This window comes from Vogesella amnigena (assembly GCF_042648905.1).
GTDB lineage: Bacteria > Pseudomonadota > Gammaproteobacteria > Burkholderiales > Chromobacteriaceae > Vogesella > Vogesella amnigena.
The window spans coordinates 1-203947 of record NZ_JBHRYH010000012.1 but is presented as its reverse complement, the minus strand read 5'-3'; the positions used below and the strand labels follow the sequence as shown (position 1 = coordinate 203947).

Here is a 203947-nt window from a genome sequence, read left to right as displayed (position 1 = left end):
GCGGCGCATGCTGGAGCGTTACCGTCGACAGATTCAGCCGGTGCATTGTTTGCAGGAGGCTCTCGGGAGAGGCTACCAACTCGTAATTGGGACATAGCCTTTTTTTTGGGGGTTCGCAGCATGCGGCCAACCTTGGCCGCATCACGCCAGGCTGCGGCGCTCGTACATTGCCTGCGCCAGCGTACCCGGGTCGACATGCTCCAGCTCTCCACCCACCGGCATGCCGCGCGCGATGCGCGTCACGCGCAGGCCCTGCGCCTTCAGCATCTCGCCGATCAGGTGCGCAGTCACCTCGCCTTCGGCGGTGAAGTTGGTGGCGATCACCACCTCCTGCACCTTGCCGTCGCTGGCGCGCGCCACCAGCTTGTCCAGCGCCAGGTCCTGCGGGCCGACGCCATCCATCGGCGACAGCCGCCCCATCAGCACGAAATACAGGCCATCGTAGCTGCGCGACTGCTCCAGCATCAGCAGATCGGCCGGCATTTCCACCACGCACAGCAGCTCCTGCTTGCGCGCTTCATCCGCACAGACATTGCACAGCGGCACCTCGCTGAAGGTGTTGCAGCGTTCGCAGTGGCGCAGGTTGAGCAGCGCACTGTCCAGCGCGCGTGCCAGCCGGTCGGCACCGCCGCGATCCTTCTGCAACAGGTGAAAGGCCATGCGTTGCGCAGACTTGGGGCCAACGCCGGGCAGTACCTTGAGCGCGGAGATCAGCTGGTCTAGCGAGGGGGGATTCTTCATTGCACATCCTGTAAAACAGCAATGGCCGTGCACAGCGTGCTGTGACGGCCATTGCTGCGGCTTGCCGAGCTTAGAACGGCAGCTTCATCCCGGCCGGCAGGTTCATGCCGGCGGTGAAACCGGACATGCGCTGCTGGGTGGTCTCGTCGACCTTGCGCGCGGCGTCGTTGAACGCGGCGGCAATCAGGTCTTCCAGCATGTCCTTGTCTTCCTTGGCGTCTTCCAGCAGGGCGTCGCTGATGGCAACGCGGCGCACCACGTGCGCGCAGCTCATGGTGACTTTCACCAGGCCGTTGCCGGCCTGGCCTTCCACGTCGACATTGGCCAGCTCTTCCTGTGCCTTCTTCATGTTTTCCTGCATTTGCTGGGCCTGCTTCATCAGGCCCGCGATACCGGCTTTGCCAAACATCGTGTGCTACTCCTGAACGGGTTGTATGGTTTCGGTCAGCAGCATGGCGCCCATATCGCGCACCAGTTGCTGCACCAGGGGATCTTGTTCCATGTACTGCCGGGCGGCGGCCTGCTGCTCGCGCCGCGCACGCGCATCGCGCATCGCCGGGGTTTCCATGTCCAGCGTTTCCACGCTGACTCGCAGCTGCACCTCCATGCCGAGGTGGGCGGACAATACCGCCTTCAGCTTGCTCTGATAATCGGGGCCGGTCAGGTTGCGGAACGCTTCCGGTACCGCCAGCTCGAAGCTGCGGCCATCCCAGGATTTCAGCGCCGCATTCTGTGCCAGCATGCGCGCGGTGCCCATCTTGGCACTGAGCGTGCTGATCAGCGCCGACCAGTCACCATCGAAACGGGGCGTATCGTAGCCGGAAGGCGCCGCCACGTCACCCTGCGCGTAGGCGGCCAGTTCGGCATCCTCGTCCATCAGGTAGCTGGGCAGCATCTCTTCCGGCTCCGGCTCGCGCTCGTCGTCCTCGGCCTCCTCCGGCTGAGCGGCAGCTATTGGTGCTAGCGTTAGCGGCGCTGGCGTTAGCGGCGCGACGGCGGCAGACGGGCGTTCGGCTACTGCCGGAGTAGGCGCGGCTGCGGCAACAGGCTGCTCTTCCCACGGCAGCGGTGCTTCCGGCGGCGCCTCCNCTGCGTCGCTACTGCCGCGCGCGCGGCAACTGGCGGCTGCACCGGCGGGGCAGCCGCAGCGGCTGCAGCCGGCGCGGGCCGCGCAGGCTCGGGTTCGGGTTCTGCTGCCGGCGCCTTGTCGGCCGCCGGTACGCTGCGCTCACTCTTGCCGCCCATCTGCGCCAGCAAGGCCTTCACTGGCGAGGGGCCGCCGTGGGCAACATGGCTGGCCGCGGCGGGCTGTGGTGCCGGCGCACCGCCCTGCGGGCGGGCACTCGGCAATGGCCGTGCGGCGCTTTCGCCGGCATGCAGCGGGTGGAAGGCCAGCATGCGCAGCATGGTCATGGAGAAGCCGGCGTGTTCGTCCGGCGCCAGCGCCAGGTCACGACGGCCATGCAAGGCGATCTGGTAGTACAGCTGGATGTCTTCGGCGCCAATACGCTGCGCCAGTTCGAACAGCGCGTCGCGCTCCGGTTCGTCGCTGGCAATGGCATCCGGCACGGTCTGCGCCAGCGCCAGCTGGTGCAGCAGGCTGGACAGCTCGGCCAGCGCGTTGTCGAAGCCGATGCCGCGTGCGGCCAACGCCTCCACCTCGGCCATCAGCCGCGCGCCGTCACCATCGGCCAGCGCATCCAGCAAGGCAAACAGGTAGCGCTTGTCCACCGCGCCCAGCATGGCGCGCACGCCGTCTTCGCGCACTTCGCCCACGCCGTAGGCAATGGCCTGGTCCAGCAGCGACAGCGCATCGCGCATCGAACCGGCGGCAGCGCGGCCCAGCAGCGCCAGCGCCGGCGTTTCGTACTGCACGCCTTCGGTATCCAGCACGTGGGCCAGGTGGCCGGCCACCTGCTGCGGCGTCATGTTGCGCAGGCTGAACTGCAGGCAGCGCGACAACACCGTGACCGGCACTTTCTGCGGATCGGTAGTGGCGAGGATGAACTTGACGTGCGCCGGCGGCTCTTCCAGCGTCTTGAGCATGGCGTTGAAGGCGCTCTTCGACAGCATGTGCACTTCGTCGATGATGTACACCTTGAAGCGGCCCATGGTCGGTGCGTACTGCGCGTTCTCCAGCACCTCGCGGATATTGTCGATGCCGGTGTTGGAGGCGGCATCGATCTCCAGCAGGTCGACATAGCGCCCGCTGTCGATCTGGCGGCAGGCCTGGCACTCGCCACACGGCTCGGCGCCGGTGCCGGTTTCGCAGTTCAGGCTCTTGGCCAGGATGCGGGCGATGGTGGTCTTGCCCACGCCTCGGGTACCGGTGAGCAGGTAGGCGTGGTGCAGGCGCGATTCGCGCAGCGCGTTGGACAGCGCGCGCACCACGTGCTCCTGGCCTACCAGGTCGGCAAAGCGCTTGGGACGCCACTTGCGGGCGAGAACTTGATAAGTCATAGCGGGCGATTCTAGCAGTTTTTAGCAAGCGACCGACACCGGCAGCCAGGCCGGGACGCCATCAGTTGACGACAGGCGCGGTGCTGTCGGGGTTGGCCGCAGGCTGTGCCGGCGTGTAACGCGCCGCCAGGTAGCGATTGCGGATCTCGTCCGCCAGCTCGTGCGTCACCATCGCGTACAGCGTGCTCTTGTTGTAGCGGGTAATGGTGTAGAAGTTGTTCAGCCCCAGCCAGTAGCGCATCTCGCCCGGCGCCACCTCCAGCGGCACCAGCACCGCCAGGGCATCGTCGCGCACCGTGGCCAGCGGCTGCACGCCCCGCGCCTTCAGCTCGGCCACGGTGTAGTGCAGGTTAAACTTGTCGGCCACCAGTTCGTCGATGGCCGGCCCCGGCGTTACCGCCGCCGGCACCACCACGTCGTCCCCCCCCAGCCAGCCGTGCTGCTGGAAGTAATTGCCCACACTGCCGATGGCGTCGGCCGGGTTGTTCCAGATGTCGCGATGGCCATCGCCATCGAAATCCACCGCCCACTTGCGGTAGCTGGACGGCATGAACTGCGGCATGCCCATCGCCCCGGCGTAACTGCCCTTCAGGCTCAGCGCGTTGACGTTCTCGCTACGTGCCAGGCGGAAGAATTCGGCCAGCTCGCCACGGAAGAATTCGGCGCGGCGCGGGTAATCGAAGGCCAGCGTGGACAGCGCATCCGCCAGCCGGTAGTTGCCGGTAACGCGGCCATAGCGGGTTTCGATGCCGATGATGGCAACGATGATTTCCGGCTCCACCTTGTACTGTTCGCTGGCGCGCTGCAGCGCCGCCTCGTTCTGCTGCCAGAACGCCACGCCTTCCTGCATCAGGCGTTCGCTATAGAAATTGGGGCGAAACTGGTACCACGGCCGCGCGGTGGATGGCTTGTCCATGACGGCGATGATGTTGGGCTTGGACTCGACATTGGCGAACACCGCTTCCATCTCGGCGCGGTTCACACCGCCTTGCGCCACTTGTTCATCGATAAAACGCTGTACATCCGGGCGCATCATTAGCGCCACATCGGCCTGGGCGGCGGAAACGCAGCCCAGCATGGCCGCCAGGGCCAGTCGGCGCAATACAAGCATTGCTTGCTCCTGCAGGTTGGCCGCAAGCCGCTGCGGCTTATGGCTGTTCATTGAAATTGAGGACGCTGGATACCAGCCGCGCGGTGATGTCGACGATGGGAATCACCCGCTCGTAATCCATGCGCGTCGGCCCCACCACGCCCAGCGTGCCCACCACCTGGCCATTGAGCCGGTACGGCGCAGCGACCACGCTGCAATCGTCGAGCGGCACCACGCCGGATTCCTCGCCGATGAACAGGCTGACGCCGGCTGCGCGCCGGCTCTGCTCCAACAGCTGCAGCAGCTCGGTCTTGCGCTGGAAGGTATCGAACAGCTCGCGCAGCCGCGACAGGTCGCTGGAAAAATCGCTGACCGCCAGCAGCCGCCCCTCGCCGCGGATCACGATATCGTCGCCACCGGGCAGCGCCTGGCGGCCGAACTGGATCGCCGCCGCCATCAGCTCGGAAATATTGCCCTGCAGCTGGCGCAGCTCGGTTTCCACACGGCTGGCCACGTTGTCCAGCTGCTGGCCGGCGTAATGCTGGTTGAGGAAGTTGGCCGCCTCCACCAGCTCGCCCGGCGTGTAATCGCGGCCGGTATGGAACAGGTGGTTCTGCACGTCGCCATCCAGTGTCACCAGGATCAGCAGGACGCGGCGCTCGGACAGACGCAGGAATTCCACCTGGCGGAAGGCGGCGTCGGCACGCTGCGGCGTCATCACCACCCCGGCGAATTGCGTCAGCTCCGACAGCATCTGCGAGGCGGCCTGCACCACGCGCTGCGGGCTGTCCGGCTGGATACCGCTTTTCAGCTCGGCCAGCGTTGGTGCGGCCAACTGCTGTACGGTAAGCAGGCGGTCGACAAACAGCCGGTAGCCGCGCGGCGTGGGAATGCGCCCGGCCGAGGTGTGCGGCGAGGCGATCAGGCCCATGTCTTCCAGCTCCGCCAGCATGTTGCGGATGGATGCCGACGACAGCTCCAGCCCGGAAACCGCGGCCAGGGTCTTGGATGCCACCGGCTGCCCGTCGGCGATATAGCGCTCGACCAGTACCTTGAGCAGATGTTGCGTGCGTTCGTTCAGCATGATCGGCATTCTGTCACAGCAGTCACCTATCCCAAAAGCCCCGGATGACACTGGCCGCCCGGCCGGCCCCGACTTGGCCCCCTGATGATTTGTGCGATAATCCGCCGCCAGGTTCCCTGTCTGCCGCCATGCAGTGTGGCGCGCATACATCGTTGATTGCGTTTTTATTTGGCACGCCGCATGAAAACGTACATAATCAAAAAAACCTTCCCGATATGCCGTTTTGAACGAATGGAGTAAGCATGGCAGCCGAAGACAAGAGCAAGGCCCTGGCCGCAGCACTGGCGCAGATCGAAAAGCAGTTTGGCAAAGGCTCGATCATGCGCATGAGCGACAACCAGATCACCGAGAACCTGCAGGTGATCAGCACCGGTTCGCTCGGCCTGGACCTGGCGCTGGGCGTCGGCGGCCTGCCGCGCGGCCGTATCGTTGAAATCTACGGCCCGGAATCGTCCGGTAAAACCACACTGTGTCTGCAGGTGGTAGCCGAAGCGCAGAAGCTGGGCGGCACCTGCGCCTACATCGACGCGGAAAACGCGCTGGATCCGCAATACGCGCAGAAGCTGGGCGTATCGGTGGAAGACCTGCTGATCTCCCAGCCGGACACCGGTGAACAGGCACTGGAAATCGCCGACATGCTGGTGCGCTCCGGCGGTGTGGACATCATCGTGGTCGACTCGGTGGCCGCACTGGTGCCGAAGGCGGAAATCGAAGGCGAAATGGGCGACAACCACGTCGGCCTGCACGCCCGTTTGATGAGCCAGGCACTGCGCAAACTCACCGGCAACATCAAGCGCACCAACACCCTGGTGATCTTCATCAACCAGATCCGCATGAAGATCGGCGTGATGTTCGGCAGCCCGGAAACCACCACCGGCGGTAACGCGCTGAAGTTCTACGCCTCGGTGCGCATGGATATCCGCCGTATCGGCGGCATCAAGAAGGGCGAGGAGATCATCGGCAACGAGACCCGCGTCAAGGTAGTGAAGAACAAGGTTTCCCCGCCGTTCAAGCAGGCCAACTTCGACATCCTGTACGGCGAGGGCATCAGCCGCGAAGGCGAGATCGTCGAGCTGGGCGTGGAGCACGGCTTCATCGAAAAATCCGGTGCCTGGTACAGCTACAACGGCCAGAAGATCGGCCAGGGCAAGGACAACACCCGCCTGTGGCTGAAGGACAACCAGGAAATCGCCCGCGAAATCGAGCGCAAGATTCGCGAATCGGTAGGCGTGAACGTGCAGATCACCGAAGGCCAGGCGGACGAGGAAGAGCTGCTCGACGACACCTTCGACGCCTGATGACCGGCACCGGCAAGAGCCTCAGGGCGCGAGCCGTCGATCTTCTGTCCCGCCGCGAGTATTCGCGGCTGGAACTGAAGCGGCGGCTCGCGCCTTTTGCCGCATCGGCAGAAGAACTGGATGCCCTGCTCGACGAGTTGGCCGCACGCCACTGGCAGTCGGACAGCCGCTTTGCCGAGCAGTTTGCCGCCAGCCGCAGCCGCAAGTACGGCAGCCGCCGTATCGCCATGGAAATGCGCGAGCGCGGCATCGACCGCGACACCATCCGCGAAGCACTCGCCGAGCAGGATGACCTGGCTACCGCCCGTGAACAATGGCGCAAGAAATTCGGTCAGCCGCCGGCCGATGCCGCCGAGCGCGCCAAACAGATGCGCTTTCTCGCCAGCCGCGGTTTCGGCATGGACATCATCCGCAAGGTGATCGCCGGCTGCGATGATTTTCCGGACAACGAATAACGCATTGCAACAATCGCGGCCCCAATCGCGCTGCATCAACGCTTGCCAGCACTGGCAAGCGTTGCCACAATCGACCCGATATCTTCGCGGCGCACGCCCCGCGAAGCCAACGATAGCGGAATCAACAGTCAAATCATGAAAACCTCAGAAATTCGCCAGAAGTTTCTCGGCTTCTTCGCCTCCAAGGGCCACCAGGTGGTGGCATCCAGCAGCCTGATCCCGGGCAATGACCCGACGCTGATGTTCACTGTTGCCGGCATGGTGCAGTTCAAGGACGTGTTCCTGGGCTTCGAAAAGCGCGACTACACCCGCGCCACCACCAGCCAGAAATGTCTGCGCGCCGGCGGCAAGCACAACGACCTGGAAAACGTCGGCTACACCGCGCGCCACCACACCTTCTTCGAAATGCTGGGCAACTTCAGCTTCGGCGACTACTTCAAGCAGGATGCCATCACCTACGCCTGGGAGTTTCTCACCGGCGAGCAGTGGCTGAACCTGCCGAAGGAAAAACTGCTGGTAACTGTCTATGCCAGCGATGACGAGGCATACGATATCTGGCACAAGGTAGTCGGCCTGCCTGCAGAAAAAATCATCCGCATCGGCGACAACAAGGGTGCGGCCTACGCCTCCGACAACTTCTGGACCATGGGTGACACCGGCCCCTGCGGCCCGTGTACCGAGATCTTCTTCGACCACGGCCCGTCCGTGGCCGGCGGCCCTCCGGGCAGCCCGGATGAAGACGGCGACCGCTTCATGGAGATCTGGAACAACGTATTCATGCAGTTCAACCGCGACGAAACCGGCACCCTGCACCCGCTGCCGAAACCGTCCGTGGATACCGGCATGGGCCTAGAGCGCCTGTCCACCGTGCTGCAGGGCGTGCACTCCAACTACGAAACCGACGGCCTGGCCTGCCTGGTACGCGCCGCTGCGCGCGAAACCGGTGTGCCGTACAGCCAGGACGTGCCGTCGCTGAAAGTGATCGCCGACCACATCCGCGCCTGCTCGTTCATGATCGCCGACGGCATCCTGCCATCCAGCGATGGCCGTGGCTACGTGCTGCGTCGCATTGCCCGCCGTGCGATCCGCCACGGTTACAAACTGGGCCAGAAAGGGCTGTTCTTCCACAAGATCGTGGCCGACCTGGTTGCCGAGATGGGTGATGCCTACCCCGAGCTGCGCCAGCAACAGGCCGTGATCGAGGACGCACTGCGCCAGGAAGAAATCAAGTTCGCCGAAACCCTGGACACCGGCATGGCGCTGGTGGATGCCGCACTGGCCGGCGGCAAGACCGCCATGGACGGCGAAACCGTATTCAAGCTGTACGACACCTACGGCTTCCCGGTGGACCTCACCGCCGACATCTGCCGCGAGCGCAATATCGAAGTGGACCTGGAAGGCTTCGAACGCGCCATGGAAGAGCAGCGTACCCGTGCGCGTGCCGCTTCCGCCTTCAAGGTGGCAGGCAATGTCAGCTACGACGGCGCCGACACCACCTTCCACGGCTATGGCAGCAGCAGCGTCGATGCCAAGGTAATCGCGCTGTACAAGGGCACCGAACCGGTGAGCACCCTGAATGCCGGCGATGACGGCATCGTGGTACTGGACAACACCGCCTTCTACGCCGAGGGCGGTGGCCAGGTTGGCGACGTGGGCGAGATTTCCACCGCCGGCGGCGTGGGTGCACTGTTCGACGTGGCCGACACCCAGAAGATCAAGTCCGCGGTATTCGGCCACACCGGCCGCCTGGCCCGTGGCAGCCTGAGCGTGGGCGACACCGTGCAGGCCACCATCGACCTGCACAAGCGCCAGGCCACCGCGCGCAACCACTCCGCCACTCACCTGCTGCACGCAGCGCTGCGCAAGGTGCTGGGCAGCCACGTGGCGCAGAAGGGCTCGCTGGTGAATGCCGAGCGAACCCGCTTCGACTTCGCCCACGGCCAACCGGTATCTGCCGAGGAAATTGCCGAAATCGAACGCGTGGTAAACCACGTGGTTGCGGCCAACTACGAAGTCAGCGCCCGCGTGATGGCCTTCGACGACGCGGTACGCGCCGGCGCGATGGCGCTGTTTGGCGAGAAATACGGCGACGAAGTGCGCGTACTGACCATGGGCGACTTCTCCGCCGAACTGTGCGGCGGCACCCACGTGAACCGCACTGGCGATATCGGCTTCTTCAAGATCGTGTCCGAAGGCGGCGTGGCCGCTGGCGTACGTCGTATCGAAGCCGTTACCGGCGAAGGCGCGGTAGCCTATGTGCAGGCACAGGACAGCCTGCTGAAGGCAGCTGTAGCCAACCTGAAGGCGCAAAGCAGCGACGAAGTACTGGCCAAGATCGGCAACCTGCAGGGCGACCTGAAGGCGCTGGAAAAGGAACTGGTGGCACTGAAGGGCAAACTGGCAGCCTCCGCCGGTGACAGCCTGGCCGAGCAGGTACAGGAAGTGAACGGCGTGAAGCTGCTGGCTGCCGAACTGGAAGGCGCCGACAATGCCACCCTGCGCGATACGCTGGACAAGCTGAAGGACAAGCTGGGTTCGGCACTGATCGTGCTGGGCAGCAAGGCTGACGGCAAGGTGGCGCTGATCGCCGGCGTGACCAAGGATCTGACCGGCCGCTTCAAGGCCGGCGAGCTGGTGAACCACGTCGCCCTACAGGTTGGCGGCAAGGGCGGTGGCCGCCCGGATATGGCCCAGGCCGGCGGCACCCAGCCGGAAAACCTGGCCGCCGCACTGGCCAGCACCCGCGACTGGGTAGCCGGCAAGTAAGCCAGCCTGCTCAGCCCAGCAAACAACCGCCGGACATTGTTCCGGCGGTTTTGTTTTGGCGAGAACGCCGGGGCGATGCGCCAGTAAGGTAGCGCAAGCCTGGCTGCGCCGCCTTCATCCCATGGCTGCGCCGCCTAGTCCCCGGATGCGCCTGCGGCTTATCCGGGCTACCAGGCCACCAGCCAAACAAAAACGGCAGCCGCCTGGCTGCCGTTTTTCTGCTTGCGGCCAACGTTGGCCGCAACTCTTACTTGCGCTCTACTTGCGACACATCACGCACCGCGCCGGTATCGGCACTGGTGGTCATGGCGGCGTAGGCACGCAGCGCCGGGCTTACCACGCGGTCGCGGCCCAGCGGCTTCCACGCATCGCGGCCACGTGCTTCCATGGCGGCGCGGCGCGCGGCCAGGGTGTCGTCGCTCACCGCCAGGTGGATGCGGCGGTTCGGGATATCGATTTCCACGGTATCGCCCTCTTCCGCCAGGCCGATGGTGCCGCCCTCGGCCGCTTCCGGCGAAACATGGCCGATGGACAGGCCGGAGGTACCGCCGGAGAAACGGCCGTCGGTCAGCAGCGCGCAGGCCTTGCCCAGGCCCTTGGACTTCAGGTAACTGGTGGGGTACAGCATTTCCTGCATGCCCGGGCCGCCTTTCGGGCCTTCGTAGCGGATGATGACGATATCACCGGCCACCACCTCATCGGCCAGGATGCTGGCTACCGCCGCGTCCTGGCTTTCGAAGATGCGTGCACGGCCGGTGAACTTGAGGATGGAGTCATCCACGCCGGCGGTTTTCACGATACAGCCACGTTCCGCGATGTTGCCGTACAGCACGGCCAGGCCGCCGTCCTGCGAGTAGGCATTGGCCTTGTCGCGGATGCAGCCTTCGGCGCGGTCGTTGTCCACCGTCGGGTAGCGCATGCTCTGGCTGAAAGCGATGGTGGTGGGCACGCCGCCCGGTGCCGCGCGGTAAAAGCGCTGCGCTTCGCTGTCTTCGCCGTGGCGCATCACGTCCCAGGCTTCCAGACCGGCGCCCAGCGTCGGACTGTGCACGGTGGGCACGTCGCGGTGGATCAGGCCGGCGCGGTCCAGCTCGGCCAGGATCGCCACCACGCCGCCGGCGCGGTGCACGTCTTCCATGTGGTACTTCTGCGTTGCCGGCGCCACCTTGGACAAGCAGGGCACGCTGCGCGAGATGCGGTCGATGTCGGCCATCTTGAAGTCGACACCAGCTTCGTTGGCCGCAGCCAGCAGGTGCAGCACGGTGTTGGTGGAGCCGCCCATGGCCACGTCCAGGCTCATGGCGTTCTCGAACGCCTGCTTGGTGGCGATGCTGCGCGGCAGGATGGAGTAGTCTTCCTGCTCGTAGTGGCGCTTGGTGATTTCCACGATCAGGCGGCCGGCGCGCAGGAACAGCTCCTTGCGGTCGGCGTGGGTGGCCACCAGGCTGCCGTTGCCCGGCAGGGAGAGACCCAGCGCCTCGGTGAGGCAGTTCATCGAGTTTGCCGTGAACATGCCGGAGCAGGAGCCGCAGGTCGGGCAGGCGGAACGCTCGACGCGGTCCACGTCGGCATCGGACACCGCGCTGTTGGCCGCTTCCACCATGGCATCCACCAGGTCGAGCTTGCGGATGTCGTTGCCCCACTGCACCTTGCCGGCCTCCATCGGGCCGCCGGACACGAACACCACCGGGATGTTCAGGCGCATGGCAGCCATCAGCATGCCGGGGGTGATCTTGTCGCAGTTGGAGATGCACACCAGCGCGTCGGCACAGTGCGCGTTCACCATGTATTCCACGCTGTCGGCGATCAGGTCGCGGCTGGGCAGGCTGTACAGCATGCCGCCGTGGCCCATGGCAATGCCGTCGTCCACGGCGATGGTGTTGAATTCCTTGGCCACGCCGCCGGCTTTTTCGATCTCGCGCGCAACCAGCTGGCCCATATTGTGCAGATGCACGTGGCCGGGTACGAACTGGGTGAAGCTGTTGGCGATGGCGATGATGGGCTTCTGGAAATCCTCGTCCTTCATGCCGGTGGCGCGCCACAGCGCGCGGGCGCCCGCCATGTTGCGGCCGGCGGTAGAGGTCTTGGAACGGTACTGGGGCATGGTGAATCCTTAATGTCTCTGAATCTTTGTCCCGCGGCCAACCCTGGCCGCAGCCTGCTTGAACTGTTTGCTGCATCCGTCTGCCGCTTCTGTCGAGCGGCTGGCAGGAACTTCCGGGTGGCGGAGGTTTCTGTTCTGCAGCAGGCGGTCATGGTAGCGACGCCACGCTGCCGGACGCTTTACGGGCACCGCGAAAAACGCCAGATTTCATTGTGCGACTGCATTACTCTCGCTCAGAAATCGGGGCTTTCGCGGCACCCTTCCGTATAATCCGCGTCTATCGTCCTCTTTTACCGCAAACGCACATAACTGACAAATGCTGATCCATCCTCAGTTCGACCCCGTTGCCATCCACCTGGGCCCGCTGGCCGTGCACTGGTACGGCCTGATGTACCTTCTCGGCTTCGTGCTGTTCCTCACGCTGGGCAATTACCGCATCCGCAGCCAGCAGGGCAGCGTGTTCAGTAGCAAGGATCTGGACGATTTCCTGACCTGGGCGGTAATCGGCGTAGTGGCCGGCGGCCGCCTGGGCGAAGTGCTGTTCTACCAGCCCGGCTACTACCTGTCGCACCCGGCCGAGATCCTGATGGTGTGGAAAGGTGGCATGAGTTTTCACGGCGGCTTCATCGGCGTGCTGGTGGCCATGGCGCTGTTCGCCCGCAAGAAAGGCGTGAGCTTCTGGCAGGTAAGCGACTTCGTCGCGCCGCTGGTACCGACCGGCTTGGCCGCTGGCCGGCTGGGCAACTTCATCAACGGCGAACTATGGGGCCGGCCGGCGCCGGCCGACCTGCCGTGGGCGATGGTGTTCCCGCAGGTGGACCTGCTGCCGCGCCACCCGTCGCAGCTGTACCAGATGCTGCTGGAAGGGCTGACGCTGTTCGCGATCCTGTGGCTGTTCTCCAGCAAGCGCCGCCCGGTGGGCCAGGTGTCGGCGCTGTTCCTGGCCGGCTATGGTTTCTTCCGCTTCATTGCGGAGTACTTCCGCACCCCGGATGCCGGTATCTTCGGCCAGTCGGACGTGATCAGCATGGGCCAGTGGCTGAGCCTGCCGATGATCATCATTGGCGCGGCATTGTTTGTCTGGTTCGGCAAGCACGATCGCCGCAGCCTATGAGGTAATGTCATGACCACCCGCCTTGCCCCCCTGCTCGCCTGCCTGCTGCTGGCCGGCTGCGCAAGCTACCAGTGGCGCCACCCGGAAGCCAGCCGCAGCTTCGATAGCGACAGCTACCAGTGCCAGCAGGAGGCGGTAAAGGCGTTCCCGCCCGACATCCGTGAACACACCCTCCCACCGCGCTATATCGGCCCGCGCTGGCGCTGCCCGCCAGGTGCCAGCAGCCGCAGCGACTGCTGGCTGGACAGCGGTTTCTGGACCTGGCCGCAAACCGAAAGTTACGACGCCAATGCCAAGGCGCGTGGCGACCTGTACGGCAGTTGCCTGAAAGCGCGCGGCTGGGCTTACATCCGCGTGGATTGAGCGCTGCTGAAAACACGGCACTTTTAGGCTAGAATGCGCGCCGGCGGCTTATCGTCCGCCACCAAAACCACAAATGCAGTCAAGCGGCTGCATTTTTGTTTGGGCGCCGCGCCAGGGTTGGCCGCAAGCGCCCGTTGAACGCACGCGGCCTATCGTCCGCCTAGCCGAAAGCCTGAACATGAACGCCAAGATCACCCTGGCCAGCCTGCTGCTGGCCGTCTCCGCCATTGCCGGCGCCGCCGATGCCGTGCTGAAGGTTTCCGCCATTCCGGACGAAGCCCCCACCGAACTGCAGCGCAAGTTCGCCCCGCTGGGCAGCTACCTGGAAAAAGAACTGGGCATGAAAGTGCAGTTCGTGCCGGTAACCGACTACGCCGGCGTGGTAACCGCGCTGACCGCCGACCAGATCGACATGGCCTGGCTGGGCGGCTTCACCTTCGTGCAGGCAAGCCAGCGCGGCAAAGTGGTACCGCTGGTACAGCGTGCCGAAGATGCCCGCTTTACCGCCAAGTACATCGGCAGCGTGGAAGCCGGCATCAAGACCCTGCAGGACCTCAAGGGCAAGCGCTTCGCCTTCGGCTCCGCCTCCTCCACCTCCGGCCACCTGATGCCGCGCTACTTCCTGCAAAAGCAGGGCATGCAGCCGGAAAGCTACTTCAAGACCGTGGGTTACTCCGGCGCGCATGACGCCACCGTGGCCTGGGTTGCCTCCGGCAAGGTGGAAGGCGGCGTGCTGAACGCCTCGGTGTGGGACAAGCTGGTGGAAGCCGGCAAGGTAGACCAGAGCAAGGTGCGCCTGCTGGGCACCACCCCGACCTTCTACGACTACAACTGGACCGTGCGCGGCAGCATGGATAAAAAGCTGCAGCAGAAAATCCAGGCCGCCTTCCTGAAGCTGGACGACAGCAAGCCGGAATACAAGGCCATCCTGGAGCTGCAACGCGCCAGCAAGTTCATCGCCACCAAGGCGGAAAACTACGAAGGCATCGAAGCTGCCGCCAAGGCTGCCGGCCTGCTGCAATGAGCCTGGCGCTGAGCGAAGCGACGCTGTCGCTGCGTGGCCAGCGCATTCTCGACGGCATCACCCTGCGCCTGGCGCAGGGTGAGCAGGCCGCGCTGATCGGCCCGTCCGGCGCCGGCAAATCCAGCCTGCTGCTGCTGGCCGCCACCCGCTACCGTGCCGACAGCGGCAGCGTGCAGCTGCTGGGAGCCGAGCCGTGGCAGCTGGATGCCGCCGCGCTGCGCCGCCTGCGCAGCCGCATCGGCAGCGTGTACCAGCACGCGCCGCTGCCGGCGCTGCAACGCGTGGTGACTGCCGTGGGCGCCGGCCGCCTGGGCCAGTTGTCTACGTTGGCCGCACTGCGCCGCCTGTTGTGGCCACAAGATGTCGCCACCATCCGCAGCGCACTGGAGCAGGTACAGCTGGCCGACAAGCTGTGGCAGCGCTGCGACCGCCTGTCCGGCGGCCAGCGCCAGCGCGTCGGCATCGCCCGCGTGCTGTACCAGGCGCCCGAGCTGCTGCTGGCCGACGAGCCGGTATCGGCGCTGGACCCGCGCCTGGCCGACGACACGGTGGCACTGCTGTGTCGCGACGCGGCAGCACGCCGCTGCACCCTGCTGGCAAGCTTGCACTCGGTGGAGCTGGCGCTGGCGCACTTCCCGCGTCTGATCGGCCTGCGCAACGGCAAGCTGATGTTCGACCTGCCACGCGAGCAAGTCACCCCGGAACTGCTGGCCGCGCTATATGCCGGCGACACCCCGCAGCCGCCGGATGACAGCCCTGCGGCCAACCTGCCCCGCGTCGCACCATGTTGAAACCGGCACCATGTTGAAATCCGGCACCATCTTGATTACCAGCCGCGATCCGGCGCTGGCCGCACGCCTGGGCTGGCTGCTGGCCGCCCCGCTTCTGCTGCTGGTCACCATGGCCTATACCGGCTTCGACCCTCGTCTGCTGCTGGATGCCGCCACGCTCGCCACGCTGGGCAGTTTTGTCGGCCAGTTCTTCCCGCCCAGCCACGAGCCGGCCTTTGTCGCCAGCCTGCTGCGCGAAACCGTCACCACCCTGGCCATTGCCAGCCTGGGCAGCCTGATCGCCATGCTGATCGGCCTGCCGGTAGCACTGCTCACCAGCCGCGCGCTGGATCGGGACGCACTGTGCGGTGATGCCCCCTCCCGCCCGTGGCGTTTATTTCAAGGCAGCTTGCGCGGCTTGATGGTGGTGCTGCGCGGTGTGCCCGACCTGGTATGGGCGCTGCTCTTGGTGCGCGCCGCTGGCCTGGGCAGCCTGCCAGGCGTGCTGGCGCTGGGCCTGGCCTATGGCGGCATGCTGGGCAAGGTGTATGCCGAGATTCTGGAAGCGCAGCCGCGTGAGCCCGCCGCCGCGCTGGCCGCCAGTGGCGCCAGCCGCCTGGCGGTGTTTGGCTGGGCGCTGCTGCCGCAGGCCATGCACGAGCTGATCAGCTACAGCGTGTATCGCTGGGAATGCGCGATCCGCGCCTCGGCGGTAATGGGCTTTGTCGGTGCCGGCGGCCTGGGCCTGCTGCTGGATACCGCCATCCGCATGCTCAACGGCGGTGAAGTCGGCGCGCTGCTGCTGGTTTTCGTGATGCTGGTGGCGCTGACCGAAACCATCAGCCGCCTGGCGCGGCTGGCGGTGGAAAGCCGCCGTGGCGGCGCGCTGTTCGCCAGCGGCGTTATGGCGCTGTTGGCCGCAGCGCTGCTGTGGCTATTGCCACAGTGGCAGGACAGTCCGTTCGATATCGGCGGCGTGCTGCGCTTTGGCAGCGAGCTGCTGCAACCCAATCTCGCCCCGGCTTTTCTGCTGCAGGTCGCCGGCGGCATGCTGGAAACGCTGGCGCAATCAGCACTGGGTACCGCGCTGGCCTTCATTGGCGGTGCGCTGCTGGCACTACCGGCCAGCAACCGCGGCCCGCGCTGGCTGCGCGCGCCGGTGCGGCTGCTGCTGAATTTCCTGCGCGGTACGCCGGACCTGCTGTGGGGCGCCATCGCGGTGCTGGCGCTAAGCCTGGGACCAGCTGCCGGCGTGCTCGCGCTAGCGATGCACACCAGCGGCGTGCTGGGACGGCTGTTCGCGCAGACGCTGGAAAATCTGCCGCCGGAACCGGAACAGGCACTGCAACTCAGCGGCGCCCCTGCTGCTGCCCGCCTCGCCTACAGCCTGCTGCCGCAGGCGCTGCCGCAGTGGATCGCCTACACGCTATACCGCTGGGAAAACAATATCCGCATCGCCGCCATGCTCGGCCTGGTGGGCGCCGGCGGCCTGGGGCAGCAGCTGTACCTGGCGCTGTCGCTGTTCCAGTTGCACAACGCCGCCACGCTGATCCTGGCCATGCTGCTGCTGTCCTGGGGAGTGGAATGCCTCAGCCGCTGGTTGCGACAAGGGCTGGAATAATCCAGGCAAGGTCCGGCTGATTTGTGCACCTCGAAAAACTCCAGCTTTCGTCGCGACACTGCGTTGCTCACGAAAAATTTTTCCTTACATATCAAACATATGCTGCGTCAAAATTTTCCGCTCGCGCCTTGTCTCGCTTAGAAATCCGGGTTTTCGAGGCGCCCATTTGTGCAGCGCTTCCCTAGCGCGGCAGCAGCCGGATCAACTGGCCATTGGCGGCATCGGTCAGCACATAGATCAGGCCGTCCGGCCCTACCCGTACATCCCGGATGCGCTGCCGCAGGTCGGTCAGCAGCTTTTCCTCCCGCACCACCCGACCCCCGTCCAGCACCAGCCGCGCCAGATACTGGAACTTGAGCGCCCCCACCAGCAGGCTGCCGCGCCATGCCTCGCCATAACGCGAGCTGTGCAGGAAGGTCATGCCGGATGGCGCAATCGACGGCGTCCAGTAGTACACCGGCTGTTCCATACCAGCCTTGGCAGTGATGCCGGCGCCTATCGGCCCGCCACCGTACTGCTCGCCGTAGCTGATTACCGGCCAGCCGTAATTGCGCCCCGGCTGGATGCGATTGAGCTCGTCCCCACCCTGCGGGCCGTGTTCGATCAGCCACAGCTGCCCATCCGGCCCCAGCGTGGCGCCCTGCGGGTTGCGGTGACCATAGCTCCAGATTTCCGCCATGGCGCCGCTGCGGCCAACAAAGGGATTGTCCGCCGGTATGCGGCCATCCTTGCCGATGCGCACCACCTTGCCCAGGTGATTGCCCAGCGACTGGGCATCCTGCATTCGCGAGTAGCGTTCGCCCAGCGTCAGAAACAGGCTGCCGTCGCCGGCATCCACGATGCGGCAGCCAAAATGCAGCCGGCTGGCCACCCGCGGCTGCTGCACGAACAGCACGCGGACCTGCTCCAGCCTGCCGGCTGCCGCATTCAGCCGGGCCGAGGCCAGCGCGGTAGCATTGCCACTGGCCGGTGTGCCGGGCTGGGCATAGCAGAAATAGATAGTGTGGTTGGCCGCATAATTGCGGTCGGCAATCACATCCAGCAAACCGCCCTGCCCGCCATCGTCGACGGCAGGCACCCCGTCCAGCGGCGCACTTGGCTGCCCGTCCGGCTGCAGCAGCCGCATGCGCCCGGGGCGTTCGCTCAGCAACATGCGGCCCTGGTCGAGGAAAGCCAGCGCCCATGGGTATTGCAGCCCGCTGGCCAGCACCTGGCGCTGTAACTCCACAGCCATGACAGGCTGGCCGGACAGCAGCCCCAGCAGGCTGCAGCAGAACAATACACGGCGCATGACAAGCTCCTTTGGGAGTAAAGCCAGGCCCGGCTGACCCGGCGCCAGCTGCAATGACCGGCAGCGTCAGGCGGAAGTTCTGCCGCTACCTTGGCGGCAGCACCGGCCGCTGGCTGATCGGCGTGGACAGGATGATGCTGGTGCGCGTCTCGCCCAGATCGTTCAGCCGCGATACCAGCAGCTCCAGGTGCGACACATCGCGCGCCAGCAGGCGGAACACATAGGAATCATTGCCGGTGACATGGTGGCACTCCTGTACCTCCGGCATCGCTTCCAGCCGTTCCAGCAGGGTTTTCTTGGCCGGCTGCGGCACGGTGATGCCCACCAGCGCCGACAGCGCGTAACCGGCTCTCAGCGGCGCCACCACCGCGTGGTAGCCACGTATCACCCCCGCTTCTTCCAGCCGCTTTACCCGTTCCGATACCGCCGGCACCGACATGCCCACGCTTTGCGCCAGTTCGGTCAGCGACTGGCGGGCATTGCCCTGCAGCGCCTGCAGAATGCTCCAGGATTTGCTGTCTATTTCCATTTGTAAGGTCCATTTGCCGATATACCTGAAAAACACAGGCTTAACTGCACTTCCACCAACAGCATGGCATGGTTGCGCGCCGTCGTCAGCGGCACACTATGGCAATCATCTTGCAGGAGTTAACCATGAGCTTGTTCATGCAGGCGTTCGGCATTGGCCTGGCAATTGCCGCCCCGGTCGGCCCCATCGGGCTGCTGTGCATTGAGCGCACGCTGCGCCACGGCCCGGCGCGCGGGCTGGTTACCGGTCTTGGCGCCGCCACCGCGGATGCGGTGTATGCCAGCATCGGCGCTACCGGCATGGGGGTGCTGATTGGCTGGCTGACGGCTTTGGCTACCCCGCTGGCGCTGGCCGGCAGCGCGGTGCTGCTGTATCTGGGTGTGGCTACCCTGCGCCGGCCGCCAGCCGAGCATGCGGCCAACGCGCACGAGGGGGGCCAGCTGTTTGCCGCCTACAGCAGCGCGCTGGCGCTGACGCTGAGCAACCCGATGACCATTCTGTCCTTCATCGCGGTATTTGCCGGCCTGGCAGGCGGACATGCACCGGACAGCGCGGATGCCGTGCTGATGGTACTGGGCGTGTTCTGTGGTTCGGCGCTGTGGTGGCTGTTGCTGGCTTATGGCGGCGGCCGGCTGCTGGCACGGCTGGGCAGCCGTGGCCGGCAGTGGCTGGACCGGCTGTGCGGGCTGCTGCTGCTGGCCTTCGCCATGGGCATCGCCTGGCGCACGCTGACACCGCTGCTTGCCGGCTGATACCAGGCCGAATGGCGCTGCATGCACGGAACCATTGCGCGATCCCCGCTGCCGGACCGTGGGCAATCGATGGCAACACTCGCCTTTTCGGATGCCCACTCTCACGGCGGGGCGGCCAGCTTGCCCCCCTCGCGGTTGCCACGCGGGAAAAATTTGACAAATCAAGTATTTACTTGCAAACTGCACGTCGACTCTTCTCTGGCGGTTCCCAACAGCCGCCTGCCTTGCCTTAACTGCTGTCATCCCGCACAGCAATTTCCGCTCAGGTTTACGAAGCCATTCGCCATGCCGCCGTGCTTGATACACGTGTGGCGCGCTGCCATTTCACGATTGGAGCTGCCATGTCCAAAGAAGACATGATCGAACTGCAAGGCGTTGTCATCGAGATGCTGCCGGAATCGCGTTTTCGCGTCCGGCTCGATAACAACGTGGAGATTCTCGCCTACGGCTCGGGCAAGATGAAGCTGCACCGCATTCGCGTGCTGGTCGGCGACCGAGTCACGGTGGAAATGTCGCCCTACGATCTTACCAAGGGGCGCATCAACTTCCGCCACCCAACCGCAAAACCAGAATATGCGGCTCCCGCAAGGCGCCGCCATTAACGGCTATCCACACCGGGTAGCCGCAAGGAAATACCCAATGAAAATCAAAGAACTGAAACAGGGTGACCAGATCACCCAGCAAATCGACAATTCGCCAATTTCGTTTGAAGTACTGTCCATCCAGCAAAGCGGCCGCCGCTTCATGGTGACCTTCCGCTCGATCTTCGGCATTGCCAGCGCCAGCTACCAGGGCGAAGCCTGCGTCACCATGGCGTAATACCTGAACCGGTCGTAGCAGTACCATCAACCCGCCTGCATGGCGGGTTTTTGTATGCTGGGTACTACATGGCAGGCTGGGTAGAATGCGGCAACCATGCACCAAGGAGCCGCCATGCACCCCACCGCCAGCCTGCAGCAACTGCTGCAACAGGAAAGCGATCTGCAACTGCCGCGCTTCGACCACGACCACGCCTGGCAGCTGGGCTGTTTGCTGCGCGAGCTGGCTCTTCAGCAACAAGCCAGCGTGGTCATCGAGATTCATGCCTATGGCCAGGTGCTGTTCAGCCATGCCATGGCCGGCACCAGCCAGGACAATGCGCACTGGCTGGAACGCAAGCGCAACAGCGTGCTGCGCTTTGGTCACAGCTCGTTGTACCTGGGTGAATACCATCGCAGCAAGGGCCGCGAATTCGAACTGCAGCCGCATATCGATGCCAGCCGCTACTGCGCGCATGGCGGCAGTTTTCCGCTGCGCCTGAGCAGTGGCGGGCTGATCGGCGCCGTTACCGTGTCCGGGCTGCCACAGCTTGTCGACCACCAGCTGGCATGCCAGGCTCTGGCCAGCCTGCTGGCCACGCTGCAGTAGGTGCGCGGCCAACTGTGCGACAATGACGCCCTGACCAACCCCTGTTTGCCGCCATGAGTTCTTCCCTGCGTGCCGTACTGCTGATGGGCCCTACCGCCTGCGGCAAAACCGGCCTGGCGCTGGCGCTGGCCGCGCGTTTCCCGCTGGAGATCGTCAGTGTCGATTCGGCACTGGTGTATCGTGATATGGACATTGGCACCGCCAAGCCCAGCGCCGCCGAGATGTCCAGCTGCCCGCACCACCTGATCGACATCATCGACCCCACCGCCGCCTACTCTGCCGCGCAATTCCACGCCGATGCCAACCGGCTGATTGCCGACATCTGCGCGCGCGGCAATATCCCGCTGCTAGTGGGCGGCACCATGCTGTACTACAAGGCGCTGCTGGAAGGGCTGTCCGACCTGCCGCAGGCCGATGCCGCGCTACGCGCCGAACTGGATGCCGAAGCGGCAGCCAAGGGCTGGCCGGTCATGCATGCGCAGCTGGCTGCCATCGACCCTGTCACCGCAGCCCGGCTGGCGCCCAACGATTCGCAACGCATCGGCCGTGCGCTGGAGGTATGCCGCCTCAGCGGCGAGCCGATGTCGGCGCTGCTGGCGCGCGGCCGTGCGGCTGCGGCCAACTTTGCCGCGCTGCGGCTGGCGCTGGTGCCGCAGGAGCGGCAATGGCTGCACGACCGAATCGCGCTGCGGTTCGAACAGATGCTGGAACAGGGCTTTCTGGACGAAGTCAGCCGGGTGCGCAGCCGCTACCCGGGCTTGTCGCTGGAGCTGCCATCGATGCGCTGTGTCGGCTATCGCCAGGCCTGGGAATACCAGGACGGCCTGTTCGATTACGACGAGCTGCGTTTTCGCGGCATTGCCGCCACCCGCCAGCTGGCCAAGCGCCAGCTCACCTGGCTGCGCGGCATGCCGGAAAACACCGAGCTGGACTGCCAGCAAGCCGACCTGCTGACCCCGGTGGCTCGCCAGATGGAACACTGGCTGGCCACTTGCCAGAAATAGTAACGCACGTTACCATCTAGCCATGCAAGAATCACGCCCCAGCTGTCACAGCTTCGCCGCCTGCGAGCAAGCTACCGACAACATTGCCCGCAAGATGCCCGGCTCCCCCCGCGAGGAGGTGCTGCTGACGCGTCTGGCATTGCATATCCAGCCCTATCTGCTGAGCTATCTGAATGATTCGCTGAAGCCGTTCGGCGTCAACGAAACCACCTGGATGGCACTGATGGTGCTGTATGCCCGCCCGGAGCAACGCATCAACCCGTCCGAGCTGTCGGACGCGCTGTCGTTCTCGCGCACCAATGCCACCCGGGTGGTGGACGACCTGTGCGAACGCGGGCTGATTCAACGCCTGTTCTGCCCCGATGACCGCCGCAAGACCATCCTGGTACTGACCGAGGCCGGGCAGCAGTTCATTGCCGAGACCATGCCCAGCCAGCGCCAGCGCGTGCGCGAGCTATGGCGCGACTTCGACGATAGCGAGAAGGCCATGCTGGACAAACTGCTGCGCAAGCTGCTGGCCAGCATCGAGAGCTGAGCCGGCAAAGTACAGACGGAAACAATCCGAACGCGCGTTTCATGCCAGCATGCATGAACGACAGAAGCAAGCCACCCGCTTGCTTTTTTCTTCGACAAATAATAACGCAGGTGATCATTACATGCGTAAACATAACCCGCAACGCACCCTGGTGGCAGCAAGCCTTGGCCTGCTGCTCACCGCCTGCGCCACACCGCAGGTTTCAGCCCCCAGCAGCCAGCCACTTACCATTACCGAACTTGGCGGCGAGATGCAGGCCCAGCCGGTAACCAGCAACTGGTGGCGCAGCATCCCGGACAGCAGCCTGCAGCAGCTGATTGACACCGCCCTGAGCGCCGCCCCCAGCCTGGCACAGGCCGATGCCCGCCTGCGCAGCGCGCGTGCCGGCAGCGAGCTGGCCGCCAGCAACGACGGTCTGCATATCAATGGCAGCGCCAGCTTCAGCCGCGAACGCATCTCCGAATACGCCAACCTGCCCAGCTACCTCACCGGACGCTGGACCAGCCTCAGTACCGTGGGAGTCGATCTCTCCTACCGCTTCGACTTCTGGGGCAAGACCCGCGCCCAGCTGGCCGCCAGCCGCGGCCAGGCCCGCGCCGCGGCACTGGAAGCCGATGACGCCCGCCAGTGGCTGGCCTGGGCACTCAGCAGCCAATACCTGGAATGGCGTGCGGCACAACAGGGGCAGCAGCTGCTGCAACAGGATGTGCAACTGGCACGCCAGCAGCTGCAACTGAGCGAGCAGAAGCAACGCAGCGGCCTGAGCGCCGCGGACGATGTCGCGCAATACCGCGCCCAGCTGGCTGAGGCTGAGGAAAAACTGCAGCGCCTTGCCATGCGCGAAGCGCAGGCACGCCATGCACTGGCGGCGCTGAGCGGTCAGCCGCAAGCCAGCATCGACGCCCTGCCGGCCGCAGCGTTGCCCGCCTGGGATATCGCGCTGCCGCAACTGCGCACCGGTCAGCTTGGCCTGCGCGCCGACATCCTGGCCGCCCGCGAGCGGGTGGAAGCCAGCAGCCAGAACGTGAAGGCGGCCAAGGCCGACTTCTACCCCGATGTGCAGCTGAGCACGCTGGCCAACGTGTCCTCCAACGAGCTTGGCGAGCTGTTCAGCTACGGCGCCCGCAGCCTGCGTCTGCTGCCGGCCATCACGCTGCCGATTTTCAGCAATGGCGCACTGAATGCCCGCCTCGATGCCCGTACTGCCGATTACGAGCTGGCAGTCGCCAACTACAACCAGACCCTGCTCGCCGCCATGCGCGACACCGCCGACCGCAGCAGCAATCTGCAAGTGCTGCAGCAGGCGGAAAACGCTGCTGCGGCCAACCTGTCCGCACGGGAAACCGCCGCCCGTGGTGTGAACGGCCGTGTGCGCGCCGGCCTGGCGGCGCCGATACAGGGGCTGGCAGAAAACCGTCGCCTGCAACAGGCCCGCTTCAGCACGCTGGATACCCACACTCAACGTCTGCAGGCCCAGGCCGCGCTGCTGCGCGCGCTGGGCAGCCTGCCGGCCGACAAGGAATAAGCCCATGGAACAAGCACAAACCACCCCGAACAACGCCCGCCGTACCGCCCTTACCCGCCTGACCGCCGTACTGGTGGTAGCCGGCATTGTTGGCGGCGCCTACTGGTTCTTTGCCTTGCGTGGCATGGAAAGCACCGATGACGCCTATGTCGCCGGCAACCTGATTCCGGTTTCCAGCCAGATCGCCGGCAATGTGGTAGCCATCCACGCCGACGACACCCAGCAAGTCGCTGCCGGCGATGTGCTGGTCCGCCTGGAACAGAGCGACGCGCGGCTGGCCTTCGACCGCGCCAAGGCCGAGTTGGCACAGGCAGTACGCCAGAGCCGGCAGCTGATCGCCGGCAGCAGCAAGGCCGATGCCGTGCTGGCGCAGCGCGAAGCCGACCTGCTGCGCGCCCGCAGCGACCTGGCCCGCGCCGAGGGCGACCTGGCGCGCCGCGAGCAGGCAGCACGCGAACAGGCGATTGCCGTCGAGGAACTGCAGCACGCCCGCGATGCGGTAAGCACCGCCCGCGCCAGCCTGGCGGCCGCCGAAGCCGCGCTGCAGGCCGGTCGCGAAGAAAAGAATGCCAGCCACGCGCTGGTGCTGGGCAGCAAGCTGGAACAGCAGCCGGCAGTGGCACGCGCCGCCGCCGCGGTACGGGAAAGCTGGCTCGCCCTGTCGCGCACCGAGATCCGCGCGCCGATGGCCGGCACCGTGGCGCGTCGCAGCGCCCAGCCGGGCAGCCGCGTGCAGCCCGGTACCCCGCTGCTGGCGATTGCCGCGCTGGACAGTGCCTGGGTGGATGCCAACTTCAAGGAAGTGCAGCTGAAAAACCTGCGCATCGGCCAGCCGGTTACCCTGCATGCCGATCTGTACGGCAGCGATGTCAGCTACCACGGCAAGGTGGCCGGCCTTGGCGCCGGCACCGGCAGCGTGTTCTCGCTGCTGCCGCCGCAGAATGCCACCGGCAACTGGATCAAGGTGGTGCAGCGGGTTCCGGTGCGCATCAGCCTGGACGCCCGCGAGCTGAAAACCCACCCGCTGCGCTTCGGTCTGTCGATGCAGGTGGAAGTGGATACCCGTGACCAGAGCGGCCCGCTGCTGCTCGCCGCCCCCAAGGGCAAGCCGGCGCTGGCCACCAGCGTGTTCGCACAGGGCATGCAGCAGGCCGACCGGGTGGTGGCCGACATCGTTGCGGCCAACCTCGGCAAGTAAAGGAGCTTCAGCATGGCGCATCCGCCATTGGAAGGCCGCTCGCGCACGCTGGTAACGCTGGCGCTGTCGCTGGCCACCTTCATGCAGGTGCTGGACACCACCATCGCCAACGTGGCGATTCCCACCATCGCCGGTGACCTGGGGGCTTCCACCAGCCAGGGCACCTGGGTGATCACCTCGTTCGGCGTGGCCAATGCCATCGCGGTGCCGATCACCGGCTGGCTGGCCAAGCGGCTGGGGGAAGTTCGGCTGTTCCTGATCGCCACCCTGGGCTTCGTGCTCAGCTCGCTGCTGTGCGGCATCGCCCCCAGCCTGGAACTGCTGATCCTGTTCCGCGTGCTGCAGGGTGCGCTGGCCGGGCCGATGATTCCGCTGTCGCAGAGCCTGCTATTGCAGAGCTACCCGCCACAGAAGCGGGCCATCGCCATGGCGCTGTGGACCATGACCATCATCGTGGCGCCGATTTTCGGCCCGATTCTGGGCGGCTGGCTGTCCGACAACTGGCACTGGAGCTGGATCTTCTTCATCAACATCCCGGTGGGGATAGCCTCGGCGCTGCTGACCTGGCGCGAGCTGCGGCACCGTGAAACCACCACCGTGCAGCTGCCCATCGACAAGCTGGGCCTGGTGCTGCTGGTGCTGGGTGTGGGCTGCCTGCAGATGATGCTGGACCGCGGCAAGGAGCTGGACTGGTTCCACTCCGGCGAGATCGTGCTCTACGGCATCATCGCGCTACTGAGCCTGAGCTACCTGATGGTATGGGAGCTAACCGACCACCACCCCATCATCGATCTGTCGCTGTTCCGCGATCGCAACTTCAGCGTCGGGGTGATCTCGGTCAGCATCGGCTTCATGCTGTACTTCGGCGCCATCGTGCTGATGCCGCTCTTGATGCAGACCCAGCTGGGCTACACCGCCACCGAGGCCGGCCTTGCCACCGCGCCGATCGGCATCCTGCCGGTGCTGCTGTCGCCGGTGATCGGCAAGAACGCGCACCGGCTGGACATGCGCGTGGTGGTGACCATCAGCCTGCTGATGTTTGCCGTCTGCTTCTGGTGGCGCTACGCCACCTTCAACCCGGAGATGAGCTTCATCGACCTGGCGCTGCCGCAGTTCGTGCAGGGTATCGCGCTGGCCGGTTTCTTCATGCCGCTGACCACCATCACGCTGTCGAACATGAAGCCGCAGCAGCTGGCCAGTGCCTCCAGCCTGTCCAACTTCCTGCGCACGCTGGCCGGCTCCATCGGCGCCTCGCTGTTCACCTGGCAGTGGGAGCACCGTGAAGCGGTGCATCATGTGCAGCTTACCGATCGCATCAGCCTGTATGACGACACGACGCGCCAGGCACTTGGCAGCATGCAGCAGCTGGGCATGAGCCAGGAACAGGCCGCCGCCATGCTGGCGCGCGACGTGACCCGACAAGGCATGTTCCTGGGCGCCAACGAGATCTTCTGGCTGTGCGCGATCCTGTTCGTGGTGATTACCGGGCTGATCTGGTTCTCGCGGCCGCCAAAAGCGGCAGCCGGCGCGGCACCGGTGGTGGATGCCGGACACTAGCCAGTCAGCCGCAGGCTGCGGCCAACGTTGGCCGCAAAAAAAACGCCAGCTGGCAGCAATGCCCGCTGGCGTTTTTTATGCTACCGCTCAGGCGGCGGCAACGATGCGGATTTCCACCTTCCAGTCCGGGTGTGCCAGCTTGGCCCCAACAGTGCAGCGCACCGGTGCATGGCCTTCGGCTACCCAGGCTTCCCAGGCTTCGTTCATCTGATCGAATTCGTTCAGGTCCGGCATGAAGATGGTGGCTTCGATGATGCGGGTCTTGTCGCTACCCAGCTCGGCCAGCACCTTGTCCACCAGCGACAGGGTTTCTGCGGTCTGCTGGCGGGCATCGCCCTGCCCGCTTTCCGGCACCTGCACGGTGTAGATCAGGCCATTGACGATAACGGCTTCGGACATGCGCTTGCCGGGAAGATGACGATGAATGCTCATGCAATATGCTCCTGTACCATGTTGGCCGCATTGTACGCGATATCCGGCTAGCGTCGACCTGCCTGCACCAGCCGCAATAACGCTGCGCTACCCGGCCTGACCGCCACTGATGATGGGAGCCCCCATTACACCACCCAGGCCTGGAAACAGGCTATCCGCTGCGCTATCGGCAGCTGGCAGCGCCATCAGGGTCGGTGGCGAAGCAATGGCCGCCGTCGGTTGCAGCTCCTGCATGAAACGCTCGCCGCCTTGTTCCTGCCAGGCCAGGAACTGCTCGGCGGATAGTGGCGGCGTCAGCCAGTAGCCCTGCAGGTACTCACACTGCCAGTCACACAACATTCTGGCCACCGCCTGCGTTTCCACCCCTTCCGCCACCACTTGCATCCCCACACTGTGGGCAATGCCAATGATGGCGCGAATGATGGCGGCATCTTCGCCGTTTTCGCTGTCATCCCGCTCCAGCGGTGCCACGAAGGCACGATCGATCTTCAGCTCCGTCACCGGCAATTGCTTGAGCATGGCCAGCGAGGAATAGCCGGTGCCAAAGTCATCAATCGACAAGCGTACCCCCTGCTCGCACAAGGCATTCAGCACCAGGCGCACGCTGTCCAGGTGCTGCATCACCCCGCTTTCGGTGATCTCCAGCGTCAATAGCTCGGCGGGTACCGCGTATTTTTCCAGCAGCTCCTGTACCAGCTGCGGCAACTGGCGGTGGTGGAGGTCTTGTGCCGACAGGTTCAGCGATAAACCGATGCGGTAGCCGCGCTGTAGCCACCTGGCCATCTGGGCGATACCGCGTTCCAGCACCCACATACTGAGCTGCCAGGTGGCATCTGCCCGCTCCACCAGGGGAATGAACTCCACTGGAGAGACCCGGCCCAGCTGCGGATGGTCCCAGCGCAACATTGCCTCGGCAGTATCCACACGGCCAGTCGCCAGGTTCAGCTTGGGCTGATACACCAGCAGGAACTGTTCGGCGGCGATCGCCGAACGCAAGTCGCGCAGCAACAGGTTACGGCGCTCGAACAGTTTGTCGCTGCCGTTGTGATAGGTCTGGATCCGGCTTGCCAGGTGCGAGGCCTCACGCTTGGCAATGTGCGCATGCTGCAGCAGGGTTTCCGGATCCCGGCCGTCCTGCGGATAAGTGGCAATGCCCATGCGCGAGCGCAATACCATCTCGGCCTCGCCATATGGAATCGGCTGCGCCAGTCTTTGCATCAGCTGCGATGCCACTGACAGAGCCTGGATGGTATCCACCCCGTGCAGCACCATGATGAATTCATCGCTCAACTGCCGCGCAAGATAATCTCCTGGCCCCAGTACCGCCTGACAACGACGGCACAACTCGACCAGCGCATAGTCGCCGCCCTGGTGGCTGTACTGTTCATTCACCGCCTTGAAGTCGGAAATGCCGATATGAATCACCGCCAGCGGCCGCGGCTGGGTCATGCGCGCCAGCAACCACTCCACCAATGCCAAGCGGTTTGGCAGGCCGGTAAGCTTGTCCTGTCGCTGCTCTTGCTCCTGCTGGGCATGCAGCTTGGCCTGTACCTCCAGCGCCAGTTGGGCGGAGTGCAGGTTTTCCTGGCGCATCTTGATCAGCAGCTGGGCCATGGCGTAGGCCAGGACCAATGCCTGGAACAGGCCCGCCAGCTGGATGATGGACTGGTCGAACGATACATTGCGCAACAAGCCCATGGTGCGTGAGGCATTGAGAACCGCCGCCAGCACCTGGGCAGCAAATGCCATCGCCATCAGACCGGCGGCCGGCACCTGCCGCCAGGCGAGCCAGCACACGGCGACAAATGCCGGCAAGGTGAGCCAGGCAGCCACCAGGGTGGTGTACATCGACCACAACACATGACCAAACACGGCAGGCAGGCAGGACAATGCGGCCAACACACTCCACACCTGTAGTCCGCGCCAGGCCCAGCGGGGCAGGCGGGTGGACATGTGCAGCAATTCAAACACCAGCGCGCAGTACAACAATACAGTGGCTGGCCCGGCAAAAAATGCCAGGCGGTTGTGCAGATCCGGGGCGTTGGGCCAGATGAACATCAGGTCATAGTCATTCATCACCATGCTGTAGATCAGCAGCCCGATCAGTGCCAGGCCGTATAGCAGAATGCTGCGCACGCGGGTAGCAACATAGGCGGTGAGCGATGCGGCGGCGATGGCACCAAACATCCCGAAAATCAGCCCATTGGCAAAATCCTGCTTCTGCTCGGATTCCAGAAACGTCTTTTCCGACAGCAGTACCGGCTTCAACATATGGTGCCAGCCGTCATAGGAGTCGGTGCGCACGTAAAGGTCGATATCCTTGGCCGGCGGCACCAGCACCGGGATACCCTGACGCCGGGTGGGCAACTCGCGTACCTGCATGGGCAGCCGGTCGCCAACCCGGCCCTGCGCCAGACGCATGCCAGTGCTGGCATCCAGCACATACCAGTCCAGATAGTCCTGCCGCGACACACCGAAATCCACCACGGCATTGCGGTCGGCGCTGCTGATATTGTGCAGACGCACGTGCAACCAGAATGCCGACGGGCTGGAAGCAAAATGCAGGCTTTGCTGGCGGGATCGCTGCCAGTTGCACTGCTGGCGCACTTCTTCCACCGAGCGCCCGTCTCGATCCTCGCACCAGCGCAGCATCGGCACCAGATTCTGTCGCTCATACAGGCGATCGCCCACAAAGCGTGGCACGATCACCACTTCCGGCATTAGCTGCGCTGCGGCCAACGCTGTGCTTATCCCCGCCAGTAGCGGAAACAGTAGCAGCATGGCAAGCAGCCGCCATGCGCTGCAGCTGGCGAGCGCATAGTTGTCTGGCACGACGGGCATGGCGTGAGAGAAGGTAGACATGATGACATCCTGTTTGCCGGGCACCACTACGGGTTCACGGGGCCTGGTCACCCTTGGCGGCCAGGCGGCCTGGCCTACTCCAGCGCCAGCGTGGTTTCTTCGGTAGACAACGGCAGTATCAAACGGAACTCGCTGCCACGGTCCAGCTCGCTCCATACGGCAACAGAGCCGCCATGCCGCTCGGCCACTGCCTTTACCATCGGCAATCCCAGACCGGCACCGTTGACCCGGCTTTCCGTAGCACTGCGATAAAACGGGCGGAAGATATGCACCAGTGTGTCGTGTGACATGCCGGCGCCGTGGTCGCGCACCACCACCGCGCACTCGCGGCCCTGAACCTCCACCCGGCACTCCACCGTGCTGCCGGCAGGGGAGAACTTGATGGCGTTGTTGATCAGGTTGTTGATGGCACGCGCCACCATTTCCCTATCCACCATCACTGGCACGGACACATCACTATCTGCATACAGCAAGGGGACTTCAGCCTGTTGCGCATACTCCCACAGGTCATCGACACACTCGGCCAACAGCGCGGCCAGGTCGTAGTGATCAACATGGAAAGACGCGGTCTGGGCGCGCTGCAGCTGGATAAACCCTTCCGCCAATGCCAGGGCACGGCGGGTATGCTTTTCCAGGCGCTCAATCAATACCGGCAGTGGCATGGCATCCGGCTGATGGCGCATCAGGCCCAACAATGCCAGTGATGACGCCTGTGGCTCCCGCAAATCGTGGCTGAGGAAATACAGGGCATCATCGCGCTGGCGCTGTTCATTACGCTGCAAGGTGACATCGGCCAGCATCAACACGCAGCCGGAAATATTGCCGTCGCTGGCAAACACCGGCGCCTGCTTGATCACCAGATTCCGTCCCTGGATGTCCTGCAACTCGAATTGCTCTCTTTCCAGTGACAGCGTTTCCAGCCGCTGCAGCAAGTCGACAGCGATTTCCGGCGTGGTCGCCAACGGCCGCAGGCAATATTCGAGCGGTTTGCCTTCCAATTCAGCTGCCACCGCCACCCCGAACAGACGAGCAGCCTGTTGGTTGGCCAGCCGGATGGTTTGCCGCTGATCGCACACCATGGCGGCATCCGGCAGGTTATCCAGCGCATCCACCATCAGATAGTAGGCGCTGCGCTGCTCAGCCAGCGCCTGGCGCAAGGCTTGCAGGCTACGCTCCAGGTCCTGCAGCTTCCAGGAGAACAACAAGCGGCCCGAGGCCTGCTTGGCAGCACCATCTCCCAACAGTTTGCCTGACTGCAGCACCAGCATCAGCGGGCCGATCATGCCGCGGATACTCCAGGCAATGGCCGCCACGGTATATACCGCAATCAGCGTACTTGGCCCCCAGGCCAGACCAGCAAATGCCTGCAGGCTTGCCGACAGCAGCAGCAGCCCGCCACTGGCCAGCGGCCACATCAACAGCGACCCCACCGGGCTGAGCCGGTACAGCCCCAGTAGAAGCAGCAGCAATACGCCAAGCTCCAGCAACCACTCCACACCCAGCCGCAGCGGACCGATAGTGCTGCCGGACAGAATGGAATCAATGCCATCCGCCACGATTTCCACCGGAAGCAACTGCCCACCGGCAGCATCCAGAGGGACCCTCAATGGTGTTACCAGGGCTTTGGCCGTCACCCCCACCAGAACGACACGGTCCCGCAATAGCGAGTCCGGAATGGTGCCGTCCAGAACCTCCAGCAAGGAGACATGTTCGTGCCCATCCAGGTTGCGGCCAAAGGCAATGCCGATAGTGGCATCCCGCTGCCAGCCGGCACCGGCAGCAATGGTGCCATTCATGTCCATGGCCACCGTGCCCTGGAAACTGCCGCTGCCGGATTTGCTCCAGGTTGCGGGCTGCGGCGCCAGCCCAGCCGCCTCCAGCGTAGCCAGTGCCAGATGCGGCCAACGTACCCCACCCTCCGGGCCTGCGTACAGGTGAATACGGCGCAACACGCCATCGGGGTCTGGCTGCAATTCCAGCTGTGCCCGCCGGTGGTAGGGCACGGTATCCCAGCTACCTACCGGCATGACTACGCGCTTCTTCCAGTTGAACAGCGCCCGTTCCATGGTTTCGTCACGCATCATGCTCAAGCGCGGCACAGGCAGATCGAAACCGATTGCCCTGGCCCTGGCCTGCATCACTCGATCAATCAGCTTGCCATACAAGCTTTCCGGCAGTGGCCATGCCCCCATGCGCTCAAGGCTACGCTGGTCGACATCGACTATCAGTACCGGCGACTGGTAGCCCCCTGCGGGGGATAGCGCCTGCAAGCCCTGCCAGCGGTCAAGAATGCTCTGATCTACCATCTGGGCAACCAGCGTGCCCCGTACCAGCAGATACAGCAGGCAGGAAAGTAGCAGCAACAGGCTCCAGGAGGCCCGCTGTGAGCGCAGCAACTGCCAGGGCAAATTCATCAGGACAGCTCCCGACTCTCTTCAACCAATGTTTCCAACCGGTAACCCTGGCCGTAGACAGAGCTGAGCTTGTAGCCATTCTCCGGACGCAAGCGCAACAGGTTGCGTACCCGCGAGATATGGGTATCCAGCGAACGGCTCATTAGATCCGTGCCGGTGGGATTGGTGGCTGTCCACAAGGAGTCGAGCAGGTACTGACGAGACAGCAGACGCCCCATATTGCGAAACAGGAATAATGCCAGCTCAAATTCCTTCTGTTTCAACACTACCGGCTCGCCATCGATTTCAACCGTGCAGGTGGCGGCATTGAAATAATAAATACCCCATTTCTTTTCGCCTGCAGTCTGTTTGGGATAGACCCGGCGCAACAGGGCGGTCACCCGGGCGGTCAGCTCGCCGATCCGCATTGGCTTGACCATGAAGTCGTCGGCTCCGGCGGATAGCCCCTCGACGATTGCGGCCTCGTCATCGCGCACCGTCAGAAACAGGATCGGTACCCGTTCCTTGACATAGCTGCGAATCCATTTAACGACTTCCGGCCCCCGCGTATCCGGCAGATTCCAGTCCAGGATAATCAAATCAAAATTATCGCGTGACAAATGCCGGGTCAGGTCTTTCCCGGTGGTAAAGGTATGGCACTCATGACCGATTGCTTTCAGCGTATACTTAGTCAATTCGAGTTGATCCTGATCATCATCAAGCGTTGCAACGCGCATGATTTACTCCCGTTCTTCAGTAGAAAATGGCAACGGAGAATGAACTCTGGATTTAGCTACACCCTGTTCACTGGTGGGACCGCTACCGTGGACAACACCTGCTCGCTACACACTACCGGTACAATTACCTGAATCGCATCGCTGCCAGCACCGGCACCCCTGGCGCACTGCCGACATTGACCGGCTTTACTCTTGTAAGCCAACGCTTTTCTGGCGGGGCTTGCATACATGAATAGCACCAGTCGCATCCAAGCAATTGTCAGGCGAAAACAAAATAATATCTAACCCATGCTAGCATGCTTGTACGTTGATAAAAGATGTTTGCAGTCATTTCGGAATATACCGACAAGAATACAATAATTTATGCAACATCCATAACACGGAAAATCACAACTCAATATTCCATGTGCACTGGTGAGAAATTGACATTTCTATAATCAAATCTCAACCAAATTAAATTATCACCACACACAACAGTGAATCAGATTCATCTTAAACAACAACCAGCCCACACCCCAACCTCTCTTTTGCCTTCCAGCGTGCGCTGTGCGCCCACATCACCATCAGCATAAAATGCCCGCCGCCTTTTTGCCGTGCTTAACATGTATTCTCTGGATGATTTTCAGAAAGTCACGCAATGCATGACAAAATCAATGCCGTTTAGATAAAAAACAATAAACAAGGGAATGCAATATGAAAGGGATTTATGGCACAGCGAAAGCAGACAAGCAGCCGGCAGGAGGGGGAAATAGCGCGCAAGGAGTATGAATGCAAAAAAGCCGGAACAGCATTGCTGTTCCGGCTTTTTGAATCTGGTCGGGGTGAGAGGATTCGAACCTCCGGCCTCTACGTCCCGAACGTAGCGCTCTACCAGGCTAAGCTACACCCCGTATCGAATTGTGATTGCAAGTGTTATCTGGTCGGGGTGAGAGGATTCGAACCTCCGGCCTCTACGTCCCGAACGTAGCGCTCTACCAGGCTAAGCTACACCCCGTACTCAAACTTGCAATATGAATGAATCTGGTCGGGGTGAGAGGATTCGAACCTCCGGCCTCTACGTCCCGAACGTAGCGCTCTACCAGGCTAAGCTACACCCCGCCTTGAATTCATCCATCGTGAAAGACTCAAAGACTGCAGCGTTTTTGCGATACAATCTGTCGATCACCGAGGCAAAAGATTATCTATCAAATATGTGGTTTAAGCAACTCTCTTTTTTCCGCCTGGACGAAAATTTCGCCATCGATACCGACAAGCTGGCCGACTGTCTGAGCGCCCGTCCATTTCAGCGCTGCTCCGGTCTGGACTGGTTCAGCGAAGGCTGGGTAAGCCCTGCCGGCCATCTCGACAGCCCGCTGTTCAGCCAGCGTGGTTATGCCATGTTGAGCTTGCGCCGCGAAGACAAGGTGCTGCCAGCAGGTGTGATCCGCGACCATCTGGACAGCAAGATCAGCCAGATCGAAAACCAGGAACTACGCAAGGTTGGCCGCAAGGAAAAACTGGCACTGAAGGAACAGATCACAGACGATCTGCTGCCGCGTGCCTTCACCCGCTCCAGCCGTACTACGGCCTATATCGATCGCCAGCGTGGCTGGCTGATGGTGGATAGCGGTACCGCCAGCAAGGCGGAAAGCCTGGTATCGCAGTTGCGCGAGGCGCTGCCGCCGTTCCCGGCGGCACTGCCGCGTACCGCGCTGTCGCCGCATGCGGCGATGACCGACTGGCTGGCCAGTGGCGAAGCCCCCGGTGGATTCGAACTGGATGCCGAGTGTGAACTGAAAGATGGCAGCGAGAATGGCGCCGTGGTGCGCTGCACGCGTATCGATCTGACGGCAGAAGAGATTCGCCAGCATATCGCCACCGGCAAGCAGGTCACCCGCATCGGCCTGATCTGGCGCGAGCGCATCCGCTTCGTGCTTACCGATCAGCTGCAACTCAAGCGCCTGCAGTTCCTGGACGTGCTGCAGGAAGAGGCCAGCCAGGCAGGCGACGATATGGCCAGCCTGTTCGAAGCCACCTTCCTGCTGATGGCGGAAGAGCTGGGCGAACTGGTGGACGAGCTGGTAGCAGCACTAGGCGGGCTGGAAGATAGCCAGCGTGCGGCCAACGTTCCCACTGCAATGGCAACCGCAAGCGCTAGCACCGAGAGCAACCCGGACGTTCCCTGGGATTAAGCGCAGCAACATGGCGCGCATCCATCGTCGGTATCCACCGGCGGTGGATGTGCGTGCCGAGCACACTTGGCCGCGCACTGCCGTGGTCAGTGCTCGTAACGGATTTCCAGCTCATCGCTACACGCCTCGGCCTGGCAGGCCAGCGTCCAGCCTGCGGCCAACTCCTCATCGGTCAATACCTGGTTGCTGCGCAGCAGTACCTGCCCCTTTTCCACGCGGCAGCGGCAACTGCCACATAGCCCGGCCCGGCAATCATGTCGCGGTTGCAGACCACTACGCTGCATGGCATCCAGCAGCACCTCTCCTGCAGCCACGGTGACCGCATGCGTCCGCCCCTGATCGTGCACCCACAACTGACTGGACTGCCCCGCCCCCTGGCGGCCAGTGACATGGGCAAAACGTTCCAGATGCACTTGTGCCGATGCCATGCCTTGCTGCAATAGCGTCTGCTCCACCAGCGCCATGAAAGCTTCAGGTCCACAAATAAATGCCTGGGCATGCAACCAGCCTGCGGCCAACTGCCCCAGAACAGCGCTGTCCAGCCGCCCCTGCTGTGCACTGGCATGCCAATGCAGACAGAAGCGCTGCGGGTAGGCCTGCTGCAATTGCAGCAAGGCCTGCCGGAAAATCGCCTGTTCCCGCTGGCTGCAGCTATACACCAGTTTCACCTTGCCATGCCCCTGCTGCAGCATTGCTTGCAGGATGCTGTACAGGGGCGTGATACCGCAGCCGGCAGCCAGCAACAGCATATCGTCGTCCAGTGAATGCGGCACGAAGCGACCGGCAGGCGGCAGGGCTGTCAGGCTGTCACCCACGGCCAGATGCCGATGCAGCCAACTGGATGCCGCCCCGTTGGACAACTGCCGAACGGTGATGCGCAAGGTGTCCTCGCCCGGCAGCCCGGACAAGGAATAGCAGCGCCACACTGCACCACCAGGTAGCGGCACTCGCACCGTCAGGTACTGCCCAGGCAGAAACGCCAGCTGCGTCCGCAAGGCGGCGGGGATGGCCAGGCGGAAGCTGCGCGTATCCGCGGTTTCCTGCTCGATGGCAACGACAGTCAGCTGCATGGCGCGGCTGGCCGCGGCAGTCGTATCTGCGGAGGCAGAGGCCGCCACAGCACGGCTACCGACAAGCATGGCCCATACCTGCTGCCGGCGATAGACCAGCAGCCAGCCAATATGCAAACCAATCAACAGCAGGCTGGCATTGGCGAGCACTTCATGCAGCTCTTCGCTGTCCCCCAGCCCCAGCAGGCTGCCAGTCGCTTCCACACCATCATCGGCCCGGGCGGATGGCAGCACGCTGGACAATCCTTCCGACAAGGCCGCCGCGTTATCCACCAGCGCTACGCCGGTATACAGCGTACCCGCCATCAGCAGCACCATGCCGCACACCAGCAGGCGCCCCCAGCTGCTACCAGCAGCACCAGACCACCCCCGCCAGGAGGGCAACATCGAGGCAAAACCACGCAAGCGCAATATGGCCGCAAACAGGCGCCAAACCAGCACCGCGACCAGACCATAGCCCAACCACACGTGCAACAGTCCTGCATCGTCACCAGTGATGAATGCGGTGGCAAACAGCAGCACCAGCAACCAGTGGTACAGGCGGAAGCGGGAAAACGGCTTCATGACAATTTCCTCAAGCAGGATGACAACAGCCATCAGCCTGAGCGCACAGACTTAACTGCGGATTAACCCGTCACGCCAGCAGCATATTAATTTCCCATTAAGGCAACATGGTTATGTTGACATCACGCATCAACCAGGAGCCCGTCATGAAATCATCATCCCTGCTGTTTGCCCTGCTGTTTGGCACTCTGCTTGGCAGCGCCCAGGCAAACCCCGCTCTATTGGCGCAGTACCAGCAACAAGCCAAGCAACAGAACCCGGCGTTCAGCGGCTTTTCCGCCGAGCGCGGCAAGGCGCTGTATTACCGGGAGAGCACGGCCAGCGGTAAAACCATGAGCTGTGCCAGCTGCCACACCAGCGACCCACGCAAGCCAGGCAAGACCCCCGCCTTCCGCACGCTGGAGCCATTTGCCCCGTCCATCACGCCGGCACGTTTTAGCGATGTGAAAAAGGTCGAGAAATGGTTTCTGCGCAATTGCGACGATGTGTTCAAACGCGAGTGCAGTGCCCAGGAAAAGGGCGATCTGATCAGCTGGATTCTCACGGTGAAGTAAGGAGGCAACATGAAAACGTCCTACTCCCTGTTGTTGGCCGCAACCCTGGCACTCATCGGGCTGGCCCATGCCGACGATGACGAACATGGAAGCGGCGGCAAGCGACCAAAACAGCTGGCAATCAGCGCCAAGGCGCCCGCGGTGTGGAAAACCGAATGCAGCAGCTGCCACATGGCCTATCCACCGTGCCTGCTGCCGCCAGCCGCCTGGCAGCAGCACATGGATACCCTGAAAAATCACTATGGCAGCAATGCCACGCTGGATGCCGGCGATGAAAAAACCATTCGCGACTTTCTGCGCGTGGCATCTGCCGCCAACAAACAGCCGGTGGTACGCGCCAAGGCGGGTGAGCCGCCGCGCATCACCACCACCGCCTGGTTCATCAACAAGCATGATGAAGTCCGTGCCGATGTCTGGCGGCGTAAATCGATTGGTAGTGCGGCCAACTGCCAGGCCTGTCATAGCGGCGCAGACAAGGGAGACTTTGATGAGGATGGCGTAAGCATCCCGCGCTGAACAAAAAAAGTCGCCCGTTCCGGCTGGAACGGGCGGTCTCGGATAATGGTGAGACAGAAGCAACGGGACAGACTCTCAAGCGGGGGGTCTGCATGCAGACTCCGCAGCAGGGTAAGAGCAAACAGCGTGCCAGCACTTTTTCCGGCCGGGCGGCACAGCAGCCCCCTGGCATGGCGCCAGCATGGGCCATGCCACGCCCAACAACAGGGCGGCATGCCCAACCCTGCACCACAAGCGCTCAGCCCGGCAGTACCGCTTTCAGTTCGATAAAAATCGTGTACGCTTGCGGGGTTGATCAGCCGCAGTTGCCACTACCTCATGAATATCAAGGCCAGCAGACCCGCCGTCACCAACAATGCCACCGCTCCGGAAGCCGTGGAGCTTCCGCCCCTGGAAAACGAAACCCTGCTCGCCGGTTTTGCCGCCACGCATGGTGATCAGCTGCTGGCATTGAACAACAATGGCGACATCATCTACGTGTTTGCGCGCCGCAGCTTCGCCAAGACCCAGCAATCCGATTTTTTCCGCATCCAGTTCCAGACCTACGCGCTGGTGCATGGCACCCAGTGGAAGCCGATGCAGGGCGAAGCCAGCGACTGGATGAACACCCGCAACTGCATACAGGTTTGCGTGGACCATCCGCGACGCAGTGTGTTCTTTGGCCCGCGTTCCGGCTTCCTGCTTAGCCCGGAGCTGGCCAATCTGGGGCTTACCGGCTATGCCTATGCGCAGGTAATCCAGTGGCTGAAGAATCACTTTCCCGACTACAGCGTGGCGCCGGCCAATGTTCCCAGCCCGGAGGCAGATGGCGAAGAAGCCCGCATCAAGCGCAATGCACGCCTGGCGGCACAGGGCTTCGACTTTGAATGGATAGATAGCGAGCAGCGTGCCGGCCGCTATTTCAAGAGTCGTGCCGGGAACCTGATCAGCAGCTGGGAAAGCGACAAGGTAACCGAGGTGCCGCTGAACCTGCTGCTGGATACCGTGGCACGGCTGGACAATGAAAAGCTGGAGCTGCAAAAGCAGCTCAATGCCACCAAGCATCAGGAACGCGCGCTGGAAGCCTCGCTGGCCAAGGAGCGGCACACCAATCTGATACTCACCGGCGTTACCAGCTTTGTACTGGTGTTTGCGCTGATGAATATTTTCGGGCTGTTCTAGCACTGCGCCCGGCGATGCCGGGCGCGTGAAGTGACCACCCTCAGCTGTAGCTGATCGACGGCGGCGCCGCTACCGGCAGGCCTGCCGCCACGCAGGCATCAAAACCGCCCGCCACCGATAGCACCTGGCTGTACCCCATCTCCTGCAATACCCTGGCCGCCAGTGCCGAGCGGCCACCACTCTTGCAATACACCAACAGTGGCTGCGCGCTGTTTGCCATTGCCGCATCTGCCGACAAACGGAATTCCAGCACGCCACGCGGAATGTTCACCGCGCCCGGCAAATGTCCGGCCGCGTACTCGTCCGCTTCGCGCACATCCAGCACCAGCCGCTGCCCTGCGGCCAACTGTTCCGCCGCCTGCTGCGGCGTGCATTCCTGAATCTGCGCCTTGGCAGCCATTACCAGGTCATGAGCGGTTTGCTTGAGCATGGACTTCTCCTAGATGAACATCGATAAATAGACAGCTGGCATCCCTGGTTGGGAATATCGCTGGCTTGAACATTATAGTTTTTTATATTATGTTATGAAGCATATAGAACTCTGGAGAGCATGTCCATGTTCCGCCACCCGCTTTTTTTTGCCGGCTTACTGGCTGCCCCCGCCTGTCTGCAGGCCGCACCACTGGCCACCATCCAGCTGGGCGGCAGTATCAGTGCACAGCAGTACAGCATCCAGGGGGTGATCCAGTCACAGCGCAGCGCGCAGCTGTCGGTACCGGTGGCTGGCCGCCTCACTACACTGGCCGCACAGGCCGGGCAGCAGGTAAAGACCGGCCAGTTGCTGGCACAGGTGGATGGCGAAGCAGCGCAGCAGAATGCCGCCGCCAGCCAGGCACAGATCGCCGCGGCCAACGCCCAGCTGGAACAGGCACGCCGCGAGTACCAGCGCACCCAGGCGCTGGCCGCCAAGCAATACCTGAGCGCCGCCGCACTGGAGCGCGCCCAGGCACAACTGAAAACTACCCAGGCACAAGTACAGGCGCAGATCGCTGCCGCCCGCGCCGCCGGCGCCCAGGCCGGGCTGTACCGCCTCACCGCGCCGTTTGCTGGCACCATCGCCCGCGTCAATGGCGACCAGGGCGCGCTGGCGATGCCTGGCCAGCCGATTGTGGAGCTGTATGACCCGAACGCGCTGCGCGTGGAGCTGCTACTGCCGGCCAGTGCCTATGCCGACATCCGCCAGGATGCGCCGGTGAGCGTGAGCTGGCGCGGCCAGACGCTCAAGGTTGGCCGCATCGAGTGGTTCCCGGCCACCGACGCCGGCAGCCAGACTCGTACCGTGCGCATCAACCTGGCCGCCGGTAGCCAGCCGGCAGTGGGCGAGATGGCCAGCGCCAGCTTTGTTACCCGTGGCCAGGCTGACAGCCGTCTGAGCGTGCCGGCTGCTGCCGTGAGCCACCAGCGCGAGTTCGATGCCGTCTACGTGGTGGATGCCGCCGGCAAACCTGGCCTGCGCTACGTACGGCTGGGCACGCCACAGGGCAATACTTACCCGGTGCTGTCCGGCCTGAAAGCTGGTGATCGCATTGCGGCCAACGCCGAGCAGGCAGCGGCACTGGCTACCTCGCCGGCAGGAGCACGCTGATGCACGCTAGCGACAAGATGGGCATCGCCGGCCGGCTGGCGGCCTACTTCCAGCAGGCGCGCATCACGCCGCTGATCGCGCTGGTGGCACTGCTGTTGGGGCTGTTCGCGGTGCTGGTGACGCCGCGCGAAGAAGAGCCGCAGATCAACGTCACCATGGCCAATGTGCTGATCCCCTTCCCCGGCGCCAGCGCCGACAGTGTGGAAAGCCTGGTGGCCCAGCCGGCCGAACAGGTGCTGGGCCAGATCGACGGAGTGGACCACGTCTACAGCGTGTCGCGCCCCGGCATGGCGGTGATTACCGTGCAGTACAAGGTCGGCGTACCGCGCATCGATGCACTGGTACGTCTCTATGACACCGTAAACAGCAATGCCGACTGGCTGCCGCCCGGCCTGGGCGTGGGCCAGCCGCTAATCAAGCCCAAGGGCATCGACGATGTGCCCATCGTCACTTTCACCCTGCACAGCCGCGACAACAGCCTGGGCAACTTTGACCTGGAACGCATCGCCCACGCGCTGGAAGGCGAGCTGAAGCGCGTGCCCGGCACGCGCGAAGTCACTACCATCGGCGGCCCTGGCCAGGCCATCAATGTGAGCCTACAGCCGCAAAGCTTGGCCTCCACCGGCCTGACGGTGGATGATCTGCGCCGCGCGCTGGCCGGCGCCAACTTCGCGCTGCCGCTGGGCCAGACTGTGGACCAGCGCGCCATCACGCTGGAGGCCGGCCCCTTCCTGCAGAATGCGCAGCAGGTGGCCGAGCTGATCGTGGCGGTGCGCGGCGGCAAGCCGGTATACCTGCGCGATGTGGCCGAAGTCAGCGCCGGCCCGCAGCAGCCATCGCGCTACGTGTGGTATGGCGATGCCAAGGGCGAAGCGCCGGCGGTCACCATCAGCGTCACCAAGAAGCCGGGCCAGAATGCGGTGGACATCGCCGATGCGCTGCTGGCGCGCGTCGACCAGCTGCATGGCACGGTGATACCAGACCATGTCGAGGTCACCCCCACCCGCAACTACGGCGCTACCGCCAATGACAAGGCGCAGAAGCTGATCCAGAAACTGGCCTTCGCCACCGCCTCGGTAGTGGCGCTGGTGATGCTGGCGCTGGGCCGGCGCGAGGCCGCCATCGTCGGCGTGGCGGTGATCCTGACACTTACCGCCACCCTGTTCGCCTCCTGGGCCTGGGGCTTCACGCTGAACCGCGTATCGCTGTTCGCGCTGATTTTTTCCATCGGCATCCTGGTGGACGACGCCATCGTGGTGGTGGAGAACATTCACCGCCACCGCCAGCTGCACCCGCAAGCCAGCCTGGGCGAGCTGATTCCGCGCGCGGTGGACGAAGTGGGCGGCCCCACCATCCTGGCCACACTGACCGTGATTGCCGCGCTGCTGCCTATGGCCTTCGTCTCCGGTCTGATGGGCCCGTACATGAGCCCGATCCCGATCAATGCCTCCATGGGCATGCTGATCTCGCTGGCCATCGCCTTCATCCTTACCCCATGGCTGTCGCGGCTGTGGCTGGCCAGGACCCACCAGCATCACGATGGCTTGGCCGCAAAACTGCAGCCGCTGGCCGGCAAGGTGTTCGCGCCGTTCCTGCACCCGCAACGCGGCGGCCGTGCACGCTCGCTGCTGTGGTTCGGCGTAGCCGGCATGGTGCTGCTGTCGCTGGCGCTGCCGGTGGCCAAACTGGTGGTGCTGAAAATGCTGCCGTTCGATAACAAGTCCGAGCTGCAGCTGGTGGTGGACATGCCGGCCGGCAGCCCTCTGGAGGACACCGCCGCGCTGATGAAGGACATGGGCGCCTGGCTGGGCAAGCAGCCGGAGGTGGTGAACTACCAAGCCTATGCCGGCACCGCCGCGCCGATCAACTTCAACGGTCTGGTGCGCCAGTACTACCTGCGCAGCGGCTATGAAAGCGGCGACATGCTGATCAACCTGCTGGATAAACACCAGCGCAGCGAATCCAGCCACCGCATCGCGCTGCGCTACCGCCCGGCACTCACCCAGATTGCCCAACGCTACGGCGCACGCATCAAGCTGGTGGAAGTGCCGCCCGGCCCGCCGGTGATGGCGCCCATCGTGGCCGAGGTTTACGGCCCGTCCGCCGCCGGCCGCGCCAGCGTGACGCAGCAGCTGGAAGCGGTATTCAAGCGCAGCAGCCATATCGTGGACGTGGACAGCAGCGTGCAGCCGCAAGGCCCGAAAACCGTGCTGCAGATCGACCGCGAAACAGCCATGCAGCGCGGCGTGCCGCAGGCCGCCATCGTGTCAACGTTGGCCGCAGGGCTGGGCGGCGACAACGCCACCTGGCTGCACGACAACAGCAAGTACCCGGTGCCGGTACAACTGCGCCTGCCGCTGGCGGCGCAGGCCAATACCGATGCGCTGCTGGCGCTGCCGGTACGCGCCGGCGATGGCAGCGTGCTGCCGCTGTCTAGCCTGGTGCGCGCGGTGCCGGCCGAGGTGGAACGCGCCCGCATGCGCAAGGACGGCGTGGCAGTGGATTATGTGGTGGGCGACATGGCCGGTGGCGAGGACAGCCCGCTGTACGGCATGTTCGCGATGCGCGGCCAACTTGCCGGCATCCACACCGCCAACCTGCAGCCGCTGGGCGAATATTTCATCCACCAGCCGCAGGACACCCAGCGCCAGTACGCCATCAAGTGGGACGGCGAATGGCAGATCACCTATGAAACCTTCCGCGACATGGGCGCCGCCTACGCGGTGGGCCTGGTGCTGATCTACCTGCTGGTGGTGGCGCACTTCGGCTCCTACCTGATGCCACTGATCATCATGGCGCCGATTCCGCTGACGCTGGTGGGCGTGATGCCCGGCCATGCGCTGCTGGGCGCGCCGTTCACCGCCACCAGCATGATCGGCATGATCGCGCTGGCCGGCATCATCGTGCGCAACTCCATCCTGCTGGTGGACTTCATCCGCCTGGAGGTGGCCAGCGGCATGGATCTGGCCAGCGCCGTGGTGCGCTCCGCCGCCACCCGCGCGCAGCCGATCGCGCTGACCGGCCTGGCGGCGATGATAGGCGCGCTGTTCATCCTCGACGATCCGATCTTCAACGGGCTGGCCATCTCGCTGATCTTCGGCATTCTGGTCTCCACCCTGCTGACGCTGGTGGTGATCCCGCTGCTGTACTACATCGCCTTCCGTGGCCAGGCCGCGGATACCCAACACTGAAAGGAAACCACCATGACCATCGAACGCGCCATCCGCTTTTTTGCCGGCCTGATGATCCTGCTGTCGCTGGCACTGGGCGCCGAAGCCAGCCCGCTGTTCGTCAGCAAATACTGGCTGTGGCTCGCCACCTTCGTCGGCGCCAACCTGTTCCAGTTCTCGCTCACCAACTTTTGCCCGCTGGCCATCCTGCTGAAAAAGCTGGGCGTGCCGGAACAGGCCAGCTGCGGAGCCGGCAAATGACACGCCGGCTACTGGTCAGCCTCATTGCGCTGGCACTGGCGCCGGCCGCCCAGGCACTGGATCTGATGCAGGCCTGGCAGGCGGCGCGCGGGCACGACCCGCAGCTGGCCGCCAGCGAGGCTACCGGCCGGGCAGATAGCACTCTGGCGGCACAAGGCCGCTCCATGCTGCTGCCCAAGCTCGGCCTGGTGGCCGGTAGCGGCTGGGGCAGCATGGATCAGCTCACCCAGGGCGCGCGTTTTGCCATGCCCGGCATGAGTTCGAACCAGGTGGAATTCGAAAGCAAGGTCAGCAGCGGCACGCGGCAGTGGTGGCGGCTGGAAGCCCGCCAGCCGCTGTACGACGCCACGGCCAGCGCCAACGCCGGCCAGCTGGCAGCGCAAGGTGCCGCCGGTGCGGCCAACCTTGTCGCCGCCCGGCAACAGGCCATGCTGCAGTTGGCCGCACGCTACTTCGACGTGCTGTCGGTTAACGCCCAGCTGGAAGCGCTAGCGCAGCAGCAGCGCGCCACCCACGAAGCACTGAACGCCACCGAGGCCCGCTATCAGGCTGGCGATGCGCCAATCACCGACCTGGAAGAAGCGCGCGCCCGACTGGCCTTGCTGGATGCCGACACCCTGGCGCTGCAGCAACAACGCCAGCTAGCCACACAGCGGCTAGCTGATGTCACCGGCCTGCCAGCGGCACAGCTGCAGGACCTGCCCGCCGGCAGCACCCTGCCCTTGCCCGCGCTGGCAGCGTTGACCGACTGGCAGCAGCAGGCACGCAGCCACAACCCGCAGCTGCAGGCCAGCCAGGCCGGCCGTGATGCGGCGCGACTGGAAGCCGGCAAGCATAGCGCCAGCGGCAGCCCGAAACTGGAACTGGTAGCGCGCGCCGGCGACGAGCGCTGGCGCAATGGCGATGCCAGCCAGCGCGGCAAGCAGCAATTCATTGGCGTGGAGTTGAACATTCCGCTGTATAGCGGCGGCTATCGCGATGCCAGGTACAGCGAGGCACTGGCACGCCAGGAAGCTGCCGAAGCCGGTGTCAGCGCCACCGAGTTGGCAGTGAACGACGCGGTGCACAGCGCGTGGCTGGGCGTGGCACAGGGCCAGGCAAGGTTGGCCGCACTGCAACAAGCGGAACAGGCCGCCCGCCGCCAACTGGACGCCACCCGCATGGGGCGTGAGGAAGGCGCGCGCACCACGCTGGATCTGCTCAATGCCGAACAGGGCGTGGCAGAGGTGGTGAAGCAGCGCGCGCTGCTGCGCTACCAGACGCTATACCACTGGCTGGCCCTGCATGCTGCCGCCGGCATGCTGGACGACAGCGTGCTCACCAATCTACACCCGCTGTTCACGCAGAACGGAACACAACCATGATCGCCTGGCTGAAGCAGCTGTTTACCCCCGCCGCGCCGCCCAGCCTGCCTGCCGGCACGCTACTGATCGACGTGCGCGAACCGCAGGAATATGCAACCGGGCACGCGCCCGGTGCCATCAACATCCCGCTGGCACAGCTGGGCAGCCACATCGCCCGGCTGCAGGCCAGCGCCCCGCCGGCGCTGGTGCTGTACTGCGCCAGCGGCATGCGCAGCGCCGCCGCCTGCCGCCAGCTGCAACAGGCGGGTTTACGCCAGGTACACAATGCCCGCACCCGCCAGCAGGCTACGGCCTGGCTGAAGCAGGCTTCGTAACGTCGTAACTTCGTAGCCCGGATAAGCCGCAGGCGCATCCGGGGACTGCGGCCAACGTTGCGGACGCTTTCCAGAAATGCACTGTCACCCCGGATGCGCTGGTTTCCCCGATTTCCCCGGATGCGCTGCGCTTATCCGGGCTACCAAGCCGGGCTACCGGTCCGGGCGATCAAGCCGGGCTACCAGTCCGGGTTGCCAAGCCCCGAATCAGCGGCATGAAAAAAGGCACCGTCTCTCGACGGTGCCTTTTGTTTGCTGCCTGACGCGCTGGCTTACAGGCCGAACGGGTGACGCAGCACGATGGTTTCTTCGCGGTCCGGGCCGGTGGACACGATGTCTACCGGCGCGCCGCACACTTCCTCGATACGCTTCAGGTAGGCCTGGGCGTTGGCCGGCAGGTCTTCCCAGCGCTTGACGCCCACGCTGGACTCGCTCCAGCCCGGCATGGTTTCGTATACCGGCTCGCACTTGGTCACGGCATCGGAACCGAACGGCAGGATGTCAACCAGCTTGCCATCCAGCATGTAGCCGGTGCACAGCTTGATCTCTTCCAGGCCGTCCATCACGTCCAGCTTCATTACGCACAGGCCGGAAACGCCGTTGATCTGGATCGAGCGCTTCAGCGCGGCGGCATCGAACCAGCCACAGCGACGCGGACGACCGGTCACGGAGCCGAACTCGTTGCCCTGCTTGGCCAGGAAGGCGCCGACTTCATTGTCCTGCTCGGACGGGAACGGACCGGAGCCCACGCGGGTGCAGTAACCCTTCACGATGCCTAGCACGTAGTTGAGCATCTGCGGCGGTACGCCGGCGCCCGGTGCAGCAGCACCGGCCACGCAGTTGGACGAGGTCACGAACGGGTAGGTACCGTGGTCAATGTCCAGCAGGGTGCCCTGAGCGCCTTCGAACAGGATCGGGGTACCAGCCTTGTCCATGTCGTACAGGGTGCGGGAGACATCGGCCACCATCGGCTTGATGCGCTCGGCCTGCTGCATGGTGTCGGCCAGGATGGTTTCGTAGCTTACCGGCTCGGCCTTCAGCAGATTGGTCAGCAGGAAGTTGTAGTAGTCTACGTTTTCCTTCAGCTTGGCCGCGAAGCGTTCCGGGTTGAACAGGTCGATCACCTTCAGCGCGCGACGAGCTACCTTGTCTTCGTAGCAGGGGCCGATGCCGCGGCCGGTGGTGCCGATCTTGCCGGCGCCCAGCGCAGCTTCGCGCGCCTGGTCCAGTGCCACGTGGTACGGCAGGATCAGCGGGCAGCCTTCAGCAATCTTCAGGCGGGCCGAAGCGTTGACGCCAGCGGCTTCCAGTTCGTCGATTTCCTTCAGCAGCGCTTCCGGCGACAGCACCACACCGTTGCCGATGAAGCATTCCACGCCTTCGCGCAGGATGCCGGACGGTACCAGGCGTAGAACGGTTTTCTTGCCGTTCACCCACAGGGTGTGGCCAGCGTTGTGGCCGCCCTGGAAGCGCACCACGGCACGCGCGTGGTCGGTCAGCCAGTCAACAATCTTGCCCTTGCCTTCGTCACCCCACTGGGTACCGATCACCACGACATTCTTGGACATTGGAAAAAACCTCTTCTGTTTCAAGTTCAAATTATTTGAAAGGGACCAGCTGCCACTCGCCGGCGACGAACTGCAGTTCGCGGTCGCAGTTGAGTGCATCGGCAGATTCGCCCAGGTAATCGATGATCACGCGCTCGCCGGCGGCACGCAGCTCGGCCACCCTGGCGGCAGCTTGCGGCAGCAGGCGCGCAGCCAGCTTGATGCCTTGCGCGCTGTCGCGCTGCGGCAGGATGCGTACCAGGTCGCGCAGATCCAGGCTGAAACCGGTAGCCGGACGGGCGCGGCCGAAGCGGCGGCCAACGTTGTCGTAGCGGCCGCCACGCGCCAGCGCCTCGGACCAGCCCGGTGCGTAGGCGGCAAACATCAGGCCGGTGTGGTAGGCATCGCCACGCAGCTCGGCCAGGTCGAAGCTCACCTGCACGCGGTCCCCCACGGCGGCGGCAATGGCGGACAGCTGCATCAGCGCCAGTTCGATTTCCGGCAGCGACGGCAGGCGGTTGCGCGCCTTTTCCAGCACGCTGGCCGGGCCATACAGCTCCGGCAGGGCCAGGAAGGCACTGCGATACGGCTCTGCCACGCCGGCTACCAGCTCAGCGGCAGTGGCCACATCCTTGGCCTGCAATGCGCTGAACAGCTCCTGGCGCACGTCGGCAGCCAGGCCGGCAGCGGCGGCCAGGCCGCGGAAGATGCCGATATGGCCCACGTCCAGGCGTACCTGCTGCACGCCAACCTGCTGCAGCGCATCCAGCATCAGGCCGATGATTTCCACGTCTGCCTCGATGCCGGCGTAACCGTACAGCTCGGCGCCAACCTGCAGTGGCTCGCGCGAGCTCATCAGGCCGCCGGGGCGGGCATGCACCACGCTGCCTGCGTAGCACAGGCGGGTAACACCGGTACGGGAAGACAGCAGATGGGCGTCGATACGCGCCACCTGCGGCGTGATGTCGGCCCGGAGGCCGAGCTGACGGCCGGACAGATGGTCGTCCAGCTTGTAGGTTTTCAGATCCAGCGTGGTGTCGTCATCGGACACCAGTGCATCGGCGTACTCCACCAGCGGTGGCAGCACGAGTTCGTAGCCGGACACTCGGAACAGCTCCAGCATCGCCGCCTTGGCGGTTTCCACCTGACGGGCGGTTGCCGGCAGGATGTCGGCGATATGTTCGGGTAACAGCCAGTTGCGCATTTTGCCTTACACACAAGAAAAGGCGGGATTCAGGATCCCGCCTTGTTATTCGGCAGCGCAGCCGTGCCAGCTACGCGCCAATGGTCAGACCAAATTGTATCAGCGTGCTCCGGGTTGCGCACGCTTGAAGTACTTGAAGAAATCCGAACTCGGATCCACCACCAGTACATCGCTCTTGTTGCGGAAGGTCTGCTTGTAGGCATCCATGCTGCGCCAGAAGGCGTAGAACTCGGGATTCTTGCCATAGGCCTGCGCGTAGATGGCCGCAGCCTTGGCATCGCCCTCGCCCTTCAGCTGCTGCGCCTTGCTATAGGCAGCCGCCAGCACCACTTCCTTCTGGCGGTCGGCGTCGGCACGGATGCGCTCGGCCTCGGCGGAACCTTCGCTGCGCAGCTGATTGGCCACGGTGCGACGCTCGGAGTTCATCCGCTCGTATACCGAATCACTGATCTTCTCCGGGAAGTCCACACGCTTTAGGCGCACATCGAGAATCGCCACGCCGATTTTCTGCGCCTCGCTGTCGGCACGCTTGCGCACGATCTCCATCACTTCGTCACGCTTGCCGGAAATCACGTCGGCTACGGTTTTCTGGCCGAATTCGGCGCGCAGGCCGTCATTGATGGTCTGGCGCAGGCGCTGTACCGCCACGGTTTCGTTGCCGCCCACGCTCTTGTAGAAGCGCTCCACATCCACTACCTGCCACTTCACGAAGCTGTCCACCAGCACGTTCTTCTTCTCGCGGGTGTTGAATTGCTCCGGAGCTTCCGGGTCGATGGTCTGGATGCGGCGGTCAAAGAAGCGAACGTTCTGCATCAGCGGCACTTTGAAGTGAATGCCCGGCTCCTTGACGATGCTGACTACCTCGCCAAACTGGAACACCATGGCGAACTGGCGCTGGTCTACGGTAAACAGCGAACCGGCTGCCACCAGCAGGCCGGCCGCCACGGCGATTACGACGGGAAACATGCGTTCCATCTGGGTATCCTCTTAGCGGCCGCGAATGACTTCGCGTTCGGTGTGCGCACGCGGCGCCGACTCAGGCTGGGTTTCTGCGGCTGGCGGCACCACCGGTGCACGGGTCTCCGCTTTGTCATTGCCGGCCTGCTGCATCAGCTTGTCCAGCGGCAGGTACAGCAGATTGTTGCCGGCCTTCTGATCCACGTACACCTTGCTGCTGTTGCTGAGCACCTGCTGCATCATGTCCAGGTACAGGCGATCACGCATCACCTTGGGCGACTTGCTGTATTCGGCCAGCACGCTCTGGAAGCGCGCGGCATCACCCTCGGCGGTGGAGACTACCCGCTGCTTGTAGCCTTCGGCTTCCTGCAGCAGTCGCGATGCCAGGCCCTGGGCCTTGGGCACCACGTCATTGGCGTAGGCCAGGCCTTCGTTGCGCAGTTTTTCCTTGTCCTGACCGGCTTTCACCGCGTCGTCAAAGGCGGCGATCACCGGTTCCGGCGGTTGCACATCGTTGATGTTGACCTTGGCTACCCGCACACCCAGCCGGTAGCGGTCCAGGATGCCCTGCATGATGCCCTGGGTTTCCGCTGCCACCTGGCCACGGCCCTCGTTCAGCACGAAGTCCACCCGATTGCGGCCAACCACTTCGCGGATGGCGGTTTCCGCCGCCTGCTTCACCACGTCCTGGGCGTCTTCTTCCAGCGCCAGGTTGTTGAACAGGAAGTCGCGCGCGTCTTTCACGTCGTACTGCACCGACAGCTGTACATCGATGATGTTCTGGTCTTCGGTGAGCATCAGCGACTCTTCCTGCACCCGGTTCTTGGCATTGCTGCGATAGCCGATTTCCACGCTGCGCAGCTGGGTCAGGTTGACGATTTCCACGGTCTCGAACGGCCATGGCGCATGCCACTGCAGGCCGGAATCGCTGGTGCGATCGTAACTGCCCAGTCGCAGCACCACGCCCTCTTCACGGGCATCCACCACGTAGAAACCGCTGGCCAGCCACAGGCCGCCCAGCACCAGCAGCAGGCCGGCGGCACCAAAGCGCATGCCGCTGCTGCCCAGGCGCGGGCCGCCACCATTGCCGCCGCCATCTGGTTGTTGCGGCTGCTGCGGCTGTCGTGGCTTGCCGCCCAGCAGGCGGGACAGTTTTTCGTTGAGTTGACGGAATACTTCGTCCAGATCCGGCGGGCCGTCGTTAGGTCCGCGATTGTTGTCATTCTGTGCCATGGCTATCTTCTTGTTGAGAATGCGTTGCTGTCGTTGAGGACACGCGTTCGGCAATCGCCTCCCGCAGGAGTTCCAGCCCGGCACCGGTCAGTGCCGACACCCGTACACCACTGATCTGGCCATGCTCGTCGCGGATACTCTCCGGCGGCAGCTCGCGCAGATCGGTCTTGTTCCACACCAGCAGCTGCGGAACGTCATCGGCGCCGATTTCCTGCAGCACCTTGTTCACTTCCTCGATCTGGCGGTCGCGGGTGTCGCTGGCGGAGTCCACCACGTGCAGCAGCAGGTCGGCGGAGATGGTTTCTTCCAGCGTGGCGCGGAATGCCGCCACCAGCGAGTGTGGCAGGTCGCGGATGAAGCCCACGGTATCCGATAGCACGATGGATACCTCAGGGTTGATGTACAAGCGGCGACTGGTGGTATCCAGCGTAGCGAACAACTGGTTGGCCGCATAGATATTGGCCTTGGTCAGCGCATTGAACAGCGTGGACTTGCCGGCGTTGGTATAGCCGACGATGGATACCGATGCCACGCCGGAACGCGCGCGCCCCTTGCGCTGGGTCTTGCGCTGCTTCTGCACCGTGGCCAGCCGCTCTTTCAGCGCCTTGACGCGGATGCCCAGCAGGCGGCGGTCGGTTTCCAGCTGGGTTTCCCCCGGGCCGCGCAGGCCGATACCGCCCTTCTGCCGCTCCAGGTGGGTCCAGCCGCGCACCAGGCGGGTGGCCATGTGCGACAGCTGCGCCAGCTCCACCTGCAGCTTGCCTTCGTGGCTACGGGCGCGCTGGGCAAAGATATCCAGGATCAGGCTGACGCGATCCACCACCCGGCACTGCATCTCGCGCTCCAGGTTACGCTCCTGGATAGGCTTGAGGTCGTGATTGAAGATCACCACATTGGCGCCGGTGGCGCGCACCATGGCGGCAATCTCCTCTACCTTGCCCTTGCCGGCGTACAGCGCCGCATCCGGGCGCTGGCGCTTGCCGCGCACGATGCCGCAGACGCCAACGCCGGCGCCCTTCACCAGTTCCACACATTCGGCCACGCCGTCTTCATAGTCGGCTTCGCCAAAATCCAGACATACCAGTACTGCCTGGTCACCCAGGTCGGGACGGTCAAACACGGGGAGGACTTTCAAGAAATGGGGGCTGGCCGATCAGCGATGATCGACCAGCCCCCGAGATGATGCGAAGGTCAGGCGTCCTGCGATTCCGACTTGGCAGTGTGATGCTCGTGCGGAATGTTTACCGGGCGGGCCGGTACCACAGTGGAGATGGCATGCTTGTACACCATCTGGGTCACGGTGTTTTTCAGCAGGACGACATACTGGTCAAAGGACTCGATCTGCCCTTGCAGCTTGATACCGTTTACCAGGTAGATGGATACCGGTACGTGTTCCTTGCGCAGGATGTTCAGAAACGGGTCTTGTAACATTTGCCCTTTGGCGCTCATTTTTTTGCTCCGATTTCTAAAGAGTTTTTGTAATTCAGTTCAAGCGGGCTGGTGCTAGCAGTCTTTTTAGCATAAAAAATTCCAGCCGACTATTTGAGGCCCTTGTGACGCATCAATCCGGGCTTGCCGCCTGTGGCTTCGACCTCAAACGGGTTGTCACTCGATTTGTACTGCACCCGCAGCGGCGTGCCCTGCAGATGGAACGCCTTGCGGAACATGCCTTCCAGGTAACGGGTATAGCTTTCCGGCACCCGGTCCAGCGCATTGCCGTGAATCACGATGATCGGCGGGTTCATGCCGCCCTGGTGCGCATAGCGCAGTTTGGGACGCACGGTACCGGCACGCGGCGGCTGCTGACGCTCGGTAGCCACCTGCAGGATGCGGGTCAGCTTGGGCGTTGGCAGCTTGCTCATCGCCGCCTTGTAGGCCGCATCGATGGACTTGAACAGATCGCCCACGCCGCGGCCTTCCAGCGCCGAGATGTAATGGAACTTGGCAAAATCCAGAAAGCCCAGCTTGCGCAGGATATCTCGCTTGATGGTGTCTTTCTGCTGAAGTTCCAGGTCTTCCCATTTATTTACCGCTACCACCAGCGCGCGGCCGGCTTCCAGCGCGAAACCGGCGATGGTGGCGTCCTGCTCGGAAATATCCAGCTGCGCATCCAGCACCAGTACCGCCACGTTGGCATCCTCGATCGCCTTCATGGTCTTGATCACCGAGAATTTCTCGATGGTTTCGTTGACCTTGCCACGACGACGCACGCCGGCGGTATCGATAATGGTGTATTTGCGGCCTTCGCGCTCGAAATCAATGTAGATACTGTCGCGCGTGGTGCCGGCCTGGTCGAAGGCAATCACGCGCTCCTCACCCAGGATCGCGTTCACCAGCGTGGATTTGCCCACGTTGGGACGACCGATGATGGCGAATTTCGGGTGATGGGTCTTGTCCTCTTCCTCGGCATCCGGGAAGAACTCCAGCACCATTTCCACCATTTCGCGCACGCCGTCGCCATGCGAGGCGGAAATGGCATACGGCTCGCCCAGCGCCAGCTCGTGGAATTCGGCGGTAGCCATGGCATGGCTGACCCCCTCGGCCTTGTTCACCGCCAGGAATACCGGCTGCTTGGCCTGGCGCAGACGATTGGCGATGATCTTGTCCTGCGGGGTGATGCCGGTACGGCCATCCACCAGGAACACGATGGCATCGGCCTCGTCCACTGCCTGCAGGGTCTGCTTGGCCATCTCGAACAGGATGCCCTCGTCCACCACCGGCTCGAAACCGCCGGTATCCACTACCAGGTACGGCTTGCTGCCGACCCGGCCGTGGCCGTAGTGGCGGTCGCGGGTAAGACCCGGCTGGTCCGCCACCAGCGCATCGCGCGAGCGGGTCAGCCGGTTGAACAGGGTTGATTTGCCCACATTGGGGCGGCCCACCAGGGCAATAGTTGGTTTCATCTTTTACAGCTTAGAGGGTCAGCGCAGCCAGGGTACCGTTATTACCGAATACGTAGGCGGTATCACCCAGCACCAGCGGACGGCTCATGGTGCCGCTGACATCGAGCCGGCTGCGGCCAACCATGTGTCCATCAAGCGGCGAAAGCAGGTGTGCATAGCCTTCGCCATCCAGCACCAGCAGCTGGTTACCCAGCTTCACCGGTGCGGTGACATTGCGATAGCGGAAGCCATCCTGCTTCCACAGGTTGCGACCGGACTCAATGTCGAATGCCCAGATCGCGCCATCTTCAGCGGTAACGTATACCGCGCCGGCATCCAGCGACAGGCCACGACTGCTGCCTACCTCACGTGCCCAGGCCAGTTGGCCGCCACGTGCCTCGAAGCAGGCGGTACGGCCCTGGAAGGCCACGGCGCACACGCGGCGGCCGTCGAATACCGGCTGGCTCACTACGTCGGTAACGCGTTCCAGCTCGCTGGCGCCACGCGGGTTGGCCACGGTTGCCTGCCACAGCTGGCGCCCCTGCTCCACCGCGTAGACGGCGATCTTGCCACCGGTTTCACCGGACAACAGCACATCGTCACCTTCGGTCTTGATCTGCGGCGAGGTGGCGCGCACGGTCAGCGACGGCAACGGCTGCCACTGGGTCCACAGCTGGCGGCCAGTGGCGCGGTCGAAGGCGGTGAGGCGGCCATCGCCGCTGCGGGTCACCAGCAGCTTGCCCGCCAGTTGCGGCGGCTCGGCCAGCTTGCTGGTCAGCGTCTGGCGCCATACTTCCTTGCCGCTTTGCGCATTCAGCGCCAGCAGTTCGCCGCCGACGGTACCGACAAACAGCAGGCCGTCCGCCACTGCCGGACCGGCGCTGAGCTCCTGCTTGAGGGCGAGACGGGAAACCGTGCGCCCGCTGAGCGCGTCCACTGCCTGCACCTGACCTTCGTCATTGGCCAGCCAGAAGTTGCCGGCGTCGTAGAACGGCTGGAACATGCCGGCCTTCACCGCCGGCACCGATGCCTGCCATTTCACCCGCAGCGACTGCTCCGGCTTGATGGAGACCAGGGCGGTCGGTTCGTTGGCATCCTCACCGGCAAACCAGGAGGCGCAGCCCGACAGCATGGGCAGGGCGATGGCGGTAGCAAGCAAGTAACGTTTCATGTCAGTTCCCCACTGAATCCAGCTTGGTCTGGATGAAGTCGCGAGCCGGAGCATCCGGCGCCGCCTTGGCCAGGGCAGCCTTATAGCTTTCGCGCGCCCCGTTATTGTCGCCACGCGCCACCAGCACATCCCCCTTCAGATCGAGGAACAGGCTGTCGAACGCGGCCGGATGCGGCGAATCCAGCTCGGCCAGAGCCGCATCATACTGTTTTTCGTCCAGCAGCACGGTAGCCAGACGCAGGCGCGCTACGGCCATCAGCGCCTCGTCACCCTGCTGCGCCAGCACCCACTTGAGCTGGGCGCGGGCAAAGCCAAGATCGTTCTGCTCGAAAGCCAGCTTGGCGGCCAGCAGTGCGCCATTGGCCGCCAGGATGGCCGACGGGTAATCGCGCTGCAGCAGTGCCACGGTGGATTTCACCTCGCCAAGCTTGCCGCCCTGCAGCTGGGTTTCCAGCTGGCTGTAGATCACCGCGGCGGCTTCGGCCTGGCTGCGCTGGTAGTACTGCCAGCCTTTGAAGCCGATAAAGCCCAGCGATACCGCCAGTACGGCGCCACCGATCAGCTTGCCCCACTGCGACCAGAACGCTTTCAGCGTGTCGATCTGTTCCTGTTCCTGCAAATCGTAGGCCATGGCCTTCCCCTTATTCAGCCTTGAAGCGGGCAACCGTGGCGGCCAGGTTGGCCGCAGACACGGTTTCCTGCGGCAGTTCGGCACGCAGCGGTTTAACCACCACCTGGCCGGCTGCCACTTCGTTTTCACCGATGATCAGCGCCACCACGGCGCCGCTGCCATCGGCCTTTTTCATCTGCGACTTGAAGCTGGCTTCGCCCATGTGCTGCACCACGCTCAGGCCAGCCTGGCGCAGCTGTTGCGCCAGCTGCATGCCATAGGCAGTGGCACCCTCGCCCTGGTTGACGATGAAGGCGTCCACGCTGCGGCGTGCCGGCAGCAGGTTCTTCTCGGCCAGCAACAGCAGCACGCGCTCCATGCCCATGCCAAAACCGATGCCCGGCGCCGGCTTGCCCCCCAGCTGCTCGATCAGGCCGTCGTAGCGGCCGCCGGCACACACGGTACCTTGCGAGCCCAGCTCGGTGGTTACCCACTCGAATACCGACTGGTTGTAGTAGTCGAGGCCGCGCACCAGGCGCGGGTTTTCCACGAATTCGATACCCAGCGCGGCGATCAGCGCCTTCCAGCCGTCGTAGTGGCGACGCGATTCCTCGCCCAGATAGTCGGTCAGCCGCGGCGCGGCGTTGGCCATTGCCTGCAGCGCCGGGTTCTTGGTGTCCAGCACGCGCAGCGGGTTGCTGTACAGGCGGCGCTTGCCGTCTTCATCCAGGATGTCGACATGGCCTTCCAGGTACTGGATCAGCGCTTCGCGGTGCGCGGCGCGCTCTTCCTTGTTGCCCAGGGTGTTGATTTCCAGGCGCACGCTGTCTGCCAGGCCGAGACGACGCCACAGCTCGGCGGTCATGGCAATGATTTCGGCATCGATATCCGGGCCGTTCATGCCCAGCGCTTCCACGCCGATCTGGTGGAACTGGCGATAGCGCCCCTTCTGCGGACGCTCGTGGCGGAACATCGGCCCGGTGTACCACAGCTTCTGCGTGGTGTTGTACAGCAGGTTGTGCTCCACCACCGCGCGCAGGGTGCCCGCAGTTCCTTCCGGGCGCAGGGTCAGCGAGTCGCCGTTCAGACTGTCGGTAAAGGAGTACATCTCCTTTTCGACGATGTCGGTCACTTCGCCGATGGAGCGCACGAACAGCGGCGTGGACTCGACGATGGGGGTGCGGATGTTCTGGTAGCCGTAATCGTGCAGCCAGCCGCGCAGCACGTTCTCGAAGTATTCCCACTGGTGCGACTCGGCGGGCAGCACGTCGTTCATGCCGCGAATCGCTTGTATTTTTTGTGCCATTGCTTGTTCCGGAACAGTCAGTTTCTTTACAGGTTGGCCGCCTTACAGCGACTTGATCGGGATGGTGCGGCTAAGCGGCTCGCGGCGCTTGGCACCACCCTCGCCGTAGCGGCTCTGCACGTAGTGGTCGACGATGGCCTTGAATTCGGCGGCGATGTTGTCGCCTTTCAGCGTGACATCCTTCTGGCCATCCACATATACCGGCGCCACCGGCACTTCACCGGTGCCCGGCAGGCTGATGCCGATGTCGGCGAGCTTGGATTCGCCGGGGCCATTCACCACACAGCCCATCACCGCCACCTTCATGTCCTCCACGCCCGGGTATTGCAGGCGCCATATCGGCATCTGCTCGCGCAGATACAGCTGGATGCTGTCGGCCAGTTCCTGGAAGAAGGTGCTGGTGGTACGGCCACAGCCGGGGCAGGCGGTGACCAGCGGAGTGAACGAGCGCAAACCCATGGTCTGCAGCAACTCCTGCGCCACGATCACTTCCCTGGTGCGCGCTTCGCCCGGCTGCGGGGTCAGCGAGATGCGGATGGTGTCGCCGATACCTTCCTGCAGCAGGATCGCCAGCGCGGCACTGGAGGCCACGATGCCCTTGCTGCCCATGCCGGCCTCGGTCAGGCCCAGGTGCAGCGGGAACTGGCAGCGGCTGCCCAGGTCGCGGTAGACGGTGATCAGGTCCTGCACGTTGCTGACCTTGCAGGACAGCAGGATGTGGTCAGGCGGCAGGCCAAGCTCCATTGCCTTGTCAGCGGATTCCAGCGCCGAGACGATCAGCGCCTCGCGCATCACCACTTCCAGCGCCTTGGGGTTGGCCGCACGGTTGTTGGCATCCAGCATGCGCGCCAGCAGTGCCTGATCCAGGCTGCCCCAGTTGACGCCGATACGCACCGGCTTGTCGTACTCGATCGCGGTGCGGATCATGTAGGCGAACTTTTCGTCGCCCTTGGCGCCCTTGCCGACATTGCCCGGGTTGATGCGGTACTTGGCCAGCGCGCGGGCGCAGTCGGGGAATTCCTTCAACAGGCGCTCGCCATTGAAATGGAAGTCGCCTACCAGCGGCACATTGCTGCCCATGTCGTCCAGCCGCTGGCGGATCTCGGCCACCCTGGCGGCGGCTTCCGGGCTGTTGACGGTGATGCGCACCACCTCGGAGCCGGCTTGCGCCAGCTCGTATACCTGCTGCGCGGTAGCTGCGGCATCGGCGGTATCGGTATTGGTCATCGACTGCACCATTACCGGCTGCGCGGAGCCAACCAGTACGTGACCAATGGCGACCTGGTGGGTCTGACGGCGTTTGATTATTGCGTCCATCACTTGCTTCAGTTCAGTTCCAGTTTGGCCGTGGTGCCACGAATCTTGTCTTTCAGTTCCACCGCGGCGCCCTGGTAAGCCAGTTCCACCTGGGCGGCATTGCCGATCACCAGCTTGAACGGCGGCTGGCCGCTTACCTGCTTGCTGCTGCCAGCCGGCAGCAGGCCATAGATCAGGCGCTTACCCTTGGCATCGGTGACATTCACCCAGGTTTCACCACGGGCAGTCAGTTGTACGGTTTTCTCGCCTTCCGCCGCCACGGGTGCCGATGCCGGCTGCGGCGCTACCGCCTGCGGCGCACTGGCCACGCTGGCGGTGGCCAACGGGGCACTGGCCACGACCGGAGCAGCAGCCACCGGCGCGGATGCCAGCTGTGCCGGCGCGCTGGCTTCCACCAGCGGCACGCTCGCTTCTATTGCCAGCGGCTCGCTCTGGCTGCTAGCGGCACCATTCTGCCCCTGCAACCAGGCCACTACACCACCGGCGGCCAGCAGCGGCAGCAACCACAGCCACAGCTTGCCGCCCTTGCCGCTGGCGACGGCAGCCGCCTGCGGCTCGCGTTGCGGCTGCACGCTGGGTTCGACCTTGACTGCCGGGTAATGCACATCCAGCAACGACATCAGCTCGCCACTGTCCAGTTCCAGGAAGCGGGCGTAGTTACGCACAAAACCACGCACAAAGGTGGCGCCGGGCAGGCGATCAAAATCGCCGGCCTCGATGGCATCCAGCTGGCGGGGAGATAATTTGAGGCGGTCCACCACATCCAGCAGGCTCAGGCCGCGGGCTTCGCGGGCGCTGCGCAGTTGCTGTCCAACCTGTTGGGCGGGGGAGAGAGTCGAATCCTGAGGCTGCATGCTGTCTTCAGTTTCCACTTAGTAGCTGTTGGGTTTCGGGACTGTCGGGAAAGCGGTTCTTCAGCAGGGACGCCAGTTGCGTGGCGGTGGCCTCGTCATGCTTGAGGCGGGCCAGACGTACGCCCAGCCATAGCTCCGGCGCGTTATTGCGGCGCTGGTCCTTGCTGATGCGCTGGAAATAGAAATCGGCCATTTCCGCATTGTTGCGGTCCAGCGCCATGCGGGTCAGTTCCCGCAGTGCCGCCGGGTCATTCGGTGCGCGGCGCAGCGCGGCCAGCAGCAGCTGACTGGCCTCCTCGCCACGCTTCATGCGTTCCAGGCACAAGGCCTTGTTGACCATGGCGCTCTGCGGGGCATCGAAAAACGGGTCGGCCAGCGCTTGATCAAAACGCTGCAGCGCGTCGTCGAAACGGTTTCGGCTACACAGAAAGTAGCCGAAGTTGTTGTTGACTTCCGGGTTGCGACCATCGATGCGCAGCGCCTGCTGGAAGGCCTGCTCGGCCTCTTTGTCCACATTCAGCTGCATCAGGATCAGCGCCTTGGCCAGGTAGCCATGCTGATATCCGGGATCGAAGGCAATCGCCTGCTCGGCGTTTTCCATGGCAACACGCATGTTGCCGAACTTCATGTACTCGATGGCAAGCAAGGCACGCGTCTGCGCCAGTTCGCGCGGCGTGGCAGCGATGGCTACGGCCGGCACGGCGGCAAGCAGGCCGGCCAGCAACAGGGCAACAACGCGTGTCTTGAGCATCAGGTCCTTTCCTCGTTGATACGTATCCACTTTTCCTGGCGCCGGGTCTTGTCCTGCACCTGGCCGGCAAGCTGGCCGCAAGCGGCATCGATATCGTCGCCACGGGTCTTGCGCACCGTCACCACGAAGCCGGCTTCCTGCAGTATCTCGCGGAAGGCACGAATGGCGTTGTTGCTGGAGCGGTCGTAACCGGAATTCGGGAACGGGTTGAACGGAATCAGGTTGAACTTGCACGGTACGTCACGCACCAGCGCAATAAGTTCACGCGCATGTTCCGGTCTGTCGTTGACCCCGTCAAGCATCACGTATTCAAAGGTAATGAAATCGCGCGGCGCCTTTACCAGGTAGCGCTGGCAGGCCGCCATCAGCTCCTTGAGCGGGTATTTCTTGTTCAGCGGCACGATTTCGTCGCGGATGCGGTCGTTGGAAGCATGCAGGCTTACCGCCAGCGCCACCGGGCACGCCTCCTTCAGGCGGTCCATCTGCGGCACCATGCCGGAGGTGGATACCGTCACACGGCGGCGGCTCAGGCCGTAGCCGTGGTCGTCGAGCATGATCTGCAGCGCCGACACCACGTTGTCAAAGTTGGCCAGCGGCTCGCCCATACCCATCATCACCACGTTGGAGATGACGCGCTCGTTGCGCGGCGTAACGCCCATGGCCTTGTTGGCCCACCACAGCTGGCCGATGATCTCGGCGGTGCTGAGGTTGCGGTTGAAGCCCTGGCGACCGGTGGAGCAGAAGGTGCACTCCAGCGCACAGCCCACCTGAGATGATATGCACAAAGTGCCGCGGTCATCCTCGGGGATGAACACGGTTTCGACACCGTTGCCGGTGCCCACGTCCAGCAGCCACTTGCGGGTACCATCTTCGGACTCCTGCGACACCATCAGGTCCGGCACGCCCACGATGGCGGTATCGTGCAGCTTGGCACGCAGCCCCTTGGCAATGTCGGTCATGGCGTCGAAATCGGCTTCGCCCATCTGGTGCATCCAGCGCATGATCTGCTTGGCACGAAACGGCTTCTCGCCCATGGCGGCAAAGTGTTCGGTGAGCTGGGGCAGGTTGAAGTCGAGCAGGTTGGTCTTCATGGCAATACTCAAATAATGGCGGCCGCCAGTGGCGGCCGCCGGATACAGCTTAGCGTGCAGCGATTTCGGTAGCAGCGAAGAAGTAGGCTACTTCGATAGCAGCGTTTTCCAGGCTGTCGGAACCGTGTACGGCGTTGGCGTCGATGGAATCGGCGAAGTCGGCGCGGATGGTGCCGGCTTCTGCTTTCTTCGGATCGGTAGCGCCCATCAGTTCGCGGTTCTTCAGTACGGCGTTTTCACCTTCCAGCGCCTGGATCATTACCGGGCCGGAGATCATGAAGGACACCAGATCGTTGAAGAACGGGCGTTCCTTGTGCACGGCGTAGAAGCCTTCGGCTTCAGCGCGAGACAGTTGCTTCAGCTTGGCAGCCACAATCTTCAGGCCTGCGGATTCGAAGCGGTCGTAGATTTTGCCGATTACGTTCTTGGCAACTGCGTCCGGTTTGATGATGGACAGAGTACGTTCGATAGCCATATAAATCTCCCTGTTTACAAGCGAAATGGTTACACTTGACAGGCTCATAAACGAGCCTGCGGGTCACCCAATTTTGAGGAACCCGGTATCTTACCAGTGTTCACCAGCCTTTGCTGCACTGAATTCGAGCCGATGAAACCCACACAACAAGAACCGCATCGCAACACCGATCTCCCCGCCACCGGCCTGTCGCCGGAAATGCGCAAACGCTTGGCTATCGCCGGCGGCCTGGTAGCAGTGGCGCTGGCCGCCATCCCGCTGCTGGAATCATTCAGCGCCAGCGACAAGACCATCCCGGCCAGCAACGTCGGCAGCTCCGGCCGCATTGTCAGCAAGGAAGAACCGCTCGCCGCCTCGGCCCCCAGCCTGGTCATCGCCCAGCTGCCAGACAGCAGTGCCGCAGCCAGCAGTGCGCCAGTAGCCAGCCCGGCAACGGACAGCCGCCCGGCCGCACCGTCTCCCGGCAGCCCACTACCCGCCACACCGGCTCCCGGCACCATGACGCCCCCCGCCGGCACCACTGCGCCGCCTGCCGCCAAACCAGCACTTGCGGCCAACCCCAGGCCGGCAGCCACCACCGCAGCTACCCCGCCCGTAGCCACCAGCCCTGCCCCCAAACCGGCACCAGCGCCACTGGCAATGCGCAAGGCCGCCCCTGCCCTCCAGGAAGACGCCGCCGCGGCGATCGCCCCCAGCGCCCCCCAGGTGGCACCACGGGTGATGCCCACCCTGCCGGGCAGCAAGAGCAGCTCGCCATCGCTGGGCTACCAGGTACAACTGGGGCTATTCAGCAGTTCGACGAACGCAGAGAAACTGGTTGCCGACCTGAAAAAGCAAGGCCTGGCCGCCCGTACCGAGACCCGGGTACAACTGGGCCCGTTCCGCACCCGCGCCGAAGCCGAAGAGGCAATGCAGCGCCTGCGTGAACTGGGCTACCAGCCGATGCTGATACCCATCGGCACCCACTGAGCCGACGAGCACCACAAAAGACACAAGGCCGCAGCAAGCTGCGGCCTTGTTGCATCCTGTGATCCCGGATCAGGTCTCCACCACGCCATCGCCAATCTTGAAGTTGTCCACCAGATGCGGCAGCTGCAGATAGCTCTGCGACTGCATCTCGGTAAGCCGGCTGGCAGTGCGGAAAAACTCGCTGGCCTGCACGCCATCGGTATACACCTGCTCCGCCGGCACCGCGCTGGAGGCCACCAGCTTGACACGATGGTCGTAAAACACGTCCACCAGCCAGGTCAGGCGGCGGGCAATGGCGGCATCGCGCGCCTCCAGTTTCGGAATGTCGGACACGAACACGGTGTGATATTCACTGGCGATTTCCAGGTAGTCGGTCTGCGCCCGCGGCCCGTCGCAAATGGCGCGAAAATCAAACCAGATCACCCCCGGCGCATGGCGCCTGAGCGGGATCTCCCGCCCCAGCACCGTCAGCACATGCGGCAGCTCGGTCGCCGCCCCGGCCAGGCGATCGAACATCAGCTCCATGCGTGCCGCAGCATCATCGCCGGCCGGCACCAGGAACAGCGGCTCGCGGGTAAGCTCGCGCAGCCGGTAGTCGTTGCCACCATCGACATTGATCACATCCAGGTTAGCCTGCAACAGCGCAATGGTCGGCAGGAAGTTGCTGCGCATCAGACCATTGGGGTACAGCCCTTCCGGCGGGTAGTTGGAGGTCATCACACAGATCACACCATGCTCGAACAGCGCGGAAAACAGCCGCCCCAGGATCATGGCGTCGGCAATGTCGCTGACGTGGAATTCGTCGAAACACAACAGGCGCACATCATGGGCAATGCGCTCCGCCACTGTCTTCAGCGGGTCCGCTTCGCTGGACAGGGTGCGCAGCTGCTTGTGAATCTCGGCCATGAAATGGTGGAAATGCACCCGCCGCTTGCGACGATAGCCAACGCAGCCATAGAAGGCATCCATCAGGAAGCTCTTGCCGCGCCCCACCCCACCCCACAGGTACAGGCCACGCGGTACCGGCGGCTTGCGCAAGCTACGCCCCAGGAAGCGATTGCGCTTGCCCTTGAAATCCAGCAGCGACTCCCACAGCGTTTCCAGCTGCTCGATGGCAGCAGCCTGAGCGTCGTCGTGAATGAAGCCCGGCTGCCGGCTGGCAGCCTGGTACCAGGAACGGGGGCTGAGCGAGCCGTCGTCGGGCGGCGAAAATACGTGTTGGGACATGATTGGTGCTGATCAGGGTTGGCCGCACACTGCGACCAACATGGCTTCAGGAAAACAGACCGGTGGACAGATAGCGGTCACCGCGGTCACATACAATGGAGACGATTACGGCATTCTGCAATTGTTCGTTCAGCCGCAGCGCCACTGCCAGCGCACCACCGGACGACGGACCAGCCAGGATACCCTCCTCGCGCGCCAGGCGGCGGGCGGTGTCCTCGGCAGTGTGCTGATCCACCAGCTCCAGTTGATCGATACGCGAGAAATCGCAGATGCTGGGCAGGTATTCGTCCTCCCACTTGCGGATGCCCGGGATCTGGCTACCTGCCTGCGGCTGCACGCCAATTATCTGAATGGCAGGATTCTGCTGTTTGAGGTAGCTACTGGTACCCATGATGGTGCCGGTGGTACCCATGCTGGATACAAAGTGCGTCACCGTGCCGGCGGTGTCGCGCCAGATTTCCGGCCCGGTCCCTTCGATATGCGCCAGCGGATTATCCGGATTGCCGAACTGGTCGAGGATGCGGCCAACCCCGGCAGCTTCCAGCCGGCGCGCCTCATCGATGGCGCCAGGCATGGATTGCTCTTTCGGCGTCAGCAGCACCTCGGCGCCATAGGCACGCATGGTATCCACCCGCTCCTGGCTGGAGTTCTCCGGCATCACCAGGATCATCTTGTAACCCATCATGGTGGCAGCCATCGCCAGCGCGATGCCGGTATTGCCACTGGTAGGCTCGATCAGGGTATCGCCCGGTTTGATCTCGCCGCGCGCCTCGGCATGACGGATCATCGACAGCGCCGGCCTATCCTTCACCGAGCCGGCCGGGTTATTGCCTTCCAGCTTGAGCAGCACCACGTTGCTGCTGTTGCCGGGCATGCGCTTGAGGCGCACCAGCGGGGTATTGCCGACAAAGTCTTCCAGGTACTTGAATTGAGGCAGGGTCATCACGCATCTCCTTGATGCGGCGCATTATACCGGCTTGCCGCCACCCCGTTTCAGCACCACAGGAACGACAGCGGCAAGCAAAGCGTTTTTTTACAAAAATTCAGCCACTTAGCACATAGCCGCGCCTTGGAATTTTGTGGCACTTGAATATAACCGCACGGCAAGACCGCCGAGGCCCCGCCTGCGCCGGCCTGGCAGCCAAGAAAAAAGCGGCCACGCGGGCCGCTTTCTCAGTCCTATGGAAGCGACTTACTTCTGGTACACCGGGAAGCGGTGGCACAGCTCGGTGGCTTCCTTGGCCACGCGCGCCAGCACGGCTTCGTCGTTCGGATTGTCCAGCACGTCGGCAACCAGGTTGGCCACGATGCGGGCTTCGTCTTCCTTGAAGCCGCGGGTGGTGATGGCCGGGGAGCCGATACGGATGCCGGAGGTCACGAACGGGCTTTCCGGGTCGTTCGGAATGGCGTTCTTGTTCACGGTGATGTGCGCCTTGCCCAGTGCAGCGTCGGCAGCCTTGCCGGTGAGCCCCTTGGCACGCAGGTCAACCAGGAACACATGGCTTTCGGTGCGGCCGGACACGATGCGCAGACCGCGCTCGGCCAGGGTACGCGCCATCACGTCGGCGTTCTTGATTACCTGAGCCTGGTATTCCTTGAATTCCGGGGTCAGCGCTTCCTTGAACGCCACCGCCTTGGCGGCGATCACGTGCATCAGCGGGCCGCCCTGCAGGGTCGGGAACACGTTGCTGTTCAGCGATTTCTCGAACTCAGCCTTGGCCAGGATGATGCCGCCACGCGGACCACGCAGGGTCTTGTGGGTGGTGGAGGTCACGAAGTCGGCGTGCGGCACCGGGTTCGGGTACAGGCCGGCAGCTACCAGACCGGCGTAGTGCGCCATGTCCACCATGAAGTAGGCGCCACATTTCTTGGCGATCTGACCCATGCGCTCGAAGTCGAAACGCAGCGCGAAGGCGGAAGCGCCACCGATGATCAGCTTCGGCTTGGTTTCCATCGCTACGCGCTCCATGTCGTCGTAGTCGATTTCTTCCTTGTCGTTCAGACCGTAGGCCACGATGTTGAACATCTTGCCGGACAGGTTGGCCGGGGAACCGTGGGTCAGGTGACCACCGTGGCCCAGGTTCATGCCCATCACGGTGTCACCCGGCTTCAGGATGGAGAAGTACACCGCCTGGTTGGCCTGCGAGCCGGAGTGCGGCTGCACGTTGGCGTACTCGGCGCCGAACAGCTGCTTCACGCGGTCGATGGCCAGCTGCTCCACCACGTCAACGTATTCGCAACCACCGTAGAAGCGCTTGCCCGGGTAGCCTTCGGCGTACTTGTTGGTCAGCTGGGAGCCCTGGGCTTCCATCACCGCGCGGCTAGTGTAGTTTTCGGAAGCGATCAGCTCGATGTGATCTTCCTGGCGCTGTACCTCGCCGGCGATGGCGGCGGCGAGTTCCGGGTCGTACTGGGCGATTTTGATATCAGCAAACATCGTTGACTTTCCATCAATGGGTTATGGATCGGGAAATTCTACTGCATTCCGGAGACAGCCCGAAATGAACAAATGGCAAACCAAGCATGAATACGTTTCATCTTGATCTGCCATTTCAAATACTTACTGCAGGGTGCGCTGTACCGGCCAGTCATCGGCGGTGAAGAACAGCGGAATACCATTCTGCTGTTCCGGCTGCAATTGCGGCACCACGCGCACATCGCTTACCTGGCATTCCGCCATCAGCATGCGGAAGCTGGTTTCGATCTGCGCCACCACGTCCTGCGCCGCCAGCGGCCACACAAAACCACCCCAGTCTTTTTCATTACCCGTAGCAGAGACAGTGAAATGCAGCTCGCCGTTGTCGTGTGCCGACACGATAGCCACCGGCTCTTCGCCCTGGTCGCGCAGCTTGCGGATCTGCGTGCTGGCAAACACCTGCAGCGCCACTTCCAGCCGCGCCTGGTTGGCCGCAACAATCGCCTGCATCAGCGGCATTGGCACGCGCGGAATCGGGAACAGCGTCACGCCGTCGGTTTTCAGCTCTTCGCCGAGGAACTTCATCAGCGGCACACCCCAGGCGCCCACGCTGCCACCCAGCTTCACCGGCGGCTCGGCGCCCTCTTCGCGGATCGCCACGCCCAGCAGGTAACGCAGGAACACGCCTTCGTCTTTCGCCGTGATGGCAGCCGGCTGCAACTCCAGCGGCAGCCCGCGCGCGGCATCGGCCAGCTGGCGGGTGTAACGGTAAATCTGCGCGGAGGAAATACCCACCACCGCATCCGGATGCAGCAGCTTGCCGGACAGGAACACCTCGGCCCCTGCGGCAAATACGCCGTGCTCGCGGAAAATGGCGTTCAGGCCATCCACATCGGCAATGCGCTCCGGCAGGGTTGCCTTGCTCTTGCTGCCGATCACCAGCACCACCGGCACGGCAAAGATCACCGCGTGGCGGCCGCTCTCCGGCCGTTCGGCGGCATCGCGCAGCGCATCCCACAGTATCTGGTAGATCTGCTGCGAGGTCACCATGGCCAGCGCCACTGATAAGGACAACAGTTCCTCACGCTCCAGCAGCTCTACCAGACTGGCGCGCAGATTATTGCGCCACAGCTCGCGCTCGTCCTCGCTCACCGCCTTGGCAATCAGCTCGGCGTGATGAATCAGCATATTGGAAGGGGAAGACTCGGGATACTGACGCGGATCGGGCAAAACCGGAGTGAAATCGCTCATGACTGGACCAGTGACAAATGGCGTATGCGGCAAAGACGCCATTGTCGCACAGCTTACCTGCGGACGGGAGGCCAACACGGCTCCCTGAGTCACAAGCAAGCGCTCGATTTTCGCTTTCAAACAAATTTGTGTTCACGGCGCGACAAAATGTTATGTTTTTTGCGCTTTTGCAAATTGTATACATTGACACCATGCACCATCATCGGGATAATCCCACCTCGTTGAGATGCAGCAATTGCTTCTTGATAGTTTCTCCTCTATTTCTCCTTTGTAGACTTGGCGCGGGCATCAAACCCCGCGCATTTTTTTTGCCCGCCGTCCGGCAACCCATCCATATCAAGCACTTAGCCAACAGCACTTCCTGCTGCCGCTACCGTATTCCTCGACCTTTTTTCCGCATCGACATCCGCAATCCAGTCGGCATGCACCGCAATCGCGCCGCAGCATGCGACATGCACCATGACGATGCATTACTTCTTTTCCGCAAACAAATTTTCTAAAACGAACAAAAAAGAAAGCCGAATCCGCATTGCGGACTCGGCAAAGTGCATGAACGATCAGGGGAGGAAACGTCTGAGTGACGTTCAACACTTTGGTCAGCCCTATGGCGGCAAAGTTCCGGCCATTTGGCTGATGCTATGACGTTGGCCGCAAGCCATGGCAATGCGACAATCCGGTCTTTGCCCTGCCTGCTGCCATCCAGATGACCTCAGCCACCTTTTTCTGGCACGACTACGAGACCTTCGGCGCCGTGCCGCGCAGCGACCGCCCATCGCAGTTTGCCGGCATCCGCACCGACGCCGAGCTGAACGAGATCGGCGAACCGGTAATGCTGTATTGCCAGCAAGCACCGGACTACCTGCCAGCGCCGGAAGCCTGCCTGCTCACCGGCATCACCCCGCAGCAATGCCAGCAGCTGGGTGTGCCGGAGCAGCAGTTTGCCGCCGCCATCGAAGCCGAGCTGGCCACCCCGGGCACCATAGGCGTGGGCTACAACTCGATCCGCTTCGATGACGAAGTCACCCGCTTCCTGTTCTGGCGCAACCTGATCGACCCCTACGCGCGCGAGTGGCAACACGGCTGCGGGCGCTGGGATCTGCTGGACGTGGTACGCGCCACTTATGCGCTGCGCCCGGACGGCATCGAGTGGCCGCGGCATGAGGACGGCCAGGTCAGTTTCAAGCTGGAGCATCTGTCCGCGGCCAACGGCCTGCTGCATGAGGCGGCACACGATGCGCTGTCCGACGTGCGCGCCACCATTGGCCTGGCCCGGCTGATCCGCAGCCGCCAGCCGCGGCTGTTCGACTTCTGCCTGTCACTGCGGCAGAAGGATGCCGTGCGTCACCAGCTGTCGCTGCACGCACCGCGCCCGCTGATCCACATATCCGGCATGTTCGGCACCGCGCGCGGCAATCTGGCCATCGTCTGGCCGCTCGCGGAACACCCCACCAATAAAAACGAGGTGCTGGTCTGGGATCTGCAGCACGATCCTTCCGAATTGCCGCAGCTATCGGCAGAAGACATTCGCCTGCGAATGTTCAGCCGCAGCGCCGACCTGCCGGAAGGTGTAAGCCGCCTGCCGATCAAGGGCCTGCACATCAACAAGTCGCCCATCGTGGTACAGGACTTGCGCGTGCTCTCCCCCGGCCGTGCCGCCGAACTGGGCATCGACATGGCACTGATCGAACGCCACGCAGCCCGCGCGGCGACGTTGCCGAAACTGGATGCGCTGTGGCGCCTGGTATACCAGCGCGAGGCTGGCGAAATACCGGACGTGGACGAGAATTTGTACGGCGGTTTTGTCAGCCCGCACGACCGCCGGCTGCTGAGCCGGCTGCGCCAGCTATCCGCCGCGCAGTTGGCCGCAGAACGCCCGCAGTTCGATGACAGCCAGCTCGGCCGCCTGCTGTGGCGCTACCGGGCCCGCAACTTTCCGCACAGCCTGTCGCCGCAGGAGCAGCGCCACTGGCATGACTGGTGCGCGCAAAAGCTCAGCAGCGGCCAACCCGGCAACCGCAGCCACGCCAGTTTCCGGCAGGAGCTGGCACAGCTGGCAATCGATGCCACGCCGGCACAGCAGGGCATTCTGCAGGCGCTGGGCGCATGGGCGGCCAGCCTGCCGGGAGGCGGCAACTGAGCGGCACCGCCGGCCGGTCCACTTATTCAAAATGCAGATAAGCAATCTCTAAATTCGTCTAAAGAGGAATAACACCATCAGTTAGCATGGCTGCCAATCAATGATTCAGGCAGAAAGCACGGCATGGAGCTGGGATTCGTAATTGCGGGGCTGGTGGTGGGTTTCATCGTGGGCCTCACCGGCGTGGGCGGCGGTTCGCTGATGACCCCGATTCTGCTGTGGTTCGGCATCAACCCGGCTACCGCCGTGGGTACCGACCTGCTGTATGCCTGCATCACCAAGATGGGTGGCGTGGCCGTACACCACAAGCAGAAGCACATCGACTGGCGCATCACCGGCTATCTGGCTGCGGGCAGCCTGCCGGCAGCCATGCTCACCCTACTGGTGCTGCACTTCGTCAAGCTGGACACCCAGGCCGTCAACAGCCTGATCAAGGTGATGCTGGGCTTTGCGCTGATGCTTACCGCCTTCGCCATCCTGTTCAAGCCATTCATCCTGCGCCAGCTGGCGCGACTGCTGCCGGTGCGCCCGGAAGGTTATATGCCGGTGCAGGCTACCGTGATCACCGGCGTGGTACTGGGCGTGATCGTTACCCTCAGCTCGATTGGCGCCGGTGCACTGGGCACCCTGGCCATCTTCGCGCTGTACCCGCTGCTGCCTACCGCCCGCCTGGTAGGCACCGAGATCGCCCACGCGGTACCGCTGACGCTGGTGGCTGGCCTGGGCCATGCCAGCATGGGCAATATGGACTACGGCCTGCTGGGCCAGCTGCTGGTGGGTTCGCTGCCAGGCATCTGGCTGGGCAGCCACATGACCCGCCGCGTGGCCGAGCAATGGCTGCGCCCGGCACTGGCCATCATGATGGCGCTGATCGGTGCCAAACTGGTGATGTAACAGACATCAGCAACAGGCATGAAAATCGGCAGCGGGGTTTCCCTCGCTGCCGATTGCTTTTGCGGCCTAGCCAGGCGGCTTAATCCGCCATCATGCTTTGCAGGTAGTTCTGCAGGCCGACCTTCTCGATCAGGCCAAGCTGGGTTTCCAGCCAGTCCACGTGTTCTTCCTCGCTCTCCAGAATGCTCTCCAGCAAGTCGCGGCTCACGTAGTCCTTTACCGATTCACAGTAGTGGATGGCATCGCGCAGCAGCGGAATGGCTTCCAGCTCCAGCTTGAGATCGCACTCCAGCATTTCCTTGGTGTTTTCGCCAATGTACAGCTTGCCCAGATCCTGCAGATTGGGCAGGCCCTCCAGAAACAGGATGCGCTCGATCAGGCGATCGGCATGCTTCATCTCGTCGATGGATTCGTGGTACTCGTGCTCGTTCAGCTCTTTCAGGCCCCAGTTCTTGTACATGCGGGCATGCAGGAAGTACTGGTTGATGGCGGTGAGTTCGTTGCGCAGAATCTGGTTGAGGAATTTGATGACCTTCTTGTCGCCTTGCATGGACGCCGCTCCTGAGGGGGATTAAGTGCGTGGATTATGGCACATCGTCATGTCAGTACAAGGCGAGCGGGGCGTAGCCGAAGTGCGGTAATGCAGGGAGAGTGAGCCGGCAGGATGCTCAGGCGGCGGCCAGTTCCGGCTCGCTGATCTGCAGCAGGGTGTCCTTGCGCAGCTGGTTGGCCGCACAGGCGCAGCGGCCACAATCGGTGGCAACACCAAGCTCCTTTGCCAGATCGCGCATGCGGGTGGCACCATTGCAGACGGCGGCGCGGATGTCGCGGTCGGTAACACCGTGGCAGAGGCAGACGTACATGGATGACACCCGTATCAAGAATTAGTCTCAGTACGGAAATAATAAATATTGATGATAACGATTGTCAATTAGAATCAGGATCAGTGCCATGCAATGGAAACCAAATACCACAGTCGCCGCCATCATCGAGCGCAACGGCCGTTTTCTGATGGTGCATGAACACACCCCGCAGGGCGTGCGGCTGAACCAGCCGGCCGGCCACCTGGAATACGGCGAAACCCTGGCCGCTGCCGTGGCGCGCGAAGCACTGGAAGAAACCGGCTACCGCGCAGAGGCCACCGCGCTGGTGGGCATCTACCTGGCCGACAAGGAAGGCAGCGACGATATCACCTACCTGCGTTTTGCCTTTGCCTGCCAGGCGGCGGCACAAGCGGAACGCAGCCAGCTGGACGACGGCATCATTGAAGCGATCTGGCTGAGCGCCGACGAGATCCACGCCCGCCAGGCCAGTTGGCGCAGCCCGCTGGTGGGGCGCTGCCTGGACGACTACCTGGCCGGGCAGCGGCTGCCGCTGGCCGCCATTCATCACCACGGGCGCTGAACATGCGTCGCGCTGCCTGGCTTTGCTGGCTGGCCCTGCTGCCGCTGCCGGCCGGTGCGGCCGAGTTAACCCTCTGTTACCATTACGGTTGCGATCAGCAACGCCGGCTTGAACTGGGCGAGGATGCCCTCAGCTGGATGCAGCAGCGACTGCTGGCAGCCGACTCCGCGGCCGCCGAGCGGCTGGCACTGCAGGACGTGGTGCTGGCCTTCTACCAGCTGGCAGCCCAGCAGACTCCCGTCGCCACCGACCGTGGCGGCAATAATGAAGATGCCCGCCTGGCGGGCCGCATGGACTGCATCGACCACAGCCACAATATCGCGCAGTTGCTGCAGCTGCTGCAGCAGCGACAATGGCTGCGCTACCACCATAGCGCCGGTACCGTGTACCGCGCGCCGCTGCTGTTCAATCAGCACTACGCCGTTGGCCTGGATGCCATCGACAGCCCCGAGCGCTGGGTGATCGATGGCTGGCCACGAGATTTCGGGGCACCACCGCTGGTGGTGCCTCTTGCACTCTGGAAGGAAGGATTTTCCCCGTGACGGGTAAGAAACGTATTGTCGTCGGCATGTCCGGCGGTGTGGATTCGTCGGTAACCGCCTGGCTGCTGAAGCAGCAGGGGCACGAGGTGATCGGCGTGTTCATGCAGAACTGGGAAGACGACAACGACGATGAATACTGCTCCATCAAGCAGGACGCGCTGGACGCCATGAGCGTGGCCGACATCGTCGGCATCGACATGGAGATCGTCAACTTCGCCAAGGAATACAAGGACCGCGTGTTCTCGTACTTCCTCAAGGAATACTCGGCCGGCCGCACCCCGAACCCGGACGTGCTGTGCAATGCCGAGATCAAGTTCAAGGCCTTCCTCGACTACGCGCTGGAGCTGGGTGCCGACTGCATCGCCACCGGCCACTACGCGCGCAAGCTGGAACGCGACGGCGTGCACTACCTGATGAAGGGCGTGGACCCGGGCAAGGACCAGAGCTACTTTCTGTACCGCCTGCAGCAGCACCAGCTGGCCCGCGCACTGTTCCCGCTGGGCGATATCCACAAGAGCGAGGTGCGCCGCCTGGCCGAGGAAGCCGGCCTGCCCACCGCCGCCAAGAAGGACTCCACCGGCATCTGCTTCATCGGCGAGCGCCCGTTCCGCGAGTTCCTGCAGCGCTACCTTCCCACCAAGCCGGGCGAGATGATCACCCCGGACGGCAAGGTGGTTGGCGAGCACATCGGCCTGATGTACTACACCCTGGGCCAGCGCAAGGGCCTGAACATCGGCGGCAGCAAGGATGGCAGCGGCGAGCCGTGGTTCGTCGGCGGCAAGGATATTCCCGGTAACAAGCTGATCGTGGTGCAGGGCCATGACCACCCGCTGCTGCTGAAACCCGCGCTGCAGATGGACGACCTGTCGTGGACGCTGCCGCAGCCGCCGGCCGCCGGCGACTACGCCGCCAAGAACCGCTACCGCATGGCCGATGCCGCCTGCAGCCTGTCGCCCATCGTCGACGGCAAGGCCACGCTGACCTTCCGCGACAAGCAGTGGGCGGTCACCCCCGGCCAGTCCGCGGTGCTGTACGACGGCGATATCTGCCTGGGCGGCGGCATCATCCAGTAAGCCTGCATTTGCGGCCAACGTTGGCCGCAGCGCATGCCGACAAGGCCCCGCCACGCGGTAATGGTGTTCACTTAAGAAATTACACGCACTGCCAGGTAGTAAAACCGCCACGACTTGCCCCAAGCCCGTTGGCGCGAGCCGGGCAAAATGGTGCGCCCCAGGTATTAAGACGCCGATCTGTTTGAGTCCCGAGCCGTTAGCGAGGGACGAGTTCGGCGGCGCCTGGGGCGTGCCGTTTTGCCCGGGGTTTCGAGCAGCCCCGGGGAGCAGGGGATTGTTAAGGGGGCCGCGGTGGCCCCCTTAACCTGTCCGCCGGACGGAACCGGCACCAAAATCATCATCCGCATAGCGGATTCCACACCACACGAAACATCACAGTAAGTGCTGGCCGCACGCCGGCGGATCGCCCTGTGGGCATCCGCCCTACAGACAAGGCATGACCGCAGCAAAAACGGTGTTCACTCGCTTAAGTGAACACCATTGCCGCTACGCGGGGCCTTGTGCCTTACCGCACCAGCGCCGCCCGCAGCGGCAGGCTAAGCAGCGCGGCGCTCATCGCCTCGGCCAGGTAATACAGCGAGAAGATGCCGCCATAACTCCAGGTGGAACGCACCGCGGCAAAGCGCTGCTGTGCCACGAAGGGCATGGCGCGCCACAGCGGGGTGCCGAACAGCTTGCCTGCCTGCGCGAACGGCTGCTGGTACAACACCACGCTATGTCGCAGCTGCCCCAGCTGCGCCACCTTCAGCTGGCTTACCCCCCACACCGAGGCAGCCGGCTGCGGCGTGCTGCCCAGCCCCAGCCGTTGCAGCGCATGCACCGGCATGGAGTTGCTGCCATACAGGTACACCACCGCCGGGCTGGCAAAACGCACCACGTCCACCCGCGGCAGCTGCGCGCCGAAATGCTGCCGCAGCCGGCCGCGCAGCCGGGCAAAGCCCTGCTCCATCGCCGCCAGCCGCTGCTGCGCCAGCGCGCTGCGGCCAAACAAGCCGGCCAGCTGCAGGTAGATGTCGCGCGCCACCTGCGCATTGTCGTGATCATGACGATAGGCATCGAAGTACAGCACCGGCGCAATGCGCACCAGCTGCGGTCCCATGTCCAGCAGGCTGGGACTGATGATGATCAGGTCCGGCTTGAGGCTGGCCAGCAACTCCAGATTCGGCTCCAGCCTGCCACCCGCCGACAGCGTGGCGGCAGGAAGAGCCGGGCGCACCACCCATTGCCGGTAATCGTCGGCATCCGCCACCGCCAGCGGCGTGATGCCCAGCTCCAGCAGTTGCTCGGCGGCCTCCCAGCTCAGCGCCACCACCCGCTGCGGCGAACGGGCAAAGTGCTGCACCCCGCTGCTGTCCCGCACGCTCAACGCCGTAGCGACACCGGACCACAGCAGCAATGCTGCCGCCAGCATGATTGTCATCCCGCGCATCATCATGCCCTCCCCCGGCGCAGCCGCTGCAGCAGCAGCAAGCCAATGAAATACGCCCCGCACAGCACCGAGGCCAGGATGCCAACCGGCACCTGCAACGGGAAGATCAGCACCCGCCCCAGCCAGTCGGCCACCAGCAGCAGCACACTTCCCAGCAAGGCGGCCAGCAGCAGTTGCGGCAGCACCCGGCGCGCGCCCAGCATGGCGGCAATATGTGGTGCCAGCAGGCCGAGAAACGCTACCGGCCCCAGCACGCTGGTAACCAGCGCGGTAAGCAGCGCCACCAGCGTCAGCCAGAACAGGCGACTGCGCGCCAGATGCAGGCCACGCCCCTGCGCGACACCGTCGCCGATGGACAGCAAGCTGAGCGCACGCTGGCCGCACAACACCGGCAGCGCCAGCAGCAGCGTGCCGCCGCTCAACAACAGCGCCTGGCTGCCGGATACGCGATAGGTGGAACCGGCCAGCCAGCCAAGAATGGCAAAGCTGTCCGCCGTGCCACGCGCCAGCGAAAACTGCAGCACCGCCTCCAGCAAGGCCGCCAGCGAAATGCCCACCAGCACCATCATGCCCGGCGCGTACTGCTGGCGGCGGCCCAGCCACAGCAACAGGCCCAGCACCAGCATGCTGCCGCCAAATGCCAGCGGCGCACCGTACTGCTGCAGCGGACGGCCCAGCCACAGGCTGGCGGCCAGCAGTGCCAGTGTGGCGCCGGCCGACAGGCCCAGCAGGTCGGGGCTGGCCAGCGGATTGCGCAGCAGCCGCTGCAACACCACCCCGGCCAGCGCCAGCGCGGCCCCACCGGCTACGGCAGCCAGTGTGCGTGGCCAGCGGAACGACCAGATCAGCTCATCCGGCCATGCCAGCCGCCAGCCGTGGACACCCGGCGCCAGGGTCAGGCTGAGCAGCGCCACCGCCAGCAGCCCGGCCAGCAACAGCCCCCAGCCACGCCATGACAACGGCCGCGCCTGCGGCTGCAGCGACAGGTTCTGCTGCCCGCTGCCTGCCGGCTGGCGGCGGGTGAACCACAGCAGCGCCGGCGCGCCGATCAGTGCCGCCGCCGCGCCGCTGGGTACCAGCTCCATGGTGTAACTGCTGGCAAGCAGCGCCAGCGCATCGGTGGCCAGCAACAGCAGCGCCCCCAGCAGCGCGCTGCACAGCAGTTCATCACGCGCGCCACGCGCCCCCAGCATGCCGGCCAGATTGGGTGTCAGCAGGCCGATAAAGCCGATCAGGCCCACCGCGGTGATCGCCACCGAGCTGAGCCACAATGCGGCCAACAGCAGCAACAGCATGGCCGGCCACAGGCCAAGGCCCCGCCCCTGCGCACCACTGGCGCCCAGACGCAGCAGGGTAAGCGGCCGTGGCGCCAGCCACAGTAACAAGAGCACGGGCGCCAGGCGCGGCAGCAGCCACTGCACCCACTGCCAGTCATGCTGGGTCAGGTCACCGGCGCCCCAGATGAACAGGTTGCGGCTGTACTGGTCATGCAGCATCACCAGCAGCGAAGCCAGCGCGCCCAGCAGCAGATTCAGTGCCATGCCACCCAGCACCAGCGGCAGGCCGTTGATGCCGCGCACACCGGCAATCGCCAATGCCAGCAGCACCGCCAGCATGGCGCCGGCCAGCGCCGGCCACTCGCCATGGTTGGCCGCAAGCTGCGGCAGCCAGATGCCGGTGGCCACCAGGCCCAGCCAGGCGCCGGCACTGGCGCCCAGCGTCATCGGCGACACCAGCCGGTTCTGGGTCAGCTGCTGCAGCAGGCTGCCGGAAAAACCCAGCGCCGCGCCCACCAGCAGCGCCATCACCAGGCGCGGCAGGCTGGCATGCCACCATTGCAGCTCGGCGAAATCCAGCGGCGCGCGCGTCAACAGCGCCCACTGCGTGGCCGCTGGCAACGGGTTGCCGATCCGGTTATGCCACAGCGCCATCAGCAGCATGCACAGCAACAGCAGCGGGTAGCGCCAGGAACGGGCCGACTGGCGGCCAAGCGTCATCACCAGCTGCATCTCAGGCCACCACCGCCACAGGATGGGCGCCCGGTTCCCGCGACAGCAGGCGGATATCGATATCAAACAGCGCGCTGAGCCGCGGCGAGTGCAGCAGCGCCTGCGGCGTACCGTCGAAGAACAGCTCGCCACGCTTCAGCGCCACGATGCGGTCGGCGTAGCGCGCCGCCAGATTGATGTCGTGCAGGATGGCGACAATGCCGCGCCCCTGTTCGCGGTTGAGCGTGCGCAGCAAGGCCATCAGCTCGTACTGGTGTGCCAGGTCCAGTGCCGAGGTTGGCTCGTCCAGCAGCAGCAATGGCGCCTGCTGCGCCAGCAGCATGGCGATCCACGCGCGCTGACGCTCGCCGCCGGACAATTGGTCGGCGAGGTGGCCGGCATGGTGGCCGATATCGGTAGCCGCCATCGCCTGCTGCACGATGGCGGCGTCGTCCGCCTGCCAGCGCCCCAGCAGCCCGCGCCACGGGTAGCGCCCCAGGCGCACCAGCTCGGCCACGGTCAGGCCGGCGGCCTCTGGCAGCCGCTGCGGCAGAAAGGCCACGCGCCGGGCAAAGGCGCGACTGGCGTACGCCGCCAGCGGCCGGCCATCCAGGCTGATGTGGCCTTGATCCGGCAGCAACTGCCTGGCCAGCAGATGCATCAGGGTGGATTTTCCCGAGCCGTTATGGCCCAGGATCACGGTGAACTGGCTCGGGTCCAGCGTCAGCGCCGGCAGCGCCAGTATGTTTCGGCCATCGCGACAGACGCGGATGTCACGCAGAGACAGCATCGGCAGACAACTCCTGTTTCAGCAGCGCCAGACGCGCTGCGGGTTTCAGTTTCGGGCAGGTGCTGCACAGCTCGCCGTCGCAACGGCGAAAATGCTGGCAACACACCTTGCGCTCCAGCGCCAGACGCTGGCGGCCATCGTCCAGCGTTACCGCCAACAGGCCGCTGGCCCCCGGCTGCGCCAGCGCGGCCAGCCACTGCGGCGCCAGCGCCTGCAAGCGCGCGTTGTCGAAACGCGCATCGCAGCGCTGCACATGCAGCAATGCCGCCAGCAGGCAGTCGGCCTGCAGCCGGCCGGCCATCTTCGGGTGCAGCGTCAGCTGCTGGTTGATCAGTGCCAGGTAGGGCTGGCAGGCCGCCTGCAGCGCCTGGCCGGCACTGGCGATCAACGCGGCTTCGCTGTCGTGCTGCAGGGTGTGCTGCGCCAGGCGGAAGCCGGCGACGAAACCACCCTGCTGCCGCTGCGCCATGCCGGCCAGCCGCGGCAGGCAGCCGGCCAGGTGCACCGCCAGCACCGCCAGATACACCGGCTGCCACAGCAGCAGTGTCCACACCCGGCTGCCCCAGTAGTGCGGGCCGGCCTCCGGGTGCGCCTGGCGCCAGTGCTGCAGCAGCGCGGCCACCGGGTCGGGGTTGGCCGCATCGGCGGTCAGCTCGCCCGTGGCGGCGGCGGCCGGGGTAGACAGGGAAACGCCGTCCAGCCCCGGCAGGCAGCGGCTGATGGCCGCCAGCAGGCTGGTGGTGTCGGTAACGGAAAGCAGTGGTGACATGCAGGATTCCGGCAGCGCCGCCACCACGCCGCCCCGGCCTTCCCCTGCAACACGGCAGGGGGTTGGCCGGGGCGGCGTGGCGGCAGCCGGGGTTAACGCGGCGCGTAAGCGGCTATCGGGTTGTGCAGCGTGCCGGCGAACTTGAGGTTCTTTGCCGGATCGGCCAGGTCGATCATCTGCTGGTTGTTCCCCAGCTGCAGCCGGTTCAGGCACGAGCGGGTGAACTCGGGCGCAAACAGGTCGTAGCGGGCGAACTTGTCCGCCAGCTGCGGCTGGCTGGCCTGGTAGTCCAGCACGCACTGCGCCACTGCGCGCCAGAACCCGGCCTCCGGCAGCGTGCCGCTGTGGTCGAGAATGGCGCCGATGAAGCGGAAGATGCAGTCGAACACATCGGTAAACAGCGACAGGATCTTCAGCTCCTCCGGCACATCCACCGCCAGGCGCTGCACGCCGGCCGGCAGCACCGCGTGCGGGTTGAGAATGGCGCACTCCTCGGCGATGTCCTTCATGATGGCGCGCAGCGGCACATTGTTTTCCAGCTGCAGGATCAGGTTCTCCCCGTGCGGCATGAACACCAGGTCATGCGCGTAGAAGCAATGCAGCAGCGGGGTGAGATAGGCGGTGAGATAACGGCGCAGCCAGCTGGCCGCATCCAGCCCGGAGCTGCGGATCAGCGCCGGCAGCAGCGCGTTGCCGTCGGCATCGACATGCAACAGCGAAGCCATGGTCATCAGCCGCTGACCGGGCGCCAGCAGCGGCAGCGGGCTCTCGCGCCACAGCGCCGAAAACATCTTCTTGTACGGCGTGTCCTTGACGATGCCCTGCTCATAGTAGTGGTTGCGGAAACCGATGGCCGCCACCTCGCGCAGGATGGTGAAGCCGTTGGCCGCCAGCAGCGGGTCGCTGGCCACATGGTTCTTGATCCACTCGTTGATGGCCGGGGTGGCCAGCATGTAATACGGCGACAGCCCGCGCATGAAGCCCATGTTGAGAATGGACAGCGCAGTCTTCACATAGCGGCGCTCGGGGTGGCTGATGTTGAAGAAGGTCCGGATCGACTGCTGCGCGAGGTAGCCATCGCGGCCATAGCCCAGGCATACGATGTTCTGCTGTGCCACGTCGGCGGCAAACGACAGGGCCAGCTTGTTGAACCACTGCCACGGGTGCGCCGGCATCAGCAGGTAGTCGTCGCCGTTCAGGCCGCGCGCCGCCAGCTGACGGGCAAAGTCGGCCAGGGTTTCTGCCCCCAGCTCCTCTTCCAGCAGGCGCTGGTAGGAAAGATCGCTGATGCTGCTGAAGGTGGCCTTGCTGCGATGCACCGCCAGCCAGATCAGCTGGATCGGCGCCGCAGCCTCCGGCGCGTAGTTGCCGTAATCGGCGGCATCGAAGCCGATGCGGCCGTTGTTGGCCACGAAGCACGGATGGCCTTCCATCATCGAGGTTTCCACCGACTGGAAGTCGGCGCGAGTCAGCTGCTCGGCACTCAGCCCGGCACGGCTGTGCTTGAAGGCGCTGCCATACAGCGTGCTGCTGATCTCGTCGAGATACACCGGCATCATGTCGTCGCCGATATTCAGCTGCGCCTTGAATTCGATGATGAAGGCCAGCGCATCCAGCGTGCTGTCGGCGCCCGCCTCCAGGCGCTGCAGCGAGTCGGCGTCGATATCCCAGTGCTCCAGCGCCAGCAGCCTGGCACGGAAACGGTACTCGGCATCGCGACCAGGCACCGGCAGCCGGTAGTCGCCCCAGTCGCCATTGCGGCCCAGCAGCTGCGGTTGCAGCAACAGCTCGTGGGAAAACTCGGCAATGGCCTTCCTCAGCAGCAGGCGGTTGACCTTGGCCCAGACCGCCGGTTGCAGGTGGGAGACGGCCTGTTGCGGTTGTTCAAATACGGTGGTGTTCATGCGGATTCCTTTATTGGCCGCGCTGCCAGCAGCGCGGCCTGATGTTGTTCACGGGTGCAGAAAGCCAGCTGGGCACGCTTGTGCGGCAGCGCGATCTCGCCCTGGCAGACAAAACCGGCATGGCGGTTGATGGCGTGGATCTTGTCGTTACGCACATCCGGCTCCACCACCACGCGGCGGTTGGCCGGGTCGCGGAACAGGAAGGCCAGGATCACGCGCATCACCGCGCGGGTGAAACCGGCAATGCGCTGCGTGGCTGGCGCCACCAGGAAATGCATGCCGATATCGCCGGCAGCCACCGGGTAGTGCTGGCCCAGCACGTCGTGCTCGGGCCGGTAGCACTCCAGCAGGAAGGCAGGTTGATCGTGGTACAGCCCCAGGTAGCAGGCGGTGTGCTCGCCCTGCTGCAGCGCGCGGTAGGTAGCCTCCACCTCGGCAGGCGTGGCCTGCTGCATGCCCCAGAAGCTGGCATGTGGCTGCGTTACCCAGCCATGCAGCAGCGGGATGTCGGCAGGCACGGCCAGCGGCCGCAGGGCGAACTCACCCACGCCGGGCACCTGCTGCGTGAACAGCGTGGCCGTGGTGGGAGCGGACAGGAATACGTTCATCGGGTCTCCTCAGGCGGCAAGCAGCTTGCGCTGCCGTGCGGCCAACAGGGGGTAGGCCAGCGCGGTCAGCACGAAGCCGCCGGCGGCCACCAGAAAAGGCGTGGCCAGCCCCTGCCCCGCCACCAGCAAGCCGGCAGCGTAGGAGGCGGCCAGCACACCCAGGTTCTGGCAGAAGTTGATCTTGCTGTAGTCGGCGGCGTAGCTGGCCGGCGTACCCAGGCGGAACAGCTGCACGTCCAGCTGCACGGTGAGCTGGAACAGCGCCCAGCCGAACAGGCAGCGCCCGGCCAGCAGCGACAACATGTCCGGCAGAGCCTGCAGCAGCAGGCCGGCGCAACCCAGCAGCAGCATGGACGGCAGGCTGCCCAGCGGCTCCTGCCCTGCCCGTGCACGGCGACGGTTGTGCCACAGGCCGCCCAGCGCCAGCAGTGCCGGCAGCGCGAACACAGCCGCCGCCAGCCGGCTGTCGGCGATGCCGCTCACCGCCTGCCAGTGCAGCGCAAAGAAGGCGCGCACCAGGTAGGCGCTGAAGTAGAACAGCAGCATCAGCAGCCCCAGCCGGTATACCCCTGACAAGCGTTCGCCATCGTCCACCAGCGGCGGCAACGCAGGGTTGGCCACCTGCGGCGCCGGCAGCGGCTGCCACCACAGCAGGTACAGGCAGATGCCGATCTGCAGGGCATCCCCCGCCGCCATCAGCAGGAACACCTGGCCGCCATCCATGTGCTGCAGCGCCAGCCCGCCCAGCAAGGCACCGGCAATACCGCCGAAGTGCACGATCACCGACAGCAGCCCCACGGTGGCGGTGTGCTCGTCTTTACCGGCCAGCGCCATCAGCTGCGGGTACACCAGCAGGTAGCTGCCCTTGCAGGCGATCATCGCCAGCGACAGCAGCCAGAACCCGGCCAGCGAGCTGCTCCAGTAGCAGTACAGGCACAGCAGGCCGGCGGCCAGCTGGGTAAATACCAGCAGCTGCAGTAGCGGCATGTGGCGCACTACCCGCGCCCACAGTGGCAGCGCCAGCATCACCGTCAGGCACATGGCCGCCAGATAGGCGCCCACATGCTGCGGGTCGTGCACGCCAAAACGGGCGGCAAAGAACTGCGGGTAGAACGGCAGCAGCATGGCATCGCTTACCACCGCCACGGCGGTGAGGCCCATCAGCAAGGACTTCTGCTTCATGCGCTGAGCCTCTCCGGCACGCTGGCAGCCTGTAGCGGTGCGGCAAACTGCTGGAAGGCAATGCGCTGCTCGATCGGGTAGTGCTCCACCCCGCTGATGGCGCGGATCAACCACGCGTTGCGATAGCACGCCATGCCCAGGTCCGGCGTTGCCAGGCCGTGGCTGTGCAGCTCGGCGTTCTGCACGAAGATCTCGCTGCCGGCGTGGTCGATGCTGTAGTTGCGGCCAACCTCGAAGCGGCCGCGCGCGTCACGGCGGATGCGTGCGGCGATGGGCTGCAGGAAGGCCGGCTCGCGGTAGCGGTAGCCGGTGGCCAGCACCAGTGCCTCGCTGTCCAGTTCGAAGCTGGCATCCTGCTCCTGCTGGTACAGCCCCAGGCGGAAGCTGCCGCTGGCCTCGTCGTAGCGGCAGCTCTGCAGCGCGGTATTGGTCATCAGCCGGCTATCCACCTCGCCCAGCAGCCGCTTGTTGTACAGCGTGTCGTAGATGGCGTTGATCAGCGACAGGTTGATGCCCTTGTACAGGCCCTTCTGCTGCTGCATCAGCTCGTCGCGACGCGCCATCGGCAGGCGGTGGAAGTAGTCGATGTACTCCGGCGAGGTCATCTCCAGCGTGAGCTTGCTGTACTCCAGCGGGAAGAAGCGCGGCGAGCGGGTGAACCAGTTCAGCCGGTAGCCGTGGTGTTCGATGTCCTGCAGCAGGTCGTAGTAGATCTCCGCCGCGCTCTGGCCGCTGCCGATGATGGTGATGCTGCGCTTCTGCTGCAGCTCGGCCTTGTCGGCGAGGTAGCTGGCGGAGTGCCCGACGCGGTCGGCCACGTCGTGGCAGCATGCCGGCAGCCACGGCACGGTGCCGGTACCCAGCACCAGGTGGCGGCCGCGATACACCTCGCGCTCGCCGCTGCGGGTATGCACGCAGTGCACTGCGTACACGCCGTCCTCGTGGCTCACCCGCTCCACGTAGCGCTGCCAGCGCAGCGCCGGCAGCTGCGCCGCCACCCACTGGCAGTACTGGTTGTACTCGTGGCGCATCATGAAAAAGTCTTCCTTGATGTAGAAGCCGTAGATGCGCCCGGTGGTCTTCAGGTAGTTGAGGAAGCTGAAGCGGCTGGTAGGGTCGGCCAGCGTCACCAGGTCGGCCAGAAACGGGGTCTGCAGCGTGGCACTGTCCAGCAGCATGCCCGGGTGCCAGTTGAAGCCCTCGGCCTTGTCCAGGAATACTCCGTCCATGCCTGGCAGCGGCGCAGCCAGGCAAGCCAGCCCAAGGTTGAACGGGCCGATGCCGATGGCGACGAAATCGTGAATCTTGCTGTGCATCTGCGTGCTCCTCATGCCGACAGTGCATACGGCGGCAATGCCGCGTCTGCCAGGTACTGTTCGCCGTGGCGGCGAATCATGGCGGCCACCGCCGCCAGGTCGGCCAGCGTGGTTTCCGGGTTCAGCAAGGTGAGCTTCAGGTACTGGCGCCCGGCCACCCGGGTGCCGGCAATCACCGCCTCGCCGGAACGGAAGATGGCCTTGCGGATATGCAGGTTGGCCGCATCCACCACCGCCTCCGGCAGCGCTGCTGCCGGCTGGTAGCGCAAGACCAGGGTGGACAGCTCCGGGGCGGCGGCAAACTGCAGCCATGGCTCGGTGCGCAGCATGGTGTAGCCCTGCTGCGCCAGGTCGATGACGCGGTCGAACATGGCGCCGATGCCCGCCTCGCCGACACTGCGCAGACTCAGCCACAGCTTGAGCGCATCAAAGCGGCGGGTGGTCTGCAGGCTCTTGTTGACCAGGTTGGGGGTACCCTCCTGCGCCGCGCTGAGTGGATTCAGGTAATCGGCATGCCAGGTGAGATGGGCGAAATCCCGGCGCTCACGCGCAAAGAAGGCGCTGCAGCTCACCGGCTGGAAGAAAGACTTGTGGTAGTCCACGGTGACGGAGTCGGCGAATGCGATGCCGTTCAGCCAGTGACGACGCGTCGGCGACAGCAGCAGTGCGCCGCCGTAGGCCGCATCGACATGCAGCCAGATACCCTGTGCCCGGCACTGGGCGGCAATTTCCGGCAGCGGGTCAATACTGCCGAAATCGGTAGTACCGGCGGTAGCCACTACCGCCAGCGGCAGCTGCCCCTCGGCCTGGCAGCGCGCCAGTGCGGCGGCCAACGCCGCGGTATCCATGCGCTGGCGCGCATCGCACGGCACGGCGATTACCGCGTCGTAGCCCAGGCCCAGCAACGCGGCAGATTTCTGCACGCTGAACTGGCTGGCGCTGGAGCACAGAATGCGCAGCCGCCCGGCATCCGCAGGCAGCCCGGACTGCTTCACGCTGTGGCCACGGCGCGCGTAGTAGCTGTCCCGCGCCAGCAGCAGTGCCATCAGGTTTGACTGGGTACCGCCACTGGTGAACACGCCGTCGGCATCTTCGCCCAGGCCCAGATGGCCCAGCGTCCAGTCGATCAGCTTCTGCTCGATCAGGGTGGCGCCAGCACTTTGATCCCAGGTATCCAGCGACGAATTGAACGCCGACAGGATCAGCTCGCCCATCAGCGCGGGCAGCAACAGCGGGCAGTTCAGATGTGCCACATAGCGCGGGTGGTGGAAATACACCGCATCGTCCAGATACAGCGCAGCAAGCTCATCCAGCATGGCGGCGTGATCTGCCGCCGGCTGCGCCAGATCGATGCCGGCGAAGGCAGGCGCCAGCTCCTGCGGCAATACGCCGCTGAATGGCCGCTGCACGCTCTGCAGGCGCTCGGCAACCAGCTGCAGGCTCTGCTGCATCGCCTGCCGGTAGGCCGCCACGTTGTGGCGATGGAAAAGTTGTCGTCTGCCCGGCAGCTCGCCGCTGCCCGGGTGCACGAAGGTTTCAGCTGACATAGTCGAATCTCGCATGGTCTGTCATGACGACAGGGGGTGGACCATGCCTGCAGCGGTGCCGCCGGCCGCAGCCGCAACACCGACACAAGCTGTAGCAAGCGGCTACGCGCCGCAGCTACAGGAATACGACTGGCGCGACTGGGGATGGCAGGCGCAATGCGCCACGTTGGCGTGCAGCGTCATGAGGCGGGCTCTCTCGTTTGGCATGAGGCCATCATATTGCAATTGATAACGATTATCAATATGATTCTTTCTCACAAAACGGCAGCACATGGTCTGCCTGCCAGCTTTCACACCCGGATCGCCCGCCGATCCCCACCCTTGGACAACACACCCATGCAGAAAACACACCAGGCCAGAGGCCAACGGCAGCGTCATTCGCTCGGCAATGCCCTGTGCATCGCCACCCTCACCCTTGCCGTCAGCCAGGCATTTGCCGCCGACAGCACCACGCTGGATACCGTGGTGGTAAGCGGCAACCAGGACAGCAGCGCCACCGCGCCCACCCGCGGCTACACGGTGAAATCCAGCAAGAGCGCCACCAAGACCGATACCGCGCTCACGGAGATCGCGCAGTCGGTCAGCGTGGTTACCCGGCAACAGATCGAGGATCAGGGAGCGCAAACGGTAGGCGAGGCGTTGGGCTACAGTGCCGGCACCTTCAATGGCGGCCGCGGCGCCTACGGCCAGTTCGATAACATCGTGCTGCGTGGTTTCAATGACGGCATGACCAGCAACCAGTATCTGGATGGCTTGCGCCTGGTATCGGACGGCTCCACGCTGGCACAGATCCAGCTGGACCCGTACTTCATGGAACGGGTGGAGGTATTGAAAGGGCCAAGCTCGGTAGCGTATGGCACCACCGCCCCGGGCGGGCTGGTGTCCTCCAGCAGCAAGCTGCCGCTGGACAGCAGCTACCATGAAATCGAAGCGACAGCAGGCAGCCACGGCAAGCGCGCCCTGGCATTCGACTACGCCGACAGCCTGAGCGACAACGTCAGCTACCGCCTGGTAGGCAAGGCCTACGCGTCGGACACGCAGCAGGATTACGGCCGTGTCGAGCAGTACACGCTGGCACCGTCGCTGCAATGGAAGATAGACGGCAGCAACCGCCTGCTGCTGCAGGCCTACCTGTCGCATGCGCCGGACAGCGGCACCAACGGCTCGCTGCCATACGAGGGCACCGTTACCGCCCGCAACGGCAAGAAGCTATCGCGCAGCTTCTACGACGGTGCGGCCAACGATGGCGTGATGCGCGAGCAGATGTTCTACGGCTACCAGTTCGAGCACGACTTCAACGACAGCTGGCAGTTCCGCCAGCATGCCCGCTATCAGGAAGTCTCGGTGGATGGCACCTACGCCTACCAGTACGGCTGGAGCGGCAACAGCAATGAGCTGATCCGCTATGCCACCGCCGAAGACGCCAAGACCAAAACCCTGCTGCTCGATAACCAGCTGAGCGGCAAGTTCGGCACCGGGCCGCTGCGCCACAGCCTGCTAGCCGGCATCGACTACCAGCACATGGACAGCAGCGACAATATCGGCTCCGGCGCGCTCAGCAACCTGGATACCGACAACCCGAACTACAACGTTGCCTACGGCAATATCAGCAAGGGCCATTACCAGCGCAGCAACCAGCAGCTGGGTGCCTATCTGCAGGATCAACTGGCGTGGCAGGACTGGCGCATCACCCTGGGCCTGCGCCACGACCAGGCCGAGGTATCGCCCTACAGCGAGAGCAACAACGGCCACAATGGCTGGAAAGGCAGCAAGCTCAGCAAACAGCTGGGCATCGGCTACCTGCTGAGCGAGGCGCTGGTGCCGTACTACAGCTATAGCGAAGGCTTCAAGGTGAGCGGTGCCGGCAATGCCGACCAGAACGGCAAGATCCTCAGCCCGTCCACCACCAGCCAGCACGAGCTGGGCATCAAGTACCAGCCGGATGCCGACACCCTGCTCACCGCCGCCATCTACCAGCTGGAGCAGAGCAACGTGGCCTACTACGACTCCAGCGCGTTCTACTACAAGCAGGTGGGCGATGTCCGCTCCCGCGGCCTGGAACTGGAAGCCAAGACCAGGCTCACCCCCAGGCTGAGCGTACTGGCCAGCTACACCCGTAGCGACATGGAAATCGTCAACGGTCTGAGCAGCGCCACTACCGGCAACACCCCGGTGATGGCACCGGAGCACATGGCCACGCTGTGGGCGGACTACAACTTCGGCAACGGCCTGGGGCTGGGTGGTGGCGTGCGCTACGTCGGCAGCATGTGGGCTGACAATGAAAACACCGCCAAGCTGCCGTCCTACACCCTGCTGGACATGGCGCTGCGCATGGACCTGGCCCGCTTCGATGCCCGGCTGAAGGGCGCCTCGCTGCGCCTGAACGTCAGCAACCTGCTGGACAAGGAATACGTAGCCTCATGCTATGACCTGAGCGGCTGCTACTACGGCGCCGGCCGCGGCATCAGCGCTACCGCCAGCTACAAGTGGTAAGTAGCGCAGCCAGCGTTGGCCGCATGCCCGGCGGGTAAGCGCCGGCATGCCAGAGAGTACTGACAAAGTCCTTTTGCCCCGCAAAAGGACTTTGTCTTGTAACCGGGAAGGCTGCCGATGCAAAGACCTGGCAGGACGGCCCGGCTTTACGGTATCCGCAGACGGGTAAGCGGGTAGTTTGTCAGCAGCCTGCGGCCCGCGACTCACTGCGCGAACGGCAGCGGCTGCGACAACACCAGCTCCACCTCGCAGTCCAGCGCCACGCCGTAGGTAGGCATGGTCAGCACCACATTCTCCAGCCCGATGCTGGCCAGGCTGCGCCGCAGCCGGTACAGCAGGTTGTAATAACTGGAATCGCTGACCTGCAGCGCCCGCACGCCCCACACCATGCTGATCAATGCCTCCTTCTGTATGCCCTGGCGCGATATGCCGCGCAGCAAGGTGTATTCGTTGGTACTGACCCTGGCACGCTGGCCGGTGTGGGGGTTGATGATTTCACGCTGGGTGGATAGCTGGATACGCTTTGGCATGATGCAGACCTGTATTGCTTTCGTGCTGCCGGCAGCTGAAAACGCGCCGACCGGCAGAGGGATGAGCGCATCTTCAGCCGGTAAAAATGTGTGGTCAATACATTTTGAATGATTTTGCGATTTTGAATGAATTGAATGTTTTACTGCATAAAATGCACATTTATTGCCAGCCGCCGCGCTTGCCAGTAGCATGACGGCTTCTTCAGGCAGAGCAGCCATGTCCGAACAAGAATTCGTTACCACGCGCCAGGCCGCCGAAGTGATCGGCGTCAGCTACACCACCATCCAGCGCATGGTGGAACAGGGCTTGCTGAAAGCCTGGAAGACCAGCGGCGGCCACCGCCGCATCAGCCGCGCCTCGCTGAATGCCTATATCACCGGCAAGGCCGCCCGCAAGCTGCGCTCGCAGCTGCTGATCTATCACGTGGAAAAGCAGGAACAAAAACGCCAGCAACTGGCGCAGATGCTGGCCGGCTGGGCACTACCGCTACAGGTGCGCGCCTTTGACGAAGGCATCAGCGCGCTGGTTGCCATCGGCCAGGAGCGGCCGGACGTGCTGATCATCGACCTGCTGATGCCCGGTGTCAGCGCCTTCGACCTGCTGCAATTGCTGCAGCAGCCGGAACACCCGCTGGAAGGCATCGATATCGTGCTCACCAGCGATATGGACAACACCGCGGTACAGCAATGGGCCAGCCTGCCGGCCAACGTGGTGTTCTACGGCTACCCGCTGCCGCAGCAGCAGATGCAGGGCTACTTCCAGGCCAAGGCGCAGATGCTGTAACCGTTACCGGCATGAAAAAACCCGCCAGCGGCGGGTTATCGAACAGACTTGCGGCCAACCTTACACTGGCGCGCGCTTGGCCAGCTTGAGCTTGCCGGACAGCCAGGTATGATCGTAGCTGACGATCTCGAACGGGTTGCCGAACGGGTCCACGAAGGACAGCGAGCAGAAGAAGCTCTGGTCACGCACGCTGTCGCGGGCAATGGTCTGGCCTTCGCTGTTGAGCACGCGCTCGCCGGCCAGCTGATCGATCCACTCCAGGAAATCCTGCCCGTTCACCACGAAGGCGATGGCGCCGGAAATCGCGCCGGCACCGTCTTCCTGGCTGATGGCAAGCCGCACCGTGCCGCTCGGGTTCGCCATCATGATGACGCCGTGCGGGCCATCCTGCATGTGGCGGTAGCGCGCATCCGGCGACAGGCCCAGCACGCGGCTGTACCAGTCTGTGGCGCGTGCACTGTCACTGACGCGGATATGGATGTGATCGATCTTGCCCAGACTACGCATGCTGTCCCCTAAGCCGGCCGCCAGCAGTACGCGGCGGCCAATATCTGAATTCTAACCGGTTTTATCGATAACACCGCAACGACTATGCCCGTGGCGCCAGCAGCGGCGCCAGATAATGGCCGGTATGGCTGGCCGGGTTGACCGCCACCTGTTCCGGCGTTCCGCTGGCGATGATCATCCCGCCGCCGGCACCGCCTTCCGGCCCCAGGTCGATCAGCCAGTCGGCGGTCTTGATCACGTCCAGGTTGTGCTCGATCACCACCACGGTGTTGCCGTTCTCGCGCAGGCGGTGCAGCACCTGCAGCAGCAGGTCGATATCGTGGAAGTGCAGGCCGGTGGTCGGCTCGTCCAGGATGTACAGCGTGCGGCCGGTATCGCGCTTGGACAGCTCCAGCCCCAGCTTCACCCGCTGCGCCTCACCGCCGGACAGCGTGGTGGCGCTCTGCCCCAGGCGGATATAGCCCAGGCCCACGTCCATCAGCGTTTTCAGCTTGCGCGCCACGGTGGGCACCGCACTGAAGAACTCCAGCGCCTGCTCCACCGTCATCTCCAGCACTTCGGTAATGTTCTTGCCCTTGTACTGCACTTCCAGCGTTTCGCGGTTGTAGCGCTTGCCGTGGCACACGTCGCACGGTACGTACACGTCGGGCAGGAAGTGCATTTCCACCTTGATGACGCCATCGCCCTGGCAGGCCTCGCAGCGGCCACCCTTGACGTTGAAGGAGAAGCGCCCCGGGCCGTAGCCGCGCTCGCGCGACAGCGGCACGCCGGCAAACAGCTCGCGGATCGGCGTGAACAGGCCGGTGTAGGTAGCCGGGTTGGAACGCGGCGTGCGGCCGATCGGGCTCTGATCGACGTTGATCACCTTGTCCAGTTGCTCCAGCCCCTTCACCGCACGGTACGGCGACGGCTCCTCGCTGGCACCGTTCAAATCACGGGCGGCAATCTTGTACAGCGTATCGTTGATCAGTGTGGATTTGCCGGAGCCGGACACACCGGTAATGCACACCAGCATGCCCAGCGGCAGCTCCAGCGTGACATCCTTCAGGTTGTTGCCGCTGGCCCCTTCCAGGCGCAGCAAGCGCTCCGGATTCACCGCGCGGCGTTCGGCCGGCAGCGCGATGCTGCGGCGGCCGGACAGAAAATCGCCAGTAATGGAATCGGTGCAGGCCGCCACTTCCTCCGGCTTGCCCGCCACCAGCACATTGCCACCGTGTTCGCCGGCGCCCGGCCCCATGTCCACCAGGTAGTCGGCGGCACGGATGGCGTCTTCGTCGTGCTCCACCACGATCACGCTGTTACCCAGGTCGCGCAGCCGCATCAGCGTGGCCAGCAGGCGGTCGTTGTCGCGCTGGTGCAGGCCGATGGACGGTTCATCCAGCACATACATCACGCCGGTAAGGCCGGAGCCGATCTGGCTGGCCAGGCGGATGCGCTGCGCCTCGCCGCCGGACAGCGTGTCGGCGGAGCGTGCCAGGCACAGGTAATCCAGGCCGACGTTATTCAGGAACGACACCCGCTCGCTGATTTCCTTGACGATCTTCTCCGCCACCGCCTGCTTGTGGCCGCTGAACTCCAGCCCGGCAAAGAAGTTGGCCGCATCTTTCAGCGACAGCTGGTTGATCTGGTGCAGGGTCTTGCGGCCAACAAAGATATGCCGCGCTTCCTTGCGCAGCCGCGAACCGGCGCAGGACGGGCAGCACTGGTTGTTCTGGTACTTGGCCAGCTCCTCGCGCACCGCGCTGGAGTCGGTTTCGCGGTAGCGGCGCTCCAGATTGGGGATGATGCCCTCGAAGCTGTGCGCGCGCTGGAACCTGGTGCCGCGCTCGGACTGGTAGGTAAAGTTGATTTCCTCGTTGCCGGAGCCATGCAGCACCACGTGCTGCACGCGCTGCGGCAGGTCCTCGAACGCCAGGTCCAGCGAGAAATCGTAATGCTCGGCCAGCGCCTGCAGCATCTGGTAGTAGAACTGGTTGCGGCGATCCCAACCCTTGATGGCGCCGGCGGCCAGCGTCAGCTCCGGGTGCGCCACCACGCGCTTGGGGTCGAAGAAGGTGATCTCGCCCAGGCCGTCGCACTTGGGGCAGGCCCCCATCGGGTTGTTGAAGGAGAACAGCCGCGGCTCCAGCTCCGGCAGGCTGTAGCTGCACACCGGGCAGGCGAACTTGGCGGAAAACCAGTGCTCCTGCTTGCTGTCCATCTCCACCGCGATGGCGCGGCCGTCGGCATGGCGCAGCGCGGTCTCGAAGCTTTCCGCCAGCCGCTGCTGCATGTCCTCGCGCACCTTGAGGCGGTCGATCACCACCTCCACGGTGTGCTTCTTGTTCTTGTCGAGCTTGGGCACCGCCTCAAGCTCGTATACCTCGCCGTCCACCCGTACACGCACGAAGCCCTGCGCGCGCAGATCTTCGAACAGGTCGAGGTTCTCGCCCTTGCGGCCAACGATGACCGGCGCCAGGATCATCACCCGCGTCTCGGCCGGCAGCGCCAGCACGTGATCTACCATCTGGCTTACTGTCTGCGAAGCCAGCGGCACGTCGTGGTCCGGGCAATGCGGATCGCCAACGCGGGCGTACAGCAGGCGCAGGTAGTCGTGGATCTCGGTAACGGTACCCACTGTGGAGCGCGGGTTGTGGCTGGTGGCCTTCTGCTCGATGGAAATCGCCGGCGACAGGCCCTCGATCAGGTCCACGTCCGGCTTTTCCATCAGCTGCAGGAACTGCCGCGCATAGGCGGACAGGCTTTCCACGTAGCGGCGCTGCCCTTCGGCGTACAGCGTATCGAATGCCAGCGACGACTTGCCGGAGCCGGACAGGCCGGTAATCACCACCAGCTGGTGCCGTGGCAGGTCGAGGTTGACGTTCTTGAGATTGTGGGTGCGCGCACCGCGGATGCGGATGGATTCCATGCCTGTCTCACCGTGATTCGGGGAACCTGCTACTATACCGGACTTGGCATACCCTGCTCCACACGACTGGCAACGCAGGTATCGCCAGCCGCGTTACCTGTTGAAACAGCAAGCGCCACCGCGCCACGCTACACTGCCGCCGGCAGCCTGACCTGCGTTGCTGCCCGCTTAAGCCCGAACCCGTTCCTGATGACTGCTCTCGAATTGCGCGCCAGCCTTGGCCTGGCCGGTATCTACGCCCTGCGCATGCTGGGCATGTTCCTGATTCTGCCGGTATTCGCCCTGTACGCCTCCACGCTGCAAGGCGCCGGCAACCACACCCTGATCGGCCTGGCGCTTGGCAGCTACGGCCTGGTACAGGCCCTGCTGCAGCTGCCACTGGGCATGTTGTCCGACAAGGTTGGCCGCAAGAAGGTGATCTACTTCGGCCTGCTGCTGTTCGCCATCGGCAGCTTTGTCGCCGCCAGCGCCCACGACATCGGCTGGCTGATCGTCGGCCGGGTAATACAAGGCTCCGGCGCCATCTCCGCCGTGATCACCGCGCTGCTGGCCGACCTTACCCGCGAGGAAAACCGCACCCGAGCCATGGCCATGATAGGCATGAGCATCGGCACCACCTTCGCCGTCAGCCTGGTGCTGGGCCCGCTGCTGGCCAAGCATATCGGCGTCAACGGCATCTTCGCGCTCACCGGCGTGCTGTCGCTGATGGCGCTGGTGGGGGTGTGGAAGATCATTCCGGACCCGGTGGTATCGCGCTTTCATTCCGACGCCGAGGCCAATACCAAGCGCCTGCCGGCGGTACTGCGCAACCCGCAGCTGCTGCGCCTGAACTACGGCATCTTCGCGCTGCACGCGGCGCAGATGGCAATGTTCGTCACCATCCCGTTCGCGCTGACCAGCACCGGCGGCCTGGACAAGGCAGATCACTGGCAGGTGTACCTGCCGGTGGTGGTGGCCGGCTTCTTCCTGATGGTGCCGGCCATCATCTACGGCGAGAAAAAAGCCCGCCTCAAGCAGGTATTCGTGGCCGCGGTGGCGCTGATGACCGCCGCGCAGCTGGGTATGGCGCTGGCGCTGTCCAGCTTCTGGATGATCGTCACCTGGCTGACGCTGTACTTCATCGCCTTCAATATCCTGGAAGCCACCCTGCCCTCGCTGATCTCCAAGATCGCGCCAGCCGATGCCAAGGGCACCGCCATCGGCGTGTATAATACCGCCCAATCCATCGGCCTGTTCCTGGGCGCCGCCCTGGGTGGCTGGCTGTACAGCCATTTCGGCGCCGCCGGCGTGTTTGGCTTTACCAGCGTACTGATGGCCAGCTGGCTGCTGCTGGCAGCCACCATGACCCCGCCCAAGGCAGTGAAGACTCAGATGATTCACCTGGACGACGACTGGCAGGGTGACCGTGCCACGCTGTCGCAACAGTTGCTGGCGCTGGACGGCGTCAGCGAGGTAGTGATCATGCCGGACGAAGGCGTGGCCTACCTGAAGGTATCGCAACAAGGCTGGGACGAAACAGGCGTGCGCCGCCTGCTGTCCGCCAAGCCATAGTCATCGACAGGCCGGCACGCTACACTGCGCAGGCTGCGCCAGACGCAACCATGCGCAAGACTGAATTTTCCGGAGAACTGCATGAACAGCATTACTTTTGATGGCCGCCTGGCCGCCGACGCCGAACTGCGTTACACCCCCAGCGGCGAACCGGTACTGAGCTTCCGCGTGGCCAGCGACATCGGCTTTGGCGAGCGCAAGACCACCAACTGGTTCAGCTGCCAGGTATGGGGCAAGCGTGGCGAATCGCTGAAGAACTACCTGGCCAAGGGCCAGCAGGTTACCGTGTACGGCCAGCTTACCCTGCGCGAGTGGACCGACAAGGAAGGCGTAAAGCGCACCTCGCCGGACGTACGCGTGAACGAGCTGAGCCTGCAGGGCGGCCGCCGCGACGACATGCCGCCGATGGATGACGGCTACAGCGCCCCGGCTCCGCGCATGGAGGCACCGTCCGCCCCGCCGGCAGCCCCGCGCCGCATGGACCCGAAGCCGGCACCACGCATGGACGATATGGACGACGACATTCCGTTCTAATTTACACCTACGACATCAAGTGTAAAGTTTCACCCTAGAGCCCTGCAGTAGCAGGGCTCTTTTCATTTGTCTTGTCAATCAACACTCAGCTTAGGTAGCGGATTAGGGCTGCGAAAGTCATAGTGGGCTGCAGTACGGCCAAAGTAGACGACAGCGTGACCGATGACAATGACCGAACTCCTATTGGAAGCGGCCGAAAATGCATCTAATCAAAGAGGTGCAATTCAGTGGGTTGCGGCATGAAGCTGGAAACAGCTCCTTTGATTTTTCTCAGTTCACACGGTTGCGGCACTCAATAAAATCAGAACATACGACCCACCGTGCAATCATGCTGTCATGGGGCGTTGTGTAGATACAAAAATAAATCATCACGAAAGCATCCCCACCATGAAACGCACGCTCCTGAGCCTACTAGCCGCCACCAGTCTGCTGCAACTACCCGCCGCCTACGCTGGCCGCCTAGAAAAGATCCAGACCGCCAATGAACTGAAAGTCTGTATCTGGCCGGATTATTACGGCATTTCCTACCGCAACCCTAAAACGCTGCAGCTCTCAGGTATCGATATCGACATGGCCCATGCGCTTGGGCAGGAGCTGCGGGTACCGGTGCGCTTCATCGACAGCTCGTTTGCTAACCTGATCAATGACATCGAGCAGGACAAGTGCGACATCGCCATGTTTGCCATCGGCATCACGCCACAGCGTAGCGAACACTTGCGCTTCACCCGCCCACACCTGATGAGCGACATCTACGCTATCACCTCTCGCAGCAACCGCCGCATCCAGGGCTGGGCCGATATTGACAAGCCGGGCACCGTGGTAGCGGTGGCCAAGGGCACGCTGCACGAATCGGTGATGCGCGAAAAACTGAAGCAAGCCACTTTGCTGGTAACCGCTACCCCGCAGGGGCGAGAGCAGGAAGTGGAAGCCGGTCGCGCCGATGCATTCATGACTGACTACCCATTCAGCCGCCGCATGCTGGAAACTACCGATTGGGCCCGCCTGGTGTCACCACCGAGTACCTATCACCTGACACACTACGCCTATGCCATGCAGAAGGGCGACGATGCCTGGTATCAGCGGGTATCATCCTTCCTGGATAAGGTACGGGCCGATGGTCGCCTGCAGGCAGCCATCAAGCGCAATAAACTGGCTCCGATCGCGGAGTATTGAGACGGGTTAACATTTTGTACAGTTTGGCATTCCAGGCTCCTGCGGAGGCACGCCGCCGGCGCCGCAACGTCTTTCTGACGGCGATCGCGCTTGTGCTGCTGGCCGCGGCCATTGCCACCGGTTCGGTATTATGGCGGCTGCACAACGACACTCTGGAGCGGCAGTTTGCGCTGGCCGGCCTGACCGCGCGCGCCATGGAAGACCAGCTGACACAGAGCCTCACCGTGGTGGAGCGCACGCTTACCCTGGCCGGCAGTGATCCACAGGCCCACCAGCGACTGTCGTTCTACCTGCAGCAGGCGCCGTATCTGCGCTCGATTGCCCTTGCCGATGCCACTGACCACATCCGCCACAGCTCCAATGCGGCCAACCTTGGCATCGCGCTGGATCGTCGCATGTTCATGCCGCAAAGTACGGCGCCGGTGGCGGTGCTGCGCAGCGGACCGCTGTTTGCCGGCCGCGATTTCGCCGATCTGCGGGCCACTGCCCGACAGCCAGATGACACCCTCAGTTTCATTCCGCTATTGCTGGATGCCGCCCAGCCGGATGGCAGCTGGCGCACTACCGTCGCGGCACTCAATACCGACTATTTCCTGAACTTCTACAACTCGCACCTCGCCGCCGAACAAGGTCAAGTCGCCCTGCTGCGTTACGATGGCAGCCTGCTGATCAGCAGCAACCTCCAGCCGGCGGCCACGGTATATAGCCCGGCCCTGCGCATTCAACTGGCGCAGAGCGAAGCCGGCAGCTTTACTGAACAGCTGGCGGACGGCAGACAGCTAATCAGTGCCTACCGGGCATCGCGTGTGTATCCGTTCATTATCGTGGTACGACTGGACCGCCAGCAGGTATTGGCCAACTGGCGCCACGAGGCGCGCTTCGCCGTTGCGCTGGTCAGCGGCATCCTGCTGCTGTTGATCGGCATGGCCAGCGTGTACTACCTACGTTTCGAGAAGCTGGAAGCCCGCCGCCAGCGAGATGAAGAACAGCTGCGCATTGCCGCCGCTGCGTTCGAATCGCAGGAGGGCATTTTCGTTACCGATGCCAACAACAACATCCTGCGGGTCAACCGCGCCTTTAGTACCATAACAGGTTACAACGAGGCAGAAGCCGTCGGCCAAACACCGCACCTGCTGAGTTCAGGTAAACATCCACAAGCGTTTTACGACGAGATGTGGCGACAGTTACAAAGTTGTCGCTTCTGGAGCGGTGAAATCTGGAACCGCCGCAAGAGCGGCGACATTTACCCGGAGTGGCTCACTATCACCGCGGTGAGCGATGCCCAGGACCACATCAGCCACTACGTTGCCACCCTGACGGATATCACCCAGCGCAAACGTGCCGAGGAGGAAATCCGTAATCTGGCGTATTACGACCCGCTGACCCGGCTGCCAAACCGCCGCCTGTTGCTGGAACGCCTGCAGCAGGCAGTCGGCAGTGCCGGGCGACGCGGAAATGAAGGCGCGCTGCTGTTCATCGATTTGGACAACTTCAAGACCCTGAACGACACCCTTGGCCATGACATGGGCGACTTGCTGCTGCAAGATGTTGCCCAACGCCTGAACCACTGCGTACGCGAGGACGACACCGTGGCCCGTCTGGGCGGCGATGAATTCGTGGTGCTATTGCCCAATCTGAGCAAGAACTGCGACGAAGCGGCGAAGCTTGCTCTCCGCCTGGGTGAACGCATCCGGCTGGCACTGAATGCGCCCTACGACCTGGCCGGACATGACTACCACTCCACCCCCAGCATTGGCATTGCCATGTTTGCCGATGGCCAGCATAACGGCGACGAACTGATGAAACGGGCCGATCTGGCCCTATACAGTGCGAAGGCAGCTGGCCGCAATGCGGTGCATTTCTTTGAACCGCAGATGCAAAAGACGTTGAGCGAGCGCGCCAGTCTGGAAACAGCTCTGCGCCAGGCCGTGGCTGACGGCCAGCTACGGCTGATGTACCAGCCACAAGTTGACCAGGCTGGCAACATTCATGGTGCGGAAGTGCTGCTGCGCTGGTTGCATCCTAGTCTTGGCCTATTGAGCCCGGACCGCTTTATTGCGCTGGCAGAAGAAACCGGGCTGATCATACCCATCGGTCAATGGGTGTTGGAACAGGCCTGCTTCCAGCTACAACAGTTCAGTCAACAGCCAGCCATGGCCGACATCAGCCTGTCGGTGAACATCAGTATTAAGCAGCTGCGGCACCCAGACTTCACCCGCCAGGTTCAAACCATTCTCTCCGCCACCAGAGCCCCGCCACAGCGGCTAGTACTGGAACTGACGGAAAGCGACCTCGTGGATGACATCGAAGGCTGCAGCCACAAAATGGCACCACTGAGACAAACCGGCGTACAGTTTGCGCTGGATGATTTCGGTACCGGCTATTCGTCACTTGCCTACCTAAAAAAACTGCCACTGGACCAGCTGAAAGTTGATCAGTCCTTCGTGCGCAATGTTATGCACGACCAGCACGATGCCGCCATTGTGCGTACCGTCATAGTGCTGGCCAGGGCGCTAAATCTGAATGTGTTGGCTGAAGGGGTAGAAACGGCGGAGCAGCTGGCGTTTCTACAGCAACAAGGCTGTCATAATTATCAAGGTTATCTGTTTGCTCAACCTCTGCCTCTGACCGACTTAATAGCTATGAAACAGAATCAGATGCATACACTAAACAGATTCACGTTATCGGCATAACAAACTAAGAAAAGTTGGTTAATACTGCTATCCAGAACCTTAATCTGTACCGTTCTACGTGGACAGAGAGTTAAGCACTATGGACTGCCCCGGCTCCTGTAGGGGCGCATGTCCAAAACTCTGAGTGAACCGGTCGTTCCTTTCTTCTATGCGGAAAGACGGCATTGGCCGAGAACTGGTCATCAACGATAGATGCCACCAGATGGCAAAATCGCCCGCCGGGGATACCGGCGGGCGATTTGCATGTTGGCCGTGCAGCTTACAGCGCTACCAGCTGCCCGTTCTTGAAGGTGTAGACGCTGATCGGCGAGTTTTTCAGGTCATGCTTGTCGTCAAACTCGTAGCTACCTGCCACGCCCTGGTATTTGATGGAAGCCAGTGCCGGCTTGTACTTCTTGGGATCAATGGAATTGGCCTTCTGCATGGCCTTGGCCAGCAGAATCACGCCATCGTACATGGATGCCGCATAGGTCAGCGGTTCGGAGTTGAAGCGCTTCCTGTAGGCCGCCTTGAAGCTCTTGCCGGCATTGCTCTGCTCCAGCACCGGGCCGCCCTGCGGACAGAACACCTTGTCGTCTACCGTCTTGCCACCCAGCTTGAACATTTCCTCGTTACAGATGCCGTCACCGCCTAGCAGGTAAGCGTTCAGCCCCAGCTGGGACATTTGCTTGCGCAGCGGGCCACCCTGCGCGTGGTAGCCGGCATAAAACACGCCATCCACTTTCATGCCCTTGATCCGGGTAAGGATCGCGGTGAAATCGGTAGCCTTGTCGTTGGTGTATTCACGAGTGGCAATCTGCACCCCGCTGCCTTTTGCCGCGCGCTCAAACTCATCGGCCAGGCCCTGGCCATAAGCCGTGCGGTCGTCGATCACCGCGAATTTCTTCGCCTTGATATTCTTGGCCGCAAACACTGCCATGCGCGTGCCGGACTGGCTGTCGGTGCTGCCGATGCGGAACACATACTGGTAGCCGCCCTGCGTTACCTTGGGGTTGGAGGCCACGGTTGCCATCACGATTTCCGCATCGTTCAGTAGCTTGGAGATAGGAATGGCCACGCCGGAGTTATACGGGCCGAGCACGGCGTTGACACCGGCATCGACAAAGCGCTGTGCCACCAGCATGCCGGTGCGCGGGTCGGCCGAATCATCTTCCGATACCAGTTCGAAACGGGTTTTCTTGCCGCCAATCACCAGCCCCTGCGCGTTGATGTAATCCAGCGCCATGCGGGCGCCGTTTTCATCGTCCTTGCCAGTGGCTGCCTGCGGGCCGGTAAGCGGGCCGGTCAGGCCGATTTTCACTACCTGATCGGCGGCAAATATCGCGCCGGAAACCGAGCAGCCAAAGGCCACTGCGATACAGCCAGCCAGCACTTTCTTGGAAGTTTGCATTGCTATTCTCCTGATTGATTTTTTTTTGGTGGGGGGGAATGTGTGCAGTCACCGGCCACAAAATGTAAATACATTTTTGCTGGCTGATATTTTTGTTTTATTGACTATTGAAGAATCAGCAGTGCGATCCTTTGTCATTCGCGACAAGAATGGGGATGGATACGACATAAACAGGCAAGCCGAAAGCACGAATGCCCCGGAATCTCCGCATGCGGAAATTCCGGGGCATGGTTACTGCCTGATGTTGGCCGCAAGCGGCGCGCAAATTACTGGAAGGTAAGCAGCAGGTCCTTGTTGGCGATGCGCTTGCCGGAGGCCACCAGCACCTGCTGGATCACGCCATCGCGCTCCGCCTTGATTGCCACTTCCATCTTCATCGCCTCGATGGTGAGCAGGGTGTCGCCCTGCACCACCGCCTGCCCCGGCGCCACCAGCACGGTGCTGACCATGCCCGGCATCGGCGCGCCCACGTGGTGCGGGTTGTCCTCTTCCGCCTTCGGCTGCGCGCTGGCCGCCACGGCACCGGCCTTGGCCACTTTGACCACCCGCGCCTGGCCGTTCAGTTCGAAGAACAGTTTGACGTGACCATCGTCGGTGTCGGCGCGGCCCAGCAGCTGCAGCAGCAGCGTCTTGCCGCGTTCCAGTTCGATGCAGACTTCCTCGCCCTCCTTCAGGCCGTAGAAGAAAGCACTGGTCGGCAGGATCGACACGTCGCCAAAACGGGCACTGTGAGCAGCGAAGTCCTTGAACACCTTGGGGTACATCAGGTGCGAGGCCAGTTCCTGTTCGGTGCAGTCGCGGCCCAGGCTGGCGGCCAGCTTCTGCTGTTCCGCCGCCAGGTCTACCGGCGGCAGCAGCGCGCCGGCACGCTTTGTGAGTGCGGCTTCGCCCTTGAGCACCTTGCGCTGCAGCGCTTCCGGGAAGCCGTGCGCCGGGTAGCCCAGCTCGCCCTTGAACAGCGATACCACCGAATCCGGGAAGTCGATGGCCCGTTGCGGGTCGGCCACCTGCGCCGGGGTGAGTCCGTTGGAGACCATGAACAGCGCCATATCGCCCACCACCTTGGAGGTGGGGGTGACCTTGACGATGTCGCCGAACAGCAGGTTGACCTGGGCGTAGGCTTCGGCCACTTCCGGCCAGCGCGCCTCCAGCCCCATCGAACGGGCCTGTTCGCGCAGGTTGGTCACCTGCCCGCCCGGCATTTCGTGGTGGTACACCGCGGCGGTGCCGGCGCGCATGTCGGCTTCGAACGGCGCGTAGCTGCGGCGCACCTGTTCCCAGTAGTCCGACAGTTGCTGCAGCCCCTGCGGGTCCAGCCCGCTATCGCGCGGCCCGCCGGCCAGCGCGGCCACGATCGAGCCCATGTTGGGCTGCGAGGTCAGCCCGCTCATGGCGTCCAGCGCCGCATCCACCGCGTCGACGCCGGCATCGATGGCGGCCAGCACGCTGGCGGCGGCAATGCCGGAGGTGTCGTGGGTGTGGAAGTGGATCGGCAGGCCGACCTCCTGCTTCAGCGCCGTCACCAGTGCCGATACCGCGCGCGGCTTGCAGATGCCGGCCATGTCCTTGATGGCGATGATGTGGGCACCGGCCTGCTCCAGCTGTTTGGCCATGTCCACGTAGTAGCGCAGGTTGTAGCGCGGGCGGCTGCTGTCGAACAGGTCGCCGGTGTAGCAGATGGCGGCTTCGCACAGCGCGCCGGATTCGCGCACCGCGTCCATTGCCACGCGCATGTTCTCTACCCAGTTCAGCGAATCGAACACGCGGAACAGGTCCACACCGCCGGCGGCGGCCTGCTGGATGAACTGGCGGACGACGTTGTCCGGATAGTTGGTGTAGCCCACCGCATTGGAGGCGCGCAGCAGCATCTGCAGCAGCGTGCCGGGCACCGCCTCGCGCAATGCGGCCAACCGTTGCCACGGGTCTTCCTTCAGGAAGCGCATCGCCACGTCAAAGGTGGCACCGCCCCAGCATTCCAGCGACAGCAGCTGCGGCGCCAGTTTGGCGTAGTACGGCGCAATTGCCAGCATGTCGGTGCTGCGCATGCGGGTGGCAAACAGCGACTGGTGCGCGTCGCGCATGGTGGTGTCGGTGATCAGCACCTGCGGCTGCTCGCGCATCCACTGCGCGAAGCGCTCGGCGCCGAGCTCCTTGAAGATGTCGCGGCTGCCTTTGACGCTGGGCGCCGGAGTCGTCACCAGCGGCAGCCGTGGCTGCGCCGGCAGCGGGTTGGGGTGCTGGCGGCCGGCCATTTCCGGGTTGCCGTTGACGATCACCTCGCCAAGGAAGTTCAGCAGCTTGGTGGCGCGGTCGCGGCGGGCCGAGAAGCGGAACAGCTCCGGGCTGGTATCGATGAAGCGGGTGGTGCACTGCCCGGATACGAACAGCGGGTGAGTGATGACGTTTTCCAGGAACGGCAGGTTGGTGGACACGCCGCGGATGCGGAACTCGCGCAGCGCGCGGTGCATGCGGGCGTTGGCCTCGGATGCACTGTGGCCCCACACCGTTACCTTCACCAGCAGCGAGTCGTAGAACGGGGTGATCACCGCGCCGCCGTAGGCGGTGCCGCCATCCAGCCGCACGCCGAAACCGGCGGCACTGCGGTAGGCGGTGAGGCGGCCGTAGTCGGGGGTAAAGCCGTTCTCCGGGTCTTCGGTGGTGACGCGGCATTGCAGCGCGTGGCCGCTGAGTCGGATATCGGCCTGCGCCGGCACGAAGCTCTCTTCGCTACCGATACGCGCGCCTTCCGAGATGCGGATCTGCGCCTTGACGATGTCCACCCCGGTTACCGCCTCGGTAACGGTGTGCTCCACCTGGATGCGCGGGTTGACTTCGATAAAGTAGAACTGGCCGCTATCGGCATCCTGCAGGAATTCCACCGTGCCGGCGTGGGTGTAGCCCACTTGCCGCGCCAGTTTCAGGGCCGCCGCGCACAGCTCGGCGCGCTGTGCCTCGCTCAGATACGGCGCCGGGGCGCGCTCCACCACTTTCTGGTTGCGGCGCTGCACCGAGCAGTCACGCTCGAACAGGTGCACCAGGTTGCCGTGCTGGTCGCCAAGCACCTGCACCTCGACGTGGTGCGCGCGGCGCACCAGCTTTTCCAGGTACACCTCATCGTTGCCGAAGGCAGCCAGCGCCTCGCGCCGCGCCACGTCCATGGCATCGGCCAGCTCGCCCTCGTGTTCCACCACGCGCATGCCACGCCCGCCACCGCCCCAGCTGGCCTTCAGCATCAGCGGGTAGCCAACGTTGGCCGCAAGCTGCTTGGCCTCGGCCACGTCATACGGCAGAGCGCCGGTAGCCGGCACCACCGGCACACCGGCAGCCTGCGCCAGCTCGCGCGCCGCCACCTTGTTGCCCAGCTGGCGCATCACTTGCGGCTTGGGGCCGATGAAGGTGATGCCGGCGGCAGCACAGGCTTCGGCGAACTCCGGGTTCTCGGACAGGAAGCCGTAGCCGGGGTGAATGGCATCCACCTTGGCTTCCTTGGCGATGCGGATGATGTCCGGGATATCGAGGTAGGCGGCGATGGGTTTCTTGCCGGCACCCACCTGGTAAGCCTCGTCGGCCTTGGTGCGGTGCAGGGCGAGCTTGTCTTCCTCCGCATAGATGGCGACGGTGCGAATGTTCATTTCGCTGGCGGCGCGCATCACGCGGATGGCGATTTCGCTGCGGTTGGCGATCAGGATGCTGCGGATAGCGTTCATATAAGAGCCACACAAAACCAGAGTCGGAAAAGGGAACAGCGCCAGGCAGCCTGAACGTAGGGGCACCTCGAAAAACTCCCGCTTGCGTTGCGATACTGCGTTGCTCGCTTAGAAATCCGTGCTTTTCGAGGCGCCCGTAGCAGACTCAAAAATGGCGAACGCAAAGCGTCCGCCATGAGCATCGACGTCTACAGGGCAAGCCCGTGGCGGCATGGATCGTCGTCATCGACGCACAGCCGCCCGGAGCCATATGCCCAGCCGCGCCCGGTGGGATGCGGCTGGTTGGCCGTGCGCCCACCTACCTCGGTCGTTGCCAGCACTTCTGCGATGATTCTCCACTGATGACCGACCGCGCTACCTGCCTGCCCCCGACATCAATCAGCCCACGAGCGAACATTGTTGCCAGCCTGGCCGGTCTGGTGGTGCCGCAGCGCAACTCAGCCCGGTCGCCCTTTCTGCTGGCGGTAGGCCACCACGGTCTGTACCAGGTCGGCAATCGAGCGGGCGCCCATCTTGTCCATCATCTTGCCGCGGTGCGCCTCTACCGTCTTGATGCTGATGCCCAGGTCGTCGGCAATGATCTTGTTCATCTTGCCCTCGATCACCCGCTCCAGCACCTCGCGTTCGCGGCTGGTAAGCGTGGCCAGCCGCGCCTCGCACTGCTGCACACCGCTTTCGTTCTGCCGCGCGCTGGCCGCTGCGGCCAACGCGCCCTCTACCGCCGCCAGCAGCGCTTCCTGGTTGAACGGTTTTTCCAGGAAGTCATGCGCTCCGCGCTTTACCGCCTGCACCGCCATCGGCACATCGCCATGCCCGGTGATGAAGATCACCGGCCAGGCATTGCCGCGTGCCTGCAGTTCTTCGTATAGCTGCAGCCCGCTCATGCCCGGCATGCGGATATCCAGGATCAGGCAGCCACTGCCCTGCCCAGGCTGGAAACTGGCCAGAAAGCCTTCGGCGCTGTCGTGGCACAGCACACGGTATTCGTGGCTTTCCAGCAGCCACAGCAGCGAATCGCGGAAGGCTTCGTCGTCGTCAACGATATGGATGCGGATGTCGGTACGGTTCATGGTTCATACACCGGCAGGGTGAAGCGGAAAATGGTACCACCCAGCGGATGATCTTCCACTGAGAGTTGACCCTGATGGAACTCGACGATGGAGCGGCAGATGTTCAGCCCCATGCCCATGCCATCGCTCTTGGTGGTGAAGAAGGCATCGAACAGCTGGGTCTTGATGTCGTCCGGCACCCCGTGGCCGCGATCGACGATGGCCAGCTCAATGCGGCGGCCATTGTGACGCTGCACCGAGACTTCCAGCTGGCGCTCGGCCGGCGGCAGCTGCTGCATGGCTTCCATGCCGTTCTTGATCAGGTTCAGCAGCACCTGTTCGATCAGGATCGGGTCGACATGCACCAGCGGCAAACCGGGCGCCAGGTGCACATTGATGCTGCAAGCCAGCCGCCGCGCCTCGATATCGGCAATCGCCAGCGCGGCGTCGATCACCTCGCCGATCGCCACCGGCTTGCGCACCGGCTCGCTCTGCTTCACGAATTCGCGCACCCGGCGCACGATCTTGCCTGCGCGCTCGGCCTGGGCGGTGATCTTCTCCATCACCGGAATCAGCGTCTCGGCACTGGCCTTGCCCTGCCGCAGCCGTTCCACGCAGCCGGCCTGGTAGTTGGCGATGGCCGACAGCGGCTGGTTGAGTTCATGCGCCAGGGTGGAGGCCATCTCGCCCATGGTGATCAAGCGCGAGGTGGCCTGCAGCTTGAGCATCTGCTCCTCGTAACGCTGCTCCGCGGCGCGCTGCTCGGTAATGTCGGTAAGAATCAGCATCTGCGCCGCCTCGCCATCCACCCAGCGCAGCGGCCGGGTACGCAGCAGGCACCAGCGCGCCGGCTCGTCCAGCCAGATTTCCTGCTCGCTGCTGGCATGGCGCAACAGCCGGTACAGCCGCAGGTCGCAGTATTCGTTGCCGCTGTCGTCGCTGTCTGCGGCCAACCATTCGCGGTAGCGGTGGTTGCTGAACAGCAGCTGCTGGCTGCTGGGGCGCACCACCGCCACTGCCGCATCCAGCCCTTCGATCACCGCGATGAAGCGCTCGTTGGCCGCCTCCAGCAGCTGCTGCGCCTCGCGTTTTTCGGTCATGTCGCTCAGTGCCGCCATCCAGCCGGTTTGCTGGCCATCGGCATCGATCAGCGGCGATACCAGCAGCTGGCCGTAGAAGCGCTCGCCATTCTTGCGCTGCATCACCGATTCGAACAGCTGCTGGGTATGCTCGCCGGACAGCGTCTGGCGCAGCACTTCGTAGTTGTAGGGCGCCACGTCCGGCGCCCAGTACGGGTACGGCGGGCGCAGGCCTATCAGTTCGGCCTCGTCGTAACCGGTGATGCGGCAGAATGCCGGGTTCACGTAGCTGATGGTGCCTTCCAGGTCGATGGCGCGAATGCCCACCACCAGCGAATCCTCCATCGCCTTGCGGAACATGTATTCGTGGCGCAGCGCCAGCTCGGCCTGCTTTTGCGCGGTGATGTCGCGGCCGGAGAAATAGATCACCCCGGCATCCGGCAGCGGGCTCAGCGCCCAGGCCAGCAGCAAGGTATCGCCACTGCGGCTCAGCACGCGGGTTTCCAGGTAGTGGTCCACGCTGCCGGCCTGCAGCAGCTGCTGCAACATCTGCCGCGTAGCTTCGCGCTGCGCCGGGTGCAGATAACTCAGGAACGAGGTGCCCACCAGCTGCTCGGCCGGATAGCCCAGCCCGGCCACCACCGCCGGGTTGACGTGCAGCAGGGTGCTGTCGGCGCGCATCACACCCAGCCATTCCCGCGACAGGTTGTAGACGCGGTCGCGCTCGCGCTCGGCCGCCACCCGGCGGCGGATATGCCGCGACAGGCTGATCAGGCTCAGCAGGGTGAGCACCGACAAGCCGGTGACCAGCCCCAGCTGGATCAGCCGGTTCTTGTCCACACTGCTGCGCACCGGCCGCGCCAGCAGCTGCAGCGGCGTGCCGGCCAGCTGGATGCTCTGCACCACCCGGCTGGTAGTGGTGTTGTTGGCGTTGCTGGCCAGCAGCTGTTTACCGCTGCCCAGCTCCAGATAGTATTTTTCGGCAAACCACGATGGCGGCACCCGCCGCACGAAGGCATTGGCCTGGTAGATGGCGATCACCATGCCGCGAAACTGGGTGTCGCGGAACACCGGCACCATCAGATCAAAGCGCCAGTCTCCGTTATCCAGCCGATACGGCTGGCTGAACAGCGAGCGACCCTCGCTTTGCGCCTGCAGGTAGGCCGTGGCACTGGCGCCGGACAAACCGGCCCCTGCCACCAGCCCGGAATCCTCATATGGCGCGATCCAGCGCAGGGTAAAACTGGCATCCGCCCATACCACTGCCGTCATTTCCGGGGTATTGGCCAGGAACTGCGAGGCCTGCACCAGGAAGCCTTCCTCGTCCAGCTCCTCGCGGCCGATGTCGCGCGCCATCTGCGCCAGCTCGCTCTGCTGGCCGTCCAGCCGCAGGCGCATGGTCTGTTCCGCCCACAGCGTGTCCTTGGCCAGGTCGGTGCGCAGCTGCTCGCTTTCGCGCGCATCCAGCGTCCACAGCATCACCGCCATGGTCAGGAAGAACAGCACGATGGTGCTGTTGGGCATCAGCCAGTGAAAACGGCTGCGCTTGAGCGAGGTATAGAAACGGGGGGTACGCATGCAATGGCGGGTTGGCCGCAAGGGAATCGGGAATGCGATAATAGGCACTCCTTGCCAACACCGCCATCAGGAACAGCCCGTGCCACGCCTAGCCTGTCTTGCCCTGTTGCTCTGCTCCGCCCTTGCCAGTGCCATGCAGCCGATACGCATCGGCGTGTCCGGCCCGTTCAGCGGCGGCTCCTCCCCCATGGGCCTGAGCATGCGCGGCGGTATCCGCCTGGCGGCGGAAGACATCAATCGCCGTGGCGGCATCCTGGGGCGGCCGATCCAGCTGGTGGAGCGCGACGACCGTGGACAGCCCTCCTACGCCGTGCGCGTGGCCAGCGAGCTGATCGACCAGCAGCGGGTGGTGGCCACCGTCGGTTTTGCCAACAGCGGCGTGGCGCTGGCGTCGCAACAGCTGTACCAGCAGGCCCACATCCCGGCCATTACCGCGGTGGCCACCGCGCATGTGATTACCCAGCAGTTCCTGCCGCCCAGGCATGCGGCCAACTATGTGTTCCGCGTGGCGGCATCGGATGCGCTGCAGGCGCCGCTGATCGTGCGCGAGGCGCAGCGCCGTGGCTTTCGCCGCGTGGCGGTGCTGAGCGACAACAGCAATTATGGCCGCCTGGGGCAGCAGGACTTGCTGAAGGCGCTGCAGGCCAGCAATATCCGCGCCGTCAGCGTGCAGCAGTTCCGCAATGGCGAGCTGGACATGAGCCGGGCGCTGGAGGCGGCGCGCGCTGCCGGTGCGCAGTGCATCCTCACCTACACCATCGGCCCGGAACTGGCGCAAATCGCCAACACCCTGGCGCAGATGGAGTGGCGCATCCCGCTGATCGGCAGCTGGACGCTGTCGATGTCCAACTTCATCGACAATGCCGGGCCAAACGCGGAGGGCGCGCGCATGGTGCAGACCTTCATCGAGGACGGCAACACCCCGCTGCGTGCCAGCTTCATCCGCCGCTACCTGCAGCGCAATCCGGGCGAGCGCATCCCCTCGCCGCCCTCCGCCGCCCAGGGCTACGACAGCCTGCTGCTGCTGGCGGCCGCCATGCAACAGGCCGGCAGCAGCGACGGCCCCAGGGTGCGTGCCGCGCTGGAGAACCTGCGCACACCGGTAGCCGGCCTGATCGCCACCTATCGGCGCCCGTTTTCCGCCAGTGATCACGAGGCCATCGAACTGGACATTCCGGTGATCGGCGAAGTGCGTCAGCGCAAGGTGATCTACGCCTACCCGCAGGACCGGCTGCGCCACCCGTAACATCGCGGCCCGGAATGCAAAAAAGCACCTCGAGAGGTGCTTTTTGTTTGCCACTACGTTAACAACCGCGCTTAGCGGCGCACTTCCTTGTCCTTCAGGTGTGCTTCCAGCGCATGGCCGGCGGACAGAATGTGGAAGCGCAGGAACTCGGCAGCCTCGTCGGCCGCGCCCTTGCGGCACAGGTCGAGCAGCTTGGTGTGCTCCTCGTGCGCGCGCTCCATGGTGCGGGTCAGCAGGATCTGCATGCGGGTGTAGCGGTCGGTCTTGTTGTGCAGCTGTTCCAGCAACGCCAGCGTGTTGGGGCGCTTGGCGGCACGGTACAGCGCCAGGTGAAAGCGCGAGTTCAGCTCGCCCCAGTGGCGGATATCATTGCTGGACAGCGCCAGTTCGAATTCTTTCAGCGTGGCCTCGGCAGCTTCCAGATCTGCCGCCTCCTGGCGCGGAATGGAGGCGCGCAGCAGCTCGCTTTCCAGCATGGCGCGAATCTCCACCAGCTCCAGCACATCGTCCAGCGACAGCTTGGACACCAGCGCGCCCTTGTGATCGATGATCTGGATCAGCCCTTCCGCCTCCAGCTGGCGCAGTGCCTCGCGCACCGGCACACGGCTGACGCCGTACTCGTTGGACAGCGCTTCCTGGCGCAGCTGCTGCCCGTCGGCAAACTCACCCGACAGGATGCGTTGACGCAAGGATTCGGTAACGGCACTGGTCAGGGTCTGGCGCTTGATGGGCTGCAAGGTGGTCATGGCGTGGCTCTGGCTATCGGATACATGCAAATGTATCCGATTTTACAGTGAATATCACTTCCTACAACCGGAGCAAAAGCGAAAACAATGAAAAACCGAGGCAGCAACCGGGATTCAGACTGCCGGGGTCAGTGCCCCGGCCAGCACTGCCAGAGCGCCACGCCAGTTGCCGGCAGCCAGGCGCAACAAAGCCCTTGCGCATGACGCAAGGGCTTTGAGGTGTACATATGGGGTGGATGATGGGACTCGAACCCACGACAGCCGGAATCACAATCCGGGACTCTACCAACTGAGCTACATCCACCGCTGAACGGTGTGCCGGCCAGTGAACACTGACAAGACAGATATTGTGGGGTGGATGATGGGACTCGAACCCACGACAGCCGGAATCACAATCCGGGACTCTACCAACTGAGCTACATCCACCACTGCAAATTTTTGGCGCGCCCGACAGGAATCGAACCTGTAACCCCCGACTTAGAAGGTCGGTGCTCTATCCAGTTGAGCTACGGGCACTCACATCGGGCTGACTAAATTAGGGCTGTTGGTCGGGGCGGTGGGATTCGAACTCACGACCCTCTGCTCCCAAAGCAGATGCGCTACCAGGCTGCGCTACGCCCCGACAACAGGCTGCGAACTATACTGACCTGCCTTTTCCGTGTCAACTGTGGATGCGCAATTTTTGCAATCACATGCTGTTTGATTATCGAAGTCGCGGTATGCATGCGACAGAGAGGCATAAAAAAATCTGCCGCCACAGCACGGCAAGCCCTTGAAGTGATTGAGCAGAACGGCCAAAAAATGCGAAAATCCGGCCTTTCCTTCCAACCAACCGATTTTTAGGTGGATAGCAGCATGGCGGCACAACTCATCGACGGCAAGGCCGTCGCCGAAACCCTGATCAACCGCGTACGCGAAGGTGTGGATGCCCGTGTGGCAGCCGGCAAGCGTGCCCCGGCCCTGGCCGTGATCCTGGTAGGCGATGACCCGGCCTCCGGCATCTACGTCAAGAACAAGAAACGTTCCTGCGAAAAGGCCGGCATCCGTTCCGTCGCCTACGACCTGCCTGGCAGCACCAGCCAGGAGGAACTGCTGGCCATCATCGACCAGCTCAATGCCGACGACAGCGTGGACGGCATCCTGGTGCAGCTGCCGCTGCCCAAGCAGATCGATCCGCAGCTGGTAATCGAACGCATCAACCCCAAGAAGGACGTTGACGGCTTCCACCCGTACAACATGGGCCGCCTGGCAGTGAAAATGCCGCTGCTGCGCCCGTGCACCCCGCGCGGCGTGATGACGCTGCTGGAAGAGTACGGCATCGATCCGAAAGGCAAGAACGTGGTGATCGTAGGCGCTTCCAACATCGTTGGCCGCCCGCAGGCGCTGGAAATGCTGCTGGCGCGCGCCACCGTTACCGTGTGCCACAGTGCCACCGCCGACCTGGCTGCCGAAGTTGGCCGCGCCGACATCGTGGTGGCCGCGGTGGGCAAGCCGAAGTTCGTGAAGGCCGAATGGCTGAAACCGGGCGCGGTAGTGATCGACGTGGGCATCAACCGCCTGGCTGATGGCAGCATCTGCGGCGACGTGGACTTTGCCCCGGCACGCGACATCGCCAGCTTCATTACCCCGGTACCGGGTGGTGTCGGCCCGATGACCGTGGCGACCCTATTGCAGAACACGCTGGATTCGGCCAACCTCAACGCCTGATAGCAGACTGCATGCACTTCGACGCCACCGTCTGCCCCGTGCCGGCGGTGGCGTTTGTCTTTACCGATAGCACGCCCCCGATAAAAACAGACAAAGAGCCAGAGCAATGAGTAACAAACACTCCGCCACGCTGCTGATCAGCTGCCCGGACAGCCAGGGCCTGGTTGCCGCCATCGCCAACTTTCTGCTGACCTACAACGCCAACATCCTGCACGCCGACCAGCACCAGGACCCGGTGGAAGGCCTGTTCCTGATGCGCGTGCAGTGGGACCTGCAAGGCTTTGCCCTGCCGATGGACAGCTTTGCCGCTGCCTTCGCGCCAATTGCCGCCAAGTACAACATGCAGTGGGAGGTATCGCTGTCGGTACGCAAGCCGCGCATGGCGATCTTCGTCTCCAAGTACGAACACTGCCTGGTGGACCTGCTGCACCGCTGGAGCATCGGCGAGCTGGATTGCGACATTCCGCTGATCATCTCCAACCACGAAGACTGCCGCCGGCTGGCCGAATACCACGGTATTCCCTACCACGTGATCAGCGTGAACAAGGACAACAAGGAACAGGCCGAGGCCGAGCAGTGGGCACTGCTGGAAGCCGCCGAGGTGGATCTGATCGTGCTGGCGCGCTACATGCAGGTGCTGTCGCACAAGTTCGTGGAGCGCTACCCGCACCGCGTCATTAACATCCACCACAGCTTCCTGCCGGCCTTCGACGGCGCCAAGCCCTACCACCGTGCCTTTGCCCGCGGCGTGAAGCTGATCGGCGCCACCAGCCACTACGTGACCGAGGTGCTGGACGACGGCCCGATCATCGAGCAGGAGGTCACCCGCATCTCGCACCGTGACGACGTGGAAGACCTGATCCAGAAAGGCCGCGACCTGGAACGCGTGGTATTGTCGCGGGCGGTGCGCTGGCACCTGGAAAACCGCATCCTCGCCTACAACAACAAAACCGTGATTTTTGACTGATGAGCTTGCCACTGCTGCACGACGCCATCGACCTGGTTCGCCTGCGCGTCGCCCCGCTGGAACACTACCGCTACTCCCCGCTGCAGCTGCTGCTGGTGCTGCTGTTGCTGGGCACCCTGGCCGCCGCCAGCGCCATTGCTGCCGGCGCCCAGGGCGATAGCGCCGGGCTGGTGGCACTGTTCACCGCCTACATCACGCTGGAGACGCTGGGTTTCAGCCTGTTCATGCGCTGGTGGCTGCAGCGGGCCGGTAGCGGGCTGCAGGGCTCGCTGTTCGGCCTGATCCTGGCAGCCAGCGGCCTGCAACTGCTGGATCCGCTCACCTACTGGCTGCCCACTGACGTGGGCCAGGGGCTGTCCATGGTGCTGGGGGTGGGCAATGTACTGGTGCTGGTGAATGCACTGGCAGCCTGCAGCGGTGCCAGCCGCAGCCGCGTATTGCTCGGTACGCTGTTGTTTGCACCCATGGCGCTGGCGCTGCTGCTGGGCATGCTCAGCCTCGGCAACGATCTGGGCATCGCCAGTGTGCCGGAGCTGGTCGTGCCGGTCGGGCAATAAGCTTACCCGGCAGAAACGCACAAGCCCTTGCAGTCGCTGCAAGGGCTTGCTCATTTTGTCACGCCATGGGGGGCGTCAGGGTTCTTCCTGCGCCGGCACCTGCAAGGCGGCCTGCAGGCTGCGGCCAAGCTCTTGCCGCTCGAAGGCGCTGCGCCACATGGCATGGAAAGCGCCGTCTCGATACAGGGCGAAATCCGGCAGGTGGAACAAGCCGAAACGCCGTGCCAATGCTGTCGCCACGGCGACATCGACGTAATACAGGCCGATATCCTCTGCCAGCCAGTGCGGCAGCTGCTGCCGCCAGCCGCGGCAGGCCCCGCAGTGGGGCTGGCCGAACATCACCACGCTGATACCGGGCCGGGCCGCCAGCCGGGAGTCGAAATCGAATTCGTCCAGCGGCTGCCAGCGCATGGCCGCTGCCGACATGGCGTTCAATCCACCTTGGCGATGTAGCGGGCCAGCTGCAGCATGGCGCGCACCGCCTCGCTCTTCGGCCCCTGCTCGCCGCGTACCTTGGCATAGCGGCGCAGAATCGCGCGCGACTCCACATGCACATCCATTTCGGTGTCCGGCGAGGTCACCAGCGTCATGCGGCTGCCGGCCTCCTGCAGGCGCGGTGCGCCCTGGGCAATGGCCAGGTACACCTTGTGCGCGTTGTGCTGGGTGACATGATCAAACAGGTACAGCATGGAGTTGATGCGCAAGCCGGTCTGCTCGCGGATGTGGCGCAACAAGGCCTGGGAGCGCAGCTCCCCACGCTGCGACACCCCACCGGGAAGACTGAAGCGACCGGTTGGGCTGGCAGTCATCAGCACCCCGTCCGGCAATTCGATAATGGCAGTCGCCAAGCGCGGCATGGTGGGGGTCAAACGGGATTCGTAACTACTTCTTTCCGATACCAAGGACATATTTATATGTAGCTCTCGTGGCTAGATACTATTTTTTATTTGAAAATCATACTCTTCGCTGCCGGCTAAGCAGTCAGGCATTTTAAACAGCGACTTGGAACCAGGGCAAACGCCGTGGGCATGAAATGCAGCCATGCGGCGCTACGCACCACCCTTTCCGACAAACCCCCAATCTGTGCATCGGGCGGTCACCTGCAGCACGAAAAACCGTGCTTGCCAGCGGCACCCGGGCGTGCCGATTCGGTACAATCGCCGCCTTGCCCCTGCGGCCAACCTGATAAGCCAGTTTGCACATGTCCCCTACCCCTGCTTCACGCGCCATCGTCATCGGCGGCGGCCCGGCCGGCCTGATGGCAGCCGAAGTCCTGCTGCAGCAAGGTCTGCAGGTAGAACTGTTCGATGCCATGCCCTCGGTTGGCCGCAAGTTCCTGCTGGCTGGCGTGGGCGGCATGAACATTACCCACAGCGAGCCACGGGCGCCGTTCCTGTCACGCTACGGCCTGCGTGAGCGCGAACTGACGCCGCTGATTGATGCCTTCGATGCCGATGCGCTGCGCGCCTGGGTGCATGGCCTGGGTATCGACACCTTTGTCGGCAGCTCCGGCAAGGTGTTTCCCACCGCCATGAAGGCCGCGCCGCTGTTACGCGCCTGGCTGGTGCGGTTGCGCGAGGCCGGGCTGCAGCTGCATGTGCGCCACCGCTGGCTGGGTTGGGATGCGACAGGCCGGCTGCGCTTTGCCACCCCGGATGGCGAGGTGCTGCGCGACGCTGCTCCCACCGTGCTGGCGCTGGGCGGCGGCAGCTGGGCCAAGCTGGGCTCGGATGGCAAGTGGCTGCCACTGCTGACGGCCAAGGGCGTGGATAGCGCGCCACTGCAGGCGGCCAACTGCGGCTTTGTCTGCGGCTGGAGCGAGCACTTCGCCGCCAAGTTTGCCGGCAGCCCGCTGAAGAATGTGGCACTGCAGTTCGAGGATGTGCACGGCAAGGCGCTGAGCCGCCGTGGCGAAATGGTGCTGACCGCGGACGGCATCGAAGGCAATCTGGTGTACGCCTTTGCCGCCGCCATCCGCGAGCGCATCAACCGCGACGGCAGCGCCAGCATCCAGCTGGATCTGGCGCCGGACCGTGACCTGCAGCGGCTCACCACCGAGCTGCAACGTGGCCGAGGCGCCGCCTCGCTGGCCAACCATCTGCGCAAGCAATGTGGCATCGATGGCGCCCGCGCCGGCCTGCTGCGCGAGTTGCTGGACAAGGAAACGTTCAACGATATGGCGCGTCTGGCCGCTGCCATCAAGGCGCTACCGCTGACGCTGCATGCCACGCGCCCCATCGACGAGGCAATCAGCACCGCCGGTGGAGTGCGCTTCGAAGCCATGGATGACCAGCTGATGCTGACGGCGCTGCCCGGCGTGTTCTGCGCCGGCGAGATGCTGGACTGGGAAGCGCCAACCGGCGGCTACCTGCTGACGGCATGCCTTGCCAGCGGCCGTGCCGCCGCCAACGGCCTGCTGCACTGGCTGGCACGGCAAGCCTGAGCCGCAAACGCTCAATGCGGTGCGTTGCGCACCTGTTCCCAGCTGATGCGGAAGTTCTGCAGGTAGAAATGATTCAGCGCGCCAGTTTCGGCCAGGTGTAGCGCCTCGCGGTCAACCCCTTCGCGCAGCCAGCCCAGCCCCGGGCGGTAGCTGAACTGCTCCAGATAGCTGCCAACCAGGCCATCCAGCCGTTTCACCCGCCCGCTGACCTGGCGCGCAATATCCAGGGTTGCCTGGTAGTCATCGAACACCACATCCACCCGGCCACCGGCCAGCATGGTCAGCGATGCCTGGCTATCCGGTGCGCTTACCCGCCGCCAGTGGGTTTGCTGTGCCAGCAGCTGCGGGTAATCGTAAGACGGCACCCACGCCACCCGCAGGCCGGCAAAACGCTGCAGATCGTGGTAGCGCTGCTCGGCAATTCCGCTTTGCACCCAGGCATACAGCGGCCAGAACACCAAGGGTTGCTGGCTCTGCTGCCAGCCGCCCGGGCTTTCGCGCGCGGTGGCAAATGCCACTACATCTGCCTGCCCGCTTGCGGCCAGCTTGTAGCAGCCGCTTATCGACAGGAACTGGAAACGCAGTGCCACATCACGCTGCGCCGCCACCCGCTGCAGCACCTCGGCCGCCAGGCCCTGTACCTCGCCGTTGTCGGCACGATAGATGAACGGCAGCCAGCGCTCGGCGCATACCGTCAGCGTTTGTGCCTGCAAGGTGCAGGCCAGAAATAGCGCCGCCCAAGCCCAGTTCTTGCATCCGCCTGCCTTCATTGTGCGCACTCGCAAGTTCGATATATTGATTATCGAACTGACGCATGGGGAAACTCAATGCCTAATCGCCAGCTGCCGCAACAGATGGCGATAACACCTGCCCGCCTGCCCCCCATATCTCACGCCGGCGCGCCAGCCAGCAGCCAGTCCACCGCTGCCGCCGCGTGCAGCGCGGTGGTGTCGAACAGCGGCAGCGGGCTGTCATCCGCTCCCAGCAGCATGCCGATCTCGGTACAGCCCAGAATCACCGCTTCGGCCCCCGCCGCCTGCATGGCGGCAATCACCTGCTGATAAGCCGTGCGCGAGGCCGCTAACACCTTGCCCTGGCACAGCTCATCAAAAATCACCCGGTGCACCTCGGCACGGCCGGCTTTGTCCGGCAGCAGCACCTGCAGCCCGGCTGCGGCCAACCTGTCGCGATAAAACGCCTCATCCATGGTGAAGCGGGTGCCGAGCAGGCCCACGCGTTGCACGCCGGCTGCCTGCAAGGCGGCTATGGTGGGGTCGGCAATATGCAGCAGCGGCAGATCGACCGCCGCCTCGATGGCCGGCGCCAGCTTGTGCATGGTATTGGTACACAGCAGCAGGCCGGCGGCACCGGCCCGTTGCAGCCCCTGCGCGGCGGCGGCCAGCTGCGCCCCCAGCGCGTCCCAGTCGCCGGCGCGCTGCCGTGCGGCCACCGGGGCAAAGTCCACGCTGTGCAGCAGCAGCGGCGCCGAGTGCAGCCCGCCGAGACGCTCTCGCACGCCTTCGTTAATCTGCTGGTAGTAGTGCAATGTCGATTCCCAGCTCATGCCGCCCAACAGCCCCAGATAACGCATCACCACACTCCCGCGATCAACAGTTCATCCCACAGCAGATAGCCGGCTGTCGCCGCCATCGCCGTGGCCATCACGCCATTGAACCACAGCCGCACCCGCTCGCGCGCCAGCTGGTGGCGCAAGGCATCGCCCATCCCGGCCCACAGTGCGATACACGGCAGGTTCACCATGGCGCAGATCAGCGCCAGCAGCAGCGAGTGGCCGGCATGGGCACCCGTCGGCAGGAACAGCACGCTGGTATTGATCACCATCACCCAGGCCTTGGGGTTCACCCACTGGAACGCCGCCGCACCGATGAAGCCTAGCGGCCTGGCTGCCTGCCGCCCCTGCGGCGCGCCGGCACGCCACACCTGCCACGACAGCCAGAACAAATAGCTACAGCCGGCCAGCGCCAGCCACAGCCGGCCGTGCTGCAACAGCGTCAGCACCCAGCCCAGCAGCAGCGATACCAGCAGGATCTGCAGGCCGTGGCCGCCGGAAATGCCCAGCATGTGCGGCACGGTGCGGCGCCAGCCGAAATTGACCCCGGATGCGGCCAACATCAGGTTGTTGGGGCCGGGGGTGACGGACATCAGCGCGACATAACTCAGTAATGGCCAGCTCAGCATGGCTTGCTCCTCTTGAACGGATAGCGATACGAGCATGCTAATGCCGTGGCGCCACTGGTTACAGCCGCACGGATTTGTTATTGTCACGGTGACAGTTACCCACTACCGGCAACTGTCACCATCACTTTCCCACCCCGCTGTCACGAGACACCGATGAGCACCGCCACCCTGTACCAGCAGCTTGCCGACGACCTGTCCTCCGCCATCAATCTGGGCACCCTGCCGCCCGGCTCGCGCCTGCCGTCGGTGCGCAAGACCGCCAGCAGCCGCCAGCTGTCGCTCAACACCGTGGTGGCCGCCTACCGCGTGCTGGAAGACCGCGGCCTGATCGAGGCGCGGCCGCAGAGCGGCTACTACGTGCGCTCGCGGCTGCCGTCGCCGGCCCGTGGCGCCAGTCACCGCCCCGGCCCGGCGCGCGGCACCGACGGCGCGGTACTGGACCTGATCGGCGCAGCGCTGAAGGCGCAGCAAACGCCGGGCTACATCGACATGGCGCTGGCCTGCCCGCGCGGCGGCGACTTCTACCCCTCGGCCAAGCTGGCGCGGCTGATGGGCCAGGTGCTGCGCAAGCAGCCAGGGCTGGTGGGCAATTATGCGCTGCCGCCGGGCTCGGAACGGCTGCGCACCCAGATCGCCCGCCGCGGACTGGAGCTGGGCATGGCGCTGCAGGCCGACAACATCATCCTCACCCACGGCGCCATGGAGGCGCTGCAGCTGGCGCTGCGCGCCATCACCCGCCCCGGCGACACCGTGGGCATCGAATCACCCACCTACTTCAACCTGCTGCCGTTGTTCAACAGCCTGGGGCTGAAGGCGGTGGAGATCCCCACCGACCCGCAGCATGGCCTGGCGCTGGACGCGCTGGAGCTGCTACTGCAGGAAAAACGCCTCAACGCCATCATCGCCATGCCCAATGTGCACAACCCGCTGGGCTGCAGCATGAGCACCGACAACAAGAGAAGGTTGGCCGCACTGGTGAACCGCCACCGCGTGCCGCTGATCGAGGACGCGCTGTACGCCGAGCTGCAGTTCGGCGACGCGCTGCAGCCGGCGGTGAAGGCCTTCGACCAGGACGGCTGGGTGCTGGTCTGCGCCAGCTACACCAAGACGCTGGCACCGGACTTCCGCGTCGGCTGGCTGGAAGGCGGCCGCTTTGGCGAGGAGATCAAGAAGCTGAAGTTCGCCAGTTCCATCGCCGAGCCGCTGGTGCTGTGCGAAACGCTGGGTACCTTCCTGGAATCCGGCGGCTACGACCACCACCTGCGCGCACTCAAGCGCCGCTACGCGCTGCACGTGGACAAGGTACGCGCGCTGATCGCCGAATACTTCCCGCCCGGCACCCACGCCACCACCCCCAGTGGCGGCTTTCTGATCTGGGTGGAGCTGCCGGAAGACTACGACACCGTGGCGCTGTTCCACGCTGCCATCGCCGAGCGCATCAGCATCTCGCCCGGCCCGCTGTACTCACCCAGCGGCCGCTACCGCAACGCGCTGCGCCTGTCCTGCTGCCAACCGCTGGACGAGCGCTACGTTGGCGCGCTGCAACGGCTGGGGGAGCTGGCACGCGGTGTACGCATGCCAAGCTCAACACAAGTCATTGATTTGATTAACAATATCTAAAACCATAGGGTTTCCCCGCAAGGGGCAGCCCCAACAGACAGCCCACTTTCCAGGCGCTAGAGTCCGCCGCGAACGCGGTAAAACCCGCTTGCCAGCAAGGACAAGCACCGCGACATCGACACAACCTGGAGAGAACAAGCATGTGGTCACACGTTTATGACCCGCTTGGCAACCCGTGGCTATCCACGCTGGCTGCCAGCATTCCCGTTATCGTGCTGCTGGGCGCACTCGGCATTTTCCACGTCAAGGCACACAAGGCCGCACTGCTGGGCCTGGCTACCTCGCTGCTGGTGGCGGTAGCCGTGTTCGGCATGCCGGCGGACATGGCCGCCAGCGCCACCTTGCTGGGTGCGGCCAACGGCCTGCTGCCCATTGGCTGGATCATCCTCAACGTGATCTTTCTGTACCAGCTCACCGAGCGCAAAGGTCAGTTCGCCATCCTGCGCGAATCGATTTCCGGCATCACCACCGACCGCCGCCTGCAGCTGCTGCTGATCGCCTTCTGCTTTGGTGCCTTCTTTGAAGGCGCCGGCGGCTTCGGCACCCCGGTGGCGGTAACCGGCGCCATGCTGATCGGCCTGGGCTTTTCGCCGCTGGCGGCTTCCGGCCTGTCGCTGATCGCCAATACCGCACCGGTGGCCTATGGCGCGCTGGGCACGCCGATCACCACCCTGGCCAAGGTTACCGGCCTGGACGTGCTGCAGATTTCGTCCATGGTTGGCCGCCAGATGACCATCTTCGCCATCCTGGTGCCGTTCTGGCTGCTGATCGCCTTCTGCGGCTGGCGCAACACCATGCGCATCTGGCCGGCGGTGCTGGTGGCCGGCTTGTCGTTCGCCATTCCGCAGCTGATCGTGTCCAACACCATGGGGCCGGAACTGGTAGCCGTGATCGCCTCGGTGTGTTCCATTGCCGCGCTGGTGGGCTTCCTGAAAGTGTGGCAGCCGAAGGAGGTCTACACCTCCACTGCCGGCACCATGGGAGGCGAAGCCGCCAACGGCGCCAAGGCCATCGTGGCCGACAAGCATCATGGCTACAGCCGTGGCGAAGTGATCCGCGCCTGGCTGCCATGGCTGATCCTGTCGGTAGCGGTGTTCGCCTTTGGTTCGCCGTCGGTGAAAAAGCTGCTGGACAGCATCTTCACCCTGGAAATCCAGTGGCCGGGCCTGCACAACCTGATCTACAAGATGCCGCCGGTAGTGGCCGAACCGCACCTGGAGGCCGCCATCTACAAGTTCAACCTGCTGTCCACCACCGGCACCGGCATTCTGGTTGCCGCGCTGATTTCGGCCTTGATCATGGGCTACCGCCCGCTGCAGATGCTGAAGGTGTACAAGGAGACCTTCTGGTCGCTGCGCTACTCGCTGATCACCATCGTGGCCATGCTGGCGCTGGGCTATGTCACCCGCTTCTCCGGCGTGGACATCACCCTGGGCCTGGCGTTCTCGCACACCGGCGTGTTCTACCCCTTCTTCGGTACCCTGCTGGGCTGGCTGGGCGTTGCGCTTACCGGCTCCGACACTGCGGCCAACGTGCTGTTCGGCGGCCTGCAGAAAGCCTCGGCACAACAACTGGGCCTGTCGCCGGTACTGATGACCGCGGCCAACTCTTCCGGCGGCGTGATGGGCAAGATGATTGATGCACAGTCCATCGTGGTAGCGTCCACCGCCACCCAGTACTACGGCAAGGAAGGCGTGATCCTGCGCTATGTGTTCTTCCACTCGCTGGCACTGGCCTGCCTGGTGGGCCTGGTGGTCAGCGCCATGGCCTACCTGCCGCCGTTCACCGCGCTGGTGATTCACCCGTAAACACGGACTCACCACATGAAAAATCCCCGCTAGCAACTAGCGGGGATTTTTGCTTTGCAGTGCCGGGCTTGGCTGAGCTGGCTTACTCGGCTTTGAGCAGCTCGATTTCCGCCTGACACCAGTCGGCGCCCTTCTCCAGTACCCGCCCCAGGCGGATCTGGAAGCGCTTGCCGCGCGCGCGCATTTCCAGCTCGCGCCCGGCGGTGTAGGAACTGATGGACAGCAGCAGGGTATTCAGCTTCTTGTCCTCGCGCAGCAGCGGCACAAACAGGCCGATTTCGCCACGGTTCCAGATCAGCTCCGCCGGCAGTACCGCATCTGGCGGCACACCATCGGTACGGTGCAGCGATGCCGCCACCGGCCGGTTGGACAATACGTGAATCCCCAGGTAGACACGCTCCGGCTCCGGGCGCTGCAGGCGGCGCACCAGCCCTACCGACCAGGCCGACTCGCCCTTCTCGCGGAAGGTCATCAGTGCGCCCAGTACCACCCACTCGTTGCCATGCGAGGGCAAATTCACGCCGATACCGGTAGCGCTCTTGTTGTCCAGCTCCCAGAACGGAAACGGCGATGGAGCCTGCACCTCGGTATAGATGGATTTTTCCCGCCGCCGGCTGCTGACAAAGCCGTATACCCGGTAGCCTTCCTCCACATCGCCGTCATTCTTCCAGGCAGCGGCGGAGGCCTCATCCTGCTCCCGCACCAGACGATGGATAACCGGCAGACGATGCGCCACCTCCACCTGCTGGAACTCGGTACGCACCCGCTCTGCGCGCTGGTAGATAAAGGGGCGCTCCGCCCATTCCCGCATCAGGAAACGCAGCAGCGAGGTCTCGCTGGCGGTCATCATCAACGGCTTGAGCTCCACCGGCACCACGCCGGAATCGCATACCACTCCCCAGCGGTCCAGCTGCTCGGTAATCTCGGCGGTGTTCCACAAGCGCAGATTGCCATCTGGCAGCTGCTGCCGCACCCGTCCAGGTGCCCGCCCCTGATCCAGGTCCACGGCGAAGCTGGGGTAGCCCTCCGGCTGGCGCTGCAGGGCCGCGCGGTTGGACAGCATCAGGGCCAGCTGGTGCGCCAGTGATATCTGTCTTGCCGACAGGTTACCGCTGCTGACTACCGCCACCAGCAGCAGTGACAGGTAGAGGTCGTGCACCGTGGTAGCCGACTCGCCCTCGAACAGCACCACCGGGCGCGCATCCAGCCCCAGTTTTTCCGCAGCCAGGAACAGCTGATTCACCGACTCCCAGAACACCTTGTCCGGCTGGGCGTGGCGGTAGTACTGCCACAGCGCCAGTTCCGACAGGTAGTGCATGGTACGGGCAATGGCCACCAGCAGCAGCTCGCCCAGCGCCCGGGTTTCCGTTTCATCCAGCGCCAGGAAGCGCCGGTAGGCGGCAATGATCTGGCGATCGTAGCCGGTGATACGCGTACGCAGCTGCTCTTCCATCAGCTTCGGCAGCCGGGCATTCAACAGGTATTGCGCACCAAGTTGCCGGTGCTGCTGCACATTCAGCTCGTCTAGCTTCAACAGCGCGGCCAGCGTGTCCGGGCTCAGGCTCTCACCATGCTGGTTGTATTGTGCAACCAGTTCCGACAGTTTCTGGTGCGTACCGGCACCATTTTCCTGCTGCATCTGCGCATGCCAAGTGGCCGCTGCTGCTGCATCATCCAGCGGCTGGCTTTTTTTCTTGCTGCCAAAAGACAAAAAATCGAGTTTAACCATTTAGCATTATCTCGAATTGCATTTGTAGTGCGCCGGAATGGCTGATTATTAGCTGCCAGTATAGTGCACACGCCTTGCCGTGGTATTCCAAAATAAAACCACCTGTACATATGGCAACCATTCTGCAGACCGGCTTGCCCACACAGGCGTTGCCTGTACTCCTGGCAAATGGCAGCGCCATCTACGAAAAAACCCCTTTCGCATAGCGAAAGGGGTTGCCAGACCAGCACGCCAGGTATGCCCTGACGTTATCGGGTAAATACCGATTTACTTGATCAGCAGGTCATCCAGATTGCGACCGGAGTCCAGCCAGGTTACCACCCACAGCGGCTTGCGGCCGCGACCGGTCCAGGACAGGGAAGCATCGTCCGGATGGCGATACTTGGCATCTACCGGCTTACGGGTACCAGCGGCAACGGTCTTGGTGGATTTGGTAGCCAGTTCCTGAATATCCAGGCCATGGGTGCGAATCAGATCCATAACCTGCTTGGCTGCCTTGGCTTTTTCTTCGCTTTCACGGCGACGAATTTCAGCATCAACGTCGGTGCGCAGCTGCAGCAGGGCTGCAAAATCGAAAGTGGAGAGATCCATTTTTTTCCCTTTGACATACATCAACAATTTAAGATGCTGGAAAATTAGCCAGAAATAACAGTGAAGTCAAGCCGGTTTTGAAACCCTTCACATTTAAATAGATTCTGCCAGAGTATAGGGTAATGGCAATTGCTCCAGCCTGGCGGCCGGATTAGCTGCCAGTTGTACGCCATCTTCCCAGGCGCTGGTCTGCATTACCAGCAGGCATTCATGGCTGCCATCGGGTTTTGCCACCGCCGCCACTACCTTGCCAATTGTCTGCTCGCCGGTACTGGCTGCCTGCAATGCATCCCCAGCAGCCACGCTGCCACCATATACGGCGGCACGATAAAGGCGACGTTTCACCTTGCCCAGATATTGGGTGCGCGCCACGATTTCCTGCCCTGGATAACAGCCTTTTTTGAAGCTGATGCCCCCCAGCAGATCCAGGTTGGCCATTTGCGGTACAAACTCTTCATAAGTTGCCTGCGATACCCACGGCAAGCCGGCCTGAATGAACACCAGTTCCCAGGCTTCGCTACCCACCGCATGCAGGGTTTGCTGCCACTGCTGCAGCCAGAGTGCCGGCTTGGCGCTGAGAATAATGCTGACCTGTGGAGTAATCGCTACGGCTATCTCGTCTGCATGCAGCGACTCGATAACAGGCAAAGTCGAATTACAGGCAGTTGGCCGCATTACCCCCAGCGCCAGCATGGACTCATCCAGGTTTTCAATGGTTACTTTTGCGCGCAGCACAAACATCGACAAACGTTTACGGAATGTTTCCGCAATATCCCGGCGCAGCAACAAATGGAAAATCCCACCGTTGCCACACAGCAGGAAACTGGCCTGCATGCGGCCTTTGGCCGTGGAGTAACTACCCCAGCTTGCCCCTTGCTCGGCTATTGCAGCGACATCGCAGGAAAACTGCCCTTGCAGAAAGGTAACGGCATCATCGCCACTGATGCACAGAATGGAATATTTGCTCAAGCAACTGTATGCCGTGCCTGCGGCAATTGCCGCCAGTTGTTCGGCATAATCCGGCAGATTCAACTCGCCTGCGTCGCTGATGGTGGCCTGATTTTGCGTCAGCCAGTCGGCAATTAATTGCTGCTGCATGTTTGAACCTCTTGCTTTGTCGCCGCTCGCGGCGAAATGTCATGTCGCAGCCGGGCATTCTCGGTACCACAATGCCCGGTACGACCAAATTGGTGTGGCCGCCTGCCACCTCCACGCCGGCAAAAATACCGCCGCACGTCTGTTTTGGCTACGCCTGCCATATTCCACGCCTGCCGTACCGCCAGCCCAGGCGCGAGTTGGCAATATCACCTGCACGGGGCACCTTGAAAAACCGGATTGCCAAGCGAGACAAGGCGCGAACGAAAAACTTGTACGCAGCATACGCTTGATGGGCAATCAGGCATTTTTCGTGAGCACCCTGTAGCGCAGCGAAAGCTGGCGCTGTTCGCGGCACTCCTCAGTCATGGCGCCTGACGGCAATACCGTACATCGGCCCAGCGGCAGCAACCTGGGCAGCCGCCAAATAACAGAGCCGGCACATGGCCGGCTCGTATTCTAGTGAGTCAGGGGCAGGACAAACAGCGGTAGGCAGCAGGGTTATTGCTGGCTTATTTATCGCCGCGCTGATAACTGCGCTGTGCACCGCGTATCGCCTGCAGCGGTGCATTCGATAATCTGGTGGAGGCAAAGTGATTGATCTGCCGGCCAGCACGGCTGGCAATCAGGCAGCCGGACATGCCGGCATCCAGTGGCAGCAGACAAGGGCCGAAGGGCTGTGGCAGCGTGGCCAGATACGCCTGCCACTGCTTTTGCTGCCGCCCCAGCCAGCGCTCGTTCAGCACCTGCAGATCATTGTGCAGATCCGCCGAGGCACGCAACAGCGAGGCGCCGGACGACAGCGAGTTTTCCACTTGCTGCGCCAGTTGCTGCCTATGGGTAGGCAGCATGGGCTGACGCCACAACTGGGTCAGGTAGTCGGAGTTGGCCTCCAGCCAGCGCTGTTGGGCGGCCTGGAACACATCCAGGTACTGCTGCATCACATTGGGCATGGCAACTCCGTGCCGGCTCCGGTCGCTGCGCAACCGGGGGCGGGTTGTGCTTACTGAAAACTGGGGATGCTGATATCCCATACCGGGGCCAGTTCACCTACCAGTGCCTGCAGTACCGGATCACTCACCTTGTCGGCGGCGAACACGAACTGCAGCTCTGCGGTCTTGACCAGGTCCGGCCAGATATCCAGCTCGCCGGCCGCCTGCGCGGCCAACGCTTCTGTTTCGGGCAACAAGGCCAGCCCGACACCGGCTTTTACCAGCTCCATCGAGGTCAGAAAATAGTCACTCTCTGATACTTTCTTCGGGGAGATGTTCAGCTCGCGCCACAATTCGCTGACGATCTTGGACAGGCTGGAAAACTGCGAGATGCCGACCCAGGGCAGCTTGCCCAGCTCCCGAGGCGTGAACTCGGCCACCCGCGCCAGCCAGCCACTAGGCAAGGCAATGCGCAAGCGCATATTGTCCAGCAGCACGGTGTGCACGTTCACGTACGGGTTCTTGCCCAGATAGAAGCCGCCATCCAGCTCTTTCTTGCGCACCGCATTCAGCACGTCGCCGGTCACCCCCTGGTGCAGACAGACTTCCAGCAGCGGGTAGCGCTCGCTCAGTCTTGCCACCCATGGCCCGACACGCAGCACCGATGGCATCAGGGTGATGCCCAGCTGAGCCTTGCCGGTGAGCTGTCCCTTCAGGCTGCGGGCATGGTTGAGCAGGTTCTTGGCCGAAGCCAGGATTTCCTGCGCCTGTGGCAGCAGCTCCTGTCCGGCCCGGGTCAGCACTACGCCGCCGGCGGTACGCTCGAACAAGGGCATGCCGACTTCTTCTTCCACCGCCTTGATCTGGGCGGTAACTGCCGGCTGTGACAAGTGCAATACTTCAGCGGCCTGAGTCAGGTGCCCCAGCTGGGCCACGGTGACAAAGGTTCTCAGCTGATAGATTTCCATCCCGCGTACACCCTCCCGAGTGTGGCCAGCCTGCTATGGCTGGTCGGCAAATTATTGCAGCACATTCTCTACAAGCCCCCGTGTCCCGACAAGGGCGTTGCAGCAATTATCTGGATAAAAATCACTTATGCCAGACATCAACAAAGCAAATGCTCTACTGCAGAATATTGATAAATAAAGAATTTTTCCTTCAGCCTCGCCAAAGCTTATCCGTCGTATCAAAAAAAACGATTAGCCCCTACCAGCAGTGCGCCTTAATTTTCCCAGCACGCGGACACGGTCTCCCGGCCGTTCCCGATGACAAAGGAGGAAACAATGAACGAGGACATCCTGCAACGGGTGCAAGCCAATCCGAAGTTCGCAGAACTGGTACAAAAGAAAACCAGCTTCGGATGGCTGCTCAGCATCATCATGCTGGCAATCTACTACGGCTTCATCCTGGTACTTGCCTTCTCCCCGGCCACTCTGGGTGCGTCGCTGTCTGGCGGCATCACCACTGTTGGCATCCCGGTTGGCGTTGCCATCATCCTGTCCGCCTTCGTGCTGACCGGCATCTATGTGCGTAGGGCCAACAGCGAGTTCGATGAACTCACCCAACAGATCGTTGAGGAGGCAAAGCAATGAACAAATGGCTGAAATTTACAGCTTATGCCGCGCTGGCCGCCCTGCCGGGTCTGGCCATGGCCGCCGGTGCGATTGATGGCGATGTGAAAAAGCAGGCCACCAACTGGACTGCCATCGTGATGTTCCTGATCTTCGTGGGCGCCACGCTGTACATCACCTACTGGGCGGCACGCCGCACCCAGTCCGCTTCCGACTTCTACACTGGCGGCGGTGGCATCACCGGCTTTCAGAACGGTCTGGCCATTGCCGGCGACTACATGTCCGCGGCTTCCTTCCTCGGGATTTCCGCCATGGTGTTCGAGAAGGGCTACGACGGCCTGATCTACTCCATGGGCTTCCTGGTGGGCTGGCCCATCATCCTGTTCCTGGTAGCAGAACGCCTGCGCAACCTCGGCAAGTTCACCTTCGCTGACGTAGCATCCTACCGCCTGCAGCAGGGCCCGGTGCGCACCTTTGCCGCCACCGGCACCCTGGTGGTGGTAGCGCTGTACCTGATCGCGCAGATGGTTGGTGCCGGCAAGCTGATCCAGCTGCTGTTCGGCCTGGACTACGGTGTGGCCGTGGTACTGGTAGGCGTGCTGATGGTGATGTACGTGATGTTCGGCGGCATGCTGGCCACCACCTGGGTACAGATCATCAAGGCGGTAATCCTGCTGTCCGGCGCATCCTTCATGGCCTTCATGGTGCTGGCATCGGTTGGTTTCAGCCCGGAAGTGATGTTCCAGAAAGCCACCGAGCTGCATGCCAAGGGCGCTGCCATCATGGCTCCGGGCAAGGCTGATCCGATCGACTCGATCTCCCTGGGCCTGGCGCTGATGTTCGGTACTGCCGGTCTGCCGCACATCCTGATGCGCTTCTTCACCGTGTCCAACGCCAAGGAAGCCCGCAAGTCGGTGTTCTTCGCCACCGGTTTCATCGGCTACTTCTACATCCTGACCTTCGTGATCGGCTTCGGCGCCATCATGCTGGTGCTGAACCAGCCGGGCCTGATGGAAACCATCACCAAGAACGGCAAGGAAGTCACCCAGCTGGTAGGCGGCAACAACATGGCTGCGATTCACCTGGCCCACGTGGTAGGCGGTGACGTGTTCTACGGCTTCATCTCCGCCGTGGCCTTCGCCACCATCCTGGCAGTGGTAGCTGGCCTGGCGCTGTCCGGCGCTTCCGCGGTATCGCACGACCTGTACGCTTCGGTAATCAAGAAGGGCAAGGCCGACGAGAAGAGCGAAATGCGCGTTTCCAAGATCACCACCCTGTGCCTGGGCGTGCTCGCCATCGTGCTGGGCCTGGTGTTCGAGAAGCAGAACATCGCCTTCATGGTAGGTCTGGCATTCTCCATCGCCGCCTCCGCCAACTTCCCGGTACTGTTCCTGTCCATGTTCTGGAAAGGTCTGACCACCCGTGGCGCGGTAATCGGTGGCTTCATCGGCCTGGCTTCCGCAGTAGGCCTGATCATCCTTGGCCCGACCGTGTGGGTGGATGTGCTGAAGCATGAAGCAGCCATCTTCCCGTACAAGAACCCGGCGCTGTTCTCCATGACCCTGGCCTTCTTCTTCACCTGGCTGTTCTCGGTACTGGATACCTCCAAGGCCGCAGCAGAAGAAAAAGCCAAATTCGAAGCACAGTTTGTTCGCTCCATGACCGGTATCGGTGCCACCGGCGCGTCCAAGCACTAAGCATCAAGCAAGACTCACGCAGCAAATGGCCGCACCGTGCGCGGTGCGGCCAACCAAGAAAGAAACAAAGGAGCCATGTATGTCTACCCTCGAATCGATCCTCAAGGAAACCCGCAGCTTCCCGCCTAGCGAAGAGTTCCGCCGCAAGGCCACCATCTCCGGCATGGACGCCTACAACGCGCTGTGCGAGCAGGCTGACGACCACTACCTGTCCTTCTGGGGTGACCTGGCTCGTGAACTGATTACCTGGAAAAAGCCGTTCAGCCGCGTGCTGGACGACAGCAATGCGCCGTTCTTCAAGTGGTTCGACGACGGTATGCTGAACGTGTCCTACAACTGCCTGGACCGCCACCTGGCGGAAAACGGCAACAAGATTGCACTGATTTTCGAAGCTGACGACGGTGAAGTCACCCGCGTAACCTACGCCGAGCTGCATCGCCGCGTATGCCAATTTGCCAACGGCCTGAAAGGCCTGGGCATCGAAAAAGGCGACCGCGTGGTGATCTACATGCCGATGGTGATCGAAGCCATCGTTGCCATGCAGGCCTGCGCCCGTATCGGCGCCATCCACTCGGTGGTATTCGGCGGCTTCTCCGCCGGCGCCGTGCGCGACCGTATCCAGGATGCCGGCGCCAAGCTGGTGATTACCGCCAATGAAGGCCTGCGCGGCGGCAAGCGTGTGGCGCTGAAGGCTACCGTGGATGAAGCGCTGGCACTGGAAGGCTGCGAATCGGTACAGAACGTGGTGGTTTACCAGCGCACCAATGGCGGCGCCGAATGGATCGAAGGCCGCGACATCTGGTGGCACAAACTGATCGAAGGCCAGGCCGAGTACTGCGAACCGGAATGGATGAATGCCGAAGATCCACTGTTCATCCTCTACACCTCCGGCTCCACCGGCAAGCCCAAGGGCATCCAGCACAGCACCGCAGGCTACCTGCTGGGTGCGGCCAACAGCTTCCGCTGGGTGTTCGACTACAAACCGAATGATGTGTACTGGTGCACCGCCGACGTGGGCTGGATCACCGGTCACTCCTATATCTGCTACGGCCCGCTGGCCAATGGCGCCACCCAGATCGTGTTCGAAGGCGTGCCGACCTACCCGGATGCCAGCCGTTTCTGGAGCATGATCGAGAAGCACAAGGTTTCCATCTTCTACACCGCGCCTACCGCCATCCGTTCGCTGATCAAGCTGGGCGCCGACCTGCCCAAGCAGTACGACCTGTCCAGCCTGCGCCTGCTTGGCACCGTGGGCGAGCCGATCAACCCGGAAGCCTGGATGTGGTACTACGAAGTGGTAGGCGGTGGCCGCTGCCCGATCGTGGATACCTGGTGGCAGACCGAAACCGGCTCCATCCAGATCTCCCCTACCCCGGGCGCGGTGGCAACCAAGCCGGGCTCCTGCACCCTGCCGCTGCCGGGCATCATGGCCGATATCGTGGATGAATCCGGCGCGCCGGTGGAACCGGGCCGCGGTGGTTTCCTGGTGATCAAGAAGCCGTTCCCGTCGCTGGTACGCACCATCTGGAACGATCCGGAACGCTTCAAGAAGACCTACTTCCCGGACGAATTCAACGGCCAGTACTACCTGGCCGGCGACTCCGCCAACCGTGACGAAAGCGGCTACTTTTGGATCATGGGCCGTATCGATGACGTACTGAACGTGTCCGGCCACCGCCTGGGCACCATGGAAATCGAATCGGCACTGGTGGCCAACCCGCTGGTGGCGGAAGCCGCCGTGGTGGGCAAGCCGCACGATGTGAAGGGCGAAGCCGTGGTGGCCTTCGTGGTGCTGAAGGGCGCCCGCCCGGAAGGCGATGAAGCCAAGAAGATCGCCGCCGAGCTGAAGAACTGGGTAGCGCACGAGATCGGCAAGATCGCCCAGCCGGACGACATCCGCTTTGGCGAGAACCTGCCCAAGACCCGCTCCGGCAAGATCATGCGCCGCCTGCTGCGCTCCATCGCCAAAGGCGAGGAGATCACCCAGGACGTTTCCACCCTGGAAAACCCGCACATCCTGCAGCAGCTGCAACAGGCCGCGGTGTAATTGCCAGGCCCGTCAGCCTAGGATGACGGGCCGGCAGGTCAAACCCGCAGCGGCGGGCGCCCCCCCAGGCAGACAGCCCGCCGCCGCAGTACCGAGTAGTACCCTGCTGAAGTAAGTTGTATCCGTAACCCTGTTCCGCCACATGCGTGCTGCAATCACCATGTGGCATTTTTTTGTCTTTCGCAGCCGCACCGTCATGCGGCCAACCCTGCCCTGCCGGCAGCAAGGTTGAAGCGACCGAGACGAACACGGATAATCCCGCGATTCTCCGCTGGCAATGGCATCGATGGACTTTTCGCATTACCTGCTGATTCTGGTCAGCACCGTGCTGGTCAACAACGTGGTGCTGGTACGCATCCTGGGCCTGTGCCCGTTCATGGGGGTTTCCAAGAAACTGGAAGCCTCCATCGGCATGGGCGCCGCCACTACCTTCGTGCTGACCCTGGGCGCCGGCAGCAGCCACCTGATCAACCTGCTGCTCACCGTCGCCGGGTTGGAATACCTGCGCACACTGTCCTTCATCGTGGTGATTGCCGGCATCGTGCAGTTCACCGAGATGGTGATCCACAAGACCAGCCCGGTGCTGTACCAGGTGCTAGGCATCTACCTGCCGCTGATCACCACCAATTGCGCGGTGCTGGGCATTCCGCTGCTGAACGCACAGGAAGGCCACAGCTTTGCCGAATCGCTGGTATTCGGCTTTGGCAGCGCGCTGGGCTTTTCGCTGATCCTGATCCTGTTCAGCGCCATGCGCGAACGGCTGGAAGGCGCCGATGTGCCGGAGGCGTTCAAGGGCACGCCGATCGCACTGGTGACCGCCGCGCTGATGAGCCTGGCCTTCATGGGTTTTGGAGGGCTGGTGAAATGAGCGCGCTGCTGCTTGCCGTAATCGTGATGGTGGCGCTGGCGCTGCTGCTGGGCGCGGTGCTGGGCTTTGCCTCGGTGCGCTTCCGCGTGCAGGGCGACCCGCTGGCGGACAAGATCGACGCCATCCTGCCGCAAACCCAATGCGGCCAGTGCGGTCACCCTGGCTGCCGCCCCTATGCCGAAGCCATCGCCAGCGGCAGTGAGGACATCAACAAATGCCCGCCGGGCGGCGAGGACGGCATCAGGAAGCTGGCCGAGCTGCTGGGCGTGGAGTTCAAGCCGTTTGCCGCCGATGCGCCGCAGCCCAAGCCCAAGTCAGTGGCGCTGATCGACGAGGCCACCTGTATCGGCTGTACGCTGTGCATCCAGGCCTGCCCGGTGGATGCCATTCTCGGCTCGGCCAAGATGATGCACACCATCCTCGCCAGCGAATGCACCGGCTGCGAGCTGTGCATTGCCCCCTGTCCGGTGGACTGCATCCGCATGATCCCGGTCGGTACCGACCTGACCAACTGGAAATGGCGCTACCCCACCATTCCGATCAAGGCGCTGAAGTCCACCCCGGAGGCGCGGCCATGAGCCAGCTGTTCGACTTCCACGGTGGCATCCACCCACCCGAGAACAAGCAGCAGTCCAGCGGTACGCCGATCCGCCAGCTACCGCTGCCGCCCTTGCTGCATATCGCGCTGGCGCAAAGCGTGGGCAATGCCGCCCTGCCCTGCGTGCAGCCCGGGCAGCAAGTGCTGAAGGGCCAGTGCATCGCCGAGCCGGATGGCCGGCTATCCGCCGCCGTGCACGCGCCCACTTCCGGCACCGTGCTGGCCATCGGCGAACATGCCTTTGCGCACCCTTCCGGCCTGTCCGCCCCTTGCATCACCCTGCAGCCGGATGGCCGTGATGCCTGGCAGCCACGCCACGGCCTGCCGCACTGGCGCGAAGCCGCCGGCAGCGAGCTGCGCGACTTCCTGCAGCAGATGGGCGTGGTAGGACTGGGCGGCGCGGTGTTTCCCACCCACCTCAAGCTGGCCGCCAGCGGCCTGCAGACCCTGGTGGTGAACGGTGCCGAGTGCGAGCCTTACATCAGCTGCGACGACCGCCTGATGCAGGAACGCGCCGCCGACATCGTCGCCGGCATCGGCATTGCCGCTCATGCGCTGCAGGCCGGCGAGGTGCTGATCGGCATCGAAGACAACAAACCGCAGGCAATTGCCGCCATGCAGGCCGCCTGTCAGGGCCTGCCCTGGCGCGTGGTGGCCATCCCCACCAAATACCCCAGCGGCGGCGCCAAGCAGCTGATCCGCATCCTCACCGGCAAGGAAGTGCCGCACGGTACCCGCGCCACCGAAATGGGCGTGCAGTGCCTGAACGTGGGCACGCTGTACGCCATCGCCCGCGCCGTGCTGCACGGTGAGCCGCTGCTCAGCCGTATCGTCACGCTGACCGGCGCGGTGGCCAGCCCCGGCAATGTGGAGGCGCTGATCGGCAGCCCGCTGGCCTGGCTGCTGCAACAGGCCGGCCAGCGGCAGGACAGCAGCGATGTGATCATGGGCGGCCCGATGATGGGCTTTACCGTGCCCAACCTGGCCGCCGGGCTGAGCAAGGCCGGCAACTGCCTGATTGCCAAGGCTGCCGCCGAATTTCCGCCACGCCCGCCGGCCATGCCCTGCATTCGCTGCGGCGAGTGCGCCAGTGCCTGCCCGGTGGAACTGCAGCCGATGGACCTGTACTGGTTCGCCAAGGCCAAGAATCTGGGTAAGGCGCAGGAATGGCATCCGTTCGACTGCATCGAATGCGGCGCCTGCAGCTATGTCTGCCCCAGCCAGATACCGCTGGTGGACTACTACCGCTTTGCCAAGAGCGAGATCTGGGCCGCCGAGCGCGACAAGAAAGCCGCCGAGCTGGCGCGTCGCCGCCACGAGTTCCGCCAGTTCCGCATCGAACGCGACAAGTCGGAGAAAGCCGAACGCCTGGCCGCCCGCGCCGCCGAGCAGGCCGCCAAGCTGAATGCCAGCCCGGTGGTCAGCGCCAGCCCGGCTGCGGACGACCCGAAGCAGGCCATCATCGCCGCCGCCATGGCCCGCGCCGCCGCCCAGCAGGCCAGCAACCCGCTGCCGGACAGCCACAGCCAGGCGCTGGACGATGCCAAGCAGGCAGCGATCAAGGCGGCAATGGAACGTGCCGCCGCACGCAAGGCCGCGGCGCAGCCAGCCGACGGCCCGGCTGCGGCCAAGCCACCAGCGCAAACCGGCATGGACGACGCCAAGCAGGCCGCTATCAAGGCGGCAATGGAACGCGCCGCCACGCGCAAGGCGGCCGCGCAGCCAGCCGACAGCCCGGCTGCGGCCAAGCCGCCAGCGCAAATCGGCATGGACGACACCAAACAAGCCGCCATCCAGGCAGCAATGGAACGCGCCGCCGCACGCAAGGCCGCTGCGCAGCCAGCCGACGGCCCGGCTGCGGCCAACCCGCCAGCACAAACCGGCATAGACGACACCAAACAAGCCGCCATCCAGGCAGCAATGGAACGCACCGCCGCGCGCAAGGCCGCTGCGCAGTCAGCAGACGGCCCGGCTGCGGCCAAGCCGCCAGCGCAAATCGGCATGGACGACACCAAACAAGCTGCCATCCAGGCAGCAATGGAACGCGCCGCCGCGCGCAAGGCGGCTGCGCAGCAGGCGCCATCACAGACTTCGCAAGACCCGAAACCATGAGTCAACACGCCACCCACATTGCCAAACCCGCCACCGTATCCACGGTGATGCTCAAGGTGTTGGCCGCATTGCTGCCCGGCATTGCACTGGCGGTGTACTGCAACGGCATCGGCGTGCTGCTACAGCTCGGCCTGGCCACCGTCACCGCGCTGGCGGCGGAAGCCGCCATGCTGCGGCTGCGCGGCGTACCGGTAGCACCGTTCCTGAAAGACCTGTCCGCCGTGGTTACCGCCTGGCTGCTGGCGCTGGCCATGCCGCCGCTGGGCGCCTGGTGGCTGATCGTGGTGGCCACGCTGTTTGCCATCGTGGTGGCCAAGCAGCTGTATGGCGGGCTGGGCAATAACCCGTTCAATCCGGCCATGGTGGGCTTTGCCGTGGCCATCATCTCGTTTCCGGCGCAGATGGCCGCCTGGGGCAGCCCGCTGGCGCCACTGGATGCCGCTGCCCAGCTGCAGTGGATCTTCACCCACAGCTTGCCAAGCGGCAGCACGCTGGACGCGATCTCCAGCGCCACGCCGCTGGACCTGCTCAAGACCGGGCTGCTGCAGGGCGGCCAGGATGCGGTCAGCCTGCAAAGCGGTGCGCGCTTTGGCCAGTGGGGCAATGCCGGCGGCGAATGGATCGCGCTGGGCTGGCTGGCCGGCGGCCTGTGGCTGTGGCAGCAGAAGCTGATTCCGTGGCAGACACCGCTGGCGATGCTGGCCGGTGTCTGCGCCACTGCCGGCGCGCTGTGGCTGGCCGAGCCGGCACTGTATGCCAGTCCGCTGTTCCACCTGGTCAATGGCGCCACCCTGCTGGCGGCAGTGTTTATCGTTACCGACCCGGTATCCGGCGCCACCACGCCGCTGGGCCGGCTGATCTTCGGCCTGCTGGTGGGGGTGCTGACGGTGCTGATCCGCGTGTTCGGCGGCTTTCCGGATGCGGTGGCCTTCGCGGTGCTGATCATGAACATCGCCGTGCCGTTCATCGACCAATACACCCAGCCGCGGGTATTCGGCCACAAGGGAGGCCGCCGTGCGTAATGCCCCGCAACAGGCGCGGCGCAGCGCGCTGATCCTGGCCAGCTTCGCCGCCATCATCACCCTGCTGCTGGCGGGCACCTGGCTGGCCACGCGCCAGCGGGTGGAGGCCAACCATGCTGCCACGCGTGCCGCATTGCTGGCGCAGGCGCTGCCGGCGGCCTTGTTCGACAACGACCTGGCAGCCAGCGCCCAGCCGCTGCCAGAGGCCGCCGCACAGTACCTGAATGCCCGCCCTGCGGCCCAGGTCTACCTGGCGCGCAAGGCTGGACAGCCCAGCGGCATGGTGTTCGAAGCCGCCGCGCCCAATGGCTACGGCGGCCGCATCGAGCTACTGGTGGGCATTGCCGCCAATGGCAAGGTGCAGGGCGTGCGCGTGCTCGGCCACAAGGAAACCCCGGGCCTGGGCGATTACATCGACCTGGCGGTCAGCGACTGGGCACGGCAGTTCACCGGCCGCGACAGCAAGGCCGATAACAGAGCCTGGCGCGTGAAAAAGGATGGCGGCGAGCTGGACTACGTCAGCGGCGCCACCATCTCCGCCCGCGCGGTGGCCGCCGCGGTTGGCCGCGTGGCCGCCTACTACCGCGACCACCGCCAGGCACTGCTGCAAGGAACACCATGAGCAACTGGAAAGACATCGCCCGCAACGGCCTGTGGCAGCAGAACCCCGGCCTGGTGCAGCTGTTGGGACTGTGCCCGGTGCTGGCCATCAGCAACAACGTGGTCAACGCGCTGGCACTGGGGCTGGCCACCACGCTGGTTACCGCGCTGTCCGGCGCGGCCGTGGCCAGCGTGCGCCACCTGGTGCCGAACGAAATCCGCAACCCGATCTTCATCATGATCATCGCCGCGCTGGTCACCTGCGTGGACCTGGCAATGAATGCCTGGCTGCACGAGCTGTACCTGGTGCTGGGCATCTTCATTCCGCTGATCACCACCAACTGCATCGTGATGGCGCGCGCCGAGGCCTTTGCCGCCCGCAACGGCGTGCGCGAGGCGCTGCTGGATGGTGCCATGATGGGCCTGGGCCTGACCGTGGTGCTGGTGGCGCTGGGCGCGCTGCGCGAGCTGGCCGGCAAGGGCACGCTGCTGGCCGGTGCCGACAAGCTGTTCGGCACCGCCGGCCACGCCCTGACACTGCAGCTGACACCGGATGGCTACCAGTTCCTGCTGGCGCTGCTGCCACCGGGCGCCTTCCTCGGCCTGGCCTTGCTGATTGCCGCCAAGAACGCACTGGATGCCCGCCAGCGCCGCCTCGCCGCCGCCGCGGCCAACCCTTCCGTGCTCGCCGCCACCGAAACATGAACGCCGCCAAACGCCTGCAGATCTTCGAGCGCCTGAAGGCGCACAACCCGCACCCCACCACCGAACTGGAATACGCCAGCCCGTTTCAGCTGCTGATCGCCGTGCTGCTGTCGGCGCAGGCCACCGACGTGGGCGTCAACAAGGCCACCCGCGTGCTGTTCCAGGTAGCTCCCACCGCGCGCGCCATGCTGGCGCTGGGCGAGGAAGGCGTGAGCGATTACATCAAGACCATCGGCCTGTTCCGCACCAAGGCAAAAAACACGGTAGCCACCTGCCGCATCCTGGTGGAGCAGTACGACGGCGAAGTACCGCAAACCCGCGAGGCGCTGGAAGCGCTGCCCGGCGTTGGCCGCAAGACCGCCAACGTGGTGCTGAACACTGCCTTCGGCCAGCCCACCATCGCGGTGGACACCCATATCTTCCGCGTGGCCAACCGCACCCGCATCGCTCCGGGAAAAGACGTGCGCGAGGTGGAGGACAAACTGTTACGTTTCGTACCCGCCGAATACAAACTGGATGCCCACCACTGGCTTATCCTGCACGGGCGCTATGTCTGCAAGGCGCGCAAGCCGGAGTGCGAGCGCTGCGTGATTGTCGATCTGTGCGAATTCCCGGCAAAAACCGTATGATGCTCGCTAGTGGTTGATTTACCGGCATTTGCCGCCACCTCAGCAGCAAATGCCCCGGGCAGCTTGCCAACCGGCAGGCCAGGCCCACTTCATGCAAAAGGATTGTGTCAGGTGAAGAGTTATACCCGCCTCGCCATCGCCAGCGCGCTGCTGGTATCGCTGGCCGGCTGCGGCAAGATCGAAGCCCTGTTCAAGGATGACAACCAGGGTGCACCGGTGGCCGTACCAGCCAAGGCCGACGGCAGCGTGCAGATGCTGCTGCCCGACTTTACCCAGCTGGTGGAGCGTGAAGGCCCGGCCGTGGTGAACATCCAGGCCGTGCGCAGCGAAAGCAGCAGCCAGGCCACCCCCAGCAGCGACCTGCCGATCCCGGTACCGGAGGACGACCCGTTCTACGAGTTCTTCCGCCGCTACATGCCCAATCCCAATCAGCAGCAGGAACCGCCGCCTTCCGAAAGCGTATCGTTCGGCTCCGGCTTCATCCTGTCGGCCGATGGCTACATCCTGACCAATGCCCACGTAGTGGCCGGTGGCAACCAGATCAAGGTGATGCTCACCGACAAGCGCGAGCTGCGCGCCAAGCTGGTGGGCCTGGACAAACGTACCGACGTGGCGGTACTGAAGGTGGATGCGGCCAACCTGCCCATCGTCCGCATCGGTGCCCCGGACGGACTGAAGGTGGGCGAATGGGTGGCCGCCATCGGCGCGCCGTTCGGCTTTGACAACACCGTCACCGCCGGCATCGTCTCGGCCAAGGGCCGCAGCCTGCCGGACGAAAGCTATGTGCCGTTCATCCAGACCGACGTGGCGATCAACCCCGGCAACTCCGGTGGCCCGCTGTTCAACCTGCGCGGCGAAGTCGTCGGCATCAACTCGCAGATCTACAGCCGCTCTGGTGGCTTCATGGGCATTTCCTTCGCCATTCCGATCGATATCGCCATGAAGGTGGCCGAACAGCTGAAGAGCAGCGGCAAGGTAAGCCGTGGCCAGCTGGGCGTACATATCCAGGAAGTTACCCAGGAACTGGCGCAATCCTTCGGCCTGGACCGCCCGCGCGGCGCGCTGGTGGTGCGCGTGGAGCCGAATGGCCCGGCCAGTCGTGCCGGCATCCAGATCGGCGACATCATCCTGCGCCTGAACGGCCAGATCGTGGACAGTTCGCGCGACCTGCCGCGCATGGTGGGCGACCAGCCACCGGGTACCCGCATCAAGCTGGGCGTATGGCGCAAGGGCAATGAGCAGAACGTGGAAGCCACCCTGGCCGAACTGGCCGGCGAGCAGGCCGCCCAGCCCGCGGAACCCGCGCCTTCCACACCGCAAAGCTACCAGTTCGGCAAGCTGGGGCTGACGCTGGCCGAGTTGAGCGCCGACGACAAGCAGACGCTGGGGCTGCGCGGCGGCCTGGTAGTGCAGAAGGCACAGGGCGTGGCTGCCCAGGCCGGGCTGATGAACGGTGACGTGATCATCGGCCTCAACCAGACCGAGATCACCAACATCAAGTCATTCGAGCGCGCACTCGCCAGCGCCAACGGCAATGTCGCACTGCTGGTGCGGCGCCAGGACAGCACGCTGTTCGTGCCATTGCGCCTGAACTGAGATACCGGCCGCCCGCATGGGCGGCTTTTTTTTGCCGATCACGCTCGCAGGGTGGGCAAAGCAGCGCTCCCCACGCCACGGCAAGCATCCCTTTCCCCATCAACACCTACGCCACAGCAAGGAGAAACCATGAGCTTCCTCACCACCGATCTGTACGACGCCAACGAAGGCAAGGTAGCCGTGCTGCTGCCGATGCTGCAAAGCTACGGCGCGCGAGCACGCTTTTCCGGCCAGATCGTTACCCTGAAACTGTTCGAGGACAACACCCTGGTGCGCGAAGTGCTGGCGGAGCCGGGCAAGGGCAAGGTGCTGGTGGTGGATGGTGGCGGCTCGCTGCGCTGCGCGCTGCTGGGCGACCAGATTGCCGAGCTGGCGGTGAAGAACCAGTGGGAGGGCGTGGTGATCCACGGGTGCATCCGTGATTCGGTGGCCATCAATGCGCTGCCGCTGGGCGTGCGTGCGCTGGCCACCAACCCGAAGAAGTCGGTGAAGCGCAATGAAGGCACGCGCGAGCTGACAGTGAACTTTGGCGGCGTGGATTTCGTGCCTGGCCAGTGGCTGTATGCCGACGAAGACGGTGTGCTGGTTTCCGCCACGGCCCTGCTGTAAACCTGCGTTGGTCGCAGCTTTCGGCTGCGGCCAACCTATCAGGCGCTATGGTCGTACTGGCGATGGCGCCGATGGCGCGGCAGCAGTGGCAGCATGCGCATCCAGCCCAGCATGTCCTGGGTCCAGCTATGGTCCTCCGGCTCCAGCTGCTCCGGGTCGTTGAGCGTGGCGGCGGTAAGGTCGATTTCGTCCGGTGAGGCCTCATGCCGGTAGCTCAGCGTAGTACCGCAGCGCGGGCAGAAACCACGTTGCACGCCCATGGAAGACTGGTAATGGCGAACCTCACCATGCCACTCCAGTTCCAGCGCCCGCACGGTAAACCAGGTAACGAATGCTGCACCGCTGGCCAGCCGGCAGGAAGCACAATGACAGTGGGTGACATGGTAGGCCTGGCCGCGCACCCGATAGCGCACGCTACCGCACAGACATCTTCCTTGCATGGCGCTTTCTCCCTGTCAAATCAGCCGGTTAGAAAACTATAGCCGGATGCTGCGCAATTGCCAGCTTGCAAGCCAAACAAGCGTCAGTTTGCCTGTCATAAGTTGAATATAAAGAAAAAGCCCGGCATTTTCAGCCGGGCTTTAATGATATTTGAGTGCCGAACGTTTACGCCGGCTGTACCGGGGTAGCACCCTTCAGCTCGGTAATCACGTTGTTGTCGTCCACGAACACCAGCTTGGGCGAGTGGTTCGCCAGCTCGCTGTCCTCGTAGGCGGCGAACGAGGCGATGATCAGCAGGTCGCCCGGCGCGGCGCGGCGGGCGGCGGAGCCGTTCACCGAGATCACGCCGGAGCCGCGCTCGGCGCGGATGGCGTAGGTGGCAAAGCGCTCGCCATTGGTCACGTTCCAGATCTGCACCTCTTCGTATTCCTTGATATCGGCGGCTTCCAGCAGGTTCTCGTCGATGGCGCAGGAGCCGATGTAGTGCAGTTCGGCATGGGTGGTGGTGACACGGTGGAGCTTGGATTTCAGCATGGAACGCTGCATGGCGGTTTTCCTTCTACGCGCCTCAGCGCGTGACTTCGATATTGTCGATCAGGCGGGTCTTGCCCAGCCGCGCGGCAGCCAGCACCACCAGGCGCGGCTCGCCGGCATGGGCGACTTCCAGGGTATCGGCCTGGCGGATTTCCACGTAGTCCACCCGCCAGCCGTGGGCGGCCAGGTCGTCGCAGGCGGTTTTCTCCAGCGCCGCGTAGTTGCTGTCGCCAGCGCACAGCGCATCGCGGATCGCCGCCAGGTTGCGGTACAGGCGCGGCGCCTCGGCACGCTCTTCGGCGCTGAGGTAGCCATTGCGCGAGGATAGTGCCAGGCCGTCATCGGCACGGCCGGTATCCACCGGTACGATCTCGATCGGCATGTTCAGATCGTCCACCATGGCGCGGATCACGTGCAGCTGCTGGAAGTCCTTCTTGCCAAAGCAGGCCACGTCCGGCTGCACGATGTTGAACAGCTTGCTCACCACCGTGGCCACGCCGCGGAAATGACCGGGGCGGAAAGCGCCGCACAGCTCGTTCTGGATATGCGGCGGCTCTACGTTGAAATCCTGCTTGATGCGCGGGTACAGCTCGCGCTCGTCCGGGAAGAACAGCACGTCCACCCCGGCGGCTTCCAGCTTGGCGCTATCGTCGGCAAAAGTGCGCGGATAGGCGTCGAAATCCTCGCCCTGGCCGAACTGCAGCCGGTTGACGAAGATGCTCACCACTACCTTGTCGGCGCGCTGATGCGCTTCCGTTACCAGCGCCAGGTGGCCGGCATGCAGGTTGCCCATGGTGGGCACGAAAGCGACGCGGCCAGCGCTGCGGCGCCAGGCGCGGAGTTCGGCAATACTGCGAATGACTTGCATGCGGACCTCAGAAACAGTGTTCGGGTGCCGGGAAGGAACCATCCTTCACCGCGGCGACGTAGCCAGTTACCGCACCCTGGATGCTGTGCGCCTGGGCCATGAAATTCTTCACGAAACGGGCTTTCTTGCCCGGGTACACGCCCAGCACGTCGTAGATCACCAGCACCTGGCCGGATACGTCCGGGCCGGCGCCGATGCCAATGGTGGGTACGCCGCATTCGCGGTTGATGCGTGCGGCCAACGCTGCCGGCACGCACTCCATCAGCACCAGGCTGGCGCCAGCTTCGGCCAGCGCGCGGGCATCGGCCAGCAGGCGCTCGGCATCGCTTTCGCTCTTGCCCTGCACCTTGTAGCCGCCAAAGGTATTCACGAACTGCGGGGTAAGGCCGATGTGGGCGCACACCGGCACGCCGCGCTGCACCAGGAAGCGCACGGTTTCCGCCATGAAGGCGCCGCCTTCGATCTTCACCATGTGGGCGCCGGCCTGCATCAGGCGGGCGGCATTGGCAAAGCCCTGGGCCGGGCTTTCCTGGTAGCTGCCGAACGGCATGTCGGCCAGCACCATGGCGCGCTTGGCTCCGCGGGCCACACAGCGGGTGTGGTATTCCATTTCCGGCATGGAAACCGGCAGGGTGGAGTCCTCGCCCTGCATCACCATGCCCAGCGAATCGCCGACCAGCAGGATATCCGCGCCGGCTTCATCCAGCAGGGTGGCGAAGCTGGCGTCGTAGCAGGTCAGCATGGCGATCTTCTGACCTTCCGCTGCCATCTGCTGCAGCGTATTGACGGTGACTTTCATATTTTTAGTGTGTCCTCGTTGCTTCCAGTGGCGAAACGCCGCTTGTGGCCGCGGTCGCGCACCGGGTTCAGAGCCCCTTGTTGAAGTAACTGCGCTGACCACGCATTTCCGTGATGCAGCGCAACAATAGCTCGAAATCTTCATTACCTTCAACCAGATCGAGGTTGTCGGTGTTCACGATCAGCAGCGGCGCCGCCTCGTAATTGTGGAAGAAGGCACTGTAGGCCTCGTGCATGCGCTGCACATAGCCTTCCGGCATCGGCGGCAGCTCGCTGGCGGCGGCGCGCGCGGCCAGCCTGCCAGCCACGGTATCGGCCGAGGCCTGCAGGTAGATCACCAGGTCCGGCACCGGGTATTCCGGCAGGAAACGCTGCACGATGCGGCGGTAGATGGCCAGTTCATCGGCATCCAGCGTCTTGCTGGCGAACAGCTCGTCCTTGTCGAACAGGAAGTCGGACACCAGCGGCGCGGCCAGCAGGTCGCCGTGCAGCATGCCGTGCGCGGCATCGGCACGCTGCATCAGGAACGACAGCTGGGTGGCCAGCGCGTGATACGGCGGGTGGCGGTAAAAACGCTCCAGGAACGGGTTCTGCTCCGGCGCCTCGGCCAGCAGCCGTACCGACCAGTAATCCGCCAGCCGGCGGGCCAGCTGCGATTTGCCGGCGCCGATCGGGCCTTCCACCACCACGTAACGCAGTTGCGTCATGCCTTGTTCTCCCGAAGTCAGCTCACGCCAGGCGGGTCACACCGCCAGCGTCGAGGTTGGCCGCAAGCTCGGCGGCAGTCCCCAGTGTGCCGATGCGCCATTCCGGCGCCATTTCGGCCAGCGGCAGCATCACGAAGGCACGCTCATGCATGCGCGGATGCGGCAGGGTAAGAAAATCGTCCTGCTGGCTCACGCCTTCCACCAGCAGCAGATCCAGGTCCAGCACACGCGGCGCGTTGCGGAAGGTGCGCACGCGGCCGAAATCCTGTTCCACGCGCAGCAAGGCGGCCAGCAGCTCGGCCGGCGGCAGCGCGCTTTCCACTTCGCACACCGCATTGATGAAATCCGGCTGCTCGGCATAGCCTACCGGCGCGGTGCGGTAGCAGGACGAACGACGCGTGAGGCGCACGCCCGGCAGTGCAGCAATGGCGGCCAGTGCCGCCTCCACCTGGGCCACCGGATTATCCAGGTTGCTGCCCAGTGCGATCACCGCACGCTTCACGCCTCGCCGCCCTCGGTAGTGCGCGCTGGGCCGCGACGGCGGCGACGGCGCTTCTTGCGCTGCGCATCGCCACCCTCGCCCAGCTCCTTGGCGGCAGCCGCGGCCTCGGCGATCAGTTCCTGGCGCGTGTTGTGGTCGGCATCCTGGAACTCGGACCACCACTGCACCATGTCGTGCGGCACCTCGCCCACTTCGGCGCGCAAGCTGTAGAAGTCGAAGGCAGCGCGGAAGCGCGGCTGCTCGAGGAAGCGGAACGGCCGTGCGCCGCCACGGCTTTCGAAGCGCGGCTGCAGCGACCAGATCTCGCGCATGGTGGCGGAGAAGCGGCGCGGAATGGCGAAATCGTTGTCCTGCAACGATTCCACCTCGCTCATCGCCAGCATCAGCGCCGGCAGCGACTTGTCGCCACGCGCGATATTGGCCTGCCAGCGGTTGTTCACCTGCGCCCACAGCAATGCGGCCAACATGAAGCCCACCGATACCGGCTTGTCGGCGCGCACGCGCTCGTCGGTATTGGCCAGCGCCAGTTTGAGGAAAGCCTCGCCGCCCTTTTCGTCCAGCACCGCATCCAACAGCGGGAAGATGCCGCGCGACAGGCCTTCATCGCGCAGCTTCTGCAGACAGGCGTAGGCCTGGCCGGAGTGCAGCAGCTTGAGCAGCTCGTCGAACAGCCGCGCCGGCGGCTCGTTCTTCAGCAAGCCGGCATGCGAGGCAATCGGCTTGCGGGTATGTTCGTCGATCTCGAAACCCAGCTTGGCGGCCAGGCGCACCGCACGCAGCATGCGCACCGGGTCTTCCTGGTAACGGCGTGCCGGCTGGCCGATCATCACCAGCTTCCTGGCGTGCAGGTCCTTCACGCCATGGTGGTAGTCGATGATGGTTTCATCGGTGGGGTTGTAGAACAGCGCATTGACGGTGAAATCGCGGCGCTGTGCATCCTCGGCCTGGCTACCGTAGGTGTTGTCCGCCATGATGCGGCCGCTGTCGCTGGTCTTGCCGATCTCGCCGCCACGGAAGGTGGTCACCTCGATGGTTTCCGGCCCCATCATCACGTGCACGATGCGGAAGCGGCGGCCGATGATGCGCGAGCGGCGGAACAGGTGGTGCACCTCTTCCGGCGTGGCGCTGGTGGCGATGTCGAAATCCTTGGGCGTGACGCCCAGCAGCAAGTCGCGCACTGCGCCACCCACCACATAGGCAGCATGACCGGCCTCCTGCAGCCGCGATACCACCCGCAACGCGGCATTGCTGACGCCGTCGCGGCGCACGCCATGCTGTGCCAGCGACATCACGCGAGGTTTGGTTTTGTTGGCGGCGCGGTTGCCGGACAAGTCGAATACGCGACTGAACAATTTGCGGATCATGGGAGTGTTATCTGGAAGTGAGCTGCGCGGCGCATGCCGGCGTGGGCTTGAGCGCGGGATTATAGCCCGATACCACCGCTTGCCTCCAGCCTGATGCCGACACAATGCTTGACATTCGCCCACCGCCTGCTCTAACTTGGTGGCCTGCGCCGATTTTTGCTGCTTGCGGGGCGCCTGACAAATACCAGCTAAGAGCACACGCCTAACCCGCTGCTGCCCTTATCTGGTCACAGCGGGTTTTTGCATTGCAGCAGCCAAAAACGGACATGGGTTCACGCGCCGAGTTAATCGACAACTTGCAGGGCGCCATCGAAATTCTGCTAAAGCGTCGCTCGGCTTCCACCGGGCGCGCACCATGCCACGGAGACTGCCATGTACGACTGCCAGGAAGACCGCTACACCGACTTCAACACCGCCCCGCAAGCCAGCACTCCGGCACTGCGCGGCACGCTCACCGCCCGCGCGCTGGCCAGCGCCGCCAGGCCGCAACTCACCGAGCTGGCCGCCTATGCCACCGAGCGCAATCTGGACATTTCCCTGCAGCAAGGCACTTTGCACATCGACGACCTGACGCTGACCGAGGCGCTGAACATCAACGCCCGCTTCGGCAAGGAACTGATCATCAGCTGCCACCTGCGCTGCGACCCGCCTGCACGCTTCGACTGAGCAATACGGCAGCACCAAAGCGACAGTCACGTACAGCCTGCGGCCAACCCCGCCATGCCAGTGGCAACAGGCGCTTATAATGAGCGTCCTTTGCCCACCGGGACACTGCCCATGCTGTTTGAACTGAACCGCACCCCATGGCGGGTGCTGCGCCATGAAGCCGTGCTGCTGATCCAGCTGGCGCTGCCGATGATGGTGGCGCAGATGGCGCAGGTGGGCACCGGTTTTGTCGATACCGTGATGGCCGGCCGCGTCGGCACTGCCGATCTGGCGGCGGTGTCGCTGGGCGCCAGCGTGTTCGTCACCATGTACGTGACGCTGATCGGCGTGGCCGCGGCGCTCAACCCCATCCTGGCGCAACAGCACGGCCGCGGCGATACCACCCAGCTTGGCGACACCGCGCGCCAGGGGCTGTGGTTCGGCCTGCTGCTGGGCATCTTCGGCGCACTGCTGATGCTGGCGGTGCAACCGCTGCTGCGACTGTGGCTGGACCTGCCTGCCGAGGTGGAGGACAAGGCGATGCTGTTCATCGATGGCGCCGCCATGGGCATGCCGGCAGCCATCCTGCACCGTGCGCTGGCAGCGTTTGCCAGCAGCCTCGGCCATACCCGCCCTCTGATGGTGGTAAGCATCTGCGGCCTGCTGCTGAACATCCCGCTCAACTACGCGCTGATCCACGGCCTGTACGGCCTGCCGGCATTGGGCGGCGCCGGCTGCGGCTGGGCCACCGGTGCCGTGTTCGTGTTCAATGCCACGGCGCTGTACCTGTATATCAAGCATCATCGCGTGTTCCAGCCCTACGGCCTGTGCCGCGGGCTGGTGGCTCCAGAGTGGCAGCGCTTTCCGGCCTTCCTCAAGCTGGGGCTGCCCATCGGGCTGTCGTTCTTTGTGGAAGTGAGCCTGTTTTCCTTCATCGCGCTGCTGATCGCCAAGCTGGGCACCACCGTGGTGGCCACCCACCAGACGGTGATCAACTTCTCTACCGTGATCTACATGATTCCGCAAAGCATCGGCACTGCCGCCACCATCCGCGTCGGCCAGAACGTGGGGGCTGGCGACTATCGCCTGGCACGGCTGGCCTGCGGCGTCAGCCTGGCGCTGGGACTGGCCATGGCCACGCTGACCATGCTGCTGGCGCTATTTGGCCGCTACGACATCATGCAGCTGTACAGTACCGACCCGGCTGTGATCATGCTGGGCGGCTCGCTGATGCTGTTCGCCGCCATTTACCAGCTGACCGATGCCATGCAGACCATCGCCTCCAGCGCGCTGCGCGGTTACAAGATCACCTCCATCCCCATGCTGATCCATATCGTATCGTTCTGGGGCTTCGGCCTGCTGCTGGGGGCCTGGCTGGGGCTGGGCTCGCCACAGATGGGGGTGCATGGCTTCTGGGCTGCACTGGTGATCAGCCTGAGCACGGCCGCCCTGCTGCTGGTAAGCTATCTGGCGCACGTCAGCCGGCAACGGCTGCATCGTCAAACTGCTTGAAGGCCTAAATGAATCCCGTACTACATCACCACTACCCGCTGCGCGCACTGAACACCTTCGGCATGAACGTGCATGCGGCCAACTTCTGCGTGCTGGACGATCCGGCACAACTGCCGGCCATTCTGGCCAGCGACGCCTACCGCCAGGGCCCGGTGCTGTGGCTGGGCGGCGGCAGCAACCTGCTGTTCACCCGAGACTACCCCGGGCTGGTGATCAAGGTGGCCCTCAAGGGCATCCGCCTGCTGACCGACGACGGCGACAGCGTGCTGGTGGAGGCCGCCGCCGGCGAGAACTGGCACGATTTCGTGCAATACACCCTGGCCCAGGGCTGGAGCGGGCTGGAAAACCTCAGCCTGATTCCCGGCACCGTGGGCGCCAGCCCGATCCAGAACATCGGTGCCTACGGCGTGGAAGTGAAGGACCAGCTACATGAAGTGGTATGCGCCGACCTGCGCCACGACGGGCGCGAGCTGGTGCTGGACAATGCCGCTTGCCGCTTTGCCTACCGCGACAGCATTTTCAAGCAGGAACTGGCCGGTCAGGTACTGGTAACCGCGGTGCGTTTCCGCCTGCAGCGCAGCTTCAGCCCGCGCATCGGCTATGGCGACCTGCACCAGCAGCTGGCCGCCATGGGCGCGGGTGAGGAACCCAGCGCGCAGCAGGTCAGCGCGGCGGTAATCGCCATCCGTCAGAGCAAGCTGCCGAACCCGGCCGAGCTCGGCAATGCCGGCAGCTTCTTCAAGAACCCGGTAGTCAGCCAGACCGAGGCCGACGCGCTGCTGGCACGCTTCCCTACCCTGCCGCACTACCCGCAGGCCGATGGCAGCGTGAAGCTGGCCGCCGGCTGGCTGATCGACCAGGCGGGGCTGAAAGGCTACCGCGATGGCGACGCCGGCGTGCACGCGCGCCAGGCGCTGGTACTGGTGAATCACGGCCAGGCCAGCGGCAGCCAGATGTGGGCGCTGGCACAGAAGGTGCAACACAGCGTGCGCGAACGCTATGGCGTACTGCTGGAGCCGGAACCTATCGTGCTCTGATGCCGAGCTAGCGAGAAAAGGGCACCTCGAAAAACCCGGATTTCTAAGCGAGACAAGGCGTGAGCGGAAAATTTTGCCGCAGCATATGTTTGATATGTAAGGAGAAATTTTTCGCGAGCAACGCAGTATCGCGACAAAAGCTGGTATTTTTCGAGGTGCCCAAAACACATGCGGCCAACCCTCGGGTTGGCCGCATGTGTTTTGGCAACGTTTACAGCAGGTGCGCCGCCAGCATGAACAGATACACCACGCTGCCGAAACCCAGCATCCACAGCAGCGAGCGCAGCGCCGCCTTGTCGGCGATATAGCAGAAACCATGCCCCAGCCGTGCCAGCACAAAAATCAGCGCCGCGGCATCGATACGCTCCGCCGGCACCCGCTGCAGAGTGGCAATGATCACCCCGGCGGCAAACGGTGTCAGCGCCTCCCAGGCATTCAGCTGCGCCCACTGCGCGCGCTGGCGCCAACCGGACAGCTTGTCGAGATAGGCACGCGGCGCGTGGTTGTCATAGCCACCACCGGACTTGGCCACCGCCGCCCACAGCAATGGCAGCACTGCCGCAAACAGCACCGCCCAGAACGCAAACTGCATGGTCCGTCTCCCCGTATTGTCAGCCGCTACTGCTTATCCAGATAGCGCGCATCATCAAAAGTTGCCACCCAGTGCGGCCGGTACACCACCAGGATCGCCAGCACCAGGCCACTGGTGAATGCCTCCGACCAGGCCAGCAGAAAATAGTATGGCAAGGCGTTTTCCAGCACATGCTCCAGCGGATAGGCTCCGGCCAGCACCAGTGCCGTCAGGCCGCACGCCGCCGCCAGCAACAGACTCGCCGCCCCGCAAAGGAACGCATTCACGAACACGTACACGAACACGTTGGCCGCAAAACGCCGCTGGGCAAGGCGCAACAGCAGGCTGGTCAGCAGCACCGGCGGCAGCAGGCTGAGCAGAAAATTCAGCCCCAGCGCCAGCCACTCAAGCTGTCCGCCAGCGGCCAGCCCCAGCAGCACCGCTGCCAGTGCCAGCAGCGCCAGCGCCGGCCCCATCAGCAAGGTAAACACCGTGCCGCCCAGCAGATGGAAACTCAGCCCCGGCTCCAGCCCGGCACGCCCCAGCCAGAAACCCAGCAGTACCACGCAGGCACCCAGCCAGGCATTGGCGGCTTGCCCGTCCAGCTGGCGCCACGCCACCCGGCTGGCAGCAAACAGCAGCAACAGCACGCTCAGCCCGTTGGCGCTCCACAGCACCCATGCCGGAAACTGACTGGCCACAAAGTTCATGGTTCCCTTTCGTCTTGCCAGCGGCAGTTTTTTTACCGCCCTGCATGATAGCAGTGGCCATGCGGCAAGGCAGGGGCGGCGCAACGGCAATCGCGCTAAAATGCGGCCAACCTTTTGTTCAGGAAATCGATAATGCCCACGCTTCCCGCCTTCCATCACATCACCCGTCTGATCAGCGACGCGCTGGCAGAAGACATTGGCCAGCAGGACTGGACCGCGCTGCTGATTGCCGCCGACAGCCAGGGCAGCGCCCGCGTGATTGCCCGGGAGGACGCGGTGATCTGCGGCATTGCCTGGTTCGACGAAGCCTTCCGCCAGGTGGACGCGCGCTGCCAGGTGCGCTGGCAGGTGGCCGAAGGCGACAAGGTGGCAGCCGGCCAGTGCCTGTGCGAGATCAGCGGCCCGGCACGTGCGCTGCTTACCGCCGAGCGCACCGCGCTGAACATGCTGCAGACGCTGTCGGCGGTAGCCACGGAAACCCGCCGCTACGTGGATGCCATCGCCGGCACCCGAGCGCGCATCCTCGATACCCGCAAGACCCTGCCCGGCATGCGCCTGGCGCAGAAATACGCAGTCACCGTCGGCGGTGGCATGAACCAGCGCATCGGTCTGTACGACGGCGTGCTGATCAAGGAAAACCACATCATGGCCGCCGGCAGCATCACCGCCGCACTAGCCAATGCCCGCGCGCTGGTGCCGGCCGGGGTGAGCATCCAGGTGGAAGTGGAAAACCTGGCCGAGCTGCAGGAGGCGCTGGCCGCCGGCTGCACGCTGATCCTGCTGGACAATATGTCGCTGGACGATATGCGCGAGGCGGTGCGCCTGTCCGCCGGCCGCGCCGAGCTGGAAGCCTCTGGCGGCGTGGAGCTGGCCAGCGTGCGCGCCATTGCCGAAACCGGCGTCGACCGCATCTCCATCGGCAAGCTCACCAAGGACGTGCGTGCGGTGGATCTGTCGATGCGTTTCGCCGGCTGAACGCGGCGCGCCAAAACAAAACAGGGCGATCCACTGGATCGCCCTGTTTTTCGTTACGGCTACCTGACTGCTCAGGCGTCCGGCACGTTCATCGAGTTGATGCTGAAGCCGGCATCAACGTAGGTGATTTCACCGGTGATGCCGGACGACAGGTCCGACAGCAGGAAGGCGGCGGTGTTGCCCACTTCCTCGGTGGTTACGTTGCGGCGCAGGCAGGACTGGCCGGCAGCAATGCTCAGCAGCTTGCCAAAGCCGGAAATGCCGGCAGCAGCCAGGGTCTTGATCGGGCCGGCGGAAATACCGTTCACACGGATGCCGTCCTTGCCCAGGCTGGCAGCCATGAAGCGAACCGAGGCTTCCAGGCTGGCCTTGGCCAGACCCATCACGTTGTAGTTCGGGATAGCACGTACCGCGCCCAGGTAGGACAGGGTCAGCAGCGCGCCGTTGCGGCCCTGCATCATCGGGCGGGCAGCTTTTGCCAGTGCCGGGAAGCTATAGGCGGACACATCGTGTGCAGTCTGGAACGCTTCGCGGGACAGCGCATCCAGGAAGTCGCCTTCCAGCGATTCACGCGGGGCGAAGGCAATGGCGTGCACCAGGCCGTCCAGCCCGTCCCAGGATTTGCCCAGATCAACGAACAACTGGTTGATTTCGTCGTCGTTCTGCACGTCGCAGCGGAATACCTGGCTGCTGCCGAAGTCGGCGGCCATTTCGCGCACGCGATCTTCCAGCTTGTCCACCACGTAGGTAAAGGCCAGTTCGGCGCCTTCGCGATGACAGGCCTGAGCGATACCGTAGGCGATGGAACGATTGGAAATCATCCCGGTGATCAGGATCTTCTTGCCTTGCAGGAAACCCATATTGAATCCTCTTCAATCCGATTTAGCGCGGCATTATAACCAGCAATTGTCGGACAGTCTCGTTTCTTGCATGTTGGCCGCAAAGGGCGCGCCGGCAGCAGGGTTGCCGCTATCGGGGCGAGTTGCTAACATCCCGCAATCGCACATCCACAATATCCACGAGAGGACTACCCCATGAGCAGCGAGCTGATTCTGCACGTTACCGACGATTCCTTTGAGCAGGACGTTCTGAAGGCACAGGCTCCGGTACTGGTGGATTACTGGGCAGAATGGTGCGGCCCGTGCAAGATGATCGCCCCGATCCTGGACGACGTGGCCAAGGAATACCAGGGCCGCCTGACCGTGGCCAAGCTGAACATCGACCAGAACGAAGCCACCCCGCCGAAGTTCGGCATCCGCGGCATCCCTACCCTGATGCTGTTCAAGAACGGCGAAGTGGCTGCCACCAAGGTGGGCGCGCTGTCCAAGACCCAGCTGATCGAGTTCCTGAACGCCCAGCTGTAAGCCTGTTGTTCTGACAGCCCGCCATGTCATGTCATGGCGGGCTGTTTGCCGTTTTGCGTTGACAAGGCGGCGTCACATCTACTATCTTCCCGATAGTCCTTACGAGCGGCTGATGGCCGCTCGATTCATATCTCCCTTCCGTGTTTCCAACCGGCGCCCGCGCCGTCCTTGTGACATTAACGTCCGACAGCACACACTATGCATCTCACTGATCTCAAGCGTACGCATGTGAGCGAACTCGTCGAAATGGCAATTGCCAATGAAATCGACGCTGCCAGCCGCCTGCGCAAGCAGGACCTGATCTTTGCGCTTCTGAAAAACCAGGCCAAAAAAGGCGAAAGCATCTTCGGCGAAGGTACGCTGGAAGTGCTGCCGGACGGCTTCGGCTTCCTGCGCAGCCCGGACTCCTCCTACCTGGCCGGCCCGGATGACATCTATGTCAGCCCGTCGCAGATCCGCCGTTTCAACCTGCACACCGGCGACACCATCGAGGGCGAGATCCGTACCCCGAAGGAAGGCGAGCGCTACTTTGCGCTGGTGAAGGTGGACAAGGTGAATGGCGGCCCGCCGGAGCAGGCCAAGAACAAGATCCTGTTCGAAAACCTCACCCCGCTGTTCCCGACCGAGCGCCTGAACCTGGAGCGTGACGTTCGCGGCGAGGAAAACATCACCAGCCGCCTGATCGACCTGATCGCGCCGATCGGCAAAGGCCAGCGCGGCCTGCTGGTGGCGCCGCCGAAGTCCGGCAAGACCGTGATGCTCAAGCACATCGCCCACGCCATCACCAGCAATCATCCGGAAGTGGAGATGATCGTGCTGCTGATCGACGAACGCCCGGAAGAAGTGACCGAGATGCAGCGTTCGGTGAAGGGCGAAGTGGTGTCTTCCACCTTCGACGAACCGGCTACCCGCCACGTGCAGGTTGCCGAGATGGTGATCGAGAAGGCCAAGCGCCTGGTGGAACACAAGAAGGACGTGGTGATCCTGCTGGACTCCATCACCCGTTTGGCGCGCGCCTACAACACCGTGATCCCGGCTTCCGGCAAGGTACTGACCGGTGGCGTGGACGCCAACGCGCTGCAGCGCCCGAAGCGCTTCTTCGGCGCCGCCCGTAACATCGAGGAAGGCGGCTCGCTGACCATCATCGCCACCGCGCTGGTAGATACCGGCTCGCGCATGGATGATGTGATCTACGAAGAATTCAAGGGCACTGGCAATATGGAAATCCACCTTGACCGCCGCATGGCGGAAAAGCGGATCTTCCCGGCCATCAACATCAACCGCTCCGGCACCCGCCGCGAAGAGCTGCTGATTCCGCAGGAACAGCTGCAGCGCATCTGGGTGCTGCGCAAGCTGCTGTACCCGATGGATGACCTGGAAGCGATGGAGTTCATGCTCGACAAACTGCGGGCCACCAAGTCCAACCTGGCGTTCTTCGATTCGATGCGCCGTTAAGGTCAGACTGTTGCCCACCAGACGCCAGGCCCGCGAGCCTGGCGTTTGTCATTGAAAGAAGATGAATATGGATCCCGTCTGGCGCTATCTGCTGGATTTCGACGGCTACGCCGCCATCGGCACCGTGGCGTTCGCCATTTCCGGCTACCTGCTGGGGGTGCGCAAGCACCTGGACCTGCTGGGCATCGTCATTGTCACCCTGCTCACCGCCATTGGCGGCGGCATCATCCGCGACATCCTGGTTGGCCGCATGCCGCAGGTATTCCTCGGCAATACCAGCCTGGTAATCATTACGCTGAGCATGCTGTTCGCGCTGGCCGCCCGGCTGCACAAACGTGAAAATGAAGCCCTCACCCGGCTGTTCATCATTGCCGATTCCATTGGCCTGGTAGCGTTCAGCCTGGCCGGTGCCAAACTGGGGGTGGAGTACCACCTCAACGCCTTTGGCGTGATCCTGCTGGGCTTTGTCACCGCGGTGGGTGGCGGCATTGTACGCGACATGATGGTGAACGATGTGCCATTCATCCTGCACAAGGATTTCTACGGCACGGTGTCCATCCTGGTTGCTGCGGTACTGTATGTACTGGCGGAACTGGGCTGGGACCATCTGCTGGCTGTCCAGCTGGTATTTGCCGGCGGCGTGGCGCTGCGCCTGCTGGCGCACTGGAGCGAGCTGGCGCTGCCCAAGATTGCCGGGCGCAGAAAGGCGGAGTGACATGATGTGGCAGGATGCGGAGGCGATGGCCAGCTGGCTGGCCGGTTTTGCCGGACTGGAAGTGGCGGATGAAGAAGGCCTTGGCCTGCGCCAGCCACCCGCCAAGGCTGCGGCGGTACTGGTGGCGGTGCACTGGCAGGATGGCGAATGGCGCATCATGCTGACTCGCCGCACCCCGCACCTGCGCAACCACGCCGGGCAGATCAGCTTCCCCGGCGGCCGCATCGAGCCGGAGGATGCCAGCGCGCGCGTGGCGGCACTGCGCGAAGCGGAAGAAGAAGTCGGCCTGCCGCCGGCCATGGTGCGGGTGGTGGCCGAGCTGCCGCATTACGACACCGTTACCGGCTACCGCGTCACCCCGGTGCTGGCGCTGCTGCAAGGCGCGTTCCAGCCGCAGCCGTCACCACAGGAAGTGGCCGAGGTATTCTCGCTGCCGCTGGCACTGGCGCTAGACACCGCCGCCTACGAGCGCCACCCCTATGTACGCGATGGCGTGGCCGGCCACTACTATGCGCTGCGCTACGGCGACTATTTCATCTGGGGAGCAACCGCAGCAATGTTGCGGCGACTGGCGCGCCACCATGCGGCCAACCCTTGAAATAACCAGAAGCCGGCCATCAGGCCGGCTTTGACTTGTTGCGCAAGGCGCTCAGGCAACAGCGGCCGAGCGCAGGCTGCGGGCAAAGCGCTGCAGCGCCTCGATACCGCTGGCCTCGGCGCGATTGCACCAGTCCTGCAGATCGGCCAGCAACTCGTCACGGGTACGCGAGGAACGCTCCCACAAGCGGGTAAGCTCCTGCCGCATGGTGTACACGGTGGTCAGCACCTGGCTGTTGGCCAGCACCGCCGCCAGCTGCTCGCGCTCGCTAGCAGGCGTGTCCTTGGCGTCCTGCTTCAGCCAGATCTTCATCTTGCGCGCCAGATCGGTATTGCCCAGCTCCGGCAGGTGCAGCTTCGCGACTTCATCCCGGTACACCGCCTTCAGCTCGCGGGCATAGCGCGACGCCACCGCATAGCGGTTGGCGATGATGGCCTGCAGGTGCTCCAGATCCATCTGGCCGCGCGACACGCCCTGCACCAGCTTGGGCGCAACCTTGCGCACCTTGGCCAGGCCGACGATTTCCAGGCTGCGGATATACATCCAGCCGATATCGAACTCGTACCACTTGTAGGACAGCTTGGCCGAGGTGCCGAAGGTGTGATGGTTGTTGTGCAGCTCTTCGCCACCGATCAGGATGCCCCACGGCAGCACATTGGTAGCCGCGTCTTCGTTCTCGAAGTTGCGATAGCCCCAGAAGTGACCAATACCGTTGATCACGCCGGCGGCAAAGAACGGAATCCACATCATCTGCACCGCCCATACCGAAAGGCCGGCGGCGCCGAACAGCAGCACGTCGATGGCCAGCATCAGCAGGATGCCCTTGCCGCTGTGCGCGGTGTAGACATTGCGCTCCAGCCAGTCATCCGGCGTGCCGTGGCCAAACTTGTCCATGATGCTGCGATCCTTGCAGGCTGCGCGATACAGCTCGGCACCTTCCCACAGCACCTTGCGGATACCCAGCACTTGCGGGCTGTGCGGATCATCGGCGGTTTCGCAGCGGGCGTGATGCTTGCGGTGGATGGCCGCCCATTCCTTGGTCACCATGCCGGTGGTCAGCCACAGCCAGAAACGGAAGAAGTGGCTGGGCAGCGGATGCAGATCCAGTGCGCGGTGCGCCTGGTGGCGATGCAGGAAAATGGTGACGGAAGCAATGGTGATGTGAGTCAGCACCAGCGCCACCACGATGTAGCCCCACCACGGCAGGTCGATCAGACCATTAAGCCATTCCATATTGATAGTCAAACCTCAAGGTTTACACACGATTGTGCATTTTACACTTAATAATCCGGCAAAAACCAACCCGATTTCAGTCACTTGCGACCATCGCGGGCGTGCACAAGTTCATAAGCCCGGCCAGGTAAGGTAAGATGCCGCTTCATTTGTCTTTCCAGGCCGGACCGTGAACGTCTCCAAGCATCGTCTCCTACTGGGCGGTGGCGCCCTATTCGCTACCTTTGCGCTATACAGCGGCTTTGCCTACTGGGCAGGCGGCAAGGCCGAGGAAACCCTGGCCGAGCAACACCGCATGATTGCACAGTCGCCGGTGTTCACCATCAAGTCGCACAGCTACGCGCGCGGCTGGTTCTCCTCGGAAGAAACCACCGAACTGGAACTGAACAAGCAGCTAGTCGGCCCCTACCTCGGCCTGCTGCCGGAAAACCTGCGCCCGCTGTTCACCGGCACCCTGCGCTACCACCACAAGGTCAAGCACGGCCTGCTGCCCGGCCTGTTCGATTTCGACCTGCGCCCGGCACGCGCCATCGTGCGTACCGAATTCGAGATGAGCGACAGCACGCGCAAGACGCTGCAGCGCTTCTTTGGCGATGCCGAGCCGATTACCGTGATCAACCGCCTGGGCCTGACCGGCGGCGGCGAGCTGGAAGTATCGGTACCCAAGTTCGACTATGAAGAAACCCTGGCCGGGGTACGCATGACCTGGCAGGGCTTCGCGCTGAAGGTGGACTACCAGCAAGGCTTCCACGAATACCAGGTGGAATCCACCACCCCCGGCTTCATGCTGCAGGCCGGCCCCAAGGGGCGCTTTGCCTTCAACGGCATCAAGTACCTGTCGGATGTGCGCCCGGGCGCCACCGGCGTGAAACTGGGCACCAGCGAGCTGACGGTGGACAACATCAAGCTCAACTGGAACGAGGCCATCCCCTACAGCATCAAGCTCAACGAGCTGATCTACCTGGTGAGCCGGGTGCGCGTGGGCGAATTCATCAACCCGTCCGGCGAGTTCCGCCCGTCGCAGGTGGAGCTGAACAAGCTGGGCTACCAGATCGTTACCAGCGAGCAGGACGAGTACGTCAACACCCGCGGCAAGTTCAACTTTGACCGCTTCGCTTACAACGACAGCATCTACGGCCCGCTGAAGCTGGACGTATCCGCCAGCCATCTGCACGGCCCCACGCTGGTGAAACTGGACCAGGCACTGTCCAAGCTACCGTTCGAAGGCAAGGACCCGGCCGAGCTGCGCAAGCGCTATATCGACACCATCATGCAGCAGGGTCTGCCGCTGCTGAAGAATGATCCCAAGCTGCAGCTGAACACCTTCTACCTGCGCCTGCCCAGCGGCGAAGTGAAGGCCAATGGCAGCCTGGCGCTGAATGGCCTGCAGGATGCCGACCTGAAAGACCCGATCGCCTTCCTGAAGCGCTTTACCGCCCAGGCCAGCATCGAGCTGCCGGAGCAGACACTGCAGAACCTGGTAATTGCCCAGGCGCGCAACCTGTTCACCGTGGATGCCAGCGCCGAAGACCAGCCGGACATGGCCGAAGTGGACAGCCTGGCGCAAAGCCTGCTGCTGGCACAGCTGTCGGAATGGGAGCATCAGCAGCTGATCAAGCGCCAAGGCGGGCAGCTGTCCACCTCGCTGCGCTTTACCGCCGGCGAGCTGCGGGTCAACAAGCAAGCAGTCAAGCTGCCGTGGCAGGAAGTGGAAGAGCCGGCGCCAGACGCCTCCGCCGCCCAGTAAGCAGCAGGCAACCCAAAACGCCGTTCACCAGCACAGTGAACGGCGTTTTGCTTTGGCTGCGTTGGCCGCATCAGCGCCAGCGGCGCAGCAACAGCGAGTTGCTCACCACAGATACCGAGCTGGCCGCCATGGCCGCGCCGGCAATCACCGGGTTGAGCAGGCCCAGCGCCGCCAGCGGAATGCCCAGCACGTTGTAGACAAAGGCGAAGAACAGGTTCTGGCGGATCTTGCCCATGGTGGCACGCGACAGGCGGATGGCGTCGGCCAGGTGCAGCAGGTCGCCGTGCATCAAGGTAACGTCCGCCGCCTCGATTGCCACATCGGCGCCGGCGCCCATGGCGAAGCTGACGTTGGCCGCCGCCAGTGCCGGCGCGTCGTTGATGCCGTCACCCACCATGGCCACGCGCAGGCCCTGTGCTTGCCACTGCCGCACCAGTGCCGCCTTGTCCTGCGGGCTCTGCCCGGCGTGCACCTCCACGATGCCGGCCTGGGCGGCAATGGCGGCGGCAGTTTCCGGCTTGTCGCCGGTGAGCATTGCCACCTTCACCCCCAGCGCGGCCAGCGCCTGCACTGCCTGCGGCGAGGTTGGCCGCAACTGGTCAGCGAGGGCAAACAATGCCTGCCCTTGGCCATCGCGCGCCAGCGCCAGCACGGTCTTGCCGCTGGCGTACAGCGGCTGCGCCGCCGCCGGCACCTCGCCCAGCACCCAGTCCGGCGTGCCAAGTCGCAAGCGGCCAACCCCGGGCAGGCTGGCTTCCACTCCCTTGCCGATGGTGGCGACAAAGCCCTCCACGCTGGCCAGTGGCAGCTGGCGGGCACCCGCCGCCGCCAGTATCGCCTGCGCCAGCGGGTGCTCGGCACCCTGCTCCAGCGCGGCGGCCCAGGCCAGCCATTGCGCTTCGTCCCCGCTAGTCAGCGGCACGATGTCGGTAAGCTGCGGCTTGCCCACCGTCAGCGTGCCGGTCTTGTCCACCACCAGCAGGTCCAGCTCGGAGGCATGCTGCAGGGCGGTGGCGTTGCGGAACAGCACGCCGCGCCGTGCGCCATTGCCCATGCCCACCATTACCGCGGTGGGGGTGGCCAGGCCCAGCGCGCACGGGCAGGCAATCACCAGCACCGCCACCGCGTGGATGATGGCCTGTGGCCAGTCGGCCAGCAGCCAGCCGCTAAGCAGGAAGGTCAGCAGCGCGATGGACAGCACCGCCGGCACGAAGATGGCGGCGATGCGGTCGGCCAGCGCCTGGATCGGCGCCTTGCTACCCTGCGCCTCAGCCACCGCGCGCACGATGGCGGCCAGCTGGGTGTGGCTGCCCACGCCAAGCGCGCGCACCTTGAGCATGCCGCCGCTGTTCTGGGTGCCGGCGTAGACGCGGTCGCCCACGCCGCGCTCCACCGGCAGGCTCTCGCCGGTGAGCAGGCTTTCGTCCAGCACCGCCTGGCCGGCTTCCACTTCGCCGTCCACCGCCAGCCGCTCGCCGTGGCGTACCACCACCAGGTCGCCGGACTGCAACTGAGCGATGGGCAACTCCAGCAGCTGGCCATCGCGCTCCACCCGCGCCGTCTTGGGCGACAGGGCCAGCAAGCCTTCGATGGCGCCGGCAGTACGGCGCTTGGCACGCGCTTCCAGCAGCTTGCCCAGCAACACCAGGGTGATGATCACCGCGCTGGCTTCAAAGTAAACGTACTGATCATGCCGCCCGGCCATGGTGACCCATAGCGACCACAGCCAGGCCATGCTGGTGCCCAACGCTACCAGCACGTCCATATTGGCCGCGCCGCCGCGCAGTGCCAGCCAGGCGCCGCGGTAGAAGCGCCAGCCGACGAGCAACTGCACCGGGGTGGCCAGCGCCAGCTGCCACATGCGCGGCAGCCAGCCGTGGTGACCGCTGCCGCTGGCCATCATCCACATTTCGCCGGCAAACGGCAGTGTCAACAGTAGCGACAGGCCGAACCAGGCCAGTTCGCGCTGGTAGTGGCGCTGCTCGCGCGCCGCCCGTTCGGCACTGTCGTCGCTTTGTAGCGTGGCGTCGTAGCCGGCACGGCGGATGGCGGCGATGACGTCATCGGTCTGCAGGATGCCGGCGGGGAAACTGATGCTGGCGGTTTCGGTGGCGAAGTTGACGTTGGCCGCAGCGCCGGGCAAGCGGTTGAGCACTTTCTCGATGCGCTGCGCGCAGGCCACGCAGGTCATGCCGGCTACTGCCAGCTGCAGGCTGGCCTGCGGCACGCTGAAGCCGGCCTTGCCGATGGCGCCGCGCAGCGCAGCCACGTCCTGCTGGGCGGGGTCGAATTCGATGCGGGCGGATTCGCTGGCGAAGCTGACACTGGCGCTGACACCGGGCAGGCGATTCAACACTTTTTCGATACGCTGCGCGCAGGCGGCGCAGGTCATGCCCTGTACGGGCAGGTTGACGGTTTGCTGGCTCATGATGCCCCTCGGCACACGGATCATGAGCCCATGATATACCCCTACAGGGTATAAAGCCAGATCAGCAACACGGCCACCCTGGCACGCTCAGCTCCAGCGCACCCGTGCCTTGCCGCTGCGCTTGGCGCCATACATGGCCCGGTCGGCACTGGCTACCAGCTGGTCGGGGCTGAATTGCTCGCCCGGCTGCTGCATGGCCACGCCGATACTGGCGCTGACCATCCCCACCTTGCCGTCTTCATCCAGCGGTACCGGCAGCGCTACCGCATCGCGAACCTGTTCCGCCAGTGCCTGCACCTCGGCCTCGGCCAACCCCGGCCGCTGCAGCAGGACAATCATTTCGTCGCCGCCCAGCCGGGCGATCAGGCTGTCCGCGCCGGCCACATCGCGCAGGCGCTGCGCCATTACCCGCAACACGGTGTCGCCGGCATCGTGGCCGTATTGATCGTTCACTTCCTTGAAGCCATCCAGGTCGATAAACAGCAAGGCCAGCGGCTGCGCCTGCTGCTGTACCCGCTGCTGTGCCAGCTGCAGCTGTTCGAAGAAGGCGCGCCGGTTGGGCAGGCTGGTCAGTGCATCATGCCGCGCCTCGTATTCCCGCCGCGCCTCGGCCTGCTTGCGCTCGGAAATATCGTGCAGAAAGGCACTGAAGATCAGCTGGTCGTCCAGCTGCAAGGCGCGAATGCTGAGCTCCACCGGCAACATGGCTCCCGTCCTGGTCAGGGCGGCCAGTTCAAGGCGGCGCCCGAGCACCACCGCCTCGCCGCTTTGCTGGTAGCGCAACATGCCGGCACGATGGGCGGCGCGCTGCGCCTCGGGAATGATCAGCTCATCCAGCTGGCGACCAATCGCCTCTGCCGGGCTCCAGCCCAGGGTTTCGCTGGCCTGGCGGTTCCAGGCGATCACCGTGCCGTGTTCATCGATGCAGATATAGGCATCGCTGGCATGCTCCAGCACCGCCGACAGCTCGGCCTCGCGCTTGCGCAACTGCTGTTCGATCTGCTGCTGGCGCACCATGGCGGCGGTGAGCTGGTTGTTGGCTTGCTGCAACTGGGCGGTGCGCTCTTCCACCCGCTGCTCCAGCGCCTGCTGCAGTGCGGCCAACTCCTGCTCGGCCTGCTTGCGTGCCTGGATATCCTTGACGATCACGATCAGGTACGGCTGCCCGTCCAGGCCGTCGTCCTGCCTGGTGACGGTGATACTGACCCAGCACAGGCTGCCATCCTTGCGCAGGTAGCGTTTTTCCAGCTGGTAGCGATCCAGTTCGCCACGGGCCATCGCCTGGCGTTCGGCCTCGCCGATGGCGGCATCTCCCGGATAGCCGAGATCGGAAAAATGCAGCGCCAGCAGCTCTTGCTGCGGGTAGCCGGTGATCTGGCACAAGGCGTCGTTGACGCTGAGCCAGCTGCCTTCTGGCCCCACCAGCGCAATACCGTCACCGGCGCGCTCGAAGATCAGCTGAAAGCGCTGCTCGCGCGCCTGCATCAACTGCTGGGCATTGCTGATCTGCTGCTGCGCCAGCTGGCTGCGTTCGCGCTGCAGCAGCTGCTCATTGACGATGCCGGCCAGGTCCTGCAGCAGCGCCAGCTCGGTGGCGCTCAATTCGCGCGTCTTGTTATCGATGATGCACAGGGTTCCCAGCGGGTAACCCTGGCGGGAGCGCAGCTGCACCCCGGCGTAGAAGCGGATGCCGGGCGCGCTGGTAACCAGTGGATTATCGACAAAGCGCGGGTCGCGCCTGGCATCGTTCACCACCAGCGGCTCGGTCTGCAGGATGGCATGGGCGCAGAAGGCATACTCGCGCGGCGTCTCGCACGCTTCCAGCCCGACGCGCGACTTGAACCACTGCCGCCGCTCGTCCACCAGCGACACCAGCGCAATCGGCACCTGCAGCAGCTGGCAGGCCAGGCGGGTGATGCGGTCGAAAGCCGGCTCCGGCGGCGTATCCAGCAGATGCAGCGCCTTGAGCAGGGTAAGGCGTTCGCTTTCAAACGGCGACAAGGCGGCTTGCGGCATGGATGGGCTCCCGGAGCAGGCGTGGCAAGATACGAAGATTCAGCTTAGGCAGCATGCGGCCGGCTTGCCGGCCGCTCAGAGTGTTGCCAAAGTCCTTTTGCCCCGCAAAAGGGCTTTGTTTTGTAAACAGGAAGGCTGCCGATTCAAGCGCTTAGCTGGAGCGGCCCGGCTTTGCCGGGTCCGGCAATGCATAAATGGGTAGTTTGTCAGCAGCCTGATGCGGCCGGCTTGCCGGCAGCTACTCCCTACAGCCAGCGCCGACGCCAGAACAACAGGCCCAGCACCACGGCGATCAGCAGCATCAGGCCGATGATGGCGTAATAGCCATAGTGCCAGTGCAACTCTGGCATATTGTCGAAGTTCATCCCGTAGATACCGGCGATCAGCGTCAACGGCATGAAGATGATAGTGATCACCGTCAGCACCCGCATCTGTACGTTCAGCCGGTTGGACTGCGCCGACATGTACAGCTCCAGCAGGCCGGATATCACTTCGCGTGCGCTTTCCAGCGATTCGATCAGGTGCAGGGTGTGATCGAAGGCATCGCGCAGATACAGCATGGTGCCGTGCTGGAATTGCGCATGCTCGCCACGCGTCAGCACGTTCAGCACTTCGCGCAGCGGCACCAGCGAGCGGCGCAGACGCATGGCGTCCTGCTTCAGGCGCTGGATGCGCGCCAGCACGAAGCGGTCGCGGCTGGCCAGCACCAGCTTGTCCAGCTGCTCGACCCGGGCATTGAAGTCGTCGATCACGCCGAAGTAATCGTCGATGATGGCATCCAGCATGCTGTAGGCCAGGTAGTCCGCCCCCAGCTGCCGCAGCTGGCCACGCCCCTGCACCAGACGCTCGCGCAGCATGCCGAATACCCCCAGCGGCTGGCTCTGGAAACTCAGCACGAAGTTGCTGCCTATCACCAGGTACACCTGGTCCGGCCGCAGATACTGGTTGTCGCCCTGGTAGCGGTAGACGCGGGTGGCAATGAACAGGTAGTCGCCGTAATCGTCCAGCTTGGGGCGCTGCCGGCTGTTGAGGATATCCTCCAGCACCAGCGGGTGCAGCCTGAAACGCTGGCCGATGGCCTGCAGCAGCGCCGGGTCGGTCAGCCCGTATACGTTCAGCCACAGCATCGGCAGCTGCGGCTGGTATTCCAGCCCCTGCTGCAGTGAATCGAACACCGTCTCGCGGCATTGCGCGGCATCGTATTCAATCAGCGAGATACGGCTTAGCGCCGGCGGCGGGTTACCTTCCGGCAGCAGGCTGCCCGGCGGCTCGCCCAGGCTGGGGAAACGCTGTTTCAGGTGCGGATGGCGCATAACACTCCAGACAGAAAAACGGCCGTGGCATTCACTGCACACGGCCGGGATGGCAACAAGGCGCCCTGCGTGCCTAGTCGCCGCGCAACTCCAGTGCCACGCCGATGTCGCGCCACTGGCTGATTTCCTGCTTGAACGCGGCAGTGGTCAGCGGGTTGGCCGCAAGCCAGTCCTTGCCCACCGTCAGCGCATAGCCGTTCATGGTGCGGCGCAGGCCGTGAATGGCGCCCACTTCCACCGCATTGCGGCTGCGACAGAACAGCGCGGCCAGGCGCAGCGCCAGCACTGCCGGCCACAAGGCCTCGTCGCTGACTTCCTTCAGCATCTTGCCCATGTCGCCACGGTGCCCCAGCACGATGGTAGCCAGCTGGGTCTGCTCACGGCGCGAGAAGCCCGGCATGTCGGCATTGCTCAGGATGTAGGCCGAGTGCTTGTGGTAGGCGGTGTGCGCGATGGACAGGCCGATCTCGTGCACCCGCGCCGCCCAGATCACCCGCTTGAGCATGTCTTCGTCCAGCGGGTCTGCTGCCACCATCCGGTACAGTTGCTCCGCCAGCTGGGTAACGCGCTGTGCCTGCGCGGTATCCACATGATAGCGGCGCTTGAACTGGGTGATGGTGGAGTCGCGCATGTCCTTCTCCCGCTGCCGGCCAAGCAGGTCGTACAGCACGCCGTCGCGCAGCGCGCCGTCGGTCACGATCATGCGCTCGATGCTCAGCGATTCGAATACCGCGATCATGATCGCCAGCCCGCCCGGCAGTACCGGCGCGCGGTCCGCCTTCAGGCCGTTGATGGCGATGTCCTTGATATTGCCGGCGCGGATCAGCGCCTCGCGCAGGCGGCGCATGCCATCCAGCGTGATCTCGCCACCGAACCAGTCGTTGATCTCCATGATGTCGCGCAGCGAGCGCGCGGTACCGGAGGTGCCCACCGCCAGCTGCCATTCGCTGGCCGGATACTGGTGCACGATGCGCTGGATCTCGTTGCGCGCGGCCAACTCGGCATCACGGAAACCGGCCTTGCTGATCTTGCCGTCCAGGAAGAAGCGCTTGCTGAAGGTAACGCAGCCCAGCGGCAGGCTCTCGGTGACATGCGCCTTGTACTGGCTGCCGATGATGAATTCGGTGGAGCCGCCACCGATATCCACCACCAGCCGGCGCTCCTTGGTGGCCGGCAGGGTATGCGCGGCGCCCAGGTAGATCAGGCGCGCCTCTTCCCGGCCGGCAATGATTTCGATCGGAAAGCCCAGCAGACGCTCGGCTTCGGTAATGAAGGCAGCAGCATTCCTGGCCACGCGCAGGGTATTGGTACCCACCACGCGCACCTGCTTCGGGTCCAGCCCGCGCAGGCGTTCGCCAAAGCGCGCCATGCAGCCCAGCGCACGCGCCAGGGTTTCATCGTCCAGGGTCTTGTCGGCCTGCAGGCCACCGCCAAGGCGCACGGTTTCCTTGAGGGAATCCAGGGTATACAGCTGGTCATCCACCACACGGGAGATCTGCAGCCGGAAGCTGTTCGACCCCATGTCCACGGTAGCCAGCACGTCAAACGGGGGCGTGACGGTACTCAAATGCTCACCCCTTGTCGGAGAAAGGTTCAATAAAAAACGGCGGCAACAATGTTACCGCCGTTCCGGCTGCCGACAAAATGATTTACTTGCCGGCATGACCTGCAGCAAGCCGACCTTACAGCTGGCTATCGCCCAGCGACTCGCGCTTCTTTTCTTCCAGCGAGGTATGGCGGATGTCCTTGCCCTTCACCAGGTACACCACGTATTCCGAGATGTTCTTGGCATGGTCGCCGATGCGCTCGATGGCCTTGCACAGGAACAGGGTATCGATGGAGGTGCTGATGGTGCGCGGGTCTTCCATCATGAAGGTGATCTGCGCGCGCATTTCCGAGGCGTAGTCCTGGTCCAGCAGCAGGTCTTCCTCGGCCAGTTCCACCGCGGCGGTCGGGTCCAGGCGGGCAAAGGCATCCAGCGCGCGATGCAGCATGGCGATGGCGGTTTCCGCCATCTTGGCCACCTCGCGCACGCGCGGCGCCGGGCTGCGCTGGTTGTGGCACAGTGCGCGGCCAACACGGGCGATCTTCTGCGCCTCGTCGCCGATACGTTCCAGATCGGTAATGGTCTTGATCACCGTCATCACCATGCGCAGGTCGCTGGCGGCCGGCTGGCGGCGCACGATGATGTGCTGGCAGTCGTCATCGATCTGCACTTCCAGCGCATTGACCTTGGTATCGTCGGCAATCACCCGCTCCAGGCGTGCCACATCGCCTTCCTGCATGGCATCCAGCGCGGCACGGATCTGCTGCTCAACCAGCCCGCCCATCTGCAGCACGCGGGTGCGGATGGTTTCAAGCTCCAGGTCATACTGTTTGGAAAGATGTTCAGGCATGTCAGACCTCGGGTCGGAATTTTGACGTAGCGGCGTAGCCTAGCGCAGTTATGTGACAGAAAGATTGCAGCTCATGCAGCAGGCCGCCTGGCGCCGCGGCCCTGCCAGCATGCGCTCAGCGGTATTCTTTCACCCCGTCCGGCGTGCCCAGCAACAGCACATCGGCGCGACGCGCGGCGAACAGGCCATTGGTCACCACGCCCACGATCTGGTTGATCTGCTGCTCCAGCTTCACCGGCTCGGCAATCTGCAGGCCATGCACATCCAGGATGATGTTGCCGTTGTCGGTGGTGACACCCATGCGCCATTCCGGGTGGCCGCCCAGCTTCACCAGCTCGCGCGCCACGTGGCTGCGTGCCATCGGAATCACCTCCACCGGCAGCGGGAACTTGCCCATCACTGCCACGTACTTGCTGGCATCGGCAATGCAGATGAACTGCTGCGCCACCGCAGCCACGATCTTCTCGCGCGTCAGCGCCGCGCCGCCGCCCTTGATCATGTGCAGGTGATGGTTCACCTCGTCGGCGCCATCCACGTACACCGGCACCTCGTCCGGGCCGACGCTGTTCAGGTCCAGCACCGGTATGCCGATCTCTTTCAGCCGCTTGCTGCTGGCCTCGGAGCTGGACACCGCGCCCTTGATGCGGCCCTTGATCTTGGCCAGTTCGTCGATGAAGAAGTTGACGGTGCTGCCGGTACCCACGCCGACGATGCAGTCGTCCGGTACAAACTTGATGGCGGCTTGCGCCACCTGCTGTTTCAGCTGGTTCTGATCCATGAGTCACTCCGCGGTTTTCAGGTGTTTTATGAAATATCTTGATGCGGCCAACGTTGCGACCTTGCCTAACCGGCAATAGGCACCAGCAGGCACACCGCCTGGGTCTCTATCGCCTCGGCACGGCCGAGGTAGCCCAGCTTCTCGTTGGTCTTGCCCTTCACGTTGACACAGCTCACGTCGATGTCCAGCAGCGCGGCGATGCGCGCGCGAATGGCATCGATATGCGGCGCCAGCTTGGGTTGCTGCGCAATGATGGTGCTGTCCACGTTCAGCAGCTGCCAGCCGGCGGCGCGCACCCGGCGCATCGCTTCCTGCAGCAGCACGCCGCTGTCGGCGCCCTTGAAGGTGGGATCGGTATCCGGGAAATGACGGCCGATATCGCCCAGCGCGGCGGCGCCGAGCACGGCATCGGTAATGGCGTGCAGCAGGGCGTCGGCATCGGAGTGCCCGAGCAGACCCTTGTCATGCGGGATGGTCACCCCACCCAGAATCAGCGGCCGGCCTTCCACCAGGCGGTGCACGTCATAGCCCTGGCCGATACGAAACGGTGTCATAGAAAAACCTCGTTCATTTCAGCCACGAAAACCACGAAACAACACGAAACAAGCACCAGCCACATCGCTGTTACCGGCTTGCCCTAATTTCGTGCCTTTCGTGGGGTTCGTGGCAAAAAACTAATTACGTGCGGCGAGTATCGCCGCTGCCAGAGCCAGGTCTCCCGGCCAGGTCACCTTGAAATTCTGCGCCTCGCCCACCACCAGCCGCGGTGCGTGGCCCAGCAGTTCGATGGCGGAGGCTTCATCGGTAATCGCCGGGTTGGCCGCATCGGCCAGCGCACAGGCCAGCAGCCCGGCGCGGAACATCTGCGGCGTCTGCGCCAGCCACAGGCCGTCGCGCGGCACGGTAGCACTTATGCGCGCGGCAGCATCGCCCTGCTTCACGGTATCGGCTACCGGCTGCGCCAGGATACCGCCCACGGCGTCGTCGCCAATCTCGGCGATCAGCCGCGCCAGCGCCTGCGGCGACAGACAGCAGCGCGCCGCGTCATGCACCAGCACCCAGTCATCGGCCGCCGGCGCCAGCGCTGCCAGGCCGTTGGCCACACTCTCGGCACGGCTGGCACCGCCTACGCGCAGCACCGTCAGCTTGGGCTGCGGCCAGTCGAAACTGTCGAACCATTCGTCGCCGGGCGAAATCACTACCGCCACCTGGTCGATGTCGGGGTTGGCCGCCAGCACCGCCAGGGTATGGGCCAGCAAGGGCTGGCCATTGATATCCAGGTACTGCTTGGGGGTGGCCGAACCGAAACGGCTGCCGTGACCGGCGGCCGGCACCAGCGCAATGCATCGGGCCATATTGCCTGCCTTCACGCCGGTTGTTCGCTGGGCGGGTTTTCGATGCTGCGCCACAGGCAGCTGCCCTTGACGCTCTTGTCCAGCGAATCCAGGTATTCCTGGTGTGCGGCCAACTCGTCCGCGCTTGGCGCCAGCACGGTCAGCGGCTTGCGCTCGAACTTGAAGCCCTGCGCACCACCGCCCTCGCCGCCTTCGCCATAGCCGATGTCCATCATCAGGCTGTCCTGGCCGCGGGTCATCCACAGGTAGACCTCGGACAGCAGCTCGCAGTCGATCAGCGCGCCGTGGAAGGTACGGTTGCTGCGGTCGATCTCGAAGCGGTCACACAGCGCGTCCAGGCTGTTGCGCTTGCCGGGAAAGGCGTCGCGCGCCATCGCCAGCGTGTCGGTGACCTGCGCGCACTGCTTCTCCACCAGCGGCAGGCCCAGACGGTTGAACTCGGCATTCATGAAGCCGACGTCAAACGGCGCGTTGTGGATGATCAGCTCGGCATCGGCGATGAAGTCGCACAGCTCGGCTGCCACGTCGCGGAACTTGGGCTTGTCGGCCAGGAAGTCCAGCGAGATGCCATGCACGCGCTCGGCGTCCGGATCGATGTCGCGCTCCGGGTGCATGTACAGGTGCAGGTAGCGGCCGGTGAGCTTGCGGTTCACCATTTCCAGGCCGGCGAATTCGATAATGCGGTGGCCCTGGTTCGGGTCCAGGCCGGTGGTTTCGGTATCGAGAATGATCTGGCGCATAGTGGTCTACAGGTTGGCCGCGTCAGCGCAGGCTGGCGACGCCGGCATTGGCGAGCTGGTCGGCACGTTCGTTGAATTCGTGCCCGGCATGGCCCTTCACCCAGCGCCAATCCACCTGGTGGCGGTTGCGCAGCTCATCCAGCTGCTGCCACAGGTCGGCATTCTTTACCGGCTCCTTGTTGCTGGTGACCCAGCCGCGCTTCTTCCAGCCGTGAATCCACTCGCTGATGCCCTTCTGCACGTACTGCGAGTCGGTATGCACCACGATACGGCATGGCCGCTTCAGGGTCTCCAGCCCGCGGATCACCGCGGTGAGCTCCATGCGGTTGTTGGTGGTATTGGGCTCGCCACCGAACATTTCCTTCTCCTGGCCCTTGTAGCGCAGCAGCACGCCCCAGCCGCCGGGGCCGGGATTGCCCTTGCAGGCGCCATCCGGATAAATCTCGACGATGCTGTCGTCAGCCATGTGATATTTCGTCCTGCACTGATTGTTTGACGGGGTGGCGCTCGTTACCGCCGGCCACGGCCAGGCCGCTGCCGGCCTTCACCGGCTTCCAGGCAGGCATGATCAGACGCATGCCGCGCTGGCGCTTGACCGCCTCGATGCCATATACCCCGGCCAGCAGCGACCAGCCGCGCTCGCCAAGGTTGTCCATGAATTGCCAGCGCGACAGCCAGTCCCCGCGCGAGAAAGGCGGCGAGTATGCCATGAAGGCGGTGGCGGTGGGCTCCAATTGCAGCAGCGTCATCCAGTCGCGAATACGGGTAGGGGCGAAGAAATTGCCGCCCCACGGCGCATCGCGACGGCCGCGCAGCAAGCGGCAGCTACCCCACAGCGACAGCGGATTGAAGCCGGTAAGCACCAGCCGTCCTTCCGGCATCAGCACCCGCTCCGCCTCGCGCAGCACCTGGTGCGGCTGGCTGGTAAAATCCAGCGCGTGCGGCAGCACCAGCAGATCCAGGCTGCGGCTGTCGAACGGCAGGAAAGCGGCATCGCACACCACGTCGGCACTGGCTTCCGGCCCGGCATAGCCGTGCCATGGTATGCGGTTGCAGGCCAGGAAGTCGTACTCGGTCAGCCCCAGCTGCACCGCGCGAAAGCCAAAGGCATCCGCCACGGCGCGATCAAAAAACGCCTGCTCGCGGCACAGCAGGTATTGTCCCAGTTCGGAGCTGGCCAGCCAGTCAGCAAATGCTTCCATTGTTTCGGGGTACCCCATGGCAGACACCATTCGCCTCACACCGGTTAGCGCCTTTGCCGACAATTATATCTGGGTTTTGCACGATGCCACCCGCGCCGTTGCTGTCGACCCGGGCGATGCCACGCCCTTGCTCGCATTTATCGATAGCGAGGCTCTGCAACTTGATGCCGTGTGGATCACCCACCACCACGCCGACCATATCGGCGGCCTGCCGGCGCTGCTGGCACGTTGGCCGCAGCTGCAAATCTACGGCCCGCCCGGTGTGGAACACATCAATCAGCCGGTAATGGAAGGCAGCGAGGTCGCCGCGTTCGGCCAGCAGGCCCAGGTGCTGGCAGTGCCTGGCCATACCGCCAATCACCTGGCCTATCTGTGGGGCCGGCACCTGTTTTGCGGCGATACGCTGTTCGGCGCCGGCTGCGGTCGGATATTCGATGGCACCATCAGCCAGCTGCATGCCTCGCTGCAGCGACTGGCGGCCCTGCCGGACGATACCCTGTGCTACCCGGCGCACGAGTACACGCTGTCCAACCTGCAGTTCGCACTGGAGGTGGAGCCAGGCAATGCCGCGCTGCAGGCCCGCTGGCAGCAGGATCAGACGACGCGGGCAGCGCTGCGGCCAACCCTGCCCACCAGCATCGGCCGGGAAAAAGCCAGCAACCCTTTCCTGCGGGCGGCCAGCCAGGAGGTGGCCGCAACCGCGGCACGCCAGGCCGGCCATGACCTTGCCGACAGCGAGGCCATTTTTGCCACACTCCGTGAATGGAAAAATCACTTTCGGTCTGCATAAATTACCGCATTCCCCACACGGCTTGGCTGCACACATGGATATCGTCTAAAACGCAGAAAAACCTGCCGAAACAGCACTTTCACGTTTGAATGCCCGGCATCACGTGTTAGCATCGCCCGATACGGAATACAGGCTCAGATTCATGAAAAAGCTTACCCCGCTCGCCTTGTCGGTTTCCCTGGCTTTTGCCCTGGCACCGGCCCACGCGGCCACGGAAAATGCCAGCCAGCTACCTGCCCAGCGTAGTGTCGATGACGGCCTGTCTGCCGGCCTGGACATGATGCTGCTGAACAGCAGCCTGCTGCGCAATGGCGACAATGTCTGGCAGCGCGTACGCGAAGGCTTCCAGATGGCGGAAGTGAATCCGGAACTGGTTCGCCAGCATGAACGCGCCTTCAGCAGCAAGGCCGACTACTTCCGCCGCGTCATGGATCGCAGCCGCAAGTACCTGTTCCACATCACCAATGAAGTCGAACGCCGCGGCATGCCGACGGAAATCGCCCTGTTGCCGGTGGTGGAAAGTGCTTTCGTGGCCACCGCCAATTCGCCGGTAGGCGCCTCCGGTCTGTGGCAGTTCATGCCGGCCACTGGCCGCCAGTACGGCCTGGAGCAGACCTGGTGGTACGACGGACGCCGCGATGTGCTGGAATCCACCCGCGCCGCACTCGATTACCTGCAGAACCTGTACACCATGTTTGGCGACTGGCGACTGGCGCTGGCAGCCTACAACTGGGGCGAAGGCAATCTGTCGCGCGCCATTGCCAAGGTACGCGCTCGTGGCGAGGTGGAAAGCTACGAAAACATCCAGATGCCGAAGGAAACACGCAACTACGTGCCCAAGCTGCTGGCGGTGCGCAACCTGCTGCAGGAACCGGAAAAATTCGGCCTGCGCCTGGCTCCGCTGCCGAACAAGCCGTCCTTCGTTGCCGTGTCCACCGGCCGCCACATGAATATCGACGTTGCCGCCCGCCTGGCCGAGATGCCGGTGAGCGAGTTCAAGGAACTGAACCCGGGCTTCAACCTGCCGGTATACGCCCACAAGAATGGCCGCCAGATGCTGCTGCCGGCGACCAAACTGCACAAGTTCGAAACCAATCTGGCCAAATGGGACAAACCGCTGCTGACCTGGCAGGTGCATGTGCCGGATAGCGATACCAATCCCGCCACCCTGGCCAGCCAGTTCGACATGAACCCGCACGAGCTGGTAGCAGCCAACAATATCCGCGGCAGCGTGCTGCCAGCAGGCCGCCCGGTACTGGTGGCGATGCGTGGCAGCAGCAACGACGCCCAGCTGGATGCCACCGATATTGCCGCTCCGGCCAGCGAAACCACCACGCTGGTTGCGTTCGCGGCCAACACGAGCGTGCCGGCACCGGTCGCCGCGCCAGTGACTGCCCCACCTGCAACCTCGATAGTACGCCAGCCCGTTGCCAGCCCCGTCGCCGTGACAACGGCCAGCAGCCTGCCAACGGCACAGCCGCCAGCATCGTCAACCGTGGCAGCGGCACCTCAGCCTGCCCCGGTACTGGTGGCCAACCTGCAAGCCAAGGCTGACCCGGTGCCATTACCGGTACAAACCGCCCAGCTTGTCAGCAAGCCCCCGATTCAGCCGGCCGTTCAGCCTGCCGCCCAGCTGGCACCCGAGCCGAAGCCAATCCAGAACAGCGCCCGCGCCGACAGCAAGCCGGCCGCGCCACAGCCACTGAGCACGCCGGATCGCATCGTAACCGCCAGCGCCAGCCTGCATACCGTGGCAGCGGGTGATACGCTGTTCAATATCTCGCGCCGTTACGGCATGACCGTGGACGACCTGAAGCAGTTGAATGGCCTGGGTGACAACAGCATCAAGCTGGGACAGACGCTGAAGATTCTGGGCAGCCCGCAGCCGCTGCTGGCGGTGGCCAGCACTGCCAGCCCGCTGCGTCAGGTCAGCTATACCGTGCGCCAGCCGGCCAGTGGCGCGGTACCTACCGACTACGTGGTACAGCGCGGCGATACCGTGTTCAGCATCGCGCGCAAGTTCAGCGTGTCGCATACCGACATCCTGCGCTGGAACGACCCGGAGCAACTGTCCCGCCTGCAACCGGGACAAAAAGTGCGAGTCCAGCAGGAAGGCCTGTAAACCACCATCCCGCATCAACAAAGCCGCAGCGACTGCTGCGGCTTTGTTGTTTCTGCAGCGCAGACAGCGGCGCTTACTCCGGCGCCTTGCTGTCCAGCCAGATGGTTACCGGGCCATCATTCACCAGGGCTACCTGCATGTCGGCACCAAACACACCGGTAGGCACCGGCTTGCCCAACACCGCCTGCAGCTCGCCAACAAAGCTGTCGAACAGCGGCTGCGATACCTCCGGCCGCGCGGCGCGGCTATAACCAGGTCGGTTGCCTTTCTTGGTACTGGCAAACAGCGTGAACTGGCTTACCGCCAGCACATCGCCACCAACCTCCAGCACCGAGCGGTTCATCACGCCTGCGTCATCATTAAAAATGCGCAGCTGGCTGACCTTGCGCACCAGCCAGCCAATATCCTCGGCCGTATCGCTGTCTTCCACCCCCACCAGCAGCAGCAGACCAGCATCAATGCTGCCCACCACCTGCTGCGCCACGGTTACCGACGCCTGTCTGACCCGCTGTACCAGAACTCGCATTTGCTACTCCCCTCATTGGACGCGACATTCTAAAATGGCGGCCCACCACCCGGACAAGGATTTGCCATGCTGATGGTCGTTTCGCCAGCCAAGACCCTGGACTACGAGACCCCCGCTCATACCGCGCGCTATACGCAGCCGGATTTCCTGGCCCACAGCGCCGAGTTGATCGAGGTGCTGCGCCAGATCAGCCCAGGCGAGCTGGGCAGGCTGATGGACATCAGCCCGGCGCTGTCCGAGCTCAACGTTGGCCGCTACCACGACTGGACGCCAGACTTCACTCCGACCAATGCCAAGCAGGCGGCGCTGGCCTTCATGGGTGATGTCTACGAGGGCTTGGCCGCAAGCAGCCTGGACGACAGCGAACTGGACTGGCTGCAGCAACACCTGCGCATCCTGTCAGGCCTGTACGGCCTGCTGCGCCCACTGGACCTGATGCAGCCCTACCGGCTGGAAATGGGTACCCGCCTGGCAAACCCGCGCGGCAGCAACCTGTACCAGTTCTGGGGCAGCCTGCTCACCGACGAGTTGAACCGCCTGCTGGCGCAGCACGAATTTCCACAACTGGTGAACCTGGCCTCGGATGAATACTTCAAGTCGGTCAAGCCAAAGCAGCTGCAGGCAAGGCTGATCACCCCGGTATTCCAGGACCTGAAAAACGGCCAGTACAAGATCATCAGCTTCTACGCCAAGCGCGCACGCGGGCTGATGGCACGCTGGGCGGTAAAGCACCGCATCAGCGATGCGCAGGCACTGCTGGACTTCAACTACGAAGGCTATGCCTTTGCGCCGGACGCCTCGGACGAAAACAACTGGGTGTTCCGCCGCGATCCGGCTGTGCAGCAAGCCCTAGCCTGAGCGCCAGCCAGCGCCCAGGCAGGCTAGCACTTCACTTCGTTCGGCAATGGCGCCCCGCAGGCAAAGGCGGTGGCGTTGCCCAGCGTGGTGCTGGCGATATTGTGCAGCGCCTCGGCAGTCAGAAAGCCCTGATGCGAGGTGACCAGTGCATTGGGGAAAGTCAGCAGCCGCGCCAGCTGGTCGTCCTGCAGGCCGGTATCGGACAGGTTCTGGAAGAACACGCCTTCCTCCATCTCGTACACGTCCAGCCCCACCCCGCCCAGGTGGCCGGATTTCAGCGCCTCGATCAGCGCCGCGGTATCCACCAGCCCGCCGCGGCTGGTATTGATCAGCACGCTGCCCGGCTTCATCTGCCGTAGCGCTGCCGCGTCAATCAGGTGCCGGGTCTGCGGCAGCAGCGGCAGGTGTAGGCTCACCACGTCCGCCTCGGCCAGCAGTTGCTGCTGCGGTACAAAACAGAAACCCAGACGCGCCGCCAGCGCGGCGTCAGGCTGCACATCGCTGGCCAGCACCCGCATGCCAAAGCCGCGGGCGATGCTGATGGCGGCCTCTCCGATGCGCCCGGTGCCGATCACGCCAAAGGTCTTGCCGTGCAGATCGAAGCCCACCAGGCCATCCAGCGAAAAATCGATCTCGCGTACCCGCACATAGGCCTTGTGGATGCGGCGGTTCACCGCCAGCAACAGGGCAAAGGCATGCTCCGCCACCGCGTGTGGCGAGTAGGCCGGCACCCGCGCCACGCGGATGCCATGCTGCGCACAGGCAGCCAGATCCACGCCGTTGTAGCCGGCGCAGCGCAGCAACACCAGCCGCACGCCCAATGCGGCCAACCTGACCACCACCTCGGCATCCAGCCGGTCGTTGACGAACGGGCATACCGCTTCAAAACCGGCGGCCAGCTCCACCGTGGCGGCATTCAGTCGAGGCTCGACATAATGCAGCTGATGCCCGGCCACCAGGTTGGCCGCATCCAGCGCCTGTCTGTCGTAGTGTTTTGTATCGAAAACAATAATGCGCATCTGAAGTTTCCTCCTGCCATGCGTACCGCAAACGCAACAGCTTAAGCCAACCGACTCAGGCTGGCAGCTGATGAATCAAGCGTTTATATCGTGCCATTTATAACAATTTCATAACGAATCAACGCCAGTTGATTTTGATCAAACGGATGTGAGGCCAGCCCGGCCGCCGCTGGCTATGATCCCCTGCTGTCACTGTCTGCCAGCTTGGACCATGAAAAAAAATCTGCCGGTTACTGGCGTGGAAACGCCGTTCACCTCGGGCATCATCGTTACCCGTACCGACCTGAAAGGCTCCATCAGCTACGCCAATGATGCCTTTGTCGCCTTGTCCGGCTTCAGCCGCGACGAGCTGCTGGGCCAGAACCACAATATTGTCCGCCACCCGGACATGCCGCCGGTGCTGTTCGAGGATTTGTGGCGCACGGTCAAGGCCGGGCAGTGCTGGCGCGGGCTGGTAAAAAACCGCTGCAAGAACGGCAACCACTACTGGGTGGATGCCTTCGTGGTGCCCATCAAACAGCAGGGGGCTATCTGCGGCTACATGTCGGTGCGCAGCCCAGCCAGGCGCGAGGCGATAACGGCAGCGGAAGCACAATATCCAGCATTGCTGCAAGGTGCCCCGCTACGCAAGCCGGCAGCACGCGGCAGGCTGCTGGCACACTTTCAGCCCGCTTACGCCGCAATCATGACCACTCTGACATGCGGCGCCGCCCTGCTGCTGGGCGGCGCTGGCGGCAGCTTGCTGGCAGCCACGGCCTTGCTGGCCAGCGGCGGCTGGTGGTGGCTGGAGCGGCAACGGCAGCAGGCACAGCATCGGCTGCTGGATGCCTGTTTCAATATTGCCGAAGGCAGGCTGACCAATGCGCTGGATATCGATACCGCCGGTGAGCTCGGCCAGCTGGAAGTTGCGCTGGCCTACATGCAGGTGCATCTGAAAGTGACGCTGGACGATGTGCAGCTGACTGCCCGCACGCTGGCCGCCGACACCGCCAGCATGCAGCATGCCATCTCCGACATTTACCGGCGCATGCAGGCGGCCAACGACAGCATGCTGCAGATGAGCAGCTCGGTGGAAGAGCTGTCGGCCGCCATCGAACAGGTATCGCAGAGCGCAGCGCAGACTGCGGAACTGAGCCTGCGCTCGCAGCAGCAGCTACAGCACAGCGCCCATGAAATGGAGGAAGCCTGCCAGCGTGGCAGCCAGGCGGCTGGCGCGGTGGCCAGCACCCAGGACATCATCGCCGAGCTGTCCGGAGCCATCGACAACATCATCCGCGTCACCCAGACCATTCACGACATTGCCGACCAGACCAATCTGCTGGCACTGAATGCCGCCATCGAGGCCGCCCGTGCCGGCGAGCAGGGCCGCGGCTTTGCGGTGGTGGCGGACGAGGTGCGCAAGCTGGCCGAGCGCACCAGCCTGAGTACCGATGAAATCAATGGCCTGATCAGCAGTGTACGCGGCGCGGCGGACAGCACGGTGGGAGCGATTGCCAGCATTACCAGCCAGACCCGCGATGGCGTGGCAACACAGCAACGCACCAGTCAGCAGCTGGCGGGAGTACACGGCGAGGTAGGCAACGTCAACGACATGATGCAGGAGATTGCCAGCGCCAATGCCCAGCAGTCAGCCAGCGCCAGTAACCTGGCCGAACGGGTGTCGCACATCGCCTCGCAGATCGAAGCGACCCACCGCGATATCGACCAGGCCAACCAGACCATACGCCAGCTGGCGCAGCAGGCCTGCAACCTGTCGCAACTGGCCGGGCATTTCGAAGTTGCCTAGCCACTGCATTGCCGGCAGGCCAGGCGCTGGCTGCCGGCAAGCGCTGCATCAGGTGTGCAACTCATCACGTGGCGGAATGAAGAACACCGCCACCGCCGCCAACAGACCGGCCAGCGCAAAGACATAAAAACACCAGCTCAGGCTGATACCGCTTTGCAGCAGCCAGCCACCGACAATCGGCCCGCTGATGGCGCCAAGCCGGCCAAACCCCAGTGCCCAGCCCAGCGCGGTGCCACGTGCGGCAGCCGGGAAGTAGCGAGAGATATAGGCATTCATGATCAGGGTAGTGGAAATGGAACCAAACCCGGCCACCCCCACCAGCGCGTAAGTCCACACCACGTCCGGGCGCAGGCTGAGCAGGGCCACGCTCGCAGCGGCCAGCAGGTAGGACACCACGATCACCCGACGCGAGCCCCAGCGGTCTGCCGCAGCGCCGGCAATCAAGGCTCCAACCACGGCAGTCAGGTTGAGCGACAGCATCAGCGCCAGGCTGGAGCCCAGCGGGTAACCGGACTTGCGCATCAGCTGCGGCAGCCAGGTATTGAGCCCATAGATCAGCAGCAGGCCCATGAAGAAGGCGAGCCAGAACAGCAGCGTGGCACGCAGATTGTCACGCTGGAACAGCAGCCCCACCGCAGCAAACACGCCGCGCGGCGCACTTTTGCTTGCCCCATTTGCTGCCTGCGGAGCAGCTGGCGTCACCGGGATTCCCAGGCTGGCAGCCAGCGCATCGGCTTGCTGGTGCCGCTGCTTGTTGCGCAAGAAGTCGATGGATTCCGGCAACCAGATAGCGATCAGCGGTACCGCCACCAGTGGCAGCGCGCCAATCATGAACAGCGCTCGCCAACCACTCTCTGGCAGTACCCACAGCGATAGCAGCGCCACCAGCACACCGCCCAGCGCATAGCCGGAAAACATTACCGCGTAGTTGAACGAGCGCCGGCGCAGCGGTGAGTACTCGATGGTAAGCGCCGAGGCGGTAGGAATGATGCCCCCAAGGCCCAGGCCGCCGATGAAACGGTAGAGGCCAAACTCCGCAGCGGAATCCGCCATCGCGGCCATGGCCATGGTGATGGAAAACAGCGCCAGACAGCTGAGCAGGGTTTTCTTGCGGCCAACGATGTCGCTTACCGTACCCACCAGCATGGCGCCCAGCAGCATGCCGAACAGTGCATAGCTGCCGATGACCCCCAGCTGTAATGGCGACAGCCCCCAGATCTTCCCCTCAATCATCGCCGGCAGTACCACGCCATAAATTGCCACGTCGTAGCCCTCTGCCAGGATCACGAACAGGCAGATGGCGATCACGCGGCGCGTTACCGCCGCTGGGATGGCATCGACCTGTTCGGGTCGTGCCGGCGCCAACTTGGCGCTAGCCTGCATGCTTGGGTTCATAGCTGCTCTCCTCCGGTTGTTCGGTGTGTGGCCCGCAGCAGGCTCCTGCTGGGGAGAGCAAAATTTACCCAAAATTAATAAATACTTATATGATTTAAACTTAAACATTTGTCGCGGCCCGCGCGCGGCATGGCCGGCGACAGCGCGGAAAGCAAACGGCGCCAACAACAAAGCCCATGCGCAATGCGCATGGGCTTTGGCAATCATGCAGCCAGTGGTACTGGCGCTATTGTTGGCTGGCGGGTCAGGCCTTCTTCACGAACTCCGACTTCAGACCCATGGCGCCGATGCCGTCGATCTTGCAATCGATATCGTGATCGCCATCCACCAGGCGGATGTTCTTCACCTTGGTACCCACCTTCACCACCAGCGACGAGCCTTTTACCTTCAGATCCTTGATCACGGTAACGCTGTCGCCATCCTGCAGCACATTGCCATTGGCATCGCGGACCACGCGGGCAGTGTCTGCCTCTTCAGCCGCAGCCTGCTGCGGCCACTCGTGCGCACACTCCGGGCAGACATAGTTGCTGCCGTCTTCGTAGGTGAATTCGGACTGGCACTGGGGACAATTGGGCAACTGGCTCATGGGATACCTTGCAAAATGAAAGACCGGCCGACACGGCACTTGGCCGCAGCGGCAAAGCACGCATTATCGCCGGCCCGCGCCTGCACCGCCAGTCCCCCTACTACGGCCAGGGGCAAATCAGCCCTGTGCCTTGGCCTGCAGGTAGCCAGCCACCGCGTCGGCCGGCATCGGCCGCGCCTCCAGGAAACCCTGCATTTCGTGGCAACCATTGGCCAGCAGCCAGTCGCGCTGCGCGGTGGTTTCCACCCCTTCCGCCACCGTGCTGCAGCCCAGGGTCCGGGCCAGGGTAATGATGGTATGCACCACCGCGCGGCCTTCCTCGCGATCCAGATTGCGCACAAAAGCCAGGTCGATCTTCAGTACCGATACCGGCAGCTGCTGCAGGTAAGCCAGCGAGGAATAACCGGTGCCAAAATCGTCCAGCGCGATCTGCAGCCCCAGTGTCCGCAATTGCTGCAGCACCGGCAGCGCCCAGTCGAGGTTTTCCATCGCCACCGTCTCGGTCACTTCCAGTTCCAGCTGTGCCGGGTCAACACCATGACGGGCACAACTTTGCAGCAGGAAGGCCTGCAAGCCGGCGTCACTGAGCTGGCGGGTGGACAAATTGATGGCCAGTCGGCCCACCGCCAGTTGTTCCCGCTGCCAGCTGGCCAGCTGGGCGATGGCCTGGTCCAGGATCCAGCGCCCAAGCTCCAGGATAAAACCGGTTTCTTCCGCTACCGGGATGAATTCGCCAGGGCTGATCAGCCCTTGTGGCGTCTGCCAGCGCACCAGCACCTCGAAACCGGCCACCTGGCCATCATGCAGGGCAATGCGCGGCTGGTAGACCAGGAAATACTGCCGCTGCTGCAGCGCGGTGGCCATCTGCCCGGCCAGCTCCAGCCAGCGCCGGGTTTTCTCCGGCTGCGCGGAATTGAACTGCATCACCTTGTGCTGTCCGCTGCGTTTGGCTGCGGTCATCGCCAGTTCGGCATACTGCAGCAGGGTATCCGGCTGCTGGCAGTCCTGCGGAAACAGGCAATAGCCGGCAGTGGCGCTGGCTTGCAGCCGCACTTCGCTATCCAGCTGGAAGGGGGAGGCGAATGCGGCCAACAGCGCATCGCCACGCGCATCCGGCCGCATCTCGCCCGGCATGATCACCGCGAAACTGTCACCCTGCAGCCGGGTAAGCGTCTCGGTGGGTAGCAGCAGGCTCTGCAAGCGCAGGCAGCTAGCGACCAGCAGCTTGTCGCCGACGTCATGGCCGAACACCTGGTTGATACGCCCCAGCGCATCGACATTGAGTACCAGCAGCGCACCCTGCCCCGGCGTATGTACTACCTGCCCCAGCCGGTCCAGCGTGGCGCGACGATTGGGCAGGCTGGTCAACTCGTCATGATCGGCCAGCCATTGCAGCTGCATGGTCTGCTGCACTTGCGATGACACATCGCTGACAAAGGCCAGCACATGCGGCAGGCCGTCCCAGTGCAGCGGCGCCAGCGCCACGTTGACATAAAACTGCGAACCATCACGCCGCACCGCCTGCAGGCCCTGCCGCTCGCTCATGCGCCGGATCTGTGGCTGCTGCTGGAAATCGCGACGGTGCTGCACATGCCGGCCTCGCATCTGCTCGGGTACCAGTGCCTCCACCGGCAAGCCGGTCAGTTCGCCAGACTCGGCGCGGAACAGGGTCTCGGCAGTGGGGTTGCTGCTGACGATACAGCCAGCATCATCGATCACCAGCACCCCTAGCGGCGCACTGGCCACCAGGGTGTGCAAGCGCTGCAGTGCATCCTCATGCGCGGCTTTTTCCACGTTCAATTGCTGATAAGGCAATAGCAGGCGGGTTTCAATTACCCCGCGCAGAAAAAAACCCTGCCCCACCACCTTGAAAACATGGCCCAGGCCATTGGCTAGATCATCCACCAGCTGATAAAAACAGAAAAACAATTCGCCAAATGCCAGCACCAGCATGCCGGCTGTCAGCCACTGGCTGGCAAATATGCTTTGCTTGAGAGAGTGCATGCGATATGCCAGCAGCAGATAGCTGGCTACCAACAACCACTCGAGGCCGATTTTCAAACCGCTAAGGCCGTGCCCTGGAATAAACAGCTGCGGCAGCAAATCGTGATAACCGACGCCGGTAACCGCGAATAGCAGGCCATAGCCCAGCAACAGGTAAACCGCGCTGGCGTGATGACGTTGCGGCAGCAGCATGAACAGCATGGTGAGCGCCACCGTGCTGCGTGCACCCAGCCACAACACAATGGCCTTGTGCGGGGTGTTTTCTCCCAGAAACGCCGGCAATACCGGGTAGGACACCGCATGCAACACATCCAGAGCGGCCACCACCAGGAAACCGATGGCCAATACCCGTAACTGCTTGCTGCTGTCGGTCTTGTACCACGACATCACCGCCACCAGCAGGCTCATGGCAATCGACAGGATTTCCAGCAAGGTATGCAGTGCGGCGTAGTTGGGCAGTCGCAGCCAGCCCGGGTTGAATGCCTGGAACAGCAGCATGCCGATGATCATGCAACACAGCGCTGCGGCCAACAGCAGCGGGTTGGTGTGGCGGGATTGCACGATGGAAGCAGTAGTCATCTGTGGCGTCTGCCGCTGGTTAGGAATGATCGAGCAGGTTCGTTGCGACGGCTGGCCGGCATTCGCCGCTGCAGTTACAGCCCGCGGTAGCAAGCAGCCGGGTGGAACAAGCCACGATACATTCTATAACAATAGAATGAAATTCTTGCAGCTTTATCTCATAGCGAATGACAGGCAAAGGTCCCGCCCGACAGACAGAACAACATATTGTTACCTGCGACTATCACCACCCCTCCCGCTTGCCGACAAGCCACGGCCGCTGAATTGATTTGCTGATGAAATAAATGACCAATGATTATTATCATTAACATGCATCGTTTATTTCCTGCTGAAACAATCCGCCTCTCTGCCTGGCAAAAAATTCGCCAAAATATTCATCGCGCATTTATTCATACAAATATTCAATTGTGCTGTTGAGAATAAAATGCAATGCAAGCGTTGCACTTGCCAACGACAGAAACCATAAAGTATTAATAACAATGGTTGCCAATGCCCGGAGAACAACATGAAGATTTCCCAGCGTCTGATTCTGCTTATTAGCGTGGCCGTCGCCGGCATGCTGTTGTTGACAGTAAATACCTTCCTGCAACTGGGGCGCATGAATACCCAGATTGTAAATATCGGGGACAATGTGCTGCCCAGCATCAAGGTGCTGGGAGATGCCTCACGCGAATTACTGGCCACGCGCAATGCAGCTCTGGCACACATCATGGCTACCGATGCCGCAGAGAAGAGCAACATCGCCAACAGCCTCAAGACCAGTAGTGAGGAGCTGGCCAAAGCTGCAACCCTATATGCCCCGATGGTAGTGAATGAAGAAGACGGCCGGCTGCTGTCGCAATGGAAAAGCGGTAGCGAAGAGCTGAACAAGGTGTATGCCAATATACTGGCCGCGTCGAACGCCGGTCAGGCGGATGAAGCCATGCAGCTGGCCAACGGTAGCCGCGAACGCTTCCTGGCGGTGGAAACTGCCATCAAGCAGCATGTCAAATTCAACGAAGAACTATCCACCGCCGCCAAGGCGGAGGCCACTAATGTCAGCAATAGCGCCCGACTGACTTCCAGCGTCATCGCCCTGCTGGCGGTGGTGCTGCTGGCAGTACTCGGCCTGCTCAGTTACCGCCAGATTATCGGCAGCGTGCAGCGCGGCCAGCGCAGCATCCAGCAACTGACCGATTCGCTGGATTTCACCACCCGTTGCGAAGTGAAGGGCAAGGATGAAATCGCCCAGATGCTGAGCGCGTTCAACGTGCTGATCGAAAAGCTGCAAAGCAGCCTGCGCATCGTGGTTTCCGCCTCGCAGGATGTAGCGCAGTCTGCCACCGAGCTAGCCGGCTCCGCCAAGCAGGTGGCCGCCGGCTCCAATGCCCAGAGCGAGTCCGCCTCCACCATGGCGGCGGCGCTGGAGGAAATCACCGTCAGCATCAACCACGTGGCCGACCGCACCCAGGAGGCCAACAGCCTGGCGCAGGACACCGGCAGCCGCGCGCAAAACGGCGAAGTGGTGATTACCGGCACCAGTCAGTCAATCGAAAGCATTGCCGGCGCCGTGGAGCATGCCTCGCAGCAGATGGGCCAGCTCAGCGAGCGCACCCGCGAGATTGCGGTGGTAGTGAACGTGATCAAGGACGTGGCCGACCAGACCAACCTGCTGGCGTTGAATGCCGCCATCGAAGCTGCGCGTGCCGGCGAAATGGGCCGCGGCTTTGCCGTGGTGGCAGATGAAGTACGCAAGCTGGCGGAGCGCACCGCGCAGTCCACCCAGGAAATTGCCGCCATCATCGGCGCCATCCAGACGGTGTCGGAAAGTGCTGCCGATCGCATGCACGGCGTGGTAACCAATGTGGAAAGCGGCGTGGAAGAAGCCGGCAAGGCACGCGATGCGATCCAGTCCATTGCTGAGGTGGCGGAGCAGAGCCGCAGCCTGGTTGGCGAGATCAGCCATGCCATCCGCGAACAGGGCACCGCGGCCAACAGCATCGCCATGCAGGTGGAAAACGTGGCGCAGATGGCGGAGGAAAACTCGGCCGCAGCCTCGCACGTTACCGAGCTGGCCAGCCGCCTGCAGGGGCTGTCGCACAGCATGCAGCAGGAAGTGGCCGTCTACCGGGTATAAATCACCGCAACAGCGCGGCGGGCAACATGCCCGCCGCAGTCATTTGCGCCAGCATCAGCCCTGGCGCGCCGGCGCCGGGCGCAACGCTGCACCACCCTGCCGCTGCAAACCCCACAGGTTGGCCGCAATGATCAGTACCATCCCCAGCAGCTGCCAGCCATCCAGCAAGCGGCCATAGGCCAGGTAATCCACCAGCAGCGCCACCACCGGGTAGCTGAAGCCCAGCAGGCCGATCCAGTGCGTGGGCAACTGGCGGAAAGCCGCGTACATCACGATGTACATCAGCGTGGTATGCACCAGCCCCAGGGTAGCCAGATACGGCCAGTGCGCACCCACCACCCACAGCGTGGCATTGTCCAGCAGCGGCCACAGCAGCAGCACGCCAGTAAAGGTCTGCACGCTGGCGATATGCGTGGGCAGCAGGGTTTTCGGCAGCTGCTTGCTGATCAGTGTTACCACCGCATACAGCACGGCGGCGCCCAGTGCCAGGCCAACCCCCAGCAGGCTGGCACTACCGCCGCCGCCCGGCTGCACGATCAGCAGCATGCCGGCAAATGCCACCGCCAGCGCCAGCAGCTTGCGCGTGGTCAGCGCCTCGCCCAGCACCATCCGACCCAGCAACAGCAGCCAGAACGGCTGGGTGTGATACACCATGGTGGCGATACCAATGGAGCTGTAATGGTAGGCATTGAACAGCAGCAGCCAGTTAGCCACCAGCGCCACACCGCCGGCCACGCACCAGGCCAGGCTGCGGCCGGTAAACGGCCAGCTGCGCCACTGCCCGCGCCACCAGGCATACAGGCCCAGGCCCAGCGTGCCCAGCAGGCAGCGCACGAATACCACGTTCCACACCGATTGCCCGGACTGCAGCACAAACCAGCCAATGGTGCCGGACAGCGCCATGGCGGCCAGCATCTGCAGCACGCCCAGGCGCAAAGATTGTTGTTGCGACATGATTGCTTTCTCCTTACCAGCCAGTGTGCAACAGCATAGGGGCGAAACGGCACTGGCCAAATGGGCTTTGCAAGGCAAATCCGGGCTGCTACCTTGCATTTATCGGAAAAAACACGGGATTGCCTAACATGAAAGACTGGATCGACATCCAGCTGGTAGGGCTGCTGCAGCAGGATGCCCGCCAGAGCCTGGCCGAGCTGGCACGCAAGCTGAAAATGTCCGGCCCCAGCGTATCCGAGCGGCTGAAGCGGCTGGAAGAACATGGCGCCATTCGCGGCTACCTGCCCGAGCTGGACTGGCAGCAATGGGGCTATACCCTGCAGGCCATCGTGCGTCTGCGCTCGCTGCCCGGCCAGCTGAAGACACTGGAAGCGCGCATCGTCGCCACGCCGCAGATCATCGAATGCGACAAGGTAACCGGCGAGGATTGCTACATCGCCCGCCTGCTGCTACGCGACATCAGCCAGCTGGACGAGATACTGGACGGCTTTGCCGAACTGGCCACCACCACCACCAGCATCGTCAAGGCCAGCCCGGTGCTGCGCCGGCTGCCGCCACTGCAACCATAACGCTGTTTGTAGATACATTCGACAAAGGATGCAGCCAACGTTGTGTGGCGCCCTAATGCCCCACGGGGAGTGCCGGTCAAAATGGTATTCGCCAGGTTTTAAGACGGCAGCTGAGCCGTTTGACGTGAGCAAACGGCAAATTGCCGGCGCCTGGCGAATGCCGTTTTGGCCGGGGTTTCGCGGAACCGTGGGGATGCTCCAAGCGTAGGGTGGGCAAAGGCCCGGGGCCGTGCCCACCGGCAAGATTGCGGTGGTGGGCACGCTATGCTTTGCCCACCCTACAAAAAAACGGCCAAGCTGTATTCACAGCTTGGCCGCACAGGCAGGCAACGACACAAGGGCGCCTCGAAAAACCCGGATTTCTAACCGAGATAAGTTGCGGCGAGACAAGGCGCGAGTGAAAAATTTCGACGCAGCATATATTTGATATGTAAGGAGAAATTTTTCGTGAGCAACGCAGTATCGCAACGAAAGCGGGAGTTTTTCGAGGTGCCCACAACAATCTTCAGACGCTGTACTGCCGCTTGGGCTTGCCGCTGCGCTGGGCGTTTTCCCAACCGCCCACCTCGCCCACCGGCACATCCGCCGCTTCCAGCGGCGCCAGGCCGCGCACCAGGTCGGCGGCACGCTCCGCCAGCATGATGGTGGGAGCGTTCAGGTTACCGTTCGGCTCGGTGGGGAACACCGAGGAATCAATCACCCGCAGCCCGGCAATGCCACGCACCCGCAGCTCGGAATCCACCACCGCCATGTCGTCCTCGCCCATGCGGCAGGAGCCGCAGGGGTGCATGGTGCTTTCCATATTGGCGCGCACGAAGGCATCGATCTCGGCATCGGTCTGTACCTGCGGCCCCGGCGCCAGCTCCTCGCCGCGGTAGCGGTCCATCGCCGGCTGCGCCAGGATCTCGCGGGTGAGGCGCACGCAGCGGCGGAAGCCTTCGCGGTCCTCTTCACTTTCCAGATAGTTGAAGCGGATCTCCGGGTGCTGGTACGGGTCGGCGCTGCGGACCCGTACATAGCCACGGCTCTTGGGCTTGTTGGGGCCGGTCAGCACCATGAAACCATGACCCTTGAACGGCTTGTCGCCGTCGTAGCGCATTGCCGCCGGCAGGAAGTGGAACTGGATGTCCGGCCAGCGCAGGCCCTTGTCGGAGCGAATGAAACCGCCGGCCTCGAAGTGGTTGCTGGCGCCCAGGCCATCCTTGAACAGCAGCCAGCGCAGGCCGATCATCGCCTTGCCCCACAGGCTCATCTTGCCGTTGAGGGTAATCGGCTCCTTGCAGGCGTACTGGATGTAGATCTCGCTGTGATCCTGCAGGTTCTCCCCCACCCCCGGCAGATCGTGCTTCACCTCGATGCCGGCCTTGCGCAGCACCGCCGCCGGGCCGATGCCGGAACGCTGCAGCAGGTGCGGCGAGCCGATCGGGCCGGACGACACCAGTACCTCGCGGCGGCAACGCACGGTATGGGTCTTGCCGCCCTGGTCGTATTCGATGCCCACCGCGCGCTTGCCTTCCAGCAGGATGCGGCGGGTCATGGCATGGGTGACCACGGTCAGGTTCGGCCGCTGCATCGCCGGGCGCAGGTAGGCGTTGGCCGTGGACCAGCGCACGCCGTTCTTCACCGTCATGTGCATGGCGCCAAAGCCTTCCTGCATGTAGCCGTTGCAGTCGTCTGTCTTGATGTAACCGGCCTCGGCACCGGCTTCCACCCAGGCACCGTACAGCGGGTTGGCCATATTGTTGCCGTTGTTGGTGGCCAGCGGGCCATCGCCGCCACGGTAGTCGTCGCCGCCGAACTTGAAGCTTTCGGCACGCTTGAAGTACGGCAGGCAGTTCGCATAACCCCAGTTCTTCGCCCCCAGCGACTGCCACTCGTCAAAGTCGTAGGCATGGCCACGGATGTACACCAGGCCGTTGATCGACGAGGAGCCGCCCAGCACCTTGCCACGCGGGCAATGCAGCCGGCGGTTGTTCAGATAGGGTTCCGGCTCGGTCTCGAAGTGCCAGTTGTAGCGCTTGGTATTCATCGGAATCGAGAACGCGCTGGGCATCTGGATGATCACGCTCTTGTCGCTGCCGCCGTATTCCAGCACCAGCACACTGACCTGCGGGTCCTCGGTCAGACGGTTGGCGAGCACACAGCCGGCGGAGCCGGCCCCCACGATGATGTAGTCGAATGTCTGTTCCATGATGCTTGTTCCTGGCTAACGATTGGCAGCACTGCTGCGGCCAACCTTGAGGCTGGCGGATGCCGCCGGCAGGTAGTCGCCATGCCCCTGCGGGATCACCAGCAGACGGGTCAGCAGGTAATGCACTACCCCAGCCAGCACGCAGGACGGCAACGAGGCCGACAGCACGGCAAACAGCGGCGAGCTGGCAAGCGTCTGCGGGTTGAAGATGATTACGTAGATCAGGAAGCCGGCCAGCAGCGCCAGCAGTGCCACCGGGTTGAAGCCCCCCCAGAAGCGGAACGGCGAGCGGCCTTCAGCGGCAAACACACTGCGCAGGCTTACCCGCTGGCGCCGCAGCAGGAAGTAGTCGGCAATACCGATGCCGGACAGCGCGCTGTTCAGGGCAGAGGTCCACACCAGGAAGATGAAGAAGCCGTCGTAGATGCCGGGGGTAAAGATCACAATGGCCGCCGGTATCACGCAGAACAGCACCACCAGCAGCTCCCACTTCATCGCCCGCAGGCTGTCCCAGGCAATCTGGCGCAGGCCGACGATGGAGGTGTACAGGATGTTGATCATGCTGGTGACGTTGGCAAAGGCAATGAAGCCCAGGGCGATCACGCCAACCACCACCCCGCCAACAGTCGTCATCCAGATAGTGGGATCGCTGTTGCCCATCGAGGCAGCACCCAGCAGACCGACAATTTCACCCAGGGAAGCGGCCCCGAAGATACCCACCACATTCGGCCAGAAGGAGGTGCGCTCGTTCTTGCTCAGGCGTGCCAGGTTGCCCAGGTACGGCCACCAGGAAAACCCTGCCGCCATGTTCACTTCCACCGCGATCATGAAATTCAGGTGCTTGTTTTCTGTCGGAGGCCCCAGCGCCGGCATGGCCATCAACTCTGCAAAGCCGTGCTTCTGGAAGATCATCCACAGCATGCCCAGCATCAGCAGCACCAGTGCCGGTGCCACGATCATGTTGAAGAACTTGATCGAGGTCGGCCCCTTGGCCACCACCCAACCGGTCAGCACGATGGATGCCAGTGCCAAGGCCAGCGCCAGCGGCCCGGTTGGCAATGCCTGGTGGGAGTCCACCAGCGCAATCAGGCCATCCACCGAGCGGCCGAACATCATGCCCAGTACCGCCAGCCAGCCCATGGTAAGAAACACCACCGCCAATACATAAACCAGCCGGCTGCCATTGGCGCCGAACACGCTGCGCAGGAAAGTGAACTGCTCCAGCCCGTATCGCCCGCTGGGCAGACAGGTCGGCAGTGCCACCAGCATCACGCCGAGAATGTTGCCGATGATGATGGCGGCGATGCCCTCCTTCGGCCCGACGAACAGCGCGGTGGCGCCGCCGATCAGGAATGCCCAGGTGGCGATAGCCAGTGCGGAGTTGGCGTAGGTGAACTCCCAGAAGCCCCAGATACGCTCGCTGGGTAGCAGCGGCGTATCGCCACGCTCCGCAGCCAGGCGGAATTCGACATCACGTTGATTGCTCATGGCTCACACTCCCCACACATAGCAGACGACAACCAGTCCTACCGTCAGCAGCAGTGCTGCCAGGTAATCCGCCACGCCCATGGCACCGGGCCAGTGCGCTTGCGCCTCCAGCTCCTCGTAGCAGCGGATGCGCTGCTCCAGGTCCGCTGCACATTCCTTGTCTTGCATGGTGTTCATCAGTGTCTCCTCTATATTTTTTCTGGCGTATGCCAGTCACACTGAAAACTGGTAAATGCTGGCCAGGCAGCCCGCCTTGCGGGCCGCGCTGGCCGACAGCGGTAAATCAGGGCAGCGTGATCCACACCGCCTTGGTGGTCATCAGGTGATCCAGCTGTTCGGCGCCGAGATCCTTGCCGAAACCGGAACCCTTGAAGCCGCCAAACGGCAGCGCCGGGTCGATGGTGCCGTGGGCGTTGACATACACCATGCCGGCCTCGATGCGCGGGATCAGGCTGTGCACCAGGCTCAGGTCATTGGAGTAGATGGCAGCGGCGAGCCCATATTCAGTATCGTTCGCCAGCGCTACCGCTTCATCCACATCGTCGAACGGCAGGGTCACCAGTACCGGGCCGAAGATTTCCTCGCGCACGATGCGCATATCCTGGCGGCAGTGGGCAAAGATGGTCGGCTCCACAAAGAAGCCGGGGCCGGGCAGCGCCTTGCCGCCACAGGCCAGTTGCGCGCCCTCCTCGATGCCGCTGGCGATGTAGGACAGCACACTGTCCTTCTGCTGTGCGGACACCAGCGGGCTGATGTAGCAGTCCGGGGCCAGGCCGGGGGCGATCTTCAGTTCGCGGGTCAGCGCCACCAGCTCATCCAGGAACGGCTGGTACACGCTGCGCGCCACGTAGACGCGGGTGCCGGCATCGCACACCTGGCCGGAGTTGAAGAACACACCATTCACCACCGCGTTGGCCGCAGCCTTCAGGTCGGCATCGGCCAGCACGATCACCGGCGATTTGCCACCCAGCTCCAGCGTCACATGCTTGAGCTGGTCCACCGCCGCGGCGCCTACCTTGCGGCCAACCGGGGTGGAGCCGGTAAAGGTGAGCTTGTCGATGCCGGGGTGGCTGGTCATGGCGGCGCCGATCACGCTGCCACGGCCGGTAACGATATTGACCACACCATCCGGAATGCCGGCCTCTTGTACCAGCTCGGCAAAACGCAGCGTGGATAGCGAGGTCAGTTCCGCCGGCTTGATGACCATGGTGCAACCCACCGCCAGCGCGGCGGCCAGCTTCCACACCATGGTCTGCAGCGGGAAGTTCCACGGCACGATGGCGGCCACCACGCCCAGCGGCTCCTTGCGGGTGTAGGCCAGGTAATTGCCCGGCAGCGACGACGGCTCCACGGTGCGGCCATGCAGCTTGCTGGCCCAACCGGCGAAGTAGCGGATGGTGTCCACCGAGCCCTGCACGTCGATATCGCGGGCAAAGCCTACCGACTTGCCCATATCGATGGCTTCCAGCTCGGCCAGCTCGGTAGCGTGCTCCTCCATCAGATTCGCCAGGCGCTGCAGCAGGCGTTCGCGTGCCAGCGGCTTGAGCTGGCGCCATTCGCCGCCGTCGAACTGCGCGCGGGCGGCGGCCACGGCGCGGTCCAGATCGGCCACGGTGGCGGACGGCACGGTGGTGATCTGGCCTTCGGTGGACGGCTCGGTCACCTTGAAACGGGCACCATCGCTGGCATCCAGCCACTGGCCGCCGATGAACATCTTCTGCGGCTTGGCGAGGAACGCCCGCGTGGCGGCGGAAATACCGTATTTATCCAGATACTGCTGTACGACTTGATCCATGGTGTTCTCCTCTTTTTCAACGCCGCCCCGTCTTAGCGGGGCTGGCGCGACAGGTGGTGTTCAGCCGCGGCGGGCTTCGGCGCGGGCGTGGAAAATGAAGCCGATGCTGTTCATCAGCAGCTGGGCGGCCAGGATGGAGGTCACGCCGGTGGGGTCGTAGGCCGGGGCCACTTCCACCAGGTCCATGCCGACGATGCGGCCCTGGCTGCGCTTGGCCAGGCCCTGGATGATTTCCAGCACTTCGTAGTACTGGAAGCCACCATGGCTGGGAGTGCCGGTGCCCGGCGCGATGGACGGGTCGAAGCCGTCGATGTCGATGGTGATGTAGTAGTTGGCCGCTTCCGGAATCTGCGCCAGCACACCCTCGGCGCCCAGCTCGCGTACATGGCGTACCGACAGCACGGTGGAGCCGGCGGCGCGGGCGGCGGCGTAGTCGTCACGGTTGGAGGACGACACATTGCGGATGCCCAGCTGGGTCATGCCGACGATGTGGTCCATCTCCGAGGCGCGGCGCAACGGATTGCCGTGGCCGTAGCGCACGCCGTGGCGCTCGTCGACAAAGTCGAGGTGGGCATCGATGTGCAGAATGTGGATCGGGCCCTTGCCTTCGAACGCCTTGATCACCGGCGCGTGAATGGAGTGATCGCCGCCCAGCACCACCGGCATGGCGCCGGCAGCCAGGATCTTGCGTACTGCCAGCTCGATATTGGCGTTGCTGCTGGCCATGTCGGTGTGCACGATGTCTGCATCGCCCACGTCCACCATGCGCACGTCTTCGCGGGTGAGGTACATCACGTCGTCTTCGAAGTCGTAGGCGCCGGCATGACCGAAGGAGAACAGCGTGGAGGCCTCGCGGATGCCGCGCGGGCCGAAGCGGGCGCCGGAACGCCACTGGGTGCCCATGTCATTGGGCGCGCCCAGAATCGCCACGTCGGCGTCGATACGCTCCCAGTCCAGGCAGACCGGGGCTTTGGCGAAGGTGCAGTGGCCGACGAACGGCAGGTTCAGGCGACCTTCTTCGTAACTGTTTTTCGACATTTGTCTCTCTCCGCATGTGAGGTACTGGTACCAGCCGGGGCTTGCATGGCGCCCGGTGTTTCCATGACTATGCGCAGAGATTCGTGTCGAAAAAATAATAAAGATCAGATGCACACATCGGATTTTCCGAAGTAAGACGCAAGCGCCATTTACCTTGGAAAAAGCTGGTTTTCAGCCGGTTTTACTACCATTTGCTGCAGGATATTTATTGAAAGCAGCAGCGGAGAGAACGCATGAAGCAACTGCAGGACGTGGATCTGAAACTGCTACGGGTATTCATGACCATCGTGAAATGCGGCGGCTTCTCCGCAGCACAGGCCACACTGAACATGAGCCAGTCCAGCATCAGCGAGCAGATGACCAATCTGGAAACCCGGCTGGGCGTGACCTTGTGCGAACGCGGCCGTGGCGGCTTTCGCCTCACCGAACACGGTACGGCCACCTATGAAGCCACCCAGCGGCTGCTGCTGGCAGTGGACAACTTCTGCACCGAAACCAGCGCGCTGAAACAGCACATCTCCGGCAAGCTGTACCTGGGCATCATCGACAACACCATCAGCGATGCCGATTCGCCGCTGGCGCGCGCGCTGCGCCAATTCGTGGGCCGCGGCCACGATGTGCACCTGGATGTCTACATCGGCATGCCGGCGGAGCTGGAAGAGCGGGTACTGGACGGCCGCCTGCATATCGCCATCGGCCATTTCCCGCTACGGGTGGCCGGTCTGGACTACCGCCAGCTGTACCAGGAGCCGGACGGTCTGTTCTGCAGCCGCTACAGCCCGCTGTTTGCGGCCAACGATGAACAGCCGGGGCTGTTCGAACGCATTGCCAGCAGCCATATCGTGGCCCGCGGCTACCTGCAGCAGCGTGACCTGCAACAGTTGCAGGCGCACAAGGCGGCAGCCACGGTGGACAATATCGAGGCGCAGGCGATGCTGATCCTGTCCGGCGCCTATATCGGCTTTCTGCCCAGCCACTACGCCAGCCGCTGGGTGGAAAGCGGCGACATGCGCCAGATCGCGCCGCAGCGTTTTCATTCCGACTGGCCATTCACCGCCATTACCCGCAAGGGCGCGCCGCAATCGGCGGTGCTGCGCGCCTTCCTGGCCGACCTGCTGCCAGACGGGAAAACAGATGCGCAAGGCAGTTCCATTCAATAAGCATTCACGATAAAGTGAAATCAATCTTGATATAACATCAGCCCTGCCACCGCCCGGCCCCCGGCAAAGACCTACATGACCCTATCGCCTTCACGCTACCAACTGCCTGACAGCCTGTTTTATCAGAACCGGCTGAGCCAGGCTGGCGATTGGCACTATGTGCTCAGCGACCGCTTTCGCGAGCTGCTGCTGCGCCCCTACAAGGGGCGGGAGCTGCCGGTGCTGCCGGCGGCACAGCCGGATGCGCTGCTGGAAGGCCAGGCGCTGGCGCAACATTTCGCGCAGCTGCAGTACCTGGCGGCACCACTGCTGCAGGCAGATGACCTGGAGGCGTTGCTGGCCAGGGTGCAGGCACTGGCCAGTCGCTCGGTGGATGGCGCCATCGCCAGCATCATGCTCGGTTCATGGCAGGACTACACCGCACAGCACGCCATCAATGCCGCCCTGCTGGCCTGCCTGCTGGGCCAGGCGCTGCAGTTGCCGCCGGATGAACAGCACAGCCTGGCGCTGGCGGCGCTGTGCATGAACCTGGGGGCAGCAGCGCTGCACAACGAGCTGTCGCAGCATGACGGGCCACTGTCCACCGCGCAGCGCAAGCAGATCCAGATCCACCCGCTGGTCAGCTCCGCCCTGCTGCGCGAGCTGGGCTACCAGCAAGCGCTGCTGCACCAGTGCCTGCTGGGCCACCACGAACACCCGGATGGCAGCGGTTATCCCTTCCACCTGAACAAGGACGACATCTCGCCACTGGCACTGCTGCTGCGCATGATCGACATCTCCACCGCCAAGCTGATGCCGCGCAGCTACCGCCAGGCGGTGCCGGCACAGCGCGCGCTGGCACAGCTGTATACCCAGCAGAGCGACGAGCAGTTCGACCCGGTGCATACCGCGCAGCTGGTAAAACTGCTGGGCGTGTACCCCTCCGGCAGCTTCGTGCGCCTGGCCAGCGGCGATACCGCCATGGTGGTGGCGCAGGGCGAGCAGCTGAACCGGCCGCAGCTGGTACTGCTGCGCGATATGGAGCAGCGCCTGGATGCCGAGCAGCACGAGATCAGCAGCCAGCTGACCGTACAGGTGGAAACCCGCCATCTGCAGCGCCTTGGCCAGCTGTGGCCGCTGGCCTGAAGCACGCGGCAGTCAGCCCCGGCCTTGCCGCCGCCCGCCATACCAGGCGCAAGCCACATAGCATGATTACCCCTTGCTACAATCGCCAAATTTATAATAACCACTTATAAATATAGCGCCATGCCAGATGGCATATCCCGGCCATGATTCGCGCGCCTCTTGCCGCCCCCCTCTGCCATAACACGCCAGCACAAGGCTTTCCTGCCCGTTTGCCCCATATTTACGCAGTTTCGCAATTGATGCTGTTTTGATACAGGGCAGCGAAACAGCCTGCACAAGGCATGCGGCTAGGCAGTAATTTCTTTACAATTGTCAGCTGGTAACAAATGATCGTAAGTGCCTAGCCGGATTGAATATTGTTTGGAATATCCCGGCCAGCAGCACTGCGCCAACCGCCTGCGTCCGGGAAGCACTCAACACAATGCACAACACTCAGCAAGGTTTCACCCTGATCGAACTGGTAGTGGTAATGGTGATCGCCGCCATCCTGGCTGCCATTGCGATACCAGCCTACAGCCAGTACATGCTGAAAAGCCGCCGCATCGATGCCAAGAATGCGTTGGCCGCGGTGCAGCTGGCGCAGGAAAAATACCGCGGCAACAGCACTGCCTACAGTACATCGCTGGCCTCGCTTGGCCTGAGCTCGGCATCGCCGCAGGGCTACTACACCGTCAGCATCACCTCGGCCACCGGCAGCAGCTATGCCGCCCAGGCGGTGATCAATGCCTCTTCCGCCCAGGCCAGTGACAGCTGCAATACCCTGACCGTCAACCAGGAAGGCTTTCCGTCCAGCAACAACAGCTGCTGGGGGCTGCAATGAGCAGGCCACATGGCTTCACCGTGTTTGAAGCCATGGTGGTGATGCTGATCATCGCCATTTTCGCGGCCATCGCCATGCCCAACTTCAGCACCGCGATCAAGCGCAGCAAGGTACGCAAGAATGCCGACCTGGTGGCGCAGACCATGCGCTATGCCAAGGAAAGCGCGCTGAACAGCAACACCACGATTTACGTCTCGGTACAGGGCCAGAACCTGTGCATGAGCAAGGTATCGGCCGCCGGCTGCGAGCTGCGCAGCGACCCGCTTACCACCGATGTCAGCGCCAGCATGACAGACACCTCCGGCGCCAGCCCCAGCAGCATCAGCTCGTTCAATATCAATGGCGTCTATGGCACGCCCTCGCCCAAGGACGTGACCTTCACCCTGAACAGCGGCAGCTTCAGCCAGAGCGTGAACATGAACCTGATCGGCATCGTCACCCTGGGCCAGATGACATGAGACCGGATGACATGAGACGGCAGGCAGGCTTCAACCTCATCGAACTGATGGTGGCCATCACCCTGGGCATGATCGTGATTCTGGGGGCGGAGAAAGTTTACTTCACCACCCTGGCGGCCAACGTGTCCGGCGCCAAGATCCAGCGTTTCGAGCAGACGCTGCAGGTGCTGTCCAACGAGATGGTCACCGAGATCCGCCGCGCCGGTTACGCCAACCCCGGCGTCACCCTTACCATGGCCAGCGGCAGCAAGTACTACTACCCGCAAGGCAGCTGCATCACTTTCTCGCACTCGCTGCCGGCAACGCCCGATGCCTCGGCGGTAAACGAGGTGTTCTACGGCTACCGGCTGGCCAGCAGCACCATCTACTACTGGAACAGCACCAGCAGCCAGGGCAACTGCGGCACTACCACCAGCTGGAAAGCCATTACCGACCCTGGCCATATCAAGATCACCAGCCTGAGCTTTACCGCCAGCGGCACCGCGCTGGTCGCCATCAATCTGCAGGCCGATGCGGTGAATCTGACCACCCCCAGTGGCGGCGCCATCAGCCGCAATATCACCAGCTATGTGCGGGTAAGGAACTGAAAACAAGCATGCAACAGCAACAAGGTTTTACCACCCTGCTGGTATCGCTGATTCTGGTGTTCCTGGTAACGCTGAACGTGGTCATCGGCTCGAAAAGCGCCAACCTGGAAGTAAGAACCGCCAACAATCTGTATCGCACCGAGGCGGCATTCGAAAATGCCGAGCAGGGCGTGCGCAGCATGTGGACCCAGCTGAACGCCACCCTTGCGGCCAACCCATCCACCGCCCTGGGCAATACCAAGCTGACGGACGGCGCCTACACCGCCAACTTCTGTACCAGCGCCAGCAGCGATTGCGCCGCCACCAGCACGCTGCCGTTTCCATTCATCAAGAGCACCGGTGTCGACCCCAGCGGCGCCACCCGCACCATCAGCCAGCGGGTGAGCTACACCTACACCGCCGGCAAGCCGCCCATCATCTCCACCCCGGTAACCGATGCGCTGACGGCACTGGGCAATATCGCGGTAGGTGGCAATGCATCGGTCACTTCGGCCAAATCCGGTGGCAGCGTCACCACCTCCGGCAGTGGCTCGGTAGCCAGCACCTCCACCTCGGACTTCTACCAGAAGACCATCGTCAATGGCGTGGAGACCTACCTGTACGCGGCCAACGGCGACAAGATCAAATGGACGACTGACGAATTCTTCATGCATTACTTTGGCGGGCTGTGCCCCACCACGGTAAGCAACTACGATCTGCTGCGTTCGCTGAGCGATACCACCTCGGTGGAGCTGGCACAGCAGGCCGGTTACTGCAAGGCGGAAGTCAAAGCCAGTATTGCTGCGCGCAGTGATGGCTATATCTGCACTTCCTCCTGCGCCAATGCCGACCTGTCCGCCGCCTACAGCAGCGGCAAACGGCTGATGTGGCTGACAGCCGGCGGCATGAAAATCAACGCCAATGTGGTAATCGGCAGCTCTACCGACCCGGTGATCATCTTCGTGATGGAAAGCGGCACCGTGCAGATCAACGGTACTTCCAAGATCTACGGCGTGGTGTATGTGGATGTGCCGGAGATATCCTCCACCGTCACCAGTGTCACCGGCAGTGCCAGCTGCAGCTGCACCACCAGCATTACCTACAACAAGCCCTCCAAGATCTGGACCGACCCGATCTATACCGCCACCACCGGCCACGAAACCCAGTGGTGCAGCAATAGCGCCTGCCAGAACGCCACCGCGGCGCAAAAATGCAGCCCCAGCCAGCCAGGTGGCGCCAAGACAGGGGACAAGTCCACCTGCACCTACAGCATCACAGTGGACACCGGTGACCTGGCCACTACCGGCCAAACCGAGGTAGTCATCGAGGTACTGGGCACCTGGGACAACAGCGGCGGCGGCAATGCGCTGATTGAAGGCGCCGCGCTCACCTCCGGCAACTACAGCACTACCGGCGGTATCGAGATCGTGAAAAGCACCGGCATCATCAACAAATGGGAAGCCGGTACCCCCGGCACCAACACCCTGACTACCTCCAGCCGCGGCTGGTCGGACATGAACTGAGGCTGCCTGCCATGACCCGTCATCTGCAAAGCGGCCTGAGCCTGGTGGAAGCCCTGATTGCCATCGTGATCCTGAGTATCGGCCTGCTCGGCGCCACCAAGATGCAGCTCAATCTGCACGTGGCCAGCCAGGTGGCGCGCGAGCGGGTGGAGGCCATGGCCTATGCCCGCAACAAGATCGAGCTGCTGCGCGATGCCGGCAGCTGCAGCGCCGGCACCGAAGGCCCTACCACGCCCTACCAGGGTTCCACCGCCTACACCCTCACCGTTACCTGCAGCAGCAGCACGCTGCCGGTGGTCACCGTGGCCTGGACCGACTCGCGCGGCGGCAGCAACAACGTGGTGCTGCAGACCAACCTCTAAGCGCCGGGCAAGGCGCCCCCGGTAGCCCGGATAAGCCGCAGGCGCATCCGGGGTGTGGTGCCAATGCTCCCTGGATGTGCTGCGCCGGTCAGTAGGGCGGAAGCCCCTGCGGGGCGTTCCGCCGTTCGGGTGAGGCGTTGGCCGCAAGCTGGCGGATCGCCCTCCGGGCATCCGCCCTACGCTTGTGCCTCTGCTAATGCGCCCCCGGTAGCCCGGATAAGCCGCAGGCGCATCCGGGGTGTGGTGCAAAAGTTCCCGGATGCGCTGCGGCCGGTCAGTAGGGCGGAAGCCCCTGCGGGGCGTTCCGCCGTTCGGGTGAGGCGTTGGCCGCAAGCTGGCGGATCGCCCTCCGGGCATCCGCCCTACGCTTGTGCCTCTGCTAATGCGCCCCCGGTAGCCCGGATAAGCCGCAGGCGCATCCGGGGAGTGGTGCCAATGTTCCCGGATGCGCTGCGCTTATCCGGGCTACGAAATCGGGCTACGAAAGCGCCACTGCAGCTCACTCCGTACTATCCGCCAGCGTCTGCAGAAACTTCTCCAGCACCAGGTTGGGGCGCCGCCCCCGGCGCGTGGCCACCACCAGCGGCACCTGGTAATGGCGATCAGCCGGTCGAATGGCGCGCAGCTTGCCTTGCGCCACCCAGCTGGCGGCAAAGTGGTCCGGCAGGTAGCCGATATAGCGACCGGTGAGGATCAGGAAAGCAATGCCCTCGCGGTCGCTGGCGGTGGCGCTGCCATCCAGCAGCTGCTGGCACTGCTGTGCCTCCGGCGGCAGGCGAAAGCCCGGAATCACCGCCGGCGCGGCGGCGATATCGGCGTCACTGATATCGGCGTCGGCCCGCCAGAACAGCGGGTGCCCCTGGCTGCAATACAGCAGCGAGTCTTCCTCGTACAGCGGGATGTAATCCAGCCCGGCCAGCGGGCTGACCAGCGGCACCACCCCCACGTGCAGCTGGCCATCCAGCACCTTCAGCTCGATATCGCTGGGCGTCATCATGCCGATATTGATGCGCACTCCCGGCCCCTGCTCGCTGAGCACGCGCAGCGCCTGGGTGATGCGCATGCGCGACTGGGTGACCAGGCTGTTGACGATGCCGATGTTCAGTTCGCCGCGCAGCTGCTGGTGCAGCTGGTTCACCTGGCTGCGAAACGCCTCGATGGCCGCCAGCAGGGTCTGGCTGGCATGCAGCACCTCCTGCCCTTCGTCGGTAAGCGCAAAACCGGCGCGCCCGCGCTGGCACAGGCGGATGCCGAGCCGCTTTTCCAGATCGCCCATGTGCAGGCTGATCGCCGAGCGACTGATGCCCAGCACGCTTTCCGCCGCCGAAAAGCCACCACACTCGGCCACGGTCTTGAACAGGCGCAGCAGGCGGATATCGAAGTCGCTGACCTGGCTCAGGGATGCCTTCTTGCTCATGTTTAACAAACACTCAACTTAACGTGAGAAAGATGTGATTTAACTCACATTTACTCCTGGTGCAAGCTAGCACCATCAACACAGCGCTCACAGGGGCCACGTCATGAACAGCAGCAACGACCAATTTGCCGTCAGCGATCTGAATCTCGATGCACAGTGGATGCCGTTTTCGGCCAACCGCGCGTTCAAGCGCGATCCGCGCATCATCGTGGGCGCCGAGAACAACTACTTCATCGACGACAAGGGCCGCCGCATCTTCGATAGCCTGTCCGGCCTGTGGACCTGTGGCGCCGGCCACAACCGCCCCGAAATCCAGGAAGCAGTCGCTCGCCAACTGGGCACCCTGGACTACGCGCCGGGCTTCCAGTACGGCCACCCGCTGGCCTTCCGCCTGGCCGACAAGATCGCCGGCATCATGCCGGACGGCCTGAACCACGTGCTGTTCACCGGCTCCGGCTCCGAATGTGCCGACACCGCGGTGAAAATGGCCAAAGCCTACTGGCGCCTGAAAGGCCAGCCGAGCAAGACCCGCTTCATCGGCCGCGCCCGTGGCTACCACGGCGTGAACATCGCCGGCACCGCGCTGGGCGGCATCGGCGGCAACCGCAAGCTGTACGGCCAACTGATGGACGCCGACCACCTGCCGCACACCCTGCAGCCGGGCATGGCATTCACCAAGGGCATGGCCGAAACCGGCGGCGTGGAGCTGGCCAACGAGCTGCTGAAGCTGATCGAGCTGCACGACGCATCGAACATCGCCGCGGTGATCGTGGAGCCGATGTCCGGTTCCGCCGGCGTGATCGTGCCGCCGCAGGGCTACCTGCAACGCCTGCGCGAGATCTGCACCCAGCACGGCATCCTGCTGATTTTCGACGAGGTGATCACCGCCTTCGGCCGCATGGGCAAGTGGACCGGCTCCGAGTACTTCGGCGTGACCCCGGACATCATCAACACGGCAAAGCAAGTGACCAACGGGGCGATTCCGCTGGGTGCGGTAGTGGCTTCCAGCGAGATCTACAACACCTTCATGCAGCAAGGCACGCCCGAGCACATGATCGAATTCACCCACGGCTACACCTACTCCGGTCACCCGGTAGCCTGCGCCGCCGGCCTTGCCACCCTGGAACTGCTGCAACGCGACCAGCTGATCGAGCAATCCGCCGCGCTGGCGCCGGTATTCGAGGAAAAACTGCACAGCCTCAAGGGCAGCCGCCACGTAGTGGACATCCGCAACTGCGGCCTGGCCGGCGCCATCCAGTTGGCCGCACGCGATGGCGACGCCGCCATCCGCCCGTACGAGGCCGGTATCAAGCTGTGGCAGGCCGGTTTCTACGTGCGCTTCGGTGGCGACACCCTGCAGTTCGGGCCTACCTTCAACACCACCGCGCAGCAGCTGGACACGCTGTTCAACGCCGTGGGCGATGTGCTGAACCAGACCGCCTGATAGCCAACCGATTTCCTGCATACCAGAGAGTAAAAACATGACTACCATCGCCCATCTGATCAATGGTGAGCTCGTCACCAACGCTGGCCGCACCGCCCCGGTGTTCAACCCGTCCATCGGCGAAGCCGTGCGCCAGGTGGCGCTGGCCGACCAGGCCACCATCCAGTCCGCCATCGACGCGGCCAAGGCGGCATTCCCGGCCTGGCGCAACACCCCGCCGGCCAAACGCGCACAGGTGATGTTCCGCTTCAAGCAGCTGCTGGAAGCCAACCGCGACAAGATCGCCGCCATGATCAGCGAAGAGCATGGCAAGACCATCGAAGATGCGGTCGGCGAGCTGCAGCGCGGCATCGAGAACGTGGAATACGCCTGCGGCGCACCCGAGCTGCTGAAGGGCGAATACAACCGCAACGTCGGCCCGAATATCGACAGCTGGTCCGACCACCAGCCGCTGGGCGTGGTGGCCGGCATCACCCCGTTCAACTTCCCGGCCATGGTGCCACTGTGGATGTATCCGCTGGCCATCGTGTGCGGCAACTGCTTTATCCTCAAGCCGTCCGAGCGCGACCCCAGCTCCACCCTGTTCATCGCCCAGCTGCTGCATGAAGCCGGCCTGCCCAAGGGCGTGATCAACGTGGTGCACGGTGACAAGGCAGCGGTGGATGCGCTGATCGAGGCGCCGGAAGTGAAGGCACTGAGCTTTGTCGGCTCCACCCCGATTGCCGAGTACATCTACAGCGAAGGTACCAAGCGCGGCAAACGCGTGCAGGCACTGGGCGGCGCCAAGAACCACGCCGTGGTACTGCCGGATGCCGACCTGGACAACACCGTCAACGCTCTGATGGGCGCGGCGTATGGCTCCTGCGGCGAGCGCTGCATGGCGATCTCGGTGGTAGTGGCGGTGGGCGACCAGGTAGCCGACAAGCTGGTGGAAAAACTGGTGCCGAAGATTACGGCGCTGAAGATCGGTGCCGGCACCTCCTGCGGCCTGGACATGGGCCCGCTGGTTACTGGCGCGGCACGCGACAAGGTGAAGGGCTATATCGACAGCGGCGTGGCCCAGGGGGCCGAGCTGGTGGTGGATGGCCGCCAGCTGTTGGTGGCCGGTTGCGAATCCGGCTTCTTTGTCGGCGGCACGCTGTTCGACAAGGTCACCCCGGAAATGACCATCTACCGCGAGGAAATCTTCGGGCCGGTACTGTGCATCGTGCGCGTCGGCAGCCTGGAAGCCGCCATGCAGCTGATCAACGACCACGAATACGGTAACGGCACCTGCCTGTTCACCCGCGATGGCGAAGCCGCGCGTCTGTTCTGCGACGAAATCGAAGTCGGCATGGTGGGCGTCAACGTACCGCTGCCGGTACCGGTGGCCTACCACAGCTTCGGCGGCTGGAAGCGTTCGCTGTTCGGCGACCTGCATGCCTACGGCCCGGATGGCGTGCGCTTCTACACCAAGCGCAAGACCATTACCCAACGTTGGCCGCAGCGCGCCAGCCACGAGGCGTCGCAATTCGCCTTCCCCAGCCTGTAACACGGGCCGCGGCAGCCACCGCCCGGTGGCTGCCGGCTAACCGCCATGCCACGCCTGACTGGCTTGCACTCCATGACTCGCGGGAACTGCCACACGCAGCCCCCGCGTTGTCACGCCTGCCAGGGCGTGACCCGCCTGGGTGAAATCAGCTCCGTGCTGGCGTTCTGGGCGCAGTACCACTGCCGCCACGCGCGCAACCCGCACCCCGACCCCGCCTGACTCCGCTGCCCGCGCAGCACTCCCCTACTTTGCCCGCCTGTCCGCCTGAGCATTCCCGGATGCAGCCTGATCCCCGGATGCGCCTGCGGCTTATCCGGGCTACCTACTATTCCCGCATTACGGAGTCAGACATGAACGCACGCTACCAGGGCGGCAGCCAGCCGCGCAGCCCTTCCTACTACAGCGCCACCATCCAGCAGGAAAGCGACTACCCGCAGCTGCAAGACACGGTAGACGTCGATGTCGCCATCATCGGCGGCGGCTTTACCGGTGTGGCCAGCGCGGTGGAGTTGGCCGAACGCGGCCTGAAAGTGGCCATCGTCGAACAGAACAAGATCGGCTGGGGGGCCAGCGGCCGCAACGGCGGCCAGGTCACCGGCAGCCTGTCCGGCGACGAAGCGATGCGCAAGCAGATGCGCAACACGCTGGGCAATGCGGTGGACGATTTCATCTGGTGGCTGCGCTGGCGCGGCCACGACATCATCCAGCAGCGCGTGGCCAAGTACGGTATCGCCTGCGACCTCAAGCATGGCCACCTGCACGCGGCGATGAAACCGGCGCACATGGCCGAGCTGCGCAGCAGCTTTGAAGAAGCCCAGCGCCGTGGCATGGGCGAACAGGTAACGCTGCTGGACGCCGCCGGCGTGCGCGAACACCTGGCCACCGACATCTACCAGGGCGCGCTGAAGAACACCCGCAACCTGCACCTGCACCCGCTGAACCTGTGCCTGGGCGAGGCGCGCGCTGCGGCCAGCCTGGGGGCGCTGATCTTCGAGCACACCGAGGTGCTGGACATTGTGCACGGCGACAAGCCCGCCATCGTCACGCCGCAGGGGCGCATCAACGCCAAACAGGTGCTGCTGGCCGGCGACGTGTATCACAAGCTGGAGCAGAACAAGCTCTCCGGCAAGATCTTCCCGGCCATGGGCGGCATCGTCACCACCCGCCCGCTGGGCGAGCTGGCGAAACAGCTCAACCCGCAAGACCTGGCGGTGTACGACTGCCGCTTCGTGCTCGACTACTACCGCATGACCGCCGATGGCCGCCTGCTGTTCGGCGGCGGCGCCAACTACTCCGGCCGCGATTCGCGCGATATCACCGCCGAGCTGCGCCCCTGCATAGAACGCACCTTCCCGCAGTTGAAGGACGTGGAGATCGACTATGAGTGGAGCTGCGCCATGGGCATCGTGGTGAACCGCATCCCGCAGCTGGGCAAGCTGTCGGACAACGTGTGGTACTGCCAGGGCTACTCCGGCCACGGCGTGGCCAGCAGCCACATCATGGGCGAGATCATGGCCGAGGCGATTACCGGCACGCTGGCGCGCTTCGACACCTTTGCCGCCTGCAAGCACGTGCGGGTACCGCTGGGCAGCAAGCTCGGCAACCCGCTGCTGGCGGCTGGCATGTGGTACTACCAGTTGCTGGAGAAGCTGCGCTGAGCTGCCCATGCGCCACACCGTAGCCCGGATAAGCGCAGCGCATCCAGGCGAAGAACCGACCTTTGCCGCACGCCCCCGGATGCGCCGCTGGCTTATCCAGGCTACATGCTGTCAGGTAGTAAAACCGCAGCGGCGTGCCCCAAACCCGCTGGCGCGAGCCGGGAAAAATGGTGCGCCCCAGGTTTTAAGACGCCGATCTGTTTGAGTCCCGAGACGTTAGCGAGGGACGAGTTCGGCGGCGCCTGGGGGGTGCCGTTTTGCACGGGGTTTCGAGCAGCCGTCGGGGAGCCGGGGATCGGAAAGGGGGCGGCGGTCGCCCCCTTCCTCGTCCGCCGGGCGAAACCGGCACCAAAATCATCATCCGCAAAGCGGATTCCATACCAGAAAACACAGCAACGCTACGCGGTAAACGTTGGGCCTCGCTATGCTCGACGCCAACCTACAGAGCGGCAGTCCAGCCGAGCCGGACGTTCCGCCAGCAGAGTTGGCCGCAGCTTGGCGGATCGCATACCCGCGGATCGCCCGGCGGGCATCCGCACCACCTCCCCCGCGCCTTATCCGCCCGCCATGCCGCGCTCTTGATATAGTGCTGGGTAGATTGTTCCATTCGTTCCCCGATTGCCATGGCTCATCCAACTGCCCCAACCGATGACAACGCGCTGCAGCGTGAGCTGGCCTGTCTGCGCCAGGAGCTCACGGCTGCCCGGCAACTGATTGCCGAGCAACAGGAAAAGCTGAATGCCGCGCTGGACGGCACCGGGCTGTGCCTGTGGCAGGGGCGGCCGCCCAGTGGCGAGCTGCAGGTATTCAACCTGCAGAACTTCAAGCCCGGCGACATGGCATCGCACTTTGATGTCTGGTATGCCAAGGTGCACCCGGCGGACCGCGACCGGGTAGTGAACAACTACTTTGCCCACCTGCGCGGAGAAAGCGACAGCTACGAGGCGGAGTACCGCACCATTGGCCCGGATGGCCGCATCACCTGGCTGTGGGACCGTGGCCGGGTGATCGAGCGCGATGCCGATGGCAAGGCGCTGCGCATCATGGGCGCGCATGCCGATATCACCCAGCGCAAGGAAAACGAGCTGGCGCTACAGCATATGGCGCAGCACGACGCGCTGACCGGGCTACTGAACCGCAGCGCTTTCTACCAGCGCCTGAATCACGCGATTGAACGCAGCCGGCGCAATGGCGACAAACTGGCGGTGCTGTTCGTGGATCTGGACCTGTTCAAGCAGGTCAACGATCAACATGGCCATGCCGTTGGCGACAAGCTGCTGCAACTGGTGGCACAACAGCTGCAGCTGCTGCTGCGCGAAGGCGATGTGCTGGCGCGGCTGGGCGGCGACGAATTCATCATCTACCTGCAAGGCGAAGTCGGGCCGCCGCCAGTTGCCGAGATCGGCCAGCGCCTGCTGGCCATGCTGAACCGGGAACAGTTGGTGGACGATCTGGCCATTGACCTGGGCGCCAGCATTGGCACCAGCCTCTATCCGGAAGATGGCCACAACGCCGAGGCCCTGGTGCAACACGCCGATGCCGCCATGTACCAGGCCAAGGCAGACGGCCGCCGCCGCGTGCGCCACTACCAGGAACGGCAATAACACCGTAGATTCTATGTTGGAGCACAAGCCTTGCCGACAAGCTTGGGGTCGTAAGGGACGCCCGAATTCCAGACAGCAAATGCGATGCGCAGTATCTTGCGGG

General features: G+C 63.6%; 181 protein-coding genes, 7 tRNA genes and 1 pseudogene. 85 read left to right on the top strand and 104 right to left on the bottom strand.

The window, feature by feature from the left end; translation table 11 throughout:
- Nucleotides 1–141 precede the first annotated feature (141 nt).
- From recR to hrcA, 6 genes and pseudogenes are all read right to left on the bottom strand, one after another.
- Nucleotides 142–741 (bottom strand): recombination mediator RecR, encoded by a 600-nt coding sequence (gene recR, locus ACFOKJ_RS06440; protein WP_390277639.1) that lies wholly within the window; start codon nt 739–741, stop codon nt 142–144.
- 70 nt (nt 742–811) lie between these two features.
- Nucleotides 812–1150, bottom strand: a complete 339-nt coding sequence (locus ACFOKJ_RS06435) for a YbaB/EbfC family nucleoid-associated protein (protein ID WP_390277637.1) — start codon at nt 1148–1150, stop codon at nt 812–814.
- A gap of 6 nt (nt 1151–1156) precedes the next feature.
- On the bottom strand, nt 1157–1636 hold the full coding sequence (locus ACFOKJ_RS06430) for a DNA polymerase III subunit gamma/tau C-terminal domain-containing protein (protein ID WP_390277635.1): 480 nt from the start codon (nt 1634–1636) through the stop codon (nt 1157–1159).
- Between the two features lie 242 nt (nt 1637–1878).
- Nucleotides 1879–3201 (bottom strand): annotated as a pseudogene (gene dnaX, locus ACFOKJ_RS06425) (DNA polymerase III subunit gamma/tau); the annotation flags it as partial.
- A gap of 61 nt (nt 3202–3262) precedes the next feature.
- The gene (gene mltB, locus ACFOKJ_RS06420; protein WP_390277633.1) at nt 3263–4312 is read right to left on the bottom strand and encodes a lytic murein transglycosylase B; all 1050 of its coding nucleotides are present in this window, start codon (nt 4310–4312) and stop codon (nt 3263–3265) included.
- A 37-nt stretch (nt 4313–4349) separates the two neighbouring features.
- Nucleotides 4350–5375, bottom strand: coding sequence for a heat-inducible transcriptional repressor HrcA (gene hrcA, locus ACFOKJ_RS06415; RefSeq protein ID WP_390277631.1), 1026 nt, complete (start codon nt 5373–5375; stop codon nt 4350–4352).
- Nucleotides 5376–5617: 242 nt separating this feature from the next.
- On the opposite strand from hrcA, the gene recA reads away from it, so the two are divergent.
- The 3 genes from recA to alaS all read left to right on the top strand — a co-directional run bounded on the left by recA (nt 5618) and on the right by alaS (nt 9894).
- Nucleotides 5618–6673 (top strand): recombinase RecA, encoded by a 1056-nt coding sequence (gene recA / locus ACFOKJ_RS06410; protein WP_390277628.1) that lies wholly within the window; start codon nt 5618–5620, stop codon nt 6671–6673.
- Entirely contained in the window at nt 6673–7128 is a 456-nt protein-coding gene (recX, locus tag ACFOKJ_RS06405; RefSeq protein ID WP_390277625.1) for a recombination regulator RecX, read from the top strand. Before recA ends, recX begins: the two co-directional genes overlap by 1 nt.
- 135 nt (nt 7129–7263) lie before the next feature.
- On the top strand, nt 7264–9894 hold the full coding sequence (gene alaS / locus ACFOKJ_RS06400; protein ID WP_390277623.1) for an alanine--tRNA ligase: 2631 nt from the start codon (nt 7264–7266) through the stop codon (nt 9892–9894).
- A 247-nt stretch (nt 9895–10141) separates the two neighbouring features.
- On the opposite strand, the gene ilvD is transcribed toward alaS, so the two are convergent.
- The gene (gene ilvD, locus ACFOKJ_RS06395) at nt 10142–11998 is read right to left on the bottom strand and encodes a dihydroxy-acid dehydratase (protein WP_390277621.1); all 1857 of its coding nucleotides are present in this window, start codon (nt 11996–11998) and stop codon (nt 10142–10144) included.
- Between the two features lie 316 nt (nt 11999–12314).
- Here ilvD and lgt point away from each other — a divergent pair, with 316 nt between their 5' ends.
- From lgt to ACFOKJ_RS06370, 5 genes are all read left to right on the top strand, one after another.
- Nucleotides 12315–13112 carry a prolipoprotein diacylglyceryl transferase gene (gene lgt, locus ACFOKJ_RS06390; protein ID WP_390277619.1) on the top strand — a complete coding sequence of 266 codons (798 nt, stop codon included), beginning with the start codon at nt 12315–12317 and terminating at the stop codon, nt 13110–13112.
- 9 nt (nt 13113–13121) lie between these two features.
- Nucleotides 13122–13475, top strand: a complete 354-nt coding sequence (locus ACFOKJ_RS06385; RefSeq protein ID WP_390277617.1) for a hypothetical protein — start codon at nt 13122–13124, stop codon at nt 13473–13475.
- A gap of 178 nt (nt 13476–13653) precedes the next feature.
- On the top strand, nt 13654–14499 hold the full coding sequence (locus tag ACFOKJ_RS06380) for a putative selenate ABC transporter substrate-binding protein (protein ID WP_390277615.1): 846 nt from the start codon (nt 13654–13656) through the stop codon (nt 14497–14499).
- Entirely contained in the window at nt 14496–15290 is a 795-nt protein-coding gene (locus tag ACFOKJ_RS06375) for a phosphonate ABC transporter ATP-binding protein (protein WP_390277613.1), read from the top strand. Before ACFOKJ_RS06380 ends, ACFOKJ_RS06375 begins: the two co-directional genes overlap by 4 nt.
- A 10-nt stretch (nt 15291–15300) precedes the next feature.
- Nucleotides 15301–16890, top strand: a complete 1590-nt coding sequence (locus ACFOKJ_RS06370) for a PhnE/PtxC family ABC transporter permease (protein WP_390277611.1) — start codon at nt 15301–15303, stop codon at nt 16888–16890.
- A gap of 181 nt (nt 16891–17071) precedes the next feature.
- On the opposite strand, the gene ACFOKJ_RS06365 is transcribed toward ACFOKJ_RS06370, so the two are convergent.
- Nucleotides 17072–18181 (bottom strand): PQQ-dependent sugar dehydrogenase, encoded by a 1110-nt coding sequence (locus ACFOKJ_RS06365; RefSeq protein WP_390277609.1) that lies wholly within the window; start codon nt 18179–18181, stop codon nt 17072–17074.
- A gap of 85 nt (nt 18182–18266) precedes the next feature.
- On the bottom strand, nt 18267–18710 hold the full coding sequence (locus ACFOKJ_RS06360; RefSeq protein ID WP_390277607.1) for an Lrp/AsnC family transcriptional regulator: 444 nt from the start codon (nt 18708–18710) through the stop codon (nt 18267–18269).
- Between the two features lie 125 nt (nt 18711–18835).
- On the opposite strand from ACFOKJ_RS06360, the gene ACFOKJ_RS06355 reads away from it, so the two are divergent.
- The 9 genes from ACFOKJ_RS06355 to ACFOKJ_RS06315 all read left to right on the top strand — a co-directional run bounded on the left by ACFOKJ_RS06355 (nt 18836) and on the right by ACFOKJ_RS06315 (nt 26688).
- A complete protein-coding gene (locus ACFOKJ_RS06355; RefSeq protein ID WP_390277605.1) occupies nt 18836–19462 on the top strand; it encodes a LysE/ArgO family amino acid transporter in 627 nt (208 codons plus the stop codon).
- A gap of 341 nt (nt 19463–19803) precedes the next feature.
- A complete protein-coding gene (gene infA, locus ACFOKJ_RS06350) occupies nt 19804–20064 on the top strand; it encodes a translation initiation factor IF-1 (RefSeq protein WP_390277603.1) in 261 nt (86 codons plus the stop codon).
- A gap of 37 nt (nt 20065–20101) precedes the next feature.
- Nucleotides 20102–20281 carry a hypothetical protein gene (locus ACFOKJ_RS06345; RefSeq protein ID WP_390277601.1) on the top strand — a complete coding sequence of 60 codons (180 nt, stop codon included), beginning with the start codon at nt 20102–20104 and terminating at the stop codon, nt 20279–20281.
- 114 nt (nt 20282–20395) lie between these two features.
- A complete protein-coding gene (locus tag ACFOKJ_RS06340; RefSeq protein ID WP_390277599.1) occupies nt 20396–20869 on the top strand; it encodes a heme-degrading domain-containing protein in 474 nt (157 codons plus the stop codon).
- Between the two features lie 53 nt (nt 20870–20922).
- Nucleotides 20923–21873, top strand: a complete 951-nt coding sequence (gene miaA, locus ACFOKJ_RS06335; protein WP_390277597.1) for a tRNA (adenosine(37)-N6)-dimethylallyltransferase MiaA — start codon at nt 20923–20925, stop codon at nt 21871–21873.
- A gap of 22 nt (nt 21874–21895) precedes the next feature.
- The gene (locus tag ACFOKJ_RS06330; RefSeq protein WP_390277595.1) at nt 21896–22408 is read left to right on the top strand and encodes a MarR family transcriptional regulator; all 513 of its coding nucleotides are present in this window, start codon (nt 21896–21898) and stop codon (nt 22406–22408) included.
- 121 nt (nt 22409–22529) lie between these two features.
- The gene (locus ACFOKJ_RS06325; protein ID WP_390277593.1) at nt 22530–23933 is read left to right on the top strand and encodes an efflux transporter outer membrane subunit; all 1404 of its coding nucleotides are present in this window, start codon (nt 22530–22532) and stop codon (nt 23931–23933) included.
- A 4-nt stretch (nt 23934–23937) separates the two neighbouring features.
- Nucleotides 23938–25131 (top strand): HlyD family secretion protein, encoded by a 1194-nt coding sequence (locus ACFOKJ_RS06320; protein WP_390277590.1) that lies wholly within the window; start codon nt 23938–23940, stop codon nt 25129–25131.
- A 12-nt stretch (nt 25132–25143) separates the two neighbouring features.
- The gene (locus ACFOKJ_RS06315; protein ID WP_390277588.1) at nt 25144–26688 is read left to right on the top strand and encodes a DHA2 family efflux MFS transporter permease subunit; all 1545 of its coding nucleotides are present in this window, start codon (nt 25144–25146) and stop codon (nt 26686–26688) included.
- Nucleotides 26689–26775: 87 nt separating this feature from the next.
- On the opposite strand, the gene ACFOKJ_RS06310 is transcribed toward ACFOKJ_RS06315, so the two are convergent.
- The 7 genes from ACFOKJ_RS06310 to ACFOKJ_RS06280 form a co-directional block, all read right to left on the bottom strand.
- Entirely contained in the window at nt 26776–27120 is a 345-nt protein-coding gene (locus ACFOKJ_RS06310) for a RidA family protein (RefSeq protein ID WP_390277586.1), read from the bottom strand.
- An 87-nt stretch (nt 27121–27207) separates the two neighbouring features.
- Nucleotides 27208–29982: an EAL domain-containing protein gene (locus ACFOKJ_RS06305; RefSeq protein WP_390277584.1), complete on the bottom strand. Its 2775-nt coding sequence runs from the start codon at nt 29980–29982 to the stop codon at nt 27208–27210.
- A gap of 74 nt (nt 29983–30056) precedes the next feature.
- Nucleotides 30057–32396, bottom strand: coding sequence for a CHASE2 domain-containing protein (locus ACFOKJ_RS06300; protein ID WP_390277582.1), 2340 nt, complete (start codon nt 32394–32396; stop codon nt 30057–30059).
- Nucleotides 32396–33112, bottom strand: a complete 717-nt coding sequence (locus ACFOKJ_RS06295) for a response regulator transcription factor (protein ID WP_390277580.1) — start codon at nt 33110–33112, stop codon at nt 32396–32398. Before ACFOKJ_RS06295 ends, ACFOKJ_RS06300 begins: the two co-directional genes overlap by 1 nt.
- An 813-nt stretch (nt 33113–33925) precedes the next feature.
- Nucleotides 33926–34002, bottom strand: a tRNA-Pro gene (locus ACFOKJ_RS06290).
- 27 nt (nt 34003–34029) lie between these two features.
- Nucleotides 34030–34106 (bottom strand) — tRNA-Pro (locus ACFOKJ_RS06285).
- 27 nt (nt 34107–34133) lie between these two features.
- Nucleotides 34134–34210: transfer RNA gene (locus ACFOKJ_RS06280), tRNA-Pro, on the bottom strand.
- Nucleotides 34211–34302: 92 nt separating this feature from the next.
- Here ACFOKJ_RS06280 and ACFOKJ_RS06275 point away from each other — a divergent pair.
- Nucleotides 34303–35283, top strand: a complete 981-nt coding sequence (locus ACFOKJ_RS06275) for a recombination-associated protein RdgC (RefSeq protein ID WP_390277578.1) — start codon at nt 34303–34305, stop codon at nt 35281–35283.
- Between the two features lie 86 nt (nt 35284–35369).
- Here ACFOKJ_RS06275 and ACFOKJ_RS06270 read toward each other — a convergent pair whose 3' ends face one another.
- Nucleotides 35370–36917, bottom strand: coding sequence for a 2Fe-2S iron-sulfur cluster-binding protein (locus ACFOKJ_RS06270; protein WP_390277576.1), 1548 nt, complete (start codon nt 36915–36917; stop codon nt 35370–35372).
- Between the two features lie 146 nt (nt 36918–37063).
- Here ACFOKJ_RS06270 and ACFOKJ_RS06265 point away from each other — a divergent pair, with 146 nt between their 5' ends.
- The 3 genes from ACFOKJ_RS06265 (at nt 37064) to ACFOKJ_RS06255 (ending at nt 39148) form a co-directional block, all read left to right on the top strand.
- Entirely contained in the window at nt 37064–37471 is a 408-nt protein-coding gene (locus tag ACFOKJ_RS06265) for a DUF1924 domain-containing protein (RefSeq protein WP_390277575.1), read from the top strand.
- A gap of 9 nt (nt 37472–37480) precedes the next feature.
- The gene (locus ACFOKJ_RS06260; protein ID WP_390277573.1) at nt 37481–37987 is read left to right on the top strand and encodes a cytochrome C; all 507 of its coding nucleotides are present in this window, start codon (nt 37481–37483) and stop codon (nt 37985–37987) included.
- Between the two features lie 318 nt (nt 37988–38305).
- Nucleotides 38306–39148: a hypothetical protein gene (locus ACFOKJ_RS06255; RefSeq protein WP_390277571.1), complete on the top strand. Its 843-nt coding sequence runs from the start codon at nt 38306–38308 to the stop codon at nt 39146–39148.
- Between the two features lie 40 nt (nt 39149–39188).
- Here the strand turns inward: ACFOKJ_RS06255 and ACFOKJ_RS06250 are convergent, their stop codons facing one another.
- Nucleotides 39189–39578: a rhodanese-like domain-containing protein gene (locus ACFOKJ_RS06250; protein WP_390277569.1), complete on the bottom strand. Its 390-nt coding sequence runs from the start codon at nt 39576–39578 to the stop codon at nt 39189–39191.
- A 120-nt stretch (nt 39579–39698) separates the two neighbouring features.
- On the opposite strand from ACFOKJ_RS06250, the gene ACFOKJ_RS06245 reads away from it, so the two are divergent.
- Genes ACFOKJ_RS06245 through ACFOKJ_RS06225 form a run of 5 tightly spaced genes read left to right on the top strand, consistent with a single transcriptional unit; the run spans nt 39699 to nt 45842 of the window.
- Nucleotides 39699–40733, top strand: a complete 1035-nt coding sequence (locus ACFOKJ_RS06245; protein WP_390277567.1) for an efflux RND transporter periplasmic adaptor subunit — start codon at nt 39699–39701, stop codon at nt 40731–40733.
- Nucleotides 40733–43924 (top strand): efflux RND transporter permease subunit, encoded by a 3192-nt coding sequence (locus ACFOKJ_RS06240; protein ID WP_390277564.1) that lies wholly within the window; start codon nt 40733–40735, stop codon nt 43922–43924. The genes ACFOKJ_RS06245 and ACFOKJ_RS06240 overlap by 1 nt, the downstream gene beginning before the upstream one ends.
- 12 nt (nt 43925–43936) lie before the next feature.
- Nucleotides 43937–44164, top strand: a complete 228-nt coding sequence (locus tag ACFOKJ_RS06235) for a YgaP family membrane protein (protein WP_390277562.1) — start codon at nt 43937–43939, stop codon at nt 44162–44164.
- Nucleotides 44161–45528: a TolC family protein gene (locus ACFOKJ_RS06230; RefSeq protein ID WP_390277561.1), complete on the top strand. Its 1368-nt coding sequence runs from the start codon at nt 44161–44163 to the stop codon at nt 45526–45528. Before ACFOKJ_RS06235 ends, ACFOKJ_RS06230 begins: the two co-directional genes overlap by 4 nt.
- Nucleotides 45525–45842 carry a rhodanese-like domain-containing protein gene (locus ACFOKJ_RS06225; protein ID WP_390277559.1) on the top strand — a complete coding sequence of 106 codons (318 nt, stop codon included), beginning with the start codon at nt 45525–45527 and terminating at the stop codon, nt 45840–45842. Before ACFOKJ_RS06230 ends, ACFOKJ_RS06225 begins: the two co-directional genes overlap by 4 nt.
- A 272-nt stretch (nt 45843–46114) precedes the next feature.
- Here the strand turns inward: ACFOKJ_RS06225 and ACFOKJ_RS06220 are convergent, their stop codons facing one another.
- From ACFOKJ_RS06220 to ndk, 15 genes are all read right to left on the bottom strand, one after another.
- Nucleotides 46115–47410, bottom strand: a complete 1296-nt coding sequence (locus ACFOKJ_RS06220; RefSeq protein WP_390277557.1) for an adenylosuccinate synthase — start codon at nt 47408–47410, stop codon at nt 46115–46117.
- A 31-nt stretch (nt 47411–47441) separates the two neighbouring features.
- Nucleotides 47442–48593 (bottom strand): ATP phosphoribosyltransferase regulatory subunit, encoded by a 1152-nt coding sequence (locus tag ACFOKJ_RS06215; protein WP_390277555.1) that lies wholly within the window; start codon nt 48591–48593, stop codon nt 47442–47444.
- Between the two features lie 99 nt (nt 48594–48692).
- Entirely contained in the window at nt 48693–49559 is an 867-nt protein-coding gene (gene hflC / locus ACFOKJ_RS06210; RefSeq protein WP_390277552.1) for a protease modulator HflC, read from the bottom strand.
- 21 nt (nt 49560–49580) lie between these two features.
- Nucleotides 49581–50783: an FtsH protease activity modulator HflK gene (gene hflK, locus ACFOKJ_RS06205; RefSeq protein WP_390277550.1), complete on the bottom strand. Its 1203-nt coding sequence runs from the start codon at nt 50781–50783 to the stop codon at nt 49581–49583.
- The gene (gene hflX / locus ACFOKJ_RS06200; RefSeq protein ID WP_390277548.1) at nt 50770–51903 is read right to left on the bottom strand and encodes a GTPase HflX; all 1134 of its coding nucleotides are present in this window, start codon (nt 51901–51903) and stop codon (nt 50770–50772) included. The genes hflK and hflX overlap by 14 nt, the downstream gene beginning before the upstream one ends.
- A 71-nt stretch (nt 51904–51974) precedes the next feature.
- Nucleotides 51975–52232 (bottom strand): RNA chaperone Hfq, encoded by a 258-nt coding sequence (gene hfq, locus ACFOKJ_RS06195; RefSeq protein WP_390277547.1) that lies wholly within the window; start codon nt 52230–52232, stop codon nt 51975–51977.
- A gap of 89 nt (nt 52233–52321) precedes the next feature.
- Nucleotides 52322–53686 carry a ribosome biogenesis GTPase Der gene (der, locus tag ACFOKJ_RS06190; RefSeq protein ID WP_390277546.1) on the bottom strand — a complete coding sequence of 455 codons (1365 nt, stop codon included), beginning with the start codon at nt 53684–53686 and terminating at the stop codon, nt 52322–52324.
- Nucleotides 53687–53696: 10 nt separating this feature from the next.
- On the bottom strand, nt 53697–54836 hold the full coding sequence (gene bamB / locus ACFOKJ_RS06185; protein ID WP_390277545.1) for an outer membrane protein assembly factor BamB: 1140 nt from the start codon (nt 54834–54836) through the stop codon (nt 53697–53699).
- A 1-nt stretch (nt 54837) separates the two neighbouring features.
- Nucleotides 54838–55467: a YfgM family protein gene (locus ACFOKJ_RS06180; protein WP_390277543.1), complete on the bottom strand. Its 630-nt coding sequence runs from the start codon at nt 55465–55467 to the stop codon at nt 54838–54840.
- A 10-nt stretch (nt 55468–55477) separates the two neighbouring features.
- Nucleotides 55478–56752, bottom strand: a complete 1275-nt coding sequence (gene hisS, locus ACFOKJ_RS06175; protein ID WP_390277541.1) for a histidine--tRNA ligase — start codon at nt 56750–56752, stop codon at nt 55478–55480.
- 42 nt (nt 56753–56794) lie between these two features.
- Nucleotides 56795–58069 carry a flavodoxin-dependent (E)-4-hydroxy-3-methylbut-2-enyl-diphosphate synthase gene (ispG, locus tag ACFOKJ_RS06170; RefSeq protein WP_390277539.1) on the bottom strand — a complete coding sequence of 425 codons (1275 nt, stop codon included), beginning with the start codon at nt 58067–58069 and terminating at the stop codon, nt 56795–56797.
- Nucleotides 58070–58077: 8 nt separating this feature from the next.
- On the bottom strand, nt 58078–58923 hold the full coding sequence (locus ACFOKJ_RS06165) for a helix-turn-helix domain-containing protein (RefSeq protein WP_390277538.1): 846 nt from the start codon (nt 58921–58923) through the stop codon (nt 58078–58080).
- Between the two features lie 7 nt (nt 58924–58930).
- The gene (gene pilW, locus ACFOKJ_RS06160; RefSeq protein ID WP_390277536.1) at nt 58931–59674 is read right to left on the bottom strand and encodes a type IV pilus biogenesis/stability protein PilW; all 744 of its coding nucleotides are present in this window, start codon (nt 59672–59674) and stop codon (nt 58931–58933) included.
- The gene (gene rlmN, locus ACFOKJ_RS06155; protein WP_390277534.1) at nt 59674–60765 is read right to left on the bottom strand and encodes a 23S rRNA (adenine(2503)-C(2))-methyltransferase RlmN; all 1092 of its coding nucleotides are present in this window, start codon (nt 60763–60765) and stop codon (nt 59674–59676) included. Before rlmN ends, pilW begins: the two co-directional genes overlap by 1 nt.
- Nucleotides 60766–60814: 49 nt before the next feature.
- The gene (gene ndk / locus ACFOKJ_RS06150; protein ID WP_174874670.1) at nt 60815–61240 is read right to left on the bottom strand and encodes a nucleoside-diphosphate kinase; all 426 of its coding nucleotides are present in this window, start codon (nt 61238–61240) and stop codon (nt 60815–60817) included.
- A gap of 132 nt (nt 61241–61372) precedes the next feature.
- Here ndk and ACFOKJ_RS06145 point away from each other — a divergent pair, with 132 nt between their 5' ends.
- Complete coding sequence (locus tag ACFOKJ_RS06145; protein ID WP_390277532.1) at nt 61373–62209, top strand: SPOR domain-containing protein; 837 nt, start codon at nt 61373–61375, stop codon at nt 62207–62209.
- 69 nt (nt 62210–62278) lie between these two features.
- Here the strand turns inward: ACFOKJ_RS06145 and zapE are convergent, their stop codons facing one another.
- The 4 genes from zapE to ACFOKJ_RS06125 all read right to left on the bottom strand — a co-directional run bounded on the left by zapE (nt 62279) and on the right by ACFOKJ_RS06125 (nt 67103).
- Nucleotides 62279–63436, bottom strand: coding sequence for a cell division protein ZapE (zapE, locus tag ACFOKJ_RS06140; protein WP_390277530.1), 1158 nt, complete (start codon nt 63434–63436; stop codon nt 62279–62281).
- A gap of 46 nt (nt 63437–63482) precedes the next feature.
- On the bottom strand, nt 63483–64379 hold the full coding sequence (gene cysM, locus ACFOKJ_RS06135; RefSeq protein ID WP_390277528.1) for a cysteine synthase CysM: 897 nt from the start codon (nt 64377–64379) through the stop codon (nt 63483–63485).
- A 249-nt stretch (nt 64380–64628) separates the two neighbouring features.
- Nucleotides 64629–65873: a serine hydroxymethyltransferase gene (glyA, locus tag ACFOKJ_RS06130; RefSeq protein WP_390277525.1), complete on the bottom strand. Its 1245-nt coding sequence runs from the start codon at nt 65871–65873 to the stop codon at nt 64629–64631.
- A gap of 123 nt (nt 65874–65996) precedes the next feature.
- Complete coding sequence (locus ACFOKJ_RS06125; RefSeq protein ID WP_390277524.1) at nt 65997–67103, bottom strand: hypothetical protein; 1107 nt, start codon at nt 67101–67103, stop codon at nt 65997–65999.
- Between the two features lie 459 nt (nt 67104–67562).
- On the opposite strand from ACFOKJ_RS06125, the gene ACFOKJ_RS06120 reads away from it, so the two are divergent.
- The 3 genes from ACFOKJ_RS06120 to ACFOKJ_RS06110 all read left to right on the top strand — a co-directional run bounded on the left by ACFOKJ_RS06120 (nt 67563) and on the right by ACFOKJ_RS06110 (nt 70134).
- Entirely contained in the window at nt 67563–67745 is a 183-nt protein-coding gene (locus tag ACFOKJ_RS06120; protein ID WP_390277522.1) for a hypothetical protein, read from the top strand.
- A gap of 61 nt (nt 67746–67806) precedes the next feature.
- A complete protein-coding gene (gene sbcB / locus ACFOKJ_RS06115) occupies nt 67807–69240 on the top strand; it encodes an exodeoxyribonuclease I (RefSeq protein ID WP_390277521.1) in 1434 nt (477 codons plus the stop codon).
- Between the two features lie 123 nt (nt 69241–69363).
- Nucleotides 69364–70134 (top strand): sulfite exporter TauE/SafE family protein, encoded by a 771-nt coding sequence (locus ACFOKJ_RS06110; protein ID WP_390277520.1) that lies wholly within the window; start codon nt 69364–69366, stop codon nt 70132–70134.
- A 79-nt stretch (nt 70135–70213) separates the two neighbouring features.
- Here ACFOKJ_RS06110 and bfr read toward each other — a convergent pair whose 3' ends face one another.
- Nucleotides 70214–70684, bottom strand: coding sequence for a bacterioferritin (gene bfr / locus ACFOKJ_RS06105; protein ID WP_390277517.1), 471 nt, complete (start codon nt 70682–70684; stop codon nt 70214–70216).
- Between the two features lie 118 nt (nt 70685–70802).
- Entirely contained in the window at nt 70803–70997 is a 195-nt protein-coding gene (locus tag ACFOKJ_RS06100) for a bacterioferritin-associated ferredoxin (protein ID WP_390277515.1), read from the bottom strand.
- An 88-nt stretch (nt 70998–71085) separates the two neighbouring features.
- Here ACFOKJ_RS06100 and ACFOKJ_RS06095 point away from each other — a divergent pair, with 88 nt between their 5' ends.
- From ACFOKJ_RS06095 to mnmA, 3 genes are read left to right on the top strand one after another with little or no spacing between them, the layout of a single operon-like run.
- A complete protein-coding gene (locus ACFOKJ_RS06095) occupies nt 71086–71538 on the top strand; it encodes an NUDIX hydrolase (RefSeq protein ID WP_390277513.1) in 453 nt (150 codons plus the stop codon).
- Nucleotides 71539–71540: 2 nt separating this feature from the next.
- A complete protein-coding gene (locus ACFOKJ_RS06090; protein WP_390277511.1) occupies nt 71541–72080 on the top strand; it encodes a hypothetical protein in 540 nt (179 codons plus the stop codon).
- A complete protein-coding gene (gene mnmA, locus ACFOKJ_RS06085; RefSeq protein ID WP_390277509.1) occupies nt 72077–73153 on the top strand; it encodes a tRNA 2-thiouridine(34) synthase MnmA in 1077 nt (358 codons plus the stop codon). The genes ACFOKJ_RS06090 and mnmA overlap by 4 nt, the downstream gene beginning before the upstream one ends.
- A gap of 505 nt (nt 73154–73658) precedes the next feature.
- Here mnmA and ACFOKJ_RS06080 read toward each other — a convergent pair.
- The 9 genes from ACFOKJ_RS06080 to ACFOKJ_RS06040 all read right to left on the bottom strand — a co-directional run bounded on the left by ACFOKJ_RS06080 (nt 73659) and on the right by ACFOKJ_RS06040 (nt 84686).
- Complete coding sequence (locus ACFOKJ_RS06080; protein ID WP_390277507.1) at nt 73659–74573, bottom strand: iron-siderophore ABC transporter substrate-binding protein; 915 nt, start codon at nt 74571–74573, stop codon at nt 73659–73661.
- 11 nt (nt 74574–74584) lie between these two features.
- A complete protein-coding gene (gene fhuB, locus ACFOKJ_RS06075) occupies nt 74585–76591 on the bottom strand; it encodes a Fe(3+)-hydroxamate ABC transporter permease FhuB (protein WP_390277505.1) in 2007 nt (668 codons plus the stop codon).
- A gap of 1 nt (nt 76592) precedes the next feature.
- The gene (locus ACFOKJ_RS06070) at nt 76593–77360 is read right to left on the bottom strand and encodes an ABC transporter ATP-binding protein (RefSeq protein ID WP_390277503.1); all 768 of its coding nucleotides are present in this window, start codon (nt 77358–77360) and stop codon (nt 76593–76595) included.
- Nucleotides 77344–78129: a siderophore ferric iron reductase gene (locus ACFOKJ_RS06065; RefSeq protein ID WP_390277502.1), complete on the bottom strand. Its 786-nt coding sequence runs from the start codon at nt 78127–78129 to the stop codon at nt 77344–77346. Before ACFOKJ_RS06065 ends, ACFOKJ_RS06070 begins: the two co-directional genes overlap by 17 nt.
- A 92-nt stretch (nt 78130–78221) precedes the next feature.
- Nucleotides 78222–80033, bottom strand: coding sequence for an IucA/IucC family protein (locus ACFOKJ_RS06060; RefSeq protein WP_390277501.1), 1812 nt, complete (start codon nt 80031–80033; stop codon nt 78222–78224).
- Complete coding sequence (locus ACFOKJ_RS06055) at nt 80030–80641, bottom strand: GNAT family N-acetyltransferase (RefSeq protein WP_390277499.1); 612 nt, start codon at nt 80639–80641, stop codon at nt 80030–80032. Before ACFOKJ_RS06055 ends, ACFOKJ_RS06060 begins: the two co-directional genes overlap by 4 nt.
- Nucleotides 80642–80650: 9 nt before the next feature.
- The gene (locus ACFOKJ_RS06050) at nt 80651–81823 is read right to left on the bottom strand and encodes an MFS transporter (protein ID WP_390277497.1); all 1173 of its coding nucleotides are present in this window, start codon (nt 81821–81823) and stop codon (nt 80651–80653) included.
- A complete protein-coding gene (locus tag ACFOKJ_RS06045; protein WP_390277495.1) occupies nt 81820–83139 on the bottom strand; it encodes a lysine N(6)-hydroxylase/L-ornithine N(5)-oxygenase family protein in 1320 nt (439 codons plus the stop codon). The genes ACFOKJ_RS06050 and ACFOKJ_RS06045 overlap by 4 nt, the downstream gene beginning before the upstream one ends.
- 11 nt (nt 83140–83150) lie before the next feature.
- Nucleotides 83151–84686 (bottom strand): pyridoxal phosphate-dependent decarboxylase family protein, encoded by a 1536-nt coding sequence (locus ACFOKJ_RS06040; protein ID WP_390277493.1) that lies wholly within the window; start codon nt 84684–84686, stop codon nt 83151–83153.
- Nucleotides 84687–85022: 336 nt separating this feature from the next.
- Here ACFOKJ_RS06040 and ACFOKJ_RS06035 point away from each other — a divergent pair, with 336 nt between their 5' ends.
- On the top strand, nt 85023–87179 hold the full coding sequence (locus ACFOKJ_RS06035) for a TonB-dependent siderophore receptor (protein WP_390277491.1): 2157 nt from the start codon (nt 85023–85025) through the stop codon (nt 87177–87179).
- A gap of 203 nt (nt 87180–87382) precedes the next feature.
- Here ACFOKJ_RS06035 and ACFOKJ_RS06030 read toward each other — a convergent pair whose 3' ends face one another.
- Nucleotides 87383–87709 (bottom strand): hypothetical protein, encoded by a 327-nt coding sequence (locus ACFOKJ_RS06030; protein WP_390277490.1) that lies wholly within the window; start codon nt 87707–87709, stop codon nt 87383–87385.
- A gap of 217 nt (nt 87710–87926) precedes the next feature.
- Here ACFOKJ_RS06030 and ACFOKJ_RS06025 point away from each other — a divergent pair, with 217 nt between their 5' ends.
- Entirely contained in the window at nt 87927–88493 is a 567-nt protein-coding gene (locus tag ACFOKJ_RS06025; protein ID WP_390277488.1) for an excisionase family DNA-binding protein, read from the top strand.
- 60 nt (nt 88494–88553) lie between these two features.
- Here ACFOKJ_RS06025 and ACFOKJ_RS06020 read toward each other — a convergent pair whose 3' ends face one another.
- Complete coding sequence (locus ACFOKJ_RS06020) at nt 88554–89000, bottom strand: VOC family protein (protein WP_390277487.1); 447 nt, start codon at nt 88998–89000, stop codon at nt 88554–88556.
- An 82-nt stretch (nt 89001–89082) separates the two neighbouring features.
- Entirely contained in the window at nt 89083–91908 is a 2826-nt protein-coding gene (gene uvrA / locus ACFOKJ_RS06015; RefSeq protein WP_390277485.1) for an excinuclease ABC subunit UvrA, read from the bottom strand.
- Between the two features lie 189 nt (nt 91909–92097).
- On the opposite strand from uvrA, the gene ACFOKJ_RS06010 reads away from it, so the two are divergent.
- The 4 genes from ACFOKJ_RS06010 to ACFOKJ_RS05995 all read left to right on the top strand — a co-directional run bounded on the left by ACFOKJ_RS06010 (nt 92098) and on the right by ACFOKJ_RS05995 (nt 97859).
- A complete protein-coding gene (locus tag ACFOKJ_RS06010; RefSeq protein ID WP_390277483.1) occupies nt 92098–93459 on the top strand; it encodes an MFS transporter in 1362 nt (453 codons plus the stop codon).
- A gap of 81 nt (nt 93460–93540) precedes the next feature.
- Nucleotides 93541–93993 (top strand): single-stranded DNA-binding protein, encoded by a 453-nt coding sequence (locus ACFOKJ_RS06005; RefSeq protein WP_390277481.1) that lies wholly within the window; start codon nt 93541–93543, stop codon nt 93991–93993.
- A gap of 387 nt (nt 93994–94380) precedes the next feature.
- Complete coding sequence (locus tag ACFOKJ_RS06000; protein ID WP_390277479.1) at nt 94381–95166, top strand: substrate-binding periplasmic protein; 786 nt, start codon at nt 94381–94383, stop codon at nt 95164–95166.
- Between the two features lie 395 nt (nt 95167–95561).
- Nucleotides 95562–97859: a putative bifunctional diguanylate cyclase/phosphodiesterase gene (locus tag ACFOKJ_RS05995; RefSeq protein ID WP_390277477.1), complete on the top strand. Its 2298-nt coding sequence runs from the start codon at nt 95562–95564 to the stop codon at nt 97857–97859.
- A 259-nt stretch (nt 97860–98118) separates the two neighbouring features.
- Here the strand turns inward: ACFOKJ_RS05995 and ACFOKJ_RS05990 are convergent, their stop codons facing one another.
- From ACFOKJ_RS05990 to ACFOKJ_RS05975, 4 genes are all read right to left on the bottom strand, one after another.
- Nucleotides 98119–99249 (bottom strand): branched-chain amino acid ABC transporter substrate-binding protein, encoded by a 1131-nt coding sequence (locus ACFOKJ_RS05990; protein ID WP_390277475.1) that lies wholly within the window; start codon nt 99247–99249, stop codon nt 98119–98121.
- A gap of 266 nt (nt 99250–99515) precedes the next feature.
- Nucleotides 99516–102956 (bottom strand): pyruvate carboxylase, encoded by a 3441-nt coding sequence (locus tag ACFOKJ_RS05985; RefSeq protein WP_390277473.1) that lies wholly within the window; start codon nt 102954–102956, stop codon nt 99516–99518.
- 437 nt (nt 102957–103393) lie between these two features.
- Nucleotides 103394–104026, bottom strand: coding sequence for a response regulator transcription factor (locus ACFOKJ_RS05980; RefSeq protein ID WP_390277471.1), 633 nt, complete (start codon nt 104024–104026; stop codon nt 103394–103396).
- Nucleotides 104023–106662, bottom strand: a complete 2640-nt coding sequence (locus tag ACFOKJ_RS05975) for a PAS domain S-box protein (protein ID WP_390277469.1) — start codon at nt 106660–106662, stop codon at nt 104023–104025. The genes ACFOKJ_RS05980 and ACFOKJ_RS05975 overlap by 4 nt, the downstream gene beginning before the upstream one ends.
- A 79-nt stretch (nt 106663–106741) precedes the next feature.
- Here ACFOKJ_RS05975 and ACFOKJ_RS05970 point away from each other — a divergent pair, with 79 nt between their 5' ends.
- Nucleotides 106742–107908 carry an ABC transporter substrate-binding protein gene (locus ACFOKJ_RS05970; protein ID WP_390277466.1) on the top strand — a complete coding sequence of 389 codons (1167 nt, stop codon included), beginning with the start codon at nt 106742–106744 and terminating at the stop codon, nt 107906–107908.
- Between the two features lie 71 nt (nt 107909–107979).
- On the opposite strand, the gene ACFOKJ_RS05965 is transcribed toward ACFOKJ_RS05970, so the two are convergent.
- From ACFOKJ_RS05965 to ACFOKJ_RS05945, 5 genes are all read right to left on the bottom strand, one after another.
- Nucleotides 107980–108654 (bottom strand): GntR family transcriptional regulator, encoded by a 675-nt coding sequence (locus ACFOKJ_RS05965; RefSeq protein ID WP_390277464.1) that lies wholly within the window; start codon nt 108652–108654, stop codon nt 107980–107982.
- 228 nt (nt 108655–108882) lie between these two features.
- Nucleotides 108883–108958: transfer RNA gene (locus tag ACFOKJ_RS05960), tRNA-His, on the bottom strand.
- 46 nt (nt 108959–109004) lie between these two features.
- Nucleotides 109005–109080: transfer RNA gene (locus tag ACFOKJ_RS05955), tRNA-His, on the bottom strand.
- A 13-nt stretch (nt 109081–109093) separates the two neighbouring features.
- Nucleotides 109094–109170 (bottom strand) — tRNA-Arg (locus ACFOKJ_RS05950).
- Nucleotides 109171–109199: 29 nt separating this feature from the next.
- A tRNA-Pro gene (locus ACFOKJ_RS05945) sits at nt 109200–109276 on the bottom strand.
- A 233-nt stretch (nt 109277–109509) separates the two neighbouring features.
- On the opposite strand from ACFOKJ_RS05945, the gene folD reads away from it, so the two are divergent.
- The 3 genes from folD to ACFOKJ_RS05930 all read left to right on the top strand — a co-directional run bounded on the left by folD (nt 109510) and on the right by ACFOKJ_RS05930 (nt 111885).
- Entirely contained in the window at nt 109510–110361 is an 852-nt protein-coding gene (gene folD, locus ACFOKJ_RS05940) for a bifunctional methylenetetrahydrofolate dehydrogenase/methenyltetrahydrofolate cyclohydrolase FolD (RefSeq protein ID WP_390277461.1), read from the top strand.
- Between the two features lie 106 nt (nt 110362–110467).
- Nucleotides 110468–111328, top strand: a complete 861-nt coding sequence (purU, locus tag ACFOKJ_RS05935) for a formyltetrahydrofolate deformylase (RefSeq protein ID WP_390277458.1) — start codon at nt 110468–110470, stop codon at nt 111326–111328.
- Nucleotides 111328–111885, top strand: coding sequence for a hypothetical protein (locus ACFOKJ_RS05930; protein WP_390277456.1), 558 nt, complete (start codon nt 111328–111330; stop codon nt 111883–111885). Before purU ends, ACFOKJ_RS05930 begins: the two co-directional genes overlap by 1 nt.
- 75 nt (nt 111886–111960) lie before the next feature.
- Here ACFOKJ_RS05930 and ACFOKJ_RS05925 read toward each other — a convergent pair whose 3' ends face one another.
- Together ACFOKJ_RS05925 and ACFOKJ_RS05920 are read right to left on the bottom strand one after the other, a co-directional pair.
- Nucleotides 111961–112311 (bottom strand): thioredoxin family protein, encoded by a 351-nt coding sequence (locus tag ACFOKJ_RS05925; protein ID WP_390277455.1) that lies wholly within the window; start codon nt 112309–112311, stop codon nt 111961–111963.
- A 5-nt stretch (nt 112312–112316) separates the two neighbouring features.
- Nucleotides 112317–112742 carry an NUDIX domain-containing protein gene (locus ACFOKJ_RS05920; RefSeq protein ID WP_390277453.1) on the bottom strand — a complete coding sequence of 142 codons (426 nt, stop codon included), beginning with the start codon at nt 112740–112742 and terminating at the stop codon, nt 112317–112319.
- A gap of 344 nt (nt 112743–113086) precedes the next feature.
- Between ACFOKJ_RS05920 and ACFOKJ_RS05915 the strand changes: the two genes are divergently transcribed.
- Nucleotides 113087–114328 (top strand): TIGR03862 family flavoprotein, encoded by a 1242-nt coding sequence (locus ACFOKJ_RS05915; RefSeq protein ID WP_390277451.1) that lies wholly within the window; start codon nt 113087–113089, stop codon nt 114326–114328.
- A gap of 11 nt (nt 114329–114339) precedes the next feature.
- Here ACFOKJ_RS05915 and ACFOKJ_RS05910 read toward each other — a convergent pair whose 3' ends face one another.
- The 3 genes from ACFOKJ_RS05910 to ACFOKJ_RS05900 form a co-directional block, all read right to left on the bottom strand.
- Nucleotides 114340–115041, bottom strand: coding sequence for a substrate-binding periplasmic protein (locus ACFOKJ_RS05910; RefSeq protein WP_390277448.1), 702 nt, complete (start codon nt 115039–115041; stop codon nt 114340–114342).
- A gap of 176 nt (nt 115042–115217) precedes the next feature.
- Complete coding sequence (locus ACFOKJ_RS05905; RefSeq protein ID WP_390277446.1) at nt 115218–115919, bottom strand: aspartate/glutamate racemase family protein; 702 nt, start codon at nt 115917–115919, stop codon at nt 115218–115220.
- A complete protein-coding gene (locus ACFOKJ_RS05900; RefSeq protein WP_390277444.1) occupies nt 115919–116527 on the bottom strand; it encodes a LysE family translocator in 609 nt (202 codons plus the stop codon). The genes ACFOKJ_RS05905 and ACFOKJ_RS05900 overlap by 1 nt, the downstream gene beginning before the upstream one ends.
- 153 nt (nt 116528–116680) lie before the next feature.
- Between ACFOKJ_RS05900 and ACFOKJ_RS05895 the strand changes: the two genes are divergently transcribed.
- The gene (locus ACFOKJ_RS05895) at nt 116681–118147 is read left to right on the top strand and encodes an aminotransferase-like domain-containing protein (protein ID WP_390277442.1); all 1467 of its coding nucleotides are present in this window, start codon (nt 116681–116683) and stop codon (nt 118145–118147) included.
- 140 nt (nt 118148–118287) lie between these two features.
- Complete coding sequence (locus ACFOKJ_RS05890) at nt 118288–119955, top strand: L-lactate permease (protein WP_390277440.1); 1668 nt, start codon at nt 118288–118290, stop codon at nt 119953–119955.
- 82 nt (nt 119956–120037) lie between these two features.
- Here ACFOKJ_RS05890 and ACFOKJ_RS05885 read toward each other — a convergent pair whose 3' ends face one another.
- The 5 genes from ACFOKJ_RS05885 to ACFOKJ_RS05865 all read right to left on the bottom strand — a co-directional run bounded on the left by ACFOKJ_RS05885 (nt 120038) and on the right by ACFOKJ_RS05865 (nt 125270).
- Nucleotides 120038–121594, bottom strand: a complete 1557-nt coding sequence (locus tag ACFOKJ_RS05885; protein ID WP_390277439.1) for a hypothetical protein — start codon at nt 121592–121594, stop codon at nt 120038–120040.
- Nucleotides 121595–121951: 357 nt separating this feature from the next.
- Nucleotides 121952–122275: an H-NS histone family protein gene (locus ACFOKJ_RS05880; RefSeq protein WP_390277438.1), complete on the bottom strand. Its 324-nt coding sequence runs from the start codon at nt 122273–122275 to the stop codon at nt 121952–121954.
- Nucleotides 122276–122368: 93 nt separating this feature from the next.
- Nucleotides 122369–123373, bottom strand: a complete 1005-nt coding sequence (gene ygfZ / locus ACFOKJ_RS05875; RefSeq protein WP_390277436.1) for a CAF17-like 4Fe-4S cluster assembly/insertion protein YgfZ — start codon at nt 123371–123373, stop codon at nt 122369–122371.
- Nucleotides 123374–123882: 509 nt separating this feature from the next.
- Complete coding sequence (locus ACFOKJ_RS05870; protein WP_390277434.1) at nt 123883–124323, bottom strand: hypothetical protein; 441 nt, start codon at nt 124321–124323, stop codon at nt 123883–123885.
- Between the two features lie 50 nt (nt 124324–124373).
- Nucleotides 124374–125270 (bottom strand): LysR family transcriptional regulator, encoded by an 897-nt coding sequence (locus tag ACFOKJ_RS05865; protein ID WP_390277432.1) that lies wholly within the window; start codon nt 125268–125270, stop codon nt 124374–124376.
- Between the two features lie 315 nt (nt 125271–125585).
- On the opposite strand from ACFOKJ_RS05865, the gene ACFOKJ_RS05860 reads away from it, so the two are divergent.
- From ACFOKJ_RS05860 to rraA, 12 genes are all read left to right on the top strand, one after another.
- Complete coding sequence (locus ACFOKJ_RS05860; RefSeq protein ID WP_390277430.1) at nt 125586–125894, top strand: DUF485 domain-containing protein; 309 nt, start codon at nt 125586–125588, stop codon at nt 125892–125894.
- The gene (locus ACFOKJ_RS05855) at nt 125891–127570 is read left to right on the top strand and encodes a cation acetate symporter (protein WP_390277427.1); all 1680 of its coding nucleotides are present in this window, start codon (nt 125891–125893) and stop codon (nt 127568–127570) included. Before ACFOKJ_RS05860 ends, ACFOKJ_RS05855 begins: the two co-directional genes overlap by 4 nt.
- A 79-nt stretch (nt 127571–127649) precedes the next feature.
- Nucleotides 127650–129617 carry an acetate--CoA ligase gene (gene acs / locus ACFOKJ_RS05850; protein WP_390277424.1) on the top strand — a complete coding sequence of 656 codons (1968 nt, stop codon included), beginning with the start codon at nt 127650–127652 and terminating at the stop codon, nt 129615–129617.
- A gap of 286 nt (nt 129618–129903) precedes the next feature.
- The gene (gene rsxA / locus ACFOKJ_RS05845) at nt 129904–130485 is read left to right on the top strand and encodes an electron transport complex subunit RsxA (RefSeq protein WP_390277422.1); all 582 of its coding nucleotides are present in this window, start codon (nt 129904–129906) and stop codon (nt 130483–130485) included.
- Nucleotides 130482–131063, top strand: coding sequence for an electron transport complex subunit RsxB (gene rsxB, locus ACFOKJ_RS05840; protein WP_390277420.1), 582 nt, complete (start codon nt 130482–130484; stop codon nt 131061–131063). Before rsxA ends, rsxB begins: the two co-directional genes overlap by 4 nt.
- A complete protein-coding gene (gene rsxC, locus ACFOKJ_RS05835; RefSeq protein WP_390277418.1) occupies nt 131060–133195 on the top strand; it encodes an electron transport complex subunit RsxC in 2136 nt (711 codons plus the stop codon). Before rsxB ends, rsxC begins: the two co-directional genes overlap by 4 nt.
- Nucleotides 133192–134217, top strand: coding sequence for an RnfABCDGE type electron transport complex subunit D (locus ACFOKJ_RS05830; RefSeq protein ID WP_390277416.1), 1026 nt, complete (start codon nt 133192–133194; stop codon nt 134215–134217). The genes rsxC and ACFOKJ_RS05830 overlap by 4 nt, the downstream gene beginning before the upstream one ends.
- Nucleotides 134210–134839, top strand: coding sequence for an electron transport complex subunit RsxG (gene rsxG / locus ACFOKJ_RS05825; RefSeq protein ID WP_390277415.1), 630 nt, complete (start codon nt 134210–134212; stop codon nt 134837–134839). Before ACFOKJ_RS05830 ends, rsxG begins: the two co-directional genes overlap by 8 nt.
- Nucleotides 134836–135522, top strand: coding sequence for an electron transport complex subunit E (locus ACFOKJ_RS05820; protein WP_390277413.1), 687 nt, complete (start codon nt 134836–134838; stop codon nt 135520–135522). The genes rsxG and ACFOKJ_RS05820 overlap by 4 nt, the downstream gene beginning before the upstream one ends.
- The gene (gene nth / locus ACFOKJ_RS05815) at nt 135519–136151 is read left to right on the top strand and encodes an endonuclease III (RefSeq protein WP_390277411.1); all 633 of its coding nucleotides are present in this window, start codon (nt 135519–135521) and stop codon (nt 136149–136151) included. Before ACFOKJ_RS05820 ends, nth begins: the two co-directional genes overlap by 4 nt.
- Before the next feature lie 111 nt (nt 136152–136262).
- Nucleotides 136263–137747, top strand: a complete 1485-nt coding sequence (locus ACFOKJ_RS05810; RefSeq protein WP_390277409.1) for a DegQ family serine endoprotease — start codon at nt 136263–136265, stop codon at nt 137745–137747.
- Nucleotides 137748–137876: 129 nt separating this feature from the next.
- The gene (rraA, locus tag ACFOKJ_RS05805) at nt 137877–138356 is read left to right on the top strand and encodes a ribonuclease E activity regulator RraA (protein WP_390277407.1); all 480 of its coding nucleotides are present in this window, start codon (nt 137877–137879) and stop codon (nt 138354–138356) included.
- A gap of 38 nt (nt 138357–138394) precedes the next feature.
- On the opposite strand, the gene ACFOKJ_RS05800 is transcribed toward rraA, so the two are convergent.
- From ACFOKJ_RS05800 to pcnB, 7 genes are all read right to left on the bottom strand, one after another.
- Nucleotides 138395–138796: a GFA family protein gene (locus ACFOKJ_RS05800; RefSeq protein ID WP_390277405.1), complete on the bottom strand. Its 402-nt coding sequence runs from the start codon at nt 138794–138796 to the stop codon at nt 138395–138397.
- Nucleotides 138797–138962: 166 nt separating this feature from the next.
- Entirely contained in the window at nt 138963–139343 is a 381-nt protein-coding gene (gene panD / locus ACFOKJ_RS05795; protein WP_390277403.1) for an aspartate 1-decarboxylase, read from the bottom strand.
- Between the two features lie 22 nt (nt 139344–139365).
- Entirely contained in the window at nt 139366–140199 is an 834-nt protein-coding gene (panC, locus tag ACFOKJ_RS05790; RefSeq protein ID WP_390277401.1) for a pantoate--beta-alanine ligase, read from the bottom strand.
- Between the two features lie 7 nt (nt 140200–140206).
- Nucleotides 140207–140998, bottom strand: coding sequence for a 3-methyl-2-oxobutanoate hydroxymethyltransferase (gene panB / locus ACFOKJ_RS05785; RefSeq protein WP_390277399.1), 792 nt, complete (start codon nt 140996–140998; stop codon nt 140207–140209).
- 67 nt (nt 140999–141065) lie between these two features.
- The gene (locus ACFOKJ_RS05780) at nt 141066–141704 is read right to left on the bottom strand and encodes a deoxynucleoside kinase (RefSeq protein ID WP_390277397.1); all 639 of its coding nucleotides are present in this window, start codon (nt 141702–141704) and stop codon (nt 141066–141068) included.
- 22 nt (nt 141705–141726) lie between these two features.
- Nucleotides 141727–142206 (bottom strand): 2-amino-4-hydroxy-6-hydroxymethyldihydropteridine diphosphokinase, encoded by a 480-nt coding sequence (gene folK, locus ACFOKJ_RS05775; protein ID WP_390277395.1) that lies wholly within the window; start codon nt 142204–142206, stop codon nt 141727–141729.
- Nucleotides 142203–143570, bottom strand: a complete 1368-nt coding sequence (gene pcnB / locus ACFOKJ_RS05770) for a polynucleotide adenylyltransferase PcnB (RefSeq protein WP_390277393.1) — start codon at nt 143568–143570, stop codon at nt 142203–142205. The genes folK and pcnB overlap by 4 nt, the downstream gene beginning before the upstream one ends.
- Nucleotides 143571–143942: 372 nt before the next feature.
- On the opposite strand from pcnB, the gene ACFOKJ_RS05765 reads away from it, so the two are divergent.
- The 3 genes from ACFOKJ_RS05765 to murB all read left to right on the top strand — a co-directional run bounded on the left by ACFOKJ_RS05765 (nt 143943) and on the right by murB (nt 146764).
- Nucleotides 143943–144236, top strand: a complete 294-nt coding sequence (locus ACFOKJ_RS05765; protein WP_390277391.1) for a hypothetical protein — start codon at nt 143943–143945, stop codon at nt 144234–144236.
- A 111-nt stretch (nt 144237–144347) separates the two neighbouring features.
- Complete coding sequence (locus ACFOKJ_RS05760) at nt 144348–145727, top strand: MATE family efflux transporter (protein ID WP_390277389.1); 1380 nt, start codon at nt 144348–144350, stop codon at nt 145725–145727.
- A gap of 8 nt (nt 145728–145735) precedes the next feature.
- Nucleotides 145736–146764, top strand: a complete 1029-nt coding sequence (gene murB / locus ACFOKJ_RS05755; RefSeq protein ID WP_390277387.1) for a UDP-N-acetylmuramate dehydrogenase — start codon at nt 145736–145738, stop codon at nt 146762–146764.
- A 211-nt stretch (nt 146765–146975) separates the two neighbouring features.
- Here murB and ACFOKJ_RS05750 read toward each other — a convergent pair whose 3' ends face one another.
- Together ACFOKJ_RS05750 and ACFOKJ_RS05745 are read right to left on the bottom strand one after the other, a co-directional pair.
- A complete protein-coding gene (locus ACFOKJ_RS05750; protein WP_390277385.1) occupies nt 146976–147356 on the bottom strand; it encodes an MAPEG family protein in 381 nt (126 codons plus the stop codon).
- 26 nt (nt 147357–147382) lie between these two features.
- Nucleotides 147383–148045, bottom strand: coding sequence for an energy-coupling factor ABC transporter permease (locus tag ACFOKJ_RS05745; protein ID WP_390277383.1), 663 nt, complete (start codon nt 148043–148045; stop codon nt 147383–147385).
- Between the two features lie 132 nt (nt 148046–148177).
- Between ACFOKJ_RS05745 and nadC the strand changes: the two genes are divergently transcribed.
- On the top strand, nt 148178–149020 hold the full coding sequence (gene nadC, locus ACFOKJ_RS05740) for a carboxylating nicotinate-nucleotide diphosphorylase (protein ID WP_390277381.1): 843 nt from the start codon (nt 148178–148180) through the stop codon (nt 149018–149020).
- A gap of 71 nt (nt 149021–149091) precedes the next feature.
- Here the strand turns inward: nadC and fabI are convergent, their stop codons facing one another.
- Entirely contained in the window at nt 149092–149880 is a 789-nt protein-coding gene (gene fabI, locus ACFOKJ_RS05735) for an enoyl-ACP reductase FabI (protein WP_390277380.1), read from the bottom strand.
- A 174-nt stretch (nt 149881–150054) separates the two neighbouring features.
- Here fabI and trxA point away from each other — a divergent pair, with 174 nt between their 5' ends.
- The 4 genes from trxA to ACFOKJ_RS05715 all read left to right on the top strand — a co-directional run bounded on the left by trxA (nt 150055) and on the right by ACFOKJ_RS05715 (nt 153152).
- Complete coding sequence (gene trxA / locus ACFOKJ_RS05730) at nt 150055–150384, top strand: thioredoxin TrxA (protein WP_390277378.1); 330 nt, start codon at nt 150055–150057, stop codon at nt 150382–150384.
- Nucleotides 150385–150582: 198 nt separating this feature from the next.
- Nucleotides 150583–151839, top strand: coding sequence for a transcription termination factor Rho (rho, locus tag ACFOKJ_RS05725; RefSeq protein ID WP_390277376.1), 1257 nt, complete (start codon nt 150583–150585; stop codon nt 151837–151839).
- A 67-nt stretch (nt 151840–151906) separates the two neighbouring features.
- Complete coding sequence (locus ACFOKJ_RS05720; protein ID WP_390277373.1) at nt 151907–152554, top strand: trimeric intracellular cation channel family protein; 648 nt, start codon at nt 151907–151909, stop codon at nt 152552–152554.
- Between the two features lies 1 nt (nt 152555).
- Complete coding sequence (locus ACFOKJ_RS05715) at nt 152556–153152, top strand: CoA pyrophosphatase (protein ID WP_390277370.1); 597 nt, start codon at nt 152556–152558, stop codon at nt 153150–153152.
- 51 nt (nt 153153–153203) lie between these two features.
- Here the strand turns inward: ACFOKJ_RS05715 and ACFOKJ_RS05710 are convergent, their stop codons facing one another.
- Entirely contained in the window at nt 153204–154385 is a 1182-nt protein-coding gene (locus ACFOKJ_RS05710; protein ID WP_390277368.1) for a DesA family fatty acid desaturase, read from the bottom strand.
- A 169-nt stretch (nt 154386–154554) separates the two neighbouring features.
- On the opposite strand from ACFOKJ_RS05710, the gene ACFOKJ_RS05705 reads away from it, so the two are divergent.
- The gene (locus tag ACFOKJ_RS05705) at nt 154555–156132 is read left to right on the top strand and encodes a YdgA family protein (protein ID WP_390277366.1); all 1578 of its coding nucleotides are present in this window, start codon (nt 154555–154557) and stop codon (nt 156130–156132) included.
- Between the two features lie 70 nt (nt 156133–156202).
- Here ACFOKJ_RS05705 and ACFOKJ_RS05700 read toward each other — a convergent pair whose 3' ends face one another.
- From ACFOKJ_RS05700 to ACFOKJ_RS05650, 11 genes are all read right to left on the bottom strand, one after another.
- On the bottom strand, nt 156203–158560 hold the full coding sequence (locus ACFOKJ_RS05700; RefSeq protein WP_390277364.1) for a heavy metal translocating P-type ATPase: 2358 nt from the start codon (nt 158558–158560) through the stop codon (nt 156203–156205).
- An 87-nt stretch (nt 158561–158647) separates the two neighbouring features.
- The gene (locus ACFOKJ_RS05695) at nt 158648–160576 is read right to left on the bottom strand and encodes a PAS domain S-box protein (RefSeq protein ID WP_390277363.1); all 1929 of its coding nucleotides are present in this window, start codon (nt 160574–160576) and stop codon (nt 158648–158650) included.
- 245 nt (nt 160577–160821) lie between these two features.
- Nucleotides 160822–161889, bottom strand: coding sequence for a magnesium/cobalt transporter CorA (corA, locus tag ACFOKJ_RS05690; RefSeq protein WP_390277361.1), 1068 nt, complete (start codon nt 161887–161889; stop codon nt 160822–160824).
- A 73-nt stretch (nt 161890–161962) separates the two neighbouring features.
- Nucleotides 161963–163456, bottom strand: coding sequence for an exopolyphosphatase (gene ppx, locus ACFOKJ_RS05685; protein ID WP_390277359.1), 1494 nt, complete (start codon nt 163454–163456; stop codon nt 161963–161965).
- 115 nt (nt 163457–163571) lie between these two features.
- Nucleotides 163572–164285, bottom strand: coding sequence for a phosphate signaling complex protein PhoU (phoU, locus tag ACFOKJ_RS05680; protein ID WP_390277357.1), 714 nt, complete (start codon nt 164283–164285; stop codon nt 163572–163574).
- 115 nt (nt 164286–164400) lie between these two features.
- On the bottom strand, nt 164401–165063 hold the full coding sequence (rpiA, locus tag ACFOKJ_RS05675) for a ribose-5-phosphate isomerase RpiA (RefSeq protein WP_390277355.1): 663 nt from the start codon (nt 165061–165063) through the stop codon (nt 164401–164403).
- Between the two features lie 65 nt (nt 165064–165128).
- Nucleotides 165129–165617, bottom strand: coding sequence for a 2-C-methyl-D-erythritol 2,4-cyclodiphosphate synthase (ispF, locus tag ACFOKJ_RS05670; protein ID WP_390277353.1), 489 nt, complete (start codon nt 165615–165617; stop codon nt 165129–165131).
- A gap of 120 nt (nt 165618–165737) precedes the next feature.
- Nucleotides 165738–166418 (bottom strand): 2-C-methyl-D-erythritol 4-phosphate cytidylyltransferase, encoded by a 681-nt coding sequence (gene ispD / locus ACFOKJ_RS05665; RefSeq protein WP_390277351.1) that lies wholly within the window; start codon nt 166416–166418, stop codon nt 165738–165740.
- Nucleotides 166419–166429: 11 nt separating this feature from the next.
- Nucleotides 166430–167158, bottom strand: coding sequence for a DNA polymerase III subunit epsilon (gene dnaQ, locus ACFOKJ_RS05660; protein ID WP_390277349.1), 729 nt, complete (start codon nt 167156–167158; stop codon nt 166430–166432).
- A 22-nt stretch (nt 167159–167180) separates the two neighbouring features.
- The gene (gene rnhA, locus ACFOKJ_RS05655) at nt 167181–167624 is read right to left on the bottom strand and encodes a ribonuclease HI (RefSeq protein WP_390277347.1); all 444 of its coding nucleotides are present in this window, start codon (nt 167622–167624) and stop codon (nt 167181–167183) included.
- The gene (locus ACFOKJ_RS05650) at nt 167617–168360 is read right to left on the bottom strand and encodes a class I SAM-dependent methyltransferase (RefSeq protein WP_390277345.1); all 744 of its coding nucleotides are present in this window, start codon (nt 168358–168360) and stop codon (nt 167617–167619) included. The genes rnhA and ACFOKJ_RS05650 overlap by 8 nt, the downstream gene beginning before the upstream one ends.
- A gap of 16 nt (nt 168361–168376) precedes the next feature.
- Between ACFOKJ_RS05650 and gloB the strand changes: the two genes are divergently transcribed.
- Together gloB and ACFOKJ_RS05640 are read left to right on the top strand one after the other, a co-directional pair.
- Nucleotides 168377–169150 (top strand): hydroxyacylglutathione hydrolase, encoded by a 774-nt coding sequence (gene gloB / locus ACFOKJ_RS05645; protein WP_390277343.1) that lies wholly within the window; start codon nt 168377–168379, stop codon nt 169148–169150.
- Between the two features lie 142 nt (nt 169151–169292).
- On the top strand, nt 169293–171272 hold the full coding sequence (locus ACFOKJ_RS05640; protein WP_390277341.1) for a LysM peptidoglycan-binding domain-containing protein: 1980 nt from the start codon (nt 169293–169295) through the stop codon (nt 171270–171272).
- A 73-nt stretch (nt 171273–171345) separates the two neighbouring features.
- Here the strand turns inward: ACFOKJ_RS05640 and dtd are convergent, their stop codons facing one another.
- Nucleotides 171346–171798: a D-aminoacyl-tRNA deacylase gene (gene dtd, locus ACFOKJ_RS05635; RefSeq protein WP_390277338.1), complete on the bottom strand. Its 453-nt coding sequence runs from the start codon at nt 171796–171798 to the stop codon at nt 171346–171348.
- Between the two features lie 66 nt (nt 171799–171864).
- Here dtd and yaaA point away from each other — a divergent pair, with 66 nt between their 5' ends.
- Entirely contained in the window at nt 171865–172656 is a 792-nt protein-coding gene (gene yaaA / locus ACFOKJ_RS05630) for a peroxide stress protein YaaA (RefSeq protein ID WP_390277335.1), read from the top strand.
- 23 nt (nt 172657–172679) lie between these two features.
- Here yaaA and ACFOKJ_RS05625 read toward each other — a convergent pair whose 3' ends face one another.
- The gene (locus ACFOKJ_RS05625) at nt 172680–173675 is read right to left on the bottom strand and encodes a 2-hydroxyacid dehydrogenase (protein ID WP_390277333.1); all 996 of its coding nucleotides are present in this window, start codon (nt 173673–173675) and stop codon (nt 172680–172682) included.
- Nucleotides 173676–173886: 211 nt separating this feature from the next.
- Here ACFOKJ_RS05625 and ACFOKJ_RS05620 point away from each other — a divergent pair, with 211 nt between their 5' ends.
- Nucleotides 173887–175461, top strand: coding sequence for a methyl-accepting chemotaxis protein (locus ACFOKJ_RS05620; protein WP_390277331.1), 1575 nt, complete (start codon nt 173887–173889; stop codon nt 175459–175461).
- A gap of 48 nt (nt 175462–175509) precedes the next feature.
- Here the strand turns inward: ACFOKJ_RS05620 and ACFOKJ_RS05615 are convergent, their stop codons facing one another.
- The 3 genes from ACFOKJ_RS05615 to ACFOKJ_RS05605 form a co-directional block, all read right to left on the bottom strand.
- Nucleotides 175510–176856, bottom strand: a complete 1347-nt coding sequence (locus tag ACFOKJ_RS05615) for an MFS transporter (RefSeq protein WP_390277330.1) — start codon at nt 176854–176856, stop codon at nt 175510–175512.
- A 244-nt stretch (nt 176857–177100) separates the two neighbouring features.
- On the bottom strand, nt 177101–177442 hold the full coding sequence (locus ACFOKJ_RS05610; protein ID WP_390277329.1) for a zinc ribbon domain-containing protein YjdM: 342 nt from the start codon (nt 177440–177442) through the stop codon (nt 177101–177103).
- Between the two features lie 117 nt (nt 177443–177559).
- On the bottom strand, nt 177560–180025 hold the full coding sequence (locus tag ACFOKJ_RS05605) for a bifunctional diguanylate cyclase/phosphodiesterase (protein ID WP_390277327.1): 2466 nt from the start codon (nt 180023–180025) through the stop codon (nt 177560–177562).
- Nucleotides 180026–180530: 505 nt separating this feature from the next.
- Between ACFOKJ_RS05605 and ACFOKJ_RS05600 the strand changes: the two genes are divergently transcribed.
- Nucleotides 180531–182141 (top strand): methyl-accepting chemotaxis protein, encoded by a 1611-nt coding sequence (locus ACFOKJ_RS05600; RefSeq protein WP_390277326.1) that lies wholly within the window; start codon nt 180531–180533, stop codon nt 182139–182141.
- 54 nt (nt 182142–182195) lie between these two features.
- Here ACFOKJ_RS05600 and ACFOKJ_RS05595 read toward each other — a convergent pair whose 3' ends face one another.
- Nucleotides 182196–183095: a DMT family transporter gene (locus ACFOKJ_RS05595; protein WP_390277324.1), complete on the bottom strand. Its 900-nt coding sequence runs from the start codon at nt 183093–183095 to the stop codon at nt 182196–182198.
- A gap of 128 nt (nt 183096–183223) precedes the next feature.
- On the opposite strand from ACFOKJ_RS05595, the gene ACFOKJ_RS05590 reads away from it, so the two are divergent.
- A complete protein-coding gene (locus ACFOKJ_RS05590; protein WP_390277322.1) occupies nt 183224–183664 on the top strand; it encodes an Lrp/AsnC family transcriptional regulator in 441 nt (146 codons plus the stop codon).
- A gap of 505 nt (nt 183665–184169) precedes the next feature.
- Here the strand turns inward: ACFOKJ_RS05590 and betA are convergent.
- The 5 genes from betA to speB all read right to left on the bottom strand — a co-directional run bounded on the left by betA (nt 184170) and on the right by speB (nt 190176).
- Nucleotides 184170–185855 carry a choline dehydrogenase gene (gene betA / locus ACFOKJ_RS05585; RefSeq protein ID WP_390277320.1) on the bottom strand — a complete coding sequence of 562 codons (1686 nt, stop codon included), beginning with the start codon at nt 185853–185855 and terminating at the stop codon, nt 184170–184172.
- A gap of 15 nt (nt 185856–185870) precedes the next feature.
- A complete protein-coding gene (locus ACFOKJ_RS05580; RefSeq protein WP_390277318.1) occupies nt 185871–187343 on the bottom strand; it encodes a cytosine permease in 1473 nt (490 codons plus the stop codon).
- Nucleotides 187344–187346: 3 nt separating this feature from the next.
- Nucleotides 187347–187520 (bottom strand): hypothetical protein, encoded by a 174-nt coding sequence (locus ACFOKJ_RS05575; protein WP_390277316.1) that lies wholly within the window; start codon nt 187518–187520, stop codon nt 187347–187349.
- Nucleotides 187521–187626: 106 nt separating this feature from the next.
- Nucleotides 187627–189138, bottom strand: coding sequence for an aldehyde dehydrogenase family protein (locus ACFOKJ_RS05570; protein WP_390277314.1), 1512 nt, complete (start codon nt 189136–189138; stop codon nt 187627–187629).
- Nucleotides 189139–189198: 60 nt separating this feature from the next.
- A complete protein-coding gene (speB, locus tag ACFOKJ_RS05565; RefSeq protein ID WP_390277311.1) occupies nt 189199–190176 on the bottom strand; it encodes an agmatinase in 978 nt (325 codons plus the stop codon).
- 233 nt (nt 190177–190409) lie between these two features.
- On the opposite strand from speB, the gene ACFOKJ_RS05560 reads away from it, so the two are divergent.
- The 7 genes from ACFOKJ_RS05560 to ACFOKJ_RS05530 all read left to right on the top strand — a co-directional run bounded on the left by ACFOKJ_RS05560 (nt 190410) and on the right by ACFOKJ_RS05530 (nt 196190).
- Nucleotides 190410–191336 carry a LysR family transcriptional regulator gene (locus ACFOKJ_RS05560; protein WP_390277308.1) on the top strand — a complete coding sequence of 309 codons (927 nt, stop codon included), beginning with the start codon at nt 190410–190412 and terminating at the stop codon, nt 191334–191336.
- Between the two features lie 75 nt (nt 191337–191411).
- Nucleotides 191412–192461 carry an HD-GYP domain-containing protein gene (locus ACFOKJ_RS05555; protein ID WP_390277307.1) on the top strand — a complete coding sequence of 350 codons (1050 nt, stop codon included), beginning with the start codon at nt 191412–191414 and terminating at the stop codon, nt 192459–192461.
- A 421-nt stretch (nt 192462–192882) separates the two neighbouring features.
- Nucleotides 192883–193281 (top strand): type IV pilin protein, encoded by a 399-nt coding sequence (locus tag ACFOKJ_RS05550; RefSeq protein ID WP_390277305.1) that lies wholly within the window; start codon nt 192883–192885, stop codon nt 193279–193281.
- Nucleotides 193278–193739 (top strand): pilus assembly FimT family protein, encoded by a 462-nt coding sequence (locus ACFOKJ_RS05545; RefSeq protein ID WP_390277304.1) that lies wholly within the window; start codon nt 193278–193280, stop codon nt 193737–193739. Before ACFOKJ_RS05550 ends, ACFOKJ_RS05545 begins: the two co-directional genes overlap by 4 nt.
- 11 nt (nt 193740–193750) lie before the next feature.
- Complete coding sequence (locus ACFOKJ_RS05540) at nt 193751–194326, top strand: prepilin-type N-terminal cleavage/methylation domain-containing protein (RefSeq protein WP_390277301.1); 576 nt, start codon at nt 193751–193753, stop codon at nt 194324–194326.
- Nucleotides 194327–194334: 8 nt separating this feature from the next.
- Nucleotides 194335–195828, top strand: coding sequence for a pilus assembly PilX family protein (locus tag ACFOKJ_RS05535; RefSeq protein ID WP_390277298.1), 1494 nt, complete (start codon nt 194335–194337; stop codon nt 195826–195828).
- 11 nt (nt 195829–195839) lie between these two features.
- Complete coding sequence (locus ACFOKJ_RS05530) at nt 195840–196190, top strand: type IV pilus modification PilV family protein (RefSeq protein ID WP_390277295.1); 351 nt, start codon at nt 195840–195842, stop codon at nt 196188–196190.
- 499 nt (nt 196191–196689) lie between these two features.
- Here ACFOKJ_RS05530 and ACFOKJ_RS05525 read toward each other — a convergent pair whose 3' ends face one another.
- Nucleotides 196690–197607: a LysR family transcriptional regulator gene (locus tag ACFOKJ_RS05525; protein WP_390277292.1), complete on the bottom strand. Its 918-nt coding sequence runs from the start codon at nt 197605–197607 to the stop codon at nt 196690–196692.
- 103 nt (nt 197608–197710) lie between these two features.
- On the opposite strand from ACFOKJ_RS05525, the gene ACFOKJ_RS05520 reads away from it, so the two are divergent.
- The 5 genes from ACFOKJ_RS05520 (at nt 197711) to ACFOKJ_RS05500 (ending at nt 203844) form a co-directional block, all read left to right on the top strand.
- Nucleotides 197711–199051: an aspartate aminotransferase family protein gene (locus tag ACFOKJ_RS05520; protein ID WP_390277290.1), complete on the top strand. Its 1341-nt coding sequence runs from the start codon at nt 197711–197713 to the stop codon at nt 199049–199051.
- Nucleotides 199052–199088: 37 nt separating this feature from the next.
- Nucleotides 199089–200582, top strand: coding sequence for a CoA-acylating methylmalonate-semialdehyde dehydrogenase (locus ACFOKJ_RS05515; RefSeq protein ID WP_390277288.1), 1494 nt, complete (start codon nt 199089–199091; stop codon nt 200580–200582).
- Nucleotides 200583–200654: 72 nt separating this feature from the next.
- Nucleotides 200655–200801 carry a hypothetical protein gene (locus tag ACFOKJ_RS05510; protein WP_390277286.1) on the top strand — a complete coding sequence of 49 codons (147 nt, stop codon included), beginning with the start codon at nt 200655–200657 and terminating at the stop codon, nt 200799–200801.
- A gap of 131 nt (nt 200802–200932) precedes the next feature.
- A complete protein-coding gene (locus ACFOKJ_RS05505; protein WP_390277284.1) occupies nt 200933–202240 on the top strand; it encodes an NAD(P)/FAD-dependent oxidoreductase in 1308 nt (435 codons plus the stop codon).
- Nucleotides 202241–202863: 623 nt separating this feature from the next.
- Nucleotides 202864–203844 (top strand): diguanylate cyclase domain-containing protein, encoded by a 981-nt coding sequence (locus ACFOKJ_RS05500; protein ID WP_390277282.1) that lies wholly within the window; start codon nt 202864–202866, stop codon nt 203842–203844.
- Nucleotides 203845–203947: the final 103 nt, after the last annotated feature.

Excerpts from the sequence above, each read along its gene's own strand:
- recR (WP_390277639.1), bottom strand. The coding sequence starts at position 741 with ATGAAGAATCCCCCCTCGCTAGACCAGCTGATCTCCGCGCTCAAGGTA.
- ACFOKJ_RS06435 (WP_390277637.1), bottom strand. The coding sequence starts at position 1,150 with ATGTTTGGCAAAGCCGGTATCGCGGGCCTGATGAAGCAGGCCCAGCAA.
- ACFOKJ_RS06430 (WP_390277635.1), bottom strand. The coding sequence starts at position 1,636 with ATGCTGCCCAGCTACCTGATGGACGAGGATGCCGAACTGGCCGCCTAC.
- mltB (WP_390277633.1), bottom strand. The coding sequence starts at position 4,312 with ATGCTTGTATTGCGCCGACTGGCCCTGGCGGCCATGCTGGGCTGCGTT.
- hrcA (WP_390277631.1), bottom strand. The coding sequence starts at position 5,375 with ATGCTGAACGAACGCACGCAACATCTGCTCAAGGTACTGGTCGAGCGC.
- recA (WP_390277628.1), top strand. The coding sequence starts at position 5,618 with ATGGCAGCCGAAGACAAGAGCAAGGCCCTGGCCGCAGCACTGGCGCAG.
- recX (WP_390277625.1), top strand. The coding sequence starts at position 6,673 with ATGACCGGCACCGGCAAGAGCCTCAGGGCGCGAGCCGTCGATCTTCTG.
- alaS (WP_390277623.1), top strand. The coding sequence starts at position 7,264 with ATGAAAACCTCAGAAATTCGCCAGAAGTTTCTCGGCTTCTTCGCCTCC.
- ilvD (WP_390277621.1), bottom strand. The coding sequence starts at position 11,998 with ATGCCCCAGTACCGTTCCAAGACCTCTACCGCCGGCCGCAACATGGCG.
- lgt (WP_390277619.1), top strand. The coding sequence starts at position 12,315 with ATGCTGATCCATCCTCAGTTCGACCCCGTTGCCATCCACCTGGGCCCG.
- ACFOKJ_RS06385 (WP_390277617.1), top strand. The coding sequence starts at position 13,122 with ATGACCACCCGCCTTGCCCCCCTGCTCGCCTGCCTGCTGCTGGCCGGC.
- ACFOKJ_RS06380 (WP_390277615.1), top strand. The coding sequence starts at position 13,654 with ATGAACGCCAAGATCACCCTGGCCAGCCTGCTGCTGGCCGTCTCCGCC.
- ACFOKJ_RS06375 (WP_390277613.1), top strand. The coding sequence starts at position 14,496 with ATGAGCCTGGCGCTGAGCGAAGCGACGCTGTCGCTGCGTGGCCAGCGC.
- ACFOKJ_RS06370 (WP_390277611.1), top strand. The coding sequence starts at position 15,301 with ATGTTGAAATCCGGCACCATCTTGATTACCAGCCGCGATCCGGCGCTG.
- ACFOKJ_RS06365 (WP_390277609.1), bottom strand. The coding sequence starts at position 18,181 with ATGCGCCGTGTATTGTTCTGCTGCAGCCTGCTGGGGCTGCTGTCCGGC.
- ACFOKJ_RS06360 (WP_390277607.1), bottom strand. The coding sequence starts at position 18,710 with ATGGAAATAGACAGCAAATCCTGGAGCATTCTGCAGGCGCTGCAGGGC.
- ACFOKJ_RS06355 (WP_390277605.1), top strand. The coding sequence starts at position 18,836 with ATGAGCTTGTTCATGCAGGCGTTCGGCATTGGCCTGGCAATTGCCGCC.
- infA (WP_390277603.1), top strand. The coding sequence starts at position 19,804 with ATGTCCAAAGAAGACATGATCGAACTGCAAGGCGTTGTCATCGAGATG.
- ACFOKJ_RS06345 (WP_390277601.1), top strand. The coding sequence starts at position 20,102 with ATGAAAATCAAAGAACTGAAACAGGGTGACCAGATCACCCAGCAAATC.
- ACFOKJ_RS06340 (WP_390277599.1), top strand. The coding sequence starts at position 20,396 with ATGCACCCCACCGCCAGCCTGCAGCAACTGCTGCAACAGGAAAGCGAT.
- miaA (WP_390277597.1), top strand. The coding sequence starts at position 20,923 with ATGAGTTCTTCCCTGCGTGCCGTACTGCTGATGGGCCCTACCGCCTGC.
- ACFOKJ_RS06330 (WP_390277595.1), top strand. The coding sequence starts at position 21,896 with ATGCAAGAATCACGCCCCAGCTGTCACAGCTTCGCCGCCTGCGAGCAA.
- ACFOKJ_RS06325 (WP_390277593.1), top strand. The coding sequence starts at position 22,530 with ATGCGTAAACATAACCCGCAACGCACCCTGGTGGCAGCAAGCCTTGGC.
- ACFOKJ_RS06320 (WP_390277590.1), top strand. The coding sequence starts at position 23,938 with ATGGAACAAGCACAAACCACCCCGAACAACGCCCGCCGTACCGCCCTT.
- ACFOKJ_RS06315 (WP_390277588.1), top strand. The coding sequence starts at position 25,144 with ATGGCGCATCCGCCATTGGAAGGCCGCTCGCGCACGCTGGTAACGCTG.
- ACFOKJ_RS06310 (WP_390277586.1), bottom strand. The coding sequence starts at position 27,120 with ATGAGCATTCATCGTCATCTTCCCGGCAAGCGCATGTCCGAAGCCGTT.
- ACFOKJ_RS06305 (WP_390277584.1), bottom strand. The coding sequence starts at position 29,982 with ATGTCTACCTTCTCTCACGCCATGCCCGTCGTGCCAGACAACTATGCG.
- ACFOKJ_RS06300 (WP_390277582.1), bottom strand. The coding sequence starts at position 32,396 with ATGAATTTGCCCTGGCAGTTGCTGCGCTCACAGCGGGCCTCCTGGAGC.
- ACFOKJ_RS06295 (WP_390277580.1), bottom strand. The coding sequence starts at position 33,112 with ATGCGCGTTGCAACGCTTGATGATGATCAGGATCAACTCGAATTGACT.
- ACFOKJ_RS06275 (WP_390277578.1), top strand. The coding sequence starts at position 34,303 with ATGTGGTTTAAGCAACTCTCTTTTTTCCGCCTGGACGAAAATTTCGCC.
- ACFOKJ_RS06270 (WP_390277576.1), bottom strand. The coding sequence starts at position 36,917 with ATGAAGCCGTTTTCCCGCTTCCGCCTGTACCACTGGTTGCTGGTGCTG.
- ACFOKJ_RS06265 (WP_390277575.1), top strand. The coding sequence starts at position 37,064 with ATGAAATCATCATCCCTGCTGTTTGCCCTGCTGTTTGGCACTCTGCTT.
- ACFOKJ_RS06260 (WP_390277573.1), top strand. The coding sequence starts at position 37,481 with ATGAAAACGTCCTACTCCCTGTTGTTGGCCGCAACCCTGGCACTCATC.
- ACFOKJ_RS06255 (WP_390277571.1), top strand. The coding sequence starts at position 38,306 with ATGAATATCAAGGCCAGCAGACCCGCCGTCACCAACAATGCCACCGCT.
- ACFOKJ_RS06250 (WP_390277569.1), bottom strand. The coding sequence starts at position 39,578 with ATGCTCAAGCAAACCGCTCATGACCTGGTAATGGCTGCCAAGGCGCAG.
- ACFOKJ_RS06245 (WP_390277567.1), top strand. The coding sequence starts at position 39,699 with ATGTCCATGTTCCGCCACCCGCTTTTTTTTGCCGGCTTACTGGCTGCC.
- ACFOKJ_RS06240 (WP_390277564.1), top strand. The coding sequence starts at position 40,733 with ATGCACGCTAGCGACAAGATGGGCATCGCCGGCCGGCTGGCGGCCTAC.
- ACFOKJ_RS06235 (WP_390277562.1), top strand. The coding sequence starts at position 43,937 with ATGACCATCGAACGCGCCATCCGCTTTTTTGCCGGCCTGATGATCCTG.
- ACFOKJ_RS06230 (WP_390277561.1), top strand. The coding sequence starts at position 44,161 with ATGACACGCCGGCTACTGGTCAGCCTCATTGCGCTGGCACTGGCGCCG.
- ACFOKJ_RS06225 (WP_390277559.1), top strand. The coding sequence starts at position 45,525 with ATGATCGCCTGGCTGAAGCAGCTGTTTACCCCCGCCGCGCCGCCCAGC.
- ACFOKJ_RS06220 (WP_390277557.1), bottom strand. The coding sequence starts at position 47,410 with ATGTCCAAGAATGTCGTGGTGATCGGTACCCAGTGGGGTGACGAAGGC.
- ACFOKJ_RS06215 (WP_390277555.1), bottom strand. The coding sequence starts at position 48,593 with ATGCGCAACTGGCTGTTACCCGAACATATCGCCGACATCCTGCCGGCA.
- hflC (WP_390277552.1), bottom strand. The coding sequence starts at position 49,559 with ATGTTTCCCGTCGTAATCGCCGTGGCGGCCGGCCTGCTGGTGGCAGCC.
- hflK (WP_390277550.1), bottom strand. The coding sequence starts at position 50,783 with ATGGCACAGAATGACAACAATCGCGGACCTAACGACGGCCCGCCGGAT.
- hfq (WP_390277547.1), bottom strand. The coding sequence starts at position 52,232 with ATGAGCGCCAAAGGGCAAATGTTACAAGACCCGTTTCTGAACATCCTG.
- der (WP_390277546.1), bottom strand. The coding sequence starts at position 53,686 with ATGAAACCAACTATTGCCCTGGTGGGCCGCCCCAATGTGGGCAAATCA.
- bamB (WP_390277545.1), bottom strand. The coding sequence starts at position 54,836 with ATGAAACGTTACTTGCTTGCTACCGCCATCGCCCTGCCCATGCTGTCG.
- ACFOKJ_RS06180 (WP_390277543.1), bottom strand. The coding sequence starts at position 55,467 with ATGGCCTACGATTTGCAGGAACAGGAACAGATCGACACGCTGAAAGCG.
- hisS (WP_390277541.1), bottom strand. The coding sequence starts at position 56,752 with ATGGCACAAAAAATACAAGCGATTCGCGGCATGAACGACGTGCTGCCC.
- ispG (WP_390277539.1), bottom strand. The coding sequence starts at position 58,069 with ATGGACGCAATAATCAAACGCCGTCAGACCCACCAGGTCGCCATTGGT.
- ACFOKJ_RS06165 (WP_390277538.1), bottom strand. The coding sequence starts at position 58,923 with ATGCAGCCTCAGGATTCGACTCTCTCCCCCGCCCAACAGGTTGGACAG.
- pilW (WP_390277536.1), bottom strand. The coding sequence starts at position 59,674 with ATGCTCAAGACACGCGTTGTTGCCCTGTTGCTGGCCGGCCTGCTTGCC.
- rlmN (WP_390277534.1), bottom strand. The coding sequence starts at position 60,765 with ATGAAGACCAACCTGCTCGACTTCAACCTGCCCCAGCTCACCGAACAC.
- ndk (WP_174874670.1), bottom strand. The coding sequence starts at position 61,240 with ATGGCTATCGAACGTACTCTGTCCATCATCAAACCGGACGCAGTTGCC.
- ACFOKJ_RS06145 (WP_390277532.1), top strand. The coding sequence starts at position 61,373 with ATGAAACCCACACAACAAGAACCGCATCGCAACACCGATCTCCCCGCC.
- zapE (WP_390277530.1), bottom strand. The coding sequence starts at position 63,436 with ATGTCCCAACACGTATTTTCGCCGCCCGACGACGGCTCGCTCAGCCCC.
- cysM (WP_390277528.1), bottom strand. The coding sequence starts at position 64,379 with ATGACCCTGCCTCAATTCAAGTACCTGGAAGACTTTGTCGGCAATACC.
- glyA (WP_390277525.1), bottom strand. The coding sequence starts at position 65,873 with ATGTTTGCTGATATCAAAATCGCCCAGTACGACCCGGAACTCGCCGCC.
- ACFOKJ_RS06125 (WP_390277524.1), bottom strand. The coding sequence starts at position 67,103 with ATGAGCGATTTCACTCCGGTTTTGCCCGATCCGCGTCAGTATCCCGAG.
- ACFOKJ_RS06120 (WP_390277522.1), top strand. The coding sequence starts at position 67,563 with ATGACGATGCATTACTTCTTTTCCGCAAACAAATTTTCTAAAACGAAC.
- sbcB (WP_390277521.1), top strand. The coding sequence starts at position 67,807 with ATGACCTCAGCCACCTTTTTCTGGCACGACTACGAGACCTTCGGCGCC.
- ACFOKJ_RS06110 (WP_390277520.1), top strand. The coding sequence starts at position 69,364 with ATGGAGCTGGGATTCGTAATTGCGGGGCTGGTGGTGGGTTTCATCGTG.
- bfr (WP_390277517.1), bottom strand. The coding sequence starts at position 70,684 with ATGCAAGGCGACAAGAAGGTCATCAAATTCCTCAACCAGATTCTGCGC.
- ACFOKJ_RS06100 (WP_390277515.1), bottom strand. The coding sequence starts at position 70,997 with ATGTACGTCTGCCTCTGCCACGGTGTTACCGACCGCGACATCCGCGCC.
- ACFOKJ_RS06095 (WP_390277513.1), top strand. The coding sequence starts at position 71,086 with ATGCAATGGAAACCAAATACCACAGTCGCCGCCATCATCGAGCGCAAC.
- ACFOKJ_RS06090 (WP_390277511.1), top strand. The coding sequence starts at position 71,541 with ATGCGTCGCGCTGCCTGGCTTTGCTGGCTGGCCCTGCTGCCGCTGCCG.
- ACFOKJ_RS06080 (WP_390277507.1), bottom strand. The coding sequence starts at position 74,573 with ATGACAATCATGCTGGCGGCAGCATTGCTGCTGTGGTCCGGTGTCGCT.
- fhuB (WP_390277505.1), bottom strand. The coding sequence starts at position 76,591 with ATGCAGCTGGTGATGACGCTTGGCCGCCAGTCGGCCCGTTCCTGGCGC.
- ACFOKJ_RS06070 (WP_390277503.1), bottom strand. The coding sequence starts at position 77,360 with ATGCTGTCTCTGCGTGACATCCGCGTCTGTCGCGATGGCCGAAACATA.
- ACFOKJ_RS06065 (WP_390277502.1), bottom strand. The coding sequence starts at position 78,129 with ATGTCACCACTGCTTTCCGTTACCGACACCACCAGCCTGCTGGCGGCC.
- ACFOKJ_RS06060 (WP_390277501.1), bottom strand. The coding sequence starts at position 80,033 with ATGAACACCACCGTATTTGAACAACCGCAACAGGCCGTCTCCCACCTG.
- ACFOKJ_RS06055 (WP_390277499.1), bottom strand. The coding sequence starts at position 80,641 with ATGAACGTATTCCTGTCCGCTCCCACCACGGCCACGCTGTTCACGCAG.
- ACFOKJ_RS06050 (WP_390277497.1), bottom strand. The coding sequence starts at position 81,823 with ATGAAGCAGAAGTCCTTGCTGATGGGCCTCACCGCCGTGGCGGTGGTA.
- ACFOKJ_RS06045 (WP_390277495.1), bottom strand. The coding sequence starts at position 83,139 with ATGCACAGCAAGATTCACGATTTCGTCGCCATCGGCATCGGCCCGTTC.
- ACFOKJ_RS06040 (WP_390277493.1), bottom strand. The coding sequence starts at position 84,686 with ATGTCAGCTGAAACCTTCGTGCACCCGGGCAGCGGCGAGCTGCCGGGC.
- ACFOKJ_RS06035 (WP_390277491.1), top strand. The coding sequence starts at position 85,023 with ATGCAGAAAACACACCAGGCCAGAGGCCAACGGCAGCGTCATTCGCTC.
- ACFOKJ_RS06030 (WP_390277490.1), bottom strand. The coding sequence starts at position 87,709 with ATGCCAAAGCGTATCCAGCTATCCACCCAGCGTGAAATCATCAACCCC.
- ACFOKJ_RS06025 (WP_390277488.1), top strand. The coding sequence starts at position 87,927 with ATGTCCGAACAAGAATTCGTTACCACGCGCCAGGCCGCCGAAGTGATC.
- ACFOKJ_RS06020 (WP_390277487.1), bottom strand. The coding sequence starts at position 89,000 with ATGCGTAGTCTGGGCAAGATCGATCACATCCATATCCGCGTCAGTGAC.
- uvrA (WP_390277485.1), bottom strand. The coding sequence starts at position 91,908 with ATGGAATCCATCCGCATCCGCGGTGCGCGCACCCACAATCTCAAGAAC.
- ACFOKJ_RS06010 (WP_390277483.1), top strand. The coding sequence starts at position 92,098 with ATGACTGCTCTCGAATTGCGCGCCAGCCTTGGCCTGGCCGGTATCTAC.
- ACFOKJ_RS06005 (WP_390277481.1), top strand. The coding sequence starts at position 93,541 with ATGAACAGCATTACTTTTGATGGCCGCCTGGCCGCCGACGCCGAACTG.
- ACFOKJ_RS06000 (WP_390277479.1), top strand. The coding sequence starts at position 94,381 with ATGAAACGCACGCTCCTGAGCCTACTAGCCGCCACCAGTCTGCTGCAA.
- ACFOKJ_RS05995 (WP_390277477.1), top strand. The coding sequence starts at position 95,562 with ATGTTCATGCCGCAAAGTACGGCGCCGGTGGCGGTGCTGCGCAGCGGA.
- ACFOKJ_RS05990 (WP_390277475.1), bottom strand. The coding sequence starts at position 99,249 with ATGCAAACTTCCAAGAAAGTGCTGGCTGGCTGTATCGCAGTGGCCTTT.
- ACFOKJ_RS05985 (WP_390277473.1), bottom strand. The coding sequence starts at position 102,956 with ATGAACGCTATCCGCAGCATCCTGATCGCCAACCGCAGCGAAATCGCC.
- ACFOKJ_RS05980 (WP_390277471.1), bottom strand. The coding sequence starts at position 104,026 with ATGAACCGTACCGACATCCGCATCCATATCGTTGACGACGACGAAGCC.
- ACFOKJ_RS05975 (WP_390277469.1), bottom strand. The coding sequence starts at position 106,662 with ATGCGTACCCCCCGTTTCTATACCTCGCTCAAGCGCAGCCGTTTTCAC.
- ACFOKJ_RS05965 (WP_390277464.1), bottom strand. The coding sequence starts at position 108,654 with ATGACCACCTTGCAGCCCATCAAGCGCCAGACCCTGACCAGTGCCGTT.
- folD (WP_390277461.1), top strand. The coding sequence starts at position 109,510 with ATGGCGGCACAACTCATCGACGGCAAGGCCGTCGCCGAAACCCTGATC.
- purU (WP_390277458.1), top strand. The coding sequence starts at position 110,468 with ATGAGTAACAAACACTCCGCCACGCTGCTGATCAGCTGCCCGGACAGC.
- ACFOKJ_RS05930 (WP_390277456.1), top strand. The coding sequence starts at position 111,328 with ATGAGCTTGCCACTGCTGCACGACGCCATCGACCTGGTTCGCCTGCGC.
- ACFOKJ_RS05925 (WP_390277455.1), bottom strand. The coding sequence starts at position 112,311 with ATGTCGGCAGCGGCCATGCGCTGGCAGCCGCTGGACGAATTCGATTTC.
- ACFOKJ_RS05920 (WP_390277453.1), bottom strand. The coding sequence starts at position 112,742 with ATGCCGCGCTTGGCGACTGCCATTATCGAATTGCCGGACGGGGTGCTG.
- ACFOKJ_RS05915 (WP_390277451.1), top strand. The coding sequence starts at position 113,087 with ATGTCCCCTACCCCTGCTTCACGCGCCATCGTCATCGGCGGCGGCCCG.
- ACFOKJ_RS05905 (WP_390277446.1), bottom strand. The coding sequence starts at position 115,919 with ATGCGTTATCTGGGGCTGTTGGGCGGCATGAGCTGGGAATCGACATTG.
- ACFOKJ_RS05900 (WP_390277444.1), bottom strand. The coding sequence starts at position 116,527 with ATGCTGAGCTGGCCATTACTGAGTTATGTCGCGCTGATGTCCGTCACC.
- ACFOKJ_RS05895 (WP_390277442.1), top strand. The coding sequence starts at position 116,681 with ATGAGCACCGCCACCCTGTACCAGCAGCTTGCCGACGACCTGTCCTCC.
- ACFOKJ_RS05890 (WP_390277440.1), top strand. The coding sequence starts at position 118,288 with ATGTGGTCACACGTTTATGACCCGCTTGGCAACCCGTGGCTATCCACG.
- ACFOKJ_RS05885 (WP_390277439.1), bottom strand. The coding sequence starts at position 121,594 with ATGCAGCAGGAAAATGGTGCCGGTACGCACCAGAAACTGTCGGAACTG.
- ACFOKJ_RS05880 (WP_390277438.1), bottom strand. The coding sequence starts at position 122,275 with ATGGATCTCTCCACTTTCGATTTTGCAGCCCTGCTGCAGCTGCGCACC.
- ygfZ (WP_390277436.1), bottom strand. The coding sequence starts at position 123,373 with ATGCAGCAGCAATTAATTGCCGACTGGCTGACGCAAAATCAGGCCACC.
- ACFOKJ_RS05870 (WP_390277434.1), bottom strand. The coding sequence starts at position 124,323 with ATGCCCAATGTGATGCAGCAGTACCTGGATGTGTTCCAGGCCGCCCAA.
- ACFOKJ_RS05865 (WP_390277432.1), bottom strand. The coding sequence starts at position 125,270 with ATGGAAATCTATCAGCTGAGAACCTTTGTCACCGTGGCCCAGCTGGGG.
- ACFOKJ_RS05860 (WP_390277430.1), top strand. The coding sequence starts at position 125,586 with ATGAACGAGGACATCCTGCAACGGGTGCAAGCCAATCCGAAGTTCGCA.
- ACFOKJ_RS05855 (WP_390277427.1), top strand. The coding sequence starts at position 125,891 with ATGAACAAATGGCTGAAATTTACAGCTTATGCCGCGCTGGCCGCCCTG.
- acs (WP_390277424.1), top strand. The coding sequence starts at position 127,650 with ATGTCTACCCTCGAATCGATCCTCAAGGAAACCCGCAGCTTCCCGCCT.
- rsxA (WP_390277422.1), top strand. The coding sequence starts at position 129,904 with ATGGACTTTTCGCATTACCTGCTGATTCTGGTCAGCACCGTGCTGGTC.
- rsxB (WP_390277420.1), top strand. The coding sequence starts at position 130,482 with ATGAGCGCGCTGCTGCTTGCCGTAATCGTGATGGTGGCGCTGGCGCTG.
- rsxC (WP_390277418.1), top strand. The coding sequence starts at position 131,060 with ATGAGCCAGCTGTTCGACTTCCACGGTGGCATCCACCCACCCGAGAAC.
- ACFOKJ_RS05830 (WP_390277416.1), top strand. The coding sequence starts at position 133,192 with ATGAGTCAACACGCCACCCACATTGCCAAACCCGCCACCGTATCCACG.
- ACFOKJ_RS05820 (WP_390277413.1), top strand. The coding sequence starts at position 134,836 with ATGAGCAACTGGAAAGACATCGCCCGCAACGGCCTGTGGCAGCAGAAC.
- nth (WP_390277411.1), top strand. The coding sequence starts at position 135,519 with ATGAACGCCGCCAAACGCCTGCAGATCTTCGAGCGCCTGAAGGCGCAC.
- rraA (WP_390277407.1), top strand. The coding sequence starts at position 137,877 with ATGAGCTTCCTCACCACCGATCTGTACGACGCCAACGAAGGCAAGGTA.
- ACFOKJ_RS05800 (WP_390277405.1), bottom strand. The coding sequence starts at position 138,796 with ATGCAAGGAAGATGTCTGTGCGGTAGCGTGCGCTATCGGGTGCGCGGC.
- panD (WP_390277403.1), bottom strand. The coding sequence starts at position 139,343 with ATGCAGCGTTCCATGCTGAAATCCAAGCTCCACCGTGTCACCACCACC.
- panC (WP_390277401.1), bottom strand. The coding sequence starts at position 140,199 with ATGCAAGTCATTCGCAGTATTGCCGAACTCCGCGCCTGGCGCCGCAGC.
- panB (WP_390277399.1), bottom strand. The coding sequence starts at position 140,998 with ATGAAAGTCACCGTCAATACGCTGCAGCAGATGGCAGCGGAAGGTCAG.
- ACFOKJ_RS05780 (WP_390277397.1), bottom strand. The coding sequence starts at position 141,704 with ATGACGCAACTGCGTTACGTGGTGGTGGAAGGCCCGATCGGCGCCGGC.
- pcnB (WP_390277393.1), bottom strand. The coding sequence starts at position 143,570 with ATGATCCGCAAATTGTTCAGTCGCGTATTCGACTTGTCCGGCAACCGC.
- ACFOKJ_RS05765 (WP_390277391.1), top strand. The coding sequence starts at position 143,943 with ATGTACGACTGCCAGGAAGACCGCTACACCGACTTCAACACCGCCCCG.
- ACFOKJ_RS05760 (WP_390277389.1), top strand. The coding sequence starts at position 144,348 with ATGCTGTTTGAACTGAACCGCACCCCATGGCGGGTGCTGCGCCATGAA.
- murB (WP_390277387.1), top strand. The coding sequence starts at position 145,736 with ATGAATCCCGTACTACATCACCACTACCCGCTGCGCGCACTGAACACC.
- ACFOKJ_RS05750 (WP_390277385.1), bottom strand. The coding sequence starts at position 147,356 with ATGCAGTTTGCGTTCTGGGCGGTGCTGTTTGCGGCAGTGCTGCCATTG.
- ACFOKJ_RS05745 (WP_390277383.1), bottom strand. The coding sequence starts at position 148,045 with ATGAACTTTGTGGCCAGTCAGTTTCCGGCATGGGTGCTGTGGAGCGCC.
- nadC (WP_390277381.1), top strand. The coding sequence starts at position 148,178 with ATGCCCACGCTTCCCGCCTTCCATCACATCACCCGTCTGATCAGCGAC.
- fabI (WP_390277380.1), bottom strand. The coding sequence starts at position 149,880 with ATGGGTTTCCTGCAAGGCAAGAAGATCCTGATCACCGGGATGATTTCC.
- trxA (WP_390277378.1), top strand. The coding sequence starts at position 150,055 with ATGAGCAGCGAGCTGATTCTGCACGTTACCGACGATTCCTTTGAGCAG.
- rho (WP_390277376.1), top strand. The coding sequence starts at position 150,583 with ATGCATCTCACTGATCTCAAGCGTACGCATGTGAGCGAACTCGTCGAA.
- ACFOKJ_RS05720 (WP_390277373.1), top strand. The coding sequence starts at position 151,907 with ATGGATCCCGTCTGGCGCTATCTGCTGGATTTCGACGGCTACGCCGCC.
- ACFOKJ_RS05715 (WP_390277370.1), top strand. The coding sequence starts at position 152,556 with ATGATGTGGCAGGATGCGGAGGCGATGGCCAGCTGGCTGGCCGGTTTT.
- ACFOKJ_RS05710 (WP_390277368.1), bottom strand. The coding sequence starts at position 154,385 with ATGGAATGGCTTAATGGTCTGATCGACCTGCCGTGGTGGGGCTACATC.
- ACFOKJ_RS05700 (WP_390277364.1), bottom strand. The coding sequence starts at position 158,560 with ATGAGCCAGCAAACCGTCAACCTGCCCGTACAGGGCATGACCTGCGCC.
- ACFOKJ_RS05695 (WP_390277363.1), bottom strand. The coding sequence starts at position 160,576 with ATGCCGCAAGCCGCCTTGTCGCCGTTTGAAAGCGAACGCCTTACCCTG.
- corA (WP_390277361.1), bottom strand. The coding sequence starts at position 161,889 with ATGCGCCATCCGCACCTGAAACAGCGTTTCCCCAGCCTGGGCGAGCCG.
- phoU (WP_390277357.1), bottom strand. The coding sequence starts at position 164,285 with ATGCCTGAACATCTTTCCAAACAGTATGACCTGGAGCTTGAAACCATC.
- rpiA (WP_390277355.1), bottom strand. The coding sequence starts at position 165,063 with ATGGATCAGAACCAGCTGAAACAGCAGGTGGCGCAAGCCGCCATCAAG.
- ispF (WP_390277353.1), bottom strand. The coding sequence starts at position 165,617 with ATGACACCGTTTCGTATCGGCCAGGGCTATGACGTGCACCGCCTGGTG.
- ispD (WP_390277351.1), bottom strand. The coding sequence starts at position 166,418 with ATGGCCCGATGCATTGCGCTGGTGCCGGCCGCCGGTCACGGCAGCCGT.
- dnaQ (WP_390277349.1), bottom strand. The coding sequence starts at position 167,158 with ATGCGCCAGATCATTCTCGATACCGAAACCACCGGCCTGGACCCGAAC.
- rnhA (WP_390277347.1), bottom strand. The coding sequence starts at position 167,624 with ATGGCTGACGACAGCATCGTCGAGATTTATCCGGATGGCGCCTGCAAG.
- ACFOKJ_RS05650 (WP_390277345.1), bottom strand. The coding sequence starts at position 168,360 with ATGGAAGCATTTGCTGACTGGCTGGCCAGCTCCGAACTGGGACAATAC.
- gloB (WP_390277343.1), top strand. The coding sequence starts at position 168,377 with ATGGCAGACACCATTCGCCTCACACCGGTTAGCGCCTTTGCCGACAAT.
- ACFOKJ_RS05640 (WP_390277341.1), top strand. The coding sequence starts at position 169,293 with ATGAAAAAGCTTACCCCGCTCGCCTTGTCGGTTTCCCTGGCTTTTGCC.
- dtd (WP_390277338.1), bottom strand. The coding sequence starts at position 171,798 with ATGCGAGTTCTGGTACAGCGGGTCAGACAGGCGTCGGTAACCGTGGCG.
- yaaA (WP_390277335.1), top strand. The coding sequence starts at position 171,865 with ATGCTGATGGTCGTTTCGCCAGCCAAGACCCTGGACTACGAGACCCCC.
- ACFOKJ_RS05625 (WP_390277333.1), bottom strand. The coding sequence starts at position 173,675 with ATGCGCATTATTGTTTTCGATACAAAACACTACGACAGACAGGCGCTG.
- ACFOKJ_RS05620 (WP_390277331.1), top strand. The coding sequence starts at position 173,887 with ATGAAAAAAAATCTGCCGGTTACTGGCGTGGAAACGCCGTTCACCTCG.
- ACFOKJ_RS05615 (WP_390277330.1), bottom strand. The coding sequence starts at position 176,856 with ATGAACCCAAGCATGCAGGCTAGCGCCAAGTTGGCGCCGGCACGACCC.
- ACFOKJ_RS05610 (WP_390277329.1), bottom strand. The coding sequence starts at position 177,442 with ATGAGCCAGTTGCCCAATTGTCCCCAGTGCCAGTCCGAATTCACCTAC.
- ACFOKJ_RS05605 (WP_390277327.1), bottom strand. The coding sequence starts at position 180,025 with ATGACTACTGCTTCCATCGTGCAATCCCGCCACACCAACCCGCTGCTG.
- ACFOKJ_RS05600 (WP_390277326.1), top strand. The coding sequence starts at position 180,531 with ATGAAGATTTCCCAGCGTCTGATTCTGCTTATTAGCGTGGCCGTCGCC.
- ACFOKJ_RS05595 (WP_390277324.1), bottom strand. The coding sequence starts at position 183,095 with ATGTCGCAACAACAATCTTTGCGCCTGGGCGTGCTGCAGATGCTGGCC.
- ACFOKJ_RS05590 (WP_390277322.1), top strand. The coding sequence starts at position 183,224 with ATGAAAGACTGGATCGACATCCAGCTGGTAGGGCTGCTGCAGCAGGAT.
- betA (WP_390277320.1), bottom strand. The coding sequence starts at position 185,855 with ATGGAACAGACATTCGACTACATCATCGTGGGGGCCGGCTCCGCCGGC.
- ACFOKJ_RS05580 (WP_390277318.1), bottom strand. The coding sequence starts at position 187,343 with ATGAGCAATCAACGTGATGTCGAATTCCGCCTGGCTGCGGAGCGTGGC.
- ACFOKJ_RS05575 (WP_390277316.1), bottom strand. The coding sequence starts at position 187,520 with ATGAACACCATGCAAGACAAGGAATGTGCAGCGGACCTGGAGCAGCGC.
- ACFOKJ_RS05570 (WP_390277314.1), bottom strand. The coding sequence starts at position 189,138 with ATGGATCAAGTCGTACAGCAGTATCTGGATAAATACGGTATTTCCGCC.
- speB (WP_390277311.1), bottom strand. The coding sequence starts at position 190,176 with ATGTCGAAAAACAGTTACGAAGAAGGTCGCCTGAACCTGCCGTTCGTC.
- ACFOKJ_RS05560 (WP_390277308.1), top strand. The coding sequence starts at position 190,410 with ATGAAGCAACTGCAGGACGTGGATCTGAAACTGCTACGGGTATTCATG.
- ACFOKJ_RS05555 (WP_390277307.1), top strand. The coding sequence starts at position 191,412 with ATGACCCTATCGCCTTCACGCTACCAACTGCCTGACAGCCTGTTTTAT.
- ACFOKJ_RS05550 (WP_390277305.1), top strand. The coding sequence starts at position 192,883 with ATGCACAACACTCAGCAAGGTTTCACCCTGATCGAACTGGTAGTGGTA.
- ACFOKJ_RS05545 (WP_390277304.1), top strand. The coding sequence starts at position 193,278 with ATGAGCAGGCCACATGGCTTCACCGTGTTTGAAGCCATGGTGGTGATG.
- ACFOKJ_RS05540 (WP_390277301.1), top strand. The coding sequence starts at position 193,751 with ATGAGACGGCAGGCAGGCTTCAACCTCATCGAACTGATGGTGGCCATC.
- ACFOKJ_RS05535 (WP_390277298.1), top strand. The coding sequence starts at position 194,335 with ATGCAACAGCAACAAGGTTTTACCACCCTGCTGGTATCGCTGATTCTG.
- ACFOKJ_RS05530 (WP_390277295.1), top strand. The coding sequence starts at position 195,840 with ATGACCCGTCATCTGCAAAGCGGCCTGAGCCTGGTGGAAGCCCTGATT.
- ACFOKJ_RS05525 (WP_390277292.1), bottom strand. The coding sequence starts at position 197,607 with ATGAGCAAGAAGGCATCCCTGAGCCAGGTCAGCGACTTCGATATCCGC.
- ACFOKJ_RS05520 (WP_390277290.1), top strand. The coding sequence starts at position 197,711 with ATGAACAGCAGCAACGACCAATTTGCCGTCAGCGATCTGAATCTCGAT.
- ACFOKJ_RS05515 (WP_390277288.1), top strand. The coding sequence starts at position 199,089 with ATGACTACCATCGCCCATCTGATCAATGGTGAGCTCGTCACCAACGCT.
- ACFOKJ_RS05510 (WP_390277286.1), top strand. The coding sequence starts at position 200,655 with ATGACTCGCGGGAACTGCCACACGCAGCCCCCGCGTTGTCACGCCTGC.
- ACFOKJ_RS05505 (WP_390277284.1), top strand. The coding sequence starts at position 200,933 with ATGAACGCACGCTACCAGGGCGGCAGCCAGCCGCGCAGCCCTTCCTAC.
- ACFOKJ_RS05500 (WP_390277282.1), top strand. The coding sequence starts at position 202,864 with ATGGCTCATCCAACTGCCCCAACCGATGACAACGCGCTGCAGCGTGAG.